Below are 193,818 nucleotides of genomic sequence, written 5' to 3'. Positions count from 1 at the left end.
CGGTCACATTCCGAACCCGGAAGCTAAGCCTCTCAGCGCCGATGGTACTGCAAGGGGGACCTTGTGGGAGAGTAGGACGCCGCCGGACTTAACGTTGTAACACCAGGGAACCCCTGACCAGCACTGGTCAGGGGTTTTCTGCGTTTCCGGGCTGAGCCGTAGGATCAGCCGACGACGGAGGAACGATGACCGAAGCCTGGCCGGCACTGCCCGAGGGTTCCCGCTTGGCACTGCGGGAGATCCTCATCCACGGCACGCTCTCGCGGGCGGAGATCGCACGGTCGCTCGGGCTGTCGCGCGCGAGCCTGACCCGGGCGATGCGCATCCTCGTGGCACACCGGCTCGTGGTCGAGGTCGGTACCGACGTGCGTGGGGCCACCGGTCGGCCGTCGGAGCTGCTGCAGTCGAGTTCGGGGCAGTGGGAGTTCCTCGGCGTCAAGCTCACCCGGGAGCGCCTGTACGCCGCGGTGACCGACCTGGGCGGACGCGTCCTGGCCCTGCACGAGGAGACCGTCCCGTCGACCGTGCCGGAGGACCTGGCCGACCAGATCAGCACCGTGCACGAGCGCCTCCGCGCCGTGCACCCTGCGATCTGTGCCGTCGGGGTGTCCCTGCCCGGTGACGTCCTCGCCCGGGGCGGAGAGGCCGTCGTGGCGTCGTCGCCATTCCTCGGGTGGACCGACGTCCCGTTCGCTCGGATGGTCCGGGAGCGAACCGGACTCGCAGCGTTCACGGCGAACGACGTCCACGCCCTGACCGTCAAGGAGCACTGGTTCGGTGCCGGCGCCGGTCGCGGGTCGATGGCCCTGGTCACCGTGGGCGAGGGGCTCGGCCTCGGACTCATCGTGAACGGGCAGGTCTCCACCGGCGAGCACGGGCGACTCGGTCGGATCGGGCACCTTCCGGTCCTCGGTGGTGGGCCCGACTGCGGCATCGGGCACGCGGGGTGTGCCTCGAGCTACCTGCCGAGTCCGGTGATCGTGCGGAACGCCGGGCGCGAGGGATCGTCGTACGAGCAGGTCGTCGAGCTCGCGCGGAACGGTGACGAACGGGCCGTGGCGGCGTTCGAGGACGCCGGACGAGCACTCGGTGTGGTCCTGGCCACCGCGGTGCACATCGCCGACCCTGCCGCGATCGTCCTGACCGGCGACGGGCTGCCGGTGTACGACCTGGCGCGGACCACGGTGGACGAGTCGCTCCGTGCGGCCCTGGCTCCGTACCGGCAGCCGGTGACCGTCGAGGTGCAGCCGTTCGAGTTCTCGGAGTGGGCACGAGCGGGGGCGGTCCTCGCGATCCGGCAGCTGCTGGAGACCTGATGCGGCACCACTGACAGCGCGTTAGTTACACACGTTGACAAACACCGCCGGAGACGGGAGGCTGGTGCGGTCCACCCATCGAAGGAGATGCCGTGACCGCTGCCCCCACCGTCCCGTGGCCGACCGACGGCCTGTCGTTCGGCGGCGACTACAGCCCTGAACAGTGGCCGCGCGAGGTCTGGCTCGAGGACGTCCGCCTGATGCGCGAGGCCGGGGTGAACCTGGTCACGATCGGGGTCTTCTCGTGGGCGCTGCTCGAGCGGTCGCCGGGGGAGTACACCTTCGACTGGCTCGACGACGTCATCGCCCTGCTGCACGACAACGGCATCGCCGTGGACCTCGCGACGCCGACCGCCGCCCCGCCGAACTGGCTGCTGACCGCCCACCCCGAGGTGCTGCCGGTGGACGCCACGGAGCGACGGGAGCGCCCTGGTGGACGCCTCGGGTGGTGTGCGGCGTCGACGGTCTTCCGCGAGCACGCCCTGCGGATCGTCGGTGCCCTGGCCGAACGCTACGGTCGCCACCCCGCGGTGCGGCTGTGGCACGTGAGCAACGAGCTCGGTGGCGGGAACGGCCGCTGCTACTGCGAGGAGTCGGCAGCGGACTTCCGACGCTGGCTCGCCGACCGGTACGGGGACGTCGACACCGCGAACGCCGCGTGGGGAACGGCCTTCTGGGGGCACACCTACACTTCCTTCGACGAGGTCTCACCCCCGCGTGGTGTCGGCGGCGCACCGAACCCCGGCCTCTTCCTGGACTTCGAGCGGTACTCGTCCGACGCCCTGCTCCGGCACTTCGACGCCGAGAAGGCCGTCATCGAGCAGCACTCGGACGTCCCCGTCACGACGAACTTCATGGTCGGTGCGGGATCGCAGGTCGTCGACTACGCCGCGTGGGCGAAGCACGTCGCGATCCCGGCGAACGACCACTACACGCTCGTCGACGACCCGCACCGCGAGCAGGACCTCGCCCTCGCTGCGGACCGGATGCGCGGCATCACCGCCGGCCGCACCCCCTGGTTGCTCATGGAGCACTCGACGGGCGGCCCGAGCTGGCAGCAACGCAACCGGGCGAAGGAACCGGGCGAGATCCTGCGCAACTCGCTCGCGCACGTCGCCCGCGGGTCCGACGGCGCACTGTTCTTCCAGTGGCGGGCCTCCACCGCGGGGGCCGAGCAGTTCCACTCCGCAATGGTCCCGCACGCCGGTACCCGCACCCGGATCTGGCGCGAGGTCGTCGCGCTCGGCCGGGCACTCCGCGACCTCGCCCCCGTGCAGGGCAGCCGGGTCGAACCGGCCCGGGTCGCGATCGTCGTCGACGAGCCGTCCGGCTGGGCGCTGCAGTCCGGGCTGAAGCCGCACCGGGGACTGCGGTACTCGCGGGAGCTCCGTGCCTGGTACGCCGCATTCCACGACCGGCAGGTGCTCACCGACGTCGTGCCCTCGGACGCCGACCTCGACGGCTACGACGTAGTGGTCGTCCCCACGATGCTCGTCGTCGACGACGCCACCGCCGCACGGATCGCCGCGGTGGTCGACCGCGGCGCGACCCTCATCGTCACCTACCTGTCCGGTGTCGCCGACGAGACCGCCCGCATCCGTTCCGGTGGCTACCCGGGCGCGTTCCGGCAGGTGCTCGGCGCCTGGAGCGAGGAATTCACCCCGCTGCAGCGCGACGAGACCCGCACGCTCGACGACGGCGGGACCGTCACCGACTGGGCCGAGGCCGTGGTGGTCGACGACGCCGATGTCGTGCTCCGGTACACGGACGGGCCGCTCGCGGACCGCGCAGCGGTCACCCGCCGTGCCGTCGGCGGCGGCGCCTGGTACGTGTCCGCGATGCTGCCTGCCCAGAGCACCCAGCGGCTCGTGGACCGGGTCATCGAGGAGCGCGCGCTCCCGCGGACGGTCACCGCGCCTCCCGGCCTGGAGGCGGTGCGCCGCGTCCACGACGACGGTTCCGTGTTCCTGTTCCTCGTCAACCACCGCGCGGACGACGTGACGGTCGTCGCGTCCGGTACGGACCTGCTCGACGGCTCCGGCCACGGGCCGGAGACCGTCGTGCCCGCCGGTCGCGTCCGCGTCCTGCGCGAGGAGCGTGCGTCGTGACCGTCGTGGACCGCGACCCGGCGCCGGCGCGCGCACTCGACGGACGGCAGGTGCAGGTCCTGCGCGGCGGCGGGGTGTCGCTCGTGTTGGCGACCGCCGACGACGGACTGCCCGAGGTGCTGCACTGGGGCCGCGACGTCGGACCCGTCACGGACGGTGACGGCGCCGAACTGCTGCTCGCGCTCGGACGGCCGCTCGGACCGAGCGCCCTCGACGCGGCCTGGCCGCTGACCGTGCTGCCGACCGAACGCGACGGGTGGGAGGGACGACCCGCGATCGCCGGGCACGTCGACGGGCTGCCGCTCGTGCCGCGGTGGCGCGACGTCGAGGTGACCGCGGAGCCGGGCGTGCTGGTCGTGACCGCGGTGTCCGACGAACTGCTGCTGCGGAGTGCCTTCCGGCTCGACGCCGCGGGGGTGCTGCGCGTCGGGCACACCGTGACGAACGGGGCCACCGTGCCCGTGCACCTGCAGGCGCTCGAGGCGACGCTGCCCGTGGGCGAACGGGTCGGCGAGGTGCTCGACCTGGCCGGACGCTGGACCCGGGAGCGCACCCCGCAGCGCCGGGCCCTGACCGCCGGCAGCCACGCGCGGGAGAGCCGCCGCGGTCGCACCGGCCACGACGCCCCGACGCTGCTCGTGCTCGGGACGCAGGGGTTCTCGGACGCTTCCGGTGAGGTCTGGGGCGTGCACCTGGCCTGGAGCGCCGACTCGGTGCACCGGTACGACCTGCTCGCCGAGGCGCGACCGCTGCTCGGTGCCGGGGAACTCCTGCGCGCCGGCGAGGTGGTCCTCGGGCAGGGGGAGTCCTTCGCCGCGCCCGACGCCGTCTTCGTCTGGAGCGACGCCGGGCTCGACGGCCTGTCCGACCGGCTGCACGACTCGCTCCGCAGCCGCCCCGGTCACCCGAAGCGCCCCCGGCCGGTGGTGCTCAACACGTGGGAGGCCGTCTACTACCGGCAGGGCCTCGCGCCCCTGGTCGCCCTGGCGGAGACCGCCGCGGACATCGGCGTCGAACGGTTCGTGCTCGACGACGGCTGGTTCCTCGGGCGCCGCTCGGACTCGACGTCGCTGGGGGACTGGCGCGTCGACCCGACGGTGTGGCCGGACGGCCTCGGGCCGCTCGTCGACCGGGTCCGCGGACTCGGCATGGAGTTCGGGCTGTGGTTCGAACCCGAGATGGTGAGCCCGGTGTCCGAGCTCGCGGCTGCGCACCCCGAGTGGCTGCTGCAGCGCCCCGAGGACCACGTCCGCACCTGGCGGAACCAGTACGTGCTCGACATGGCGAACCCGCTCGCGCGGGCGTACGCGCTCGAGGCGATGTCCGCCGTGATCGGGGCGCACCACGTCGACTTCGTGAAGTGGGATCAGAACCGCGACATCGTGCACGCGGTCCACGCCGGACGTGCCGGCATCGACGCACACACCCGCGGGGTCTGGACGCTGATGGACGCCCTGCGCGCCCGGCACCCGTGGCTCGAGATCGAGGCGTGCGCGAGCGGCGGTGCCCGGGTGGACCTCGGCGTGCTGGAGCGCACCGACCGGGTGTGGCCGTCGGACTCGAACGACGCGTTCGAACGCCTGCCGATCCAGCGGTGGACCGAGGCGCTGCTGCCGCTCGAGCTGATCGGCTCGCACGTCGGCCCCGAGGTCTCGCACACCACCGGCCGGCACCTCGACCTGGACTTCCGGATGGCGGTGTCGCTGTTCGGGTCCGCCGGCATCGAGACCGACGTCACCCGGCTGCCCCCGACGGAGCTCGACCGGCTGCGGGCGTGGACGGCGTTGTACAAGCGGGAACGCGGGCTGCTGCACACCGGGCGCCTGCGGCACCTGGAGCTCGGCGACCCCGGGCTCGTGGCGACCTCGGTCGTGGCCGTCGACCGGTCGCGGGCACTGGTGCGGGTCGCACGGACCGAGACCGGGCCGCAGTCGCTGCCGGTGCCGCTCCGGATGCGGGGGCTCGACCGGGCGCGGCGCTACCGGCTCGCCCCCGTCACGGGGCTGCGGGTGCCGCACGGACTCGACATGGTGCCGCCGGCGTGGCTCGTGCGCGGGCACCTGGAGCTGTCGGGTGCGGTGCTCGAGGACGTCGGGGCGCGGCTGCCGCTGCTGGCCCCCGCGACCGCGATCGTGTTCGAGCTGCACGCCCTCGACTGACGCGACCCTGCCTGCCGCCGTCGGCCTGCCTGCCGCCGTCGGCCCGCCGGCCGCCGACGGCCGGCTGGCGTCGGCCGTCGGCCGTGGTCGGGCAGGCGCGGCCGGCGAGCGGGCGGAACATCCCGGTTCGTGGCGTGCGCACGCGGGTGTTTCGCCCGCTCGGCGGGACGGCGCGGCCGTGTTGGTGCGCTGACGGTTCTGGTTCGCGATCTCGCAGGATCGTGAACCAGAACCGTCACGCCGCTGGCGGAACCCGGCCTCGCCCGGGCGCGGGGCTCGTCAGGGGAGGAGCGAGCCCGCGTGACGGAGGACGAACGGGCCGACGAGCGCCTCGGCGTCGATGCCCGGCGCACCCGTCACCGTGAAGGTCACCGACTCGCCGGCCAGCAGGGACACCAGTCCGTCGTCGACCCGAGCGGCCGGGTCCACACGGTCCGGGAACAGCGAGACGTCCCGCGCGTAGGACGTCGCCGTCACCGTGACGACCGCCCCGTCGTCCGTCGCCGTGACCGACGCGGACAGCGGTGCGCGGGCGAGCACCTGGTCGACGACCTCGGCGAAGTCGAACACCGTGCGGGTTCCGGCTCCGGTGACGACGAGCACCTCGGACCCGGCGTCCCCGGGCACGGCGAGCGAGGCCGGCAGCGTGACCCGGTCGGCATCGGCGGGTGCGGCGGCGAGCGAGAACGACGACGAGTCGAGCACCGTGCCGTCGAACGCGACGCGGGAGACCGTGACCTCGTCGGCGACCGGCGCCCCGGACGCGTTCACGAGCACGACGTCGAGCCCACTGCCGCCAGACGGCTGCACGGTGAGCAACACCGGTTGGTAGGCCTGCCGCACCGCGTACCAGACGGGCTTCCGGATGCCCGCGTGGTCGACGAGCGCCCAGGACACCACGGGCCAGTCGTCGTTGAGCTGCCAGACGATCATCCCGGTGTTGTCGGGCGTGCGGGACCGGAACCACTCCATGCCGAAGCGGATCGCGTGCGCCTGGTTGAGCTGTGACGCCCAGTGCCAGTCCTCGATGCTCGTCGGCGTCGGCAGGTGCCCGCGCATGCCGTCGGCGAGCTTCCGGTTGCCCTGGTCGGCCTTCTGGTGCACGAGCATCTCGTGGCCGTCGGGGTCGAGTGGCTCGTCGTGCACCACGGCGGTCAGGGTCGACCAGGCGGGCGGCCCCTGGAACCCGAACTCCGCCACGAACCGCGGGTTCCAGTCGGCGTAGGCGCGGTAGTCGAGCCGGTTCCAGACGTCCCAGATGTGCACGCTGCCGTTCCGCTCGTCGTTCGGCGTCAGGTACTCGTCGAACGAGAACGGGCTGCCCGGCGTGTACGGACGGGTCGGGTCGAGCTCGGCGACGATCGACGGCAGCAGCGAGCGGTAGTAGCCGTTGCCCCAGGTCCGGCCGACGAGCGACGGCCGCCAGCCCCACTCGGCGTACGCGACGAGGTTCTCGTTGTTGCCGTTCCACACCACGAGCGACGGGTGCGGGCTGAGCCGGGTGACGGCTTCGCGGACCTCGGGCTCGACCTCGTCGGCGAGCCAGGGCTCCTCGGCGTAGGCGGCACAGGCGAACAGGAAGTCCTGCCAGACGAGCACGCCGAGCTCGTCGCAGCGGTCGTACAGGTCGTCGGACTCGTAGATCCCGCCGCCCCAGATGCGGAGCAGGTTGACGTTCGCCTCGATCGCGTCGTCGATCCGGTCGGCGTAGCGCCCGGGCGTCATCTCGGTCAGGTACGCGTGGTCGGGGATCCAGTTCGCGCCCCGCACGATCACCGGCCGGTCGTTCACCCGGAGCAGGAACGGGGCTCCGCCGGCGTCGGCGGCGGTGTCGAGCGTCACGGTCCGGAACCCGACGCGGCCGGTCCAGACGTCGTCGCCGACCTCGACCCGGACGTCGTACAACGGCTGGTCGCCCTCGCCGCGCGGCCACCAGACGGCGACGTCGGGGACCTCGAGCCGCACGACGGCGGAGCCGTCGACGACGGCGCGCACGCTGGTGACGGACGTCGCGCCCGGCGCGGACGGGCGGCCGGGAGGCACGGTGCCGGACCCGACGGGCGTCGCCGCCGCATCGGTGCCGCTCGCGCCGGGGGCGGACGTGCTCTGCTCGGCCAGGGCGGCGCCGTGGCCGTCGGCCCCGCCGGCGGTGACGTGCGGGGTCAGGGTGACCCGCGCCTCCAGGCCGGCCCGACCGGACACCCCTGCGACCGGAGCCGACCCGATGTGCTGGGAGAAGGCCCCGGTGGAACCTGCGGACTCGACGTCGACGTGCGCGGTGAGCACGCCGGTGGTGCCGTCGACGTCGACGAGGGGGCGGACGGCCGCGATGCGGGCGTCGCTCCACGACTCGATGCCGATCGACTTCCAGATGCCGCTCGTGGCGACGTCGATGCCCCAGTCCCAGCCGAAGTTCGACGCGTTCTTGCGGAGTGCGTTGTACGGGTGGTGGTTGACGTGGGGGAGTTCGCCGCCGTGCAGGGCGGACAGTCGCTCGGCCGCGGGGACCGGGGCGTCGAAGGTGATCACGAGCTCGTTCGTGCCGGGGCGCAGCAGGTGCCCGACGGGGAACCGGTACGCGCGGTGCTGGTTCGCGGTGGTGGCGACGACGATGCCGTTCAGCTCGATCGTCGCGAGGGTGTCGAGTCCGTCGGCGACGAGGTCGTGGCGGGCGTGCGTGTTCGGGCCCGTGCCGGTCTCGCCCGACCACGTGAAGGTGCGGCGGTACCGCCACACCGTGTCGCCGATCCACTGGGTCGCGGCCTCGTTGTCGCCGTCGAACGGGTCGGGGATCCGGCCCTCCCGCAGCAGGTCGGTGTGCACGCAGCCGGGGACGATCGCGTCGACCGGCTCCCGGTGCGCATCGGCCTGCGCCGGGCCGTGCACCGCCTCGACCGTCCACGTGCCGTCCAGGGTGGTCCGCTCCATTGCGTCTCCTCAATCGTGACGGGGCCGTGACCCGACCCCTTGACCGCCTTAGTTTACGCGTGTAACAATCACGCTCACAACGTGGATCCTGCGACGACGCAGACCGAGAGGACAACGATGTTCAACCCAACCCGTTCACGGCTCGCCATCGGCGCCGCCGTCCTCCTCGCCGCCGGCCTCGCGCTGAGCGGCTGCAGCGCGAGCGGCAACGCCAGCACGAAGGACGACGCCGCCTCGACCCTGGTCGCCTACACCGGACAGTCCGGCGACTACCAGATCAACTTCAACCCGTGGTCGCCGTCCAACATCGGCGGCGTCGGCACGATCTACGAGTCGCTGTTCTTCATCACCAACGTCAACACGAACGACCCGAAGCCGCTGCTCGGCAAGTCCTACGAGTGGAACACGGACGGCACGCAGCTCACCATCACGCTGCGCGACGGGGCGACCTGGAGCGACGGCGAGCCCTTCACCTCGAAGGACGTCGTGTTCACGCTCGACATGCTCAAGAAGCAGAAGGCCCTGAACTCGATCGGCTACGACGGCACCGCGAAGGCGGACGGCGACTCCAAGGTCGTCGTCACGTTCGACAAGCCGTCGTTCGTGCTCGGCCCGAACCTGCTCGGCAAGACCTGGATCGTGCCCGAGCACCTGTGGAAGGACATCGACCCGACCACCGACGTCGTGCGCGAGCCCGTCGGTACCGGTCCGTACACGCTCGGCACCTTCAAGGCGCAGGCCTTCACCCTCGAGGCGAACAAGAAGTACTGGGACGGCGCACCGGCCGTGAAGACCATCCGCTACCTGTCGCTCTCCGGCAACACCGCCGGCGCCGACGCGCTCAAGCAGGGCTCGATCGACTGGCAGACCGGCCCGGTGCCGAACATGGACGACATCGCCGGCAACTACAACGGCTACGACGGCATCACCGTCGGGCAGAACCAGATGGCGCTGCTCACCTGCGCGAACACCGACCTCGGCTGCACCGGCCCGCAGACCGACCCGGCCGTCCGGCACGCCATCGCCGACGCGATCAACCGCAAGCAGCTCAACTCGCTGGCGTTCGAGAACACCGCGAGTGAGATCTCGCCGACCTTCGCGCTCACCACGACGCAGAAGGACACCATCTCGAAGGACATCGAGCCGGCCGTGATGCCGGAGACCGCCGACAAGGCCGCCGCCGCGTCGTCGCTCGAGGGCGCCGGGTGGAAGAAGGGCTCGGACGGCATCTACGCCAAGGACGGCAAGAAGCTGTCCCTGACCGTCGAGGTCGTCACCGGCTGGACCGACTACATCACCGCGATCGACACGATGACGCAGCAGCTCAAGGCCGCGGGCATCGAGCTCAAGGCGCAGCAGTCGTCGTGGAACGAGTGGACCGACAAGAAGACCAAGGGCAACTTCGAGCTCGCCATCGACTCGCTCGGCCAGGGCCCGACGGCGAACCCGTACTACCTGTACAACAACTACTTCACGACGGCGAACACCGCGAAGGTCGGTGCAGCAGCCCCGATGAACATCTCGCGGTACAGCAACCCCGACGTGGACAAGGCCATCGCGAAGCTCGCCACGATCAACCCCGAGGACACCGCCGCGACGCAGCCGGAACTCGACACGATCCAGCAGCACATCGTCGAGGACCTGCCGTACATCCCCGTGATGACCGGCGGCACGACGAGTGAGTTCCACGCGGCGAAGTTCACCGGCTGGCCGACGAAGGACGACCTCTACGCCTTCCCGGCCGTCTGGGCGAGCCCGGACAACGCCGAGATCTTCAAGGCGCTGAAGCCGGCGAAGGGCTGACCACGATGGGATCGCGACCGAGGAGCACTCGACGATGACCTACTTCCTGCGCAAGATCGGCTTCTACATCGTCGCGCTGTGGGCGGCACTGACGCTGAACTTCATCATCCCGCGGCTGCTGCCCGGGAACCCGGTGGACATCCTGCTCGCCAAGCTCCAGCAGCGCGGCGGGCAGGTGACCCCGGCGACACGGCAGGCGTACGAGCTGCTCCTCGGTGGCGATTCCTCGGAGCCGCTGATCTCCCAGTACGGCCACTACCTGGTCAACGTGTTCCGCGGTGACCTCGGGGTGTCCGTCAGCTACTTCCCGGCCCCCGTCACCGAGGTCATCGCGAGCTCGCTGCCGTGGACCATCGCCCTGGTCGGCATCGCCACCATCATGGCCGCCATCATCGGCGTCGGCCTCGGCGCCTTCGTCGGCTGGCGTCCGGGCACCTGGCTCGACTCCTTCGTGCCGGCCACCACCCTGCTCGCCGCGGTGCCGTACTTCTGGCTCGCGCTGATCCTGGTGTACTTCTTCGCCACCGGCATCCACCTGTTCCCGGCACAGGGCGGCTACGACGTCATCCTGACCCCCGGGTTCAACTGGGACTTCATCGCCTCGGCGATCCAGTACGGGGTGCTGCCGGCCGTGACGATCGTGCTCGCGTCGCTGGGCGGCTGGCTGCTCGGCATGCGCAACATGATGGTGTCGACGCTGTCCGAGGACTACATCACCACCGCGCAGGCCAAGGGGCTGTCCGACGGCAAGATCCTGCGGAACTACGCCGCCCGGAACGCCGTGCTGCCCTCGGTCGCCGGCTTCGCGATCTCCCTCGGGTTCATCGTGTCCGGCTCCGTCGTCACCGAGCAGGTGTTCTCGTACCCGGGCATCGGGTCGAAGCTGCTGTCCGCCGTGACCAACAACGACTACGCGCTCATGCAGGGGATCTTCCTGTTCATCACCCTGGCGGTCCTCGGCGCGAACCTCGTCGTCGACCTGCTGTACGGGCTCATCGACCCGCGGACGCGGGCGCGGAGCTAGGGAGGACACGCCATGACCAACATCCAGCAGGACACCGAACCCACCATCGGCGCACTCGCCGAGGAAGCCGACGCCGGGTCTACGCGGAGCATCGCCACGGCCCGAGCGTCACGACCGAAGGGCGGCATCCGCCGTTTCCTGCCGACCCTGACCCCGTGGCTCATCACGGGCATCGCCCTCGTCGCCGGCGTCACGCTGTTCGGCGTCGTCGGGCCGCTGCTCGTCGGCGACCCGACCACCATCCGCGACTCCGGACTGCAGGGACCGAGTGGCGAGAACCTGCTCGGGACGACCCAGACCGGGCAGGACGTCCTCGCCCAGCTCGCCTACGCCACCCGCGGCAGCCTGCAGATCGGCCTGATCGTCGGCGTGCTCGCCACGGTGCTGTCGGCGTTCTTCGGGATCCTCGGCGCCTACCTGGGCGGGATCATGGACGAGGCGTTCTCGCTGTTCTCCAACGTGTTCCTCGTCATCCCCGGCCTGCCGCTCGTGATCGTCATCTCCGGCCTGGTCCCGCGCGAGGCCCGCGGGCTCTGGACCATCGCCGTCGTCCTCGCGATCACCTCGTGGGCCGGGTCCGCCCGGGTCCTGCGGGCGCAGACGATGTCGATCCGGAACCGCGACTACGTCTCCGCCGCCCGTGTCGCCGGCGAACGACCCTGGCGGGTCATCGCCGTCGAGATCCTGCCGAACCTGCTGCCCGTCCTGGCGTCGCAGTTCGTGTTCGCGGTGATCGCCGCGATCCTCGGGGAAGCGGGGTTGTCGTTCCTCGGCCTCGGGGCGTCGAACTCGTCGACGCTCGGCACCATGCTCTTCTACGCCCAGAACGGCTTCGCGCTGGCGAACGGCGCCTGGTGGTGGTTCGTGCCGCCCGGCCTGCTCATCGCCCTGCTCGGCATGGGCCTGTCCCTGGTGAACTTCTCGATCGACGAGGTCATCAACCCACGACTGGCGAACGTGCGTGCCCAGCGGCGGCGCGAACGTCGCGCCAAGCGGGCCGCCCGCGCCTCGCGTTCCGCACGCACCACGAAGGAGTCCGTCCGATGAGTGCCGAAGCCGTGCTGACGATCGACCACCTCGACGTCGTCTACGAGACCGAACACCCCGTGCACGCCGTCAAGGACGTGTCGCTCACCCTGGCTCCCGGCGAGATCCTCGGGCTCGCGGGGGAGTCCGGCTGCGGCAAGACGACCCTGGCCTACGCCATCACCCGGCTGCACCGACCGCCGGCGAAGGTCGCCTCGGGCAGCATCACGTTCCACGACCGGGACGGCACCGACATCGACCTGCTCGGGCTGCCGCACGAGCAGCTGCGGGCGGTGCGCTGGTCGAAGCTGTCGATGGTGTTCCAGGGCGCGATGAACGCCCTCAACCCGGTCACCACCATCCGAGCGCAGCTCGACGACGCCCTGAAGGAACACCGGCGCGACCTGTCCCGCAAGGAGCGCCGCGCGATCGCCGAGGACGCCCTGAGCCGTGTCGGCGTCGACCCGTCCCGCATCACCGCGTACCCGCACGAGCTGTCCGGCGGCATGCGGCAGCGCGTGATGATCGCGATGGCCATGCTGCTCGAACCGCAGATCATGATCATGGACGAGCCCACCACCGCCCTCGACGTCGTGGTGCAGCGCGAGATCCTGCGCGAGATCGTCCGACTGCGCGACGAGCTCGGGTTCGCCGTCGTGTTCATCACGCACGACCTGCCGCTGCTGCTCGAGATCAGCGACCGCATCGCGATCATGCTGCGCGGCGAGGTCGTCGAGTGCGACCGGGCCTCGGTCATCCAGCACGACCCGAAGCACCCGTACACGCAGAAGCTGCTGCAGTCGTTCCCGAGCCTGTCGGGGGAGCGCGGCGCGTTCATCCGCTCCGGCGTCGACGACCACGCAGCCGCCGTTCACGAGGAGATCCGATGACCAGCGTGACCGTCAGCCACCTCGGCAAGGACTTCCACACCCGCAAGGGCCTGAAGCGGACCACCCTGCACGCCGTCGACGACGTGTCGTTCGAACTGCTGCCCGGGAAGACCGTGGCGTTGGTGGGGGAGTCCGGATCGGGCAAGTCCACCATCGCCCGGATGCTCGCCAAGCTCGAGAGCACCACCCGCGGCTCGATCGACGTGCGGCTCGAGGACGGCACACCCGTCGTCGGCAGCATGTACCGCCGGCACGTGCAGATGGTGTTCCAGGACCCCTTCGCGTCACTCAACCCGTTCCACTCGATCGAGCACCACATCGCCCGGCCGCTCCAGCTGCACCACCGAGCCCGGGGCGCCGACGAGACCGCCGAGAAGGTGCGGGAACTGCTCGGCCGCGTCAACCTCGACGAGGACTTCGCGAGCCGCCGCCCGCACGAGCTCTCCGGCGGGCAACGGCAGCGCGTCGCCATCGCCCGCGCACTCGCCCCCGGGGCCCAGGTGCTCATCGCCGACGAACCGGTGTCGATGCTCGACGTGTCGATCCGGCTCAGCGTGCTCAACCTGATGGGCCGCCTGCAGCGCGAGGACCACCTCGCCGTGCTGTACATCACGCACGACCTGGCGACCGCACGGCACTTCTCCGACGAGATCCTGGTGCTCTACCGCGGCCGGGTCGTCGAACGCGGGCCGTCCGACGCCGTCATCCTCGACCCGCAGCACGACTACACCCGACTGCTCGCCGAGGCCGCCCCCGACCCGGAGCGCATCGACCGCAAGGTGACCTCGGGCAGCGCCCTCGACCGCTCGAAGATCGACAACACCACCTGCTACGACCACGGCGTCGGGGCGTGGGTGTCGAGCGAGCCCGCACCGGTCGGCGCACGGTGAGCGGAGCCTTCGCCGACTGGGTCACGCCCGGGTTCTCGGCACGGTTCCGGATCGGCGACGACCAGCCCGCGGCACTCGTGTCGTTCGTGGCGGCCGGCGGAGCGCGCGCCGGCGGAGCACGCACCGACGGGGCGCTCCTCGATGGGCCCGCGGACCCGCAGCCCCTGGTGGAGCTGACGACGATCGGACACGGGCGGTTCCCGGGCGGGTACCGGCACGTGGACTCCACGATCGGGGCGCGACTGCGACCCGTGTCGTGGCGTGCGTCCGACGACGCGACCGATCCGTGGTTCCGGATCGTGCAGGCGGACGCGGCCACGGGCCTCCAGGTCGAATCGGTGTTCCGGGCGCGTGCCGACGTCGCGGCGTTCCAGACGTGGACCGAGGTGTCCGCGGACGACGGCGAGCACGTCGTGGACTTCGTCTCGTCGTTCGCGACCGGGGCGTTCCTGACCGACTCCGGGGTCGGTGTCGACGACCTGGCCCTCGTGCACGCGGACAACGACTGGGCGGCCGAGAGCCGGTGGCGGACCGATCCACTGCGGTCGATCGGACTCGCGGCGATCGACCGCGAGGCGCAGCACCATCCACCCCGCAGCCGCGCCGTCGTGCAGAACCGGGGATCGTGGTCGACCGGTGAGGCGCTGCCGATCGGCGTGCTGACACCTGCTCCGTCCGCTGGCGCTGAGCCCTACGCGCTCGTGTGGCAGATCGAGCACAACGGGCCGTGGCTGTACGAACTCGGCGAGACCCGGCGGCACGCCTACGTGCTGCTGACCGGACCGACCGACCAGGAGCACCAGTGGACGGCCGTCGTCGCTCCGGGGCAGCCGTTCGTGTCCGTGCCGGTGTCGGTGGGGATCGCCGGCTCGGTCGGTGGGGCGTTCGAGGTGCTCACGGCGCAGCGTCGGGCGTTCCGGCACGTGCGCGAGGCGGATCGAGCCCTGCCACTCGTGTTCAACGACTACATGAACACGCTCATGGGCGACCCGACCACCGAGAAGCTGCTGCCGTTGATCGACGCCGCTGCCGACGCCGGAGCAGACCTGTTCTGCATCGACGCCGGCTGGTACGCCGAGGGGCACTGGTGGGACACCGTCGGAGCCTGGGAGGAAGCTGCTTCGCGGTTCCCGACCGGCCTCGGGTTCGTCATCGACCACATCCGGTCGCGGGGGATGCAGGCCGGGCTGTGGCTCGAACCCGAGGTCATCGGCATCCACTCGCCGCTGGCCGCGACCCTGCCGGACGACGCCTTCGTCCACCACCACGGCGTGCGGGTCGCCGAGCACGGACGGCACCTGCTCGACCTCCGGTCGCCGGCCGCGCGGGCGCACCTGGACTCCGTCGTCGACCGGCTCGTCGGGTCGCTCGGCGTCACGTTCTTCAAGATGGACTACAACACGATGACTGGGCCGTTTCCCGGCATGCTCGAGCACCAGCGCGCGCTCCTCGACTGGCTCGACGACGTGCAGGCCCGCTATCCGTCACTGCTCATCGAGAACTGCGCCTCGGGAGCGATGCGCGCCGACTCCGCGATGCTGTCCCGGTTGCACATGCAGTCGACCTCGGACCAGCAGGACCCGGTGCTGTCGGCGTCGATCGCGGCTGCTGCCCCCGCCGCGATGCTGCCCGAGCAGGCCGGGAACTGGGCCTACCCGGCGCCGTCGATGTCGCCCGACCTGTTCGACCTGTCGCTCGTGAACGGGGTGATCGGGCGGATGTACCTGTCGGGCTACCTGAACGAGATGTCGTCGGCGCAGCGTGCGGTGGTCGGGGACGCCATCGCCGCCCACCGGGCAGTGCTCGAGGTCATCGAGTCGTCGGTGCCGGAGTGGCCGCTCGGGCTGCCGGCCTGGGAGGACCCGTGGCTCGCGCTCGGCCTGCGCGCTGCGTCGGGCGATCTGTACTTGTCGGTGTGGTCGCTGCCCGGTGCGTCGGGATCGGTGTCGTTGCCGCTGCCGGGCTTCGCCGGGCAGGCGGTCGGCGTCGAGCCGCTGTTCCCCACGGCGCTCGGGTCGTGGTCCGTGGCGTGGGACGCCGCCTCGGGCTCGCTCGAGGTCGCCAACGGCGGGGCGACCCCCACAGCGCGGGTGCTCCGCGTCCGACCGGAGGGGGCGGACGCGGAGCACTGAGCGGGGCGCGCGTCGCGATGGCAGGGCGCGCGTCGGAGCGGACGGGAGGCACGGTGCAGGCAGGCGCCGTGCCTCCCGTCCCGTCGGTGGTCGCGTCCACGGCACGGGGGACGCGGGTCCGCGTCCGGCCGGTGACGTTTCTGGTTCAGGATCCTCGGGGATCGTCAACCAGAACCGTCAGCAGCGGTGCAGGAAGGCCCCCGGTCAGGCGCGGGTCTCGCGATCGGCGTCGGCTTCTGAGTCGTCGTCGGGGCGGCGCGGGGCGCGGAGCCGCAGGGTCGCACCGAGGCCGATGACCAGGAAGCCGGCGGCCGAGAACGCGGCGGCGCGGGTGCCGTCGGAGAACGCCTCGGCGGCGTCGGCGCGGGTCTGCCCCTCGAGGCCGGCGATCGCTCCGCCCGAGGACTGCACCACGGTGTCGGCGATCTGCTCGGACTGGGCGGTCGAGACGCCGGCGTCCTGCAGGCGGTGCTCCAGGATGCTGCCCGTCGAGGTGAACAGCACCGTGCCGAGGACCGCGATGCCGAGCGCCGAACCGATCTGGCGCGCGGTGCTCTGGGCGCCGGAGGCTTCGCCGCTGCGCTCCACGGGGACGTCCTGCAGCACGACGCCGGTGAGCTGGGCCGTCGCGAGTCCGACGCCGAAGCCGTAGACGAACAGGCACGGGACGATCGCCCACCACGGGGTCGACGAGGTCGTGACGAACCCGATCGCGGCCACCCCGACGATCTCGGCGCCGATGCCCATCCGCACGATCGGGAGCGCCCCGATCCGCTGTCCGACCGTGGCCGCGAACCCACTCGCGACGAACGACCCGATCGCCAGGGCCAGCAGCACGAAACCGGTCTGCAGCGCCGAGTAGCCGAGGACGTTCTGCAGCCAGAGGGGCAGCGACAGGATGATGCCGAACTCGCCGAGCGACACGATGAGCGCCGCGATCGAGCCGTTCCGGAACGAGCCGATGCCGAACAGGTCGAGGGCGATGAGCGTCGACCGGCCCGCACGCTGCCGGCGCCGGGAGCGGACGACGAAGGCCACCCCGGCAGCGATCGCGATCACGAACGCGACGGGGATCGGCGAGACCGGGCCGTCCCACGACCACGAGCCGATCGTGAACGGTGTCGACGACGGAGTCCACCAGCCGTAGGTGCGACCCTCGATCAGCCCGAAGACCAGCGCAGCGCTCGCGATCACGGACAACAGCGCGCCGACGAGGTCGATGCGGCCGGTGTGCTCGGCGTCGCGCGACTCCCGCACGGCGACCGCGAGGCCGACCAGGATGACCGCCACGATCGGGACGTTGATGCCGAAGGCCCACCGCCACGAGAAGTCCGTCGTCAGCCAGCCGCCGAGCAGCGGACCGACCGCCACCATCCCGCCGATCGTGGAGCCCCACACCGCGAAGGCGATGCCGCGCTCCCGGCCGGTGAACGTCGCGTTGAGGATCGACAGCGTGGTGGGCAGGACCATCGCGCCACCGACACCCTGCAGCACGCGGGACGCCACGAGCAGTTCGCCCGTCGGGGACAGCGCCGCCAGGACCGACGCCACCGCGAACAGGATCACGCCGATGGTCAGCAGGCGCCGGCGACCGAAGCGGTCGGCGACGGCACCGAAGACGAGCAGCAGCGCGGCGAAGACCAGCGTGTAGCTCTCCTGCACCCACTGCACGAGCGTCGAACCGATGTCGAGGTCGGCGACGATGCTCGGGATCGCCACGTTCACGATCGTGGAGTCGACGATGATGAGCGCGACCGCCAGGCTGATCACGACCAGACCGATCCACCGGCGGCGATCCGGGGTGCTGGTGGGAGCTGCGGCTGCGGCGCTCATGTGCGTGTCCTCTCAGATGATCAGCATGCTGACTACCTGACGGTACACCCGCTCCCGATGACCGGCGCACCGGGGTTCAGGGGAGCAGGCGGAGTTCCATCGCGCGGGTCACGGCACGGGTGCGGTCGTTGACGCCGAGCTTCTCGAACACGTGGCCGAGGTGCGTCTTCACCGTCGTCTCGCTGAGGAACAGTGCACGCCCGATCGCTGGGTTCGAGTTGCCCTGGGCGACGAGCTGCAGGACCTCGAGTTCGCGTGGGGTCAGCGACGGGCCGGCTGCCACGGCCGACGAACCCGTTGCTCGTCGGACCAGCGCAGCGGCAGCCGAAGGGGCCAGTGCCGTCTCGCCCCGCGCGGTCGCCCGCACCCCGGCGAGGATCTCGGACTCCGGGGCCGCCTTGAGCAGGTAGCCGGTGGCCCCGGCCTCGATCGCCGCGAGGATCTGGTCGTCGGACTCGTACGTCGTCAGGATCAGGACGCGGACGCCCGGCTCGGCCGCGAGGATCTCCGCCGTCGCCGTATCCCCGTCGAGCTCGGGCATCCGCAGGTCCATCAGCACGACGTCGGGGCGCTCCGCCAGCACGACGGACACCGCGGCGCGGCCATCGCTGGCCTGGCCCACCACGTCGATGTCGTCGGCGTCCTGCAACAGCGCGACGATGCCCGAGCGGACGATCGGGTGGTCGTCGGCGACCACGACGCGGATCACCGGGTCACCTCCGCCACGGGGTGGCGAACGGCGGACGGGAGGCCCGGGGCGGCTCCGGTGGGCAGGGTCGCCTCGACGACGGTGCCCCGGCCCAGGGCGCTCGTGATCGTGCAGGTGCCGCCAGCGAGGGCGAGGCGCTCCCGCAGCCCGCGCAGACCGTGCCCGGCCGTGGGCTGCTCGGGGTCGAACCCGGTGCCGTCGTCGGTGATCCGCAGTACGGTCTGCCCGTGCTCCGGGAGGAGACGGACCTGCGCCGAGGCGGAGCCGGCGTGCGCGCGGACGTTCGAGAGGGCCTCTTGGGCGACCCGCAGCAGGACGACCTGCGCATCACGGTCCAGTGCGCAGTCGGACGAGGCATCGACCGTGACGACCGCGCCCGTCTCGCGAGTGTGCCGTTCGGCGAGGCGGTGGAGGGCGCCGGCGAGGCTGTCGCGGGTCATGCCGGCGGCCCCGGCTGCGACGAGGGTGCGGGATTCCTCGAGGGCGGCGCGGGCGGACTCCTCGAGGACGGTGAGTCGTTCTTCCAGCGCATCGGAGCGGTCGTTCGCCAGGTCGCCGCGAGCCCGTTCGGTGAGCATGACGATCCCGGCGAGGTTCTGCGCGACGGTGTCGTGGATCTCGCGGGCCAGGCGCTCCCGTTCGCTCGCGATGCCTGCGGTGCGGTTCGCGTCGGCGAGGGACTGCTGGGTGGCGCGGAGCTCCTCGACGAGCTGGCGGCGCTCCTCGGACAGACCGGCGACGCTCGAGATCCACACGCCCATCGCGCAGGCACCGATCACGCTGATGCCCTCGATGAGCATGGTGCTGACCAGCGCGTCCGGGCCGCTCGACAGCTGCAGGCCGATGCCGCTCGCGAGCCCGACGGCGACGGACAACAGGACCGCGGTGCGGACGCGCTCCGTCTGCACCCACACGAGCGGGAACACGATGCACTGCACGAACGCGGTGCTCGGTACGGCTGCCGGCAGCACCAGGGCGGCGACGACGACGAGCGGCAGGAACGCGACGGCGGCTCGGGGGCTGTCGTAGCCGCGGTGCCCGTACCCGATGTACGCCACGACGAGGACCACCACCGCCAGGTAGGCCGGCCAGCGGGTCGACCACGGGGACCAGCCGAGCGCGGTGATCACAGCGGTGAGGAGCATCGTGCCCGCGAAGAAGACGTGCAACCACCGGTTGCGCACCCACGTCTCACCGCTCATGACGACAGCATCCCACCTGCCCGGCGCCATCAGGAGTCCTTGCGGTTCCAGCGGAAGGTGAGGGCGCAGGCCACCGTGCCCCCGACCAGCCACGCGACCAACACGATCGTTCCGAGGGCGAGGTGCCACGCGCCTCCCGGCTCGGCGGACGCGAACGCGTCGGGCAGGAAGACGGACCGCATGCCCGACGCCATCCAGCGCAGGGGGAAGACGGACGCGACGTTCTGCAGCCAGTCGGGCAGCTGCGTGAAGGGCAGGTAGACGCCCGAGATGAACTGCAGGACCAGCACGATGGGGACGATCGTCGCCGTGGCGCGGCGGCCCTCGCGGGGGAGCGCCGAGATCGCGATGCCGAGGACGCAGCTGGTGGCGATGCCGAGGACCATCACGCCCGCGAAGACGCCCCAGTTGCTCGCGTCGGTCGGCAGGTCGACGCCGAACACCAGGCTCGCGATCCCGAGCAGCAGCGCCGTCTGCACGATGGTGGTGACGAGGACCATGCCGATCTTGCCGACGAAGTAGCTCAGGACCGGCAGGGGTGTGCCGCCGAGGCGCTTGAGCGTGCCGTCGCTGCGTTCGGTCGCGATGTCGACGCCGAGGGACTGGGTACCGGAGAGCAGGATGCCCGTCGCGACCAGGCCGGGCAGGTAGTAGGTGGCGTAGTCGACGCTGATCGGTCGGCCGTTGCTGGCGACGGCGCGGATCGGGTCGGCGTCCGCGAAGGCCACCGAGAACAGCGCCAACATGATGATGGGGAAGAGGAACGTGAAGAAGACGGCGTCGGGGGCACGGAAGTAGGAGCGGATCTCGTACGAGATGCGGCTGGTCGCGGTGTTCACTTCTGGCCCACCATTCCGAGGTAGACGTCCTCGAGGGACGGGCGGATGACTTCGAGGTCGTGCATGGCCGTGGTGCTGCTGCGGATGAGCGCGGTCGGGTCGGTCGTGCGCTCGTCGTGCAGGTCGCCGGCGCCGTCGCGCCAGCGGACCCGTGGTGTGCGGGCTTCGGCGCCGCCGATCTCGTCGATCGGCGCGATGTCGAGTAGCTTCCCGTCGGCGATCACCGCTGCCCGGTCGGCGAGCTGGGCGGCTTCGTCGAGGTAGTGCGTGGTGAGCAGGATCGTCGTGCCCTCGGACTGCACCTGGCGCAGGAGGTCCCAGAACTGGCGGCGGGCCTCGGGGTCGAAGCCCGTGGTCGGTTCGTCGAGGAACAGGACCTCGGGGCGGCCGATGATGCCGAGGGCGACGTCGACGCGGCGGCGCTGGCCTCCGGAGAGCCGGGCGATGCGGGTGTTGCGCTGGGTCTCGAGTCCCGTCGCGCTGAGGAGTTCCTCGGCGCTGCGGTGCTTCGGGTACAGCGTCGCGAAGTGGTTCAGCTGCTCGGCGACCGTGACGTTCGGGGACTCGGCGCTGGTCTGCAGGACGATGCCGATGCGTGCGTTGTGGCTGCGGCTTGTGCGTGCGGGGTCGTGACCGAGGACGCGGACCTCGCCGGCCGAGCGGGACCGGTACCCCTCGAGGATCTCGACCGTCGTGGACTTGCCGGCGCCGTTCGGGCCGAGGAGGGCGAAGGTCTCGCCGGGCTGGATGGTGAAGCTCACGTCGTCGACGGCGACCTTGCCGGTGGCGTACTGCTTGCTGAGGTGCTGGACCTCGATGGCGGGGGACTCGGGCATGGGTCCAGCCTGGCCGGTTGGGCGCCGCGGGGGATCGGTGGGGGCGGTGGTGCTGCATCCTCCGATCGGGGGATGGTGCGGGAAGGACGCGAGCATGTCGTATTCGAGATATCCGGAACTTCAGATTCTGGCGTCGCTCTGCTTGGCTCGGTGCGGGGTCGACGCGGCCCTCCCGTTCCCCCAGCAGAAAGGCCCTTCCATGAAGCGCTTCAGAAAGCTCTCGGCCGTCATCGCGGCTGCAACGCTGTGCGGTGTCCTCGGCGCCGGTGTCGCACACGCTGCTCCGGATGACGCAACCGCCAGTGGCGGCAGCGCGTCCGCCGACGACCTCGGTACCGACGCCACGACCGTCGTCGGCGGCGGCACGTGGTCGTACGGCGTGATCGGCCACCAGGTCGTCTCCGCCTACGACAACCGTCGGTACACCCACAGCACCTCGGTCAAGTCCTCCGGCGTGACCAAGTCGTCGGGACGGATCGCGAAGGGCAAGATCGCCGGCGCGAGCCGCCCGAAAGCACTGTGGGGCAATCAGGTCTTCTGGGCGATCTACTGATCCGGAACTTCGCGGCCGCCACCGTCCTCGCGGTGGCGGCCGTACCGCTCCTGCTCGTCGGCCTGATCGTGTTCGTGGTCGGGAGTGGTGAGGCGAGCGGGTACCTCACCGGCCGGACGACGATCGACATGGTCGACCTGCCGCTCGGTCCGACCAAGCAGGAGCACATCCAGCAGCTCACGGAACTGGCCGAGGACCACGACGTATCGCTCGCCCTCGTCGTGCCGGATCGTTCCCGCGCGCCGGACACCGTCACCGCGTACTCGTTCGCCGGCTCCGTCCCAGCGCCGGTGTTCTGGGGGAACGTCGTCAACCGGCCGGCGAGCGACATCGGTGACGCCGTCATCGTCTGGTCGTACGCGGTCGACGGATCGGCCGTGCAAGTCGGTGCCTTCCTCGACGCGTTGCGCACTGCGGGGTTCGAGTTCGTCGACGCGACCCCGACGGTCCGCGTACTGGCACCAGCGGTGATCGGGCAGCCCGGCGTCCTGGCGATCGTGGCGTGCATCGCGCTCGGAGTCGTCATCGCCGTGGTCGCGGAGTCGGACCGGCGGGACAGCCGACAGCGGCTCCGCGGACTCGCCGGATGGTCACCGAAACGCATCGCCGCTCGTGAAGCCCTCGAGACAGCGGGGCTGCTCGTCTTCTGTTCCCTGGTGGTGTGCGGGGCGCTCGCCGTCTACTTGCTCGTCCGCGGGGCATCGCCGATGATCTGGTCGTTCAGCGTCGGGCTCGCCGGAGTGATGCTCCCCGCCGCCTTCGTCGGTGTCGTCGGACTCCACGTCGTCTGCTCCGTCGTCGGCCGCCGCAGGTGGACGAGCCTCGCGGCCCCGGTCTGGCGCCCGGCCGTCGTGGCACTGTGCGGTGTCGCACTCGTCAGCATCCTGACCGTGAGCACCAGTGGCCTCGTCGAGCAGGGGCGGACGGCCTCCGAGCTCGAGCGATCGCTGCGTTCCGAGGCCGCCGACGGCGACGACGTGGTCCTGGGCGTCGGGATGGCCTCAATCGCCGACGAGGACGCGTTCGGGCGCGTTGCGCTGGCTGCCCTCGCCACCGGTACCGCCGAGCTGGCGCAGACGACGTTCATGCAGGACGCGCTGCTGGTCGCCGGAGACCGGGCGGAGCAGCTGGTCGGGGACGACCGTGACGGTGTCACCGTGCTGGTCCCCGAGTCGGTGGCGACCGACATCGCCGCGATCGCCGACGGCGTGCGGGAGAGCTTCGACGACGGCTGGGAGGTGGACGACGAGCAAGCGCCCCGAGTCGTCTCGATCCACACCGAGGTCGTCGGATCGACCGCACCGATCGTCGCCGCCGCTGACCGCTGGATCGATTGGGTGCTGCCACGCACCACCACCGGCGCGGACGTGCCCGTCATCGTGGTGACCGACGTGCGGGACCTGCCGCCGAACCGACTCGGCACCGCGACCCGGAACGGCGAGGTCCGGTTCGCCGACCGGACCGCGCTCGTCCGGCAACTCACGGACGCTGACCTGCTCGACGTCGTCACGCAGATCAACCGGGTCGGTGCCGTGCTCGAACGAGCGCTCGCGGCCGTCCGGACGTCCCGCGCCGTCATCCTCGCCGCTTCGGCCGGGACGGTGCTCGCGATCCTGTTCGCTGCCGCCACCCTGATCGCCGACCACCGGACGCGGCATCGACGAGCAGCACGGCTGCGATTCCTGGTCGGCCGGCATCCCGCGGTGCAGCACGCGCGGTTCGTGCTCGTCGCGAGCGGCATCGCCGCCGGGACCACCGCCGTGACCGTACTCGTCGGCGACGACGGCACCGGTGCCGGCAGCGGCGCCTTGCTCGCTGCCAGCACGGCCGGGGCAGTCGGCGTGCTCACCGCAGTCGCGCTGTCCGTCCTGCTCGCCGCCACACACCACCGAGAGAGGCCACGCCGATGACCGAGCACCAGCGACTCAGCATCGAGGGGATCGGCTACGACATCGCCGGGCGGACGCTCTGGAACGACATCACGTTCCAGCTCGGCGCCGGACAGGCCCTTGCCCTGCGCGGACCGTCCGGACAGGGGAAGAGCACGATGCTCCGCTGCCTCGCCGGGTTGGAACGACCGCCGCGGGGTCGGGTCGTCGTCGACGGCACTGACCTGCACACGGCGAGCGAGGGGGAGCGGCGTGGACTGCGCCGAGACACCATCGGCCTCGTCGTGCAGGACCACGCCGTCGTGCCGGAGTGGACCGTTGCCCAGAACCTGCGGGTGCTGCGGCTCCGTGGCGTCACCCGGGCGGCACTCAGCGATCGGATCGACGAGGCGCTGCTGATCGTCGGGCTCGGTGGTCGGCGGGATGCTCGTGCTGGGACGATGAGCGGCGGCGAACAGCAGCGAGTGGCCGTCGCACGAGTGCTGGCGCAGCGGCCACGACTCGTCCTCGCCGACGAGCCCACCGCGTCGCTCGACACCGAGAGCGCGGCGCGCGTCCGCAGCGGTCTCGACGCGCTGCGTGCATCGGGCAGCGCTGTCGTCGTGGCGACCCACGACCCGGCGCTCATCGCGTGGGCCGGTGCAGGACGGTCACTCATCCGGCTGGGGAGCGACCATGGACGTCCGTGAGACCACGCTGCAAGCTGCGGTGGGCGCGCACCTGGCGGGGACCCACATCCGCAGGACACACCGGGTCCTGCAGGGGAGTGGCACCGTGGCGCCGGGGTTGCGCTGGCCGGACGCCTCGGACGGCCGCGATCCCCGGGCCGTCCTCGAGGCCGAGGGCCCCGCGTTCTCGGCGGGCGGTGGTGTTCTCGTGCCGGAGCGCTGACGGTTCTGGTTCGCGATCGTCGGGGGTCGTGAACCGGAACCGTCACCGTCTCAGTACTGCGGCCGGATCCAGTCCGTCGGTTGCACGAAGCGGGCGCGGGGCAGGACCTCGTCCGGCTCGGCGGTCCGCACGCTCGTGATGATCGTGGCCGCGCCGTACTCGTACGAACGGCGGGCGATGCCGTCGCGCTCGTCGATCACCAGCGTCGAGCGGAACGCGGGGTCCTCGCCGTGCTCGAAGGTCACCAGGATCGAGTGTTGGCCGATGTGCTGGACCAGGATCGGGTGGACGTCGTCCGTGGCGCGGCCCCATCGGAGCATGAGATCGGGCACGGCCATGCGGACGACGGGAGACGGGACCATGCTCCGGGCGAACGAGACCTCGATCGGGCCGTCGTCGGGGTCGTGCAGCACGCCGTCGCGGTAGGAGACCGGCTTGGCGCGCTGGCGGACGAGCGTCCAGGTCTGCGCGGGCTCGTCGAAGTCGACGCGGAACTGCGAGTGCTTCTGCCGGGGCTCCTGGTGGATGCCCTCGAGGACGTACCGCGCGGGTCGGCGGAGCGCGGCGAGCTCCTCGGCGATCGCGGGGCCGTCGGGCCGGGTGAGGAGTTCGTCGAAACGCACCGTGCCAGCATGGCGCACCACGTGCCGTGGACCGCACCCCTGACGGGCTGGAGGCCCGTGGCGGGCTGGCGCTGTGCCTCCCGTCCGATGGTGGGTCGCGTCAGGTTGCGTCAAGCAACGTCCGCGTAGACCGGGAGGATGCAGGTCGTCGGAGTCGAACAGTTCGGAGGGCCGGAGGCCCTCGCCGTCCACGAGGTGCCGGAGCCGCACGCCGGTGCGGGGTCCGTGCGGATGCGGGTACAGGCGTTCGCCGTGAACCCGACCGACACGGGAGTGCGTGCCGGGCAGCGGGACAGCTCGCAGGCCTCGCCGCCGTACGTGCCGGGGATGGACGCTGCCGGGGTCATCGACGAGGTCGGGCCCGACGTCACCGGGTGGGAGGTGGGCGACGAGGTCATGGCGATCGCGTTGCCGCTCAGCACGCACGGCGGGGCGTACGTGCAGGAGCTCGTGGCGCCGGTGGGGTCGTTCACGCGGATCCCTCGTGGGACGTCGATCGAGGCTGCGTCGACGGTGCCGATGAACGGGCTGACCGCGCTGCAGATCCTGTCGCTCGCGGGGCTGTCGCGGGGGGACACGCTCGCTGTGACCGGTGCTGCCGGGTTGCTCGGGAACTACGTGGTGCAGCTCGCGGTCGCCGCTGGGCTGACCGTCATCGCTGACGCTGCTCCGGCGGACGAAGCGCTGGTGCGGTCGCTCGGGCCGGCGCACATCGTGCCGCGTGGTGATGGGTTCGCTGCCGCTGTCCGTGCGCTCGTGCCGGACGGGGTCGATGCGCTCGCCGACGCTGCGGTGCAGCGTGGGGTCGTCGTCGATGCTGTTCGAGACGGGGGCGTGTTCTTGGACGTGCGGGGATGGTCGGGGGACGGCTCGCGGGGGATCCGGTTCGAGCAGGTGGCGGTGTTCTCGGAGTACCGGTCGTTCGACAAGCTCGAGCAGCTGCGGCATGCGGTCGAAGGCGGGACGTTGGTGCCGCGGGTGGCGGAGGTGTTGCCGGCCTCGCGGGCGGGGGAGGCGCATGAGCGGTTGGAGGCTGGGGGGACGCGGGGGCGGTTCGTGTTGGCGTGGTGAGTTGACGACGGTGTGAGGGACGGGAGGCGCGGTGCCGGTTGGTGCCGCGCCTCTTGTCGATCACCGCTCGGGTTTGCCCGCCGTCATTCGAAGTCCGCGGCGTCTCCCGCTCCGCATCGCGACTGAACCTCGATCGACACCCGTCGAGGGCTTGCGTACACCGAGATCGACTCGACGGCCTGGCCGGTGGTGACCGCGGACCAGAGCGGCCGACCGTCGTCGATCGTGTCCCGCCGGATGGTCACGTCGTAGTCGACCTGCTTCCACGTCTTCTCGACCTTGCGGATGAGCGACTCTGGGTCGTGAGTGCCGGGACGCTCCTGGTCCCATGAGAACGTGACGCCTGCTTTGCTCTCCGCAGTCGAGCACTCTGACGATGCTGGCTTGTCCGAGAGGGGTGTCCATTCGCCACCAGCGGCATGGATGGTCTGTTGGACCAGAGCGACCATGTCGTCTCGTGCATCTGATGCTGATCCTCCACCGCGATCGCTCTGAGTGCGCCCGACCAGGGATGCGATCGTGATCAATGTCGTGATGAGGAGGAGTGTTCGTGCGAGGGCGGGGTCAGGGCGCGTCACCCGTCCAGTCTCTCGATCCCGCCAGGTCCTCCGCCACTCGTCTCTCAACCGACAGCGACGCCCTTGCGCCGGTTGCACGGTCCGCAAAGGACCTGGAGGTTCTCCGGCTCGCTGCTTCCACCGCGCGACACCGGGATGACGTGATCGAACTGCAGCTCGGAGTTCGAGCCGCAGGTGCCGCACCGTCCGCCGTCGCGAGCCCAGACGAGTTGCTTCACGTCACTCGGGATTGCGCCGCGGCGGTACTCGACGGGCTGCAAAGGGCTGTTCGCGATGGTGTGCGCCCGAGCGATAGTTGATGCCTGCCGCCGATCTCGTGTCTCGAGGAGCGCGAAGACCTGCTCCGGCAGCAGGTTGTCGTTGTCCCAGAACCAACGGCTCCGGAACCACCAGTACTGGCGTTCCTTCACGCGGCCGATCTTGATCGGCGCGCGATCAGATGAAGCGAAGGCCTCGCTGAGCTCGTCCTTCCGGAGGTTTGCGCCCACGTAGTAGGTCGAACGTCCGACGGTCAGTTCGACCCGGCCCCTGCGCGTGAACAAGTTCACGCGGTGTCTCATCGACACGTTCTCGGCTCTGCGTAGCACTGAGTGTTCCGCTCACATCGTGGCTGTTTTCGGCGTCCATCTTCGCGTGACGCGACCAGTCCGGCCAGCACCCATTCGGGTGGGAGCCGCGTTTCCGCGCCCTCGTCGCTCGTCTGCGTGACGCCAACTGCCTGCTACCGTGCCGACATGACGGATGAGGGGTTGCGCGTGGAAATTCGCGCGTTCGTTGAAGAGCGAGACTGGGCGCAGTTCCACTCACCGGACAACCTGGCGAAGAGCATCTCGATCGAGGCCGGGGAGCTGCTCGAGTGTTTCCAGTGGGCCCCGGATGCCGACGTCGATCGAGTCCGTTCGGAACTCGCGGACGTCCTGACCTACTGCCATCTCCTCGCCGATCGACTCGGCTTCGATCCCGCGGAGATCATCCGCGAGAAGCTCGCCGTCACCCGGGACAAGTACCCGGTCGACCAGGCCCGAGGACGAAGCACGAAGTATGACCAGCTTTGACATCGCGCAGCTCCCGTTCAACGAGCCACACCTGCGGCTGTGGCGCGAAGAGGATCCTCGGTTCCTGAACTGGCCGGTCGTCTACATCCTCGACGACGGCAAGCGTGTGTACGTCGGCGAGACGCTCAACACGGCTTCCCGCATGCGGCAGCACCTCGACTCCGCGGAACGTCGGTCGTTGAAGGCAGTGCGCCTTGTGCTCGACAGCACCTTCAACAAGTCGGTGTGTCTGGACCTGGAGTCGCAACTCATCGGCCTGTTCGCTGGGGACGACAAGTACACGGTCCTCAACAGCAACAAGGGCGTCGTGGACGCGGACTACTACGACCGCGCGCGGTACCGAGAGACCTTCGAGGAGATCTTCGAAGCGCTGCGCAAGCAGAAGCTCTTCACACGCAGCATCGCCGAGATCGAGAACAGCGAGCTGTTCAAGCTCTCGCCGTTCAAAGCGCTCAACCGTGATCAGGCCGTCGTGATGGAGGACATCCTCGAGGGGCTGTTCGACGACTTGCTGGCCGGCTCCGGCAGCACCATCGTCGTGCAGGGCGACCCGGGCACGGGCAAGACGATCGTCGCCGTCTACTTGCTCAAGCTGCTCCGGGACATCGCGAACGGCGTCGGGGTCGACGAGGTGGACGGTGACTCGATGTTCTCGGACTACTTCACCGAGGACAACCGTGACCTGCTGGCTGGCTTTCGTGTCGGTCTCGTCGTGCCGCAGCAGGCACTCCGCTCCTCTTTGAAGAGGGTGTTCCGCAAGACCCCTGGCCTCGAGAAGACGATGGTGCTCACTCCCTTCGAAGTCGGGAGGAGCACTGAGAAGTGGGACCTGCTGGTCGTTGACGAGTCGCACCGACTGAACCACCGCGCGAACCAGGCATCGGGACTGCAGAACAAGAGCTTCGGCGAGATCAATCAGCAGCTCTTCGGTGCCGACGCTGATCACTTCACGCAGGTCGACTGGATTCGCGACCGGAGCACACACCAGATCTTCCTGATCGACTCGGAACAGAGTGTCCGACCTGCGGACCTACCGCAGGAACTGCAGAAGGACCTCGTGAACGCGGCGAGGCAGCATGACCGTCACTACCGGCTCTTCACGCAGATGCGCGTCCAGGGCGGAGCCGACTACGTGTCCTACGTGCGCGCGATCATGAGGGGGGAGTCGCCAGAACCGAGGACCTTCGGCGACTACGAGTTCCGCATGTTCGACGATCTGGGTGAGATGCACGATGCCATCCGGGCACGCGATGAGGAAGTGGGTCTCTCACGGCTCGTCGCTGGCTACGCCTGGAAGTGGAAGAGCAAGCACGACAAGAGCGCCATCGACATCGAGATCGACGGTCGCGAGTTCCAGTGGAACCAGACACAGACTGACTGGATCACCTCACCGGGTGCCGTCGACCAAGTCGGCTCGATCCACACTGTGCAGGGGTACGACCTGAACTACGTAGGGGTCATCATCGGCCCTGACATGCGCTTCGACCCGGTCTCGAAGGAGATGGTGTTCGACCGGTCGAACTACTTCGACAAGAAAGGCATGGAGAACAATCCGCGGCTCGGGATCTCGTACTCAGACAGCGATCTCCAACGTTTCGTGAGCAACATCTACTCGGTGCTTCTCACGCGCGGTGTCCGAGGAACGTACGTCTACGTGGCCGACACAGCGTTGCGCCGTCGCCTCGCGCAGTTTCTCTGAGCGCTCTGCAACGACATGGGTTCTGGCTTCGAGGAGAAGCCACTCCGTGGGACTCGAGTGACGTGTTTGCCCCGTTCGCCGACTTGGCGATGTTGTTGCGGCTCGATGGTCCGCGCTGAGCGGAAGACCACAGAGACCGCATCGAGGGCCGCGGAGGACTTGGCTCTTCGGAATTCCGTTCGTTAGCCTCTCACCTGTTAGGAAAACGGGCGATGGGGCAAGCGTGCGGATCTTCTGGGTCAACCAAGGGCAGACGTTCGAAGAAGAGCTGAAGGCAAGTATGCTCTGGGCGCCGAAACGTTCGCGTCCGAGAACGGGTCAGAGCACGGGAACTGCTCGCGCACATTGGGATCGCTTGCTCGACGCTGACGAGGGTGACGTGGTCATCCACTACTCCCGCAAGGCGATCCGCGGTTGGAGCACGGTTGTCCGGCCGGCGTTTGACGGGCCGCCACCGTTCGACCACTCGAGTACGCCATGGTCAGTTGACGGACGTCTGCTCCAAGTGAGCATCCGGGAACTGGAGCTTCCCATCGTCCTCACCGACATCCCACACGAGCTACGGACCGAGCGGGACGTCACGAGCTGGCCGTTCTCGAGAGATGGCGCGGTCAAGCAGGTGTACCTGTCGGAGGTGACGGGCTCTCTCGCGAACTGGTTGTTGGATGAGGTCGGGCTGCGGGTCGACGCAGCGCAGCTGACCTCCTGGCCGGAGCTCGATGAAGCGGGAACCACTGTCGACTACCGCGGGGACCGACAGGTCGTGGTTCAAGTCCGCGGCGAGCAGACTCGCTTGCGGAGGTACTTGTTCGGGGCCGATGTCGTGGCTCCCTGCGCCCTCTGTGGCCGTGACCTTCCTGTTGCGATGCTCGTGACTGCGCACATCAAACGACGCGCCGAGACGACGAACGCCGAACGACACCGCACAGACACGGTGATGGCCGCTTGCCGGCTGGGGTGCGACTCGATGTTCGAGCTCGGCTACGTGGTGGTCGGGCGGAGCGGAGTGATCGAGCGCGGTCCTCGGAGGACTCCGATGAGCGCGGACCTAGGCCTCGCCGTGGAAGCGATAGTCGGCCGGACCTGCGCTGCTTGGAGTGAGACCACGGAGCGGTACTTCGCCCATCATCGCCGTTGGCAGAAGGCTGAGAGCCGACGTTACGGGCTTGACTGACCTGGACGCAGAGCGGCGACCGCTTTCAGGTCAGGTAGCGCCCAGTGCAAGCCATTCAAGTGTTCGGGGCTCGTCCACCGCATTTCGTCGTGGTCGGTACTCCGTAGCGGTTCGTCGCCGATCAGCGCCGTGCGGTAGCAAGCGAGGTCGATCAGCAAGTCCCCGACAGCTGTCGTGTCCCGAGTGATCAAGTCACCTATCTCTCCCTCGATGGCGAGCTCCTCACGGAGCTCTCGTCTGAGGGCATCTCGGGCACCCTCGCCCTTCTCGACCTTGCCGCCGGGGAACTCCCACATCCCTGCCGACGCGCGGCCCACGGCGCGCCTGCAAACGAGGATCTTCCCGTCTGCTCGTGTCAGAACTGCCGCGACGACTTCGATGGTCTGCTGCACCGTTCCGTTGTACACGGGCGACGTCGGTTGATGATCGAGCTCCATCGCTCGAGCTCGTGTTCCACGCGATCTGCGGATCGAGAGACGTCGTCGTGCTCCCAGGCTCTGATGACTCGCCAGCCCTCGGCGACCAAGATCGCTTCGTTCTGCGCATCGCGCTGACGGTTGGCCAGCAGCTTCCGGCGCCAAAGGTCGGCATTGGCCTTCGGGAGGTGGGCGTGCTCCTCGCAGTAGTGCCAGAAGCAGCCATCGATGAACACCGCGACCTTGGCGCGAGGGAAGACGAGGTCAGGCCGTACCCGACAACGCGCGCTCACCCGCCGGTCGACGAAGAAGCGCCGCCCACGTCGGTGCAGTTCGCGGCGAACAGCCAACTCGGGCGCCGTGTCGCGACGACCGAATCGGGCCATGTGTCGTCGCCGCGCGTCATCCGCTTCCCAGTGCTCCATTGCCGGAATCTTGGTCGAAGGTCGGCGCCTCGTGGGATGGGCGCGAGGATCAGCGGAATCGGGGTCAGCCGAGGACGATTGTGAGGGACTGGTCTCTCAACGCCGCCAAGGGCACGGTGAGTGCTCCGAGGACGGCGACACGATCGTCAGCAGGCAGGTCCCGCAACGTGATCGCGACCTCGCCGCAGTACCTCCCCGCCGAAGTCAACTGCACGGTGACCGCCCCTGCGGGTCTCGGCTGCCCACCGACCGCGGGCAGCGGCAACCCGGCGAACCGCTCCCGCGAATGCTCCAGCCGGATCATGGCCTCAGCCGCATCAGGCCGGTTCCGATCGGGGACCGCCAGCGCCTCTATGACCACCGGGTGGACACCCGGCGCCGCAACACCGTCGAGCACGACGACGTCATCCCGGACGAACGACCCCAACCGCTCCCACGAGTGATCAGTCAGCGCCGGATCCCCGACGTACACATCTGCAACGCCCACATCGACGAGTTCGAACGCCTGGAACAACGGCGGCATGGTCCGGTGCTCCTCGACGGTCGGCAGCCCCTCGCCGAGCGGCCCACGCCGCACGGAGTCGCCGGCGATGAACGCGCCGACCCGCCAGCCGAACTGCCGAGCAACGGCGACCGACGACGCCACTGACGAAAGCGCCAGCCCGGTCCACTCCCGCGGGTAGAAGTTGTGGATCAGCTCGACGTCCAGGTCAGCGAACGGCGCCAGGTCGGCGGCCCGCAGCGTGCTCGCGTTGAGGGCGATCGGCAAGACGGCAGCGATCGAGAGGATCTCAGGGACCGAGAACCCGAAATCGATCCGCGCCCGGGCCACTCCGATCGACCGCAGGAAGTCCCACGGCGAATCCCCGAGCAACCGAGCGGTGTTCGGGGAGACATCGGCGACGACGGACAGCCCCGAGGACGCAGCAGCCGACACGATCGCGGTCGCAGCGGCTCGGGCACCCGAAGGGGAGTCCTCCGGGATGTGCAGCGAGGTGAACGCGAGCGTCGCACCCGCGGCCGCGGCGGCCGCGAACGTCGGACCAGCCAGTGGACCATGCGCCAGGTACGCGCTCGCGCCCAACCGCATCAGCGTGCAGCTCCCACGGAGTCAGCGGGCGTGACCTGCACGTCGAGCGGCGCATCAGGAGCGGCGGGGTCGCCGGACGGTGCGGACGACTGCGCCTCGAGGTCGGCTCGCACCGAGTCGGACACCCCGAACAGCAGCGTTGCCACGAACCCGACGACGTACGCCACGATGAGCCCCGACCCGTACCCGAGCAGCGCCCATCCGTAGCCGGACGAACCGTTCAGCAGCGGGAGCAGGGACAGGTCCGAGGCGCCGATGGCGATCGCCCCGACAGAGTGCCCGAGCTGGTCGAACAGCCCGACGACACCGCCGCCGAACGCACCACCGATGCACGCGGTGATGAACGGCCGACCGAGAGGCAGCGTCACGCCGTAGATCAGGGGCTCACCGACACCGAGGAGCCCAGCCGGAAGTGCACCACGGATCGTGCGGGAGAGCGCCTCGTTGCGACGGAAGCGCATCCAGAGCGCGAGCGCCGCACCGATCTGGCCGGCCCCACCCATCGCGAGGACGGGCAGCAACACGGTCCACCCGGTCTGGTCGATCAGGGTGGTGTGGATCGGCGTGAGGGCCTGGTGCATGCCGGTCATGACGAGCGGCAGGAAGAAGCCTCCGAGGACGAAGCCGGCGAAGGCCCCACCGTTGGCGAGGAGCCAGGTGGCGGCGGTGCCGATCGCGACGGAGACGACTCCGGCGACGGACATCAGGATCCCGAGGGTGATCGACCCAGCGACGAGGACGGTCACGGTCGGGACGACGATGAGCGCGATGACGTCCGGCGTGACTCGACGCATGAACCGCTCGACGTAGGCGGCGAGGATGCCGCCGGCCAGCGCACCGAGCACGCCGCCCTGCCCAGGAGCCAGGGTCTCGCCGAACACGGTCACGTTCGCGACACCGGCCGCGACGATGATGCCGCCGACAGCGCCACCGAGGATGGGCGTGCCGCCGAACTCCTTCGCGGCGTTCATCCCGACGAACACGGCGAGCAAGGACAGGAAGCCGGACGAGAGCACGCCGAGGAACGGCGTCACCCCGGGCACCCATCCCAGGTTCGTCAGGATGCCGTTGATCCCGGCGATCAGACCGCAGGCGATCAGTGCGGGGATGAGCGGGATGAAGATCGCGGAGATCTTCCGGATCGCACGCATCGTGCGGCCGTCGGAGCGGGACCGCGCGGAGGCCTTGATCGACGCGCCGCGAGCGGCGAGCTCCTCGGGTGATGCACCCGACGCGGCAGCGGCACTGGACGCACCAGCCCCACCAGCCGCAGCCGCCGGGGCGGACGCGCGCAGGGCCTCCAGGGCGACGGCCACACGGTCGACGAGACCCGGGCCGAGCACGATCTGCAGGTTCGAGCCGGCCGCGATGGCGGCCATGACGCCGTCGGTGGCCTGAAGCGCCGGCAGGTCGACAGAGGAAGGAGAAGCCACCTCGACCCGGAGCCGGGTCATGCAGTTCTCGACGTCGGCGATGTTCGCGGAGCCACCGACGGAGTTGAGGATCTGCTGGGCGAGTTGCTGTGCATCGGGCATTGCTGTGCTCCTCGGGGGAAGGAATCGAGCGGAAGGAAAGCGGAGGAAGGGGAACGGGGTCTACAGCACGGCGCGCAGGGAACCGGAAGCAGCGACGAGGCGCTCACGGGCCGAAGCAGCCGAGACACCGGTCAGGATCACGGCGATGGCGGTCTTCACCTCGCCGTTCGAGACGTTGAGCGCAGCCTGGACCTCGGCGGAAGGCGCGCCGGTGACGTCCTGCACGAGCGAGAACGCCCGCGCGATGAGCTTCGCGTTGGTGGCCCGCACGTCGACCATGCGGTTGCCGTACGTCTTGTGGCTGCGCACCATCGCGAGCGTGGTGAGCATGTTCAGCACGAGCTTCTGCGCGGTGCCCGCCTTCAGGCGGGTCGAGCCGGCGATGAACTCGGGGCCGACGACGACGTCGATGGCGATGTCCGCCTCCCGCCCCGCGGCCGAGTCGGGGTTGCACGCGACGGAGACCGACAGGGCGGAGCGGCGCCGGGCCTCCAGGATGGCTGCGATGACGTAGGGCGTCCTGCCGGACGCGCTGATCCCGACGACCACGTCGTCGGCCGTCAGGCCGAGCGCGTCGAGGTCGCGGACGGCCGCTGCTTCGTCGTCCTCCGCGCCCTCGACGGCGGTGGTCAGGGCGACGTCGCCGCCGGCGATGAGCCCCACCACCTGCGAGGGGTCGGTGCCGAAGGTGGGCGGGCACTCGCTGGCGTCGAGGACGCCGAGCCGACCCGGCGTGCCGGCGCCGACGTAGACGAGTCTGCCGCCGCGCGCGAAGGCTGCGGCGATCGAGTCTGCCGCCAGGGCGATGGCCGGGAGGCACGGCCCCAGTGCCGCAGGCACGCTGCGGTCGCCAGCGTTCATGCGCTGGGCAGCTTCGAGCGTGGAGATCGTGTCGATGTCGTCCAGCGAGTGGTCGGTCGCCTCAGTGGTGAGGGCTGCGAGTTCGTCGCGGAGTGCGTCGTGGCTGTCGTGCTTCGTGGTCATGGTGGTGCTCAGTTCCGGTGGTGGGTGCGGACGGCGTCGCGGCTGCGGGCGAGGAGCGGCTGGGACCGCTCGTCGGTGCGCTGCGCGACGACGATGAAGAGGGCGTCGACGATGGCGAGTTGGCTCATGCGGCTGCCCATGGCGGCGGGGCGGAGGGCGCTCTCGGCACCGGCGACGCCGAGCAGGACGTGGTGGGCCGTGGTGGCGAGCGGGGCGTTGGCGTGGCCGGTGATGGCGACGATCGTCGAGCGCTGGGCTGCGGCGGCGTGGGCGACCTCGAGCGTCTCGGTGGTGGAGCCCGAGTGGCTGACGAGCACGAGGACGTCGTGCTCACCGATGACGCTCGCGAGGGTCAGGGCGTTGTGCGGGTCGTCGGCGATCGAGCTCACGATGCCGATGCGTTCGAGCTTGAGGTGCAGGTCCCTCGCGACGATGCCGCTCGCGCCGACGCCGTACAGGACGACGCGGCGGGCACTGCTCACGGCTGCGGCCGCTGCTTCGAGGGCGTGCGGGTCGAGCGCGGCGCGGGTGTCGGCCATCACGGCGCGGACGTCCTCGGTGACCTTCGCGATGACGGTGGCGACGTCGTCGTCGACGGCGACCCCGGCGTGGATCTCGGTGCGTTCGCGCTCGTGGATGCCCCGTTCGACGGCCCGGGTCATGCTGCGCTGCAGGCCGGCGAAGTTCGCGAAGCCGAGGTGCTGGGCGAAGCGGGAGACGGTGGCGGGGGAGACGCCCGCGCGGCCGGCGAGCTCGGCGGCGTTCGTGGTGGCTGCGGCTGCCGGGTCCTCGAGGACGGCGTCGGCGATGGCGCGCATGCTGGACGGCATCGTGGCCGACTGGGTGCGGACGAGGGCGAAGGCGTCGGCGCGCTCGACCCGGTCGGCTCGCTCGGTGATCGTCATCCCGCTATGAAAGCGTCTTTCGTGCGTGAGCGCCAGGGGTGAAAGTAAATTGCGTGTTACGCGTGGCCGGGTGGCTGCGCGGTGGGGCTGGCGCGTTCAGTGAGCAGAAAAGGTCGAGTCGCCGCCGCGGACTCGACGTTTTCTGCTCACTCGATGAGCGGCGGACGCGAACCCGGGCGGCCGTGCTCGTCAGGCTTGCGGGGCCGGGGATGCCACGACGGTCGCCGCCCGCAGGTACCGCCGCGACCGACGAACCGCTCGCAGCAGGATCGGCGTCATGATCAGTGCGGTGATGAGCAGTGCTGCGCAGAGGAACCGGGGGAACGCCGAGCCGGAGACGTCCTCGTCAGCGAGCATCGGGAACTGGGCGCCAGCGATGCCGAGGTAGAGCAGGAGGAACTGCGCGAGGGCGAGCGGCTGGTAGGTGGAGAGCAGTCGTGCGTGCTCGCGTGCTCGGAGGGCGAGGTCGGACTCGGGCGGCTGCATCGGGCTGCCGGTCTTGATCGCTTGCGTCACCATGCGCTTGCCGGCAGGGGAGAGCCCAGCCGTTGTGGCCTGCATCGCGGTCGACATCCCGATGGTCGTGGCGAGGATCGAGAAGGTACCGGTCAGGCCACCGACGGACGCGCCGAAGCCGACGACGGTGAGGACTGCGACGGCGCCCGACTCGGTCGTGGCCAGCGACCAGCCGATGACGGCGCCGACGACGGCTCCGATCAGTGCGAGCAGGGTCGTCCGTCGCCAGGCGCGGCGTGCTGTCAGTTCGAGTTCCCCCATGCCTCCACCCTACGAGCGGATCGCCGTGTACCGCGTCGCCGGCTTCCCCGGCCCGTCCGCTCGCTTCGTGTCCGTCGCGGTCAACTTCGGCAGCATCGCTCGACGGAACGAGTCCGGCAGGAGGCGCTCGCCGAGGATGGCCTCGTGCAGCTGCCGCAACTCCGACATCGTGAACGGCTCATCGAGCAGCCCGTGCGGATCCGGGGCATCGCTGTAGACGGACCGGAGCCGAGCGACCGCGAACTCGAGGATGTCGTCGTGTCCGTGCACCATCCCGCGCGCCTCGGCCACCGGCGACAGTCGCACCTGGGGCTCGTCCAGGTCCAGGGCACGAACCGGCACCACGTCGAGGTGCGCCACCGACAGCACCCACCCACGGTCGTCCCGCGCCGGATCGTCGAACACGTGCAACTGCTCCGGCGCGAGCCCCGTCACGCCCGCCTTCGTGGAGAGCGACCGCAAGACGGCCGAAGCCAGCTGCTCACCCTCGTGCACGAACGTCCCCGGCAGTCGCCAGTCGCCCTCGGTGGCATCGCGGACCTGCACGACGGACAGTGGTCCGCCCGCGGGTACGGTCAGCACCGCGGTGTCCACGGCGACGGAGGGTCGCGGGTAGTCCGTCAGGCGTCGGCCGCTCGCGTCGCGGTACTCGTCGGTCATGCCGGTGAGTTTACGCACACTTGCGCAAACGTGACGAGTGGTGCAGGATCGGTTTTACGCAATCTCGCGCAAACCCGATCCGGAGGTCCACATGACCACCCCGCAGATCCACGACCGAGCAGTCGGCGCCGTCCTCGGCTCCGCCGCCGGCGACGCCCTCGGCGCCGGGTACGAGTTCCGACCGGCAGTGCCCGAGCCGACCCCGATCACGATGACCGGCGGCGGCTCCTTCGGCTGGGCGCCGGGGGAGTGGACCGACGACACGAGCATGGCCGTTCCGATCCTCCGCACGGTCGCCCGCGGCGGCGACCCTGCGTCGGAGCCAGCCCTTGACGGCCTGGTGGCCGCCTGGGCAGCGTGGTCGGTCAACGCGCCCGACGTCGGCATCCAGACGCGCAACGTGTTGACCGGTCTGGAGGCGCGGATCGCCTCCGTCGCGAGGGCTTCGGCCCGGCAGGAGCACGAGTTCAAGGGCCGCTCCGCCGGCAACGGGTCGCTCATGCGGACCGCACCGTTGGTGCTCGCCTTCGTGCGCGGTGACGTCGGCGAAGAGGAACGGCTCGCCTCGACGGCTCGCGCGATCAGCGACCTGACGCACTACGAATCCGACGCGGGGGACGCGTGCGTGCTCTGGTGCGTGGCGATCCGGCACGCGGTGCTGACCGGCGAGCTCGACCTCCTGCGTGGCGTCGACCTGCTCGACCTCGACCGGCGCCGGCTGTGGGTGGACCGGATCGTCACGGCCGAGCACTCGCAGCCCGTGGACTTCACGGAGTCGAACGGGTGGGTGGTGTCCGCGCTGCAGGCCGCCTACGCCGCGGTCAAGCAGAGCTCCTCGCTCGAGGACGCCCTGGTCCGCGCGGTGCGCACCGGCAACGACACCGACACGGTCGCTGCGATCGCCGGTGGGCTTGCGGGTGCGCTGTACGGAGCGTCGTCGTTGCCGGCCCGGTGGCGGGAGCTGCTGCACGGCTGGCCGAACCTGCGCGCGGACGACCTCGTCGCGCTCAGTGAGCAGGCGCTCGCCGTCTGACCGGACCGGCGTCGGAGGCTGCTGTGGGGGGAGCCTCCGCCGTCGGGCTGGTGGTTCTCGTGGGGCCGGCCCACCGCTCTGGAATCGAAAATGTCGGCAGCGCGGGTGGCGGGGCGGAGGTGAGCCGGGCCTCCCGGTCGACCGCCGTCAGGCGATGCCGCGTCGTGGACGGAAGACGCCCGCGCGGACCAGCCACGCGTAGAGCAGGCACCCGATGCAGACGTCGAACACGGCGTTGAGGAAGGCTGCGATCAGAGCGACCGCGGCGCCGATCGGTGCCGCGTAGGGCACGCCGAGCAGGGCGAGGAGCAGCGCCACAGCGGTGACGAACAGGCCGACCTGCTGGGCGAAGGTCGGCGGTTCGGGCGCCTCGAGCTCGGCGGGCGGGGCGAGCCGCGGCCGGACGAAGCGACGGAAGAGTGCGCCGTACGGGTGGCGGCGGATGCCGGCGATGCCGCCGACTGCGAAGAGCGCCACGATGACGGCGAGCAGGACGATGCCGACGACCCATGTTGCGGGGATCAGCGTCAGGACGATCGTCAGGGCGAGCAGGACCGTGGTGATCGCGGCTCCGAAGCGTGGGGAGCGCGGGTCGATGCCTGCTGTGGCAGGGGCGGTGGTCATCGGGACTCCTGTGGGCCGGTGAGGACGGTGTTGAGGGCTGCGGCGAGCTCCGGTGGGCGGGGTGGCCCTCCGAAGCGGGTGCGGACGGCGTGGGAACCGTCGACGAGCAGGACCGTGGGGGTCTGCAGGACGTTGAAGCGCGTGGCGAGGTGCGGGTGCTCGGCGAGGTCGATCTCGAGCCGGGTCACGCCGGGGTGCTGGGCCGCGATGCTGTCGAGCTGGCGGGCCGTCGCGGGGCAGCGGGCGCAGGTCGGCGTCGAGAACTGGACGAGGGTGGCGCGGGAGCCGAAGGCGGTCGGGGAAGCGATGTCGACGACGGTGCGGTCGGGGCTGGCGTGGGTGCTGCGCGCGCGGCCGGTCTGGGGAACCGCTCGGCCCGTCCTCGCGCGCAGGAGCAGGCCGATCACGGTGGCGAGGGCGAGGACTCCCGCCAGGACGGCGACGGCCACGATGACGGTCATGCCGTGACGGTACGTCGTTCTCGTGCGTCCGGGGGTGAACGTGACCGAACGTGACGGTCTCGGTGGGGTCGGACGATCGTGGAGGGGCTCGGGGTCGGGGTTGGGGTCGGAGGTCCGACCGGCCGGCCAGGCGGCCGGTCGCCGGCGCCTAGGATAGGCATACTATTCAAGTGACCGGGACCGACCCCCAGGGCGGCGCGCGGCGGTCGCCGGACGCGGAGGACCGGCGACGTGACACGGCCGGGCTCGCGTGTCGTCAGAGCGCGGCGCGCGCCCGGTCGATCCGCTCGATGAACGCTCGAACGCCCCAGATGACGAAGGTCAGGCGCGGCCCGTCCTGCAGGACAACCTGCATCTGCCGCGAGACGTTGCGTGAGGTGTCGTGGAGCTCCGCGATGGAGTCGAGCGGGATGCCGAACGTCGGCCGGACGAAGTTGAACGGGTGCGCTCGGAACCAGAGGACCGCGGGGGTCAGGGTGAGTCGGCCTCCCGCGGCTTCGTGGCGGCGCATGCCGAACGGGCCGGGTGCTGCGATCGAACGGACGAGGCCGGCCTCCGCCGCCGCTTCGTCGATGACGAAGTTCGCGTTCTTGCTTGCCAGTACGGTCTCCGCGTCCCCCAGGCCCATGCGCTGACCGTACCGCGATCAGACTCGGCGGAGCACCCGGGCGACCGTGCCCTGCAGCACGAGGAGCAGGGCCCAGAGCAGGCCGATGCTCGGGAACACCACCGACAGGATCAGGGCGAGCGACAGCAGTCCGGCGGCGATGAGCCCCCGCGCCGAGTCGCCCAGCGGAGTCGAGAGCAACTCGGGGTTCCGTCGGAGCACGAGTTCGATGCCGGTGAGGGCCAAGCTCGTCACGACCATGCTGCCGAGGTAGAGGGCGTGCGCCACGCGGTCGTCGTTCTCGCCGCTGTTGAGCAGGTTCGCGGCGAAGGGCAGGAACACGATGCTGATGAGCCAGACGAAGTTCAGCTGCAAGACCCGGGCGTTGTAGGAGCGGACGTGCTCGAAGACCTGGTGGTGGAGGATCCAGAACCGCGAGATCAACCAGAACGTGATGAGGAACTCGAGCAGGGCGGGCCAGTGCTCCCGGAGGAGGTCGCCGGCGCTCTCGCCCGAGGACATCTCGCTCGCGATGTCGACCAGCGGCAGGATCAGGAGCGTGATCGCGATGGCGACCGTGGCGTCCGAGAAGTTGACGAGTCGGTCGAGGCCGCGGTCCGTTCGAGCGTGCTCGGTCATGGCCCGAGTGTAGGAGCGCTTAGTGTCGGGGCGTGAGCGACGACGTGACTCCTGGCCGGTACCGCCACTTCAAGGGCAACGACTACGAGGTGCTGCTGGTCGCCCGTGACGTCGAGACCGAGGAACCGGTCGTCGTCTACCAGGCGTTGTACGGGGAGCGGGGACACTGGGTCCGCTCGCTCGCTGACTTCACGGCGCACGTCACCCGCGACGGGTACGACGGCCCGCGGTTCGTGCCGGCACGGAGAGCAGACTCGTCAGATTTGTCATATCAGTCAGCACATTGATATACCTTGCAGTGGCAACCAGAGCGGTTGTCTGACTGAGAGGGGGGTGTGCAGTGCAGCACACCATGAAGCAAATGCTGGTTGTCGCCGCGGTCGCCGCGGTGGTCTCACCGTTGCTGGCAGCTGGCCCGGCGGTCGCGGCCGAACCTGACCCATCGTCGGCCGTTCCCGACAACGTGGTCGTCGACCCGACTTTCGACCCCGCGAACGCGACCCGGGTCGACGAGGATGGGAACTCGATCAGCCGGAAGAATCCCTGCCATGACCGCGCGTTCGCGGCGATCCCGAAGATGCTCACGTCCGTGTCGGGGTGCAGCATCATCGGGTCGAGCACGAAGACGAAGGTCACGTACAGCTGGTACCGCGACCGAGGCCGGGTCGGGGTCTGCGTGTGGAGCAAGGGCTTCAACGCTCGTGCGCAGACGACGTGGACCGCGTCGGGATGCGGGACCGGTCGCCGTGGCGTGGTCATCAACTGGGGCAACGTTGCGGCATCGAAGCAGATCCGGGGAATGACTGCTTCGGGCGTCGCGGGCGTGCAGTGGGGCTGATCGCGACACGTCGGCGCAGGCGCTCGCTCATCTGGGTGGGCGCTTGCGCCGTCGCGGTCGCCGCGACCGGGTGCGGTGCTCCCGACTCGACGACGACCCGAACGCCCCGGACCACCACGACCGTTCGCCCGGCGACGGAAAGCGCCCGGATCATCGAGACCGTTTCGCAGCAGCGTCTTGCCAATGTGCTCATTGCGGGGCTCCCCTGTGAGGACCGGGACGACTACCAGGACGACTTGACGTTCTGGGACTCGATGCGTGGCTACGACTGCGTGGACGCGGCCGACACGGTCTCCGTTCGTGTGTACGGCAGCAGCCGGTCCGTCGACCAGATCCTCCCGTCATGGGCTGACGCTCTCGTGGACGGACGCGGAGCCCGGCGCGGCGTGAACTGGTTCGTCGTCGGACCACGCGATCTGATCTCCCAGGTCGATCCGCCTCGCGAGGATCCCGAGGTGCGGTCGTCGTCGACATCCGCCCCTGCCCCGACGGCGCAGCAGGAGTTCCTGACCAACTGCTCCCAGTACACGTTCGACGAGGCCGTCCGTGCGATCCGCGGTGAGCGGGTGACGGAGACGGACGGTGCGTACTACGACCGGGCGTTCTCTGGCGTCGGCGAAGCCGTGCGAGCGTCGTTGGACCAGCGTGATCTCGCGCTCCTCCGTGCGGAGGACGACGAGGCGCGATGGCCATCGATGCTGTCCGAGCGCGGCCCCGCGTGGAAACAGGTGTGTCGAACAGCCATGTCACGGCACGACGACCTGTTCCGGTCCGGAGCGGAGGACTGATGCGCGTTGTGTCGATCGGACGAAGCGCCGGGGCGCTCGGGGCTCTCGGAGTGACGATCCAGGCAGCCGATGACTTCACCCGCACCTTCTTCGAGAGTCCGATGGCCAGCTCGTCCGCCGTGTTGGCGGGTGCGAGCATCGTGCTGCTGCTGATCGGGGGCGTGCTCAGCTGGCGTGGAGACCGGCTCGTGTGCTGGACGCTCGGTGCCCTGGCTGTTCAGGTGGTTGGTCGCATGGCTGTCGATGTGGAACCAATGGCCGTGTACTGGTCGGTGTCGGTTGCGCACATGCTCGGGCCGGTCCTCGCGCTCGCCATCGGCGTGGTGATCGCCCGTCGGGCCGGTTCCACGGCACTGCGGCGTCTCGGGTGCATCATCGGGATCGCCGCGGGCTGCTGGATGCTCGCGAGTTGGACGCAGGTGCCGTTGCTGCTCGTTCCGCTGACGCGCGCCGTCACGGACGGCTGTCTGCTCGCCGTGGTCGCTTGGCCTGCCGTCCTTGAGGCCGGTCGGCTGGCGCGCCGCCTTTGGGACTCCGCGGAGGTGCGCTGACGCCGGCCGCTGCCGTCTGACCGCGCGCGGCGCCGGTGTCGGCGGGCGGCCCTAGGCTCGCAGGGCACCAGAGAGACGGGGGAACGCATGCAGATCGGCGTCGACGGGCACGTGCTGCTCAGCCCGAGTGACCTCAGCACGTGGTCGGCCTGCGAGTGGGCGTTCCTGCGTCGGCTCGACGTCAAACTCGGTCTAGGGGAGCCCCTGCCCGAGGCGCACGACGACATGCTCGAGCGCACCGCCCGCTTGGGGGACCAGCACGAGCTCGACTACCTCGACATCCTCAAGGACACGCGGAACGTCGTCGAGTTCGACCGCCCCGCCCCGCCGGACTACGCACGCGCCGCAGCCGAAGCGCGACAGGCCTTCGCCGACGGCGCCGACGTCCTGTACCAGCCGACGTTCCACGCGGCACCCACGGCGGACGGCCCGGGCTTCATCGGCTTCGCGGACTTCATCATCCGCAACGACCAGGGCGAGTACGAGGTCTACGACACCAAGCTCGCCCGGCACGCCAAGATCAGCGCCCTGCTGCAGCTCGCCGCCTACGCCGAGCAGATGAAGGCACACGCCATCCCCACCGGGGCGCAGGTGCACCTGGTGCTCGGCGACCGGACGACGACCACGCACGACCTCGCCGACATCGCGCCGGTGTACCGCACGCAGCGCGCCGAACTGCAGCGCGTGATCGCCGAACGGATCGCTGCCGACGCCGAACTGCAGTGGGGCGACCCGCGGTACTCCAGCTGCGGCCGCTGCGACGTCTGCTCGACCCAGGTGGCCGAGCACCGCGACCTCGTCCTCGTCGCCGGCATGCGCCTGGACCAGCGGGCGAAGCTCATCAAGCACGAGGTGCGGACGATCGACGACCTGGCGGTCCGTACCCGGGCAGTGCCGGGCTTGTCCCGCGCGACGCAGGATCGGCTGGTGCGCCAGGCGAGCCTCCAGATCGAGACGGAGACCGCCCGACGGAACCGCGCCGACGGGCCGGACCAGCCCGCGAAGCCGCGCTTCGAGGTCCTCGATGCCCGCGCGCTCGATGCGATCCCGGCACCCGACGCCGGCGACGTCTTCTTCGACTTCGAAGGCGACCCGCTGCACACCGAGGACGGCGTGCACTGGGGCCTCGACTACCTGTTCGGATTGGTCGACGACCGCGCGGAGTTCACCGCGTTCTGGGCGCACACGATCCGCGACGAGCGAGTTGCGCTGGAGCAGTTCCTCGCGTTCATCGAGGCTCGGCGGCAGCAGTACCCGGGCATGCACATCTACCACTACGCCGCCTACGAGCGGACGCACCTGCTGTCGCTCGCCGCCCGGCACGGGGTCGGTGAAGAGGCCGTCGACGACATGCTGCGCGCCGGCGTCCTGGTCGACCTGTACCCGATCGTCCGCAAGGCGCTGGTCGTCGGCAGCCACAGCTACTCGATCAAGAAGCTCGAGCCGCTGTACATGGGCGATGACCTGCGCGAGAGCGACGTCACGAACGCCGCTGACAGCATCACCGCCTACGTCGACGCGATCGAGGAACTCCGCAACGGCGACCCCGCCGCCGGCCAGCACATGCTCGACGAGGTCGCCGACTACAACGCCTACGACTGCCGCTCGACCCTGCGCCTGCGCGATTGGCTCCGGTCGCTGCGCACCGACGACCCGGACGCAGCGGATCCGGCACTCGAACTCGAGGTCCCGCCGATCCCCGTCGAGCGCGAGCCGAACCCGGTGTACGTCGCACTCGCGTCGCACCTGGAGGACGTCGACGCCCTCGACCGCACGCCCGACGAGACCGCGCTGGCGCTCGCCGCAGCCGCGATCGACTACCACCGGCGCGAGGCGAAGACCTTCTGGCAGGACCACTTCGACCGCCTGCGCAACCCGGTCGACGACTGGGCCGACACCCGCGACGTCCTCGTCGTGGAGCGCGCGTCCGTCGAGCGGGACTGGGACACGCTGCCGCGTGCCCGCTCGCAGTCGCGAGAACTCCGGTTGTCGGGGACGCTCGCGCCCGGTTCGCGGCTCCGGCCTGGAGGCACGCCCCACCTCGTCTACGACGACCCGCTTCCGCCGTCGGTCGTGTCTCCGGGCCCCGGGTCGAAGGGCGCGTCATCCCGCGCCGTGATCGTGGACGTGTGGGACAACGGCGACGCCGTCGAGGTGCTCGTGAAGGAGGGGCTGCCCGTCGGAGCGGAGCCGCACCACGAGTTCCCGGTCGCGCTCGCACCGTCGGCACCGCCCCGCGCGAAGCCGCAGCCCGAGGCGATCGCCGAGTGGGGGCAGCAGGTCCTCGACGAGCTGCCCTCGATGGTGTCGGACCCGGCCTTCGACCTGCTGCGCCGGGTGCCGCCGCGCGGAGCGATCGTGCCCGTGCAGGGTGACGACGCGGTGTCCGCCGTGGTGGCGACGCTGCTCGGCCTCGACCACTCGTACTTGGCGATCCAGGGGCCTCCCGGCACGGGCAAGACCTACGTCGGGTCGAACGTCGTCGCACGGCTCGTCCGCGAGTACGGCTGGCGGGTCGGCGTCGTCGGGCAGTCCCATGCGACGTCGGAGAACTTCCTGTCCTCGGTCGTGAACGCCGGCGTCCCCGCGGACCGGGTCGTGAAGGTGCCGAAGTCCGGTGCGACCGAGGACGAACTCGACGCCGCCGCGTGGACGCCCGTGAAGAACGGTGCTGCCGTCGCCGCGTTCCTGTCCTCGTGCGAGGCCTCCGGCACCGGCGGCGTCGTCGGCGGGACCGCGTGGACGTTCGCGAACGCGTCGACGATCGAGCGCCGCTCCCTCGACCTGCTCGTCGTCGACGAGGCCGGGCAGTTCTCGCTCGCGCCGACCATCGCGTCCTCGATCGCCGCGACCCGACTCCTGCTGCTCGGGGACCCGCAGCAGCTCCCGCAGGTCTCGCAGGGCTCCCACCCGGAGCCCGTCGACGAGTCCGCGCTGGGCTGGCTGGCGGACGGCGAGCACGTCCTGCCGCCGGAGTTCGGGTACTTCCTGGCCCGCACCCGGCGCATGGAGCCGGCGCTGACCGAGTCCGTGTCGGCGTTGTCCTACGACGGGCAGCTCGCGTCGATGGTGTCCGGTCGGCACCTCGACGGCATCGACGCGGGCGTGCACCCCGTGCCGGTCGTGCACGCGGGCAACACGACCTCGTCACCGGAGGAAGCCGCCCGCGTGGTGGCCCTCGTCGGCGATGTCGTCGGGCGGACCTGGACCGACGGCGGCTCCACCAGGTCGTTGACCGACGAGGACGTCATCGTCGTCGCCCCGTACAACGCGCAGGGTGCCCTGATCCGTCAGGAGCTCGACCGTGCTGGCTTCACCGGTACCCAGGTCGGCACGGTCGACCTGTTCCAGGGCCGCGAGGCCGTCGTGTCGATCGTGTCCCTGGCGGCGTCGAGTGCAGCCGACATCCCGCGCGGGCTGGACTTCCTGCTCATGCCGAACCGGCTGAACGTGGCGATCTCGCGGGCGAAGTGGGCGGCGTACCTCGTGCACTCGCCAGCTCTGACCACGGGGCTCCCGCCCTCGATCGCCGGCCTGTCGCTGCTGTCCCGCTTCATCGAGCTCGTCCAGCCCGCTCGCTGACGACCGCGCCGGCCGCTCCGCCGCCGCTCGGTGGCGGAGCCCGGCGTGCTGCCAGGCGAGTGACGGTCCTGGTTCAGGAAGTCCGGCGATCGTGAACCAGAACCGTCAGCGTGCCAGAGCGCCGAGCCGCACCGCCGCGGCTGTGACGCCAGAACGAGGGCTGGTCCCGACACCTGTCGTCCTGGGACGGTGGACACATGGGGGAGAACACCGCTGTCGCCGACCACCGCCCGACTCCGAGGGGCGGGGCCGCGCTGACGCTCCGTGCACGGAAGCCCGGGTACGCGGTCATGCAGGAGTGCCTGGCCATCCAGGCCGAGGGGCCGGCGCGAACCGGCTGGCAGCGCTTCTGGGGGCACGACCCGCTTCGTGACGAAGCCCGCTCGTGGTTCAAGGGCGCTGTGGGAGAACGGCAGGTCGCTGCCCAGCTCGATGCGCTCGGCTCCGAGTTCACGGTGCTGCACGCGGTACCGGTCGGGAAGAGCACGACGGACATCGACCACGTCGTCGTCGGACCCACCGGCGTGTTCTCGATCAACACGAAGAACCATTCCGGGCAGAAGGTCTGGGCGGGCGGCCGAACCCTGATGGTCAACGGGCAACGCACCCCGCACGTGCACCGCGCTCTCGCCGAAGGCGAACGAGCGACTCGCCTGTTGTCCGCGGCGGCCGGCGGACCGATCACGGTGCAGCCCGTCCTGGTCGTCGTAGCGGCTTCGCTGAAGTTCGGGAAGACGGCCCCGGCTGTCGTGACGGTCGATCCGCAACAGATCGGCGCCTGGATCAGGGATCTGCCGCGAGTCCACTCCGACGAAGCCGTCCGGTTCCTGTCGATGCTGGCCGAGGAACGCGGGACCTGGCACGTCGACGCTGTCGTGGTGAACGACACCCTTCGCCACGTCCAGCGGTTCGAACGGCTCGAGCGGGAGATCGGCCAGGCGGCGCGGCGGAAGCGGATGATGCGTCGCGCCGTCGCGGTCGCCGTACTTGCAGTCCCGGCAGGAGCGTTGCTGGGCTACTGGTGGGCGATCGCCGGTGCCGCCCTGACCGCGAGCAGCTGAGAGCAGCGGCGGACCTACCCGGCGTACTCGACTGGTACGACCGTTCGATTCAGCCGTCGCTGGTCGGGACGCCACCCTGCATTCGCACCCGCATCTGGGCGAGGACGTCGGCGTGCAGGAAGTTCGCTTCGGCCGCACTGGTGGGGTCGACCACGATGCCGAACTCCTCGGGCAGGGCGGTCACGAGCTCGGACATCGGAACCGGACGCCCCTCGGCCTCGGGCAGGCCAGCGGCGAGTTCGGCGGGGTCGGTGAAGACGGGCACGAACGGCTTGTCACGGATCATGACGTGGGCGACGCTACCCGCCTCCGGACCGCCCGCCGGCTTCCAGGGGACCCACGCCGCGCTGCGCAGGAAGCCCCCGGGCGAGGCTGCCATCCGGCGGCGGAGTTCGGCGGCCGCGGTGGGCGGGGTCTTGTCGACGCCTCGGCCGAAGGCGGATCCGTTCGTCTCGTCGTTGCTCACGCCGACCATGCTGTCACGCTGGGCGGACACGGCGGGGCCGAGCCGGGCCTCCAGGTCGTCACCCGGCGCACGAGGAGGTGCGCCGGGCGTCGGACCGGTGCGGCTCAGTACGCGGCCGACTGCCCGCCGTCGATCGGGACGACCGTCGCGTTGACGTAGGACGCGTCGTCGGACAGCAGGAACGCGACGACGGCGGCGATCTCGGGGGCTTCGCCGTAGCGCTTCGTCGGGTTGACCTGGATGAACTCCTCGGCGGCCTTGCGGGGGTTCTCCGCATCGAGCTGCTTCATCGAGTTCTCGACCATCGGCGTCCAGATGGCTCCGGGGGCGATGGCGTTGATGCGGATGCCGTAGCGGCCGTACTCGACGGCGGAGTTGCGGGTCAGGCCGACGACGCCGTGCTTGGCGGCGGCGTACCCGGACTGGTTGCCGATGCCGCGGATGCCGCCGACGCTCGCGGTGTTCACGACCATGCCGGAGCCCTGCTCGCGCATGACCTTGAGCACCTTCTCGAGTCCGAGGAACACGCCACGCAGGTTGATCGACACGACCTTGTCGAACTCGGCGGCGGTGAACGACTCGGTGGGGTTCTGCTTGCCCTCGATGCCGGCGTTGTTGAAGAAGCCGTCGATGCGGCCGAAGCGCTCGATGGTGGCTGCGACGTAGGCGTCGACCTGGGCCTCGTCGGAGACGTCGGCGACGGTGGTCAGGACCTGGGCGTCGGGGGTGGCCTCGAGCACGGCGGCCTTCGAGGACTCGAGTCCCTGCTCGGAGACGTCGACGAGGGAGAGCGCAGCGCCCTCGGCTGCCAGGCGGACGGCGGTTGCACGTCCGAGGCCGGAGCCGCCGCCGGTGATGAGGACGACGCGGTCGGCGAAGCGGGACGTGCTGGTGGTGGTTTCGGGCATGGGGAGGCCTCCTGAAGTCTTCGACGATGAATTCTCTTTAGGCTACACCTGTCGTTTTGCAGGGTGTGCTGGCGACGTCAGCTCGTGATGACCGTGGTCGTCGTCGCGGTGGTTGCCGCCATGATGACGATCATCGCCGCGGCCTGGATCTCCTCGAGCGCGGCCTTCACCGCGGGGCTCGCCCAGGTGCCCGAGGTGATCTCCTTCACCAGTCCCTTGTCGACCGCGCCGAACTGCTTGCGGAGCGTGTTCGTCGCGTCGAGCAGCCCGATGACCGCAGCGGAGAACGGTGTCGGGGTCGCCCGCCGAGCCAGGACGTCCGCGATGCCCGATCGCAGCAGCGCCTCCGGCGCTCCGTCGCGCTCCGGGTGCTTCGTGGTGGGGAAGAGCCCGAGCACCTTGCCCTGCTCGACGCAGATGATCTCTCGCTCGACGAGTCCGGCGAAGACGTCGTCGCGGAGCCGCTGCTTCCCGAGCCGGCTCACCCACCACTTCGCCTTGCGCGGCGCGCCGGACGCCGCGATCGAGCCGACGACACCGTCGAGCACCGGGTCGCCCGTGGCGGCGCCGTCGACGACGGTGACCAGGCCGTTCTGCAGCGAGACGGCACCGCGGAGCGCGAGGTCGGCGAGGACCGCTCCCGCGAGTCCGGTGTCCAGCGTCTGCCCGTCGAGGGACTTGCGGCCGTCGGGTTCGACCTGGAGGAGCGCGAACGCCTGCGGAACTGTGAGTTGCTCAGCCATGTCAGCAGCCTGCCACGCGGGGCGGAGGTGCGCCGGGCCTCCCGGTCGACACTCAGCGGCGGCAGACCGCCCGACGTCAGCAGGTGCCGAGCACCCGCTCCATCGCATCGCGCTCGGCGGGCGCGACCCACAGTCGGTACTCGGCCTTCACGGACACCTGGTGCTCGATGTAGGTGCAGCGGAAGGCCTTGTTCGCGGGCAGCCAGGTCGCGGCGTCGCCCGAGCGCTTCTGCGAGTTCGACCGGCCGTCGACGGCGAACAGGTTCGACGGGTCGTTCGCCAGGGCCTCCCGCTCCGACTGGCTGAGCTGCTGGGCACCGGTGCGCCAGGCGTTCTCGAGCGCGACGACGTGGTCGATCTGCACGAGGGTCGAGGTCGTGTTGCCGCGCACGAAGTCGATCGTCGCCCCGGTGTACGGCGAGACGAGCGTGCCGGTCACCACCTTGCACGGCCCCTGCCGCACGATGCCGCTGAGGTCGCGCGCGAGCACGTCGTTCCGGGTGTCGCAGCCGTTGTGGTCGACGTCGATCCACGCGCTGCCGAACTCGCCCGTGCGGTCGTACCCGGTGCCGGCGGCCTTGCCCTTGACGGGCAGCGTGGCGAGGAGCGCGCGGGCGTCCGCAGCGTCGGTGTCGGTCGACGTGCTGACGGTCGGATCCGTCGGATCCGTCGGATCCGTCGGACCCGTCGGACTGGAGGCCCGGCTCGGCTCCGGTGCGTCGCTCTCGGTGCCGACCGTGGCCGTGGCGACCGCCGTTGGCCCGGCTGCGGCGTCGGCGTCCGGTCCGAGGACGCCGGTGGCGTCGAGCGCGTAGCCACCGACCGCGAGGGCCAGGACGACGAGGACTGAGGTGAGGCTGATGCGGGTGCGGCGGCGTCGGCGGGACGTCATGGGTGCGTGGAACTCCTGGTGGTGCGGCGGTGCAGCGGTGCGGTGGTGCAGTGGTGCGATGGGACCGGCCGGGGTGGCCTCGACGATCATGCCGGAGACCTCGGACACGGCTGCGGACCGCCACGCTCTGAACGGCCGAACGGCCACGGCGTAGACAGGTCCGCATGACCGATTACGCGAATCCGTCCGTGTCCGTCACCGGTGGGTCGATGCCGCTCCTGGGCTTCGGCACCTGGCAGATCCCCGACGGCGAGGCCCCCGCCGCCGTCGGCGAAGCACTGGCGGCCGGGTACCGCCACATCGACACCGCCACCGGCTACAGCAACCAGCGTGGCGTCGGCAAGTCCCTCGCCGAGTCCGGACTCGCCCGCGACGACGTGTTCGTGACGACGAAGCTGCCGCCGGACAACGCCGACCGGGTGCGCGAGACGATCGAGGAGAGCCTCGACCAGCTCGGCCTCGACCACCTGGACCTCTGGCTCGTGCACTGGCCGCCGAACGGCGAGGCCCGCCCGGACGTGTGGGAGCAGGTCGTCCAGGCACAGTCCGACGGACTGACCCGAGCCGTGGGTGTGAGCAACTACTCGCTCGACCAGATCGACGAGCTCGTCACCGCGACCGGCACGACCCCGGCCGTGAACCAGATCAAGTGGAGCCCGGTCGAGTACGACAAGACGATCGCTGACGGGCTGTCCGAGCGCGGGGTCGTGCTCGAGGGCTACAGCCCCTTCAAGGCGAGCAACCTGCAGGACCCGACGCTGCTCGACATCGCCACCGCGCACGACGCCGACAGCGCCCAGGTCATCGTCGCGTGGCACGTCGCGCACGGCTTCGTCGTCATCCCGAAGTCGTCGAACCCGGAGCGCATCCGGTCGAACGCTGCCGGCGCCCGCATCGAGCTGTCGGCGGACGAGGTTACGGCGATCGACGCGCTCGCACGCTGACGCGCCCGCCCGCCCGCCCGCCGACGCTCGCGCCCGCTGACACCCGCGCCCGCGCCCGCGCCCGCGCTCGCCTGACGCGCAACCGCGCACTGCGCGTCAGGCGAGCAGCGAGCGGATGTCGTCGGCGGTCAGGTCGTCGGCGAACAGGGCGTCATCGTCGATCATCGTGGCGAACAGCTCGGCCTTGCGCGCGGCGAGGGCCAGGACCTTCTCCTCGATGGTGTCCTCGGCGATGAAGCGCTGCACGCTCACCGACCGGGTCTGCCCGATGCGGTGGGTGCGGTCGACGGCCTGGGACTCGGCGGCGGGGTTCCACCACGGGTCGAGCACGAACACGGTGTCGGCCTCGGTCAGGGTGAGCCCGAAGCCGCCGGCCTTCAGCGAGATGAGGAACGCGGGCGCGGTGCCCTGCCGGAAGCGCTCGATCACCTGTGGGCGTTTGCGCGTCGAGCCGTCGAGGTACTCGTAGCCGACGCCCCGTTCGTCGAGGGCATCGGACACCATCCGCAGGAACGACGTGAACTGGCTGAACACCAGGGCGCGTCGGCCCTCGGCCGCGAGCTGCTCGAGCTCGTCGAGCAGCAGGTCGAGCTTGGCGGACGGGATCGGCGTCGACGGCGACAGGGGCGAGTCCGACCCGCTCGAGACCAACGCCGGCGACAGCGCGAGCATCCGCAGCAGCGTCAGCGACCGGAACACGATCATCCGGTTCTTCGACAGGTCGTCGATCAGGTCGAGGACCTTCAGTCGCTCGCGGTTGAGCGTGCGCTCGTACAACTCGCGGTGCGCTGGGTCGAGCGTGACGCGGACGACCTGTTCCTGCTTCGGCGGGAGGTCGGCGGCAACGGCCTGCTTCGTCCGGCGGAGCATGAGCGGCCGGATCCGCCGCCGGAGCTTCGCGGTGAGCTGCTGGCGCGCTTCGCCCCGGAGTTCGGGGGAGGCGAGCGGCTTCACGTAGTCGTCGCCGAACCGGGTCCAGGTGGACAGCAGCCCGGGCGCGACGATGTGGAACAGCGCCCACAGGTCGGTCAGCCCGTTCTCGAGCGGCGTGCCGGTGATCGCGAACTTCACGGGTGCCTGCAGCTCGGACGCCACCCGGTGGGTCTGCGACTGCGGGTTCTTCACGAACTGCGCCTCGTCGAGCACGAGCGCCGACCACGGCAGGTCGGTCCACGCCTGCGAGTCGAGCCGGAGCAGCGCGTACGAGGTGACGACGACGTCGGCCTGCGAGGCCGTGCGGGCGACGAGACCGGGGTCCTTCAGCGACGTCGAGGTGACGGCCGCCACCCGCAGCGACGGCGTGAACTTCGCCGCCTCGGCCACCCAGTTGCCGACGACCGAGGTCGGCGCGACGACGAGGAACGGCGGCCCGTCGGGTTCGGCGGCACGACGGGCAGCGACCATCGCGAGCACCTGCAGGGTCTTGCCGAGGCCCATGTCGTCGGCGAGCACCCCGCCGATGCCGTGCGCCGCCAGGAACGACAGCCAGGCGAACCCGGCGTGCTGGTACGGTCGCAGCTCGGCGTGCACGGTGTCCGGCACCGGGACGTCACCCGGGGGAGTCGCCCCCATGAGTCCAGCGGTGATCGCCTGCCAGCGTTCGTCGTGCGAGGTCTCGTCGGCGAGCAGGTCGAACTCGGTCCACAGCCCGGCCTGCAGCGGCGTCACCTGGATCGGCTGGTCGGGCTCCCACTCGTCGAGGTCGCGGGCCTCGTCGATGAGTTCCTTGAGCCGGTCGAACGCGGGGTCGGCGAGCGACAGGTACGAGTTGTCAACGAGCTTCAGCCGCCGCTGCCGACCGGCCAGGGCGGTGAGCAGCGGGGTGAACGGGATCTGCTTGCCGTTCACGCTCACGATGATGCCGAGGTCGAACCAGTCGTGCTTGTCCGACGGCATCGTCGTGACGCGGATGTGCGGCCGCCCGCTCAACCGCTCGTAGTCGAGGCGCTCACCCTGCACCACCGTGCGGACGCCGAGCGCCGGCAACTCGGGCAGGAACTCGTTCGCGAACACCGCGACGTCGGCCCCGTCGATGGTGCCGTCCTGGAACCAGTCCAGTCCGCCACCGGGTCCGGCAGGGCGGACGGGAGGCTCGCCAGACGTCGCGTCGTCGGCTGGCGCTGTCGACGTGGCGGGTTCCAGGGCCGCGGGCACGTCGGCGTCGGCGGTCGCCGCCTCGGTGCCGGCCGGAACGTCGGTGCTGGCTGGATCGTCCGCGGCGCGGAGCCCGGACAGGTCGGGGAGCGGGCCGTGCAGTGACACCGGGTCCTTGCGGCCGTCGACGTGCCAGCGCCAGTGCAGGTGCACCCGGTCGTCGGTGCGGGGTGCCCTGGCCGGCTCGAACGTCGCCGTCAGCACGAGTTCGGGCGGGGTGCGCTCGGGCAGCTCGACCGAGCCGTCGGAGCTGACGAGCCCGAGGGCACCGCGCAGCCGGGGCGACCAGTCGGCCAGGAACTCGTCGACCTCGGCCGTCGGGACCGTGATGCGGGTGCCCTCGAGGAGCATGCGCCGTTGGTCCTCGGGCACGGGCGCCGGGGTCGGTGCGAGTCCGACGGTGAACTCCGGGCTCTCGCGGAACACGTACACGCCGTGGTCGCCGACCATCCGTGCCGCACCGGGGACGACCGGGCGGCCGTCGAGCACCGCGCTCGCGCCGATCACCACGGCGTCGTCGTGCCGGGCGACACCGGGCCGAGAGACATCGAGCAGCACCTGGGCCTGCTCGCCGAGGACCACTCCGCCCTCGCGCTTGCCGGTCACGAAGGCGATGTCGAGCCCCGACGCCTGCCGGAGCAACGGCCAGAGCAGCGGGCTGCGGAAGTCGTCGAGGTGCAGCCAGTCGCTCTCGCCGGGCAACCCCGCGAGCTGACCCGCACGGTGCAGGGCCGCGAGCTGCATGAACCACCCGTGCTGCTCGGCGCCGAGGCCCAGGCGGTTCTGCGAGTAGGGGAGCGTGCCCCAGGTGAGCTGCCCGCGCACCCAGTTGCCGGCGTCGCTCCGGGTCACGGGCCGGACCCCGAGCCGGACCGTGCGGGACGGCGCCGGTAGGGCTCGGCCGGCGGCCCGGGCGCGGGCCGCGAGGGCGGCGGGGACCGCGTCACGCAACTCGAACTGCAGACCCATCCGGGTGCCCTGCGGGGTGACCGCCTGCTCGTCGTCACCGGCGAGGCGGGCGAGGTCGTGCCTCCAGTCCGAGGGCGGCGGAGCCGGCGCTTCCGGACGCGGGCCGGCGTTGGCGGCCAGGGCACGGGCGTTGATGGTGAGCAGTGCGGCGGCGACGTGCTTGCAGTCGCCGCCGAGGGGGCAGCTGCACGAGCTGCGGACCGGGCGGATGAAGTCGCCGCGCGCCACGGTCATGTCGATGCGGCACTCGTACGGGTCGTCGGCGGTGCCGGAGACGGTCGCCGTGACGGTGCCGTCGTCGGCATTCCAGACGGCATCGTCGACCAGACCGGCACGCACGACGTCGCGCGCGCGACCGAAGGTCTGCGGCCCGACGAAACGGATGACGTCGACGGCGTCGATCATCGGGGCTGCTGGCACGGGTCAATCGTGCCAGGTGCCACCGACGCGCGGAGCCGCCGACCCGAACGGCACACATCGAGCAGGGCTACCGTCTGCGTGGGCGGGCGACGACTGCTCGCCGCTCTCCACTCGATTGGACACGCTCATGCCGGACCGCTTGCGGTGGGTGCACGACTCCGCAGACCACTGGAACGTGTGGCTCGGCTCCGAGGTCGTCTGCGACGTCACCCGGACGGACCAGTTCACGGTGGACTCGCCGGACCACTCGATCAACGGGGCGCACTCCTCGCTCGAGAGCGCTGCGGCGCAGGTGCAGGGCTGGGTGCGCTGGAGCGGACGCTAGGGCGCCTGCTCGCTACGGCTTCGTCGCGTCGGTCGGCTCGCCGGCCGCCAACTTGCTGTGCTTGCGGGAGTAGCCGAAGTACACGCCCAGGCCGATCGCGAACCAGACCGCGAACCGCACCCACGTCTCCCACTGCAGGAACGTCACGAGCCACAGCGACGCGATGACGCCGATGATCGGGATGACGGGCATGAACGGCAGCCGGAACTGACGGTCGAGGTCGGGCTGGCGGTAGCGGAGCACGATCACCGCGGAGCAGACCACCACGAACGCGAGCAGGATCCCGATGTTCGTGAGCTCGGCGACGACGCCGATCGGCAGGACGCCCGCCAGGATCGCCGACGCGATGCCGAGGATCCACGTGACGCGGGTCGGGACGTGGCGCTTCGGGTCGGTCTTCGAGAACCACTTCGGCATCAGACCATCGCGGCTCATCGAGAACCAGACGCGGCTGGCGCCGAGCATGAACGTGACGAGCACCGTGACGATGCCGACGATGGCGCCGATCGCGATGACGTTCGCGACACCACCGAGGCCGACCGATGCGAACGCCGACGAGAAGCCCGAGGCCGGGTCGATGTCGGTGTACTTCTGCATTCCGGTCAGCACCAGGGTCGCCAGCACGTACAGGACCATCGAGATGCCGAGCGACAGCAGGATCGCCTTCGGCATGTGCTTGCGGGCATCGACGGACTCCTCGGCCGCGGTGGACATGGCGTCGTAGCCGAACACCGCGAAGAACACCGTCGCGGCACCGGTCATCACGCCACCGAAGCCGAACGGGAAGTACGGGGAGTAGTTCGCGCTGTTGATGTGGAACACGCCGAGCACGACGATGAGCACGACGAGCGCGACCTTGATGCCGACGGCGACGAACTCGAACCGGGCGGCACTGCGGATGCCGCGGGTGAGCACGAACGCGGTGACCAGGCACAGGATGATCGCGAAGACGTCGATCACGTGGCCGTCGCCGGTGCCGGGCGCGCCGAGCATCCACGCGGGCAGGTCGATGCCGAACTGGCCGACCAGGAACCCGACGTAGCCGGAGATGCCGATCGCGACCACCGCCACGATCGCGGTGTACTCGAGCAGCAGGTCCCACCCGATGAACCACCCGACGATCTCGCCGAGGACCGCGTAGCCGTACGTGTACGCACTGCCGGCCTTCGGGATGAGGCCGGCGAACTCGGCGTACGACAACGCTGCGGCGGCACTCGCGACGCCGGCGACCAGGAAGCTGATGAGGACCGCGGGACCGGCGACGCCGTTCGCCACGGTGCCGGCGAGGGTGAAGATCCCCGCACCGATGATGCCGCCGATGCCGATCGCGGTGAGCTGCCAGAGGCCGAGGTGCCGTTTCAGGCCACCCTCGGCTCCGGTGTCGTCATCGATCGTCTCGATGGGCTTCCGTCGGAAGAGCGTGCGTGTCGTCGTCGTCACCCGCCCATGGTGCACCTCGCGGCGGCTCCGCGCGCGGGCGGCGGGCGGGCGGCGGGCCTGGCCGAGACTCGGGCTGCGCGACAGTCCTCGCGCCGCCGGGCCCGTGAGGTGTCGCTCAGCCCGAGACTCGGGGCTACCCGGCCGAGACTCGGGGCCACCCGGCCGAGACTCGGGCCCGCCCGCCAGCGCGACCGCAGCCGTGCGGCGTAGACAGGACCCCATGCGCCATCCCACACGGATCGAACCCGGCCCCGGACAGGAATCGGTCTGGGACTACCCCCGCCCGCCCGCCGTCGAGCCCGTCACCGCCCGCGTCGTCGTCCGGTTCGGCGGCACCGTCGTGGCCGACACGACCGATGCGGTGCGGGTCCTCGAGACCTCGCACCCGCCGGTGTACTACCTGCCGATGGCCGACCTCGACCTCCGCCCCGCCCAGGGGTCGAGCATGTGCGAGTTCAAGGGCCGGGCGCGGTACTTCGACGTGGTCGGCGGGGACGGCACCGTCGCGAGCCGCGCCGCGTGGAACTACCCGACGCCCGAGCCGGGGTACGAGTCGCTCCGGGACCGCGTCGCGATCTACCCGTCGGCGATGGACGCGTGCGAGGTCGGCGGCGAGGTCGTGCAGTCGCAGGACGGCGACTTCTACGGTGGCTGGATCACGTCGGACGTCGTCGGCCCGTTCAAGGGTGCGCCCGGCACGCTCGGCTGGTGACCCGCGTCAGCGGTTCGCGTAGGGCGACCAGAACGGCGGCGGGAACGCGCCGGCGGTCGCGATGACGAGCAGCTGCCAGACGATCATGGCCAGCCCGGCCGCGCCGATCACGATGCCGATCCACGCCCACACCTGCACCGCCCGGCGACGGCGACCGGCGATGACGATCGCCCGCCAGCCGCTCAGCACGCAGACGACGCCGAACGCCGCACCCAGCAGGACGTGCCGGACCGTGCCCTGCGCCGGCACGATGATGCCGAGGTAGAACGCGACCGGGCCGAGCAGCACGGCGAAGGTCGCCGGGGCTGCTGGCGGTTCGTGGTCCCGAGAGGGTGCTCCCATACGTCTGAATGTACCGAGCCGGTCGGGTTCCGTACACGTGCGAGCACCGTCGCCCGGGAGCAGGCACGATGGAGGCATGCGTTCCTTCCTCCGCGTCCTGCTCGGCCTGGCGCTCGTGTTCGCCGGCACGAGTCACCTCACCTTCGCGCGCAAGGAGTTCACGGCCCAGGTTCCGGAGTTCGTGCCGCTCTCCGAGGACGCCACCGTGCTGGCCTCGGGTGTCGCCGAGATCACCCTCGGTTCGGCGCTCGTGCTCGCGCCGAAGCCGGCCCGGCGCTTCGTCGGCTCCGTCGCTGCGCTGTTCTTCACGGTGATCTTCCCGGGCAACCTGTCGCAGTGGGTCAACCGCCGCGACGCGTTCGGCCTGGACACCGACGAGAAGCGCGTCGCGCGCCTCTTCGGGCAGCCGCTGCTCATCGCCGCGGCCCTCTGGTCCACGCGCGGCCGGCGGTCCTGATGGACGCGCCCGCCCGGTCGTCCGGTCCGGCCGACGCCGGTTCGGTTCCCGGGTCCGGGCCGGAGTCGGTTCCGGGGGCGCGTCTCGATCCGCTCGGGTCGGCTCCGGCACGGTTCGGACGGGAGGCCCGCCACCCCCTGGCAGGGCGCCGCCGCGTCGCGGACATGGTCGCCTCCATCGCCCTGCTCGTGGTGCTCACGCTCGAAGCGTTGGCAGCGGGGTGGGGCATCAAGCTCATGTCGTTGGCGTTCGTGTCGTGCGCTGCCCCGGGGAACACCTGCAACGTGGGGCTCGGGGACTCGGTCGTGACGGTCGGGCCGATCCTGATCGCGCTGGTGCTGGTCGCCTCGATCGTGGTGTGCATCCTGCGGCTGGTGCGGCGTCGGCTGGCGTGGCCGGTCGTGCTCGTCGGGATGGCCGCCGTCGTCGCGGTGTTCTTCGCGGCGCTCTTGCTCATCGAGAGCTCGGTGACGCACGGCATCTGAGGGGTGCTGCCGTCCCGAGGTTCCGAAATCTCGGCATGTCGGCGCCCTGTTCGTCGAGGTCTGGAACCTCGGCGATCAGCGTGCGGCAGGTCGTGGAACCTCGCCGAGCCGGTCGGGTTCGGACTGGAGGCCCGTCCAGCGTCCTTCTCGCGCTGGTCGAACCCGTGCACCGCGACGACCGCGGGGGCGTCGGGATCGCCGAAGTTCCTCCACAGGTGGTTGCGGCGGCGAGGTTGTCCACAGATGCGCACGGTGGCCGTCTGTGGGCGGGCCGGGTTCGCGACGCTGGAGTCATGCCTGACACCGACACCCTCGACCGCCTGATCCGAACCCCTGTCCGTACCGACGACGACGTCGTCCAACTCGTCGCCGCCCTGGTCGACCGCCCGGTGCGCCGGCAGTGCTGGGTGGTGTTCCTCGACGAGCTCGGGATGTCGATCCCGTTCCTGCTGCCCATCGCCGACCTGCCCTACCAACCGGACGAGCACGTCAGCGACTTCGCGTCGTTGATCTCCGAGATCGTCGGACAGCTCGGCGCGGTCGACGTCGTCCTCGCGTGGGAGCGGCCCGGTGTCGACCGCGTGCACCCGGTCGACTGGGAGTGGGTCGACGCGTGCGCCTGCGCCCTCGACGAGCACGCGATCCGGCTGAGGGCGCAGGTCATCGTCCACGACGGCGGTGCTGCGATGGTCGAACTCGACGAGCACGACCAGGACCAGGACGTCGCGTGACCGGCTGGCACGGCGGTCTCGTGCCCGGTCAGCCCTGCGGGGCGGTGTCCGGCACGGTCTCGCCTGTAAGGCCCTCGACGACGGCCTTCGCCGCGGGCCAGGACTTCGCGTAGTGCTCGGGGTCCGAGTTGATCTGCACCGCGTGCGCCATCTGCGTCGGCGTCATCGTCTTCCAACCGGGGACCTTGACGAGCTTCGCGTAGAACATCGACGCCGCCGTGTACGGGTCCATCCGCTGCTCGTACGTGCCCCAGGCGCCGTTGTCGCGCTGCTGGAACAGTCCGCGGCTGTCCGGCCCCGCGGCGTCGCCGTGGTCCAGGTTCACCAGACTCGACTCGCCGATCGCCGTCATGACCCCGACGGCCTGGGTGTGCGGCCCGATGCCGACCGCCTTCGCGGCCTGGATCACGGACGCGGCGTTCACCAGGCGGTCCTGGCAGAAGCCCGCGATGGGGCCGGCGGGGACGACCATGCCGCCGACGGTCTTCGAGGCGACCTTCGGGCACGTGGGGGTGGCGTCGGCGGCGCTGGACTTCGCGATGCCGGCGATCGAGTTGACCGCGATCACGACGAGCACCACGACCCCGATCCCGACGACCACGATGCCGGCGCCGAACACCGACGCGAGCGTGATGCCGACACGGCGCATGACGGGACCTCTCGACGGACGGGGCGGGGCAGGCGGAGCACGACGAGCGTACGGGCGCCGCCTGGGAACCGCACCCGCCCGATCGGGGGCCGCTGTGACGCACTGACGGTCCTGGTGCGCCGAACACGGGGTTCGTGCACCAGGACCGTCAGCCCCGACGTCAGCGTCGGCGTCGGCGCGACCTGCTTCGACCCCATCCGCCGGCGGACAGGGAGACGAGCGCGATGGCGGCGATGACGATCGTCCAGATGACGGCGGTCGCGTCCATCAGACGTCGCGGTGGTCGTGCGGCGGGTGCTGCACCTTCGTCGGTTCGGTCACCAGGCCGGTCGGGGCCTTCTCGGGCTGCTTGCGACCGTGCGTGAACCAGGTCAGGATCCACAGCAGCACACCCAGGGCCAGCAGTGCACCGGCGATCTGGTACTGCTGCGGGTCACGGCCGGACGAGAACGGCAGCACGAGCCACAGACACGTGATGATGCCGATGACGGGGATGATCACGCCGGCTCGGAAGTGCTTGTGGTCGACCTTGTCGCGGCGGAGCACGAGCACCGTCAGGTTCACGACGGCGAACACGGTGAGCAGCAGGAGCGAGGTCGTGCCACCGAGGACCACCACGATCGGGGAGTCCGGGTCGAGCGAGACCCAGCCGATGAGCAGCAGGGAGATCGCGGTGGTGAAGACGATCGCGTTCGACGGGGTGCGACGAGCGGGGGAGATGCGGGCCAGGAAGCCCGGCAGCACGCCCTGCTTGCTCATGCCGTACAGCAGTCGCGACGCCATCATCATGTTGATCAGGGCGGTGTTGGCCACGGCGAACATTGAGATGAACGGCAGCAGGTCGGCGATCGGGAAGTCCGGTGCGGCGGTCTGCACGACGGTCACGAGCGGGGTCTCGTTGCCGGCGAGCTCACCGATCGGCACGACGGCGACGGCGCAGATCGACACGAGCGTGTAGATCACGGCCGTGATGCCGAGGCCGGTGAGCATCACCTTCGGGAAGATGCGCGAGGGGTCCTTGGTCTCCTCGGCCATGTTCACCGAGTCCTCGAAGCCGACCATCGCGAAGAACGCCAGCGACGTCGCCGTGGAGATCGACATGAGCAGGGTCTTGTCCTCCGGGGTCTCGAACATCACCACCCGCGAGAAGTCCGCGTTGCCACCCGCGATCGCCCAGAAGCCGATCAGGATCACCATGACGAGACCGGACAGCTCGACCAGGGTGAGGACCACGTTCGTCTTCACGCTCTCACTGACGCCGCGGAAGTTGATCGCCATCACCGCGAGCATGAAGCCCATGGCGATGAGCATCACGACGGCGTTCGGCAACTCGAGGCCGAACCCGACACCGAGGTTGGCGGCGAACGCCCGCGACGCCGTCGACGCCGAGGTGATGCCGGAACACATCACGATGAAGGTCACGATGAAGGTGATGAAGTGGACGCCGAACGCCTTGTGCACGTAGAGCGCAGCGCCCGCGGTCTGCGGGTACTTCGTGACGAGTTCCAGGTACGAGAACGCCGTCAGCAGGGCGACCGCGAAGGCGATGAGGAAGGGGAGCCACGCTGCTCCTCCGACCTCCGCCGCGACCTGACCGGTGAGCGCGTAGACACCCGTTCCCAGGATGTCGCCGACGATGAACAGCAGCAGGAGCTTGGGACCGATGACCCTGCGGAGCTCGGGCTGCTCCTGCTGTGGTCGGTCCGTCTTGGTGGTGGCCATGCGTCACCCTTGCGCGCGAGACGCCTTGCTGTCTAGTCCCACAGGAAGGTTTCTCGCGATCGCAACACGGTCGCTCGGCGACGGATACTCTCCGGGCCATGGACCACGAGTCGAACACCACCGAAGAGCCCGTCGAGTTCGCCGACTTCAACGCGAAGCTGCTGGTGCTCGACGTCCTCTGCTACGACCTCGACGTGCTCGACCCCTACGACCCGGAGACGGCCGACGAGACGGACGAGGACCTCGACGTCGACGGCCAGGACGACCGGGCCCGTGAGTACTACGACGACCTGGAACTCCTGCCGTCGCACCTGTCCCTCGTCACGGAGATCACCGTCGACACCGAGCTCGAGGTGCTCCAGGACGTACACCCCGGGTGGGAGGGCTCCGACGACCGCTTCGACCCGCAGAACTGGGACGACGTCCTCGACCTGCCGGCACTCCGCACCGTGTACGCAGCTGCGCCGCTGCCCGCCCACGTCGCCGAGGCCCTGGCCGCGAAGGGCGTCGAGGTCCGCTCAGCCTGACCGGAGGAACCGGCACGGGGAACTACAGCGAGCGGTCCAACGCTTGCAGCTGCTCGGTGAACTGCTTCGCGCCGCCCTGCGCCGGGTGCCGGACGGCGATCGCCTCGATGCCGGCCAACGCGAGCGCACCCTGGGCCTTCCGCCCCACCGCGACCACCCGGACCCGGTCGACGCCACCGAGCGCCTCGAGCAGTGCGAGGGCGACCGATGCTCCCGACCGCACCTCGCCCGGACGGGGTGTGCGGTTCGTCAGCCGGTCCGGGGCGACGAACGGGTGGTGCGGGAAGATCGCCCACGCCACGGGGAGCGGCCCGGTCCAGTCGGACATTGCCGCCTGCACCACACGTGATGAGGCCTCCCACGGAGCGGTCGGCTCCGGCGGCACCAGGTAGTCGTCGCCGAACCGGTCCGTCCCGAGTTCGCGCATGCTCGTGAACGGGATGCCGGTGTTCGTCATGCCGCGCCACCCGGGTGCCTCGGCCACGAGCAGGGTGTCAGCCGCCGGCCCGAACTGCTCCAGGTACCGCTGCAGGTTCGATCGCCGCAACCGCCCCTCGGCCGAACCGAAGTCGTACAGCGCCTCGGCGTCCGCCTCCACCGGCACGGCGTCGAGTGCCGCCCAGAACCCCGACGCGTCGAAGCGGCTCACGAGCGGCCGAGCACCCGGCGGTACACGTCCTCGAGCCCCGAAGCCGACCGCTCCCAGCTCAGACGCTCCGCGTGCTCCCGACCGGCCGAGGACAGCGCGGCCGCGTACCTGGAGTCGGTCAGGATCCGCTCGATCTCGGCAGCCCACACCGACGGCTCACGCGACTCGAGCACGACACCCGTCTCACCGTCGACCACGGCCTCACGCAGGCCCCCGGCAGCCGCGGCCACGACCGGCACCCCGGACGCCGAGCCCTCCAGCGCCACGAGGCCGTACGTCTCGGAGTGCGACGGCACCAGCACGGCTGCCGCGCCACGGAACAGGAACGCCAGGTCGGCACGCGACTGCGGCCCGATGAAGGTGACGCGGTCGGCGATGCCACGCGCGGCGGCGAGCCGACGCAGTTCGTCAACGTAGTCACCCGCCTCGCTCGAAGCATCCCCGGCGATGACCAGGGTGGGACGGGCCTCCTGGCTGATGCCCGCGATCGCCTCGATGGCCAGGTCGAGCCCCTTCAACGGCTGCACGCGAGCCGCCGCGACGACGTAGGGGGTGGCGGCCCGGCGCGCACTCGCGGCCGCGGGACGGAAGACCGACCCGTCGACCCCGGGCGGCACGATCCAGATCCGCGCGTCGGCACCGCCGAGCCGCGTCCGGACCGTCGACGCCTCGGCTTCGGACACCACGACGACCGCATCGGACTCACGCGCCAGCTGCTGCTCGCCCGTGATGCGCCCGGCGGACTCGGGCCGCTCACCCTCGGACAGCGGCGTCTCGGGGTCGGCAGCGATCGAGTGGAACGACTGCACGTGCGGGATGCCACGCTCACGGGCGACCGGCAGGGCAGCGGCACCGGAGAACCAGTGGTGCGAGTGCAGGACGTCGAACGGCCCGAGCTGCTCGAGCTCGTGGCGGAACGGCTCGATGAACGCGTCGTGCTCGCCCTTCGGCACCGGCTCCGCCGGACCTGCTGACAGGAACCGCAGGCACACCCCCGGCACGAGCGACACCGAGTCCGGCTGCGTCGGCGCCGAACGCCGCGTGATGATGTCGACGTGGTGGCCACGATCGGCCAGCGCCTCGGCCTGGTGCCGGACGACGACGTTCATGCCGCCGACCTCGCCCGAGCCGGGTTCGTCTCCGGGGGAGGTGTGCAGCGACACCAGCCCGATGTGCAGGGGTTCGCTCGTCGTGCTCACCGGTCAACCCTAGCCGCGCGTGCCCCGCTGCGACGGGCGCGCAGGCGCCACCACGACGGGCCGGCGGCTCGCCTCGTCCACCGGGTCGGACGGGAGGCCCGGATCGCCTCCCAAGATCTGCACGCGCTGGTCACCGTGCCGCTCCCAGAACGCCGCCGTCCAGGCACAAAGGGCACCGTCGAGCAGGTCCTCGCGGTGCTTGTGGGTCGGGCCGTGGAGCACCGACGGGTCGGCGAGGCCCGCAGTCAGCGGATGCGAGTCGAGCTGCAACGGCGGGTCGAGCGGGGTCTCGCGCAGGCGCCGGACGAGCTCGTCGAACGCCTCGGCGCGGCGTGCCCGGGCCTCGGCTGCCGGCACCCTGAGGTCCAGGCGCTTGTACCGGGGCCGCTCGACGTCGTACCCGAGCTCCTCCACGCCGACCAGGGTCGTGTACGGGTAGCACTCGAACATCGCCGGCCCGGTCCTGGCGTGCATGGATGCCGTGTCGGACACGTACTCGACGCCCAGTGCGGTGAGCCGGTCGAGCAGGCTGGCGCCGGCGCTCGCCGCGGAGGCCTGGTTCGTCGGGTTCGCCGCCACCTTCCACCGGCCGTAGCGCTGCCCGACCTGCCGTTCGGACTCGCGGATGCCGGTCGGGTTCGTCACGACGAGCGAGGCGTCGACGGCGATGAGCGACCGCGGCCCGAGGTGTTCCGCGACCCAGGTCGTGACGTCGTCGACCCCGCGGGCCCATCCGGCATCGGTGATCGTGCCGTCGGACTCCATCGCGACCAGTCCGGTCTCGTTCGGGGCACGGCTCGCGGTGCCGAGCCCCCACGCCAGGTCCACTCCGAGGTACGCGCTCACTCGTCCATCGTGCACCGAGTACCTTCCGCTGCATGGCGAGCGAAGCGACGACGGTGCGGGTACCCGGGCCCGACGGGGACCGCGAGGTCCGGATCAGCAGTCCCTCGCGCGTGCTCTGGCCGGAGGCCGGGATCACCAAGGCCGACCTCGCCGAGTACCTGGTGACCGTGGGCGACGCCTTCGTCCGGGCCAACGGCGACCGGCCCATCTCGCTGCAGCGGTTCCCCGGCGGCGTCGACGGCGAGCAGTTCTTCTCGAAGAACCCGCCGAAGGGCGCCCCGGTGTACGTGCGGTCGGTCACGGTGACGTACCCGAGCGGCCGGAAGCACCCGCAGCTCGTCATCGACGAGCCGGCCGTCGCGGTGTGGGCCGCGCAGATGAACACCGTGGTCTTCCACCCGTGGGCGTCGCGCGCCGAGGACAGCGACCACCCGGACCAGCTCCGCATCGACCTCGACCCGCAGCCCGGCACGGACTTCTCGGATACGGTGCCCGTGGCGCAGGAACTCCGGAAGGTCCTGGACGAAGCGGGTCTGACGGCGTGGATCAAGACGAGCGGCAACCGCGGTCTGCACGTGTTCGCCCCGATCGCACCCGAGCACGAGTTCCTCGACGTCCGGCACGCCGTGATCGCCGCCGCCCGAGAACTCGAACGGCGGATGCCCGACCTGGTCACGACGGCGTGGTGGAAGGAGGAGCGAGGCCAGCGGGTCTTCGTCGACTTCAACCAGGCGAACCGTGACCGGACGATGGCCGGTGCCTACAGTCCACGGGCTCTCGCGCACGCCTCGGTGTCGACGCCGATCACGTGGGACGAGCTGCCGACCGCGGACCCGACGACCTTCACGATCCGGACCGTCCCCGAACGCTTGGCGACGATCGGCGACCCGTGGCAGGCGATGCACGACGAGCCAGCGAGCATCGCGCCGCTGCTGGCGTGGTGGGAGCGCGACCTGGAGAACGGCGAGGGTGAACTGCCGTTCCCGCCGGACTTCCCGAAGATGCCCGGCGAGCCGCCGCGTGTGCAACCGTCCCGAGCCAAGAAACCCTGAGTCGGGTCAGCGGGGACCGTCAGACGGAGGGCAGGGTGTCCGTCGAGCGGTCGGGGTCGTCGACGCGCGACGTCTGCATCGGCAGCCCGACGCTCGCCGTGTGCAGGCGGGTCAGGCGCGACCAGGTGCCGCGGTGCGCGTCGCTGATGCCGTCGACGATCACGAGCCCAGGCCGATCGTGACGAGTGCGAGCGCGGTGGCGGTCACGCCGGCGATGGCGCTGATGACCGCACTGAGCTGCAGGGTGCGCTGGCGGCGTGCCTCGCGTACCTCGGTGAAGGGGTTCCGCTGCGAGTGGCGGACAAGCGTGCTGGTGCTCATGTCGATCCGCTTTCGGTCCTGGGGCTCCCGGGATGGGTGCCTCGTGGTGCTGATCACCATCGTGGCAGCGTTTCGCTAGTTCGACTAACTACTTTCCTGCGATCACGGGGAAGACGACGAAAAACGGACAACCACGCGTCAGGACAGGACATCCCGCAGGTCGTACGCCGACGGCACCTCGAGCTGGTCGAACCCGCACGACGCCGCGTCGCGGTCCGGACGCCACCGTTCGAACTGCACCGTGTGCCGGAACCGGTCGCCCTCCATCTGGTCGTACCGGACCTCGAGCACGACTTCCGGCGCCAGCCGGACGAACGACGTGTCGCGACCCGACGAGAACCGCGAGCGTTCCCCGTCACCGGTGACGGGCCTCCCGTCCGCATCGCGGAGCACGACGGGCTCGAGCTCGTCGACCAGGGCGAGCCGGCGCTTGTCGGAGAAGGCGGAGACGCCGCCGACCTGGCGGAGCTCACCGTCGTCGCCGTACAGCCCGACGAGCAGCGACCCGACGCCCGAGCCGCTCTTGTGCACGCGGTACCCGATCGCGACGACGTCGGCCGTCCGGTGGTGCTTGATCTTGAGCATGGTCCGCTTGCCCGGTTCGTACGGCTTGGCCCGGCGCTTGGCGACGACGCCGTCGAGTCCGGCGCCCTCGAAGGTGGTGAGCCACTCGCGTGCCTGGTCGACGTCGAGTGTGGTGCGCGTGACGAACAGCGGGTCGGACATGCCGCTCGCGAGCTGTTCCAGCCGGTCACGTCGTTCGTCGAACGGCAGGTCGACCAGCTCGTCGCCGTCCGCTGCGAGCAGGTCGAACGCGACGAACTGCGCGGGCGTCTCGGCGCTGAGCTTCGCGATCCGCGAGGCCGCCGGGTGGATGCGCTGCGACAGTGCCTCCCAGTCGAGGCGCTCGGCTCCGGGCTCGCCCGAGCGAAGGATCACCTCGCCGTCGAGCACCACCGGGTGGTCACGGCCGCCGAACTGCGCGCGGAAGGCCTCGACGAGTTCGGGGAAGTAGCGCGTGAGCGGCTTCGCCCCGCGGCTGCCGATCTCGACGTCGTCGCCGTCGATCGTCACGATGCCGCGGAAGCCGTCCCACTTCGGTTCGTACCGCAGGCCACCGGTCACGCTGTCGGGTTCCGGGACGTCGGCGACGGCCTTGGCCAGCATCGGTGCGATCTCCATGCGTCGTGTCTACTCGGGCGCGGGTGGGGCTTGCGTGGGCGGGGTGTGCGCTTGGTGAGCAGGAATGGTCGGGTCCGGCGCGACGACTCGACCATTTCTGCTCACGAAGTGCGGCCGGGAGGCCCGGATCACCCGGGGCAGGTCGGATCGCGTCAGTAGTGTGGTGCGGGTGACGACCGTGCCCCCGTCGGCAGCGCCGGCTCCGGAACCGATCAGCCCCGTGCAGGCCGCCGCGCTCCGCGACGGCGTCCTGCCGCCCGTCGAACAGATCCGGCCGGGGATCTGGACCTTCGCGGTGCCGTTCCGGTTCGGGGTGCCCGACGCGACCCTGGTCTACGTGGTGGAGGGGTCGGACGGGTCCCTCGCGCTGATCGACCCCGGGTGGTCGGCCGACGACGGGCTCGATGAGGTCCGCGCCGCGCTGTCGGCGATCGGCCGGTCGCTCGACGACGTGTCCCTCGTCGCCGTGACGCACCTGCACGCAGACCACCTCGGTGCCGCCGCCGCGGTGCGTCGAGCGACCGGTGCGCGGGTCGCGATGCACGGGCTCGAGGTCGACGCGCTGGAGCGGGAGCGCACCGACGCGGTGCGGAACGACGCCGACATCGCCACGTGGGGCCTGCCGCCCGAGCTGCACGACGGCGTCGTCGCGGCCTGGGGGAGCGGGCGACGGATCGGGCTCGGCTGGAGCGAGGCGCCCTACGCCGACCTGCTGCTGGCCGACGGCGACGAGCTGCCGATCCCTGGGCGCACCATCCGGACCCTCTGGACGCCCGGGCACACCGCCGGTCACGTGTGCTTCGTCGACGAACCGGACGGGCTGCTCTTCACCGGGGACCACGTGCTGCCGCGGATCAACTCGGGGATCGGCCTCGGTGGTCGGACCGCCACGAACCCGCTCGGCGACTACCTGGCGTCGCTCAGCCGACTCGACGTGTACGCCGGGCTCGAGGTCTGCCCGGGCCACGAGTACCGGTTCGCCGACGTCGTCGCCCGCGCGCAGACGTTGGCTCGACACCGCGAGGAGCGGTCGCGGCACGTCGCCGAAGCACTCGACCTGCTCGACCGGCCCACGCTGTTCGAAGTCGCCGCGCGTGTGCCGTTCAGCGGCGGGATCGAGTCGATGACCGGGTTCCTGCTCGCGAGCGCACTGACGCAGACGGCGTTCCACGCCGAGCTGCTCGGCCGGTCGGACGAGATCCGTCCCGCCTGACCGCTCGCGTCCTGACCTCAGCCGAGGGTCGACGCCAGGCGCTCGATCGTCGTCTTCGCGTCGGCGAGCTCGGCGGACGCGTGCTCGGCGAGCGGGGCGAGGTCGGGCAGCCGGTCGGCCAGGGTCGCACTGACCGTGATCGGGTAGAGCTTCATGCCGAGCGCCGTGCCGAGGATGAGGTGTAGGACCGGCGAGCCGTGGTCCCAGTCCTCGGTCGGGGTGCCGGCGTCGTACGTCGCACCGCGGCTGACCACGGTCACGACCGGACGGCCGGCCAAGGGCTGCACGTCGCCCGCCAGGACCCCGGGGATGTGGATGCGGTCGATCCAGGCCTTGAGCGTCGACGGCACCGTGTAGTTGTACAGCGGCGACCCGACGACCACGACGTCGGCGGCGAGGAGTTCGTCGATGACCTCCTGGCGTAGTGCCTCGGCCTCGGGAGCGACGGACTCGTCCGCGGTGCGGTCCGCTGCCGCCCAGTGCAGCGCCGAGGTCTCGAGGTGGGGGAGCTGGTCGACGTGCAGGTCGCGGCGGACCACCGTGTACTCCGGTCCGCGTGCGCGCCAGGCATCGGCGAACGCGGCGGTCAGCGCGCGCGAACGGGAGTGGGAGAGGTCGGCCGAGGAGTCGATGTGCAGCAGCGTGGGCATGGTGCCCACGCTACCGACGGTGGGACGGAAACGGCCCCGCCGCCCCGGGGAGGCGGACAGGCGGGGCCGAGCCGGGCCTCCCGTCCGTCACGCGGGCACGCGACGGACGGGAGACGACGGGGGACCGTCAGCGCTGGTCGTACGTCAGCGCTGGTCGTCCGTCAGCGCTGTGCGCGGCGACGGCGCAGGGTGCGGGCGCCGATCAGGCCGGCACCGGCGACGAGCAGACCGAGGGCCCAGGGCAGGGCGCCGGTGGCGTCCGAACCCGTGTAGGCGAGCTGGCCGCCACGGTTCGTCGGGGTGACCGGTGCGGCCGCGGGGACCGGGGTGACCGGAGTGGACACACCGGGCACTGTCGGGACCGCGGTCGGCTGGACGTCCACCGCGAACGAGGTGGTGAAGTCACCGGCCGAGACGGACAGGTTGTGGATCGACGCGTGCGGGAACGTGACGTTCACGAGGCCGAAGAAGCCCAGGTCGGGGTCCGGCGCGATGACGTCGCTCGCCACGTCCGAGGTGACGGTCGGGACGATCGACTCCTCGTTCTCGTCGGTGATCTCGTTGCCGAACACGTCGACCAGGCCGCCGGACACGACGAGCGTCCCGCCCTGCTTGATGGTCGGCCGGCCGCCCTCGACCTCGTTGCCGGTGTAGCCGCCCTCACCGTCGCCCGTGATGGTGAACGTGTAGACCTTGCCCTCCGGGTCGATGATCCAGCTGGTCCGGGTGCTCGTGTCGTCCTCGTCCTCGCCGAGGTCGAACGCACCGGCACGGTCGGTCGTGAAGACGATGATGCCGAGCGGCGCGGCGGCCTCGACGGTCAGGTCGACGTACTGCGTGACGGTCTCGGTGCCGCTCGTCGCGGTGACCGCGAAGGTCCAGTCGGACGCTTCCGTCGAGACGCCGCTGAGCTCACCGGTGGAGGCGTCGAACGTGATGCCGTCCGGGAGCTGCTCGTCGGGCTCCGGGACGTACTCGTCACCGTTCTCGTCGTAGTACGTGGTGTCCTCGAGCTCGTCCTCGTCGAACCACGCGAGCGCGTACTTCGGCTCCGGGAAGCCCTGCGCACGGAAGGTGTGCGAGAACGCGTCACCGGCCGTGGTGCTCAGCTCGAGCGGGTGGTCAGCGTGGGCGCCGGCCTTCGTCGGCTTGCCGTCCTCGCCGAGGAAGGCTGGGGTCTGGCTGACGGGCGCGGTCGCGTCGGAGGTCACCGAGGTCGTCTCGGTGGCGCCGGGCAGGGTGCCGGTCACCGTGACGGTGATCGTCTTGCGCACGTCGGTGGGGTCGATGCGGTAGGTCGCGGTCTTCGACAGGACGTTGCGGTCCTGGTCAGCCCAGACGTACTTGTACGAGGAGTCCTCGTCGAAGCCGGTGACGACGGCGCTCAGGAGGGTGCCGACCTTGGCTGCACCGTCGATGGTGACGGTCGCGTCGGCGGCCTTCGTGGTGACGTCCGGGGTCGGCGTCGCGGTCGGAGCCGGGGTCTCGGCGGCCGGAGCCGTCGTCGCGGGGGTGGTCTGCTCGTCGGCCGGGGTGGTCGCGTCGTCGCTCGGGGTGGGGGCCGGGGTCTCCTCGGCGGGTGCCGGGGCCGGGGTCTCCGTGGTCTCGTCCGCGGGGACAGACGGCTCGTCGGTCGGTGCGGGCGTCTCCGTCGCGACGGGGGCCGTTGTCTCGTTCGAGGAGACGGGCTGCGTCGAGTCGGTCGGCTCGACGGCGCTGGCGGCGGTCGCCGACATGATGCCGAGACCGGTGGTCAGACCGACGAGTGCGACGGTGGTGCCGACGGCGCAAGCGCGACGAACGGCGGAGGTGCTGCGGTGCACGGGTTCCCCCCATGTTCAGGTCCGGCTGGGTGGCCGGATCGTAAGAATCTGCCGAGAGTTTCGGCCTGCTCGGATCGTAGTGCGGCTGCGTGGCCGTTCAGGCGTCGGTGACCGGAATGTGACCATGGTTGGGGGTCCGTGCGGAAACCCGCGTCGGACGGGAGGCCCGTGGCGGATCCGCCACGGGCCTCCCGTCCGTCATCCGGTGCGGTGCACCGCGTCAGGCGCGTCGGCGACGCAGGCGGTGGACGAGCAGGCCGCCGCCGGCGGCCAGCAGGCCGAGCGCCCAGGCGAGCGTGCCGGACGTCTCCGCGCCCGTGAACGCGAGGGTGCCGGTACCGGCCGTCGGGGGCGTGGTGCCGACGATGGCGGCCGCGGGCTGCACGTCCACGTCGAACGAGGTCGAGACGTCACCGAGTGCGACCGTGATCGTGTGCGGCGACGCGTGCGGGAACGCGACGCGGGGCTCCCACGGGCCGTGGGGGAGCAAGACCTCGTCGCTCGACACCGTGCTCGTGACGACGGGCTGTGCGCCGTCCGACTCCTGCGTGCTGTTCCCGAACGCGTCGAGCGCCGTCACACGGATGGCCATCGTCGAGCCCTGGGCCACCGGGACCGCGTCGAACGGGATCGACTCCCCGCTCTCCGCGAAGACCTCGCGCAGCCCCCGGCCGTCGCGGAGCCAGCCCCTGGGGGACCCGATCGTCCCGACGAGCAGGCTGAGTTCCTCGGTGGCGGCCGGACGGATGGACAGGTGGACGTACTGCGTGGCCGCCCGGGAGCCGTTCATCGCCATGACCTGGAAGTCGTACTCACCGGCCACCGTCGGGGCGCCGCTCAGGACCCCGCTCGTGTCACCGACGGCGATCCCGAGCGGCGCGATCGGGGCTTCGTTGCCCGGGACGGGGAACGCGGTCGCGCCGGTCAGCAGCACGTAGTGGAGCTCGCTCGAGGACCCGGTGGCGGTGAAGGTGCGTTCGACCTGCTCGCCCGCGATCGTCTCGATGCGGATCGGGGACTCCGGCGTCGACTGCTCGTCGAACATGATGGTGTCCGGAGCCGCGGGTTCGCCGGTGCCCTCGGCGCCGACCACCACGTCGAACGCCGTGGAGACGCCGCCCTCCGAGACCGTCACGGTCCGGGTACCGGTCCCGCCGAAGGTCACGGTCGTCGAGGAGTCTCCGTCGTTCCACGTGGCCACGTCGGAGTCGTCCGTGCTGGTGACCGTCGACCGCGGGTAGTCGTCGTCACCGCCGGGGGTGGTCCGGTTGCCGTAGGCGTCGACGGCGAGCCCGGCGAGGGTGAGCGGGGTGTCCTCGGCGACGGGGATGTCCGGCACGATGCGGACTCGGCCCTGCCCGGCGGCCTGCTCCCAGATCGTGCCGTCGGCTTCGACCTGCCAGAGGCCGTCGTAGTCCGGCGTCGCGACCCCGAACGTCACGCCCACGGGGGCACCGGGGGAGACGGTGAGCTCCACGTACTCGGTGATCTGGGTCGAGCCGCTCAACGCGACGACCTCGAAGTCGAACGTGCCGGCCTCTGTCGGGGTGCCGCTCAGGACACCGGTCTCCACGTTGACGCTGTACGCCGCTGACGGGGCGTCCTGGATGGCGTAGCCCACGGTGCCGTTGCCGCCGGTGGTCTCGAAGGTGTGCGAGAACGGGGTGCCGGCGGTCGCGGTGAGGACGAGCGGGGCGTCCGCGGTCGACGGCTCCGTGAACGCCAGGTCGCTGCCGTCGTCGGCGGCGGGCGCAGCGGGCAGTGGGGTCTCCGACTCGTCGGCGGGAGCCGGCGTCGGATCGGGAGTCGTGCCTCCCGGCTGCTCGTCGGGGGCGTCGGTCGGGACGGGCGTCTCGGGCGCCTCGGGCGAGGCGGACGCAGCGGGTGTCGCGGCGCTCGTCGCCACCGGTGTCACGGTGCTGGTCGCGGTCGGTTCCTCGGCGGCGACGGCGGTCGTGGCGCCGATGCCGAGGGCCGACGAGGCGGCGACGATGGCGACGGCGGCGCCGATCGCGGCGACGCGACGCGTAGTGGACGTGCAGGGCTGACTCATGGGATCCCCCTCGGATACCGGACGGGGCACCGAGAAGTGCCCTCACCCAGGAGATGTCGTCGATCCCGCGATCCTGACGGCCCGTCAGGTCTCGGTTCGGTCTCGGTGCAGTCAGCCGGATCGGGGACGGGGCCCGTCAGTCGCCGACGGCCGCCGCGGCGCGTTCGAGGGCGGCGCGCAGCGCACGGACCGCGGGCGAGGACGCCCCGGCGGCGCGCACGACGGTGAAGATCGTGCGGCGGGGCTGCTCGGGCAGTTCGAGCAGGCGGCAGGTCGTCGTGCGTCCGGTCCACATCAGGTCCGGCATCAGGCTGACGGCGTTGCCGGACTCGACCAGTCGGATCTGGGTCTGCAGGTCGGCGGTCTCGTAGCGGACGTCCGGCTCGAAGCCCCAGCGTCGGCACACCTGCTCCGCGAAGTGCCGCGACGCCGTCCCGCGGGGTTCCATCACCCACGGCAGGGCCTCGGCGTCCTCGAGGCTCGAGACCGGTAACAGCGCCGTGTCGAGCGGCGGCAGCGCCAGCCGGACCGCATCGGTGGTCAGGTCCGAGCGGTCGAGCCCGGACAGGTGCGGGGCGGCGTGCGCCGGGTACTGCTCGGCGATGACCATGTCGAAGTCCCGCGCCCACGTCTCGTTCAGGGCGGTCTCCGGCTCGCGCTGCACCATCTCGACCCGGACGTCGGGGTGTTCGGTGGCCATCTCGTGCAGGGCGTTGGGCATCAGCGCGAGGGCGGCGGACTGGAACACGGCGACGCGCACTCGCCCCTGGACCGACGGCAGGGTGTCCTCGACCTGCGCCTGGGCCTGCTCGAGCACGTCCTGCACGTGGCCGGCGGCGGCGACGAGCACCTCGGCCTGCGGGGTGAGCTGCAACCGTCGGCCGGCCTTGCGGAGGAGCTGCACCCCTGCCTCGCGTTCCAGGGCGCTGAGCTGCTGCGAGACCGCCGACGGCGTGAAGTTCATGGCCTCGGCGACGGCCGCGATGGTGCCGCGGATCGACAGCTCGCGGAGCAGGACCAGGCGGCGGACATCGAGCATGGTCTGACGGTAGCGGGGCCGCCGTAGATTCGGTAGTGCAACTGAACGGTACCCATCAGGAACGGTCGCTTCCGCTACCGTATCCCGGGCCTCCACACTGATCCCATGACGACCCTGCAGGAGCACCCCGCCACCGACCACGACGCGCTGGCGGACCAGTCCGTCGCACTCGTCCGACAGTGGCTGGCCGAGGCCGAGTCGTTCCCGGTGGACGGCTCCGCCAAGCAGCTCGCCGGGGTGCTCGCCGACCCCGCAGGTCTGGACTTCGCCGTCGGCTTCGTGGACGGCGTCGTCCGCCCGGAAGACCTCGCCGTCGCCGCGCGCAAGCTCCGGCAGATCGCGCCCGGTGCCCCCGGGTTCCTGCCCGCCGCGATGCGCGGACTCGTGCGCCTCGGTGGCGGCATGGCACCGGTGCTTCCGGGCGTCGTCGTGCCCATCGCTCGCCGAGTGCTGCGGGGCATGGTCGGCCACCTCATCGTCGACGCGACCGACTCGAAGCTCGGGCCCGCCATCGCCAAGATCAAGCGGGACGGCGTCCGGCTCAACGTGAACCTGCTCGGCGAGGCCGTGCTGGGCGAGCGCGAGGCCGCGCGCCGGCTCGAGGGCACGCACAAGCTCCTGGCACGCGACGACGTCGACTACGTGTCGATCAAGGTCTCGTCGACCGTGCACCCGCACTCGCCGTGGGCGTTCGACCACGCCGTCGACGACATCGTCGAGCAGCTCCGCCCGCTGTTCGAGCGCGCCGTGGCCTCGACCCCGGCGAAGTTCATCAACCTCGACATGGAGGAGTACAAGGACCTCGACCTGACGATCGCGGTCTTCACGAAGCTCCTCGACGAGCCTGCGTTCCTCGGGCTCGAAGCCGGCATCGTCCTGCAGGCGTACCTGCCCGACGCCCTCGCCGCGATGGAGCAGTTGCAGGAGTGGTCCGCCGCTCGCCGGGCCCGTGGTGGTGCCGGCATCAAGGTCCGCCTGGTCAAGGGCGCGAACCTGCCCATGGAGCAGGTCGAGGCCTCGGTGCACGGCTGGCCGCTCGCCACCTGGCACACCAAGCAGGACTCCGACACCAACTACAAGCGCGTGCTCGACTGGGCACTCACGCCGTCGCGCGTCGAGAACGTCCGCGTCGGCGTCGCCGGGCACAACCTGTTCGACGTCGCGCACGCGTGGCTGCTCGCCGGTGAGCGGGGCGTGCGGGACGGCATCGAGTTCGAGATGCTGCTCGGCATGGCGCAGGGCCAGGCGTCGGCAGTGAAGAACACGGTCGGTTCCCTCCTGCTCTACACGCCGGTCGTCCACCCCGGCGAGTTCGACGTCGCGATCGCGTACCTGATCCGCCGCCTCGAAGAAGGCGCCTCGCAGGACAACTTCATGTCCGCGGTCTTCTCGCTGGTGTCGTCGCCGCCGCTGTTCGCCCGCGAAGAAGAACGCTTCCGCGCCTCGCTCGTGCCGCTCGCCACACCCGAGGGCCTCGCCGCTCCCGCGTCCCACCGCGTCGCCGACCGCTACGCGGCCGTTGGGCGCCCCGGACCCGGCCGGTTCGAGAACACGCCGGACAGCGACCCGTCGGTCGCGCCGGTGCGCCAGTGGGGGTCGGCGATCACGGACCGGATCGCGTCGTCGACGCTCGGCGTCCGCGCCGTCCAGGAGGCCCGGGTCGACTCCGCCGCGTCACTCGACTCGGCGCTCGCTCGCGTCCAGGCCGCCGGTGCGGTCTGGGGGACCTGGTCCGGTGCCGCTCGTGGCGCCGTGCTGCACGCCGTCGGCGACGCACTCGAGGCGAACCGCGCAGCACTCATCGAGGTCATGGCCGCGGAGACCGGCAAGACCATCGACCAGGCCGACCCCGAGGTGTCCGAAGCGATCGACTTCGCACACTTCTACGGCTCGCTCGCGTCCCAGCTCGACGACCTCGACGGTGCGACCTTCACCCCGGCCACGCTGACCCTCGTCGCACCGCCGTGGAACTTCCCGGTCGCGATCCCCGCCGGCTCGACGCTGGCCGCACTCGCTGCCGGGTCCGCCGTCGTCCTCAAGCCGGCGCCGCCCGCCGAGCGCTCCGGGGCCGTCCTCGCCTCGATCATCGAGACCGCGCTCGACGCCCACGGGGCCCCGGCCGACGTGCTCGCGTTCCTGCAGGTGTCCGAGAACGAGCTCGGCCAGCAGCTCATCGCCTCGCCGATGGTCGACCAGGTGATCCTCACCGGTGCCTACGAGACCGCAGAGCTGTTCCGCTCGTTCCGCTCTGACCTGCCGCTGCTCGCCGAGACCTCGGGCAAGAACGCCGTGATCGTCACCCCGTCGTCGGACCTCGACCTCGCGGTGAAGGACGTCGTCGCCTCGGCCTTCGGGCACGCCGGCCAGAAGTGCTCGGCCGCGTCGCTCGTGGTGATGGTCGGCTCGGTCGCGAAGTCGAAGCGCTTCCGCAACCAGCTCCTCGACGCCGTGTCCTCGCTCACCGTCGGCTCGCCGACCGACCCCACCACCCAGATGGGCCCGATCATCGAGCCGGCATCGGGCAAGCTGCTCGCCGGCCTGACGACGCTCGGTGCGGGGGAGACCTGGGCCGTCGAGCCGAAGCAGCTCGACGAGACCGGCAAGCTCTGGAGCCCCGGTGTCCGCCAGGGCGTCCGCCGCGGCTCGGAGTTCCACCGCACCGAGTACTTCGGCCCGATCCTCGGCATGATGACCGCTGACACCCTCGACGAGGCGATCGACATCGTCAACGAGGTCGACTACGGCCTGACCTCGGGCCTGCACTCGCTCGACCCGGCCGAGATCGGCACCTGGCTGTCGCGGATCCAGGCGGGCAACCTCTACGTCAACCGCGGCATCACGGGCGCCATCGTCCGTCGGCAGCCGTTCGGTGGCTGGAAGAAGTCGGCCGTCGGCGCGGGCACGAAGGCCGGCGGGCTGAACTACCTGCTCGGGCTCGGGTCGTGGGCGCCTGCTGCGTCGACTGCTGCGTCCGTTCCTTCCGCTCCGGTCAGCGCCTTCGTCCGTGCGGCCGGGGGCACCTCGCCGGTGCTCGACCGGTCGCTGGCGTCGGACGAGCAGGCCTGGTCGACGCTGTTCGGCACCGCGACCGACGTCTCGGCCCTGAGCGCCGAGCGGAACATCGCGCGGTACCTGCCGTTCCCGTCGGTGCAGGTGCGCCTGGCTTCTGGTGACGAGGATGCTGTTCCTGACCTCGTCCGCGTCGTCGCGGCTGCGCTCCGGGCCGGCACGACGATCGACGTCTCGACGGCCGCCGCGCTGCCGACACCCGTCGCATCGGCGCTCCGCTCGCTGCCCATCGTCCGGTCCGTCTCGCAGTCGGTCTCCGACGAGTCCTTCGCGTCGTCGATCGCGGCGGGGCCGTCGACCCGTGTCCGGCTCATCGGCGGCGACACCTCTGCGCTGTACTCGGCGATCGGCGGGCGTCCCGACGTCGCGGTGTACGGCGGCCCCGTGACCGAGGCCGGGCGGCTCGAGATCCTGCCGTTCGTCCGCGAGCAGGCGGTCTCGATCACGGCGCACCGCTTCGGCACGCCGAACCACCTGACCGACGAGCTCATCTGACCGGACCGCGGCGCTGGCGTTCGGGTCGAGCGCCGCTGTCCGGTCGCCGCACGCTGTCGGGATGCACCGAGGTGGCAGGGGTTGCCTCGGGTGCGCGTCGCAACCACGGCGCGCACCCGACAGCCCTGCGTCGGGTCGAACCCGGAGGAGCTCCACCATGACCGAACCGTTCGCACGCCCGACCGCCCTTGCCCACGTCCGCGTCACCGTGACCGACATCCACCGCAGCAAGGCGTTCTACCGGCAGCTGCTCGGCACCGACCCGGCGATCGACTTCAGCGACCAGGTCGACGAGCCCGGCGTGCGCGAGGACCGCGAGCGCTTCTACGGCGGCTCCGTGTTCCGGCTCGGCGACCAGGTCTTCGGTCTCCGCCCGGTCGCTCCGGCGGGGCAGACGTTCGACCCGGACACCGTCGGCCTCGACCACGTCAGCTTCGTCGTGGGATCCGTCGACGAGCTGCACCAGGCGGCCGCACGTCTCGACGCCGCGGGGGTCGAGCACGGCGAGGTCACCGACCTCGGTGACGCCGGCATGGTGATCCTGTCCGTGCAGGACCCCGACGACATCAACCTCGAGCTCGCTGCCCTCAAGTCCTGAGCAGTCCTCGGGCCGCGGGCTAGCATGGGGTGACGAGAGGGGACGTCATGCGCTTCGTGCAAGCCATCGGCCGGGGGATCGGCTTCGTGTTGTCGACCGTGGCGAAGGTGCTCGGGACCCTGAACGGCGCGAAGCCAGCGGGCGACGACCTCGCCGCGCGGCTGAACCAGCCGAGCCGCGACGACTACCGCCCCTGACCTTCTCGCTGCGCCAGCCCCCGGAGCCCGGTCCCGATCCGGCCTGCACAACCAAAGTGCCCTCGAGCCACGCGATTGCGCGGTTCGAGGGCACTTTGGTTGTGCGCCGAGGTGGGCAGGGTCGGCGCCCGAGCGGCGGCGCCGCGTCGGTGTCGGGCGACGGCGCGCGGGGTCAGTCGGCGACGGCGGGCTCCTGCGCGACCATCGTGCCGGTCACGAGCGCGCGCAGCGACTCCGGCAGGGGGATCGGTCGGCGGGCGCCCTCGCGGTCGATGATGACGTGCGCGAACTCGCCGGTGGCGAGCAGCGCGCCGTCGGACTGCCGGAACAGGCCGAACTCCCACGACAGGCTCGTGTTGCCGAGGTGCTTGGACCGCATCCCGACCTCGATGACGTCCGGCCAGACGGCGGACTCGACGAATCGGCAGCTCGACGACACCAGCACCGCGATCCACTCCGACGTGAAGGGGTCGAGACCCGCTTCCTCGCGGAACCAGTACGTCGACGCGTTGTCCATCGCCGAGTAGTAGATCGTGTTGTTGACGTGCCCGAACATGTCGTTGTCGTTCCAGCGCGTGGGGTAGAGGCGGCGGAACGGGTACTCGTCGATGGTCATCGGTCTCCGATCGGAGGTGCGGGTGTGGCGTGATCGGCGGCGGGGCGCAGCACGTACTCGAACGCGGCGCGTGCCCGGACGGGGTCGGGGGCCTCACCGGAGATGAACTCAGCGTAGGTGAACGACTCTGAGATCCGGACGAGCAGCCGCGCGAGCTCTTCGGCGGACAACGGGGCCGGATCGAACTCGCCGGACGACTGCTCCTCGACCACGAGCGCCGTGACCCGTTCGACGAACCGGCTCTGCACGTCGCTCTCCGAGGTGGTCAGCAGGCGCATCGCCCGCGCGGGTTCGCGGGTCAGGAAGGCGCGGAAGTAGGTGGCCTCGATGAGGTCGGCGGTGAACCGGTCGAGCACGTCGACGATGCGCGCCGCTCCGGACGACCCGATCGTGTCGGCAGCGCGGGACGCCCGGTCGAGCGTCGGGACTGCGAGGGACCACAGGATCTCGGACAGCAACCGGTCACGGTTGCCCACCCACCGGAACAGTGACGTACGGTCCACGCCGAGTGCGGCAGCCAACGCGCCCATGTCGATCCGTGAGCCGTCGATGAACGTGTGGCGAGCCTCCCGGAAGGCGCGCAGCGCAGAATCCGATGTGTACACGCGGTCCTCCCTTGCAACGTTTTCGAGAATGATGCATCGTTGGTTCCATGTCAACGCTGACGCCCACGACGGGCCTCCTCGAATCGGACTTCTACGGCTTCCAACAGCAGCTGACCGAGCCGGAGCGCGCGTCGATCGGGCGACTCCGCGAGTACCTCGAGCGCGAGGTCGCGCCCATCGCCGACGGGTACTGGGCACGCGCCGAGTTCCCGATGCAGGTGATCGCGCCCCTCGCCGAGCTGGGCATGTACGGGCCGGGGATCCCGCTCGTGCGCCAGTTCGAGAACTCGGCCGTGTACCGCGGGTGGGCTGCGCTCGAGCTCGGACGCGTCGACGCCAGCGTCGCGACGTTCATCGGCGTGCAGTCGGGTCTGGCGATGAACTCGATCGCCGTCGCCGGCAGCGAGGAACAGCAGCGCGAGTGGCTGCCGCGCATGGCGGCCGGCGAGGTCATCGGGGCGTTCGGCCTGACCGAACCGCTGTCCGGCAGCGACTCCGCCCGTGGCCTGCGCACCACCGCCCGCCGCGACGGCAACACGTGGGTGCTCGACGGCGAGAAGCGCTGGATCGGCAACGCCACCTTCGCCGACGTCGTCGTCATCTGGGCGAAGGACGTCGCCGACGAACAGGTGAAGGGCTTCCTGGTCACCACGGACACCCCCGGCTTCACTGCCACGAAGATCGAGGACAAGATCGCGCTGCGTGGGGTGCAGAACGCCGACATCGTCATGCAGGGGGTGCGCGTGCCGGAATCGCGTCGGCTCCAGCGCGCCGACTCGTTCCGGTCGACCGCCGAGGTGCTCCGTCTGACCCGCACCGAGGTGGCCTGGCAGGCCGTCGGCATCGCGGTCGGCGCCTACGACGCAGCGCTCGCGTACGCCCGCGAGCGGATCCAGTTCGGTAAGCCCATCGCCGCGCACCAGCTCGTGCAGGACCTGCTCGTGAAGTCGCTGTCGAACATCACGGCCTCGATCGCGCTCTGCACGCAGGCCTCGGCCATGCAGGACGCCGGCATCGGGGGCGACGAGCACTCCGCCCTGGCGAAGGCGTTCGCGACCGCGAAGATGCGCGAGACCGTCGGCTGGTGCCGCGAGGTGCAGGGCGGCAACGGCATCGTGCTCGACAAGGGTGTCGCCCGGTTCTTCGCGGACGCCGAGGCGATCTACTCGTACGAGGGCACGCGCGAGGTGAACACGCTGATCGTCGGTCGTGCGATCACCGGGCAGGCCGCGTTCGTCTAGCAGCCCGCCCGGCGCGCTACCCGAGCAGCTCCGGCCGCTTCCATTCCTGGCCGAGCACGTGCTGCCCGAGGAACGCGAACACCGTCTCGTACCAGACCACGGCGTGCTGCGGCGAGAGCACCCAGTGGTTCTCGTCCGGGAAGTACAGGAACCGGTGCGGCATCGTGCCGTCGTCTGCCGCGTGGTGCTCGGCGAGCTCGGACCACAGTCGCAGCCCCTCGCCGATCGGCACCCGGTAGTCCTTGTCGCCGTGGACCACGAGCATCGGTGACGTGATGTCCGCCACGAAGCGGTGCGGGTCGTTGGCCTCGATGCCGGCGGCGTCGAAGATCGACGACCAGTACTGCGACGAGTCCGTGGTGCCGTTGAACTGGTCGAGCGCCCACAGGCTCGCGTGCGTGACGATCGCGCGGAACCGGTCGGTGTGCCCGGCGACCCAGTTCGCCATGTAGCCGCCGAACGAGCCGCCCATCGCCGCCGTGCGGGTCTCGTCGATGTCCGCTCGGGCCTCGACCGCGTCCGTGATCGCCAGCAGGTCGGTGTACGGCGCTTGCCCCCACGCGTTCCACCCACGGTTCACGAAGTCGAGTCCGTAGCCGGTCGACAGTGCGGGGTCCGGCAGCAGCACGGCGTACCCGCGCGCCGCCAGGAGCATCGGGTTCCACCGCCACGACCACTGGTTCCACGAGTTGAGCGGCCCGCCGTGGATCCAGAGCAGCAGCGGGTGCGGCCCGTCACCGTCCGGCACGACCAGCCAGCCGCGCACGCGCGCGCCGTCGGCCGCGGTCGTCTCGACCTCTTCCAGGTGCGCGGGGACATCGGGCAGTGTCGCGGGCGTCGCGAGCGGGGTCACCTCGCCGTCCGTCGCGATCCGCACGGGGTGCAGTGGTGCCGCCCAGGAGGCCCGGAGCGCCACGACCGCGCCGTTCGCCTCCGCCACGCGCAGGCTCGAGTACGCCCAGTCGTCGTGCGTCAGCTGTTCGACGGCTGCGCCGTCGAGGGGGATCCGGAATACCGGCGCCCGGCCGTCCTGGTCCGCCACGGCCAACAGCGCGCGGTCGCCGTGCTCGAACACGAGCTCGCTCGGCCAGCGGTCCCAGTCGGTGGCGATGCGGCGCGGGTCCGACCCGTCGATGCCGGCGGTCCAGACCTCTTGCTGGTTCGCACCGGCGGGGGTGGAGCGCACCGTCCGGACCCACGCGATCGTGCGACCGTCGTGGCTCAGCGCGGGCATCTCGTGGTCGACGTCGGCGTCGTCGAACAGCACCGTGCGGTGGCCGCTGGTGCAGTCGATCGTGACGAGCGTCGAGCGGTCTCCACGGGCCTCCCGGACACCCACGGCTGCCAACAGGACGGAACCGTCGGGCGTGAGGGCCCCGGCGACGTGGTCCAGCGACCGGCCGGGAGCCGGCGTGCGGTCGGTGAGGCGGGGGAGCGCGGCGGCGTCCTCGGCGTGGTCTTCGGTCTGGCCTTCGGCCAGGTCGAGCGTGAGGATGTGGGTCTGGTCCGGGCCGAGGTCGTGGTCCCAGTACCGGACCGGGTAGGTCTCGTGCAGGATCGCGCGGACCTTCTTGTCCGTGCGGGCCTTGCGGAGCTCGGCGTCGGTGTCGACCACGGTGGCCGGGTCGGTACCGGCGCTGGGCAGCAGGTCGGCGGTGAGCGCGACGGTGTCGGCGGCCGCAGCGGTCGCCAGGACGCCGCCGACCCCGCCGGTGAGCCGCGTGAGGGGGCGGGCTTCACCACCGGCCGCCGGGAGGACCCAGAGCTGGGCGGCGTCGACGTCGGTGGCATCGGCGTCGGGTCGGGCGGAGACGAAGAGCAGGTCGCCGGTGCGGGTGAAGGCGATGCCGCCCTCGCCCTTGGCGGAACGGGTGAGGCGGACCGGGCTGGCGGTGGGTCCGTCCGCGTCGACGGTCGGGGCCGCGGGCACCTGCCAGATCGAGCGCCGGTACCCGGTGCGGTCCGGGTCGAGCGCACTGACCGTCAGGGCGACGCGCTCGCCGTCGGGGCTGATCGCGATCCCGTCGACCCGGGGGAGCGCGGTGTACTGGTCGAGGTCCGAGAACGGCGTCGTCATGCGTTCACGCTATCGAGGTCGTCCGCGGAGCGGCAGAACTGGGACTTGAGTTGTTGTCGCGGCATCTGATACTCATGCATCATGGTCCAGCGTCGATCCAGTGCTACAAAAGCCATCAGTCTCTACAAGCTCCACCACCTTGACGAGCTCCACGATGCATTCGACGAAGAACATTTGGCGCACCGCGACGCCGAGGATGTCTCTCTCGACGGACTCCCTGCTGTCCTCCTGCATGGCTCCTTGGGAAACGACGAGCCGACCTGGACCTCTGACATCGAGCGCTTGGTGGGGGTGCGGCCGACGCTGCGCAGTGGTTCCGCTGGTGCTTGTCTCGTCTGGCGCGAGTCGAATGGCGTCTGCTGGGCGCTCTCCTGGGGGTCCGGATTCCACTTCCTCCGAGGATCGACGATCGAGCATGACTTCCCTCCACGGATACTTGTGCGCACAGCGGAAGGTGCCTCGATCAAGTCGCTCACGAAGACAATCCTTGATTACCGAAGCCGCATCGACCGCTCGACGGTTCCAGGCGGAGACTCGATCGCCGCACTCGGAGTCGAGGGGGTCGGCGAAGTGGTCAGTCGTATCGAAGGCAAGGTGCTCATCCCCGACCTCGCTCACGGCGATCGGGCGTTCACACTCCGTGCCGGGGAAGCCCTCTACCTCCCGCTAGGCAAGGACGCCGATGCGCTCCGAGCTGACGTACAGGTCTTGGCTGGTTCTGAGCGACTTCCAGTCCGGCGCGGGCTCGAAGCCGTCGAGTAGCTGCACGCTCTGCGATCTACTGATAGCCGGATCGACGCGTTGAACGGCTCTCTTGAAGCAGCCCTTCACGACCGTGATCACTCCGCCATCACGGTGAGCTGGCCACACGAGCGCCTTCAGGTTGACGGTACGCCGGACTACACGAAGGTATGGATCCCAGGCGGAACAAAGTTCGTCATCAACGGGCCGTTAGACGTCTCGGCGCTCTTCGACTACCTCGAGGTGTGGAACGCTGACGGCTACGACATCGCTGCAGTTCTCGACAATGCACGGGTCAAGTTGTTTCACGACGAGGCGTGCAAGCCGTCCAGCGCCGTCTCGAGAGAACTTCCTTTGCGCCAGTGGTTGATGTACGAAGCGACATCCGGATCGAAGCGCTTCTGCTTCTACGACGCACGATGGTACGAGATGGACCAGGACTACCTCAGCCGGATCGACGACCTCGTCGCTGGCGTGTTCGAGAACCAGCCGTTGGTCCAACTTGACCCGTGGACCGACGGTCTCGTGGACGAGGACGCCTACAACAAGTTCTTGGCGGAGCAGCTCGAGGGCATCGTCATGGACAAGAAGCTCGTGCGGACCGACATGCATCGACGGGGTATCGAAATGTGTGACGTGTATGTTCCCGGCGCCGCACTGGTCCACGTCAAACGTGCCGACTCGTCAGCGCAGGTGAGTCACCTGTTGGCACAGGGCCTGGTCTCCGCGGACAGCCTGCGGCGAGACGAGCAGGCTCGTCGAGAATTCCAAGAACGGCTCCGGGGCCTCACCGGAGACGCCGAAGGGCGAAGCGACTGGAAACAGGTGATCTTCGGCCTTGCGCGCCCACGTCCGATCGACGCGGCGTCGCTCTTCTCCTTCTCTAAGGTGAACCTCGTCCGGCAGGTTCAGTACCTGAGGAGTTTTGCGATCGATGTCGCGATCGTTCACATACCGCGCAGCGAGGGACCGGCGCCGGACGGGTCCTAGGCCCAGAAGGCGGCGATCTGCTCGGCGACCGCCGTGCCCTGGGCGCGGCCGGCCTCGGCCGAGGGAGCCTGGGTGGCCAGCGAGAGCGAGTTCGTGCCGAAGGCTTCCTGCGCGGCGCTGTCTGCCACGACGACCTCGACCGAGCTGCCGCCGGCGCGGAGCGACTCGACCGCGACATCGAGCCACGGGCCGACCGGCGACGGACCCTCGGGACCGCAGGCGATGACGAGGACACGCTCGTGTCCGGCGGCGGCGTCGGCGTTCGTGCCGGAGCGGACCCCGCCGTCGACGTACGGTCGGCCCTCGATGCCGACGGGCGACCACACGAAGGGTACGGAGCAGCTCGCGGCGACCGCGAGGGGGAGCGGGACGCCGTCGGCCGCGGTCAGCAGTCGGAACGTGCCGTCGGTGGCGTCGACCGCGGTGATCGCGAGCGGCTTCGCCGGCCAGTCGGTGGACGGCAGGGTCTCGGTGAAGGTCGCCACGCGCTCGTCGTCGGACTGTCCGCCGGTGACCTGCTGGGCGGCGAGGCCGAGGCGGGCGCGGGCGTCCTGCTCACCGGTCGCGCCCTCGAGTGCGGCACCGATCCGCTGCTGGACGGCGTCGGTGTCGATGGCCGGCGGCTCGACGTAGGTCGTCGGCGCGGGGGTGTGCTGCTGGTCGTACGCCTGCTGCACCGCGCCGTTCCGGACGAAGGCGCCGACGACGCTGCCGGCGCTCGTGCCGACGACCAGGTCTGCGGCATCGAGGTCGACGCCGGCGTCCTGCAGGGCGGTGAGGACGCCGACCTCCCAGGCGATGCCGGCGACACCTCCGCCCCCCAGGACGAGGGCTCTGGATCCGGGAACGGGCGTGCTGGCATCGGTCATGGGTCTTGCTTACCAGCTGCGTGCGACGGGCCGGTGGAGCCCGACGGATCCTGTGGAGAACCGACCTGTGGACAACTCCGTCTGCGTCGGTGGCGTGACCTAGCGTCGTGGTCATGGGGCAACAGCGTTCAGGACGGGTCGGCACGGTCGGGTGGCCGATCGTGGTGGCGGCCGCGCCCACTGCGGCGTTCCAGCTGCCGAACCTGTTCGTCACCCCGGCTGTGCGACTGTCGCTCGTCGTGTTCGGGCTCGTCGTGCTGGCCGGTGCCGTGGCGGTGCAGGTGGTCCGGACCCGACGCAGCGACGCTGCGCGGGCGGTGGCCGAGGAGAACGCGACCGGGGCCGAACTCGAACAGTCGACGGCGGTCCGGTACGCGTTCGGCCAGATCGCCACCCGGCTCGTCCGGCTCACCGAACTGCCCCGTTCCGAGCGCCACGGCGAACTCTCCGTCGTCGCCGACCGGGTCGCCGTGGCCCTGGCGTTCTACCTGCTGCCGAAGGTGCCCGACGTCCGGGCAAACGTGTACCAGCTGTCCACCGATCTGCGTGCGCTCGAGCCGATCGGTCACGGGGGTGCCGGCGACACCGCCGGGGTCTTCCGCGCGGGCACGCCCTACGGCGACCGCAACCTCGAGTGGGTGCTGGTCGGGGGATCACCCCGGATCGTCGGCGACCGCTCGGCCGACGTCGACGTGGACCAGGACGTGCCGGGCTTCGAACCGCGCTACTCGTCGTACGTCTCGGTGGTGATCCGGTCCGACCAGTACTCGTTCGGCATGCTCACCGTCGACTCCCCGGTCCCCGACGCCTTCACCGAACTCGACGCCAAGAACATCGCGATGATGGCGTCGTTCATGGCCGTGGCGTTCTCGTTGACCTACTCGTTCCCCGAGCGCGACCGCAATCCAAGGAAAGGCCCGTGATGCTCACACGCTCTGTCGGACGCTCGACGTACGATGCCCTCATGACGACCGTGAACCCTGCTCCGCCGTCGTTCGGGCGTGCCCGGATCTCATCGCCGAACTGGAACGACACCACCACCGACGCCGACTACGAGGACCTCGATGTCATCGCCGCCAACATCGAGCGCGAGCGCGAAGCAGCCCGGATCCGGGTCGCCGCAGCCATCGCCGCGCGCCTGGGTCGCTGACCCTTCCCGCATCGTCCACCACGAACGGCTCCCACGGGTGTGGGAGCCGTTCGTCGTCTGGGCATCGGGGCTACTGCGCCTGGGGCACGTCGATCAGCACCTTGCCGACGGTGTCCTGCTCGACGGCGTCGTGCGCGTCCGCGGTGCGGGCGAGGTCGAAGCGGGTGAGCGGCAGTCCCGCGTCCGCGCCGACCGGCAGCACGCCGTCGTGCAGCGCCTCGGTGACGTCCTCGGCTGCTGCGGCCAGGGCCTCGTCGCCGATCGTGTAGAGCAGCAGGAACTGGTAGCGCGCGTTCACGCTCATGTTCGGGCGGATCGGCAGCGTGGCCTCGTCGCCGCCGTTGTTCGCGTAGATCGACACGACGCCGTGGTTCGCGAGGACGTCGGCGACCAGTTCGGCGTTCTGGGGGATCGACACCTCGACGACGATGTCGACACCGTCGGGCGCGATCTCGCGGATGCGGGCCGCGGCGTCGTCCTGCCGGTAGTTCACGACGTGGTGGGCACCCGCCGCGGTGGCGAGAGCGGCCTTGTCGTCCGAGCTGATCGTCGTGATCACCGTCGCGCCGGCCCAACGGGCGAGCTGGATGGCCGCGCGCCCCACCGCTCCGGCACCACCGGCGACGAGCACCGTGACGCCGTCGAGCGCACCGGGGCCGAGTCGTGCGGGGCCGTCCTCGTGCGTCGTGAGGGCGCGGTGCGCGGTCATCGCCGGGACACCGAGCGAAGCACCGATGTCGAAGCTCGTCTCGTCGGGCAGGCGGACCGCTCGGCTCTCCGGCACGACGGTGTACTCCTGTGCGGTGCCGGTCGGGCGCGAGGCGGCGGCCATGAAGAGCCACACGCGGTCACCGACGGCGAGGTCCTCGACACCCGGGCCGACCGCGTCGACGACACCGGCGCCGTCCTGGTTCGGGGTGACCTCGGGGAAGGGCAGGCCGTCGCCGTAGGTACCGCCGGCCCGGGCCTTCCAGTCTGTCGGGTTCACGCCGGAGACGACGACGCGGACGCGGACCTCGCCGGCGCCGGGTTCGGGGACGTCCCGCTCGACGAGTTCGAGGACGCTGCTGTCACCGGGCTTCGTGTAGACGATCGATCGCATGCCCCCAGGCAACCACTCGCCGCCGTCGGGGATTCCGGGTGTGCGCGTGGCGGCACTTCGTGAGCAGAAATGGTCGGGTGCGTTCGGCGGACCCGACCATTTCTGCTCACGAAGCGCCCCCGCCCCCGCCCGCCGCGCCAGCTCAGCGCGCGTCGTACTCCACGCGCGACACCGCGACGTCGTCCATGTGCGACGTCGCCCACGCCTCGAGCGGCTCGAGCACCCGGCGGAGCGACCGCCCGCGATCGGTGAGTTCGTACTCGACGTGCGGCGGGATCTCGGGGAACACCGTGCGGGTGACGAGGCCGTCCCGCTCGAGTGCCCGGAGGGTCTGCGTGAGCATCTTCTGCGACACGCCCTGCACCCGGTTCGCGATCGCCGAGTACCGTTGCGGCCCGTCGGCGAGGGTGCCGATCGTCAGGACACTCCACCGGTCGCCGATGCGGTCGAGCAGCTGCCGGCTGGGGCAGTCCGCCGCGTAGGGGCTGTACTCGAGTGCTGACATCTGGCCTGGCCTCCGTGACGAACGAGCTCCGTTACGCACCGTGAGGTGCCTACTTACTCAAAGAGAGTAACTCTTGTACGGTGAGCAGCACCAGCCCCACGAAAGGAACAGCATGACCAGCATCGTCGTCTTCGGAGGCACCGGCTACGCCGGCTCCGCCATCACCCGCGAAGCCCTCTCCCGTGGCATCGCCGTCACCGCCGTCGCGCGCGACACGAGCAAGCTCGACGCCGCCGAGGGCCTGACCCTGGCGCAGGGCGATGCCTTCGACGCCGACTTCGTGGCCGAGGTCACGAAGGACGCCGACGTCATCGTCGTCGCCCTGCACGCGGTCCAGTCGGACGGCAGTGAGCTCAAGGATAAGTTCCAGCACTTCGTCGACGCTGCGGCCAACGCCGGTGCGCGTCTCGGCATCGTCGGCGGCGCCGGTTCGCTGCTCGTCGCCGACGGTGGACCGCGCCTGTTCGACTCGGCCGAGTTCCCGGACGCGTTCAAGGGCGAGGCGAAGAGCCACGCGCAGATCCTCGACGCGCTCCGTGCCTCGGACACCGACGTCGACTGGTTCTACGTCAGCCCGGCCGCCGGTTACGGCAGCTACAACCCGGGCGAGCGTCGTGGCACCTACCGCACGACCGACGAGGTCCTGCTGACCGACGCCGAGGGCAACTCGGACATCTCCGGCGACGACTTCGGCCTGGCCTTCGTCGACGAGATCGCGAACCCGGCGCACCACCAGGCCCGTTTCGGCGTGGCGTACTGAGGCAACCGCTCACCGGACGGGAGGCGCGTGGCGGGGCCGCCCTGTGCCTCCCGTCCGTCCCGGACCGCGTCCGCGCCCCGTTGCGGGCAGTGCGCCCCTGTGTGTCGGGGCGCGACGCCCGCAACGGGGCGCGACGCCTTGGCACGCGGCGGACGGGAGGCCCGTGGCGACGCCGCCACGCGCCTCCCGTCCGCCGGTCGGGTGCGTCCGCCGAACCCTTCCGCCCCGCTCAGTGGGCGACGATGGCCGGCAGCGGCACGTGGTGGCGCATGCGCACCGCGAGGTGAAGGCCTCCGCGGCGGGCGAGGACGAGCGCGATCACGGCCGCGGCCGCCGCGGGCACCCCACCGGCGACCATCATCCCGACGTGCGCCCCGAAGTGGTCGACGACCTGGCCCATGAGCGGCCCACCGATCGCCTGACCGCCGAGCAGCACGAGCACGTAGAGCGACATCACCCGGCCGCGGATCGCCACGTTCGACGACAGCTGCACGAGTGAGTTCGACGCGGTCTGGAACAGCAGCTGCGACATCCCGACGGCGACGAGCGCCACGGTGAACGGCGCGATCACGGGGATCGACCCCGAGACGACGAGCAGCACCCCGGTCCAGAACACCCCGCCGACGATGGTCCGGAGCCGCACGACCGCCCGACGTGTGGAGAGCAGCGCGCCGACGAGCGCACCGATCGCCACGGCCGAGTTGAAGACCCCGTACCCGGCGGCACCGACGTCGTACACCTGTGACGCGAAGGCCGACAGCAGCACCGGCATCGTCAGCGCGAACACCGAGAAGAACGCGACGAGGATCACCGGCACGATGATCGTCGGCTTGTTCACGGCGTAGCGGAGCCCCTCGATCAGCTGCCCCTTGCCGCGGGGCGCCGGGGGCGTGCGGTGCAGCTCCGAGACCTTCAGGAACCCGAGCGTCACGACGACGGCGACGCAGGCGATCGCGTTCACGCCGAACGACCACCCGGCCCCGACCGCGACGAGCAGTGCGCCGGACAGTGCCGGACCGATCATGCCGCCGAGCTGGAACACCGACGAGTTCACGCTGATCGCGTTGCGGAGGTGCTGGTGCCCGACGATCTCGGTGACGAACACCTGGCGAGCCGGGTTGTCGATCACGGTGACCATGCCGACCAGGAACGCGATCACCCAGATGTGCCAGGCCTCGACCACCTTGGCGAGCGTCAGCACGGCGAGCAGCGCGGACAGCACCGCGAAGGCACCCTGCGTGATCATCATCAGCGCGCGCTTCGAGAACCGGTCGACGAGCACGCCGCCGAGCAGCCCGAACAGCAGCATCGGCGCGAACTGGCAGGCGACGGTGATGCCGACCTGCGCGACCGAGCCGGTCAGCTGCAGGACGAGCCAGTCCTGGGCGATGCGCTGCATCCACCCGGCGGTCATCGCGACGAGGTTGGTGGCCGTGAACAGCCGGAAGTTCGGCACGGACAGGGCGATGAGGGTGTGCCGCCAGGGCGGGCGGGTGGCCTGGATCGGGAGTGGTTCGGTGGGCGGGGGGAGGGTCGTCGATGACGCACTCACGGTGAGGGGTTCTCCGGACGTCGTTGCGGATCTGGTACCCCAACGAAACTACGTGGCCGCGGGCCATTCGACACCCCTATGGTGGCTATCAATCCATTGCGATGTCGAATGACCGAGCGAACGACCGCGCGAACGACCGCGCGACACTCGCACGAACGAACGAGGTGCCCGTGCTCGATCCGGTCCTGCTGCAGACCTTCCTGGCCGTCGCCGAGACGCAGAGCTTCACGCAGGCCGGAGCCCGCCTCGGCATCAGCCAGCCCACCGTCTCCCAGCACGTCCGGCGGCTCGAGACCGCGGTGTCCCGCACGCTCGTCGCCCGCGACACCCGTGGCGTCACCCTCACGGACAACGGCGACGCGATGGCCGGATTCGCCCGGACGATCCTCGCGGCGCACGCCACCGCGGACGCGTACTTCTCGGGGTCGGCGACCCGTGGGCGCCTCCGGTTCGGTGCGGCCGACGACCTCGCGATCACGCAGTTGCCGCGCATCCTCCGCGACTTCCGGCGGCTGCACCCGCAGGTGAACCTCGAGCTGACGGTGAACCAGTCGTCACCGCTCCTGCGCCGGGTGCACGCCGGGCAGCTCGACCTCGTGTTCATCAAGCAGACCGCGGGGGAGTCCGCCGAGGGCACCCGGGTCGCGACCGACCAGATGGTGTGGATGGCGCAGGACGGCATCGCGGTCGAACGCGACGAGCCCGTGCCGCTCATCGCGTACCAGGCGCCGAGCATCAGCCGGCAGATGGCGATCGACGCCCTCGAGGCCGCGGGCCGCACCTGGCGGATCACCTGCAACACCCGCGACGTCAACGGTGTGCTGGCGGCGGTGCGGGCGGGGATCGGCGTGGCGGTGTTCCCGCACTCGCTCATCCCGGCGGACCTGGTGAAGGTGTCGCAGCGGCTCGGGTTGCCGGACCTGCCGGCGGTCGACTACGTCCTCGTCGCCAACCCGACGGTGCAGCGCGAGCCGATCGACGCCCTGACGAACGCGATCCTGTCCCGCGGGGTCGTCCGCGCGGTCTGACCGCGCCAGCCGAGGGGCCGAACCGGAGACCGAGACCGCTACGGCGCGAGGGTCGGGGTCGTCCCGGTCCCGGTCAGGTCGGGCAGGGTCACCCCGGCGAGCGGAAGCAGCGCCGACGCGACGGCCCACAGCAGCACGAGCGTGCCGACGCCACCGAGCACGGCGCCGAGCAGCGCGACCGGCCGCTGCCACGTCGCCGCGCGGTCGCGGAGCGTCACGAGCGACACCACCAGCGCGAGGAGTCCGAGCACGACGCCGACACCGTGCACGGTCGCCGGCGCGGTGAACCACCAGGCCGCGAGTCCGAGCGTCGCGATGCCCGCCACGGCGCCCAGGACCGCCCCGGGCGTCGCACCGAGTGCGCGGCGCGGCTCCGGCTCGGCGGCTGCGGCCACGGGCTGGTCGAGCAGTTCGGTCGGGAGGCCCGGCTCGGCCCCGACGGACGCGGTCGCCTCCGCCACGGGTGCGGTCGAGGGCACGGTGGCGTTCGTGGGCACGGTGGCGTTCGTGGCCGCGGGTGCAGCCGCGGACTCCGGCGCCTGCAGGACCGCGTCGAAGGAGCGCACGTGGGCGGACGCCGGGGTCGGTGCCGGGGTCACGGCGGTGGCGGCGGCCTGCTGGTGGGCGAAGCGGCGGGGCGTGCGGAAGCCGATCGGACCGACGGGTTCGGGCTCGGTGCCCTCGACGACGACGTGCTCCAGGCCGGGCACGGAGAACCGGGGCTGTCCGGCGGAGGGCACGGGCGACGGTGCGGGGGCCGGTGCGGTGCGGGGGCCGGCGTCGATCGGTGAGACCGGAGCCGGTGCGGAGGCCACGGCGGCGGTGTCGAACGGCACGGTGTGCACGGTCGGTGAGGTCGGGGCCGGCGGCAGGAGGTCCTGCTGCGGCGGGAAGTCGGGGACCGTGACGTCGTCCTCGACCAGGGTGGCGATGGACGCAGGCTCCGGCGTCGGGTCGAGCGTGGCCGTCGGCCGCGGGGCGGAGCCGACCACGGTGGTGGGAGCCGGCGCACCGTGGGCGGCGCGCGACGTGGCGGGGGTGGGACGGGCCTCCTGGCCGGTGCTCGCTGCGGAGTCGGACGCGACCCGCCCGGCGGACGCGGCCGGTTCGACGACCGGTGCGGTCACCCAGGACGGGACGGGACGGCGCGGCCGTTCCGAATCCTGCATGCGATGCGACGCCACTGCGGTGCTCCCTTCGTCGACTGATCCATCGTCAGTTCTAGCGGCAACGGTCGCGGATGTCGCAGCCCCAGTTCCGGGGTCGTCGGTACGTTCGGGGCATGACCGGAATCGAACACCGTCCACTTGGTCCCTCGGGGCTCGTCGTCTCCACCGTCGGCCTCGGCTGCAACAACTTCGGGCGGCCGGGGACCGCCTCCGAGTCGCAGGAGGGCACCGACGCCGTCGTGCGCGCGGCACTCGACGCCGGGGTCACGCTCTTCGACACGGCCGACATCTACGGCGGCCGGCCCGGCATGTCCGAGGAGATGCTCGGCCGGTCGATCGCGGGGCGGCGTGACGAGATCGTGCTCGCGACGAAGTTCGGCATGGACATGCAGGGCGCGAACGGGCCGGACTGGGGTGTGCGCGGGTCGCGGCGGTACGTCCGGTTGGCCGTCGAGTCGTCGCTGCGTCGTCTCGGGACGGACTGGATCGACCTGTACGAGATGCACCGTCCCGACGACGTGACGCCGATCGAGGAGACGCTGTCGGTCCTCGACGACCTGGTCCGCGAGGGCAAGATCCGCTACATCGGGCACTCGAACTTCGCGGGCTGGCAGATCGCCGAGGCCGAGTTGACCGCGTCGATCGCCGGCACCACGGCGTTCGTGTCCGCGCAGAACGAGTACAGCCCGCTCGCCCGTGCCGCCGAGGCCGAGGTGCTGCCGGCCGTCCGCGCCTACGCCCTCGGGTTCCTGCCGTTCTTCCCGCTCTACAACGGGCTGCTGACCGGCAAGTACACGAAGGCCGGGGGTCCGGCCGACGGGCGTCTGTCGACGTCGAAGCCGCAGCTGCTCGAGGACGCCCCGTGGGACGTGCTCGACGACTACCAGCGCTTCTGCGACCACCGCGGCGTCACGATGCTGCAGGCGACCTTCGCGTGGTTGCTCGCGCAGCCGGGGCTGTCCAGCGTCATCGCGGGGGCGACGAAGCCGGAGCAGATCACGCAGAACGTCGAGGCCGGCACCACGTGGGAGCCGACCGAGGACGACATCGCCGACATGACGGTGATCTTCGACCGGGCGTAGGCGGGCCGTCGGCGCCGGGTTTCGCGCTGGACGACAGGTCGCGGACTCCGCAGTCCGTGATGTGTCGCTCAGCGCGAAACCGCGCGCGTCAGCGGGTGGCTGCCTGCAGTGCTTCGCGCAGCTGGTCGGCGGTCAGGCGCGGGCCGTAGCCGGGGGTGTCCCGCTGGATGCGCCAGCCCTCGGCGAGGGGTCCGGCGTCGACGACGTCGAAGCCGAACTCGTCGATGAGGTCCGCGGTGACCTGCTTCGCCTCGGCGTCGTCGCCCGCGACCACGAGTGCGCGACGGTCCGGGGTACGGGCCGGGGTGGCGTGACCGGTGAGGTCTGCGGCGCCGATGTGGTTGAACGCCTTGACGACCCGGGCACCGGGCAGGTGGTCCTGCAGCAGCTCGGCCGTCGTCGTCGACTCGTCGTCGAGCGCAGCGATGTGCCCGTCGCGCTCCCAGTAGTAGTTGTTCGTGTCGATGACGACCTTGCCGACGAGCGGCTCCGCCGGGATCGTCTCGATGGCGGCGAGCGGCACCGTCACGACGACGATCTCGCCCGCGGCGGCAGCTTCGTCACGGGTGACCGCACGGGCCTGGTCGCCGAGTTCGGCCACGAGGTCGGCCAGGGTCTCGGGGCCGCGGGAGTTCGCGATCACGACCTGATGGCCGTGCTGCACCGCGAGCCGTGCGAGTTGGGATCCGATGTTGCCTGCGCCGATGATGCCGATCGTTGTCATGGTGTCCATCCAACGCTCGGCGGCCACGAGCATTCCCGGTGGGGCACGTGCGCCCCGGGCGGAGCATGATGGCGGCATGGACCACGAGTTCCGCGACGAGACCGACCAGGACCGCTACGCGATGTACGTCGGCGGCGAGCTCGTGAGCGTGCTCGACTACCGCGAGAACGGTGACGCGATCGCGTTCCCGCACACGTACACGGTGCCGAAGCACCGCGGGCACGGCTACGCGGCCGAGCTCGTCGAGTACGCGGTCGCCGACGTCGAGACGAACTCGACGAAGCGGGTCGTGCCGATGTGCTGGTTCGTCGGCAAGTGGTTCGACGAGCACCCCGAGAAGTCAGACCTGCTCATCCGCAGTGCCGCGGACTGAGCCGACGCGAGAAGAGCGCCCCATGCCCACCATCACCCCCTTCCTCTGGTACGAGGACCAAGCCGAGCAAGCCGCCCGGTACTACGTCGACCTGTTCCCCGGTAGTTCGATCGACAGCGTCGCGAAGACCCCGGACGGCGCGACCCTGGTCGTCGAGTTCACGTTGTTCGGGCAGCCGTACCGCGCGATGAACGGCGGCCCCGGACACCCGCACACCGATGCCGTCTCGTTCCAGGTCGACGTCGACACGCAGGACGAACTCGACCGCATCTGGGACGCCCTGCTCGCCGACGGCGGGAATCCGAGCATGTGCGGCTGGTTGTTCGACCGCTGGGGTGTCGCCTGGCAGGTGACCCCGTCGATGATGGGCGAGCTCATGACCGGGTCGGGCGACCCCGAGGCGAACGCCCGTGTCTTCCAGGCGATGATGACGATGCAGAAGCTCGACATCCCCGCGCTCCGTGCCGCAGCTGCAGGTCACTGAGCCCGAATCTCGCGTACCGACCGGTATGGTGTCGGCACAGAAGACCGCCGGCCGGCGCCGGCACCGAAAGGCTGGAGCCACGATGGACCACCCGAGCTCCGGGATCCGGAACAGCGAGATCGGCCGGGCGTACACCGAGCTCGCCCGGATCACCCGACGTGCGAGCATCCGCGCCCGCGGGTCCGACCAGGCACTGAGCGTCGTCGACCAGTCCCTCGTCGACTTCGTGGTGCAGCACCCCGGCTGCATGGCCATCGACATCGCCCGGTACCTGCGCCTGAACCGCTCGACGATCTCGCGGCAGCTGTCCGGGCTCCTCGCCACGAAGCTGATCGAGACGACCGACGGCGGTACCGGCAACGCGAAGCCCCTCGTGGCGACGGACGCCGGTCGCACCGCGCTCGAACGCTCCGTGCAGCTGCACCGGGATGCGCTGGAGGAACGGCTCGCCGGCTGGTCCGACGACGACATCGCCCTGCTCGCCGGACTGCTCGAACGGCTCGGCGCCTCGGACGAGGCCGGACTGCCGATGCCCGGACGATCCTCGACGTGACCACGTCGTTCGTCCTGCTCTCCGACACGCACCTGCCGAAGCGGGCGAAGGACCTGCCCGCGGCGCTCTGGGCGGACGTCGACGCCGCCGACCTGGTGGTGCACGCGGGGGACTGGGTCGACCTCGCCACCCTCGACGCCGTGCAGGCCCGATCCCACCGGTTCGAGGGCGTGCGCGGCAACAACGACGGCCCCGAGTTCGACGACCGGCTGCCGCTCGTCGCGCACTTCGCGGTCGAGGACCTGCGGTTCGCGCTCGTCCACGAGACCGGTGCCGCGACGGGCCGGGAGCGCCGGGCGGCCGCCGAGTACCCCGACGTCGACGTGCTCGTCTTCGGGCACTCCCACATCCCGTGGGACACCGTCGCACCGTCCGGGCTGCGGCTCCTCAACCCCGGCTCGCCGACCGATCGCCGTCGGCAGCCGGACTTCACGTGGATGCGCGGGACGGTGACCGGCGCGGACCTGGCCGTCGAGTTGGTGCGCCTGCCGCCGCCGGCCCGCTGAGGCCACCCGCGCCGACGTTTCGCGCCAGACGACACCTCGCGGGTCGACGAACCCGTGAGGTGTCGGTCAGCACGTGAACTCGCCAGCGGCCCCCACCAGCGGCATCGCGAAGAACGCCAGCTCCCACTCGGTCGAGCGGCGGAACGCCCGCGCCATCCGCCCTCGCTCGATCGGGGTCGCGGCCGCCGCCATCTCCTCGACCAAGCGGGTCGCCTCGGCACTCGACGCTGCGAAGCCCGGGTCGCCGTAGGCCGTGATCCAGTCGGCGAACGGATGGCCGTCCGGAGCCGCGCCGAGCTGCGCCCCCACCCAGGCGTAGACCCGGAAGCAGGGGAGCACTGCCGCGGCGAGCACGGCCGCCGACCCGGAGTCCGCTGCCTGTTGCAGGTGCGCGAGGTACCCGGCGCACGTCGGGTGGACGGGGTCGTCGGCGTGGGTGCCGGCGAGGCGTCGGTGGTGCAGGTCGCGGGCCTCGGCGGCGCACCCCTCGGACGCCGCCGTCCAGAAGGCGGCAGCCGCAGGACAACGACCAGCGCCAGCGGCCGCAGCGCCGGGAGCCGCAGCGCCGGCACCAGCGCCCGCAGCGCCGCCAGCGCTCGCCGCCAACGCCGCCAGGTGCTGCTCGTAGGCCCGCAGGTAGTGCACGTCCTGCGCGAGGTACCCGGCGAACACGTCCGCGTCGAGCGTCCCGTCGCGCAGCCCGACCAGGAACCCGCACTCGATCGTGGCCTGCAGCACGGAGTCGACGTCGGACCACCACACGTCGGTGAACCGGACCTCGGGCAGCAACGCGCGGATCACGGCGCCGTGGTCGATGGGCCCGTTGCCGGACCCGACCTCCAGGGCATCGGCTCCCCGCAGCGCAGCCGTCAGCCAGGGCTTCGCCACCCCGACCGCGAGTTCCCAGTCCCCGTGCCGGGCAGCGAGCGTCGCGATGGCGCTCGACAGGGAGCACCCGGTGCCGTGCGTGTTGGCCGTCGCGACGCGGGGAGCGGTGAACCGCCGAGCGGACCCCGACGGCGACACGAGCACGTCGTCGGAGGTCGGCCCCTCGTCGTGCCCGCCCTTCGCCAGCACGAGCACGTCCCACGTCGACGCCACGAGCCGCGCAGCGTCCAGCGCCGACAACGACGCAGGCGCCGCACCAGCCGCAGAACCATCGGCACCAGCACGAGCACCACCAGCCCCAGCCCCGGCCAGCTCCGCCAACACCTGCAACTCGGCCCGGTTCGGCGTCACCAGGTCGGCCAGCCCGAACAGCGCCCCCATCGCCGCGGCGGCGTCCTCGTCGAGTAACCGGTCACCACTCGTCGCCACCATCACCGGGTCCACGACGACCACGGGCGGCCGGTGCTCCCGCAACCAGTCCGTCACGACGCGGACGACCGGTGCTGTGCCGAGCATCCCGATCTTCACGGCATCGATCGTGACGTCGTCCGACACCGCGTCGAGCTGTTCCCGCAGGAACGCGATGTCCGGCACGTGCACCGACCGCACCCCGTGCGTGTTCTGCGCGACGAGGGCGGTGACCACGCCCATGCCGTACCCGTCGTGCGCCGCAATCGCCTTGAGGTCGGCCTGCAACCCAGCACCGCCCGTCGGATCGGTCCCGGCGATGGCCAGGACGCGCGGGACGCTCACGACCAGGCCCCGGCCGGGAGGCCCGGATCACCCTGACCGGGTCCCCTCGCCTCCGCCCTGTGGCCGGTTCCAGGTCCCCACGCGGCCACGTACGCCGCCGCGGCGGATCCGGGGTCGGCCGCGGCGCAGATGCCCGAGACGATCGCGACTCCCGCGGCACCGGCATCCCGGAGCGGCGCGACGTCGTCGAGGGTCACCCCGCCGATCGCCACGCACGGCACGTCCGTCGCCGCCGCGAGCCGGGCGAAGCCGTCGTGCCCGAGTGCCGGCGGGTGGTCGGCCTTCGTGGTGGTGGGGTGCACGACCCCGACGCCGAGCAGGTCCACGGTGCCGCGGGGCAGGCGGGCGACGACCGCCAGGTGCTCCGGGGTGTTCGCGGTCAACCCGACGTGCGCGTCCCGCCCGAGCAGGGCACGAGCAGCGGTCACGGGGACGTCCGACTGGCCGAGGTGCACCCCGGCGACCCGGTGTCCCGCGTGCCGAGCGGCGAGGGCGACGTCGAGCCGGTCGTCGACCACCACGGCGGCGCGGTCGCCCACGGCGTCGGCCACGGCAGCGGTCAGGGCCAGCAGGTCGCGCGCCGATGCGTCCTTGTCCCGCACCTGCACGATCCGGACGCCGGCGTGAACCGCAGCGCGGACCACCCCGAGCACACCGACACCGTGCCGGTCGGCCAGCGTGCCGTCGGTGACCAGGTACACGCCGAAGTCCTCCGGCAGCCCGCTCATGCCGGCACCACCAGGGAGGCAGGCTCGGCCTCGACCGTGATCCGGGCCTCGCGGACGACGTCCTCGGCGGTGAGCGACGCCAACCGGTCGAGGAACAGCGGCTGGAAGGTGCCGGGGCCGCCGGCCTCGCGGGCGGCGAGCTCCGCGGCGATCGTGTGCACCGCGGTCGCCGCGACGGCGGCTGCACCGGCGTCGTCGGGCGCGACCGACGTGAACGCGGCGACGACCGCGCCGAGGGCGCACCCGCCCCCGGTGATCCGCGTCAACAGCTCGGTGCCGTTCGCGACCCGGACCACACCGGTGCCCGGCGCGACCAGCAGGTCGACGGGACCCGACACGGCCACCGCGGCCACGAGCCTCCCGGCCGCCTGACCGGACACGGCGTCGACCGCAGCCGCGCGGGCGTCCTCGGTGCCCACCGTGCTGTCGACACCGCGGCCACCGGCCGACGTGCCGAGCAGAGCGAGGACCTCGGACGCGTTGCCGCGCAGCACCGTCGGGTTCAGCGCCAGCAGGTCGCGGGCCAGGGCGGTGCGCACCGGCAGCGAGCCGACCGCGACGGGGTCGAGCACCCAGGGGGTGCCGGTGTCGCGGGCGGCGTGCGCGGCCTCGAGCGCCGCGACCCGGGGTTCGGCGTGCGGCGTGCCGGTGTTCACCAGCAGGGCGTCGGCGACCCGGGCGAACGGTCCCGCCTCGGTCGCCACGTCGACCATCGCGGGCGAGGCCCCGAGGGCGAGCAGCACGTTCGCGGTGACGTTCTGCACCACGGTGTTCGTGATGCACTGCACCAACGGGCTCCGGGCCCGGACGGCCTCGAGCAGTTCGGCGGTTCGGTGGGCCCAGGCAGGGGAGGGCGCAGCGGTTTCCATGGACGATCCCTTCGCGAGTACGAGCTCGAGCAGGTTCGACGGGTGTGATCTCAGCCGCTGGTTGCGGCACCCCGTGTCTCGATCGACACCGTACACGAGCAGCTGCGCCGTGCCACGGCTCGTCGTCTCCGGCGTCGTCGTCTCCGGCCCCGTCGTCTCCGGTCACATGCCCTGCACCGTGTGACAGGGTTGGTGTGTGCCAGACTCCACGCCTCCCGGACCGCCACCAGGCCCCCGCGACCCCGGCGACGCCTGGGCGGTCGGCCCCGACGGCACCAAGGCCTGGGGACTCTTCGGCGCCGCAGGACTGCTCGTCGACGACGGCGCCGGACGCGTGCTCCTGCAGCACCGCGTCGAGTGGAGCCACCACGGCGGCACGTGGGGCATCCCCGGCGGCGCACGACACCAGGGCGAGGAGGCCGTCACCGGCGCGCTCCGCGAGTCCGCCGAGGAAGCCGGTGTGCCCCACGACGGCGTCGATCTGCGCCACACGGCACTCCTCGACCTCGGGTTCTGGACCTACACGACCGTGGTGGGGCGTGCCGCTCGGCCGTTCGAACCGGTGATCGCGGACCGCGAGAGCCTCGCCCTGTCCTGGATCCCCGTCGACGAGGTCGACGACCTGCCGCTCCACCCCGGGTTCGGGAGGTCGTGGCCGGCGCTCCGCGCGTCCCTCACCACCACCCCGCACGTCGTCGTCGACGCGGCGAGCGTCGTCGGCAGCGTGCCCGACGGCTGGTGGAAGGACCGGGCGGGAGCCGCTGCACGCCTGCTGTCGTCGGTGACGGCGCTCGCCGAGACCGGGGTGACCGCCGACGTGCTGGCGCTGCCGTTCGCCCGCTGGTGGCCGCGGTGGACCGTGGTGCTCGAGGGCGAGGCCCGGGGTGCTTCCGGGTCGTCGGACGGCGCACTGCCCCGTGCACTCGACGTCGTCGCAGCGCCGGGTTCGGGGGACGACGCCATCGTGGACGCCGCTCGTGCCGCGGTGGAGGCCGGCGACGGTCCCGTCGTGGTCGTCACGGCTGACCGTGAGCTCCGTGCCCGCGTCGAGGCGCTCGGTGCCGTGGTGCACGGGCCGTCCTGGCTGCGCGACCAGTTCTAGCGGCGGTACGCCGTCGGCGCACGGTGCGAGGTCGTTCGGCGCACGGTGCATGGCGTCCGGCGTCCGGCGCACGGTGCGAGGTCGTTCGTTCGGTGCTGGCTTGATCGCTCCGTGCGCCGCATCAACCTCGCACCGAGCGGCCGGTGTCGCACGGACTGACGCACCGCGCACGGTGCGGCGCGCCCCCGTGCCCCCGCACGCCCGCCCACGTGCCCCCGCGCCCCCGCGCCCCTACGCCGTCGGCAGGTACCGCCGCGACGACACGAGCACCGCGCCCCACGACACAACGCCGAGTCCGACGATCACCCAGAGGACGACCGGCAGCGCCACCACGTTCGCGATCGCCGCGATCACGGCCGGCGCCAGGAACCCCGCGTACGCCGCCGCGTAGAACACCCCGGTGAGTCCGGCCAGGTCGCGGGACCCGGCGATCCGCTGCACCTCGAGCAGCGACGACACCAGGGCGAGCCCGATCCCGACGCCGATGACGACGTTCGCGACGAGTCCGACCACGACGGACTGCAGCTCGATCGCGACGACGACGACGGCGATGCCGGCCGTCATGCACGCGAGGGCCGTCGTGAGCCCGCGGGCCGAGGTCAGCGAGTGCACGCGCCGCGCGAGGGGTTGGACCGCACTGGACACCCCGAGGGCGACGACGGTCGCGGCGGTGGCGAACAGCAGGCCCCACGCGCCGGTGGCTCCGGTGAGCCGGGTCGGCAGGTAGCCGTACCCGATCGCCGCCGAGCCGAAGATCCACGGGGCGGTGACGAGCACCACCCGGGTGAACCGTCGGTGCCCGGCGCTCGGCACCCGCAGCTGGCGCCACCACGGACCGGGGACCCCGCCGGAGCGGTTGGTCTCGGGGGTGCGCCAGACGACGACGGCGAAGGGCAGCGCGACGACGATGTGGACCAGGAAGGGCAGCACCTCGGGGATCGGGCCCCACTGTGCGATGAGCCCGGCCACCAGCGCGCCGGAGGCCGAACCGAGCGTGAACGCCAGCGAGGCCCGGCGGGCACCGGACCCGGCGTCGGCGGCGGGGTCGAAGCGTCCCTGCGACAGCTCCTTCACCCAGCTGTTGCCGACGGCCATCGCGATGCCGACGGTGATGCCGGAGAACAGTCGTCCGGTTGCCAGGAACCCGGGGCCGAGCGGTCCGAGTGCGAGCAGTCCGCTGCCGACGACGGCGGACACGATGGCGGCGAGCATGAGGGGCTTGCGGCCGTGCCGGTCGGACAGCGACCCGGCGACGAGCAGCGCCGGCGCGAGCCCGAGCACGTAGACGCCCAGGAAGACGTTGACGACGACCGACGAGTAGTGCTCGCGGCCCTCGTACATGAGCAGCAGGGGCGAGAACTGGTTGCCGCCCCACGAGCAGACGAACACCGCGCCCCACACCGCGACCCAGGGCATCACGCGCGCCGAGGGGACGGACAGCGAGCCGGTGGTGGGGATGCTCCCCGTCGCGCTCACAGGGCACCCCGGTGCGAGGCGACGTGGTCGTGCAGGACCTCGGCGTAGCGGGCCGCGTCGCCTGCTGCCAGGGCTGCCGCGAGGGCTCGGTGGTCGTCGAGCGAGGCCTGCAGCTGCGACGGCTGCACCCGCATCAGCTGGTGTCGGAGCCGGTTCTGCCGGTCACGGAGCGTCTGTGCGAAGCGCACCGCGATCGCGTTCCGCGACGCGCCGATCACCGCACCGTGGAACGCCGCGTCGACCTCGATGAACCGGTCGACGTCGCCCGTCGCGACCGCCTGCTCCTGCTCCGCCAGCATGGCCTGGAGGCCCGGGGTGACGTCCGCCACGCGGCCGTCGGTCACGACGCGGGTCGCCGCCGTGGCCTCGATCGCCTCGCGCATCTCCAGTACGTCCGCCGCCTCGTTCGGGGACATCGGGCGCACCACCGCACCCTTGCGGGACTCCAGGGTGAGCAGGTCCTCGGCGGCCAGGCGGAGAAAGGCCTCGTGCACGGGGGTGCGGGACACCCCGATCTCCTGGCACAGGGCGTTCTCGCTGATCGCGGTCCCACCGGGGAGGTCGCCGCGGATGATCGCCCGCTTGACGTGGTCGTACGCGCGGTCGGATGCGGCCTGGGTCGTCGTGTGCTGCTCCACGGTGAACGATCGTACGCCCTTGCATGCAACGCTGCATGCCGTCACGTGACGTGTTGTTCACACCACCGGGTCACACGCGGCGGCACACGTCGATACGCTGGCCGGACGTCAACGGAGACGCACACACAGGAGGTTCCCCATGGAGCGGATCACCAGGGCCGACGACCGAGTCCACCGCCCGGCCGGACCGTGGACACCGACCGTCCACCGGCTGCTCGCACACCTGCACGAACAGGGGTTCGTCGCGGCACCGGAACCGATCGAGCACGGCGACACCCTCGAGACGGTGTCGTTCGTCCCCGGGGTGGCCGGGGAGTACCCGTGGACCGAGGACGTCGCGAGCGAAGCCGCCCTCGTCACGAGCGCACGGCTGCTCCGGCACTTCCACGACGCCGCGACCACGTTCCCGCGTGACGGGGCACGCGACTGCTGGTCGCAGGCCGAACGCACCCCCGTCGAGACGATCGTGCACGGCGACTTCGCCCCGTACAACTGCGTCTACGACGGCATCCAGGCCGTGGGGCTCATCGACTTCGACACCGCACACCCCGGCCCCCGGGTCTGGGACGTCGCGAGTGCCGTGTACCGGTTCGCCCCGTTCACCACCGGCGCCGTCGAGGGCATGACCGCCCCGGACCTCGACGACCGGCTCGCCCGTGCCGCGGAGTTCTGCCGCGCCTACGACCTCGACGACCGCTCCCGCAGCGTCCTCGCCGAGACGATGGCCGCGTCCCTCGTCGCGATGGTCACCACCATGGAGACCGAGGCCGCCGCCGGCAACCCGAAGTTCGTCAGCGACCTGGCGCACGGGCACGCCGACCTGTACCGGGCCGACGTCGCCTACATCGAGCAGCACGCCGACGCCATCGCCGCCGCCGTCGCGTGACCCCGACCCCTGCGCAGCTCCGCACGCTGCGGCTCGCCGCGCAGGGGATCGCCGTCGCCGGCCTCGGCCCCACCGGTGCGGTCGAACGGATGACCGCCGTGCAGGGGCAGGACCTCGGCCAGGTGCTCTGGGCCATCGGGGTCCGCGCACCCGGAGCCACCCGTGACGACGTCCGCGCCGCCTTCGACCGCGGCGAGCTCGTCCGCTCGTGGCCGATGCGGGGCACCCTGCACGCCATGCGCCCCGACGACCTCCGGCTCCTGCTCTCCCTGACCGCCGAACGGACCCTGCGCAGCATCGCCCGACGCGCCACCGAACTCGGCATCGACCAACCCCTGCTCGACCGAGCACGGGACACCACCGTCGCCGCACTGTCCGGCCGCCGCGCCCTCGTCCGCGACGAACTCTTCGACGAGTACCGCGCCGCCGGCATCGACCCCACCGCCGGCCGCGGCTACCACCTGCTGCTGCAGCTCTCGCAGGAGGGACTCGTCGCCTGGGGCCCCACCGCCCGCGTCGGCCAGGGACTCGTGCTCCTCGACGAGTGGGCACCGGCGCTCGCCGAGGTCCCCGACCGCGAAGAAGCACTCCGCCGGGTCCTGCTCGGGTACCTGCGCGGCCGCGGCCCCGCCACCGAGGCCGACGCCGCCAGCTGGACGAAGCTCCCGCTCGGCGACCTCCGCCGTGCCCGAGCCGTCGCCGGCGACACCGTCGAGGACCTCGGCGACGGACTCCTCGCGCTCGCCGACCGACCCACCACCGGCGGCACACCCACCGGCCACCTGCTGCCCGGGTTCGACGAGTACCTGCTCGGGTACGCCGACCGCTCCGCCCAGCTCGACCCCGCACACGCCGACCGGGTCGTCCCGGGCGCCAACGGCATGTTCCTGCCGATGGCCGTCGTCCGCGGGCGGGTCGTTGGCACCTGGAAGCGGACCGAGCGCGCCAGCGGGGTGGCCGTCACCGTCACACCCTTCGCGGCACTCGACGTCGCCTCGGTGCGCGCGCTCGAGGCCGCCGCCGCCCGGTACGCGCGGTTCCTCGACGCGCCCGTCGCGTTCGGGGTGGTGGAGGCGACCAGCCGCTGACCGCAGCCGGTGGGGTCGAGTCCATCCGTTCCTCCAGGCCGTCCCCAGCAACCACGCGGCGGACTCGTACCCTGCCTCGGGTAATGTCGCAGGGCCATGACCGACAGCCCGGCCGACGCCACCCCGTACGAAGTCCTCGGCGTCCCCGCGACCGCCGACGACGACGCGCTCCGCCGCGCCTACCGGCGCGCCGCCCGCGAATCCCACCCCGACCTCGGCGGCGACGCCCAGCACTTCCGCCGCGTCCAGCTCGCCTGGGAACGCATCGGCACGCCCGCAGCACGCCGCGCCTACGACGCGGGCTCCCGCGGATCGTTCAGCAGCAGCGGCGCCGGTCCGTTCAGCACGTCCGGTGCGTCCGGTTCGTCGACCGGGAGGCCCGACACCGGTCGCGACGCCTACGCACCCCCGTCAGCCCGTCGCGACACCCGCCCCCGCGCCCGGTCCCACGGACACCCCGGCGGACGCTCCCGCGAGGTCTTCCTGCAGGCAGAACGCGAATGGGTCGGACTCGGCGACCCCATCGAGGACCCCTACGACCCCACCCTCATCCGTTCGGCGCCCCGGCACATCCGACGGCTGCTCGGCGAAGCGCTCGCCGAAGAGGCCACTGCCTCGATCGTCTCGGACATGGGCATCGGCGTCACCGTCTGGCACGACCTCGACGCCGGGGCCGAGGGCAAGCTCGACCACGCCGTCCTGACCCCGAGCGGGCTCTGGGCCGTCGAGTCGATCGACTGGGGAGCCCCCGTCCGGGTCGAGCACGGCGACATCGTCGGGGAGACCCTGGCGCCCGGCGAGCGTCCGGTGAAGGAACTCGTCCGCGCCGCCCGTGCCGTGCAGAAGCAAACCCGGGTGCGGTTCACCGGCCGGCTGCTCGTCGTGCCGGACTCCGCGGTCGAGGTCGACGTGCAGCTCGTCGGCTCCCCGAAGAAGCCGACTGCCCTGGTCGTCCGCCGCAGTGCGCTCGGGCAGGTGCTGAACGGCGTGTGGTCCCCGCCCGGATCGGTCGACGTGTTCGAGATCCGCGACCGACTGCAGCAGACCGTCCGCTTCGTCTAGTGACGGGCGTCAGTAGCCGCGGAGCTTCTCGAGGTCGCGGCGCTCCCGCTTGCTCGGACGCCCGGCACCGCGGTCGCGCATCGGCACGAACCCCGCCTCTTCCTTGGACAGCCGCGGCGGGGTCTTGTCCTCGAAGTGCTTCGCGGCCTCGGGGGCGCTCGTCCGCTTCAGGATGATGCCCGTGACGACGACGATCCGGTCGAAGCCGTTCTGCCGCACCCGGACCTCGTCGCCGGGGCCGATCGGCTGCGCGGGCTTCGCGCGCTCCCCGTTCACCCGGACGTGCCCGGCCTTGCACGCGGCGGTCGCAGCGGAGCGGGTCTTGGTGATCCGCACCGCCCAGATCCAGCTGTCCACGCGAGCCTTGGCCATCCCCTCACTCTAGGCGGCCCCTACGCTGGGCGGGTGAGCACCGAGGAACAGGCTGCGATCGCGCGGGTCCGTGCGCTCGGCGTGCTCCACGCTGCCGCGATCGGGGTCCGGCTCGTGGTCCGGGCGCACCACGGTGACGGCGCACAGGACGCCCTCGGGGACCTCGTCGCCCGCACCCCCGACACCGTGACGATCGCCACCCGCCGCGGCCCGGTCGAGGTCCGGCTCGACGACGTCGTCGCCGCGAAGCCCGTCCCACCGCCCCCGGCCCCGCGCGCGCCCCGCCGCTGACGCGCGCGAGTGGCGGCTCGGTGCGAGGTTGTCCGCCCGGTGCGAGGTTGTTGCGCGGCACGGAGTGGTCAACTTCGCACCACGCGCAGCGCACGCCACGCGCAGCGCCCCCGCCGCTGACGCGCGCGCACGGCGAGCCGCACCCCTCCGCAGCCCGCACCCGACGTAGCCTCGTGCCATGGCAGTCCCCGTCCCGCTCGGCACCGAGGACCGCACCGCCCGCCTCACCCTCCGCCGCCCCGACCAGTGGCGCCGCGAGGACTCTGCCCAGGCGGACCTGCGCGTCACCGGCGACGACATCGTCCTCACCGTCCGATCCCGACCCAGCGACCGCGCGATCGGCGACGAGAACACGGGGCTCCTCGCGAGACTGCCCGGTTCCGTCGAGGGGCTGCTGCTCGTCGGGTGCGACACCTGGACCGCCGCCGGGGCTCCCGCGCGCCTGGTCGAGTACGTCCGGCCCGACGAACACGGCGACGTCGCGGGTGCGCACCTGCTCTTCGTCACCGGGCGGCACCGCGTCGACCTGACGATCGAACGCCCCCTGGCACGCCTGCTCGAGACCGACGAGCTTGTGTTCGCGGTCCTCGAGAGCGTCCGCGCCGCCGAGCCGTCCCCGGTCCGCCCCGAGCGCGACCTCGAGCCGCTGCCCACACCGGCGCCCGGCCCGCAGCTCGACGGCCCCCGCCTGAGCGCCGACGCGGTCGGCACGCTCAAGAGCCTCGCCGGACGCCGGTGGAACCCGACGCTCCTCCGCACCGCGGCGGGCCGCGAACTCATCGAAGCGGGCCTCGTCGGCCGACTCGGCACGCTGCCGGAGTCGACCCAGACCCTGCTCGAGCCGTGGCAGGGCGATGCCCAGCCGGTCACGCTGGAACAGCACCTGCAGGGCGGTGGCGAGTCGCGCCTCCAGGCCTGGTCGCAGACCGTCGTGGACGGGACCGCCGAGGCGGGCGCGGTGGTCGCGTCCGTCACGCCGGACCGCGCGGTCGCGCTGACGGCCGGGAGGCTCGGCATCGGCCCGACGTGGACCTTCCCGTTCCGCACGGGGTCGCTCCCAGGGCACCTGCTCGGCCGCCGGCTGGCAGGCGGCTCCGACGCACCGGACCTGCCGGAGGCCCTCGTCGAGGCGGACCCGCGGCTCGCGCGCTTCTGGGCCGCGCCGTGGACGGTGTCGTACCTGCGTCGGCCGGGCAAGCCGAAGCCCGTGACGATCGTTCGCGCCGAGGGGATCGGCTTCGCCCGCGTGGGCAAGACGGAAGCCGGGGAGACCGTCTTCCAGACGGACTCCCCGGCCAACGTGTACCGGTCGGTGGTGCGGGCGCTGCTTCCTTCCGCTTAGGCGGCCGGGCCGGCGGTCAGGGTGACGGTGACGGTCTTGGCGGCGCCGGTGCTGTCGGTGTAGCCGACCACGACCTTGTCGCCGACGGAGTGCGACTGCACGGCCGCGGTGAGCTCGTCCGAGGTCGTGACCGTCTTGCCGCCGAGGCTCGTGATCGTGTCGCCCTCGGCCAGGCCGGCGCTCGCGGCACCGGAACCCTCGACCGTGCCGGCGACAGCGACGCCGCCAGTGGTGCTCGCGGTGCTGCTGACCTGGACGCCGAGGAAGGCCGGCAGACCGATGGTGATCGTGCTCGAGGATTCCCCGGCCAGGATCTTCTCGGCGATCGCCTTCGCGGTGGTGATCGGGATGGCGTAGCCGGTGACGTCCGCGGTGCCCGAGGACGCTGCGGTCGCCATGCCGACGACCTCGCCCTCGCTGTCGACGACGGGGCCGCCGGAGTCGCCGGAGACGATGTTCGCCGCGATCTCGATCAGACCGGACAGCGACTCGGTCCCGGTGCCGGACTCGCTCTGCACCTGGATGTCCTGGTCGGTGGCCGTGACGGTGCCCTCTGCGGCGACGAGGTTGCCCGTGCCCTCGGCGTTGCCGACGTCGGTGACGGTGTCACCGGTGCTCGGCTCGCCGTCGTCGTCGAGCGTGACGGTGGACAGGCCGGAGGCGTCCTCGAGCTTCAGGACGGCGACGTCGTTCGTGGCGTCGGTACCGACCACGTCCGCCTTGTACTCCTTGCCGGTGGTCTCGTCGGTGACGGTGATGCTCGTGGCGCCCTGGATGACGTGGTTGTTCGTCAGGACCGTGCCGTTCGAGCTGAGGATCATGCCGGTGCCGGCCGCCTGCGAGGACTCGTCGTAGTTCAGGACGGTGTTGATCGTCACGACGCCCTTCTTCTGGGCGGCGGTCGCTGCGGTGGCGGCGGACTCGGTGCTCGTGCCGGTGCTGCCGTCGGTGCCGTTGCCCGTGGTGCCGCTGCCGTCGGTGCCGTTGCCGGTGCCGCTGCCGTCTCCGGGGACGGTGAAGCCGTTCGTGCCGTCGCTGCTGCCCGTGCCGCTGCCGGTGTCGGGCAGCGTCGTGGTGCCCTGCGACTGGCTCGACGTCGTGGTCGTGCTCTGCGAGGACAGGCCGAGGGCCGTGCCGCCGGCGGCGCCGACGATCGCGAGGGCCGCGATGCCGGAGCCGATCATCAGCCCGAGGCGACGCGGGCGCTTCGTGCCCGCTCCCGGGTGGTTCGCCGTCGCCGCGGTGTGCGCCCAGGCGTGGTGGGTGCCGGTGAGCGCCGGGCTGCCGATCAGGTACGGGCCGCGGCCGTCGGGGGAGTACGCGTAGGGGCCGGAGCCGTCCGGGCCGTACAGGTACGGGCCGGAGCCGTCGAAGGCGTAGGCCGGACGGAGGGTGGCGGGGTCGGCGTGGGGTGCCTCCCAGCTCATCCCGTACGCCTGCTGCTGCCGCTGCTGCTGCGTGCCGTCGGTCCGGGCGGTGCCCTGCTCGTCGTGCTCGCGGTCGGCGTCGGCGGCGGGGTTCGGGGTCTCGTTCATCGGTGCTCTCCGGTCGTCCCTCGACGACCCGGGCGGGTGTCGATGGAGACCAGTACAGGCGGCGATCCAATGACGAGCCTATGAACGGACCCAGCGACTGCTCCGGGCTTGCTCGGGGGGCGCCGAGTGGGGTTCGGGCGTTAGGGTTGCCTTACTTCCCATGCGCTCCTCCACGTCCGCGCCACCGGCGCCCGCCTCCGTCTCCCGTCTGGTCGGGGCGACCGTGCTGGCCGTCGTCGTCCTCGCCGTGGCGTGCGCGCTGTCGATCGCCTTCGGATCCCGTCCGATCCCGCTCCACACCGTGCTCGACACCGTCCTGCACCCGGGGCGGAACGACGAGATCGGGCTGATCGTGCTCGGCAACCGTGTCCCGCGCACCGTCGTCGGGCTCCTCGCAGGTGCCGCCCTCGGTGTCGCCGGCGCGGTGATGCAGGGCGTGACCCGCAACCCGCTCGCCGACCCGAGCGTCCTCGGCATCAACTCCGGGGCGGCCCTCGCCGTGGTCGCCGGCATCGCGCTCTTCGGGGTGAGCGGCACGGCCGCCTACCTGCCGTTCGCCTTCCTCGGTGCTGCCCTGGCCGCACTGCTCGTCTACGGGATCGCCGCCGTCGCCCGGCGCGGACTGTCGCCGGTCGGCCTCGCGCTGTCCGGTGCCGTGGTCGCCGCCGCGCTGTCGTCGATCACGACGGCGGTGCTCGTCACGAACGCGAGCCTGCTCGACCAGCTGCGGTTCTGGCAGGTGGGCGCCCTCGCCGGCAAGGACCTCGGCACCGCCGGCATCATCACGGCGCCGGTGCTGATCGGTCTCGCGATCGCGTTCGGCCTGGGCCGCTCGCTCAACACCCTCGCCCTCGGCGACGAGCTCGCGGCGTCGCTCGGACAACGCGTGGTGCTCGTCCGGGCCGTCGGCGGGCTCGTGACCGTGCTGCTCGCCGGCTCGGCCGTGGCCGCAGCGGGGCCGATCGCCTTCGTCGGGCTCGCCGTGCCGCACGCCGTCCGTCGGCTGAGCGGCCCCGACCACCGGTGGACCATCCTGCTGTCCGCGATCGTCGCGCCGGCGCTGCTGCTGGTGGCCGACGTCATCGGTCGCGTCGTGGCGTACCCGGGGGAGCTGCAGGTCGGCATCGTCACGGCCCTCATCGGTGCGCCGGTGTTCATCGCGCTCGTGCGGTCGAGGGCGGTGCGGGGCCTGTGACGGTGTCGACGTCCCTTCGGGGTGCGCTCGTCGGTGCCCGGCGCGAGCTCGTGGTCCTGGCGGCCGTCGTCGTCGTGCTCGTCGCGCTGGTGCTCGTCGGTCTCGGGGTCGGCTCGATCCCGCTCACCCCGGCGCAGGTGGTCGGCGCGCTGTTCGGCCAGGGCGACCGCATCTCGGACTTCGTCATCGGACAGCTGCGCGGCCCCCGGGTGCTCGGTGCGGTCCTGGTCGGCGCCAGCCTGGGGGTCGCGGGCGCCATCGTGCAGAGCGTCGTCCGCAACCCGATCGCGAGCCCGGACGTCATCGGCATCACCTCGGGTGCCAGTGCTGCGGGTCTCACCGCGATCGTGCTGTTCGGGGCGTCCGGCGGCACCCTGTTCTCGGTCGTGCTCGTCGGCGCGGTCGTGGTGTCGATCGTGATCGCCGGACTGGCCTGGCGGCGGGGGATCACCGGCAACCGGGTCGTGCTCGTCGGGATCGGCGTCTCGGCGATCTGCCTGAGCATCACGGGGTGGATGCTCACCAGCGGCACCGTCACCCAGGCCGGCACCGCGTTGCTGTGGTTGTCCGGCAGCCTGAACGCCGTCGACCGGAACCTGGTCGGCGTGCTCGGCGTCGCGTTCGTCGTGCTGTTCCTGCTGGCCCTGCTGCAGTCGTCGCGCCTGACCGTCCTGACGCTCGGCGACGAGGTCTCGGCGGCCCTCGGGCTCCGGCCGGACCGCGCGAAGGTGCTGCTGCTCCTCACCGCCGTGTGCCTCACCGCCGCTGCGGTCGCCACGGCGGGGCCGGTGTCGTTCGTCGCACTGATGGCGGCGCCGATCGCCCGTCGGCTCGTCGGCGGCGGCCGCGTCGCCCTCGGGCCGGCCGCCGCGGTGGGAGCGGCGATCACCCTCGGCAGCGACCTCATCGCCCAGTTCGCGATCCCCGGCAACGCCCTGCCCGTCGGCGTCGTGACGGGTGTCGTCGGCGCCCCGTACCTGCTCTGGTTGCTCGCGCGCGGTCGCTGAACCCGGACCGCGCGTTCGCGCACCGCGGACGATCGTCCACAGGCCCAGTTCGGGGCTGCCGCTGGAGCCCTCCTTTCCGATACGCTGGTGGGCCAAGAGGAGGAGGTCCACCGATGCCAGATCCAGTGGTCCCGCAGCCGGACGGTCAGAAGACCCCGGAGCAGCGGCTGGTCGACACCACGTTGACCTTCAGCATGGACATGGGCGCGGCGCTCACCGCCGAGTCCGGTGTCTCAGCGGAAGAGCGCGAGGCGGTCAACGCCCTGCCGTCCGGATCGGCGCTGCTCGTCGTGCGCCGCGGTCCGAACGTGGGTGCGCGGTTCCTCCTCGACTCCGACGTCACGACCGCCGGCCGACACCCCGACGCCGACATCTTCCTCGACGACGTCACCGTGTCGCGCAAGCACGCGCAGTTCCTGCGCCACGGCACGGCGTTCACCGTCAAGGACAACGGTTCGCTCAACGGCACGTACTTCGACGGTGACCGCATCGACGAAGCACCGCTCACCGACGGGGCAGAGGTCCAGGTCGGCAAGTTCCGTCTGACGTTCTACGCGTCCCGGGTCGACCTGGCGCGCCTGGCGAACGCGTAGTGGCCGCACGGTCCGCTGCGGCCCGGGCGGGGTCAGCGGCACCGGACCTGCTCACGATCGGGCAGGTCCTCGCTCGTCTCAAGCCCGAGTTCGCGGACCTGTCGAGTTCCAAGCTGCGCTTCCTCGAAGAGCGTGAGCTCGTCACGCCGATCCGCACGGCCAGTGGGTACCGCAAGTTCTCGGCGGCCGACGTCGACCGCCTCCGGGTGATCCTCGGCCTGCAGCGCGACCACTACCTGCCGCTCAAGGTCATCAAGGACTACCTCGCCGACCTCGACGCCGGGCGCGAGCCCGTACTGCCGGGCGGTGGGGACGCCCCACGTCCCTCGATCCTCGGGCGCGAGCGTCGGTACACCCGTGACGAAACGGCCCGAGCGGCCGGCGCGTCCCCGATGCTCCTGGCCGACGCGGTCTCCGCATCACTGCTCCCCGCCACCGAGACCTACGGCGAGGACAGCGTGTCGGTCCTCAAGGCACTCGTCGAGCTGCAGCGGACCGGCATCGAGCCGCGGCACCTGCGCACGCTCCGCAGCACCGCCGAGCGCGAGGTCGGACTCATCGAATCCGCGCTCATGCCCGTGTCCCGCCGGGGCGATGCGACGTCACGGGCGAAGGCCACGGAACTCGCACGCGAGATCGCCGTCCAGCTCGAGGTCATCCGCTCGAGCCTCATCCGCGCGGCGATCGGTCGTCTCGACGCATGATCCGTTCCGGTGCTCCGCGGGGGCTTGTGCGTCAGTGGGTGGGGCGTATCCTCGACACGCCGGACGCGCCGAGTCGGATGTCCCGCGCGGGAGCGGTCGGAGTCGCTACCGTTGACCTCGGAACAACTTTCAACCCGTCGTTGAACCTTCGGGTGGGAGCTCGATCGTCGTGGAAGGCAAGCGCATGAGTGGGAACGACACCCCAGGCACCGAGTCGGACACGACGCGGTACGACCTCGGGCTGCTCTTCACCGACGGCCTCCCCGAGCACGACGAGCAGAACGGCTACCGCGGCACCGTCGCCGCACGTGCAGCCGGCATCTCGTACCGACAGCTCGACTACTGGGCACGCACCGAACTCGTGCAGCCCACCATCCGCGGCGCTGCCGGCTCCGGTTCCCAGCGCCTGTACGGCTTCCGCGACATCCTCGTGCTCAAGCTCGTGAAGCGCCTGCTCGACACCGGCATCTCGCTGCAGCAGATCCGCACCGCCGTGAACCAGCTCCGCGAGTCGGGCGTGTCCGACCTCGCCCAGACCACCCTGATGTCCGACGGAGCCTCGGTGTACCTGTGCACCTCGGACGACGAGGTCATCGACCTGGTGTCCCGCGGTCAGGGTGTCTTCGGCATCGCGGTCGGCAAGGTCCTGCGCGAGGTCGAGACCTCCTTGGTCGAGCTCGACGCCTCCGCGGCGGCCGACCCGTCCGACGAGCTCGCCGCGCGTCGCGCTTCCCGCGCTTCCTGACCAGGTTCTCGTCCCGCGGATCGCCCCGAGTGGTGACGAACCGTCGCGTGCGCGTCGCCGAGTGGTCACGAACCGTCGTCCGCGCGGCCGTCGGCCGACAGTGGGTGACCGCTCGGCGGACGTGAGCGGGATGTTGTGACCGCTGGGCGAGCCGGGGCCGGGCGTGTCTGCCGGGGCAGAGACGGGCCTCCTGGCAGTCGGCGCGTGGTCACGAACCGTCGTGTGCGCGTCGCCGAGTGGTCACGAACCGTCGTTCGCGCCGCGGTCGGCCGACAGTCGGTGACCGCTTGGCGGACGTGAGCAGCGCGTCGCGCCCGCGCGTCGCGCCCGCGCGGCAGCGACCTACGCGCCTACGGCACCCGAACCGTCGGCGTAGGGCCCGATCTTGCCGGTCCGCATGATGCGCTCGAGCAGCTGGTCGAAGTTCTTCGCCATCTCCTGCGCGGACTCGCCGGGCCACACGTGCAGGGGCTTCGCGGCACCCTGCGCCTGCTGCAGCGAGGTGCGCTCGGGCAGCTGCGGCGACAGGACGAGCGGCCCGAACATGTCGCGGAGTTCCTTGATGCGGAACTGGTGCTCGAGCGACTGGACGCGGGCACGGTTCACGATGATGCCGAGCGGCTGCAGGCGGGGGGAGAGACCGCGGCGGATCTCCTCGATGGCACGGAGGGCGCGGTCGGCTGCGGCGACGGAGAACAGGCCGGGCTCGGTGACGACGGTGACGCGGTCGGACGCTGCCCACGCGGTGCGCGTGAGGGCGTTCAGCGACGGTGCGCAGTCGATGAGCACGAGCTCGTAGTCCTGCTCGACGTTGGCCAGGGCCTCTTCGAGCTTCCAGATGTCGCGGATGGAGGGGTGTGGCCCGTCGAAGTTGATCGCGGAGGGCGACCCGACCATGACGTCGATCTTGCCCTGCGAACCCTTCGTCCACCCGGAGGGGGCGATCGCCTGACGGACGATCTTCTCCTTCGGGTTCTCGAGGACGTCGGCCACGTTGAGGTGTCCGGCGATGTTGATGTCGAGGCCGGTGGAGACGTCGGACTGCGGGTCGAGATCCACCACCAGCGTGCGCAGTCCCTTGGCGAAGGCGGCCGAAGTCAGGCCGAGCGTCACCGTCGTCTTGCCGACACCGCCCTTGAGGGAGCTCACGCTGAGTACATGCACGATCAGCAACGTTACCGCCACTAGGGTTGTCTCACCTCAACCCGGGCTGAAAGGGACGTCGTGTTCAGCAAGATCCTCGTGGCGAACCGTGGTGAGATCGCCATCCGCGCATTCCGTGCCGCGTACGAACTGGGGGCGCGCACCGTCGCCGTCTACCCCTACGAAGACCGGAACTCCCTGCACCGCCTGAAGGCCGACGAGGCCTACCTGATCGGTGAGCGGGGCCACCCGGTCCGGGCCTACCTGGACGTCTCCGAGATCATCCGCGTGGCGCGCGAGTCGGGCGCCGACGCGATCTACCCGGGGTACGGCTTCCTGTCCGAGAACCCGGAGCTCGCCGCCGCGGCCGCAGCAGCCGGCATCACGTTCATCGGTCCGGGCGAACACGTGCTCGAGATGGCCGGCAACAAGGTGACCGCGAAGGAGCACGCGATCGCGGCCGGCGTCCCGGTCCTCGCGAGCACCCCGGCGAGTCGCGACATCGAGGAGCTCATCGCCGGCTCCGACGCCATCGGGTTCCCGGTGTTCGCCAAGGCCGTCGCCGGCGGTGGCGGCCGTGGCATGCGCCGGGTCGAGACCAAGCCCGAACTCCGTGCAGCGCTCGAAGCAGCGATGCGCGAGGCCGACAGTGCGTTCGGCGACCCGACCATGTTCCTCGAGCAGGCGGTGATCCGGCCGCGGCACATCGAGGTGCAGATCCTCGCCGACGCGACGGGCACCGAAGCGGGGACGATCCACCTGTTCGAGCGGGACTGCTCCGTGCAGCGCCGCAACCAGAAGGTCGTCGAGATCGCTCCGGCGCCGAACCTCGACCCCGCCGTCGCCCGAGCTCTGCACCGCGACGCCGTGGCCTTCGCCCGCTCGATCGGTTACGTGAACGCCGGCACCGTCGAGTTCCTGCTCGACACCGAGGGCGAGCGCGAGGGTCAGCACGTCTTCATCGAGATGAACCCGCGCATCCAGGTCGAGCACACCGTCACCGAAGAGGTCACCGACGTCGACCTGGTGCAGTCGCAGATGCGCATCGCCTCGGGCGAGTCGCTCGCCGACCTCGGCCTGTCGCAGGACACCGTTTCCGTGCACGGGGCCGCGCTGCAGACCCGCATCACGACCGAAGACCCCACGCAGGGCTTCCGGCCGGACACCGGCCGCATCACCACGTACCGCAGCCCGGGCGGCGCCGGCGTGCGTCTGGACGGCGGCACGGTCGCCACCGGTGCGCAGATCAGCCCGCACTTCGACTCGATGCTCGCCAAGATGACGTGCCGCGGACGCGACTTCCCGACGGCCGTCGCCCGTGCGAAGCGTGCCCTCGCCGAGTTCCGCATCCGCGGCGTGAGCACGAACATCCCGTTCCTGCAGGCCGTGCTCGAGGACCCGGACTTCGCCCGCGGCGATGTCTCGACGAAGTTCATCGAGGAACGTCCGCAGCTGTTCAGCGGCCACGTGTCGAAGGACCGCGGCACCAAGGTCCTGAACTGGCTGGCCGACGTCACGGTGAACAAGCCGAACGGTGACCGGTCGCCGCTGGTCACCGACCCGAGCGCCAAGCTCCCCGCCCTCGACCTCAGCGCCCCGGTGCCCGAGGGTCAGCGCGACGTGCTGCTGGCGCAGGGTCCGGCCGAGTGGGCGAAGGCACTCCGCGCCCAGACCCGGCTCGCCGTGACGGAGACGACGATGCGCGACGCGCACCAGTCGCTGCTCGCCACCCGTGTCCGCACGAAGGACCTCGTCGCCGTCGCACCGTACGTCGCGCGGCTCACGCCGCAGCTGCTGAGCGTCGAGGCCTGGGGCGGAGCGACGTACGACGTCGCCCTCCGGTTCCTCGGCGAGGACCCGTGGGAGCGCCTGGCCTCGCTGCGCGAGGCGATGCCGAACATCCCGATCCAGATGCTGTTACGCGGCCGCAACACGGTCGGCTACACCCCGTACCCGACCGAGGTGACGGACGCGTTCGTCGCCGAGGCCGCCGCCACGGGCGTCGACGTCTTCCGCGTGTTCGACGCGCTCAACGACGTCAGCCAGTTGCGACCGGCCCTGGAGGCAGTGCTCGCGACCGGCACGGCCGTCGCCGAAGCGGCGCTCTGCTACACCGCCGACCTCCTCGATCCTGCCGAGGACCTGTACACGTTGGACTACTACCTCCGCCTGGCGGAGCAGATGGTCGAGGCCGGCGCGCACGTCATCGGCATCAAGGACATGGCCGGCCTGCTCCGCGCCGGCGCCGCCGAGAAGCTCGTCGGCGCGCTGCGCGAGCGCTTCGACCAGCCCGTGCACGTGCACACGCACGACACCGCCGGTGGGCAGCTCGCGACGCTCCTCGCCGCCGCGCGTGCCGGTGCGGACGCGGTGGACGTCGCCTCGGCGCCGATGGCCGGCACGACGAGCCAGCCGAGCATGTCCGCGCTGGTCGCCGCCCTGGCCCACACGGAGCGCGACACCGGACTGTCCCTCGACGCGGTCGGCGACCTCGAGCCCTACTGGGAGGCGGTCCGTCGGGCCTACGCCCCGTTCGAGTCCGGGCTGCCGGGTCCGACGGGTCGGGTCTACAAGCACGAGATCCCCGGTGGTCAGCTGTCGAACCTCCGCCAGCAGGCGATCGCGCTCGGCCTGGGCGACCGGTTCGAGCAGGTCGAGGACTGGTACGCCGAGGCGAACCGGATCCTCGGACGCCCGACCAAGGTCACGCCGTCGTCGAAGGTGGTCGGTGACCTCGCGCTGCAGCTCGCCGCGGTGAACGCCGACCCGGCCGACTTCGAGCAGAACCCGGACAAGTACGACATCCCGGACTCCGTCGTCGGGTTCATGGCCGGCGAGCTCGGTGACCTGCCGGGTGGCTGGCCGGAGCCGTTCCGGACGAAGGTCCTGGCGGGGCGCGACGTCCGCCTCGAGATCACCCCGGTGCCGGACGCCGAGCGCGCGCACCTCGACGCCGCGGGGCCCGAGCGCCAGCAGGCGTTGAACCGGCTGCTGTTCCCGCAGCCCACGGCCCAGTTCGAGCGGGTGCGCGAGCAGTACGGCGACCTGTCCGTGGTACCGACCGTCGACTACCTGTACGGGCTGCGCCCCGGGCAGGAGCACGTCGTGCCGCTCGGCAAGGGCGTCAACCTGTTCGTCGGGCTCGAGGCGATCGGCGAGGTCGACGACAAGGGCATCCGCACGGTCATGGCCACGATGAACGGGCAGCTCCGCCCGGTCTCGGTTCGCGACCGGTCGATCGAGGTCGAGACGAAGGTCGCCGAGCAGGCCGACAAGTCCGACCCGAAGCACGTCGCTGCGCCGTTCTCCGGTGTGGTGACGCTCAAGGTCGCCGTCGGTGACGTCGTCGAGGCCGGAGCGGCCGTGGCGAGCATCGAGGCGATGAAGATGGAAGCGGCCATCACGGCGCCCGTGGCGGGCACCGTCGGCCGTCTCGCGATCCCGGCGACCCAGCAGGTGGACGCCGGCGACCTCCTGGTGGTGCTGCAGTAAATTGACCGTCCGTCCCATCCGCCTGTTCGGCGACCCCGTCCTCCGTTCGCCTGCGGACCCGATCGCTCCGGCGGCACTCGGGTCGAGCGGGGTCCGCGACCTCGTGCAGGACCTGATCGACACCGTCAAGGAGCCCGGCCGCGCCGGTGTGGCCGCGCCGCAGATCGGTGTCGGACTCCGCGCGTTCTCGTACAACGTCGACGGCGAGGTCGGGTACGTCCTGAACCCCGAGGTCGTCGAGGTCTCGGGGGAGCCCGAGCTCATGGAGGAAGGGTGCCTGTCCGTCCCCGGGCTCGGCTACCCGACCCGGCGGCACCCGTACGCCAAGGTCCGTGGTGTCGACGTCGACGGCGCCGAGGTGGTGCTCGAGGGCACCGGGCTGATGGCCGAGGCGCTCCAGCACGAGGTCGACCACCTGGACGGCACCGTCTACGTGATGACGCTCGAACCAGAGGTCCGACGGCAGGCGCTGCGGGACATCCGGGCGCAGGAGTGGTTTCACTGATCCGCTGGTCATGAGTGCCTGCTCATGACACCCCCACGGGGGATTGTCGCTTTGTCCTGACGAAGAGGTACCGTATCCGCGTCGGCCTCCCACCGACGACCATCCCATCCCCCCAGGACTCCCGCATGACCAGTCAGACTGACGAGCTCAGCTCGCACCGCACCCGCACCAACCGTCGTCCGGCCGACACCACGGTCGCCACCGGTTCGACCGCCGTTCTCGACGCCCCCGCGACGGAGCAGTCGCCGGAGGCCTGAGCCCCGCGCGCATCTGCACCCCGCGCGCACGCACCCCGCGCGCACCTTGCGGAATCGGGCGTACCTGGTCGGAAGAAACGACCTGGTACGCCCGAAACGCCCCGGTACGCCGAGACGGCGGGACGCTACGCGCTACGCGCGGCGCGCGCGACGCTCCTCGATGACGGGCGTCGCGGTCGTCTGCACCTTCGACCCCGAGTAGATGTGGTCGATGTCGGCCGCGAAGTCGCGCAGGATGACCGACCGCTTGATCGTCAGCTTCGGCGTCAGGTGTCCGGACCCCTCCGTCAGCTCGGTGTCCAGGATCGTGAACGACCGGACCGACTCGGCTCGTGAGACCCGGCCGTTCGCGGTGTCGATGGCCTCTTGCACGGCGGTGAGCACGCGTTCGTCGTACGCGGCCTCGTGCGCGGAGAGCGCCGGCGTGATCCCGCGGCTCTCGCACCACCCCGGGAGCATCTCGCGGTCGAGCGTGACGAGGGCGGCGATGAAGGGCTTGCCCTCGCCGACGACCACGACCTGCCCGATGAGCGGGTGCTCGCGGACGCCGTCCTCGAGCGGTGCCGGTGCGACGTTCTTGCCACTCGCGGTGACGATGAGTTCCTTGGCGCGTCCGGTCACCGTCAGGATGCCGTCGTCGTCGAGCCGTCCGAGGTCGCCCGTGCGGAACCAGCCGTCGTCGGTGAACGCCCGCTCGGTGGCCTCGTCGTTCCGCCAGTAGCGGTCGAACACGTCGACGCCGCGGATCAGGATCTCCTGGTCGTCGGCGATCCGGATCTCGACCCCGGGGAGTGCCGGTCCGACCGTCCCGATGCGCAGGTCCGCTGCACGGTTCACGGTGGCGGGCGCGGTCGTCTCGGTGAGTCCGTAGCCCTCGAGGATGAGCACCCCGATCGACCGGAAGAAGTGCGACAGCCGCGGCGAGAGCGGCGCAGAGCCGCTGACCGCGTACTCGGTGCGGCCACCGAGGGCGTTCCGGAGCTTCGCGTAGACGAGCTTGTCGAACAGCTTGAACTTCAGGCCGAGCACGAGCGGGACCCGACCGGCGGCCAGCGCCTCGGAGTGGGCGACCGCGGTGTTCGCAGCAGCCCGGAAGACCTTCCCCTTGCCGCCGCGGTCGGCCTTCTGCTCGGAGGCGTTGTAGATCTTCTCGAACACCCGGGGGACGGCCAGCAGGAAGGACGGCTTGAACGACGACACGGCCTGCATGAGGTCCTTCGTGTCCGGCTCGTGGCCGACCAGTACCCCGGCGGACACGGACATCGCCGCGATGAAGCGGGCGAACACGTGGGCCATCGGGATGAAGAGCAGGGTCGAGGCGCCGTCCGCGACGACCTCGGGCATCGCGACACTGGCGTTCTCGACCGTCGCGGTGAAGTTGTCGTGCCGCAGGACGCACCCCTTCGGGCGTCCGGTCGACCCGGAGGTGTAGATGATCGTCGCGTCGTCGTGGCCGTGCACCGACGCCGTCCGCGCGTCGAGTTCGTCGTCGGTGACGTCCTCGCCGAGCCGGGTCAGGTCGTCGAGCCCGCCGCCGTCGATCGTCCAGTGCTGCCCGAGGTGCGGCAGGTCCGGGGCGATCGAGGCGACCCGACGCGCGTGCTCCTCCTGCTCGACGACGATCGCGACGGCCTCGGAGTCGGAGAGGATCCACCGGACCTGGTCGGGGGAGCTCGTCTCGTAGACGGGGACGGAGACCAGTCCTGCCGTCCACACCGCGAAGTCGACGAGGGTCCACTCCAGGCGGGTGCGGGACAGGATCGCGACGTGGGCGCCGGGCTCGAGGCCGGCGGCGACGAAGCCCTTCGCGATGCCGCGGACCCGTGCGAGCACCTCGCCGGCGGTGATCGTCGTCCACGTGTCGCCGTGGCGCTGGGCCAGGATCGGACGCGACGGCGTCAGCCGGGCGCGGTCGCCGAGCAGCCGCGCTGCGGAGCCGTGGTCAGGAGCGACGGGGCCGCTCATCGGACGCGAGGCGTGCCTCCCGGTCGGGACCTGACTGGCGCGTTCGGGTCGCTGATCGTTCACGGTGACTCCCTTGTCTGCCGGTTCGATTCGAGGGCGCCTCATCCTGCGAGGCGACACAGTCAGCATAGGACGCGTCACCGGGCGTTCCGTGAGTTCGCGGTGAACCGGTAGGCTCTTGGACCGTGCACGCCATCGGAATCGACATCGGGGGCACCAAGATCGCGGGAGCGGTCGTGACGGAACTCGGCGAGATCATCGCCGAGGACCGCGTGGCCACCAACGCTGCGGACCCGAACGCCATGCTCGACGACGTCGTCTCGATGGTCGAGCGACTCAGCTCAGGACACGAGGTCGGCGCGGTCGGCGTCGCGGCCCCGGGCTTCATCGACGCCTCGCAGTCGATCGTCTACTACACGCCGAACATCCGGTGGCGGAACGAGCCCCTGCGCCAGAAGCTGCAGCAGCGCCTCGGCGACCTGCACATCACGGTCGACAACGACGCCAACGCCGCCGGGTGGGCCGAGTTCCGCTTCGGCGCCGGCCGGCTCGTCTCCGACATGACGATGCTCACCATCGGCACCGGTGTGGGCGGCGCCATCGTGACCGAGGACCGCCTGTTCCGCGGTGGGTTCGGCACCGGCGGCGAGATCGGCCACCTGCGCATCGTGCCGAACGGTCTGCCGTGCGGCTGCGGCGCGCGTGGCTGCATCGAGCAGTACGGTTCCGGCCGTGCCCTGCAGCGGATGGCGAACGACGTCGCCGACGCCGGCGGCATCGGCTCCGCGCTGGCCGACGCGCGCGAAGCCAACGGCGGCGAGCTCGACGGACACATCGTGGGCGACCTGATCCTGGCCGACGACCCGGGTGCCCTCGCGGCGCTCCGCCGCCTCGGCCGTCACCTCGGTGAGGCCTGCGCCTCGCTGTCCGCGGTGCTCGACCCGCAGCTGTTCGTGTTCGGCGGCGGGGTCGCCAGCGCGGGGGACCGGCTGCTCGACCCGATCAAGCAGGCGTACCTCAACAACCTGCCGGCGCGTGGCTACCACCCCGAGCCGGACTTCGTGATCGCCGAGCTGGTGAACGACGCCGGAGTCGTCGGCGCCGCCGACCTGGCCCGCATCCACGCCCGCACGGCGTAACCGCGTACCGGCCCGCACGGCGTAGGGTCGCTCAGGCCCACCCCACCACCTGGAGTCGTCGATGACCTACTGGCTGCTGAAGAACTTCCTGCTCGGCCCGCTCATCCTCACCCTGTTCCGCCCGTGGGTGGTCGGCCGTGAGAACGTCCCCGCCAAGGGCCCGGTCATCTTCGCGTCCAACCACATCTCGTTCATCGACTCGGTGATCCTGCCGGCCGTGCTCGACCGGCGGCTGTCCTTCCTGGCGAAGAGCGACTACTTCACCGGGCGTGGGCTCAAGGGCTGGGCGACGAAGACGTTCTTCAACGCCATCGGCCAGCTGCCGATCGACCGCTCCGGTGGCAAGGCGTCCGAGGCCTCACTCCGCACCGGCCTGCAGGTCCTGGCGCGCGGCGAGCAGCTCGGCATCTACCCGGAGGGCACCCGCAGCCCCGACGGCAAGCTCTACCGCGGTCGCACCGGCATCGCGCGGATGATCCTCGAGGGCCGGGTGCTCGTCGTCCCCGTCGCCATGGTCGGCACGCGTGAGGTGCAGCAGATCGGGCAGCGCTTCCCGAAGATCAAGCGCGTCGGCGTGGTGTTCGGCAAGCCGCTCGACTTCTCGCGCTTCCAGGGATTCGAGACCGACCGGTTCATCCTGCGCAGCGTCACCGACGAGGTCATGCACGAGCTCGCGGGGCTGAGCCGTCAGGAGTACGTCGACGTCTACGCGACGAGCGTCAAGGAACGCGCGAGCTCCGCACGCGAGGCAGTCATGCGGGAACGGAAGTCGTCGCCCGCACGTTAGGCTCTGATGGTCCCGGCACTCCGCCAGGACGCCCGTTCTGCCGCCTTCCAGCGGCCAGGCGGGCCGCCCGCACAGAACACCGAGGTAACGCCCTTGTTCGAGTCGACCGACTTCGTCGCCCTGCAGGATCCGGACGTCATCGAGGGCCTCGACTATTGGCGCACCCTCCCCATCAAGCAGCAGCCCACGTGGCCCGACGCCGCAGCGGCCGAGGCCGCCTCGGCCGAGATCGCCACGCTGCCGCCCCTCGTCTTCGCGGGCGAGGTCGACAAGCTCCGCGAGCGGCTCGCCGCCGCCGCACAGGGCAAGGCGTTCCTGCTGCAGGGCGGTGACTGCGCCGAGACCTTCGCCGGCGCGACCGCCGACTCCATCCGCGACCGCGTCAAGACGATCCTGCAGATGGCCGTCGTCCTGACCTACGGTGCGTCGATGCCCGTCATCAAGATGGGTCGCATGGCCGGGCAGTTCGCCAAGCCGCGCTCGAGCGACTTCGAGACCCGCGGCGACGTCACGCTGCCCGCCTACCGCGGCGACATCGTGAACGGCTACGACTTCACGCCGGAGAGCCGGACGGCCGACCCCCGCCGCCTGGTGCAGGGCTACCACACGGCCGCGTCGACGCTGAACCTCGTCCGCGCCTTCACGCAGGGTGGCTTCGCCGACCTGCGCCAGGTGCACTCGTGGAACAAGGGCTTCGCGTCGAACCCGGCGAACGCTCGCTACGAGCACCTCGCCAAGGAGATCGACCGCGCGATCCGCTTCATGGACGCCTGCGGTGCCGACTTCGAGGCACTGAAGCACGTCGAGTTCTACGCGTCGCACGAGGGTCTGCTCATGGACTACGAGCGCCCGATGACCCGCATCGACTCACGGTCCGGTCTGGCGTACGACACCTCCGGCCACTTCATCTGGATCGGGGAGCGCACGCGTGACCTCGACGGTGCCCACGTGGACTTCCTGTCGCGGGTGCGGAACCCGATCGGCGTGAAGCTCGGCCCGACCACGAGCGTCGACGACATGAAGGCCCTGGTCGACAAGCTCGACCCGAACCGCGAGCCCGGCCGCCTGACGTTCATCACGCGCATGGGTGCCGGCAAGATCCGCGATGAGCTGCCCAAGCTGCTCGAGGCGATCAAGGGCATGGACGCCAACCCGCTGTGGGTCACCGACCCGATGCACGGCAACGGCCTGACCACGCCCACGGGCTACAAGACCCGTCGGTTCGACGACGTCGTGGACGAGGTCCTCGGCTTCTTCGAGGCGCACCGCCAGGTCGGTACGTACCCGGGTGGCATGCACGTCGAGCTCACCGGTGACGACGTCACGGAGTGCCTCGGCGGGTCGGAGCACATCGACGAGGCCACCCTCGCCACCCGCTACGAGTCGCTGTGCGACCCGCGGCTGAACCACATGCAGTCGCTCGAGCTCGCGTTCCTCGTGGCCGAGGAGCTCGGCGCGCACCCGCACGTGCGCGCGTAGCGCGCAGCGGGTCGCGTCAGTCCCGCCAGAGCGACAGAACCCCGCGAACCGTTCGCGGGGTTCTGTCGCTTCCGCGTACCGGACGGGAGGCCCGTGGTGGCCCTGCCCCGCGCCTCCCGTCCGCCGTCCGGTTGCGCCCACCTCGCGCCCCGCGACGCGTTTCCCGCGCCGGTCCGCGAAAGCGACAGTGTGCCGCCGATGTTCGGCGGCACACTGTCGCTTTCGCGGTGCCTTCGGCGAGGCCGTGCGGACAAGTGTCGCTTCGGCGGACCGGACCGGACCGGCCCGGACCGGGCGAGCGCGACCGCCTACTGGTCGTAGGAGAGCGTGACCGTGTCGCCGCGGTACACCGTGGCTCCGGCGCCCGGGTCGGTACCGGTCACCGGCAGCGACGACTTCCAGTCGTAGAACCCGCACAAGATGTTCGTGCAGTCGGGCACGGAGACCTTGAGCCCGAGGCCCTCGAGCGTCGCGGTGGCCTCGTTGATGGTCGAGCCGACGACGCCGTCCTCGGGCAGGGTGATCGGCGTCGGGCCCTTCGACACGACGACGTCGATCGCGGTGCCGCGCACGGCGGGGGAGTCCTGCACCTCGGCGGAGACGATCTGTCCGGTGGGGACGTCCTCGCTGAACTCCTCGGTGCGGGCGCCGAGGATGAGGCCGACCGCGTCGAGCTCCGCGGAGGCCTGGTCGACGGTCTTCCCGACGACGTCCGGCACGGCGCCGAGGGACACCGTGAGCGTGACCGGGCCGGTCTCGCCGTAGGCCTTGACCGACGTCAGGTCGAGCGCTTTGCCGCCGGACGCGCGGCCGGTCGCCGCGATGACGGTGTCCTTCGCGGCGTCGGCCGAGAACTCGTACCGGTTGTCCTGCAGCTCGAAGTCGTCGTCGAGCGCGGCGGTGACGGTGGAGATCGGCTGCCCGACGATCGTCGGAAGCGCGATCATCTTCGGCCCGTTCGACACGACGAGCTGCACCGAGGTGCCCTTCTGCACCTCGCGCTTCGCGGCCGGCTTGGTGATGGACACCTGTCCCTTCGCGACGACGGCGTCGAACCGGGTTCCGGTCTTCGACGCCGCGTGCAGGCCCTGGGCTTCGAGCAGCTGCCGGGCCTGCGAGACCGACTTGCCCGTCACTTCCGGGATGCGCACGTTGCCACCCGGCCCCGGCCCGAAGTACCAGCCGAAGCCCGCGCCGATGAGCAGGAGCACGACGAAGACCGACAGCGCGATCCAGCCGCGCTTGCGACGCTTCGCGGAGAGGTCGGCCAGGCGCTGTCCCGCGGGCGAGAGCACCCCGGGCTGCGCGCCCGTGCGGCGCGGACCCGGACCGGTGTTGCGGTTCCGGGTCGTGGGACGCCCGCGGTCGGGGCTGTCGATGATCGCCGTGGCATCGGTGGCCGCCGGTGCGTCGGCGGCAGCAGCACGGGCACCGGCGGCAGCAGCGCCGCCACCGGCAGCGGTCCCGCCGCCGGACGGCAGGATGGCGGTCGCGTTCTCGGGCCGCAGCACGGCGGTCCGGTACTGGCCCGTGGCGCGCTGCTGATTGCCCGCCATGTGGTCGAGCATCTCGCGGGCGTCGCGTGGGCGGTCTTCGGGATCGCGGGCGGTCGACCAGGCGACGAGCTCGTCGAGCTCGGGCGGGACGCCGGACACCGCGGCGCTCGGGACGGGCACCGTGTCGTTCGCGTGCTGGTAGGCGATCTGCATCGGCTGCTCACCCTTGTAGGGCTGCTCGCCGGTGAGCATCTCGTAGAGCATGATGCCGAGCGCGTAGATGTCGCTGCGTGAGTCGGCGGCGCCACGGGTGACGAGCTCGGGGGAGAGGTACGCGATCGTGCCGAGCAGGGCGGCCCCGGTCGCGGTGTTCGCCGTCGTCGCCCGGGCCAGGCCGAAGTCGCCGAGCTTGATGCGGCCGTCGTCGGCGAGCAGGACGTTCTCGGGCTTCAGGTCGCGGTGCACGATGCCGGCGCGGTGGGCCGAGGCGAGTCCGGCCAGCACGGCGCGCAGGATGTCCGTCGCCTGCTCGGGCGTCAGGGCGTGGTGCTCCTGCAGCAGGTCCCGCAGGGTGATGCCCGGGATGTACTCCATCACGATGTAGGCGGTGTCGTCCTCGGCGCCCTGGTCGTAGACGCCGACCAGGTTCGGGTGGGACAGCCGCGCGGCTGACCGGGCCTCTTGGATGAAGCGCTCACGGAAGGCCTGGTCGTCGGCCAGGTGCCCGTGCATGATCTTGATCGCGACGCGTCGCTCGAGGCGGACGTCGGTCGCGAGGTACACGGTCGCCATGCCTCCGCGCGCGATGCGGGAGCGGACGCGGTACCGCTGATCGATCATGCGACCGATCATCGGATCCGTGGCGGCGTTGGTGGTCATCGGCGGCATTCTACGAATCGAGACTGCACGACACCGCACCGGCGCACCGGTCGTGACCCAATCTCGATCTTCCGGATGAGACTCAGAGGGTGGCCAGCCAGCCCTGGGCGGCGCTCGCCCAGTTGGCGTAGGCCTTGGGGTAGGCGGAGAGCTGCACGGCCTGGGCAGCGTCGGTGATGCTCATCGACGACCACCCGGGCACGTCGAGCAGCCCGCGGGTCTTGCCGACGTTCGGGTTGCTGCGACCGCCGAAGAACAGCTTCGTCGCGTACGCGGGGTCCTGCAGCTTCGCCGCGCTGCCCCAGCCCTGGCTCGGCCGCTGCTGGAACAGACCGACCGAGTCGCGGTCGCCGTGGGGCAGGTTGCGCAGGCTCGACTCCTGCATCGCGGCGGCCAGGGCCACCACGATGCCGCGGTCGGACACCCCGAGGGAGCGGCCGACGGCGACGATGGTGGCCGCGTTCTGGCGCTGCTCGGCACTCAGTCCGACGGCGGCGCTCACCGCGGCACGCGACGGCGCGGCGGCGGTCGTCGCAGCAGTGCTCGACGACGGGATGACGAGGGTCTTGCCCGCGTAGATCGTGCTCGTGTAGGTCAGACCGTTCGCCGACAGCAGCGAGGCGACGGAGACGTGGTGGGACGCAGCGATCGAGCCGATCGTGTCGCCCGAGGAGATCTTCACACTCGACTTCGACGAGCCCGACGAGCCCGACGAGCCCGACGACGCTGTGGCCGTGGACACCGAGCCGCCACCGGACGAGCCGTGCGGCACCCGGAGCGTCTGACCGGGGTAGATCACGCTGCGCTGCGAGAGCTTGTTGGCGCTGAGGAGCGCCGTGGTCGACACGCCGACCCGCGATGCGATGCCGGACACGGTGTCGCCCGACTTCACGTGGTAGCTCGAGGTGCTCGACCCCGACCCGGACGTCGATCCGACGCTCGTGGTCGTGCGCGCCGTGGTCACCGCGGGCGTCGACGCCAGGTGCAGCGTCTGCCCGGGGTGGATGATCGTGTTCCAGCCGAGGCCGTTCCGCACCAGGACCTCCTGCGCCGACAGGCCGAAGCGGGCGGCGATGCCCGAGACCGTGTCGCCCTGACGGACGGTGTAGGTCGTGGGGGCGGCTGCCTTCGTCGTCGCGGCGACCGTCGTGACGACGGTCTGCGACGGACGTGCGACCGCGGTGCCGAAGACCGGACGGTTGCCGACGTTGCGGTCCTGGTCGACGTGGCGCTTGTGGTTCGAGTCCGCGTCGTCGTGTCGCGGTTCGGCGTGCGCGATGGGGCCGGTCAGGCCGGCGGTCACCGCGATCGTGCCCGCGAGGACGATGGGCATGGTCGCGAACCGGGCGGATCGTGCGCGCCGGGCGGCTTCGTCTGCAGCGTTGTCCACGGTTTCTCCTGATCTCGACTGTCCCGTGCGCGTGCATGCGCGCACTCACAGGTGGCACAACGCTGGCATGGTGTGATTCCCAAGTCAACCAGAGAGCCGGATGTGGTGCGTGTGACGAATGTGACGAACGGTGCGTACTCACTCGGTGCCCCGCTCTGGCACCATGGGCGTGTGAGTGCTGCACCCGTCGACGACCTCTCCCTCTCCGAGCGCTGGCTGACCGTCCCCGAACTGGTGGACCTGTTCAGCACCAGCCCCGGCCGGATCCACCGCCTGTTCGAGGAGAAGACCCTGCTGGCGGCCCGCGTCGGTGGTGTCCTGCGCGTGCCGAGCGAGTTCCTCGAGGACCGCGAGCCCATGCCGGAGCTGCGTGGCACCCTGACCGTGCTCAGCGACAACGGCTTCACCGACGACGAGGCGGTCCGCTGGATGCTCACCGTCGACGACTCGATGGGCGTCTCGCCCATCGCGGCGCTGCGCGCCGGTCGCAAGGCCGAGGTGCGTCGCGTGGCCCAGTCGCTGCTCTAGACGCGTTCCGAGCAGACGGGAGGCCCGGTGCCAGCTGGCACCGGGCCTCCCGTCTGTCCTGGTGGTGCGTCTAGGACGACCGGCGGCTGACCGTGTCGGCCAGCGACGCGAGCTGCTCGCGTGCCGACGGCGTCAACGGCGACGCGTCGAGCGCCGCCTTCGCACGCTGCACGTGCCGGTCGATGGAACGCTCGACCGCGGCGACCGCACCGGACTCGGTGAGGGTGGCGCGGAGCATCTGCACCTGCTCCTCGTCGAGGTCGGGGTCGCCGAGGAGCTCGTCGAGCAGCTGCCGCGGGCCACTGGCCAGCGCCTTGCGGGCCGAGGCGATGAGCACGGTCCGCTTGCCCTCGCGCAGGTCGTCGCCGGCGGGCTTGCCGGTGACCTCGGGGTCGCCGAACACGCCGAGTATGTCGTCGCGCAGCTGGTAGGCGACGCCGAGGGGGAGCCCGAAGGCGCGGAGACCCTCGAGCTGGGAGTCGCTCGCGCCGGCGACCAGCGCGCCGATGACGAGCGGTGCCTCGATCGAGTACTTCGCGGACTTGAAGACGATGACGCGCTGGGCGCGGAGCAGGTGCTCGGACTCGTCGATGACGGGCCAGGCGGTCTCTTCGTGCACGTCGAGGTACTGGCCCGCGGTGACGTCGAGGCGCATCGCGTGGAACTCCTGGCGCACGATGCGGGCGCGCACCGGGTCGAGGAGCGCGAGGCCCTCGTCGAACACCGAGTCGCTGAGCGACAGCAGCAGGTCGCCGAGCAGCAGTGCCGAATTCGTGCCGTACTGCCCGCGGTCGCCGACGAAGCCGGACTCCTGGTGGAGGGACTCGAACCGGCGGTGTGCTGCGGGACGCCCACGGCGGGTGTCTGAGCGGTCCATGATGTCGTCGTGCACCAGGGCCGCTGCGTGGAAGACCTCGAGCGCTGCGGCGACCGTGACGATCGCCTCGGCCGTGGTCTGACGGGAGCCCTCGGCGAGCGGGTCGAACGAGCCCGAACGGCCCGCCACCGACTGCCATCCCCAGTAGCAGAACAGCGCCCGGAAGCGCTTGCCACCGGACAGCAGATCTCGGGCGTACAGGTCGAACGGGGCGAGATCGGGGCTGATCGCGAGGAGCCGTTCACGCTGCTCGTCGAGTGCCCGGTCGATACGCGCCGATACGAGGTCCACTAATCGCGTACTCTCAGCCACAGTCCCTACCCTAGTGGAGCGGTTGGGACATAGAATCGGTCCACTCAACCGAGTGTTTTCCAGCCCGGTTGTTCAACCCCGCGTCGATCCCAGGAACAGAGGGAACCAAGATGCCGCTCTCGGAACAGGAGCAGCGCCTTCTCGAAGAGATGGAGCGCAGCCTCTACCAGAACGATTCCGATTTCGTGGCGCGTGTCACACGTCGACAGGGTCGTCCGACGTACACAGCCATCACGCTCGGAGTGCTCGGTGCACTCGCCGGCGTCGCGATCGTGATCGTCGGTCTCGTGATCAAGGCCCCGCTGCTGGGCATCCTCGGCTTCGTCGTGATGCTCGCCGGTGTCCTCTTCGCGTTGCGCCCGGGCATGCGTGCACCGAAGGCGAAGCCCGCTCGGTCGGGTGCTCCGGCGTCCGGTGGTTCGGCTCGTCCGGCCAACGGCGGCGGCGGGTCCTTCATGGACCGCATGAACGACCGCTGGGACAAGCGGAACGACCAGGGGCAGTAGCAGCCCTCCACACTCCTCCCTCGTGACGGGGCCGGCCTTCGGGCCGGCCCCGTTTCGCGTGCCCGGGGCGTTGGCCGCGGCGTTCCCGTGTCGTGTGCGCGCGAGTGGTCACGACATGCCGCGCGGTGGTTGCCCGGGGCCACGAACTGTCGGCTGTAGTCCGCGCGAGTGACGGTTCGTGACCACTCGGCGTCGCGGCGGCGGCGCGTCGTGACCGTGCGCTGACCGGCGGCCGGCCGTGGTGGAGCCGACCGCTGGCCCACGTGAGTGACGTGGCGGAGGTGGGGTGGGCCTCCAGGCCGGGCGTGGACCGTCGCCGCGTGTGCGCGCGAGTGGTCACGACATGCCGCGCGGTGGTTGCCCGGGGGTCACGAACTGTCGGCTGGGGTCCGCGCGAGCGACGGTTCGTGACCACTCGGCGTCGCGGCGGCAGCGCGTCGTGACCGTGCGCTGACCGGCGGCCGGCCGTGGTGGGGCCGACCGTGAGCCTCGGCGCGCCACGGGACGCTCCACTGGCTGCGAAAGTCCTCCACTTTCCTCCACGCCCACCTCTCCCGCCCAGATCCCCGGCATGACGGGCATCCGCCACCGCTGTCCGGGCTTCGGCGCTGCCGAAACGGCCCCAAAAGGGGTGCCACGGGGCGAAAAGGGAGCGGAATCCTGGCCGAGGGGAGGGCAGTGGAGTAAAGTGGGGCTTGCAACGGTCCGGTGGAGCGGAGGGGAGGCCCGACGTGCTGCTCGGTACTCATGCCCCGAAGCTCGACGAGAAGGGTCGCGTGATCCTCCCCGCCAAGTTCCGGGACGAACTGTCCGGGGGACTCGTGATGACCCGCGGCCAGGAACGCTGCGTCGTGGTCTTCAGTGCCCGGACGTTCGAGGAACTCCACGAACGCATCCGGACCGCACCGATGACGTCGAAGCGCACCAGGGACTACATGCGCCTGTTCCTCTCGGGGGCCAGCGCCGAACAGCCCGACAAGCAGAACCGCGTGACGATCCCGCAGAACCTCCGTGAGTACGCGGGGCTCGAGCGGGACCTGACGGTCATCGGCAGCGGTGACCGTGCCGAGATCTGGTCGACCACCGCGTGGGAGGCCTACTACGCCGAAGCCGAAGAGGCGTTCGCCGACAACGACGAGGAGGTGATCCCGGGGATCTTCTGATCCGTGGATCGGGACTCCCAGCCGTGAAGCCCTGACATCACTTCCCCGATGTCAGGTCGCATGGATGGGGATCCGGACCCGCGGCCCGGAAGACGAGGGGCTGCACATGGCCGACAACGACAACGGGACACCACGCTTCCCGCACACGCCGGTGATGCTCGAGCGCATCGTCGACCTGTTCACGCCGACGCTCGACGGACCGGGCAAGGTCGTCGTCGACGCCACGCTCGGCATGGGCGGACACTCCGAGGGGCTGCTCGAGCGGTTCCCGGACCTGACGCTGATCGGTCTCGACCGTGACACCGACGCACTCGGCATCGCGGGGGAGCGCCTGGCCCGCTTCGGCGACCGCGTCCGCCTGGTGCACACCGTGTACGACGGCATCGTCGACGCGATCGAGGGCGAGGGCTTCCGCCAGGTCGACGGCGTGCTGTTCGACCTCGGCGTCAGCTCGCTGCAGCTCGACCGGGCCGAGCGCGGCTTCGCGTACAGCCAGGACGCCCCGCTCGACATGCGCATGGACCGGACCGAAGGGCAGACCGCCGCCGACGTCCTGGCCACCTACGACGAGGGCGAACTGCGCCGCATCTTCCAGCGCTACGGCGAGGAGAAGCTCGCCGGCCGCTACGCCCGGGCCATCGTCGACCGCCGCGCGAGCGTGCCGTTCGAGATGTCGGGCGACCTGGTGCAGGTGCTCCACGACGCGACCCCGGTCGCGATCCAGCGCCAGGGCCACCCCGCGAAGCGCGTGTTCCAGGCGCTGCGCATCGAGGTGAACGCCGAACTCAGCGTCCTCGAACGTGCGATCCCGGCGGCGCTCGACGCCATCGCGGTCGGCGGTCGCATCGTCGTCGAGTCGTACCAGTCGCTCGAGGACCGCATCGTCAAGCGGGCACTGGTGGCGCGCACGAAGTCGAGCGCCCCCGCCGGGCTGCCGGTCGAGCTCCCCGAGCACGCCCCCACCTTCTCCCTGATCGTCAAGGGCGCCGAGCTGGCCGACGAGGCCGAGCGCGCCGCCAACCCCCGAGCAACACCCGTGCGCCTGCGCGCGGCCGAGCGGATCCGGAAGTGACATGAGCACGAACCTCGCACTCGTCGACCCCGCCGTCGTCCCGTCCCGCGCCCCGCGCCCGGACCGCCAGAGCCGACCGGAGCTCGTCGAGGTCACGCCGACCGCGGCCCAGCGCCGTGCACGGCCCCGCATCGGCTACGCGGTCACGGCTGTCGTCGCGCTCGGCATCCTGCTGCTCGCCCAGCTCGGCATCAGCATGGTGCTCAGCCAGGGGGCCTACACGCTGAGCGCCCTCGGCACGGAGCAGACGAACCTGTCCCGCACGCAGCAGTCGCTGTCCGAGGAACTCCGGGTGCTCGACTCGCCGCAGAACCTGGCCCGCAACGCGCAGTCCCTCGGGATGATCGCCAACTCCACGCCGGTGTACCTCGACCCCAAGACGGGCCGGGTGTACGGCACGCCGACGCCCGCGGTCGCCGACCCGGCCACGGCGAGCACGGAGAACCAGGTGCCGAACTCCCTGCTGAACGACGTCCCCCTCGCCGCGAAGCAGGGCGACACGTCGACGAGCAAGGAGACGGGCTCGACCACCGGCAGCGCCAGCACCGCCGGCAGCGCCGACGCGAAGGCCGATGACGCCGCCGACAGCGCGACGAGCAGCACGGCCGGCAGCGCCGCGTCTGAGAAGACGAGCGGCGCCAGCGCGTCGGACGGGGGTTCCTCGAAGTCCTCCGTAGAGTCCGACGCGAACCAGCTCCAGGCGCCCTCCACCCGGTGACCTGCGGGTCTGAACCACCCTCAGCACCATCCGGGAAGGACCGCACCGCGTGACGAAGACGATCCGCAACCGCCGACTGCGCTACAGCATCGTGATGATCGCCGTGATCGCCCTGGTGGGTGTCTTCGTGGTCCGCCTCGTCGACATCCAGGTCGTGCAGGCCTCGGCCCTCAACGAGCAGTCGACCCAGAAGCGCAGCATCCCGGTGACGATCTACGGCACCCGCGGGTCGATCGTCGACCGCAACGGCACGGAACTCGCCGACAGCGTCACCCGGTACAACATCACCACCGCCCCGCGCCTGGTCAAGAAGTTCAAGGGCAAGCTCGGCGGGACCCGGGTCAAGGACATCAGCGTGTCGACGGCGCTCACCGCCCTGGCGAAGGCCTCGGGTGGCGACGTCGCGACCATGCGGAAGAACATCGCCGCGAACCCGAAGTCGGACTTCGCCTACCTGGTCAAGGGCCTCGACGTGAAGCACTACGAGGCCGTCACCGACCTCGGCATCCCCTGGATCTACAAGGAGCAGCAGGCGTCGCGGGTCTACCCGACGGGTGCGACCACGGGCAACGTCACCGGCTTCATGGGCACCGACGGCGCACAGGCCGGCCTGGAGTACGCCTACAACAAGTGCCTCGCGGGCACGAACGGCTCGGAGACGTACGAGCGCGGCGAGGACGGCGTCCAGCTGCCCGGCAGCACCGTGACGAAGAAGCAGGCCAAGGACGGCGGCACGCTCGTCACGACGATCGACAGCGACCTGCAGTACATGGCGCAGCAGACCATCGCGTCCGCCGCGAAGACCCTGCAGGCGGCGTCGGCGACGGCCACGGTCACGAGCGTGAAGACGGGCGAGCTGCTCGCGGTCGCCGACTACCCGACGGTCGACCCGAACGACGTCGACGCCACGACCGACAAGGGGGCGTTCGGCTCCCGTGCGCTCACCGACTCCTACGAGCCCGGTTCGACGATCAAGGCCGCCATCGCCGCCGCCCTGATCGACCAGGGCAAGTCGAGTCCCACCGACCAGGCGGTCGTGCCGTACTCGCGCACCTTCCCCTGGGGCGGCACGATCCACGACTCCGAGTTCCACGAGACCGAGAACCTGACGCTGACGGGCATCCTGCAGAACTCGTCGAACGTCGGCATCACCGAGCTCGGCGCGCGACTCACTGCCCAGCAGCGCTACGACTACATGCAGAAGTTCGGACTGTTCGAGCCGGAGTCGGCGATCGACTACCCGGGCCAGCCGTCGATGGACTACGGCTCGAGCCCGAACTGGGACCAGCAGACGAACATCAACTCGATGTTCGGCCAGGGCATCTCGACGACCGCGGTCCAGGTCGCCAGCGTGTTCCAGACCATCGCGAACGACGGTGTCCGGATCCCGCTGCACTTCGTCAAGGGCTGCACCACCTCGGACGGCAAGACCATCGACGCGCCCGACGTGCAGAAGCAGCGCGTCGTGTCCGCCGACGCTGCGACCCAGGTCACCGACATGCTCCAGAGCGTGGTCACGGGCGGCACGCTCGTGGGCATGAAGCCGATCTCGGGCTACAACATCGCCGCGAAGACCGGTACCGCCGAGGTGGCCGAGGGCTCGAAGGGCTACGGCGGTCAGCGCATCACCTCGGTGGCCGGAATGGCACCCGCCGAAGACCCCCAGTATGTTGTCACGGTGACGTTCACGAAGCCGCAGACCAACAAGTGGTCGAGCGGAGCGGCTCCGGCGTTCCGCACACTCATGTCCCAGGTGCTCGAGAAGTACCGAGTAGCCCCCTCCGCGTCCGAGGCGAAGCTCTACCCGTCCACGTGGTGAGGAAGAAGGAACACTTGTCCGCACGGATCCCCCCGGTCCTCCGGCCCGAACACCCGACCCCGAGGGCGGTCGCCGAACTCGCGAACGCGTTCGGCCTCCGCGTCGTCGGTTCCCTCGACGCCGTCGAGACGACCGGTGTCACGCTGAGCGCCGCCGAGGTGCAGCCGGGTGACGTCTTCGTCGGCGTGCACGGTGCGAACCGGCACGGCGCGGAGTTCTCCGCCGAGGCCGCCGAGCGCGGTGCCGTCGCCGTCCTGACCGACGACGCGGGCGTGGAGAGCGCACGAGCGGCCGGCCTGCCGGTCCTCGTCGTGGACGACCCCCGTGCCGCTCTGGGCGACGTGTCCGCCTGGGTGTACCGCACCCACCCGGACGAGGCCACCGACCTGCCGCAGCTGTTCGCCGTCACCGGCACGAACGGCAAGACGAGCACGTCGTACATCCTCGAAGGGATCCTCAAGCAGCTCGGCCTGGTCACCGGCCTGAGCTCGACCGCCGAGCGCCACATCGGCACGCTCAGCGTGACGAGCCGTCTCACCACGCCCGAGGCCAGCGAGATGCACGCGCTCCTCGCCCGGATGCGCGAGAGCGAGGTGCGCGCGGTCGCCGTCGAGGTGAGCGCGCAGGCCCTCAGCCGCCACCGGGTCGACGGCATCGTCTTCGACGTCGCGGCCTTCACGAACCTGTCGCACGACCACCTCGACGACTACGCCGACATGGAGGAGTACTACCAGGCGAAGCTCCCGCTGTTCCAGCCCGAGCACGCCCGTCGCGGCGTCGTCTCGCTGGACACCGACTGGGGCCACCGCGTGGTGCAGGACTCCCGCATCCCGGTCACGACGATCACCGTGCACCCGGACGTCGAGGCCGAGTGGCACGTCGACATCGTCGAGGCGCACGCCGCGTACACCGAGTTCCGCCTGACCGGTCCCGAGGGCCGCGAGCTCACCACCCGTGTGCCCCTGATCGGCTGGCACATGGCCGCGAACGCCGCACTGGCGATCGTCATGCTGGTCGAGGGCGGTTTCGAGCTCGGTGCCATCGCGCACGCGCTCGACAGCAACCACCGCCGCTACCCGGACGAAGACGACCGCGACGAGCACGAGGCCCGAAGCGACCGTGACCGCGACGGCGCCGTGCGCCGCGTGTCCGCCATCGAGTGCTACCTGCCCGGCCGGACCGAGCGGGTCTCGGGCGAGCACGGCCCGAGCGTCTACGTCGACTTCGGCCACAGCGCCGACGCGTTCGAGAACACCCTCGCGGCCGTCCGCCAGTTCACGTCCGGCAAGGTCCTCATGCTGTTCGGCGCCGACGGCGACCGCGACACCACGAAGCGCGGCGACATGGCCCGCGTCGCGGCAGCCGGCAGCGACATCCTCGTCGTCACCGACCACCACCCCCGCTTCGAGGACGCCGCGTCGATCCGGAAGACCCTGGTCGACGCCGCGCGCGAGGCGTTCCCGGACCACGAGCTGCACGAGGTGAGCCCGCCCGAGGCCGCCATCCGCCTGGCCGTCGGTCTGCTCGGTGAGGGCGACTCGATCCTCTGGGCCGGCCCGGGCCACCAGGACTACCGCGACATCGCCGGTGTCCGCACCCCCTACTCGGCACGCGACGAGGCCCGTCAGGCCCTGCGCGAAGCCGGTTGGGAGCCGAACTCCGGTCCGGCCGAGGACCTCCGATGATCGCGCTCACCCTCGCCGAGATCGCCACCGCGGTCGGCGGCGAGCTGATCGGTGGTGCCCAGGCGACCGACGTCGCCGAGCCCGGCGACCTGGTGGTGGAGGGCTCGGTCGAGACCGACTCGCGCCTGGTCCGCCCCGGCAGTGTCTTCTTCGCCCTGCCCGGCGAGGTCACGGACGGGCGCCGCTTCGTGTCCGCCGCGACCGAGGCGGGTGCCGCGCTGGTCATCACGCCCGAGCGCGTCGAGACCACCGCGCCGCAGATCGTCGTCGCAGGCGGCTACGCAGCACTCGCCGCGCTCGCGCACGAGGTCGTCACCCGGGTCCGGATGGCATCCGCCGACCGCGTCGACGCCGAGGGGCGTCCGGCACCGCTCAAGGTCGTCGGCATCACCGGCTCGAACGGCAAGACGAGCACGAAGAACATGCTCCGGACGATCCTCGAGCAGCACGGCGAGACCGTCGCGCCCCAGGGGTCCTTCAACAACCACGTCGGGGCACCGATCTCGATGCTCCGGGTCACGTACGACACCCGGTTCCTGGTCGTCGAGATGGGGGCCAGCGGCGTCGGCCACATCGCGGCGCTCGTCCGCATCGCCGAGCCGGACGTCGGTGTCGTGCTCAAGGTGGGCCTGGCGCACGCCGGCGAGTTCGGCGGCATCGAGGCGACGCAGCGCGCGAAGTCCGAGATGGTCACCGACCTGCCCGCCTCCGCGACCGCACTGCTCAACGTCGACGACGACCGGGTCGCGTCGATGCGCGACCTGACGGCCGCCCAGGTGGTCGGCTTCGGCACGTCGGCGGATGCCGACTACCGCATCACCGGCATCGAGACGGACCGCAGCGGCACCCGCTTCACCCTCACCGCGCCTCCCGTCCCCGTAGGCGACCCGTCTGCAGACGGAGGCCGAACGGGAGGCCCGGATCACGTGGACGTGCGCCTCGCGATCCTGGGTGAGCACCACGCGATGAACGCGGCTGCCGCCCTGACGGTCGCCCACCGCTGGGGCGTCCCGCTCGCCGACGGCGCCGCGGCGCTCGCGTCGATGACGCGCGCCGAGCGCTGGCGCATGGAGCTGCTGCAGGGCGGCCCCGAGGGCGTCACCGTCATCAACGACGCCTACAACGCGTCGCCGGACTCGACCGCAGCGGCACTGCGGACCCTGGCGCAGATCGTGCGCCCGGGGGAGCGGACCGTCGCCGTGCTCGGCGAGATGGCCGAGCTCGGCGAGTTCTCGACCGAGGAGCACGACCGCATCGGTCGGCTCGTCGTCCGTCTCGGCATCGGTCAGCTCGTGGTCGTCGGCCGCGGCGCGATGCCCATCCACCAGGCCGCCACCCTCGAGGGATCGTGGGACGGCGAGTCGGTGTTCATCGAGGACGTCGACGACGCCGTCCGGTCACTCCAGGACATGCTCCGCCCCGGCGACGTGGTCCTGGTCAAGTCCTCGAAGTCGGCCGAACTGCGATTCCTCGGCGACCGCCTCGGAGGTGTCACCGAATGATCGCGCTCCTCATCGCCGGCGCTACGTCGCTGGTGTTCACGTTGCTGCTCACCCCGTTCTTCATCAAGCTCTTCCACCGTCTCGGGTGGGGGCAGTTCATCCGTGACGACGGTCCGCAGTCGCACCACACCAAGCGCGGCACCGCGACGATGGGCGGCATCGTCCTCATCATCGGCGCCGTGATCGGGTACTTCGTCGGCCACCTGGTCGGACGTGACTCGATCACCCTGTCCGGCCTGCTCGTGCTGTTCCTCATGGTGGGGCTGGGCTTCGTCGGCTTCATCGACGACTTCCTCAAGGTCCGGCGCCAGCGGAGCCTCGGGCTCGGCGGGTGGGCCAAGGTCCTCGGCCAGGTCATCGTCGGCGTCATCTTCGCCACGGTCGCCCTGGTGGTGCCGACGTCGAACGGCAAGCCCCCGGCGTCGACCATGATCTCGGCGATCCGTGACATCCCGTGGCTCGACTTCATGGCGCTCGGCACGGTCATCGGCACCGTGCTGTTCCTGGCCTGGATCGTGCTGCTCACGGTGTCGACGTCGAACGGCGTCAACGTCGCGGACGGGCTCGACGGTCTCGCGACCGGCTCGAGCATCCTGGCGATCGGCTCGTACGTCATCATCGGCTTCTGGCAGTCCAACCAGATCTGCGGTGGTGCCCGTCTCGACGCGAGCACGGAGCACGCCTGCTACACCGTGAGCAACCCGCTCGACCTGGCGGTCGTCGCGGCCGCGGTCTGCGGTGGGCTCATCGGGTTCCTCTGGTACAACACCTCGCCGGCGCAGATCTTCCTCGGCGACACCGGTTCGCTCGGTCTCGGCGGGGCGCTGGCGGGTCTCGCGATCCTCAGCCGCACCGAGCTCCTGCTCATCCTGATCGGTGGCCTGTTCTTCATCGTCACCGGCTCGGTCATCCTGCAGCGGGCGTACTTCAAGATCACCCACGGCAAGCGGATCTTCCGGATGAGTCCGCTGCACCACCACTTCGAGCTGAAGGGGTGGGCCGAGGTGACGGTCGTCGTCCGGTTCTGGATCATCGCGGGGCTCTTCGTCGCCGCGGGGGTCGGCCTCTTCTACCTCGAATGGATCGCACGCGTTGGTTGACCCGGTGTCCACGTCCCCCCGCCTCCAGTCCCTCGACAGCTGGTACTCCGAGGGGTGGAAGGGCCTGAACGTCGCCGTCCTCGGGCTCGGCGCGACCGGGTTCTCGGTCGCCGACACCCTGGTCGAGCTCGGCAGTGCGGTGACGGTCTACTCGTCCGACGCGCCGTCGGACAACGTCGACCTGCTCGACGTCATCGGCGCGCGCTTCGTGCAGACGCCGCTCGACACCGTGCCGGCCGCGCTGCAGGAGCAGGCACCGGACGTCGTCATCGTGTCGCCCGGCCTGCCGCCGCACAACGCGACCGTCGAGTGGTCCGTCCGGAACAGCACGGTCTGGGGCGACATCGAGCTCGCCTGGCGCGTGCGCGACAAGGTCGTGCGCGGTCCGGTCGCGGCGCCGTGGATCACGATCACGGGCACGAACGGCAAGACCACCACGACGCAGCTCACGACCGCGATGTACGAGGCCGGCGGACTGCGTGCCGTGGCCTGCGGCAACATCGGCGTGCCGGTGCTCGACGTCGTCCGCGACCCGGACGGCTACGACGTGCTCGTGGTCGAGCTCTCCAGCCACCAGCTGCACTACATGGCGACCTCGGGCGACGGCGCGGTCGTGCCGCTCGCGAGCGCCTGCCTGAACATCGCCGACGACCACCTCGAGTGGCACGGCTCCGCCGCGGCGTACCGCGCCGCGAAGGCCAAGGTCTACGAGCGCACCGTGATGGCGTGCGTCTACAACACCGCCGACGACGTCACGCGCGACATGGTGCAGGACGCCGACGTCGTCGAGGGCTGCCGTGCCGTCGGCTTCACGCCGGGGGTGCCCGCGCCGGGGGACGTCGGCATCGTCGAGGACGTCCTGTGCGACCGCGCCTTCAACGAGGACCGTCGGAACAGCGCGCTCGAGCTGTCGACCCTCGCCGACCTCGAGGCCGCCGGGCTCGCCAGCCCGCACATGACGATGAACGTCCTGGCTGCCGCGGCCCTCGCCCGTGCCGGCACCGTCCAGCCGAGTGCGATCCAGTCCGCCGTCCGGGCCTTCCGCGCCGACCACCACCGCACGGAGCTCGTGGCCGAGTCGGCCGGCGTCGCGTGGGTGGACGACTCGAAGGCCACGAACCCGCACGCCGCCACCGCCTCGCTCGCCTCGTTCGACACCGTGGTGTGGATCGTCGGCGGTCTGTTCAAGGGCGTCGACGTCGACGGGCTCGTCGCACGCTTCGGCCCCGAGGTCCGTGCCGTCGTCGTGATCGGCTCCGACCGGACCCCTGTCCTGGAGGCATTCGCGCGACACGCGTCCGCGGTGCCGGTGCTCCAGGTGGAGACGACGGACACTGATCAGGTCATGCCCGAGGCGGTCCGGCATGCCGCATCGGTCGCGAGGCCGGGCGACACGGTCCTCCTCGCCCCGGCGGCTGCGTCGTTCGACCAGTTCGGCTCCTACGCCGACCGGGGGCGTCGTTTCGCGGCGGCGGTCCACGAGCACCTGGGAGGCAACGCCGATGGCGACGACGGATCTTCCGAACAGTCGTAGCACGCCGGCGACGGGCAACCCGCGTCGCACGAACGGTGCACTCGTCGCCGTCAAGAACGTCTTCGTCGCCGAGTCCAGCACGTTCTACACGATCCTCGGCGTCACGCTCTTCCTGGTCGTCTTCGGCGTCGTGATGGTCCTGTCGTCGTCGAGCGTCGAGCAGTACGCCGCGACGCACGACTTCTTCGGCGCAGCGTCCCGCCAGGGTCTGTACGCGGTCCTCGGCGTTCCGCTCATGCTCGTCGCGAGCCGGATCCCGACACGGCTGTGGCGGAAGTGGGCGATGCGACTGCTCGGCGCTGCGCTCGTCCTGCAGCTGCTCGTGTACACACCGCTCGGCATCGACGTCCAGGGCAACCGGAACTGGATCGGCATCGGCTCGTTCACCGCGCAGCCGTCCGAGGTCGTCAAGCTCGGCCTGGTGCTCGGCATCGGCGCGATCATGTACGTCAAGCGCGACAAGCTCGACGACTGGAAAGAGGTGTTCATCCCGATCGGGATCGCCTCGCTCCTGTCGCTCGGCCTCGTGATCCTCGGTGGCGACCAGGGCACCGCGATGATCATGCTCATCCTGATCCTCGGTGCGCTGTACGTCGGCGGGGCCCGCGCCCGGCACCTGCTCGTCGGCCTGGCGGCGATGGCGGTCATGCTGCCGTTCGTCACGATGGCGTCGTCGTCCCGTCAGGTGCGCATCAGCGCGTGGCTGTCCGGCTGCACCGACTCGAACCAGTACGCCGACCTGTGCTGGCAGCCCGTGCACGGCATGTGGGCGCTGGCGTCCGGTGGCGTGTTCGGCGTCGGACTCGGCAACTCCAAGGCGAAGTGGTCGTGGCTGCCCGAGGCGGACAACGACTACATCTTCGCGATCATCGGCGAGGAACTCGGCCTGATCGGCGCCGTCGTCGTGCTCGCCCTGTTCGTCGTGCTCGCCGTCGGCATGATCAAGATCATCCGGCAGTCCCGCGACCCGTTCGTGAAGACCGTCACGGGCGGCATCCTGGCGTGGATCATCGGCCAGGCGCTCGTGAACATCGCCGTGGTGCTCGGCCTGCTGCCGGTCCTCGGCGTCCCACTGCCGCTGATCTCGGCCGGCGGGTCCGCGCTCATCATGACCCTGGTGGCGATCGGCGTCGTGCTGTCGTTCGCCCGCGACCTGCCCGGGAAGAACGACCCGCGCACCACGAACCCGCCCCTCGACAGCACCACCACGAACGGACGACTCCGGTGAGCAAGTACCTCTTCGCCGGCGGGGGCACCGCCGGACACGTCAACCCCCTGCTCGCGGTCGCCGACCGGCTGACCGAGCGCGAGCCGGATGCCGAGGTGCTCGTCCTGGGCACCGCCGAGGGCCTGGAGTCCCGCCTGGTGCCGATGCGCGGCTACGAGCTCCTGACGATCCCGCGCCTGCCGTTCCCCCGGAAGCTGAACGGCGCGGCCCTGCGCTTCCCGCAGCGTTTCGCCGCGGCCGTCAAGCGCACCGAGCAGATCATCCGCGAGCACGAGGTCGAGGTCGTCCTCGGCGTCGGCGGCTACGCGGCGGCACCGGCGTACATCGCCGCCCGACGCACCGGCACCCCGATCGTCGTGCACGAGCAGAACGCGAAGCCGGGGTTGGCGAACCGCTTCGCGGCCTTCCTCACCGAGCACGTCGGTCTGACCTTCTCGAACACCCGACTGCGGCACGGCCGGGTCGTCGGCATGCCGCTCCGGCGCGAGATCGAGTCGCTCGACCGCCGTGCCAGTCGTGCTGAGGCCCTCGCCGAGTTCGGGCTCGACCCGGCTCGCCCGGTGCTCCTCGTCACGGGGGGTTCCTCGGGCGCCCGCAGCATCAACCGCACGATCAACAAGTCCGCGGCGACCATCGTGGGCGCCGGCTGGCAGGTCCTGCACGTCGTCGGTGCCGCGTCGGACATCGGTCCGAGCGACCTCGACGGCTACCACGTGCTCGCCTACTGCGACCGGATGGACCTGGCGTACGCGGCGAGCGACTTCGTCGTGTCCCGCTCCGGTGCCGGCATGGTCTGCGAGCTCACCGCGGTCGGGCTGCCGAGCGTGCTCGTGCCGTACCCTGTCGGCAACGGCGAGCAGCGGCACAACGCGAAGGACGTCGTCGACGCCGGGGGAGCAGTGCTCGTGGCGGACGGGGAATTCGACCCCGACTGGGTGACGTTCCAGCTCCTGACGATCCTGCAGGACCGGGCCCGCATCGCGGACATGACGGTCCGGGCAGGCAGCGTCGGACACCGCGACGGCGCGGACCGGATGACCGACCTCGTCCTGGACGCAGCACGAGGCACCGAACGAGGTGCCGCACGAGGAACCGCACGAGGCAACGGCGCCGCCAGCACCACGGAGGAACCATGACCATCAAGCCGGACCTGACGCAGCCGATCCCGGACGACCTCGGCACCGTGCACTTCGTCGGCATCGGCGGCGCCGGCATGAGCGGCATCGCCCGGATGTTCCTCGCCGCCGGCCACCGCGTGACGGGCAGCGACTCCCGCGAGACCGAGACGACGGGCATCATGCGCGACCTCGGCGCCGCGGTGCACATCGGCCACGACGCCGCGAACGTCGGTGACGCGGACACGATCGTCGTCACGAGCGCGCTGTGGCCGGACAACCCCGAACTGCTCGAGGCGCAGCGCCGCGGCCTGCCGGTGCTGCACCGGTCCCAGGCCCTCGCCGCCCTCATCGCCGAGCACCGCCTCGTCGCGGTCGCCGGCGCGCACGGCAAGACCACCTCGACCGGCATGATCGTCACCGCGATGGTCGAGCTCGGCCTCGACCCGAGCTTCGTCAACGGCGGCGTCATCCAGTCGCTCGGCACGAGCTCGGCGCCGGGCTCGAGCGACCTGTTCGTGGTCGAGGCCGACGAGTCCGACGGTTCGTTCCTGCTCTACGACGTCGCCGTGGCCCTGATCACGAACGTCGACGCCGACCACCTCGACCACTACGGCAGCGAGGAGGCCTTCACCGAGGCGTTCGTCGAGTTCGCTGCGAAGGCGAGCGAGCGCGTCGTCATCTCGAGCGACGACGCCGGCGCGAAGACCGTCACGGCGGGCATCCGCGCGCGTGCCGACGCCCCCGAGGTCGTCACCTTCGGCGAGGCCGTCGACGCCGACGTGCGCATCGAGCGGATCATCGAGTCCGCGGGTGTCGAGGTCGCGTTCCGCGCCGGTGGCGAGGCACACCACCTGACCCTGCGCGTGCCGGGCCGGCACAACGCGATCAACGCCGTCGGTGCCTTCGCGGTCCTGACCGGGCTGGGCGTGAGCGCCGCCGACGCGATCCGCGGGCTCGAGGCCTTCGGCGGCACCCAGCGCCGCTTCGAACTGCACGGTGTCGAGCGCGGGGTGTCGGTCTACGACGACTACGCGCACCACCCGACCGAGGTCGCCGCGGCGCTCAAGGCCGCCCGCAACATCGTCGGCGACGGCCGCATCATCGCGATCCACCAGCCCCACCTGTACTCCCGCACCCGCCTGATGGCCGGTGACTTCGCGCGGGTCTACGAGGAGCTCGCCGACCACACGGTCGTCCTCGACGTCTACGGCGCGCGCGAGGACCCGGAGCCCGGGGTCACCGGCGCCCTGGTGCAGGAGCGCTTCGCCGACCAGTCCCGCGTGGAGTTCCTGCCGGACTGGGACGAGGCCGCCGCCCGTGCCGCCGCGGTCGCCCGCGACGGCGACATCATCATGACGCTCAGCTGCGGTGACGTGTACCGGATCATCCCGCAGGTGCTGGGAGCGTTGGGCCGGTGAGGCGACCCGAGGGGTTCGACGAGGGGGACGCCCGCAGGGACGCCCCGGTCGAGGGCGCCGACGCGCCCCCGCAGCGTCGTGGCCCCTCGATGCCGCGGCTCCCGTTCCGCGGGCGCACACCCGACGACCGGGAGGCCCGTCCCGCGCCCGACGACGAGGCTCCGGTCGACGAGGCCCCGGCCGTCACTCCCGCACCCGGTTCCTCCGGATCGCGCCCCCCAGCGGTCGGTGCGCCCCCGAGCACCGGGGCGCGACGGCCGTCCGCGGGCGCGGATCCGACCACCGATGCCGCCGACTCGACGCGCGACCGCGTGGGCGCCCTCGCGGGCGCGGCCGGCCGCCGCGTCGGCGCCGGCTTCGGTGCCGTCGCCGACCGCCTGCGCGAGTACACACCGGACGAGGAGCACCGCGACCCGCGCCCCGATGCGGGCAACGCGCCCCGAGGGGACGGGGCGCGACGACCGTCCGGGGGCGCGGCGGGCAGTGCACGCGACCACGACGCGACCGTGACCGACGTGCTGGACGCGGGGAGTGCCTCCCGGCCGGTCCAGCACGACGACGCACCCATCGGTGCCGGCGTCCGCGCTGCCGAGACCGCGCGTGAGGCGCGCATTGCGAAGCGTCGCCGTCGTCTGCTCGAGCGGGCCGAGGTGCGGCGGTTCACCCGGCGCAGCCGCCACCGTCGTGCCGCGTGGATCACCGCGGCCGGCATCGTGCTCGTGCTCGGCGTCTCGATCCTGGTGGCGGTGTTCTCGCCGCTGATGGCCCTGCAGACGATCGAGGTCAAGGGCACCAACCGCGTCGACGAGACCGCGCTGCGGCAGGCCCTGTCCGACCAGATCGGCACCCCGCTCGCACGGCTCGACTTCGACGAGATCAAGCAGGACATCGCCGGCTTCCCGCTCATCGAGAGCTACGTGACCGAAGAGGCCCCGCCGCACACCCTCGTCGTGACGGTGACCGAGCGCACGCCCGTCGTCGCCGTGAAGTCCGGCAGCTCGTTCGACCTCGTCGACCCGGCCGGCATCGTCGTGCAGTCGTCGCCGCAGCGTCCGGCCACCATGCCGCTCGCCGACATCGCCCGTGCGCGCCTCGGGTCCTCGAGCTTCCGCACGATGACCGAGGTCGTGCTGGCGCTGCCCTCGACGGTCCGATCGCAGGTCACGCGGGTCGCCGGGTCCACCGCCGACGACGTGACCCTGACGCTCAAGGACGGCTCGACCGTCGTGTGGGGGAGCCCCGACGACTCCGAGGCGAAGGCCGCGCTGCTCGCCGCATTGGTGAAGGACCACGCGGCGCGGAACCCGGGCGTCGTGGTCGAGTACGACGTGTCCGCACCGGACAACGGCGTGATCCGCGCGAAGGACTGAATTGCCGACCTGATCGGCGACACGCGGCGTGGCGGGGCGACAGTGCGCGGAACCCACCCGTAGCGTCGAAGCAAGCACCACATCTACCAGCATTGCCCCTGAACTTCAAGTAGAGGTTGAGGGTTCAACCGGAGGCCTGACTGACGTGACCACGAACCACAACTACCTCGCCGTCATCAAGGTCGTCGGTGTCGGCGGCGGCGGCGTCAACGCCGTCAACCGGATGATCGAACTCGGCCTCCGTGGCGTCGAGTTCATCGCGATCAACACCGACGCGCAGGCGCTCCTGCTCAGCGACGCCGACGTCAAGCTCGACGTCGGCCGCGAGATCACCCGCGGCCTCGGCGCCGGCGCGGACCCCGAGGTCGGCCGTCGCGCCGCCGAGGACCATGCCGAGGAGATCGAAGAGGCCCTCGCCGGTGCCGACATGGTCTTCGTCACCGCCGGTGAAGGCGGTGGGACCGGAACGGGTGGTGCGCCCGTCGTCGCCCGCATCGCCAAGTCGATCGGCGCCCTCACCATCGGTGTCGTCACGAAGCCGTTCAGCTTCGAGGGCAAGCGTCGTCAGTCCCAGGCCGAGAACGGTGTCGCCGGGCTCAAGGACGAGGTCGACACGCTCATCGTCGTGCCGAACGACCGCCTGCTCGAGATCAGCGACCGCGGCATCTCGATGGTCGAGGCCTTCGCCACGGCCGACCAGGTGCTCCTCGCCGGCGTGCAGGGCATCACCGACCTCATCACCACCCCGGGTCTCATCAACCTCGACTTCGCCGACGTCAAGTCCGTCATGCAGGGTGCGGGTTCCGCGCTCATGGGCATCGGCTCGTCGCGCGGTGCCGACCGTGCCATCAAGGCCGCCGAGCTCGCCGTCGCGTCCCCGCTGCTCGAGGCCTCGATCGACGGAGCGCACGGTGTGCTGCTCTCGATCCAGGGTGGCTCGAACCTCGGCATCTTCGAGATCAACGACGCCGCGCGTCTGGTGCAGGAAGCCGTGCACCCCGAGGCGAACATCATCTTCGGTGCGGTCATCGACGACACCCTCGGCGACGAGGTCCGCGTGACCGTCATCGCCGCGGGCTTCGACGGCGGCGAGCCGGCGCAGCAGCAGAAGGAGCGTCGCTCGAGCTACGTCGACCCCGAGTCGAGCGCGACGGCCCCCGTCGCCGCCTCGACCGGTGCGATCGAGGACTCCAGCACGTCGAGCCCCTCCTGGGCCTCGCAGGAACACCAGCCGCCGGTGCAGCGCGCCGCCGACCCGGCGTTCGACGACGACGACGAGCTCGACGTCCCCGACTTCCTGAAGTAACCCGTCCTTGGTAGCAGACACGCGCCTCCCGTCCGCCTCGTCATCAGACGACGGACTGGAGGCGCGTCTCGCGTCCGTCCGGAGCGGCATCGCCGACGCGGCGCGCGCCGCAGGGCGCTCGGCCGACGACCTCACGCTGATCGTCGTCACGAAGTACCACCCGGCGTCACTCGTCCGTGCGCTGGCGTCACTCGGCGTCACCGACGTGGGGGAGAACCGCCACCAAGAAGCACAGGCCAAGGCCGCGGAACTCGCCGACCTCGACCTGACCTGGCACTTCATCGGACAGTTGCAGTCGAAGAAGGCCCGGCAGGTCCGTCGCTACGCGCACGTCGTGCAGTCCCTCGACCGCACGTCGGTCGTGGATGCCTTCGCACCGACCGAGGCCGAGCCGGATCCACCGGTCATCGACGGGTTCGTGCAGGTCAACCTGACCGACGACCCCGGCCGCGGCGGCGTGCAACCGGACGACGTCGAGGCGATGGCCGCACGTGTGCTCGAGACCGGCACCATCCGGTTGCGCGGGGTCATGGCCGTCGCGCCGCTGGACGAGGAGCCCCGTGCGGCGTTCGCTCGGCTGCGGGCGATCTCGGACCGGGTCGTGGCGCTCGAGCCCGGCGCCACCGACATCTCGGCCGGCATGAGCGGCGACTACGCCGACGCCGTGCTCGAGGGCGCGACACACCTGCGGATCGGTACCGCAATCACGGGAAATCGGCCGGCGGCACCCTAGCCTCGTTGCAGGGCATCCACGTGCACCAACCTCCGGAGGAACCATGGCCAACCCGCTGAAGAAGACGATGGTCTACCTCGGCCTCGCCGACGAGGAACTCGACTACGAGGACGAGCAGCCGCAGCAGGCCGCGCCCGCGCGCCAGCAGGCTCCGGCCACTCCGGCCGCAGCCCCGCAGGATGCCCCCGCCCCGGCGGACGCTCCCGCGGCCGCCGCAGCTCCGGCAGCGGCCCCGGCCGCCGCTCCCGCGAAGACGCACACCCACCAGCGCGGCGCCCAGGTCACTCCGCTCCGCCGCTCGCACACGACCGCACAGAAGGCGACCCCGGTCCAGGAAATGAACGAGATCCTCACCGTCCACCCGCGCGAGTACAAGGACGCCCAGTCCATCGCCGAGAGCTTCCGCGACGGGATCCCCGTCATCATCAACCTCTCGCAGATGACCGAGAACGACGCCCGACGCATGATCGACTTCGCCTCCGGCCTGTCGCTCGGCCTGTACGGCAAGATCGAGCGCGTCACCAACAAGGTCTTCCTGCTGTCGCCCGCACACGTCGCAGTGAGCGGTGAGCCGGCTGAGGTAGAGTCCGACATCGAGGCGAACTTCTTCGCCCAGTCCTGAGCCGTCCCCCGGCCACCCGCCCGTGAGCGTCGTCGCATGACGGCACTCGCCCGAGACGAGCGAGCCCCATCGTGTCCGTGATCCTAGGGATCATCTCCCTCGCCCTCCTGCTGTACTTCTTCGTCATGTGGGGGCGGTTCGCGCTCGACCTCGTGCAGAACTTCAACCGGTCCTGGCGGCCGCGCGGGGGACTGCTCGTGGTCTCCGAGTTCGTCTACACGATCACCGATCCGCCGATCCGCGCGGTTCGGCGGGTCCTGCCGCCGCTCCGCATGGGGCCGGTGGCACTCGACTTCGGCTGGACGATCGTCATGCTCGTCGTGATCATCGCTCGGGTCGTCGTCAACGGCATCGCCGTCGCGGTCTGACCCGATCCAGGTCCGCGACACGCGCCGCGCCGATGCAGTGGTCGTCGTTCCTCCCCGTCGTCGGTGTACGGTGGTCGGGATCGATGCTCGCCTCCGGCGCGGCATCCGCACCACACGTGGTGACTGGTAAGTTCGGTCACGACGAAAGTGGTTCCACACGTTCAGCAGTTCTATTGAGGTGACGGCAATGGCTTTGACGCCGGAAGACGTAGTCAACAAGCGGTTCCAGCCGACGAAGTTCCGCGAGGGCTACGACCAGGACGAGGTCGACGACTTCCTCGACGAGGTCGTGGTCGAGCTGCGTCGCCTGACCGCGGAGAACGACGAGCTCCGCCAGCGCCTGCAGGCGGCCGAGTCGGCCCCGCAGTCGGCGCAGGCCGAGCAGCCCGCTCCCGCGGCAGAACCCGAGCCGGAGCCCGTGCCGGCCCCGGTCGAGGCGGCTCCGGAGCCCGCTCCGGTCGCAGCGGCCGCCCCGGCGACCACGGTCCCGGCGGACGAGGACACCGAGGGCACCACGAACCTCCTGACGCTCGCGCGTCGTCTCCACGAGGAGCACGTCCGCGAAGGCGTCGAGAAGCGCGACGCGCTCATCGCCGAGGGCACCGCCCAGGCAGCGCGTCTCGTCTCCGAGGCCGAGGCCAAGCAGCGCCAGATCATCGCCGACACCGAGAACACGAACCGTCAGCGTGTCCAGGTGCTCGAGCAGGAGCAGCGCCAGCTCGAGGGCAAGATCGACGAGCTCCGGACGTTCGAGCGCGACTACCGCGCCCAGCTCAAGAGCTACATCCAGGGGCAGCTCTCCGAGCTCGACTCCTCGAACGAGCAGTCCGGTCTCACCCCGGCGCCGGCATCGGCGCAGGGCTTCGGCAACTGACGTTGTCGCGACCAGCATCACGAGCGAAGGTCAGTGTCCGCGCTATCGCGGCACTGGCCTTCGCCGCTGTCGTGGTGGTGGCGTTCGACCAGGTCGCGAAGGCACTGGTCGTCGCGAACCTGCCGTACGGCACCCCCGTCCCGATCCTGGGCGGGGCGCTCCAGTTCCTGTACGTCCGGAACCCCGGGGCGGCGTTCTCCTTCGCGGTGAACATGACGTGGGTGTTCTCGATCATCTCGACGGCGGTCGTCGTCGCGATCATCGTCTACTCGCGTCGGATCCGGTCGATGTGGTGGGCCGTCGTGCTCGGCATGCTGCTCGGCGGCGCGCTCGGCAACCTGATCGACCGACTCTTCCGTGAGCCCGGCTTCGGCCGTGGCCACGTGGTCGACTTCATCTCGACGCCGTGGATGATGCCGGCGATCTACAACGTCGCCGACTCGTTCATCTGCATCAGCATGGTGGTCTTCGTGCTGCTGGTGATCCTCGGCGTGAACCTCGACGGGTCCCGCACGGTGTCCGCCAAGCGCGCTGCGCAGGCGGACACGACGGAGCCGCTCGACGGCGGGGCCGCGTTCTCGTCAGCTGACGCTGCTGTCGACGAGCCGACCCGCGCCTCCAGTCCGAACGACGGCGACCGACGCGACGCGCTGGGGCACGACGCCACGTGAGCGAGTCGCGTTCCCTTCCCGTCCCCGACGGGCTCGCCGGCGAGCGTGTCGACGCCGCCATCGCGAAGCTCCTCGGGTTCAGCCGCTCGTTCGCGGCCGACGTGGTCGCCGCCGGTGGGGTCCGGGTCGACGGCGTCCCCGTCGACAAGTCCGACCGCCTGCACGCCGACTCGTGGCTCGAGGTCGAGTGGTCCCCGAAGGAGCCGCCGCGCATCGTGCCGGCGGCCGTGCCCGGGATGACGATCGTGCACGACGACGAGGACATCGTCGTCGTCGACAAGCCCGTCGGCGTCGCTGCACACCCCTCGCCCGGCTGGGACGGCCCGACCGTGCCCGGGGGCCTCGCCGCAGCTGGGTTCACCATCGCGACCTCGGGCGCCGCCGAGCGTGCGGGCATCGTGCACCGCCTCGACGTCGGCACGTCGGGACTCATGGTCGTCGCGAAGACCGAGCTCGCGTACACCCACCTCAAGCGCGCCTTCAAGGAGCGCACGGTCGAGAAGGTCTACCACGCGCTCGCGCAGGGGCACCCCGACCCGACCTCCGGCACCGTGGACGCCCCCATCGGTCGGCACCCGTCGAGCGACTGGAAGTTCGCGGTCACGGCCGACGGCAAGCCGAGCGTCACCCACTACGAGACCCTCGAGGCGTTCCGGTCGGCGACCCTGCTCGAGGTGCACCTCGAGACCGGGCGCACCCACCAGATCCGCGTGCACATGGCCGCGACCCGCCACCCGCTGGTCGGCGACACGATGTACGGCGCCGACCCGGTCCTGGCGCAGGAGCTCGGGCTGACCCGCCAGTGGCTCGACGCCGTGCGACTCGGTTTCGACCACCCGCGCACCGGCGAGTGGGTGTCGTTCCAGGCGGAGTACCCCGACGACCTGCGCCTCGCGCTCGACCGCATCCGAGCCGCTTCGTCCTGACGGGCGCGCTGGTCGCGCCGTGCGTCGTCGCGCCGGTCGCGCCGGTCGCGCCGTGCCGCCGAGGTTCCGAAATCTCGGCATCTGGGCGCGCTGTGCGTCGGTCTGTGGAACCTCGGCGGAGCGCACGCGGCGTGTTGTGGAACCTCGACGGGGGAGCGACGGGCGTGTCGCGCGCGCAACGAGCGCGTGACGCCCACCCCCGGCCGGGAGGCCCGTGGCGCCGCCGCCCCGTGCCTCCCGTCCGCCACGCGCGGGCTCCACCGCCGTGGGGACACGATCTGCTGGCTTCGGGCCCGCCGAGCGACGGTTCCTGCACCCTCGCCGGGCTACGCGCGGCGTGTCGTGCGACCTCGGCGTCGGACCGCTCGGACACGCGCGGGTTTGTCCGCGGTCGCGGTTAGGCTGTTCGCGTCCCGCAAGCAGCTCGTTCGACCGGAGGTTCCGTGGCGGATTCCGACTCCTTCGTCCACCTGCACGTGCACAGTGAGTACTCGATGCTCGACGGCGCGGCCAGGCTCGGCGACCTCGTGCAGGAGACCGCTGCGCAGGGCATGCCCGCCGTGGCGGTGACCGACCACGGCAACATGTTCGGCGCCTTCGAGTTCTGGAAGGCCGCCAAGGCCGGCGGCGTCAAGCCGATCATCGGGACCGAGGCGTACATCACGCCCCGGACGCACCGCACGGACAAGACCCGTGTGCGGTGGGGCGACGGCGGTGGGGACGACATCTCCGGTGCCGGTTCGTACACGCACATGACGATGTTCGCCGAGAACACGACGGGCATGCACAACCTGTTCCGGCTGTCGTCGAAGGCGTCGCTCGAGGGCTACTACTTCAAGCCGCGCATGGACATCGAGCTGCTCGAGGAGTACCACGAGGGCATCATCGCCACGACGGGGTGCCCGTCGGGCGAGGTCCAGACGCGCCTGCGCCTCGGCCAGTACGACGAAGCCGTCAAGGCCGCCGCCGACTACCGCGACATCTTCGGCAAGGAGAACTACTTCGCCGAGGTCATGGACCACGGACTCGAGATCGAGCGTCGGATCATGAGTGACCTGATCCGGCTGGCGAAGGACCTCGACATCCCGCTGGTCGGCACGAACGACCTGCACTACACGCACGCGCACGACGCCAAGTCGCACGCGGCCCTGCTGTGCGTGCAGTCGGGTTCGACGCTGAACGACCCGAACCGGTTCAAGTTCGACGCCGACGAGTTCTACCTGAAGTCCCCGCAGCAGATGCGGCACGTCTTCCGCGACAACCCCGAGGCCTGCGACAACACGCTGCTCATCGCCGAGCGGTGCAACGTCGAGTTCGACACCTCGGCGAACTACATGCCGAAGTTCCCGGTGCCGGCGGGCGAGACCGAGCACTCCTGGTTCGAGAAAGAGGTCGCGAAGGGGCTGGACTACCGGTACCCGGACGGCATCCCGGCCGAGGTGCAGGAGCGTGCCGACTACGAGGTCGGCATCATCAACCAGATGGGGTTCCCGGGGTACTTCCTCGTGGTCTCCGACTTCATCCTGTGGTCGAAGAACAACGGCATCCGCGTCGGCCCCGGCCGTGGTTCCGGTGCCGGCTCGATGGTCGCGTACGCGATGCGCATCACCGACCTCGACCCGATCCGGCACGGCCTCATCTTCGAGCGGTTCCTGAACCCGGACCGTGTCTCGATGCCCGACTTCGACGTCGACTTCGACGACCGGCGCCGCGGTGAGGCGATCAAGTACGTCACCGAGAAGTACGGGTCGGAGCGCGTCGCGCAGATCGTCACGTACGGCACGATCAAGGCGAAGCAGGCGCTGAAGGACTCCTCGCGCGTCCTCGGGTTCCCGTTCGGCATGGGCGAGAAGCTCACCAAGGCGATGCCGCCGCCCGTGATGGGCAAGGACATCCCGCTCACCGGGATCTTCGACAAGGACCACCCGCGCTACAAGGAAGCCGTCGACGTCCGCACCGTGGTCGAGAACGACCCCGAGGCGAAGACCGTCTTCGACACCGCGCTCGGGCTCGAGGGGCTGAAGCGCCAGTGGGGCGTGCACGCGGCCGGCGTCATCATGTCGAGCGACCCGCTCATCGACATCATCCCGATCATGAAGCGGGAGCAGGACGGCCAGGTCGTCACGCAGTTCGACTACCCGGCAGCGGAGTCGCTCGGCCTGATCAAGATGGACTTCCTGGGGCTCCGCAACCTCACGATCATCAGTGACGCCCTCGACAACATCAAGAACAACCGTGGCATCGAGCTCGACCTCGAGACCATGGGGCTCGAGGACCCCGAGGCGTACGCGCTCCTGCAGCGCGGTGACACGCTCGGTGTCTTCCAGCTCGACGGTGGGCCGATGCGTGGCCTGCTGCGTCTGATGAAGCCCGACAACTTCGAGGACATCTCCGCGCTCATCGCCCTGTACCGTCCGGGCCCCATGGGTGCGAACTCGCACACGAACTACGCGCTCCGCAAGAACGGCGAGCAGGCGATCACACCGATCCACCCGGAGCTCGAAGAGCCCCTGGCGGAGATCCTCGGCGGGACCTACGGCCTGATCATCTACCAGGAGCAGGTCATGGCCATCGCGCAGAAGGTCGCGGGGTTCTCCCTCGGCCAGGCGGACATCCTCCGCCGCGCGATGGGCAAGAAGAAGAAGTCCGAGCTCGACAAGCAGTACGCGGGCTTCGAGAAGGGCATGCTGGACAACGGCTACTCGGCCGCGGCGATCAAGATGCTGTGGGACATCCTGCTGCCGTTCTCCGACTACGCGTTCAACAAGGCGCACTCCGCCGCGTACGGCGTCGTCTCGTTCTGGACCGCCTACCTGAAGGCGCACTACCCGGCCGAGTACATGGCGGCGCTGCTCACCTCGGTGGGCGACGCCCGCGACAAGCTCGCGCTGTACCTGAACGAGTGCCGCCGCATGGGCATCAAGGTCATGCCGCCGGACGTCAACGAGTCGATCGGCTTCTTCGCCGCTGTCGGTGAGGACATCCGGTTCGGCATGGGCGCGATCCGCAACGTCGGGTTCAACGTCGTCGACGACATCGTGAAGGCCCGCACCGACAAGGGCGCGTTCGAGTCGTTCCACGACTTCCTGCGCAAGATCCCGATCTCGTCGGCGAACAAGCGGACCGTCGAGTCGCTCATCAAGGCGGGTGCCTTCGACGAGTTCGGCGACTCCCGCCGCGCCCTGGTCGAGATCCACGAGGGCGCGGTCGAAGGCGCCGTCAAGGTCAAGCGTGACGAGGCCCACGGCAACGTCGGCTTCGACTTCGACTCGCTGTTCGCCGAGGTCGCCGAGGAATCACCGGCCACCGGTCCGGTGTCACAGGTGCCCGACCGTCCGGAGTGGTCCAAGCGCGACAAGCTCGCGTTCGAGCGCGACATGCTCGGCCTCTACGTCTCGGACCACCCGCTCGCGGGGCTCGAGATCGAGCTCGCGAAGCACCAGTCGATCACCATCGCCGACCTCATCGCTGCCGACGACTCGGTCGAGGGCGAGACCGTCACGGTCGCGGGTCTGCTGACGAGCGTGCAACACCGGGTGGCGAAGACGAGCGGCAACCCGTACGGCATCGTCGACATCGAGGACTTCGGCGGCCAGATCGGCGTGATGTTCCTCGGCAAGACCTACCAGGAGTTCGGTCCGTCGCTCGTGGCCGACTCGATCGTGGTCCTGCGCGGTCGTGTGAACGTCCGCGACGACGGCAAGGCCCTGCACGCAGTGAGCATGTTCCAGCCGGCGATCGGCGACGCGATGGGCTCTGGCCCGCTCACGTTGTCGCTGCCGGAGCGGCAGGCCACCACGTCCACGGTGACGGAGCTCGCGGCCGTGCTCGGACGGCACCAGGGTGAGACCGAGGTCCGCCTGAAGCTGCTGAAGGACGACGTCGCGCGCACGTTCGAGCTGCCGTTCCCGGTGAACCTGACACCCGACCTGTTCGGCGAGCTGAAGAGCCTGCTCGGGCCGCGCTGCCTGGTGTAGCGGGGGCGTGACCGTGGCCGGACACCGGATCTTCGGGACGCCCTTCGCGGGGGTCTACCCGCACTACCTGGCGAAGGTGGAGCGGAAGGGCCACACGAAGGGCGAGCTCGACGCCGTCATCACGTGGCTGACCGGGTTCGACGACGCAGCGCTCGCACGGCACCTGGCGGACGAGACCACGTTCGAGGACTTCTTCGCCGCCGCGCAGCTGCACCCGAACGCGCCGCTCATCACTGGCGTGATCTGCGGCGTCCGGATCGAGGAGATCGACGACCCGCTCATGCGGCAGATCCGGTACCTCGACAAGCTCGTCGACGAGGTCGCGAAGGGCCGTCCGATGGCGAAGGTGTTGCGGACCGCGTGACCGGAGCCGGCGGGAGCGTTCCCGGCGCCGAGGCGCTGCGTGCCTTCGGGGTCGCCGGGTCCACGCCCGTGATGCTCGCGGGTGGGCGCGGCCTGACCTGGCGTGTCGGGGGCATCGTCCTCCGGCCCCACGACGGCGTTGCGGTGACCGACTGGCGTGCCGGCGTCCTGGCGGAACTGGAAGGCTCGGCTGAGTTCCGCACACCCCGCCCCGTGCTCACCCGCGAGGGCAGCCGGCGGTCGGGGGACTGGGAAGCATGGGAGTTCGTGCCCGGCGCGGCCGACGAGTCCCGCGTCGAGGACGTGATCCGGGCGGGTCGTGCCTTCCACCGCGCGATCGCCGGCCTGGAGCGGCCCGCGTTCCTCGGCACGGATCCCGATGCCGGCACGGCCGTCACCGCGGTCAGCGCCGAAACCGACAGCACCGACCCGTGGGCACGTGCCGACCGGATGGCGTGGGGCGAGGAACCGCTGCCGTCGGACCCGACCCTCGACCGGCTCGCCGCGGCGTTCCGCCCGGTCCGAGCACCGTCGCAGCTGGTCCACGGGGATCTGCTCGGCAACGTGCTGTTCGCCGACGGGCAGCCACCGACGATCATCGACTGGCCGCCGTACTGGCGTCCGGCGGGGTTCGGCACCGCGATCGCGGCCGTCGACGCGGTGTGCTGGCACGGGGTCCCGGTCGGTCGGCTCGACGCGCTCGGCGACGACGAGCCGGAGTGGCGTCAGCTGCTGGTCCGGGCGCTCGTGTTCCGCATCGCGACGCTCCACCAGCTGGGCGCGTGGGACGCGACGTGCGTCGCACGCCACCGTCCGGTGGTCGACGTGGTCGCCGTCTGACGGGAGGCCCGTGGCGGGGCCGCCACGGGCCTCCCGTCAGCAGGTGCGTCGTGTCAGGCGCCGCGCCCGGTGATCGCGCGGATCCGCGCGACGACGCGGGGGTTGCGCGCCCCGAAGCTCAGCGCGGTGAGCCGGCGGAGCGACACGGTCGCGCGGTGGACGAGCAGGCCCGTCGCCTCGGCGATGTCGGAGACGGCGTGCCACCGGGCACGGAGCGATGCCGGGTCGATCTCGGTGGCGGCCGCCATCCGGATCAGCTCGACGAGCCCCTCGCCGCCACGCCAGGAGGTGCTCTGGTTCTCGAAGCGACGCAGGATGCGGTCGATCGCCGAGGCACGGTGGTTCGCGACGGCGTGCGACCAGCGAACGTCCTGCGACACCGGGTCGACGAGGATCCAGCGGGGGGCGTTCGCGTTGAGCGCCGAGAGCTGCGCGAACGTCGTCAGGGTGCCGAGGGCGATCGCGACGTCGAAGATCTGCCGCGGGCGACCGCCCACGGCGATGGCTGCCCCGGGGAACGCCTGCCGCGCGGTCCGGATCTGCGACTTCGCGACGATGACCGTCACGACCACGTCGTCCGGAGCGGCTTCGAGGGTGTTGAGGACTCGAGCGACGACTTCGTTCGTCAGGTCCGCCGGCAGGTGCAGGGACACGCGCACGACGTCGTCGTCGGGCAGGAACGCGTCGGCGAACACGTCGACGGCGTCGCGGTAGCGGGCGAGGAACAGGGCGACGGCGCCGGCGTAGAACGGGTACCGCTCGAGCAGGATGCGCTCGTGCTCCAGCCGGAGCGAGGGGCCGCGGTCACCGCTGAAGCTCGTCGAGCCGGTGTGCAGGACGAGCGCACGGTTCGCCAGCACCGACGTGAAACCGTGCTCGTTGATGCGCAGGCAGAAGTCGTTCTCCTCGCCGTAGCCGGGGGAGAAGACCTCGTCGAACAGGCCGAAGCGGTCGACCATCTCGCGCCGGATCAGGAAGCAGAACCCCATCGCGACCGGCGACACGGTCGAGCGGGGGAGCAGGTACTTCGTGCGGCCGTGCAGCTCGCGCGTCCGGCGCGGCGGCAGCGTCGCACGCGGGTTGCGCCGGGCGTACGGGAACGACGCGATGGTCGCGTTGTCGCTCCGCGCACACACGACGCCGATCGCGTCGTCGGACGCCAGCACCGCGGTCATCTCGTCGAGGAACCCGGGCATCGGCACCGTGTCGCTGTTGAGCAGCAGGACGTCGTTGCCGGTCCGGTCGAGCTCGAGGACGGCGCGGTTGCAGTTGCCGACGAACCCGAGGTTGCGCGGGTTGCGGGTGTACTCGAAACCGGCGTGCTCGCCGACGAGCTCGAGGACGCGGGCTTCGATCGTGTCGACGTGGGGCCCGATGTCGTTGGCCAGCAGGACCCGGTCGACCGAGAAGTCGACGGTCTCCAGCAGCGCCTGGATGCAGCGCTCGAGGCCCGGGAGGTCGTCGTAGATCGGGACGACGATCGTCACCGGACGTCGGTCGCGGCTCATCGTCGCACCAGCTTCCGCGCGACCACACCCGGTCGGGCGAGCAGTCGGCCGACCGTTCCGGAGCGGGCGCGCACCCGGTTCGCGAGCAGGCCGAGCGCGGCGCGCGCACTCGTGGCACCGAGCGACGCGTACGCGCCCGGGAGCTCGAACCAGTACCGCGCGGCCTGGGGGAGCCGGTAGCCCTCGGTGCCGACCAGCGCGACGAGGCGTGCGATCGCCGCAGCGTTGTCGTGGCCCGCGCCCGTGACCGAGGCGAGCCGGTCCGGAGCAGCCGCACCGTGCCTCCTGGCCGTGTCCGGGTCGGCCGCGTACGACGCGAGCGCGTCCGCGAGGGCCGAGACGTCGTCGGCGTCCACGAGCACGCCGGTGACACCGTCGTCGACCAGCTCCGCGCTCCCGCCCTGGCGGGTCGCGACGACCGCCTTGCCCAGGGTCATGTACTCGGCCGTCGTGCGGCCGAAGGCCTCGATCGTCGACGGTGTGATGCAGACGTCCGCCGCCTGGATGAACGGAGCGGGCGTGTGCTGCTCGCCCGCGAACACGACACGGTCGGCGACGCCGAGCGCGCGGGCGCGCTCGGTCAGGCGCTGGTCCTCGCCGGGGTGCTTCCAGCTGCCGACGAAGCACACGCTCGCGGCGACGCCACGTTCGTGCAGCGCGCCGAGGGCGTCCACGACCCGGTGCTGCCCCTTCGACTCCTCGACACGCCCGAGGACCGTGATCCGGAGTCCGGGCTCGGCCTGCGGGAACGGTGCGACCGCCGGCTTCTCGTCCTTCGAGGCCAGGAGCCGCTCGGTGTCGACCGTCGGGTACGCGACGGAGAGCTTGTCGGCGGGGATGTACTGCGCCAGGTGCTCGCGCATCGCCTCGGAGTTTGTGACGACGGCTCCGGACAGCAGGCCGATGTCGCCGAGGACACCCGCGCGCCCGGTCTGGAACTGCAGCCCGTGGTCGAGGTCGCCGTACTCGCGGACGAACCACGCCTGCGGGATCCCGAGGACCGCGGCGGCGAACGACGCCCACGGTGCGACGAGGGTGTTCGTGACCACCAGGTCCGGGCGCTGCCGCTCGTACAGACGGATGATCGCGTTCACCGCGGCGTAGTCGACGGTGGCGAACGCGGCACGTTCCGCGGCCGGAGCCGGCTGTGGGCTCGGCAGCGCCCACCCGCGGAACCGCAGGGCGTCGTAGGACCAGCCGCGGTCGTCGAGCGCCTCGATGAACTTGCCCTTCGGGGCCTTCGTGACGAAGGTCGGGGTCATCGTCGGGTCGATCGCCAGCCAGTCCTCGACGAACCGGAGGAGGGACCGCTCCGCGCCGCCGAGGTTGACGGGCGCCGTCGAGTGGTTGGCGAAGCTGACGATCACCCATCAACTCTACTAATGATTTTCCAAGCGTTTGCTCTCTGGCCACTCGCCGCGCCCGTGTCACCGCGTCGAACGTGCGTTGTGCAACCAGTGTGCGAGAATGCCTCGTCCCTGAATCCCTGTGAGGAGCGCTCCGTTGCGCCCCGGAGGAGCCTGCACCCGAAGCATGACGTACCTGAACGAGCTCATGTCGTCGCGCGAGTTGCTGATGAACCTCACTGCGCGCGAGGTCAAGGGCAAGTACCGCCGCACGGTCTTCGGGCAGCTGTGGTCCCTGATCAACCCACTCGCGACGATGCTGATCTACACGATCGTGTACTCGTTCATCTTCCGGGCGCGTCTCGAGGTCGGTGACCCCAGCGGACTGAACATCTACCCGCTGTGGCTCATGTGCGGCCTGCTGCCGTGGATCTTCGCGCGCAACGTCATCAACTCGGGGATGACCTCGATCGTGGCCAACGGCTCGCTGATCAAGAAGGTCTACTTCCCGCGGATGACGCTGCCGCTCGCGGCCGTCGGGTCGTTCGGCTTCACGTGGCTCGTCGAGATGGGTGTGCTGTTGATCGCCCTCGCGATCGCGGGTTCGAACTTCTGGATCTACCTGCCGCTGATCGCGCTGACGATGGTGTTCCTCGCCATGTTCGCCGCCGGCCTCGGGCTGATCCTGTCGATCATCAACGTGCACTTCCGCGACATGCAGCACCTCGTCGGCATCGGCCTGCAGATGTGGATGTACCTGTCGCCGATCATCTACCCGCTGTCGCTCGTCGAGGACGCCGCGAACAAGGCCGGACACCCGTGGATCATCCACGTCTACAAGCTCAACCCGATCGAGCGGTTCTCCGAGGTCTTCCGGAACCTCATGTACGACAACCGTCTCCCGAACTGGACCGACCTGGTCGCGTGCGCCATCGCTGGATGCGCCTCGCTCGCACTCGGCTACTTCGTGTTCTCCCGCAACGAGAAGAAGCTGGCTGAACTGCTGTGAGCGATGCTGCCGTCACCGTCGACCACGTGTCGAAACGATTCCGCATGTACAGCGAGCGAAACGACTCGCTGAAGAGCATGGTCATGCGCGGCAAGAAGTCCGTGCACGAGGACTTCTGGGCACTGAAGGACGTGTCGTTCGAGGTCCCGCAGGGCAAGACCTTCGGCCTGATCGGCAAGAACGGGTCCGGCAAGTCCACGCTGCTGAAGTGCCTGGCGAAGATCCTCTGGCCGGAAGAGGGCTCGATCACTGCCCGCGGCAAGCAGGCGTCGCTGCTCGAGGTCGGTTCCGGGTTCCACCCCGAGCTCTCCGGTCGCGAGAACGTGTTCCTGAACGGCTCGATCCTCGGGATGAGCCGCAAGGAGGTCACGCGGAAGTTCGACGACATCGTGTCGTTCTCCGGCGTCGGCCACTTCATCGACCAGCCGGTGAAGAACTACTCCTCGGGCATGTACGTCCGACTCGGGTTCTCCGTCGCGGTCGCGGTCACCCCGGACGTGCTCGTCGTGGACGAGGTGCTCGCCGTCGGTGACGCGACCTTCCAGAAGCGCTGCCGGACGAAGTTCAAGGAGATGAAGGACGAGGGCCGCACCGTCATCCTCGTCTCCCACTCGATGAGCACGGTCAAGGACATGTGCGACGAGGTGGCTTGGCTCAACGAGGGCGAGCTGAAGATGATCGGCAAGACGAACGACGTCGTCAAGGCGTACAACGAGACCGTCTGAGCGATCGGTGGTCAGCCCGGCAGCGCTTCACCTCAGCTCCGGTCAGCCGCCCGGCGTCGTGTTGGACGTTCCTCTGCGCGCGTCATTGCGTCAAGAGCAGACTGCACAGCCCTTCTGAGCCGCTTCGCAGATGTCCGTTCAACACCGATGTGGACCGCAATTGCAAGTGTGATGCTGCTGAGTATCGCAACACTCAACGTGATCGCCCATGGCATGTGCGGAGCGAGTGCTCCGATGATGGCCCAACCGAACTCTTCGTGGACGAGATAAAGAGGGTAGGTCAACAGTCCTGCGATCGTGAGCCATTTCCAGCCCACCCGCCGTAGCGGAGTAAGGGTGGTCGTCATGACAGCCAAGAAGCAGACCGCGGTTATCGCCATCATGACGACATCGTTCATGCCGGCTCCGGTCAACCGTGCCACGGCAGCAGCAGCGTCTGTGCCGGCTGTCGGGACTGCCCAGATGACGTTCGCACCGAGGAGAAGCCAAGTGATCGTGGACCGCCGGTCAAGCGAGAGTAGATAAATAAGCATCCCGCCGGCGAAGAGTGGTGCGTAGGTGGGTTGCAGGATGGTCGCAAGCAAATGCGCATCGCTGGATTCAGCGAGTGCTGCCGCAATCGGCCAGACTGCGCAGAACACCAGGATACGGTTGCGAGTGATTCCGACCAGAAAGAACAGTCCGACTAGGAAATAGAAGTGAAGCTCGATCCAGAGGGTCCAGTAGACGCCATCCACATGCTCCACACCGAACGCTGATTGCCCCATCGTCAGGTTCACGAATATCTGCTTGATTGAAACATCCTGCGGCGCGGTGGCGAGTAGAAGTCCTCCGGTGAACAAGACCGCGAACCAGTACGCCGGGTACAAGCGTGCTGTACGCGACGCCACGAATGCAGTGAGCGGACGGCCCCACGCGCTCATGAGGATCACGAATCCGCTGATCACGAAGAATAGGTCAACTCCGAAGTAGCCGAATTTGGCGATGCTGAAGAGCGGAGCGGAGATGTCTCGGAACGACATGCCCCACCGGTCGGTGTGCGCGGCGTAGTGGAAGAGCATGACGGCGATCGCGGCGAAAAACCGGAGGCCATCGAGCGCAGCGAATCGGCCGCCCAACGCTGGAATGGGTCTTGGAGTTACTTCGACCAACGCGGCGACCTCGCGATCGAGAGCATGTGGTTCAAACGTGGACCCCTACTTGTCGCACAGCGTCGAGTTCGACGATTCGAGGTGCTCCGTCCAGCGCCTTCATCGCGCCGATGACACGTTCACAGTTACGTCCATCGCGTACCGGGAACGCTTCGCTCGTGCGCCGCTCGTATTCGGGAGCAACGCGGAAACCGTTCGACGCTATGTCGGCGATCGCGTCGACCGCCTTGTCAACGTCTGTGGTGACTGGTCCAAACCCGTCTCGTTCGTACTCGAAGTACCCTCGGCGTCCGATATGCATGCCGTTGAAGAACTCGTGAGCGTCGAACTGGAGGTATACGACCGGAACGTCCACGACTGCCGCTTCGAAGGCGATTGACGAGTAGTCGGTGAGGACTGTGCTCGCGGTGGCGAGGACGTGTTGTACGTCGGCGTCGCGGTAGCTGAGGACCTCGACGTGCGGGGGGAGCTTGAAATCTGCGAGGTACGGCCGCATGTTCGGGTGCGGCATGAACACGATCCGGCGCCTCTCAGTCTGCGCAATCGTGCGGAGACGTTCGTCGTGGAGCAAGCGGAGATAGGTCTGGGCGTACTCACTCTCCATGAATCGGTCGTTCCGCAGGCGCTCGTTCGAACCCTTGAGTGCGGCACCCACGATCCCCTGCCTCCATGTCGGCATGATCACGATCGCGTCCCGGTCGGACTCGATCGTGGCTTGGCGCTTCCTCAGGAGTGCGTCGTGGCGGGGAAATCCGGTCAGCACCGCTTCTCGGTCGCTGAACACCCACGGGCTCGATTCGACGATCGATCGTTGCTCAGCCCTCGTACCGGTCACGAGCAACGCGATCGGTTTGATGTTCAGCCAGCGGGAGAGGTCGTACTGGGTGATGCCGTGCTGAAGGAACGAATACTTGAAGCGGGGCCTCCCGTAGCGGCGGCCATCGAGGGGCGACACCACGTAAGCGTCTGCGTGCGAAGAGGCCAGGTGCGCGGCGTGCAGGATGAGCAGACGCCACTCGGCGCTCCCGTACGCCACCAGACGGAAGCCCTCTGCTTTGAGCCGGTCCCAGTCCTCGGACTTACGTTCGAGGACGAACCAAGCGTTAATCTCGGGGTGGTGCGCTCGCGCGTAACGGTAGAGGTGTTCCGCGTTGTCATTTGCGTCGGTGTTGCGATCCATGAACACCCATGCGTCTTCGAACCGCCTGCGAGTTGATGGCGCATGGAACTTGATCGCAGTGAGATCGCTCGTTAACTTCTGCTTGTCGAGATTGCGCCTCCACGACAGGAGCGTCTTCCCTGCTCTTGAACGCATGTAGCGGGTCAGGCTCTGCGATGGGTCGAGTTCCGCTTTGTGTCTACGGCGCTGGCCGATGATTGTTGGATTCAATTGCTTGTAGGTCAGCGACTCTGCATGACCCCATTGATCACCGCGGACGACGGAAACCTGCAAGCCATCAAGGTGGACCAACGAGCGCAGCCCGCGACGGATCCAGAGGTGGCGTCGCTTGAGCAGGGTTCGTCCATAGAACTGGTACTCCTGTACCGTGCCGTATAGAGGGGCCACCACCTCGTCGTCGACAACGATGTGCTCGGTCGGCTCAGGCCCGGAGAACCAGTACGTCAGGTGAACTTCCTGCCGCGACTCGTCCACGTCATTCAAACGGACGTAGTCAGGTCGAAGCGGCTCGGGCCGGTAGCCCTTGAGGAAGGTCTCCTTCACCGCAAACTCGACGCCCATCGCGTCGAAGGTGCGGATTGCGTCATCACTGATGAGGTCGAGGATTTCGCGCATCAGCTCATGGAACTCATCGAACACGTGCTTCGGTGCCGCCGCCGTGAGCGACCTAATTGCCAATTCGTTCTTGAAGTACCAGAAGAGGTCGTACAGCACCGTGTTCTCGAGCCAACGCGGGACAGATTGCTGCCGGCTCGCTTCTTGCAAAAGCGCGAGGAATCCGTGCCGCAAGAGCGTCGTGTACTTGTCTTCCATCAGGAAGCTGGTCTGCGTCGCAGACGAGCCGTTGCCTCGGGTGCGGTAGTAGTACTTAGCCGAAGACACCACACCGAGTCGATGTGTGTTCGAGCCCAGAAGATACCTTGCGATGAAGTGGCCGTCCTCGAAGTTCGGACGAATCCGAGTGTCGAACCGGAGGCCGAGATCGTCGATGGCCGACGTGCGCAAGAAGGTGTTGCCCGCGCTGACGTGGACAGTGGGTTCGACGTGCAGGTTGATGACACGCGAACCCTTCTGGAACTTGTGCCGGAGCGGGTGGCTGTCCGTTCGCTCCCCGGTTCGTTCGTCGAACGGCATCAGGTGCGTGCAGACAACCGAGACTGACTCGTCTTGGTAGATATCGAGAAACTTTGTGACCTGGCTGAAGTAGTCACTCGCGAGCACATCGTCAGGGTCGCAGAACGTCACCCAGTCGGCGTCGACGATCTCCAGGCCTGCGTTGCGAGCAGCGGCCACGCCTCCGTTCGGTTGCGAGAGGACGGTGGCCAGTACTCGCTGCTCGTCAATCCAGGTCCGGATGATCTTCTCGCTGTCGTCGGTCGAGCCGTCGTTCACGAAGATCAACTGGACGTGATGGAGCCCCCCGGTCTGATCAGCGAGCGACGCCAGAAAGTCGGGGAGGTAGGGCGCCACGTTGTAGGTCGCGATCACCGCTGCGATCTGCGGTCGGAGGGAGTCAGAGCGGCTAGCGGGGTGGTTCTGTGCCATCGTCTGAGTTGCTCCGTATCGGGTTGTGGGCAGGGCGGCGTCCCTAAAACGCCTCAGGAGAATACCAGTGATCCTCACCTCGGTCGCAGCACACGATCGCTGCTACCGTCTGGATCGCGATGATGAGTCCCGAGACCCCAGCCTTGCCCCCGACGATCTCCGTTGTGGTGCCGGCGCGCAACAGCGGGCTGTGGATCGGTGAGCTCCTCGAGAGCGTTCTCGCGCAGGACGTACAACAGCTCGAGGTTCTCGTCATTGACAACGGGTCCACCGATCGAACTCTCGACCTGGTGACCGAGTACGCCGCGCGTGACAGTCGAGTACGACTCATCCGTTCGGGTGCTGAGTCCGCTGCTGCAGCACGGAACGAAGGTGCCGGTGAAGCCGTGGGCGAGTACCTCGTCTTCGCGGACTCAGACGACATCGTCCCGGACGGCGCCTATCGCACAATGCTCGAGTCGCTGGTGGCCAGCGGCTCAGACATGGTGATCGGAGACCACCTCAAGTTTTCTCCAACGGCGACATGGAGCCCGACCGGTCGCTGGGGTGCTTTCACGGCTCCCTGTTCAGCCGTCGTCCCGGACGATCGACCCGAATTGCTGACGGGCCGCGCGTGTTGGAATCGGATGTTCCGGCGTTCTTTCTGGGACCGGACGGGGCTGCGGTTCCCGGAGATCCCAAGCGTCGAAGACATAGAGCCGATGACCCGAGCCTTCGTTGAGGCGGAGCACGTCGACGTCGTGTCAGCTCTGGTCTACCTCTACAGAGACCGCAGCGATGCATCCTCGATCTCTCAGCGCCCGGATGCTGCGTCGACCGTTCGGTACCTCCAACAGGAACTTGCTTGCGCGCACCTCGTGTCTCGCCGCCCGGCCCTTCGGGAACAGCACGCGACGATAGTGGCGGACGCCGACGGATGGGCGCATCTGGCGAGGTTTGTCGCCACCAATCCGTCGTCGGCGGACATCAAGCTGGTGAGAAGCGCTCTTGACGCACTGTTCGACGTAGTACCCCTGGCCGCGGTAGGGCAGGCTGCTCCGTCTCGCCGTGCACTCTGGGGTCTCATGCTCGCGGACCGATGGTCCGTCGCTGCCAGTTTCGCGGCCGGGGCCGGCTCTGACGACGCGTCGACTCGCCTTGTCTCGTGGCATTCTGCGATGGCCGTACTGGGGGCCGAGCCGACCAAGTACTTGGAGCTGGAAGCACTGATCCTGGAGGGCCTCCTTCCCGTCCTAGTGAACGTGGCAGAAGACGTCCCTCTGGCCCAGCTCACTGATGCAGTGCAGGATTTCGCGAAGCTCCCGGCCACCAAGCCGGTTCCCGGGCTCGCTTCTGCGATGGCGGACGCTCTCGCCCGAAGCGCTGTCGGTGAGGTCCTGACCGTGTCGCGACTTCGTCATGTCGTGCCCCTGGTCGTCGACGTCGCTCGTCCGACCGAGCGCGGATTGCAAATAGGCGGTCGGGCGAAGCTGGAGGTGGCAATGACATTCGTCCTTCGGTCCGGACCTGATGTTGTGTTCGTGCCTATTGACGTCACGACGGGTTCATGGAGCGTGACCCTGGATGCGGCGCAGCTCAGAAATGGTCGCTGGACGGTAACGGCTCAGGCAGCGGGGGTGTCAGAAGAGTTCCCGGTGGTGACTGCGCGGATGCCCTTGCCCCCCATTGACGATCAGTTCATTTTGCAACCGCTGGCTGACCGGAGAGATGGATGGCGGTTCCTCGTGGACAGGCGAGTTCGGAAGCCTCGGGGGTTCGGCGCGTTGCTCAGACGAGCTTTGCGGAGGCCGCGCTAGCGAAGGACGAGAAGCCGAAAGGCCGTCTTAGTCATGACATTGAGCCCGCGAGCTCTCCTGAGTCTGTGGTCCGGAGCGGCGAAGCGGCTCTGCTTCCTCAGCGTTGAACGGCGTCCAGCAACTCCGCGTACCGCCGCGATAATGCGAACGGCGCCAGCCGCCGGCTGAACTCCGCGGCCTCGGCAACACCCGGGGCAGGCACCGCCAGCGCCACGCGCAAGGACTCCGCGGCATCGCCGGCGTTGAACCACCTGACCCACGCCTCATCGCCGAACTCGGCACGCAGGTGCGGCTCGTCCGGCAGGACCGACGGCACGCCGAACGACGCGGCGAGGTGCAGGACCCCCGAGTTGAGCACCCGCCGGTAAAGGAACACTGCAGTGTCTGCCGCTCGGAACCACCGCTGGACGTCGATGTCCTCGACCTGATCGTGCTCGCGCACTGCACGCACGTCGTCGCCGAGCAGCCGGTCGATCTCGTCACGGTCGTCGGACGTGGTCCGGCCGGCCAGCAGGAGCACTGGCCGCTCGGACGGCTTCGTCCGACGCACGGCTTCGACCAGGACGTCGATGCCCTTGTACGGGCGCATCTGGCCGAAGGCGAGGACGGCGTGGTCGAGGTCAGTGAGTCCGAGCGACGCACGCGCTTCCTCGCGCGACACCGAGTCCGGGTACACGCCCTGGTAGCTCGGGTGCGGGAGGTGCACGACCGTTGCCGGGTCGAGCTCGTAGTACGAGGACACGGCCGCGGGCGTGTCCCTGTTCATCACGTGGACGACGTCTGCGGCGCCGGCCAGGTAGCGGTTCAGGTCGAGTTCGAGCTCGAGGTGCCGTGCATCGTGGGGGAGGACGTTGTGGATGGTCCAGACGAGACGTGCTCCGCGTGTGCGCGCCGCGTCGACGGCGGCGCGGAAGCGATCGAGCCGCGCCTGCGCTTCGTCGAGGTCGTCGTCGTGTCGCTGCACGATCGGGGACGTCCAGTGCATGTGGAAGACGTCGCCGGTACCGAGCCGGCCGAGGTGCTGCTCGAGCTGCTCCAGACGCAGGCTCTCGAGGACGTTCCAGCCGCGTGCCCGCGGGGCCAGCAGCATGAGGTTGAGGTACGGGTTGTCGCGGTAGGCAGGGAACACCGCGAGGAGGCGATCGGGCACCGACCGATCCTACTGGGACTCGGCCGGAGAGCGGGGTGGCGTCAGTCGAGCGTGGCGACGATGAACTCGGCCTCGTGCAGGACCGAGCAGAACGCCTGGCCCTCGTGGTCGAGCGCATCGCGCTTCAGGATGACTGCACCGCACACCGAGCACTTGGTCGTGAAGGTCGACCGCACGACGTCTGAGATGAGCGACATGCCACCATGCTGCGCGCCGAAGGTGAACAACGGGGAGCGATCGCCTCGGAAGCCGGTGAACGACCCCGAAGAATCCGCCTGGGACGCGACGAAGCCTCGGGTCAGAGCGTCCGGATGACCTGATCGGCACCGGCACCGGCCGGCACCACCTCGGCGAAGTCCCCGTCCGCCACGACCTGCCCCGCCGCGAGCCACACGACGTTCCGCGCGCCCGGCTGCGGCACGAACGACGAGACGTCCGATCCCGCGCGGCCGCTGACCAGCACCGTGACCTCGTCGAGTCCGCTCGACCCCCGGTACCAGGACGTCGGCAGGTCGACCTGCACGGCGTGACCGACCGCCTCGAGCGAGGTCACCAGCGCGGTGACGTCTGCCGCCCGAGTCCCGTCGTGCTTGACCGCGACCCGAAGACCGGCAGCGCCGGAACCGCCGTCAGCGCCAGCAGCACCGGCGAGGTCCCGGACGACGACCGGCCGCGACGACCGCACCATCACGGCGTGCCCCTTCGGCAACCCCGGCTCGACACCGAGCCACCGCAGCCCGGCCGCTTCGTAGTGCGCTCCGGCGTCCGCCGCCGGGTACCGCCCACGCCAGCGCTCGTCGAACACCCGCCGGTTGTCGACCCGGGCGTCGTCGCGACCGGGGGTGCGGCTCTCGTGGTGCACGACGACCGACGACGGCACCACGGCGAAGGCCGAGCCGTCCGGTGACGCAGCGAGGGCCCGCAGACACAGGTCGACGTCCTCGAGCCCGTTCGCGAACACCGGGTCGAACCCGTGCCAGCGGATCAGGTCGGCGGCCCGGAACGCAGCGGCAGCAGCGGTGATCGCCGAGAAGCGGCGACCACCGGCAGCACCCAACCGGTTGGAGTCGGTCCCGGCACCCGCCAACGCCCGCGAAGCGTCGTACCTCGGGTGGTCGCCGAGGAAGTGCCAGGGCAGCACCTTGTCCCCGCCGAACACCGTGCCCGCTGCCTGCACGACCCCGTCCGGGTACACGAGCAGCGGTTGCGCACCCAGCACCGATGGGTCCTCCAGCGCGGACACCAGCGGCCGCAGCCATCCGGTCGTGACCTCGGTGTCGTTGTTGAGCATGACGACGGTGCCGCCGGTGGACCGGGCCAGGCCGAGGTCGCTGCCCAGCCCGAAGTTCCGGTTGCGGTCCTCGCGCTGCAGCAGGACCCGCGGTTCGTCGCCGAACCAGGTGCCGAGCACGGCGGAGACCGAGCGCGGTGAGCCGTTGTCGACCAGGACCACCTCGACCCGGTCGCCCTCGTGGTCGGCGGCGTGCAGCACGGCGTCCACGGCGCGCCGGGTCATCGTCCAGTCGCGGAACACCGGCACGACGACGGAGACGAGTCCGGCGTCGCGCGCCGGGGCGGCCTCGGCCAGGGCGTCCCAGTCGATGCGGTGGCGGGCGAGGGCGACCTCCTGCCACGATGCGGGCTGTGCGGAGGAGACGCGTCGGGGGTCGCGGACGTTGTCGTAGTCGACGCCGATGACGGGCACGTACGCGGGCACGCCGGAGCGCTTCCCGATGCGCAGCAGCCACTCCCAGTCGATCCAGCGGCGCAGGGTCTCGTCGAACGGGCCGACGGCAGCGGCGACGTCACGACGGACGACGAGCGCGTTCAGGTCGATGAAGTTGCCGGCGAGCAGGTCGTCGAGCGTGCCGTCCTCGCCACGGTACGTCTCGGCGGGGGCGGTGGAGTCGTCGGCGTTGTTCGCGCCGATCATCCGGACGCCGGTGTGCACGCCGGGGCCGTCCGTCTCGAGCAGCCCGGCGAGTGCGGCGGACAGGTGCTCGGGTCGCCAGGTGTTGTCGGCGTCGAGGAACGCGACGAAGTCGCCGCGCACCGCCGCGAGTCCGGTGTTGCGCGCGGCTCCCGCCCCGCCGTTCTCCCGCTCGACCAGGCGGACGCGCGGTTCGTCGGCGGCGATCCGGCGCACGACCTCGGCGGTCTCGTCACCGGATCCGTCGTCGACGACGAGGAGCTCCCAGTTCGCGTGCTGCTGCGCGCGCACCGAGGCGATCGCCGCACCGACCACGTCGGCGCGCCGGTACACCGGCATCACGATCGACACGAGCGGTTGCTCCGCGTCGCGTCGCGCGACACCGCGCGGGTACCGGCCGAGCGCCTCGGCGACGTCGGGCCCGTCCCACGTGGCCCGGTAGCGGCGCCGGGTCCGGTGCTGCGCGTCGGCGAAGGCGCGAGCAGCGGAGACGGCTGCGTCGCGTGCGGCGCCCCAGGTCGGTGCGTGGCCACGGCGGCCGGGAGGCACGGGGAGCGTGGTCGCGTCGGTCGCGTCCCGCAGGAAGTCGCGGAGCGCATCGAGCGTGGACGCCGGGCGGTCGGCTTCCGGCACCGAGGCGGCGTACACTCCGGCGTCGAAGAGGGGTCCGGTCTGGAAGAGCTCCGGGCCCTCCTGGTGCAGGGCGTCGTACCAGGACATCGCCGGGACGGGCTGGTGTTCGCGCATCCACTCGTGCTCGATGAGCGGGTGCAGCGAGAGTCCTCGCTGCCCGTCGTTGTGCACGTAGAACGCGATGGCGTCGGCGTCGCTGTCGAACGTCCGTCCGGTCTGGGCCTCGAAGTACGCGCGGTCGAGCACACCGAACTCGGCGATCCGCCGGGCCCAGCGGTCGAGCCGGTCCGTGACGGTCAACGGCTTCTCGGGGCCACGGAACGGGCGTGCCAGGCGTCGCGCGACGCGGCCGAGGCCCTTCGCCTCGGCCATCAGCGGCGACCCGGCAGCCGTGCGGCGACCTTGGCGATCGCCTGGCCGGTGCGGAAGGAGCGGCTCGCGCGCAGGTCGTCGAGCTCGCGGCGGAGCCGGGTGACCTCCTCGGAGGCGTTCCCCGCCGCGACCTCGGCGGCGGTGAGGTCGAGGGAGAGGAGCGCTGCCCATCGGCCCTCGAGGGCCTCGGAACGCGACGCGAGCGGCGCGGTCAGGCGACGGTCGAGCTGCTCCCGCGCCGCGACGAGTCCGCCGCGGGTCGTGGCGACGACGTGCGGGTCCAGCAGCACGGCGACCTGGTCGGCTCCGGCTCGGTGCGCCGGGGACGACCACGGCAGGGCGGTCGGCGCGGACCGCACGACCACGAGCTCCAGCGACCGTCGGTTGGCGGCGACGACCTCGGCGGGTGTGGGGTCCACGAGGACCGTGACGGTGACGAGGTCGTCCGGGTTCGGGGCGTCGGAGGTGACCGTCCACCCACCGGGGGCCGACGTGCCGGGGGCGAGCCGGGCCTCCAGGTCGAAGCCGTCCGCGAAGGCCGCGTCGATCTCGCGGACCAGGCCACCGGCGTCCTCGACGTGCCGCAGGTCGACGGCGAGGCGGGGTGGGGGACCAGCGGGCACCAGGGCGTCGGCGAAGCGCTCCGTCGCCGTCGAGCCGTGCCGCTGGTAGGCGGCGACGGCGTCCGGCAGGAACGGGTAGCGGCGCTCGAGTTCGCGCTGGTGCGCGGCGCGGAGGGCGTTGCGGTTGCCCGAGAAGCTCTTGCCGCCGGCGTGCAGGACCAGCGCGCGGTTCGCGATCCGCGACGTCCAGCCGTGCTCGGCGAGGCGCAGGCAGTAGTCGTTCTCCTCGCCGTACCCGGGGGTGAAGGCGTCGTCGAACAACCCGTGCTCGGTGACCAGCTCGCGGCGGGTGAGGAAGCAGAAGCCCATCGCGACGGGCAGGACCTGCGAGACCGGCAGGAGCGGGGCGACCGCGCCCCAGACGGCCCGCGTGCGCTCCTCGGTGCGTGCGGCACCCCGGTTGGTCAGGCGGTACGGGATGCTCGCGATCGTGGCGTTGTCGCTCCGTGCGGTGACGACGCCGGTGCGGTCCTCGTCGAGCACGTCGAGCATGGCGTCCAGGAAGCCCGCGGTGGGTACGGCGTCGCTGTTGAGCAGCAGGACGGCCTCTCCTGTGGTGCCGGAGCCGGAGCCGGTGCCGGTGTCTGTGTCGCCGGTGCCGCGGTCGAGCTCGAGGACGGCGCGGTTGCACGTGCCGACGAACCCGAGGTTGCGGTCGTTGCGCTCGTACCGGAACCCCGGTCGGCCGTCGATCCGCTCGAGCAGGGCGCGTTCGATCGCGTCGGCGTCGGGGCCGCAGTCGTTGACGAGCAGCACCCGGTGCACGGACGTGTCGAGGTGCTCGACGAGTCCGTCCACGCAGCGCAGCAGGGACTCGAGGTCTCCGTAGACGGGGACGACGACGAGGGTGGTACGGGTCATCGGGTGGACTCCTCGTGGTGGTGCTGGTCGTCGTGCTCGTCGTGGCTGTCGCGACTGTCGTGGCTGTCGTGCTCGAGCGCGTTCGCGAGTGCGTCGACGGCCGCGTCGAGCGGACCGCCGAGCGCGTGCTCGGCGAGCGGGGCGAAGCCGGTGGGGCCCTCGGCCGTGGCACGGCGGACGGCGTCGGCGACGGCCAGGCCGAGCGACCGGGCGTCGGCGGGCACGGCCGTCAGGTTGGGGTGCAGGTGCGCACGGGTGCCGCGGAACTCGTTCGTGACCACGCGGGCGCCGGAGATCGCGCCGTCGAACGGCGGGTGGCTCGGGTGCGGACTGTGCTGCAGCGAGAGCACGACGTTGGTCGAGGCGATGAAGCGGAAGTAGTCGTCCCAGGGCATCGTGCCGTGGCTCACGAGCTTGACGTCGCCCCTGCCGCCGTCGAGCTCGACGTCGCCGTGCTGCTCGCCGGCCGAGTGGAACTCCACCCGGATCCCGTCGGCCGCGAGCTCCTGCACCGCGACACGCAGGGCGGCGACACCGAGCCGGAACAGGTTGCGGTGCTTGCTCGGGCGGCCGTAGAACAGCACCCGGACGACGTCCTCGTGCCGTCGGGCCGTGGCGACGCGTTCGAGCAGCTCGACGTCCAGGTGCGGTGCGAAGGTCCGCTCCGCCGGCACGTCCAGGTCCTCGACGTCGGCCAGGTACTTCCGCAGGGGCTCCGAGTTGACGAGCACCCGGAAGCCGGCGCGGTAGGTCGAGGCGGCGACGGCGTACTCGGTCGACCACGGGCTGAAGCCGGGCTCGTAGTCCTGCACCAGGTACACCACCCGGTCGCGCGGGACGACCCCGGCGGTCACGGCGACGTCGATCGGGTGCGCGGTCTTCCAGTGCGTGGCGATCCAGACGTCGTCGCGGCCGAACTCGGTGTCCAGGACGTCCTCGCGTCGGACCACGCGGACCCCCGGGCGGCCGTCGACCCGCGACTCCGGGAACCGGTCCGCCACGAGCGCCTCGGCCGCGGCCGCACTGTTGCCGGGCGTGGTCCAGCGGACCATGACGACCCGGACCGACCGGCCCAGGCGTGCGCCGAGCGAGATCGCGACGGCCAGCGCCGTCTGCACCCCGGCGAACGCCGCGCCCTCGCGGAGCTCGTCGACGACGAGCACGACCTCGGGCTCCCGGTCGACCGTCCGGATGCCCGCCAGGGCGAGGCTCGTCTCGACCAGCCCCTCGAACGGTCGGGCAGCCAGTGGTGCGCAGTCACGCTCGCGCCGGGCCACGCCGACGTCCACGCGGGACACCGTGCGCCCGAGCCGTTCGCGGACGTCGTTGCGGTAGTGGCCGTCCCGCGCGTACCGCTCGTTCACCCGGACGAGGTCGCTGACGAGGCGCCGTGCCTTCTCGAAGTTCATCGACCCTCACGTTACTGGGCGTGGGGGAGCACCTCGGTAGGCTTGTCCCCTGATGATGCAGCGAATCGACCTCCGTGGCGGCCTGCCCGCCCGTGCCGAACTCCTCCGACTCATGCCGCGCGCCGTGGGTGACGTCTCGTACGCGGTCGACGCCGCCCGCGAGCTGGTCGAGGACGTCCGACACCGCGGAGCGGACGCACTGCACGACCAGGCCGAACGCTTCGACGGCGGCGCCCCGGCGAACGTCCGGGTGCCGGTCGCCGAGATCGCGGCAGCCGTCGCCGGGCTGACCCCCGAACTGCGGGAAGCGCTCGACGAAGCCATCCGCCGCGTCCGAGCCGCCAGCGCCGCACAGGTGCCGGCCGGCTCCGTCACCACGCTCGCCGACGGCGCCGAGGTGCACCAGCGCTGGCAGCCGATGCGCCGCGTCGGCCTCTACGTGCCCGGTGGCAAGGCCGTCTACCCGTCGAGCGTCGTCATGAACGTCGTGCCCGCCCAGGTCGCCGGGGTCCGGTCGATCGCGCTCGTGTCCCCGCCGCAGCGCGACCACGGCGGTGCGGTCCACCCGACGATCCTGGCCGCGGCCGGACTGCTCGGCATCGACGAGGTCTACGCGATGGGCGGTGCCGGGGCGATCGGCGCGCTGGCGTACGGCGTCCCCGCGATCGACCTCGAGCCCGTCGACCTGGTCACCGGTCCTGGCAACAACTACGTCGCCGCCGCGAAGCGCCTGGTGCGCGGTGTCGTCGGCATCGACGCCGAGGCCGGCGCGACCGAGATCCTCGTGATCGCCGACGAGACCGCCGACCCCGGGTTCGTCGCTGCCGACCTCATCAGCCAGGCCGAGCACGACGAGCAGGCCGGCAGTGTGCTGGTGACGACGTCGGCGACGTTCGCCGATGCGGTCGAAGCCGCCATCCCGGAACGCACGGCGGTGCTCGGGACGGCTGCGCGCCTCCAGACCGCCCTGGACGGACCGCAGTCCGCGATCGTGCTGGTGGACTCGCTCGCCGACGCCGCGACCGTGAGCAACGCGTACGGGCCGGAGCACCTCGAGATCCAGACGGCCGACGACGACGCGGTGCTCGCCGACATCGACGCCGCCGGAGCGGTGTTCGTCGGGCCGAGCACGCCCGTCAGTCTGGGGGACTACCTGGCCGGGTCGAACCACGTGCTGCCCACCGGCGGCCAGGCGCGCTTCGGTTCCGGGCTGTCCGCGTCCACGTTCCTGCGGCCGCAGCAGGTCATCCGGTACTCGGCGTCGGCGCTCGACGAGGTCGCCGCGCACATCGTCGCGCTGTCGACCGAGGAGCAGCTCCCCGCGCACGGCGCCGCCGTGACGGAGCGCACGAACCGATAGCCTGGGCGACGACATGTTCTGCCCTTTCTGCCGCCACCCGGACTCCCGCGTCGTCGACTCACGGACGAGCGACGACGGAACCTCCATCCGCCGCCGTCGACAGTGCCCGAACTGCGGACGACGCTTCTCGACCACCGAGACCGCGTCGCTCAACGTCGTCAAGCGCAACGGCGTCACCGAACCGTTCAGCCGCGACAAGATCGTCTCCGGCGTGCGCAAGGCCTGCCAGGGGCGCCCGGTCACCGACGGGGACCTGGCCGTGCTCGCGCAGCGCGTCGAGGAGACCGTGCGGTCGTCCGGCTCGAGCCAGATCGACGCGAACGACATCGGTCTCGCGATCCTCGCGCCGCTCCGTGAGCTGGACGAGGTCGCGTACCTGCGGTTCGCCAGCGTCTACCAGGCCTTCGACTCGCTCGAGGACTTCGAGGACGCCATCAGCCAGCTCCGCCGTGACCACCACGCTGCGGGCGCGCCTTCGGGTGCCGCCGGCTCGCCGGCGGGTGCCGGCGCGTGAGCGGGGTCGCGGAAGGCCTGGTCCGGTCCGGGTACGCCGTCGTCTTCCGGTCGGTCTTCGCCAAGATGGACCCCGAGCGGGCCCACCACCTGGCGTTCGCCGTCATCAAGGCGCTGCCCCACGTCCCGTTCGTCGGCGGTCTGGTCGAGCGGTACTCCCGCCCGGCAGCTGCTGACGGCATCACGACGATGGGCATCCACTTCCCGTCGCGCTTCGGCCTCGCCGCCGGGTTCGACAAGGATGCCCGCGGCATCGGTGGCCTCGGCCTGCTCGGCTTCGGTCACGTCGAGGTCGGCACGATCACGGCGAAGCCCCAGCCCGGCAACGAGCGTCCGCGCCTGTTCCGTCTCATCGAGGACCGCGCCCTCATCAACCGGATGGGCTTCAACAACCACGGCGCCGGTGCTGCTGCCCGCCGGCTCGAGCGCGCCCGACGCAACCCGGGTCGCCCGGTCATCGGCGTGAACATCGGCAAGAGCCGGGTCGTCGCCGTCGAGGACGCCATCGACGACTACCTCGAGTCGACACGTCGCCTCGCGCCGTTCGCGGACTACCTGGCGGTCAACGTCAGCTCACCGAACACGCCCGGCCTGCGCGGCCTGCAGGAACTCGACCAGCTCCGACCGCTGCTGTCCGCCGTCCGCGACGCCGCCGGTGACACGCCCGTGCTGGTGAAGATCGCGCCGGACCTGACCCACGAGCAGGTCGACGCCATCGCCGGCCTCGCGGTGTCACTCGGGCTGTCGGGCATCATCGCCAACAACACGACGATCTCCCGTGAGGGGCTCACCGCGGACCCGGCCGACGTCGAGGCGATGGGTGCCGGGGGACTCTCCGGCGCTCCCGTGGCCGCGCGCTCCCTCGAGGTGCTGCGTCGGGTCCGTGCCGCGGTGCCCGCCGAGTTCTGCGTCATCGCCGTCGGCGGGGTGACGACCGAGCAGGACGTGCAGGACCGCATCGACGCCGGGGCCACCCTGGTGCAGGGCTACACGGCGTTCCTCTACGAAGGGCCGAGCTGGGCCACGCGCATCAACCGCTTGCGCCGCAAGCGGCTGCGCCGCGCCGCGCGCTGAGCGCGCGGGCGGGCGCGTACGCGTTGTCCCGTCCCGGACTTCCTGCCCGGCGCCCTCCAGGTTCCGAAATCTCGGCATCTCGCGGCCCTCAGCGGCCGTCTCTGGAACCTCGGCGACGCGCACGCGGCGAGTCGTGGAACCTCGCCGACCACCCCTGGGACGGGAGGCCCGGTGCGGTCCCGCCACGGGCCTCCCGTCCGCCGGTGCGTGGCCACGCCCGGCCGCGGCCGCTGAGTGTCCGAGATTTCGGAACCTCGGCGCGCGGGCGGGCCGTCTGTGGAACCTCGGCGGCGCGCACGCGGCGAGTCGTGGAACCTCGCCGCGCAGCGCGCGTACGCCGGAACGACGAAGCGCCACCCGGCCAGGCCGGACGGCGCTTCGGACAGCGACGCTGGGGTCAGAGGGCGGGGTACTGCCCGCGCTTGACCTGGGGCTTCGGCAGGCGCAGGAACCGCAGCTGCCACGCCCGCGTCAGGATGTAGAGGAACGTGCCGCGCTGCATCTCGCCGAACTTGGTGGTGAGCTTGCGACGCATCGACAGCCAGAGGACCACGCAGTCGATCACGAACAGGGCCACGAACGCCCACACGAGCAGGAGCGAGTACGAGGCGATCGCGGTCTGCGAAGCGGCGAACCCGACGATCAGGAACAGCACGAGCACCGGCATCATGATCTCGCCGACGTTCCAGCGCGCGTCGATCCAGTTGCGGACGAAGCGACGCTGCTCACCGCGGTCCTTCGCCGGCAGGTAGCGCTCCTCGCCGTTGGCCATGCCGACGCGGGCACGCTCGCGGTCGGAGTTGAGACGCGCGCGGGCGGCCTTCTTGTCGACCGGCGTGTTGCCGACGAGGGGGCGGCGGTTCGCTGCCTCGCGCTCACGGCGGGACGGCGTCGGGCGGCCCTTGCCCTGCTCGAGGAGTTCTTCCTCGGTGGGGTTCACGGTCGTGTTGGTCTTGGGGGCTGCCTTCGCCACGGTGCGTTCCTAACGGCGTTGTGCGTGCGGGATCGTCCTCTAGATTACCGGGCATGACCGACACCGCACAGCCCAGCTCCGCGACCGACCCCGCTCTCCTCGACGCCCTGCGCGAACAGGTGCAGGGTGCACTGCCCACGACGATCGCCGATCTGTCCGCGCTGGTGCGGATCCCGTCGGTGTCGTGGTCGGCGTTCGACGAGTCGCACGTGCTCGCGAGCGCGCGTGCCGTGGCGGACCTGGCGCTGAGCACCGGGGTCTTCGCCGAGGACCAGGTGGAGATCATCCGTTCGGCGATCAGCGACGACGAACCGCTCGAGCTCGGTCAGCCCGCCGTGCTCGCCGTCCGCCCGGCCCGGAACGGCAAGCCGACCGTCATGCTCTACGCCCACCACGACGTGCAGCCGCAGGGCGACGACGCCCTGTGGGAGACGCCGCCGTTCGAGCCGACCCTCCGCGGTGACCGGCTGTACGGTCGCGGCGCCTCGGACGACAAGGCCGGTGTGATGACCCACATCGCGTCACTCCGAGCGATCCACGCGCAGTTCGGCGACGACCTCGACCTCGGTGTCGTCCTGTTCGTCGAGGGCGAGGAGGAGTTCGGCTCCCGGTCCTTCCGCACCTTCCTCGCCGACCAGAAGGAGCGCCTGGCAGCCGACGTCATCGTGGTCGCCGACAGTGACAACTGGTCGGTGGACGTGCCGTCGATCACGGTCTCGCTCCGCGGCAACGTCACCTTCAAGCTCACCCTGACGACCCTCGAACACGCCAGCCACAGCGGGATGTTCGGGGGAGCGGCGCCGGACGCCATGATCCCGATGGTCAAGCTGCTCGCGTCGCTGCACGACGACGCCGGTTCGGTCGCCGTCGACGGGCTCACCTCGTACGAAGCCGACGTCCCGGCACGGACCGACGACGAGCTCGCCGTGGACGCGGCCCTGGTCGAGGGCGTCCGACCGATCGGCACCGGCGAGGTCCTGTCGCGCATGTGGTTCCAGCCGTCGATCACCGTGACCGGCATGGACGTGCCGAGCGTCGCGAACGCCTCCAACACGCTGCTGCCGACCGTCTCCGCCCGCGTGTCGGTGCGGGTCGCGCCCGGCCAGCCCGCCACGGAGGCGTACGCGGCCGTCGAGCGGCACCTTCGGGCACACGTGCCCTTCGGTGCCCGCATGGAGATCTCCGAGCCGGACAGCGGCGACGGCTTCCTCGTCGACACGGCCGGCTGGGCCGTCCAGGAGGCCCGCACGGCCATGCGCGAGGGCTGGGGTGCCGAGGCGGTCGAACAGGGCATCGGCGGCTCGATCCCGTTCGTCTCGGACCTCGCCGCGGAGTTCCCGGAGGCCCAGATCCTGGTCACCGGGGTGGAGGACCCGGACACCCGCGCCCACAGCCCGAACGAGTCGCAGCACCTCGGCGTCCTGCACCGGGCCATCGCGTCCGAGGCGATCCTGCTCGCCAGGCTCGCGACGCGCAGCTGACGGTGCTTACAATCGACGCCAGGCGCGGTGAACCGCACCGCCCGGAGGGAGACGCGCGATGAGCGACACCATCACCACCGACGCACCGGTGACCGAGGCGGCCTCGCACGGCGTCCTCCTGAGCGACGCCGCGGCCGGCAAGGTGGCGAGTCTCCTCGAGCAGGAGGGCCGCGACGACCTGCGCCTGCGCCTCGCCGTCCAGCCCGGGGGCTGCTCGGGTCTGATCTACCAGCTGTACTTCGACGAGCGCCTGCTCGACGGTGACGTCACCGCCGAGTTCGACGGGGTCGAGGTCGTCGTCGACAAGATGAGCGTCCCGTACCTCGACGGCGCGACGATCGACTTCGAGGACACCATCCAGAAGCAGGGCTTCACGATCGACAACCCGAACGCGCAGGGCAGCTGCGCGTGCGGTGACAGCTTCCACTGATCACCAGCCGATCCGACACGCGAGCGGGGAGCGACCGACACGGTCGCTCCCCGCTCGCGTTCGTCGGGGGATGCGGTCGCAGTGTGACCGGGGAAAACGGCCGGTCAGGAGTGCGGATCGCGGCGATGAGCGTGTCGGGTGTGCGCGAGCGGTACCGAGCTGCGAGTAAGCTAGGAGTGTTCCAATCAAGCTGGGAGCCAGCCAAGTGTCGCCTTCGTGCGGCTCGGCGGGTTCGGCTCCGGGCTCACGTCTTTTGCGAGAGGTAACAGTGCGTTCGAATCGCCGTATACGTTGGGCGGCCGTCCCGGTGGCCGTCGGTCTGGTCATCGCACTGGCTGGCTGCACGCAGCAGCAGATGAACGGATGGCTCCCCGGCACGGAGGAGACGAAGGACGTCACCAACCACACGAGCCGCATCGTCGGCCTGTGGACCACCAGCTGGGTGGTGCTCCTCGCCGTCGGTCTCATCGTCTGGGGCCTGATCATCTGGGCCGCCATCGTGTACCGCCGCCGGAAGGGCCAGACCGGCCTGCCCGTGCAGATGCGCTACAACATGCCGCTCGAGATCTTCTACACGATCGTGCCGCTCATCCTCGTGCTGGGCTTCTTCGCCTTCACCGCGAAGGACCAGGCCGCGATCGAGAAGCCGTTCGACGACCCCGACGCCACCGTGCACGTGTACGGCAAGCGCTGGGCGTGGGACTTCAACTACATCAACAAGGACAACCCCGAGGACAGCGTCTACTACCAGGGCATCCAGGCCCAGGAAGAAGAGAACGCCAAGGGCGCCATCGACGAGTCGCAGCTGCCGACCCTCTACCTGCCGCAGGGCAAGAAGGTCGCGATCGAGCTCTCCTCGCGCGACGTCGACCACTCCTTCTGGATCATCGACTTCCTGTACAAGAAGGACATGCTCCCCGGCAAGACGAACTGGGAGTACTTCATCCCGGAGAAGCTCGGGACGTACCAGGGCAAGTGCGCGGAACTCTGCGGTGAGTACCACTCGCTGATGCTCTTCCAGGTGAAGGTCGTCACGCCGGCGCAGTACCAGGACTACCTCGACACCCTGAAGGACCAGGGCAAGGTCGGGCTCCTCGGTGACGAGTACAACACCAACACGAACGAACCGAACAACAAGGCGCCGGTCGAGGCGTCCAGCGAGAACAAGTAGGGGCTCGTCAGATGACAACGTCTTTCGTCGGCCAACCGACCCAGACTGCTTCGCCGGACTTCCAGGCGTCGAAGGTGGGCCGGAAGGGCAACATCATCGTCCGGTGGATCACCTCCACCGACCACAAGACCATCGGGTACATGTACCTGATCGCGTCCTTCGTCTTCTTCCTGCTCGCGGGTGTGATGGCCCTGGTCATCCGTGCCCAGCTGTTCGAGCCCGGCCTGCACGTGGTCGCGACGAAGGAGCAGTACAACCAGCTCTTCACGATGCACGGCACGATCATGCTGCTGATGTTCGCGACGCCGCTCTTCTCGGGTTTCGCGAACGCGATCATGCCGCTCCAGATCGGTGCTCCCGACGTCGCCTTCCCGCGACTCAACGGCTTCGCGTTCTGGCTCTACCTGTTCGGCTCGCTCATCGCGGTCGGCGGCTTCCTCACCCCGCAGGGTGCGGCCTCGTTCGGCTGGTTCGCCTACGCGCCACTGAGTGACACGACGTTCACACCAGGGCTCGGCGGCACACTCTGGGTCTTCGGACTCGGCATGACCGGCTTCTCGACGATCCTCGGCGCGGTGAACTTCATCACCACCATCATCACGATGCGTGCCCCGGGTCTGACGATGTTCCGCATGTCGATCTTCACCTGGAACACCCTCGTGACGGCGCTGCTCGTCCTGATGGCCTTCCCGGTGCTCGCCACCGCGCTGTTCGGCCTCGGGCTCGACCGGGTGTTCGACGCGCAGATCTTCAACCCGGCCAACGGCGGTGCGCTGCTCTGGCAGCACCTGTTCTGGTTCTTCGGGCACCCCGAGGTGTACATCATCGCGCTGCCGTTCTTCGGCATCGTGTCCGAGGTCTTCCCGGTCTTCAGCCGCAAGCCGATCTTCGGGTACAAGACCCTCGTCTACGCGACCATCGCGATCGCGGCCCTGTCGGTCACGGTCTGGGCGCACCACATGTACGTCACGGGTGGCGTCCTGCTGCCCTGGTTCTCGCTCATGACGATGCTCATCGCGGTCCCGACCGGCGTGAAGATCTTCAACTGGGTCGGCACCATGTGGCGCGGCTCGGTGACCTTCGAGACCCCGCTGCTCTGGGCCGTCGGCTTCCTCATCACGTTCACGTTCGGTGGCCTCACCGGTGTGATCCTGGCGTCGCCGCCGCTCGACTTCCACGTGTCCGACTCGTACTTCGTCGTGGCGCACTTCCACTACGTGGTCTTCGGCACCGTCGTCTTCGCGATGTTCTCCGGCTTCTACTTCTGGTGGCCGAAGTGGACGGGCAAGATGCTCAACGAGCGTCTCGGCAAGATCCACTTCTGGCTCCTGTTCATCGGGTTCCACACCACGTTCCTCATCCAGCACTGGTTGGGCGTCATCGGCATGCCGCGTCGTTACGCGACCTACCTGCCGAACGACGGCTTCACCTGGATGAACCAGCTGTCGACGATCGGCTCGATGATCCTCGCGATCTCGTTCCTGCCGTTCATCTTCAACGTCTACGTGACGGCCCGGAACGCACCGAAGGTCGCCGTGAACGACCCGTGGGGCTACGGCCGCTCGCTCGAGTGGGCCACCAGCTGCCCGCCGCCCCGCCACAACTTCACGTCGATCCCTCGGATCCGTTCCGAGTCCCCGGCCTTCGACCTGAACCACCCCGAGGCAGGTGTGCCGATCGGTGTCGGCCCCGCGAAGGACGCCCCGGATGCCCCGACCTACGACGCCGCGAAGGGCGAGGTGAAGTAAGCCGATGCGCGCGAACACCAACCTGTTCTGGATCCTCTTCGGGTTCTTCATCCTCGCGGACGCCGCGTACACGATCTGGGCGCTGCTCTACTACGGTCACCCGGAGTGGGTCGGCACCGTGGCCATCGGCCTGACCGGCATCATGTCCGCGTTCATCGCCTTCTACCTCGGCAAGGTCATGGCGTCCCAGGGCGGCGTGCTGCCCGAGGACCGCCCCGACGCCAACATCGAGGACGGCGACGCCGAGCTCGGGCACTTCAGCCCGTGGTCGTGGTGGCCCATCCTGCTGGCAGCAGCGGTCGCCGTCTGCTTCCTCGGTGTCGCAGCCGGGCTGTGGATCGTCCCGATCGGACTCGCCCTGGTGGCGGTCACCCTGGTCGGCTGGGTCTACGAGTACTACCGCGGCAACTTCGGGCACTGACCTGACGCTGCAACGCACCTGACACTTCGGGCGGCACCACATCCGGTGCCGCCCGAAGTGCGTCCAGGCGCTGCACGACCACAGCACACGACCAGGAGCTGCCAACGCAGCGCACGACCCGGCGCTGCACACCCCAGCGCCCCACGATCTCCGGTCCCCGATCCGGAACAAACGGGCCCGCCCGCGGCTTGACTGGAGCGGACCTCCCACCACAGCGAAAGGAGTCACCTCAGGTGACCGACAAGCGCACCCTCATCATCTTCGGCGCGACGGGCGACCTCGCCTCCCGCCTGCTGCTGCCGGGCCTCGGCACGTTCCTGCAGAGCGGTCGAGCGGTTCCCGTCCAGCTCATCGGCACAGGCCGCAGCGCCCGCAGCGAGGAGCAGTGGAAGGACATCGTCACGAAGTCCTTCGCGTCGCAGGACGTCAAGGGACCCGAGGTCGACGCGACGCTCGCGTCGACCCAGTTCATCCAGGGCGACCCCACCGACCCGGAGCACCTCACGGCACTGCTCGACGCGGCCGAGGCCGAACCGATCCTCTACTTCGCCCTGCCCCCGCAGATCGCCTCCGACATCTGCGAGGCACTGCAGCAGGTCGAGCTCCCCGCCGGCACCACCCTCGCCTTCGAGAAGCCGTTCGGCACCGACGTCGCGAGCGCCCAGGCCCTCAACGAGACCGTGCTGAAGCTGGTCCCGGAAGAGCGCGTGCACCGCACCGACCACTTCCTCGGACGCACCACGGTCCTGAACATCATCGGTCTGCGCTTCGCGAACCGCCTGTTCGAGCCGATCTGGAACGCGGACAACATCGAGAAGGTCGACGTCTTCTACGACGAGACCCTCGGTCTCGAGAACCGCGCCCAGTACTACGACGAGGCCGGCGCGATGGTCGACATGATCCAGTCGCACCTGCTGCAGATCCTCGGCATCGTGACGATGGACGCCCCGGCGGACATCGACGCGGTCGAGTTCCGCTCGTCCCTGGCCCGGGTGCTCCGTTCGACGCGGCTCAAGGGCGACGACGCGAAGATCGCGTCGCGCCGCGCCGTCTACACGGCCGGCACGATCGACGGCAAGGAGCTGCCGTCGTACCAGGACGAGGACGGCGTCGACAAGTCGCGGAGCACCGAGACGCTCGCCGAGATCTCGGTCGAGGTCGACACGGCCCGCTGGAAGGGCGTCCCGTTCACGCTGCGGTCCGGCAAGGCACTCGGCAACAGCCGGAAAGAGGTCCTGATCACCTTCAAGCCGGTCACGCGCCTGCCCTCCGGCCTGAGCGGTCGCCCGAAGGCGGACACGCTCCGCATCGTCCTGAACCCGGACGAGATCGAGCTGACCGTGTCGGCCAACGGCGGTGGCAACCCGTTCGAGATGGGCCAGGTCACCCTGTCGTCGTCGTTCAGCGACGGCGAGCTGACCCCGTACGGCGAGGTCCTGAACGGCATCTTCCACGACGACCCGTTGCTCTCGATCCGCGGCGACGTGGCCGAGCGCTGCTGGGAGATCGTCGAGCCGGTCGTCAAGGCCTGGAAGGCCGACGAGGTTCCGCTCGAGGAGTACCGCGCCGGTTCGCGCGGCCCGGCGGACTGGGAGTCGTCGTCCTGACGGACGTGACCGTCGCGCCCTGAACGGGCGGAACTGCGGACGGGAGGCACGGTGCCAGCTGGCACCGTGCCTCCCGTCCGTTTCGTGGTCAGCACCACCGCATCAGGCGGGGGTGCCCGCCCGCTCGCCCTCGCCGGTCCACGAGCGGGTGCCGCCGTCGTGCACGGGCAGCCGCGTGCGGTGCCCGGTCGACGCGCCCCGCGCCCGCGCGATCGCGTCCGACGCGGACACGAGCGTCAGGTGCGACAGCACCTGCGGGGTGTTGCCGACGTGGTGTCCGGTGGCGACGTCGATCTCCTCGGAGAGCATGCCGACGTCGTTCGCGTACCCGACGAGCACGTCCATGAGGCGCTCGGCGTCGTCGATCCGGCCCGATGCCGCGTACTGCTCGACCAGCCAGAACGAGCACGCCAGGAACGGGTGCTCCGCGCCGGCGAGCCCGTCGAACCCCGACGACGTCCGGTACCGCAGCACGAGACCGTCGGAGCCGGTGGACAGGTCCTGCTCGATGGCGGCGACGGTGCCGGTCATGCGGGCGTCGTGGGCGGAGACGTAGCCGATCTGCGGCAGGACGAGCAGGCTCGCGTCGACCTCGTCGGTGTCGTAGTGCTGCCGGTAGCTGCCGCGTGCAGCGTTCCAGCCGTGCTCCTCGATCTCGGCCCGGACCTGGTCGCGCAGGGTGCGCCAGCGGTCCACGGGCCCTTCGAGACCGAACTCCTCGACCGCGGCGACCCCACGGTCGAACGCGGCCCAGATCATCGCGCGCGAGTGCGTGAAGTGCCGTCGCGGGCCGCGCATCTCCCAGATGCCGTTGTCGGGCTCCTGCCAGTGCTCCTCGACGTAGCCGAGCAGGGCGCGCTGCAGGGCCCACGAGTCGGCGTTCTCCTCGACCCCGAGCTCGCGGGCGTCGTGCAGGGCGGCCAGGACCTCGCCGAACACGTCGCCCTGGTACTGCGTGTACGCGCCGTTGCCGACCCGGACGGGCGTCGAGCCGGCGTACCCGGGCAGGTGCGGGAGCTCCCGTTCCGGCAGTTCGCGCTCCCCGGCGATGCCGTACATGATCTGCACGTCGGCGGGGTCGCCGGCGATGGCGCGGAGCAACCAGCCGCGCCAGTGCGCCGCCTCGTCGCGGTAGCCGTGCGCGATGAGCGAGGCGAGGGCGAGGGAGGCGTCGCGGAGCCAGACGTAGCGGTAGTCCCAGTTGCGTTCGCCGCCCGGGTCCTCCGGCAGGCTCGTGGTCACGGCGGCCACCACCCCGCCGGTCTCGCCGTGGGTCATCGCGCGGAGCAGCAAGAGCGAGCGGCGGGCGGCGTCGGCGTAGCGTCCCTCGGTGCGTGCCGTCGCCATCCAGTCGGTCCACCACGTCACGGTGCGGTGGAGTTCGGCGTCGACGTCGACGGGTTCCGGGGGCTCGCGGTGCGAGGGGTACCAGGTGAGGACGGTGTCGAGCACGTCACCGTCGTGGATCGTCGTGGTGGCCGTGTGCCGGTGGTCCGAGGCCCGGAAGCGCGGGCCGCGCACGATGACCGACCCGGGGCCGGCGGTGGCGAGCAGTGCCGGGTCATCGTCGCCGCCGATCTGGCGCACCCACGGCAGCGCGAGGGCGTAGTCGAACCGGATCCGCAGGGTCTGCTGCACCTCGACCGTGCCGCTCAATCCGCGGACACGCCGGACGATGGACGGGCGGTGCGCGCCGACGGGCATGAACTCGGTCACCTCGACGGCACCGTCCGCCGTGGTCCACACCGTCGACAGGACGAGTGTGTCGCCGTGGTACTTCCGGTGCGCCGTCGCCGCGGGGTCGGTCGGTCGGAGCGTCCAGTGCCCGTGGTCCTCGGTGCCGAGCAGCGAGGCGAACGTGGCGGCGCTGTCGAACCGCGGCAGGCACGCCCAGTCGATCGTGCCGTCGCGGCCGACGAGTGCGGCGGTCGAGGTGTCGCCGATGACGGCGTGGTCCTCGATCAGGTTCGGGGGAGTCGCGGGGGGCGCGGGTGCTCGCTCGGTGTCGGCGGTCCGGTCCGTGTCGGTGCTCATGCCCCGATCGAACACCCGGAGGCCGAGCGTCGTGGCCGCGCGGACGGGCCGCCGGCCGTCTGGCGGCCGTGTGCCGTCGGTGTGCCTGAAGCCTCGCTCAGGCCGGGTCGGAGGCGTCCGCCTCGGCGAGCCCGACCCGCGCGAGTTCGGACCAGAGCCCGGCACCGTCCGGTGCGTAGACCCACGGCGCCGAGGTGTCGCGGGAGCGTTCCTGCGCCCGGGAGCGTCCGCCGGCCAGGACCGCCTCGCTCGTGGACAGCTGCCGGATGGCGACGCCCGCGACGTTCTCCGGGTGCTCGCGGGCGAACTCGCCGTACAGCGACTCGTCGTGCTGGCCGTCGTCGCCGACGAGCAGCCACTGCACGTCCGGGAAGTCCTTCGCCAGGCGCCGCAGGTTCTGCTGCTTGTGCAGCTGCCCGCTCCGGAAGAAGCGGTCGTGCGTGGGGCCCCAGTCGGTGAGCAGGAGCGTGCCGGACGGGTACATGTTGCGGGTCAGGAAGCGCTGCAGGGTCGGCGCGACGTTCCAGGCACCGGTGGACAGGTACACGGTCGGGGAGCCGGGGTGCTGCGCCTGCACGCGTTCGTACAGCACGGACATGCCCGGCACGGGGCGGCGGGCGTGTTCGGTGAGGACGAAGGAGTTCCACGCCGCCAGCATCGGACGGGGGAGCGAGGTCACCATGACGGTGTCGTCGATGTCGGACAGCAGCCCGAAGCGGGTGTCGGGGTGCACGACGAACACGTCGGCCTCGACGTCGCGCCCGCCGCCGGCCGACAACCGGACGGTGCGCCAGCCCGGCTCGAGGTCGATCGGCACGATGGTGTCGACGACCCCGCCACGGTCGGTCTCGACGACGTGCGAGACCCCACCGGCGGTGACGGTGACCTCGGCGTGGTCGACCGCGACGCTCGTGAAGCTCTTCCACCCGCGGACACCGGCGTACGAGACGTCGGAGGCGAGGCCACGGCGGGTCAGCAGCACGCGGCAGAGGATGCGGACCCATCCGGGAGCGCCGTAGCCGGTGTAGGGGACGACGGTCGGGACCAGGCCACGGCTTCGGGCGCGGTGCTCGCGGAACTCCTGGACGGCGTCCTCGATGCGGGCCGCGCGGTGCAGGAGCGGCTCGGCCAACGACGGCTCGTGGGGCGTCGGGTCGGGCATCGCCCCATCATCCCATGCAGGACCCGGAAGTCCACGTCCCGCGGCACCTGTGGTGAGTCGCAGCCATGTTCCAGCCGGTCTCTGCGAAAATCGTCCTCGTCACACCAACGAACCGCGCTGGAGCGCAAGAGGAGAACACGTGCTCGTCACCGAGGTAACGAACGCTCTGCCGGGGGGATCATCACTGCTCAGGAACGAGCCGGTCCAAGCCCGCAGTTCGGCGCGCCTCGCGGGTCTGCTCGACGCTGCTGCCGCGGTGATCGACGAGATCGGGTTCGAGCGACTCACGACCGCGATGGTCGCCGAGCGGGCCGGAGCGTCCATCGGCACCGTCTACCGCTACTTCCCGGACCGCATCGCCGTGGTCGACGCGCTCGCCATCCGCTGCACGCAGCGGCTGGCCGCGCGCTTCGTCGCGGCGCTCGACGCGAGCGGCGCGGAGACCTGGCAGCAGGCCTGCGACGCGCTGATCGACGAGACCGCCGAGCTGTACCGCACCGAGCCCGGCTTCCGCGCGATCCGCTTCGGCGACACCGCGGACACCGGCACCGGTGACGCCGAGGACCGCATGGGAGCGCTCGGCGCCGCCGTCGGGCAGATCATGCGCGACCGGTTCGGGCTGCCCGACAACGAGCGCATCGCACGTGCCTGGGTCGTGCTGGCCGAGTCCGGCCACGCCGTGCTGGCGCGGGCGCACCGCGACCGCGAGCACCCCGACTCGGCGCTCATCGCCGAGTACCGCACGATGAGCCGTGCCCACATGGAGTCCGTGGTCGCCGCCGGCTGACCGCCGCGGGGTCCCGCACCCATCCGACGACGCCCGTGCTTCCGAACAGGAGGCGCGGGCGTCGTCGTCCGCGCTGGTTCCGTCGTGCGCTCGGTCCGGTCCACGGCGGTGCGCACCTGTCCGGGACGCGCCGCGTGCCGGAACGGGTGAACCGCTGTCGGACCCGACGGGTACTCTCATCCGGAGTCGGGCTACCTCCGAACAGAAGGGCACCCATGATCGAGTTCCGCTCGGTACGAAAGACCTACCCGGACGGCACCACCGCGGTCGACGACTTCGACCTCGTGATCCCGTCCCGGACCACGACCGTCTTCGTCGGCTCCAGCGGCTGCGGCAAGACGACGCTGCTCCGGATGATCAACCGCATGGTCGACCCCACCTCGGGTTCCGTGCAGATCGACGGATCCGACGTCTCCGGCGTCGACCCCGTGAAGCTCCGGCGGAGCATCGGGTACGTCATGCAGAACTCCGGTCTGCTGCCGCACCGCAAGGTCGTCGACAACATCGCGACCGTGCCCCTGCTCACCGGGGTGTCGAAGGCCGACGCCCGCACGCGTGCGCTCGAGCTCATGGACACCGTGGGACTCGACCGGGCGTTCGCCGACCGGTACCCGTCCCAGCTGTCCGGCGGGCAGCAGCAGCGCGTCGGTGTGGCCCGTGGCCTGGCCGTGGACCCGAACATCCTGCTCATGGACGAGCCCTTCGGCGCCGTCGACCCGCTGGTCCGCAACGACCTGCAGGACGAGCTCATCCGCCTGCAGCGTGAACTCGGCAAGACCGTCGTGTTCGTGACGCACGACATCGACGAGGCGTTCAAGCTCGGCGACCAGGTCGTCATCCTGAAGAAGGGCGGCGAGATCGCCCAGCAGGGCACGCCGTCCGAGATCCTGGCCGAGCCGGCGGACGACTTCGTCGCGAACTTCATCGGTGTCGGCCGTGGGCGTCGGTCGCTGCGCGTCGAGCACACCCCCACGGGCCCCATCGTCGTGGACGGCGACGGGCGTGCAGCCGGTGTCCTCACCGGACCGGTCAACGTCGTCGACGCCGCCGCAGCGGTGCAGGCCGACCCCGCATCGAACCAGGCCGGAGCGTCGCTCGACGCCCCGGGTGCTCCGGCGCAGGGTGAGGGCACGCGGTGAAGTGGGTCCTCGCGAACCTGGACACGATCCGTGACGCCACGGTCGCGCACCTGGCCATCGCCATCCCGCCGATCATCATCGCGTTCCTGCTGTCCATCCCCATCGGCTGGCTCGTCGTCCGCCTCCAGCGCCCCGGTGGATCGCGGTTCGCCTCGGGTGTCGGCAGCGGCATCGTGACGTTCGCCGGGCTGCTCTACGCGATCCCGTCCCTGGCGCTGTTCGTGGCGCTGCCGGGCATCATCGGCACCGGGCTGCAGAGCCCGGTCAACGTCGTGATCGGGTTGACCCTGTACGGCCTCGCGCTCATGGTCCGGTCGACCGTCGACGGGCTCACCTCGGTGGACTCGGGGACGAAGTCGGCCTCGACCGCGATGGGGTACTCGTCGGCGCAGCGGTTCTTCCGCGTCGAACTGCCGCTGGCCGGGCCGGTGCTGCTCGCCGGGCTGCGGGTGGTCTCGGTGTCCACGATCTCGCTGACCACCGTCGGCGCCGTCCTCGGCATCCAGAGCCTCGGGTCGCTGTTCACGGACGGCCTCGGGCGCGGGATCTACGAGGAGATCATCTCCGGCATCGTCATGGTCCTCGTCCTGGCGTTCGTGCTCGACGGGATCCTGGTGCTGCTCGGCCGGATCGTCATGCCGTGGACCCGGACGACCTCGGTGTCGCGCCGCCGGACCCGCCGTGTCCTGCAAGCAGCGGAGGTCGCCTCGTGATCATCGGACAGGCCTTCGCCTGGGTCTTCGACCCCACCAACTACTCCGGGTACAACGCGATCCCCGGCCGCCTCTGGGAGCACATCTGGATCACGCTGCTCGCCGTGGTGATCGCCTCGGTGATCGCCGTGCCGATCGGGTACGCCATCGGCCACACGCGCCGCGCACGGGGCTTCTCGATCGCCGTGTCCGGCGGGATCCGCGCACTGCCGACGCTCGGCGTGCTCTCCCTGTTCGGACTCCTGCTCGGCATCGGCCTGCAGGCTCCGCTCCTGGCGCTCGTCGTGCTCGCCATCCCCTCGGTGCTGGCTGGTGCGTACTCGGGCATCGAGTCGGTCGAACCCGTGACCGTCGACGCCGCCAAGGCCCAGGGCATGACGGGCTGGCAGATCCTGTGGAAGGTCGAGGTCCCGCTCGGCCTGCCCCTGCTGATCGGCGGCTTCCGCGCAGCCGTGCTGCAGGTCGTGGCCACGGCGACGCTCGCCGCGTACGTCGGCGCCGGCGGCCTCGGCGGCTACTTCTTCCTCGGTCTGAAGACCCAGGACTACGCCGAGATGCTCGGCGCCTCCATCCTCGTGATCGCACTCGCGATCGCGTTCGAGATCGTGTTCGCCGTGCTGCAGCGGGCGTCGGTGCCCAAGGGCACCGCCGACCCGTCGGCCCGGCAGCGCCAGGGATCGCGCGAGCGAGCCCGCAATCCCATCCCGGAAGGAAATCCATCGTGATCACAGCAAAGATCCGTGCGGGCGTCGCAGCAGCGCTCGCACTGGGCGTCGCCGCCGCCCTGACCGGCTGCGCGTCGAGCGACCCGCTCGACAGCGGCTCCAGCGCGTCGTCCGACTCGAAGACGATCGTCGTCGGCTCGCAGCAGTACTACTCGAACGAGATCATCGCCGAGCTGTACGCACAGGTCCTCGAGAAGAACGGCTTCGAGGTCAAGCGCAACTTCAACATCGGGCAGCGCGAGGTCTACATCCCGCAGCTCGAGAAGGGCGCGATCGACGTCATGCCCGAGTACAGCGGCAACCTGCTGCAGTACTTCGACAAGGACTCCACGGCGAAGACCGCCGACCAGATCGACGACGGCCTCGAGACGGCGCTGCCGAAGGGCCTCCGGGTCCTCGACGAGGCCGAGGCGACCGACCAGGACAGCTACACCGTCACGAAGAAGTTCTCCGAGGACAACGACGTGACGAGCCTGGCCGACCTGAAGGACGTCACGTCGAAGCTCACCGTCGGCGCGAACTCCGAGTTCCAGACCCGTCCGTACGGTCCGAAGGGCCTGAAGTCGGTCTACGGCGTCGACGTCGACTTCAAGGCGGTCGAGGACTCCGGCGGAGCCCTGACGGTCAAGGCGCTGAAGGACGGCACCGTCCAGCTCGCCGACATCTACAGCGCCGACCCGAGCATCAAGGCGAACGACTTCGTCACGCTCGAGGACCCGGAGAACCTGATCCTGCCGCAGAACGTCATCCCCGTCGTCTCCGACAAGGTGAACGACAAGGCCGCGGACGCGATCGACTCGGTCAACGAGAAGCTGACGCCCGAGGCCCTGATCGAGCTCAACACCAAGAGCACGGCGGACAAGGAGAAGGCGTCCACCATCGCCAAGGAGTTCCTGACCGACGAGGGCCTGCTGTAACAACAGTGCTCGTGCGTTAGACGACAGGCGTCGGGCAACTGCCCGGCGCCTGTCGTCGTTCGGCGGAGCGGGAACCGGCACATCCGTGCCGCACGGTTGTGCCGTGCAACACCCTTGCACGTTCGTGCACGGAACATTTCTACAAGTTGTCGAAGTCGGTGGTGACGCGGTACCGTTGAAGAGTCCCAACGGCTGTGACATCTGATGTATCCGTTCCACAGGAAGACACTGACGTGCACCGACTGCGCGCGGCGACCCGACTGGGAAGTGCCGCATGACCGACCTC

The 193,818-nt window shown here is 70.6% G+C and carries 175 protein-coding genes, 1 rRNA gene, 3 pseudogenes and 1 riboswitch (1 of these 180 only partly in view); of the genes and pseudogenes, 106 read left to right on the top strand and 73 right to left on the bottom strand.

Translation table 11 applies throughout. The annotated features are described in order from the left end of the window. The 4 genes from rrf to EDF33_RS17030 form a co-directional block, all read left to right on the top strand. A 5S ribosomal RNA gene (gene rrf / locus EDF33_RS17045) occupies positions 1 to 88 on the top strand; the annotation flags it as partial. A 97-nt stretch (positions 89 to 185) separates the two neighbouring features. After that, a complete protein-coding gene (locus EDF33_RS17040) occupies positions 186 to 1,316 on the top strand; it encodes an ROK family transcriptional regulator (RefSeq protein WP_132100654.1) in 1,131 nt (376 codons plus the stop codon). Between the two features lie 92 nt (positions 1,317 to 1,408). Continuing rightward, positions 1,409 to 3,424, top strand: a complete 2,016-nt coding sequence (locus EDF33_RS17035) for a beta-galactosidase (RefSeq protein ID WP_132100653.1) — start codon at positions 1,409 to 1,411, stop codon at positions 3,422 to 3,424. Beyond that, positions 3,421 to 5,583, top strand: a complete 2,163-nt coding sequence (locus EDF33_RS17030) for an alpha-galactosidase (RefSeq protein WP_347812771.1) — start codon at positions 3,421 to 3,423, stop codon at positions 5,581 to 5,583. The genes EDF33_RS17035 and EDF33_RS17030 overlap by 4 nt, the downstream gene beginning before the upstream one ends. Before the next feature lie 279 nt (positions 5,584 to 5,862). On the opposite strand, the gene EDF33_RS17025 is transcribed toward EDF33_RS17030, so the two are convergent. After that, complete coding sequence (locus tag EDF33_RS17025; RefSeq protein ID WP_132100652.1) at positions 5,863 to 8,511, bottom strand: glycoside hydrolase family 2 protein; 2,649 nt, start codon at positions 8,509 to 8,511, stop codon at positions 5,863 to 5,865. A 117-nt stretch (positions 8,512 to 8,628) separates the two neighbouring features. Between EDF33_RS17025 and EDF33_RS17020 the strand changes: the two genes are divergently transcribed. Genes EDF33_RS17020 through EDF33_RS17000 form a run of 6 tightly spaced genes read left to right on the top strand, consistent with a single transcriptional unit; the run spans position 8,629 to position 16,276 of the window. After that, positions 8,629 to 10,314 carry an ABC transporter substrate-binding protein gene (locus tag EDF33_RS17020; protein ID WP_123340274.1) on the top strand — a complete coding sequence of 562 codons (1,686 nt, stop codon included), beginning with the start codon at positions 8,629 to 8,631 and terminating at the stop codon, positions 10,312 to 10,314. Positions 10,315 to 10,348: 34 nt separating this feature from the next. Continuing rightward, positions 10,349 to 11,338: an ABC transporter permease gene (locus tag EDF33_RS17015; RefSeq protein ID WP_132100651.1), complete on the top strand. Its 990-nt coding sequence runs from the start codon at positions 10,349 to 10,351 to the stop codon at positions 11,336 to 11,338. A gap of 12 nt (positions 11,339 to 11,350) precedes the next feature. Next, entirely contained in the window at positions 11,351 to 12,385 is a 1,035-nt protein-coding gene (locus tag EDF33_RS20270; RefSeq protein WP_165918858.1) for an ABC transporter permease, read from the top strand. After that, the gene (locus EDF33_RS20265; protein WP_123313058.1) at positions 12,382 to 13,254 is read left to right on the top strand and encodes an ABC transporter ATP-binding protein; all 873 of its coding nucleotides are present in this window, start codon (positions 12,382 to 12,384) and stop codon (positions 13,252 to 13,254) included. The genes EDF33_RS20270 and EDF33_RS20265 overlap by 4 nt, the downstream gene beginning before the upstream one ends. After that, positions 13,251 to 14,144 carry an ATP-binding cassette domain-containing protein gene (locus EDF33_RS17005; RefSeq protein WP_123340275.1) on the top strand — a complete coding sequence of 298 codons (894 nt, stop codon included), beginning with the start codon at positions 13,251 to 13,253 and terminating at the stop codon, positions 14,142 to 14,144. Before EDF33_RS20265 ends, EDF33_RS17005 begins: the two co-directional genes overlap by 4 nt. Beyond that, complete coding sequence (locus EDF33_RS17000; RefSeq protein ID WP_165918857.1) at positions 14,105 to 16,276, top strand: glycoside hydrolase family 36 protein; 2,172 nt, start codon at positions 14,105 to 14,107, stop codon at positions 16,274 to 16,276. Before EDF33_RS17005 ends, EDF33_RS17000 begins: the two co-directional genes overlap by 40 nt. Positions 16,277 to 16,480: 204 nt before the next feature. Here the strand turns inward: EDF33_RS17000 and EDF33_RS16995 are convergent, their stop codons facing one another. The 5 genes from EDF33_RS16995 to EDF33_RS16975 form a co-directional block, all read right to left on the bottom strand. After that, complete coding sequence (locus EDF33_RS16995; protein WP_132100649.1) at positions 16,481 to 18,109, bottom strand: DHA2 family efflux MFS transporter permease subunit; 1,629 nt, start codon at positions 18,107 to 18,109, stop codon at positions 16,481 to 16,483. Positions 18,110 to 18,185: 76 nt separating this feature from the next. Beyond that, a complete protein-coding gene (locus EDF33_RS16990) occupies positions 18,186 to 18,818 on the bottom strand; it encodes a response regulator transcription factor (protein ID WP_132100648.1) in 633 nt (210 codons plus the stop codon). After that, a complete protein-coding gene (locus EDF33_RS16985) occupies positions 18,815 to 20,020 on the bottom strand; it encodes a sensor histidine kinase (RefSeq protein ID WP_165918856.1) in 1,206 nt (401 codons plus the stop codon). Before EDF33_RS16985 ends, EDF33_RS16990 begins: the two co-directional genes overlap by 4 nt. Before the next feature lie 29 nt (positions 20,021 to 20,049). Continuing rightward, positions 20,050 to 20,859 carry an ABC transporter permease gene (locus EDF33_RS16980; protein ID WP_132100646.1) on the bottom strand — a complete coding sequence of 270 codons (810 nt, stop codon included), beginning with the start codon at positions 20,857 to 20,859 and terminating at the stop codon, positions 20,050 to 20,052. Further along, positions 20,856 to 21,695 (bottom strand): ABC transporter ATP-binding protein, encoded by an 840-nt coding sequence (locus EDF33_RS16975; protein WP_132100645.1) that lies wholly within the window; start codon positions 21,693 to 21,695, stop codon positions 20,856 to 20,858. The genes EDF33_RS16980 and EDF33_RS16975 overlap by 4 nt, the downstream gene beginning before the upstream one ends. Positions 21,696 to 21,894: 199 nt before the next feature. On the opposite strand from EDF33_RS16975, the gene EDF33_RS20260 reads away from it, so the two are divergent. From EDF33_RS20260 to EDF33_RS16955, 4 genes are read left to right on the top strand one after another with little or no spacing between them, the layout of a single operon-like run. Then, entirely contained in the window at positions 21,895 to 22,248 is a 354-nt protein-coding gene (locus tag EDF33_RS20260; RefSeq protein ID WP_165918855.1) for a lactococcin 972 family bacteriocin, read from the top strand. Positions 22,249 to 22,280: 32 nt separating this feature from the next. Beyond that, the gene (locus EDF33_RS20255) at positions 22,281 to 24,158 is read left to right on the top strand and encodes a hypothetical protein (protein ID WP_165918854.1); all 1,878 of its coding nucleotides are present in this window, start codon (positions 22,281 to 22,283) and stop codon (positions 24,156 to 24,158) included. Continuing rightward, entirely contained in the window at positions 24,155 to 24,826 is a 672-nt protein-coding gene (locus EDF33_RS16960; RefSeq protein ID WP_132100643.1) for an ATP-binding cassette domain-containing protein, read from the top strand. Before EDF33_RS20255 ends, EDF33_RS16960 begins: the two co-directional genes overlap by 4 nt. Then, a complete protein-coding gene (locus tag EDF33_RS16955; protein ID WP_123672529.1) occupies positions 24,813 to 25,028 on the top strand; it encodes a hypothetical protein in 216 nt (71 codons plus the stop codon). The genes EDF33_RS16960 and EDF33_RS16955 overlap by 14 nt, the downstream gene beginning before the upstream one ends. 50 nt (positions 25,029 to 25,078) lie before the next feature. Here EDF33_RS16955 and EDF33_RS16950 read toward each other — a convergent pair whose 3' ends face one another. After that, entirely contained in the window at positions 25,079 to 25,651 is a 573-nt protein-coding gene (locus EDF33_RS16950) for a hypothetical protein (RefSeq protein WP_132100642.1), read from the bottom strand. Between the two features lie 138 nt (positions 25,652 to 25,789). Between EDF33_RS16950 and EDF33_RS16945 the strand changes: the two genes are divergently transcribed. Beyond that, a complete protein-coding gene (locus EDF33_RS16945; protein WP_132100641.1) occupies positions 25,790 to 26,722 on the top strand; it encodes an NADP-dependent oxidoreductase in 933 nt (310 codons plus the stop codon). An 83-nt stretch (positions 26,723 to 26,805) separates the two neighbouring features. On the opposite strand, the gene EDF33_RS16940 is transcribed toward EDF33_RS16945, so the two are convergent. Together EDF33_RS16940 and EDF33_RS16935 are read right to left on the bottom strand one after the other, a co-directional pair. Continuing rightward, positions 26,806 to 27,171, bottom strand: coding sequence for a hypothetical protein (locus EDF33_RS16940; protein WP_132100640.1), 366 nt, complete (start codon positions 27,169 to 27,171; stop codon positions 26,806 to 26,808). 173 nt (positions 27,172 to 27,344) lie between these two features. Then, positions 27,345 to 27,848 carry an HNH endonuclease gene (locus tag EDF33_RS16935; protein ID WP_243692479.1) on the bottom strand — a complete coding sequence of 168 codons (504 nt, stop codon included), beginning with the start codon at positions 27,846 to 27,848 and terminating at the stop codon, positions 27,345 to 27,347. Between the two features lie 186 nt (positions 27,849 to 28,034). On the opposite strand from EDF33_RS16935, the gene EDF33_RS16930 reads away from it, so the two are divergent. The 3 genes from EDF33_RS16930 (at position 28,035) to EDF33_RS16920 (ending at position 31,228) form a co-directional block, all read left to right on the top strand. Continuing rightward, positions 28,035 to 28,355, top strand: coding sequence for a nucleotide pyrophosphohydrolase (locus tag EDF33_RS16930; protein WP_123672534.1), 321 nt, complete (start codon positions 28,035 to 28,037; stop codon positions 28,353 to 28,355). After that, positions 28,342 to 30,054, top strand: coding sequence for a DUF2075 domain-containing protein (locus EDF33_RS16925; RefSeq protein WP_123672535.1), 1,713 nt, complete (start codon positions 28,342 to 28,344; stop codon positions 30,052 to 30,054). Before EDF33_RS16930 ends, EDF33_RS16925 begins: the two co-directional genes overlap by 14 nt. A 355-nt stretch (positions 30,055 to 30,409) precedes the next feature. Continuing rightward, on the top strand, positions 30,410 to 31,228 hold the full coding sequence (locus tag EDF33_RS16920; RefSeq protein WP_123939295.1) for a hypothetical protein: 819 nt from the start codon (positions 30,410 to 30,412) through the stop codon (positions 31,226 to 31,228). Here EDF33_RS16920 and EDF33_RS16915 read toward each other — a convergent pair. The 8 genes from EDF33_RS16915 to EDF33_RS16880 all read right to left on the bottom strand — a co-directional run bounded on the left by EDF33_RS16915 (position 31,213) and on the right by EDF33_RS16880 (position 38,020). Then, the gene (locus EDF33_RS16915) at positions 31,213 to 31,620 is read right to left on the bottom strand and encodes a (deoxy)nucleoside triphosphate pyrophosphohydrolase (RefSeq protein ID WP_123672537.1); all 408 of its coding nucleotides are present in this window, start codon (positions 31,618 to 31,620) and stop codon (positions 31,213 to 31,215) included. The two genes, EDF33_RS16920 and EDF33_RS16915, sit on opposite strands and share 16 nt — an antisense overlap. Continuing rightward, complete coding sequence (gene vsr, locus EDF33_RS16910) at positions 31,584 to 32,069, bottom strand: DNA mismatch endonuclease Vsr (RefSeq protein ID WP_123672538.1); 486 nt, start codon at positions 32,067 to 32,069, stop codon at positions 31,584 to 31,586. Before vsr ends, EDF33_RS16915 begins: the two co-directional genes overlap by 37 nt. Before the next feature lie 64 nt (positions 32,070 to 32,133). Then, positions 32,134 to 33,159: a MupG family TIM beta-alpha barrel fold protein gene (locus EDF33_RS16905; RefSeq protein ID WP_132100639.1), complete on the bottom strand. Its 1,026-nt coding sequence runs from the start codon at positions 33,157 to 33,159 to the stop codon at positions 32,134 to 32,136. Next, positions 33,159 to 34,694, bottom strand: a complete 1,536-nt coding sequence (locus tag EDF33_RS16900; protein WP_132100638.1) for a PTS transporter subunit EIIC — start codon at positions 34,692 to 34,694, stop codon at positions 33,159 to 33,161. Before EDF33_RS16900 ends, EDF33_RS16905 begins: the two co-directional genes overlap by 1 nt. A gap of 60 nt (positions 34,695 to 34,754) precedes the next feature. Beyond that, entirely contained in the window at positions 34,755 to 35,678 is a 924-nt protein-coding gene (murQ, locus tag EDF33_RS16895; RefSeq protein ID WP_132100637.1) for an N-acetylmuramic acid 6-phosphate etherase, read from the bottom strand. Between the two features lie 8 nt (positions 35,679 to 35,686). Beyond that, positions 35,687 to 36,583, bottom strand: a complete 897-nt coding sequence (locus tag EDF33_RS16890) for a MurR/RpiR family transcriptional regulator (protein ID WP_132100636.1) — start codon at positions 36,581 to 36,583, stop codon at positions 35,687 to 35,689. A 189-nt stretch (positions 36,584 to 36,772) separates the two neighbouring features. Beyond that, positions 36,773 to 37,360, bottom strand: coding sequence for a hypothetical protein (locus EDF33_RS16885; RefSeq protein ID WP_132100635.1), 588 nt, complete (start codon positions 37,358 to 37,360; stop codon positions 36,773 to 36,775). A 9-nt stretch (positions 37,361 to 37,369) separates the two neighbouring features. After that, positions 37,370 to 38,020: an NUDIX domain-containing protein gene (locus EDF33_RS16880; protein WP_132100634.1), complete on the bottom strand. Its 651-nt coding sequence runs from the start codon at positions 38,018 to 38,020 to the stop codon at positions 37,370 to 37,372. A gap of 91 nt (positions 38,021 to 38,111) precedes the next feature. Here EDF33_RS16880 and EDF33_RS16875 point away from each other — a divergent pair, with 91 nt between their 5' ends. After that, entirely contained in the window at positions 38,112 to 39,053 is a 942-nt protein-coding gene (locus EDF33_RS16875; RefSeq protein WP_132100633.1) for an ADP-ribosylglycohydrolase family protein, read from the top strand. A gap of 147 nt (positions 39,054 to 39,200) precedes the next feature. Here EDF33_RS16875 and EDF33_RS16870 read toward each other — a convergent pair whose 3' ends face one another. The 4 genes from EDF33_RS16870 to EDF33_RS16855 all read right to left on the bottom strand — a co-directional run bounded on the left by EDF33_RS16870 (position 39,201) and on the right by EDF33_RS16855 (position 41,384). Continuing rightward, on the bottom strand, positions 39,201 to 39,677 hold the full coding sequence (locus EDF33_RS16870; RefSeq protein ID WP_132100632.1) for a DUF4395 domain-containing protein: 477 nt from the start codon (positions 39,675 to 39,677) through the stop codon (positions 39,201 to 39,203). Continuing rightward, positions 39,674 to 40,138 (bottom strand): thioredoxin family protein, encoded by a 465-nt coding sequence (locus EDF33_RS16865; RefSeq protein WP_132100631.1) that lies wholly within the window; start codon positions 40,136 to 40,138, stop codon positions 39,674 to 39,676. Before EDF33_RS16865 ends, EDF33_RS16870 begins: the two co-directional genes overlap by 4 nt. Positions 40,139 to 40,394: 256 nt before the next feature. After that, entirely contained in the window at positions 40,395 to 40,766 is a 372-nt protein-coding gene (locus EDF33_RS16860) for a hypothetical protein (protein ID WP_132100630.1), read from the bottom strand. Between the two features lie 18 nt (positions 40,767 to 40,784). Beyond that, a complete protein-coding gene (locus tag EDF33_RS16855) occupies positions 40,785 to 41,384 on the bottom strand; it encodes a TMEM175 family protein (protein WP_132100629.1) in 600 nt (199 codons plus the stop codon). Between the two features lie 32 nt (positions 41,385 to 41,416). Here EDF33_RS16855 and EDF33_RS16850 point away from each other — a divergent pair, with 32 nt between their 5' ends. From EDF33_RS16850 to EDF33_RS16825, 5 genes are all read left to right on the top strand, one after another. Further along, positions 41,417 to 41,671 carry a DUF1653 domain-containing protein gene (locus EDF33_RS16850; protein ID WP_165918853.1) on the top strand — a complete coding sequence of 85 codons (255 nt, stop codon included), beginning with the start codon at positions 41,417 to 41,419 and terminating at the stop codon, positions 41,669 to 41,671. 427 nt (positions 41,672 to 42,098) lie between these two features. After that, positions 42,099 to 43,010, top strand: a complete 912-nt coding sequence (locus EDF33_RS16840; protein ID WP_165918852.1) for a hypothetical protein — start codon at positions 42,099 to 42,101, stop codon at positions 43,008 to 43,010. A gap of 50 nt (positions 43,011 to 43,060) precedes the next feature. Then, positions 43,061 to 43,561: a hypothetical protein gene (locus EDF33_RS16835; RefSeq protein ID WP_132100626.1), complete on the top strand. Its 501-nt coding sequence runs from the start codon at positions 43,061 to 43,063 to the stop codon at positions 43,559 to 43,561. Positions 43,562 to 43,648: 87 nt separating this feature from the next. Further along, positions 43,649 to 47,143, top strand: coding sequence for a TM0106 family RecB-like putative nuclease (locus EDF33_RS16830; protein WP_132100625.1), 3,495 nt, complete (start codon positions 43,649 to 43,651; stop codon positions 47,141 to 47,143). A 197-nt stretch (positions 47,144 to 47,340) separates the two neighbouring features. Then, on the top strand, positions 47,341 to 48,204 hold the full coding sequence (locus EDF33_RS16825) for a nuclease-related domain-containing protein (RefSeq protein WP_132100624.1): 864 nt from the start codon (positions 47,341 to 47,343) through the stop codon (positions 48,202 to 48,204). A 49-nt stretch (positions 48,205 to 48,253) separates the two neighbouring features. Here the strand turns inward: EDF33_RS16825 and EDF33_RS16820 are convergent, their stop codons facing one another. The 4 genes from EDF33_RS16820 to EDF33_RS16805 form a co-directional block, all read right to left on the bottom strand. Further along, positions 48,254 to 48,670 carry an SseB family protein gene (locus tag EDF33_RS16820; protein WP_165918851.1) on the bottom strand — a complete coding sequence of 139 codons (417 nt, stop codon included), beginning with the start codon at positions 48,668 to 48,670 and terminating at the stop codon, positions 48,254 to 48,256. Positions 48,671 to 48,774: 104 nt separating this feature from the next. Beyond that, positions 48,775 to 49,578, bottom strand: a complete 804-nt coding sequence (locus tag EDF33_RS16815) for an SDR family oxidoreductase (RefSeq protein WP_132100622.1) — start codon at positions 49,576 to 49,578, stop codon at positions 48,775 to 48,777. Between the two features lie 77 nt (positions 49,579 to 49,655). Further along, positions 49,656 to 50,321, bottom strand: coding sequence for a GPP34 family phosphoprotein (locus EDF33_RS16810; RefSeq protein ID WP_165918850.1), 666 nt, complete (start codon positions 50,319 to 50,321; stop codon positions 49,656 to 49,658). 76 nt (positions 50,322 to 50,397) lie between these two features. Beyond that, positions 50,398 to 51,303, bottom strand: a complete 906-nt coding sequence (locus EDF33_RS16805) for an HNH endonuclease family protein (RefSeq protein WP_207906714.1) — start codon at positions 51,301 to 51,303, stop codon at positions 50,398 to 50,400. A 74-nt stretch (positions 51,304 to 51,377) separates the two neighbouring features. Here EDF33_RS16805 and EDF33_RS16800 point away from each other — a divergent pair, with 74 nt between their 5' ends. Beyond that, positions 51,378 to 52,157 carry an aldo/keto reductase gene (locus tag EDF33_RS16800; protein WP_207906713.1) on the top strand — a complete coding sequence of 260 codons (780 nt, stop codon included), beginning with the start codon at positions 51,378 to 51,380 and terminating at the stop codon, positions 52,155 to 52,157. A gap of 96 nt (positions 52,158 to 52,253) precedes the next feature. Here EDF33_RS16800 and EDF33_RS16795 read toward each other — a convergent pair whose 3' ends face one another. Beyond that, positions 52,254 to 55,700, bottom strand: a complete 3,447-nt coding sequence (locus tag EDF33_RS16795; RefSeq protein ID WP_132100620.1) for a DEAD/DEAH box helicase — start codon at positions 55,698 to 55,700, stop codon at positions 52,254 to 52,256. A 127-nt stretch (positions 55,701 to 55,827) separates the two neighbouring features. Between EDF33_RS16795 and EDF33_RS16790 the strand changes: the two genes are divergently transcribed. Further along, on the top strand, positions 55,828 to 56,025 hold the full coding sequence (locus EDF33_RS16790; RefSeq protein WP_123292404.1) for a hypothetical protein: 198 nt from the start codon (positions 55,828 to 55,830) through the stop codon (positions 56,023 to 56,025). A 12-nt stretch (positions 56,026 to 56,037) separates the two neighbouring features. Here the strand turns inward: EDF33_RS16790 and EDF33_RS16785 are convergent, their stop codons facing one another. Then, a complete protein-coding gene (locus EDF33_RS16785) occupies positions 56,038 to 57,465 on the bottom strand; it encodes an amino acid permease (RefSeq protein ID WP_123292405.1) in 1,428 nt (475 codons plus the stop codon). A gap of 220 nt (positions 57,466 to 57,685) precedes the next feature. Between EDF33_RS16785 and EDF33_RS16780 the strand changes: the two genes are divergently transcribed. Further along, the gene (locus EDF33_RS16780; RefSeq protein ID WP_132100619.1) at positions 57,686 to 58,177 is read left to right on the top strand and encodes a DUF427 domain-containing protein; all 492 of its coding nucleotides are present in this window, start codon (positions 57,686 to 57,688) and stop codon (positions 58,175 to 58,177) included. A gap of 6 nt (positions 58,178 to 58,183) precedes the next feature. Here EDF33_RS16780 and EDF33_RS16775 read toward each other — a convergent pair whose 3' ends face one another. Beyond that, positions 58,184 to 58,519 (bottom strand): hypothetical protein, encoded by a 336-nt coding sequence (locus EDF33_RS16775; protein ID WP_132100618.1) that lies wholly within the window; start codon positions 58,517 to 58,519, stop codon positions 58,184 to 58,186. A gap of 76 nt (positions 58,520 to 58,595) precedes the next feature. On the opposite strand from EDF33_RS16775, the gene EDF33_RS16770 reads away from it, so the two are divergent. The 3 genes and pseudogenes from EDF33_RS16770 to EDF33_RS16760 all read left to right on the top strand — a co-directional run bounded on the left by EDF33_RS16770 (position 58,596) and on the right by EDF33_RS16760 (position 60,192). Continuing rightward, positions 58,596 to 58,976: a hypothetical protein gene (locus tag EDF33_RS16770; RefSeq protein WP_123292408.1), complete on the top strand. Its 381-nt coding sequence runs from the start codon at positions 58,596 to 58,598 to the stop codon at positions 58,974 to 58,976. After that, positions 58,943 to 59,461, top strand: a pseudogene (locus tag EDF33_RS20600) (DUF6264 family protein); the annotation flags it as partial. The gene EDF33_RS16770 and the pseudogene EDF33_RS20600, both read left to right, overlap by 34 nt. Positions 59,462 to 59,754: 293 nt before the next feature. Next, positions 59,755 to 60,192: a hypothetical protein gene (locus EDF33_RS16760; RefSeq protein ID WP_123292410.1), complete on the top strand. Its 438-nt coding sequence runs from the start codon at positions 59,755 to 59,757 to the stop codon at positions 60,190 to 60,192. Positions 60,193 to 60,220: 28 nt separating this feature from the next. Here the strand turns inward: EDF33_RS16760 and EDF33_RS16755 are convergent, their stop codons facing one another. Beyond that, positions 60,221 to 60,841: a hypothetical protein gene (locus EDF33_RS16755; protein ID WP_123340324.1), complete on the bottom strand. Its 621-nt coding sequence runs from the start codon at positions 60,839 to 60,841 to the stop codon at positions 60,221 to 60,223. A 267-nt stretch (positions 60,842 to 61,108) separates the two neighbouring features. Further along, the gene (locus EDF33_RS16750; protein WP_123292412.1) at positions 61,109 to 62,563 is read right to left on the bottom strand and encodes an APC family permease; all 1,455 of its coding nucleotides are present in this window, start codon (positions 62,561 to 62,563) and stop codon (positions 61,109 to 61,111) included. Positions 62,564 to 62,661: 98 nt separating this feature from the next. Between EDF33_RS16750 and EDF33_RS16745 the strand changes: the two genes are divergently transcribed. Then, positions 62,662 to 63,090, top strand: a complete 429-nt coding sequence (locus tag EDF33_RS16745) for a hypothetical protein (RefSeq protein ID WP_123292413.1) — start codon at positions 62,662 to 62,664, stop codon at positions 63,088 to 63,090. A 22-nt stretch (positions 63,091 to 63,112) separates the two neighbouring features. On the opposite strand, the gene EDF33_RS16740 is transcribed toward EDF33_RS16745, so the two are convergent. From EDF33_RS16740 to EDF33_RS16730, 3 genes are read right to left on the bottom strand one after another with little or no spacing between them, the layout of a single operon-like run. Then, positions 63,113 to 63,739: a uracil-DNA glycosylase gene (locus EDF33_RS16740; RefSeq protein ID WP_132100617.1), complete on the bottom strand. Its 627-nt coding sequence runs from the start codon at positions 63,737 to 63,739 to the stop codon at positions 63,113 to 63,115. Next, complete coding sequence (locus EDF33_RS16735; RefSeq protein ID WP_132100616.1) at positions 63,736 to 64,938, bottom strand: glycosyltransferase; 1,203 nt, start codon at positions 64,936 to 64,938, stop codon at positions 63,736 to 63,738. Before EDF33_RS16735 ends, EDF33_RS16740 begins: the two co-directional genes overlap by 4 nt. A gap of 9 nt (positions 64,939 to 64,947) precedes the next feature. Continuing rightward, a complete protein-coding gene (locus EDF33_RS16730; protein ID WP_132100615.1) occupies positions 64,948 to 65,784 on the bottom strand; it encodes a DUF429 domain-containing protein in 837 nt (278 codons plus the stop codon). A gap of 32 nt (positions 65,785 to 65,816) precedes the next feature. On the opposite strand from EDF33_RS16730, the gene ligD reads away from it, so the two are divergent. Next, positions 65,817 to 66,836 carry a non-homologous end-joining DNA ligase gene (ligD, locus tag EDF33_RS16725; RefSeq protein WP_131846293.1) on the top strand — a complete coding sequence of 340 codons (1,020 nt, stop codon included), beginning with the start codon at positions 65,817 to 65,819 and terminating at the stop codon, positions 66,834 to 66,836. A gap of 19 nt (positions 66,837 to 66,855) precedes the next feature. Here ligD and EDF33_RS20250 read toward each other — a convergent pair whose 3' ends face one another. The 3 genes from EDF33_RS20250 to EDF33_RS16720 form a co-directional block, all read right to left on the bottom strand. Beyond that, positions 66,856 to 66,999 (bottom strand): hypothetical protein, encoded by a 144-nt coding sequence (locus tag EDF33_RS20250; RefSeq protein WP_165901405.1) that lies wholly within the window; start codon positions 66,997 to 66,999, stop codon positions 66,856 to 66,858. Further along, entirely contained in the window at positions 66,996 to 67,157 is a 162-nt protein-coding gene (locus tag EDF33_RS20245; protein WP_159573681.1) for a hypothetical protein, read from the bottom strand. The genes EDF33_RS20250 and EDF33_RS20245 overlap by 4 nt, the downstream gene beginning before the upstream one ends. A gap of 138 nt (positions 67,158 to 67,295) precedes the next feature. After that, the gene (locus EDF33_RS16720; protein WP_131846292.1) at positions 67,296 to 68,339 is read right to left on the bottom strand and encodes an ATP-dependent DNA ligase; all 1,044 of its coding nucleotides are present in this window, start codon (positions 68,337 to 68,339) and stop codon (positions 67,296 to 67,298) included. Positions 68,340 to 68,508: 169 nt separating this feature from the next. Between EDF33_RS16720 and EDF33_RS16715 the strand changes: the two genes are divergently transcribed. Next, positions 68,509 to 69,552, top strand: coding sequence for an MBL fold metallo-hydrolase (locus EDF33_RS16715; protein ID WP_165901404.1), 1,044 nt, complete (start codon positions 68,509 to 68,511; stop codon positions 69,550 to 69,552). Positions 69,553 to 69,569: 17 nt separating this feature from the next. Here EDF33_RS16715 and EDF33_RS16710 read toward each other — a convergent pair whose 3' ends face one another. The 4 genes from EDF33_RS16710 to EDF33_RS16695 all read right to left on the bottom strand — a co-directional run bounded on the left by EDF33_RS16710 (position 69,570) and on the right by EDF33_RS16695 (position 75,117). Continuing rightward, complete coding sequence (locus EDF33_RS16710; RefSeq protein WP_131846290.1) at positions 69,570 to 70,202, bottom strand: NAD(P)H-dependent oxidoreductase; 633 nt, start codon at positions 70,200 to 70,202, stop codon at positions 69,570 to 69,572. Between the two features lie 161 nt (positions 70,203 to 70,363). Further along, the gene (locus EDF33_RS16705; protein ID WP_131846289.1) at positions 70,364 to 72,025 is read right to left on the bottom strand and encodes a putative Ig domain-containing protein; all 1,662 of its coding nucleotides are present in this window, start codon (positions 72,023 to 72,025) and stop codon (positions 70,364 to 70,366) included. Positions 72,026 to 72,245: 220 nt separating this feature from the next. Continuing rightward, positions 72,246 to 74,078, bottom strand: a complete 1,833-nt coding sequence (locus tag EDF33_RS16700) for a hypothetical protein (RefSeq protein ID WP_132100614.1) — start codon at positions 74,076 to 74,078, stop codon at positions 72,246 to 72,248. A gap of 136 nt (positions 74,079 to 74,214) precedes the next feature. Further along, positions 74,215 to 75,117, bottom strand: a complete 903-nt coding sequence (locus EDF33_RS16695) for a LysR substrate-binding domain-containing protein (protein WP_111086860.1) — start codon at positions 75,115 to 75,117, stop codon at positions 74,215 to 74,217. Between the two features lie 105 nt (positions 75,118 to 75,222). Here EDF33_RS16695 and EDF33_RS16690 point away from each other — a divergent pair, with 105 nt between their 5' ends. The 3 genes from EDF33_RS16690 to EDF33_RS20240 all read left to right on the top strand — a co-directional run bounded on the left by EDF33_RS16690 (position 75,223) and on the right by EDF33_RS20240 (position 79,476). Further along, positions 75,223 to 78,681: a bifunctional proline dehydrogenase/L-glutamate gamma-semialdehyde dehydrogenase gene (locus tag EDF33_RS16690; protein WP_131846287.1), complete on the top strand. Its 3,459-nt coding sequence runs from the start codon at positions 75,223 to 75,225 to the stop codon at positions 78,679 to 78,681. A gap of 157 nt (positions 78,682 to 78,838) precedes the next feature. Beyond that, on the top strand, positions 78,839 to 79,279 hold the full coding sequence (locus EDF33_RS16685; RefSeq protein ID WP_131846286.1) for a VOC family protein: 441 nt from the start codon (positions 78,839 to 78,841) through the stop codon (positions 79,277 to 79,279). A gap of 47 nt (positions 79,280 to 79,326) precedes the next feature. Then, entirely contained in the window at positions 79,327 to 79,476 is a 150-nt protein-coding gene (locus EDF33_RS20240) for a hypothetical protein (protein ID WP_165901403.1), read from the top strand. A gap of 172 nt (positions 79,477 to 79,648) precedes the next feature. Here the strand turns inward: EDF33_RS20240 and EDF33_RS16680 are convergent, their stop codons facing one another. After that, complete coding sequence (locus EDF33_RS16680; RefSeq protein ID WP_123292423.1) at positions 79,649 to 80,092, bottom strand: thioesterase family protein; 444 nt, start codon at positions 80,090 to 80,092, stop codon at positions 79,649 to 79,651. After that, positions 80,089 to 80,697 (bottom strand): QsdR family transcriptional regulator, encoded by a 609-nt coding sequence (locus EDF33_RS16675; protein WP_123292424.1) that lies wholly within the window; start codon positions 80,695 to 80,697, stop codon positions 80,089 to 80,091. The genes EDF33_RS16680 and EDF33_RS16675 overlap by 4 nt, the downstream gene beginning before the upstream one ends. Positions 80,698 to 80,744: 47 nt before the next feature. Between EDF33_RS16675 and EDF33_RS16670 the strand changes: the two genes are divergently transcribed. Continuing rightward, entirely contained in the window at positions 80,745 to 81,938 is a 1,194-nt protein-coding gene (locus EDF33_RS16670; protein ID WP_132100613.1) for an acyl-CoA dehydrogenase family protein, read from the top strand. Positions 81,939 to 81,954: 16 nt separating this feature from the next. Here the strand turns inward: EDF33_RS16670 and EDF33_RS16665 are convergent, their stop codons facing one another. Beyond that, the gene (locus EDF33_RS16665; RefSeq protein WP_132100612.1) at positions 81,955 to 84,015 is read right to left on the bottom strand and encodes an alpha/beta fold hydrolase; all 2,061 of its coding nucleotides are present in this window, start codon (positions 84,013 to 84,015) and stop codon (positions 81,955 to 81,957) included. 81 nt (positions 84,016 to 84,096) lie between these two features. On the opposite strand from EDF33_RS16665, the pseudogene EDF33_RS20595 reads away from it, so the two are divergent. Further along, a pseudogene (locus tag EDF33_RS20595) lies at positions 84,097 to 85,746 on the top strand (DUF6119 family protein). Here the strand turns inward: EDF33_RS20595 and EDF33_RS16650 are convergent. Beyond that, positions 85,743 to 86,615: a patatin-like phospholipase family protein gene (locus EDF33_RS16650; RefSeq protein WP_132100609.1), complete on the bottom strand. Its 873-nt coding sequence runs from the start codon at positions 86,613 to 86,615 to the stop codon at positions 85,743 to 85,745. The pseudogene EDF33_RS20595 and the gene EDF33_RS16650 overlap by 4 nt on opposite strands. Positions 86,616 to 86,728: 113 nt before the next feature. Between EDF33_RS16650 and EDF33_RS16645 the strand changes: the two genes are divergently transcribed. Together EDF33_RS16645 and EDF33_RS16640 are read left to right on the top strand one after the other, a co-directional pair. Next, entirely contained in the window at positions 86,729 to 87,538 is an 810-nt protein-coding gene (locus tag EDF33_RS16645) for a GAF domain-containing protein (RefSeq protein ID WP_132100608.1), read from the top strand. A 41-nt stretch (positions 87,539 to 87,579) separates the two neighbouring features. Beyond that, a complete protein-coding gene (locus EDF33_RS16640; protein WP_123312988.1) occupies positions 87,580 to 87,765 on the top strand; it encodes a hypothetical protein in 186 nt (61 codons plus the stop codon). 70 nt (positions 87,766 to 87,835) lie between these two features. Here the strand turns inward: EDF33_RS16640 and EDF33_RS16635 are convergent, their stop codons facing one another. Together EDF33_RS16635 and EDF33_RS16630 are read right to left on the bottom strand one after the other, a co-directional pair. After that, positions 87,836 to 88,867 carry an NADPH:quinone reductase gene (locus tag EDF33_RS16635; protein ID WP_132100607.1) on the bottom strand — a complete coding sequence of 344 codons (1,032 nt, stop codon included), beginning with the start codon at positions 88,865 to 88,867 and terminating at the stop codon, positions 87,836 to 87,838. Between the two features lie 142 nt (positions 88,868 to 89,009). After that, on the bottom strand, positions 89,010 to 89,372 hold the full coding sequence (locus EDF33_RS16630) for a helix-turn-helix domain-containing protein (RefSeq protein ID WP_111086871.1): 363 nt from the start codon (positions 89,370 to 89,372) through the stop codon (positions 89,010 to 89,012). A 112-nt stretch (positions 89,373 to 89,484) separates the two neighbouring features. On the opposite strand from EDF33_RS16630, the gene EDF33_RS16625 reads away from it, so the two are divergent. Then, entirely contained in the window at positions 89,485 to 90,132 is a 648-nt protein-coding gene (locus EDF33_RS16625; RefSeq protein ID WP_123939193.1) for an NAD(P)H-binding protein, read from the top strand. A 229-nt stretch (positions 90,133 to 90,361) separates the two neighbouring features. On the opposite strand, the gene EDF33_RS16620 is transcribed toward EDF33_RS16625, so the two are convergent. Further along, a complete protein-coding gene (locus EDF33_RS16620) occupies positions 90,362 to 91,684 on the bottom strand; it encodes an MFS transporter (protein WP_132100606.1) in 1,323 nt (440 codons plus the stop codon). A gap of 170 nt (positions 91,685 to 91,854) precedes the next feature. Between EDF33_RS16620 and EDF33_RS16615 the strand changes: the two genes are divergently transcribed. Next, positions 91,855 to 92,712 (top strand): LysR substrate-binding domain-containing protein, encoded by an 858-nt coding sequence (locus tag EDF33_RS16615; RefSeq protein WP_132100605.1) that lies wholly within the window; start codon positions 91,855 to 91,857, stop codon positions 92,710 to 92,712. A gap of 38 nt (positions 92,713 to 92,750) precedes the next feature. Here EDF33_RS16615 and EDF33_RS16610 read toward each other — a convergent pair whose 3' ends face one another. After that, positions 92,751 to 93,839 carry a hypothetical protein gene (locus EDF33_RS16610; protein WP_132100604.1) on the bottom strand — a complete coding sequence of 363 codons (1,089 nt, stop codon included), beginning with the start codon at positions 93,837 to 93,839 and terminating at the stop codon, positions 92,751 to 92,753. Between the two features lie 155 nt (positions 93,840 to 93,994). Here EDF33_RS16610 and EDF33_RS16605 point away from each other — a divergent pair, with 155 nt between their 5' ends. Then, positions 93,995 to 94,963, top strand: coding sequence for an aldo/keto reductase (locus tag EDF33_RS16605; RefSeq protein ID WP_132100603.1), 969 nt, complete (start codon positions 93,995 to 93,997; stop codon positions 94,961 to 94,963). 88 nt (positions 94,964 to 95,051) lie between these two features. On the opposite strand, the gene EDF33_RS16600 is transcribed toward EDF33_RS16605, so the two are convergent. Further along, complete coding sequence (locus EDF33_RS16600; RefSeq protein ID WP_132100602.1) at positions 95,052 to 95,687, bottom strand: NAD(P)-binding domain-containing protein; 636 nt, start codon at positions 95,685 to 95,687, stop codon at positions 95,052 to 95,054. A gap of 76 nt (positions 95,688 to 95,763) precedes the next feature. On the opposite strand from EDF33_RS16600, the gene EDF33_RS16595 reads away from it, so the two are divergent. The 4 genes from EDF33_RS16595 to EDF33_RS16580 all read left to right on the top strand — a co-directional run bounded on the left by EDF33_RS16595 (position 95,764) and on the right by EDF33_RS16580 (position 97,603). After that, positions 95,764 to 96,060 carry a GNAT family N-acetyltransferase gene (locus EDF33_RS16595; RefSeq protein WP_111087034.1) on the top strand — a complete coding sequence of 99 codons (297 nt, stop codon included), beginning with the start codon at positions 95,764 to 95,766 and terminating at the stop codon, positions 96,058 to 96,060. A 22-nt stretch (positions 96,061 to 96,082) separates the two neighbouring features. Then, positions 96,083 to 96,544: a VOC family protein gene (locus tag EDF33_RS16590; RefSeq protein ID WP_132100601.1), complete on the top strand. Its 462-nt coding sequence runs from the start codon at positions 96,083 to 96,085 to the stop codon at positions 96,542 to 96,544. A gap of 82 nt (positions 96,545 to 96,626) precedes the next feature. Then, positions 96,627 to 97,097 carry a MarR family winged helix-turn-helix transcriptional regulator gene (locus tag EDF33_RS16585; RefSeq protein ID WP_123939187.1) on the top strand — a complete coding sequence of 157 codons (471 nt, stop codon included), beginning with the start codon at positions 96,627 to 96,629 and terminating at the stop codon, positions 97,095 to 97,097. Then, positions 97,094 to 97,603 carry a YfcE family phosphodiesterase gene (locus EDF33_RS16580; protein WP_131879022.1) on the top strand — a complete coding sequence of 170 codons (510 nt, stop codon included), beginning with the start codon at positions 97,094 to 97,096 and terminating at the stop codon, positions 97,601 to 97,603. Before EDF33_RS16585 ends, EDF33_RS16580 begins: the two co-directional genes overlap by 4 nt. Positions 97,604 to 97,669: 66 nt before the next feature. Here EDF33_RS16580 and EDF33_RS16575 read toward each other — a convergent pair whose 3' ends face one another. The 3 genes from EDF33_RS16575 to thiM form a co-directional block, all read right to left on the bottom strand. Next, positions 97,670 to 99,244, bottom strand: a complete 1,575-nt coding sequence (locus EDF33_RS16575) for a bifunctional hydroxymethylpyrimidine kinase/phosphomethylpyrimidine kinase (RefSeq protein ID WP_243692478.1) — start codon at positions 99,242 to 99,244, stop codon at positions 97,670 to 97,672. Continuing rightward, on the bottom strand, positions 99,241 to 99,972 hold the full coding sequence (gene thiE, locus EDF33_RS16570; RefSeq protein ID WP_132100599.1) for a thiamine phosphate synthase: 732 nt from the start codon (positions 99,970 to 99,972) through the stop codon (positions 99,241 to 99,243). The genes EDF33_RS16575 and thiE overlap by 4 nt, the downstream gene beginning before the upstream one ends. Continuing rightward, complete coding sequence (gene thiM / locus EDF33_RS16565) at positions 99,969 to 100,841, bottom strand: hydroxyethylthiazole kinase (RefSeq protein ID WP_207906712.1); 873 nt, start codon at positions 100,839 to 100,841, stop codon at positions 99,969 to 99,971. The genes thiE and thiM overlap by 4 nt, the downstream gene beginning before the upstream one ends. Continuing rightward, positions 100,830 to 100,925: riboswitch (TPP riboswitch) on the bottom strand. It overlaps the preceding gene by 12 nt. A 112-nt stretch (positions 100,926 to 101,037) precedes the next feature. Between thiM and EDF33_RS16560 the strand changes: the two genes are divergently transcribed. Then, positions 101,038 to 101,943, top strand: a complete 906-nt coding sequence (locus EDF33_RS16560; protein WP_132100598.1) for an NUDIX hydrolase — start codon at positions 101,038 to 101,040, stop codon at positions 101,941 to 101,943. A gap of 231 nt (positions 101,944 to 102,174) precedes the next feature. On the opposite strand, the gene EDF33_RS16555 is transcribed toward EDF33_RS16560, so the two are convergent. Continuing rightward, entirely contained in the window at positions 102,175 to 103,419 is a 1,245-nt protein-coding gene (locus EDF33_RS16555; protein WP_207906711.1) for an MFS transporter, read from the bottom strand. Continuing rightward, positions 103,416 to 104,057: a GntR family transcriptional regulator gene (locus EDF33_RS16550; protein ID WP_123672589.1), complete on the bottom strand. Its 642-nt coding sequence runs from the start codon at positions 104,055 to 104,057 to the stop codon at positions 103,416 to 103,418. The genes EDF33_RS16555 and EDF33_RS16550 overlap by 4 nt, the downstream gene beginning before the upstream one ends. A gap of 139 nt (positions 104,058 to 104,196) precedes the next feature. On the opposite strand from EDF33_RS16550, the gene EDF33_RS16545 reads away from it, so the two are divergent. From EDF33_RS16545 to EDF33_RS16535, 3 genes are all read left to right on the top strand, one after another. Next, positions 104,197 to 104,943, top strand: coding sequence for an aminoglycoside phosphotransferase family protein (locus tag EDF33_RS16545; protein ID WP_123292443.1), 747 nt, complete (start codon positions 104,197 to 104,199; stop codon positions 104,941 to 104,943). Further along, positions 104,940 to 106,031, top strand: a complete 1,092-nt coding sequence (locus EDF33_RS16540) for a winged helix DNA-binding domain-containing protein (RefSeq protein WP_131922590.1) — start codon at positions 104,940 to 104,942, stop codon at positions 106,029 to 106,031. Before EDF33_RS16545 ends, EDF33_RS16540 begins: the two co-directional genes overlap by 4 nt. 96 nt (positions 106,032 to 106,127) lie before the next feature. Next, entirely contained in the window at positions 106,128 to 107,093 is a 966-nt protein-coding gene (locus EDF33_RS16535) for a DnaJ domain-containing protein (protein WP_123939180.1), read from the top strand. 9 nt (positions 107,094 to 107,102) lie between these two features. Here EDF33_RS16535 and EDF33_RS16530 read toward each other — a convergent pair whose 3' ends face one another. Continuing rightward, positions 107,103 to 107,465, bottom strand: coding sequence for an RNA-binding S4 domain-containing protein (locus EDF33_RS16530; RefSeq protein ID WP_123292446.1), 363 nt, complete (start codon positions 107,463 to 107,465; stop codon positions 107,103 to 107,105). A 33-nt stretch (positions 107,466 to 107,498) separates the two neighbouring features. Between EDF33_RS16530 and EDF33_RS16525 the strand changes: the two genes are divergently transcribed. After that, positions 107,499 to 107,756: a hypothetical protein gene (locus tag EDF33_RS16525; protein ID WP_243692477.1), complete on the top strand. Its 258-nt coding sequence runs from the start codon at positions 107,499 to 107,501 to the stop codon at positions 107,754 to 107,756. A 178-nt stretch (positions 107,757 to 107,934) separates the two neighbouring features. Beyond that, positions 107,935 to 109,098: a hypothetical protein gene (locus EDF33_RS16520; protein ID WP_132100597.1), complete on the top strand. Its 1,164-nt coding sequence runs from the start codon at positions 107,935 to 107,937 to the stop codon at positions 109,096 to 109,098. Here the strand turns inward: EDF33_RS16520 and EDF33_RS16515 are convergent. Then, positions 109,095 to 110,633 (bottom strand): trypsin-like peptidase domain-containing protein, encoded by a 1,539-nt coding sequence (locus tag EDF33_RS16515; protein WP_243692476.1) that lies wholly within the window; start codon positions 110,631 to 110,633, stop codon positions 109,095 to 109,097. The genes EDF33_RS16520 and EDF33_RS16515 overlap by 4 nt on opposite strands. A gap of 160 nt (positions 110,634 to 110,793) precedes the next feature. Between EDF33_RS16515 and EDF33_RS16510 the strand changes: the two genes are divergently transcribed. The 5 genes from EDF33_RS16510 (at position 110,794) to EDF33_RS16490 (ending at position 114,877) form a co-directional block, all read left to right on the top strand. Further along, positions 110,794 to 111,828 (top strand): iron chelate uptake ABC transporter family permease subunit, encoded by a 1,035-nt coding sequence (locus tag EDF33_RS16510; protein ID WP_131879011.1) that lies wholly within the window; start codon positions 110,794 to 110,796, stop codon positions 111,826 to 111,828. A gap of 2 nt (positions 111,829 to 111,830) precedes the next feature. Next, a complete protein-coding gene (locus EDF33_RS16505) occupies positions 111,831 to 112,835 on the top strand; it encodes an iron chelate uptake ABC transporter family permease subunit (protein ID WP_131879009.1) in 1,005 nt (334 codons plus the stop codon). 113 nt (positions 112,836 to 112,948) lie between these two features. After that, a complete protein-coding gene (locus EDF33_RS16500; RefSeq protein WP_123292449.1) occupies positions 112,949 to 113,428 on the top strand; it encodes an FHA domain-containing protein in 480 nt (159 codons plus the stop codon). Continuing rightward, positions 113,428 to 114,132: a MerR family transcriptional regulator gene (locus tag EDF33_RS16495; protein WP_123312968.1), complete on the top strand. Its 705-nt coding sequence runs from the start codon at positions 113,428 to 113,430 to the stop codon at positions 114,130 to 114,132. Before EDF33_RS16500 ends, EDF33_RS16495 begins: the two co-directional genes overlap by 1 nt. A 184-nt stretch (positions 114,133 to 114,316) precedes the next feature. Beyond that, the gene (locus tag EDF33_RS16490; protein WP_111085817.1) at positions 114,317 to 114,877 is read left to right on the top strand and encodes a MerR family transcriptional regulator; all 561 of its coding nucleotides are present in this window, start codon (positions 114,317 to 114,319) and stop codon (positions 114,875 to 114,877) included. Positions 114,878 to 115,219: 342 nt separating this feature from the next. Here the strand turns inward: EDF33_RS16490 and EDF33_RS16485 are convergent, their stop codons facing one another. Next, complete coding sequence (locus EDF33_RS16485; RefSeq protein ID WP_131846268.1) at positions 115,220 to 116,041, bottom strand: ParA family protein; 822 nt, start codon at positions 116,039 to 116,041, stop codon at positions 115,220 to 115,222. Between the two features lie 60 nt (positions 116,042 to 116,101). Between EDF33_RS16485 and EDF33_RS16480 the strand changes: the two genes are divergently transcribed. The 3 genes from EDF33_RS16480 to EDF33_RS20720 all read left to right on the top strand — a co-directional run bounded on the left by EDF33_RS16480 (position 116,102) and on the right by EDF33_RS20720 (position 120,274). Then, entirely contained in the window at positions 116,102 to 119,512 is a 3,411-nt protein-coding gene (locus EDF33_RS16480; protein ID WP_132100596.1) for a pyruvate carboxylase, read from the top strand. Between the two features lies 1 nt (position 119,513). Next, positions 119,514 to 120,017: a peptide deformylase gene (locus tag EDF33_RS16475; RefSeq protein ID WP_123292453.1), complete on the top strand. Its 504-nt coding sequence runs from the start codon at positions 119,514 to 119,516 to the stop codon at positions 120,015 to 120,017. Between the two features lie 125 nt (positions 120,018 to 120,142). Further along, a complete protein-coding gene (locus EDF33_RS20720) occupies positions 120,143 to 120,274 on the top strand; it encodes a hypothetical protein (RefSeq protein WP_260095359.1) in 132 nt (43 codons plus the stop codon). A 132-nt stretch (positions 120,275 to 120,406) separates the two neighbouring features. Here the strand turns inward: EDF33_RS20720 and EDF33_RS16470 are convergent, their stop codons facing one another. Continuing rightward, positions 120,407 to 122,239, bottom strand: a complete 1,833-nt coding sequence (locus EDF33_RS16470; RefSeq protein WP_132100665.1) for a long-chain fatty acid--CoA ligase — start codon at positions 122,237 to 122,239, stop codon at positions 120,407 to 120,409. Between the two features lie 185 nt (positions 122,240 to 122,424). Between EDF33_RS16470 and EDF33_RS16465 the strand changes: the two genes are divergently transcribed. From EDF33_RS16465 to EDF33_RS16455, 3 genes are all read left to right on the top strand, one after another. Next, entirely contained in the window at positions 122,425 to 123,378 is a 954-nt protein-coding gene (locus EDF33_RS16465) for an ROK family glucokinase (RefSeq protein WP_111085799.1), read from the top strand. Between the two features lie 61 nt (positions 123,379 to 123,439). After that, complete coding sequence (locus tag EDF33_RS16460) at positions 123,440 to 124,165, top strand: lysophospholipid acyltransferase family protein (RefSeq protein WP_123292455.1); 726 nt, start codon at positions 123,440 to 123,442, stop codon at positions 124,163 to 124,165. A gap of 93 nt (positions 124,166 to 124,258) precedes the next feature. Continuing rightward, complete coding sequence (locus EDF33_RS16455; RefSeq protein ID WP_123340362.1) at positions 124,259 to 125,644, top strand: 3-deoxy-7-phosphoheptulonate synthase class II; 1,386 nt, start codon at positions 124,259 to 124,261, stop codon at positions 125,642 to 125,644. A gap of 308 nt (positions 125,645 to 125,952) precedes the next feature. Here EDF33_RS16455 and pknB read toward each other — a convergent pair whose 3' ends face one another. Together pknB and EDF33_RS16445 are read right to left on the bottom strand one after the other, a co-directional pair. Continuing rightward, the gene (pknB, locus tag EDF33_RS16450; protein WP_132100595.1) at positions 125,953 to 128,019 is read right to left on the bottom strand and encodes a Stk1 family PASTA domain-containing Ser/Thr kinase; all 2,067 of its coding nucleotides are present in this window, start codon (positions 128,017 to 128,019) and stop codon (positions 125,953 to 125,955) included. 82 nt (positions 128,020 to 128,101) lie between these two features. Next, the gene (locus tag EDF33_RS16445; protein ID WP_132100594.1) at positions 128,102 to 129,409 is read right to left on the bottom strand and encodes a LysM peptidoglycan-binding domain-containing protein; all 1,308 of its coding nucleotides are present in this window, start codon (positions 129,407 to 129,409) and stop codon (positions 128,102 to 128,104) included. 171 nt (positions 129,410 to 129,580) lie between these two features. On the opposite strand from EDF33_RS16445, the gene EDF33_RS16440 reads away from it, so the two are divergent. Further along, entirely contained in the window at positions 129,581 to 129,937 is a 357-nt protein-coding gene (locus EDF33_RS16440) for an Rv2175c family DNA-binding protein (RefSeq protein ID WP_111085815.1), read from the top strand. A 70-nt stretch (positions 129,938 to 130,007) separates the two neighbouring features. Here EDF33_RS16440 and EDF33_RS16435 read toward each other — a convergent pair whose 3' ends face one another. After that, entirely contained in the window at positions 130,008 to 131,105 is a 1,098-nt protein-coding gene (locus EDF33_RS16435) for a polyprenyl synthetase family protein (protein WP_243692475.1), read from the bottom strand. Positions 131,106 to 131,236: 131 nt separating this feature from the next. Between EDF33_RS16435 and EDF33_RS16430 the strand changes: the two genes are divergently transcribed. The 23 genes and pseudogenes from EDF33_RS16430 (at position 131,237) to EDF33_RS16320 (ending at position 158,039) form a co-directional block, all read left to right on the top strand. Continuing rightward, on the top strand, positions 131,237 to 131,632 hold the full coding sequence (locus EDF33_RS16430; RefSeq protein ID WP_132100592.1) for a DUF3040 domain-containing protein: 396 nt from the start codon (positions 131,237 to 131,239) through the stop codon (positions 131,630 to 131,632). Positions 131,633 to 132,363: 731 nt separating this feature from the next. Continuing rightward, positions 132,364 to 132,795 carry a division/cell wall cluster transcriptional repressor MraZ gene (gene mraZ, locus EDF33_RS16425; RefSeq protein ID WP_071254530.1) on the top strand — a complete coding sequence of 144 codons (432 nt, stop codon included), beginning with the start codon at positions 132,364 to 132,366 and terminating at the stop codon, positions 132,793 to 132,795. A 106-nt stretch (positions 132,796 to 132,901) separates the two neighbouring features. Then, on the top strand, positions 132,902 to 133,867 hold the full coding sequence (rsmH, locus tag EDF33_RS16420) for a 16S rRNA (cytosine(1402)-N(4))-methyltransferase RsmH (RefSeq protein WP_123292832.1): 966 nt from the start codon (positions 132,902 to 132,904) through the stop codon (positions 133,865 to 133,867). A 1-nt stretch (position 133,868) separates the two neighbouring features. After that, a complete protein-coding gene (locus tag EDF33_RS16415; RefSeq protein ID WP_123292459.1) occupies positions 133,869 to 134,585 on the top strand; it encodes a hypothetical protein in 717 nt (238 codons plus the stop codon). 49 nt (positions 134,586 to 134,634) lie between these two features. Next, complete coding sequence (locus EDF33_RS16410; protein ID WP_132100591.1) at positions 134,635 to 136,404, top strand: penicillin-binding protein 2; 1,770 nt, start codon at positions 134,635 to 134,637, stop codon at positions 136,402 to 136,404. 14 nt (positions 136,405 to 136,418) lie between these two features. Beyond that, positions 136,419 to 138,089: a UDP-N-acetylmuramoyl-L-alanyl-D-glutamate--2,6-diaminopimelate ligase gene (locus tag EDF33_RS16405; protein WP_131920608.1), complete on the top strand. Its 1,671-nt coding sequence runs from the start codon at positions 136,419 to 136,421 to the stop codon at positions 138,087 to 138,089. Beyond that, complete coding sequence (gene murF, locus EDF33_RS16400; RefSeq protein ID WP_132100590.1) at positions 138,086 to 139,591, top strand: UDP-N-acetylmuramoyl-tripeptide--D-alanyl-D-alanine ligase; 1,506 nt, start codon at positions 138,086 to 138,088, stop codon at positions 139,589 to 139,591. Before EDF33_RS16405 ends, murF begins: the two co-directional genes overlap by 4 nt. Continuing rightward, a complete protein-coding gene (mraY, locus tag EDF33_RS16395) occupies positions 139,588 to 140,691 on the top strand; it encodes a phospho-N-acetylmuramoyl-pentapeptide-transferase (RefSeq protein WP_123938314.1) in 1,104 nt (367 codons plus the stop codon). The genes murF and mraY overlap by 4 nt, the downstream gene beginning before the upstream one ends. A 4-nt stretch (positions 140,692 to 140,695) precedes the next feature. Beyond that, positions 140,696 to 142,225 carry a UDP-N-acetylmuramoyl-L-alanine--D-glutamate ligase gene (gene murD / locus EDF33_RS16390; RefSeq protein ID WP_132100589.1) on the top strand — a complete coding sequence of 510 codons (1,530 nt, stop codon included), beginning with the start codon at positions 140,696 to 140,698 and terminating at the stop codon, positions 142,223 to 142,225. After that, entirely contained in the window at positions 142,194 to 143,453 is a 1,260-nt protein-coding gene (gene ftsW, locus EDF33_RS16385; RefSeq protein WP_123938312.1) for a putative lipid II flippase FtsW, read from the top strand. Before murD ends, ftsW begins: the two co-directional genes overlap by 32 nt. Beyond that, positions 143,450 to 144,589 (top strand): undecaprenyldiphospho-muramoylpentapeptide beta-N-acetylglucosaminyltransferase, encoded by a 1,140-nt coding sequence (murG, locus tag EDF33_RS16380; protein ID WP_243692474.1) that lies wholly within the window; start codon positions 143,450 to 143,452, stop codon positions 144,587 to 144,589. The genes ftsW and murG overlap by 4 nt, the downstream gene beginning before the upstream one ends. Continuing rightward, positions 144,586 to 146,061: pseudogene (murC, locus tag EDF33_RS16375) on the top strand (UDP-N-acetylmuramate--L-alanine ligase); the annotation flags it as partial. The gene murG and the pseudogene murC, both read left to right, overlap by 4 nt. 17 nt (positions 146,062 to 146,078) lie before the next feature. Next, positions 146,079 to 147,359 (top strand): FtsQ-type POTRA domain-containing protein, encoded by a 1,281-nt coding sequence (locus EDF33_RS16370; protein ID WP_347812770.1) that lies wholly within the window; start codon positions 146,079 to 146,081, stop codon positions 147,357 to 147,359. Positions 147,360 to 147,504: 145 nt separating this feature from the next. Next, positions 147,505 to 148,665, top strand: a complete 1,161-nt coding sequence (ftsZ, locus tag EDF33_RS16365) for a cell division protein FtsZ (RefSeq protein WP_111085783.1) — start codon at positions 147,505 to 147,507, stop codon at positions 148,663 to 148,665. A gap of 7 nt (positions 148,666 to 148,672) precedes the next feature. Then, complete coding sequence (locus EDF33_RS16360) at positions 148,673 to 149,398, top strand: YggS family pyridoxal phosphate-dependent enzyme (protein WP_132100586.1); 726 nt, start codon at positions 148,673 to 148,675, stop codon at positions 149,396 to 149,398. A gap of 43 nt (positions 149,399 to 149,441) precedes the next feature. Then, on the top strand, positions 149,442 to 150,020 hold the full coding sequence (gene sepF, locus EDF33_RS16355; protein ID WP_123292468.1) for a cell division protein SepF: 579 nt from the start codon (positions 149,442 to 149,444) through the stop codon (positions 150,018 to 150,020). 71 nt (positions 150,021 to 150,091) lie between these two features. Then, positions 150,092 to 150,388: a YggT family protein gene (locus EDF33_RS16350; protein ID WP_111085780.1), complete on the top strand. Its 297-nt coding sequence runs from the start codon at positions 150,092 to 150,094 to the stop codon at positions 150,386 to 150,388. 187 nt (positions 150,389 to 150,575) lie between these two features. Then, entirely contained in the window at positions 150,576 to 151,262 is a 687-nt protein-coding gene (locus tag EDF33_RS16345) for a DivIVA domain-containing protein (protein WP_165900993.1), read from the top strand. A 2-nt stretch (positions 151,263 to 151,264) separates the two neighbouring features. Continuing rightward, on the top strand, positions 151,265 to 151,933 hold the full coding sequence (gene lspA, locus EDF33_RS16340) for a signal peptidase II (RefSeq protein ID WP_347812769.1): 669 nt from the start codon (positions 151,265 to 151,267) through the stop codon (positions 151,931 to 151,933). After that, positions 151,930 to 152,859 (top strand): RluA family pseudouridine synthase, encoded by a 930-nt coding sequence (locus EDF33_RS16335; protein ID WP_123672602.1) that lies wholly within the window; start codon positions 151,930 to 151,932, stop codon positions 152,857 to 152,859. The genes lspA and EDF33_RS16335 overlap by 4 nt, the downstream gene beginning before the upstream one ends. 443 nt (positions 152,860 to 153,302) lie before the next feature. Further along, complete coding sequence (gene dnaE / locus EDF33_RS16330) at positions 153,303 to 156,836, top strand: DNA polymerase III subunit alpha (protein ID WP_132100585.1); 3,534 nt, start codon at positions 153,303 to 153,305, stop codon at positions 156,834 to 156,836. A gap of 13 nt (positions 156,837 to 156,849) precedes the next feature. Continuing rightward, positions 156,850 to 157,200 carry a DUF2200 domain-containing protein gene (locus EDF33_RS16325; RefSeq protein ID WP_123292834.1) on the top strand — a complete coding sequence of 117 codons (351 nt, stop codon included), beginning with the start codon at positions 156,850 to 156,852 and terminating at the stop codon, positions 157,198 to 157,200. Next, on the top strand, positions 157,197 to 158,039 hold the full coding sequence (locus EDF33_RS16320; RefSeq protein ID WP_243692473.1) for a hypothetical protein: 843 nt from the start codon (positions 157,197 to 157,199) through the stop codon (positions 158,037 to 158,039). The genes EDF33_RS16325 and EDF33_RS16320 overlap by 4 nt, the downstream gene beginning before the upstream one ends. A 53-nt stretch (positions 158,040 to 158,092) precedes the next feature. On the opposite strand, the gene EDF33_RS16315 is transcribed toward EDF33_RS16320, so the two are convergent. Together EDF33_RS16315 and EDF33_RS16310 are read right to left on the bottom strand one after the other, a co-directional pair. Further along, positions 158,093 to 159,547, bottom strand: coding sequence for a glycosyltransferase family 2 protein (locus EDF33_RS16315; protein ID WP_132100584.1), 1,455 nt, complete (start codon positions 159,545 to 159,547; stop codon positions 158,093 to 158,095). After that, the gene (locus EDF33_RS16310) at positions 159,544 to 160,914 is read right to left on the bottom strand and encodes a glycosyltransferase family 4 protein (protein WP_132100583.1); all 1,371 of its coding nucleotides are present in this window, start codon (positions 160,912 to 160,914) and stop codon (positions 159,544 to 159,546) included. The genes EDF33_RS16315 and EDF33_RS16310 overlap by 4 nt, the downstream gene beginning before the upstream one ends. 166 nt (positions 160,915 to 161,080) lie before the next feature. Here EDF33_RS16310 and EDF33_RS16305 point away from each other — a divergent pair, with 166 nt between their 5' ends. Together EDF33_RS16305 and EDF33_RS16300 are read left to right on the top strand one after the other, a co-directional pair. Next, positions 161,081 to 161,902, top strand: a complete 822-nt coding sequence (locus tag EDF33_RS16305) for an ABC transporter permease (RefSeq protein WP_132100582.1) — start codon at positions 161,081 to 161,083, stop codon at positions 161,900 to 161,902. Positions 161,903 to 161,946: 44 nt separating this feature from the next. Further along, the gene (locus tag EDF33_RS16300; protein WP_111039170.1) at positions 161,947 to 162,627 is read left to right on the top strand and encodes an ABC transporter ATP-binding protein; all 681 of its coding nucleotides are present in this window, start codon (positions 161,947 to 161,949) and stop codon (positions 162,625 to 162,627) included. A 32-nt stretch (positions 162,628 to 162,659) separates the two neighbouring features. Here the strand turns inward: EDF33_RS16300 and EDF33_RS16295 are convergent, their stop codons facing one another. Next, on the bottom strand, positions 162,660 to 163,745 hold the full coding sequence (locus tag EDF33_RS16295; protein ID WP_165918848.1) for an acyltransferase: 1,086 nt from the start codon (positions 163,743 to 163,745) through the stop codon (positions 162,660 to 162,662). Between the two features lie 64 nt (positions 163,746 to 163,809). After that, positions 163,810 to 166,503, bottom strand: coding sequence for a CDP-glycerol glycerophosphotransferase family protein (locus EDF33_RS16290; protein ID WP_132100580.1), 2,694 nt, complete (start codon positions 166,501 to 166,503; stop codon positions 163,810 to 163,812). Between the two features lie 122 nt (positions 166,504 to 166,625). Here EDF33_RS16290 and EDF33_RS16285 point away from each other — a divergent pair, with 122 nt between their 5' ends. Continuing rightward, the gene (locus EDF33_RS16285) at positions 166,626 to 168,299 is read left to right on the top strand and encodes a glycosyltransferase family 2 protein (protein WP_165918846.1); all 1,674 of its coding nucleotides are present in this window, start codon (positions 166,626 to 166,628) and stop codon (positions 168,297 to 168,299) included. A 97-nt stretch (positions 168,300 to 168,396) separates the two neighbouring features. Here EDF33_RS16285 and EDF33_RS16280 read toward each other — a convergent pair whose 3' ends face one another. The 5 genes from EDF33_RS16280 to EDF33_RS16265 all read right to left on the bottom strand — a co-directional run bounded on the left by EDF33_RS16280 (position 168,397) and on the right by EDF33_RS16265 (position 175,277). After that, complete coding sequence (locus EDF33_RS16280) at positions 168,397 to 169,449, bottom strand: glycosyltransferase (RefSeq protein WP_132100578.1); 1,053 nt, start codon at positions 169,447 to 169,449, stop codon at positions 168,397 to 168,399. Between the two features lie 41 nt (positions 169,450 to 169,490). Next, on the bottom strand, positions 169,491 to 169,646 hold the full coding sequence (locus EDF33_RS20235) for a hypothetical protein (RefSeq protein WP_165918845.1): 156 nt from the start codon (positions 169,644 to 169,646) through the stop codon (positions 169,491 to 169,493). 101 nt (positions 169,647 to 169,747) lie between these two features. Next, on the bottom strand, positions 169,748 to 172,384 hold the full coding sequence (locus EDF33_RS16275) for a glycosyltransferase (protein ID WP_165918844.1): 2,637 nt from the start codon (positions 172,382 to 172,384) through the stop codon (positions 169,748 to 169,750). Continuing rightward, complete coding sequence (locus EDF33_RS16270; protein ID WP_132100576.1) at positions 172,384 to 173,868, bottom strand: glycosyltransferase family 2 protein; 1,485 nt, start codon at positions 173,866 to 173,868, stop codon at positions 172,384 to 172,386. Before EDF33_RS16270 ends, EDF33_RS16275 begins: the two co-directional genes overlap by 1 nt. Then, positions 173,865 to 175,277, bottom strand: a complete 1,413-nt coding sequence (locus EDF33_RS16265) for a hypothetical protein (protein ID WP_132100575.1) — start codon at positions 175,275 to 175,277, stop codon at positions 173,865 to 173,867. The genes EDF33_RS16270 and EDF33_RS16265 overlap by 4 nt, the downstream gene beginning before the upstream one ends. Before the next feature lie 52 nt (positions 175,278 to 175,329). On the opposite strand from EDF33_RS16265, the gene hisD reads away from it, so the two are divergent. From hisD to EDF33_RS16250, 3 genes are read left to right on the top strand one after another with little or no spacing between them, the layout of a single operon-like run. Then, positions 175,330 to 176,637 carry a histidinol dehydrogenase gene (gene hisD, locus EDF33_RS16260; protein WP_132100574.1) on the top strand — a complete coding sequence of 436 codons (1,308 nt, stop codon included), beginning with the start codon at positions 175,330 to 175,332 and terminating at the stop codon, positions 176,635 to 176,637. 13 nt (positions 176,638 to 176,650) lie between these two features. Continuing rightward, the gene (gene nrdR / locus EDF33_RS16255; RefSeq protein ID WP_132100573.1) at positions 176,651 to 177,151 is read left to right on the top strand and encodes a transcriptional regulator NrdR; all 501 of its coding nucleotides are present in this window, start codon (positions 176,651 to 176,653) and stop codon (positions 177,149 to 177,151) included. After that, complete coding sequence (locus tag EDF33_RS16250) at positions 177,148 to 178,224, top strand: quinone-dependent dihydroorotate dehydrogenase (protein WP_132100572.1); 1,077 nt, start codon at positions 177,148 to 177,150, stop codon at positions 178,222 to 178,224. Before nrdR ends, EDF33_RS16250 begins: the two co-directional genes overlap by 4 nt. A 397-nt stretch (positions 178,225 to 178,621) precedes the next feature. Here EDF33_RS16250 and EDF33_RS16245 read toward each other — a convergent pair whose 3' ends face one another. Next, positions 178,622 to 179,197 carry a DUF3043 domain-containing protein gene (locus EDF33_RS16245; protein ID WP_235035956.1) on the bottom strand — a complete coding sequence of 192 codons (576 nt, stop codon included), beginning with the start codon at positions 179,195 to 179,197 and terminating at the stop codon, positions 178,622 to 178,624. A gap of 53 nt (positions 179,198 to 179,250) precedes the next feature. Between EDF33_RS16245 and EDF33_RS16240 the strand changes: the two genes are divergently transcribed. The 6 genes from EDF33_RS16240 to EDF33_RS16215 all read left to right on the top strand — a co-directional run bounded on the left by EDF33_RS16240 (position 179,251) and on the right by EDF33_RS16215 (position 186,055). Next, complete coding sequence (locus tag EDF33_RS16240) at positions 179,251 to 180,678, top strand: dipeptidase (protein WP_131920555.1); 1,428 nt, start codon at positions 179,251 to 179,253, stop codon at positions 180,676 to 180,678. A gap of 58 nt (positions 180,679 to 180,736) precedes the next feature. Further along, on the top strand, positions 180,737 to 181,108 hold the full coding sequence (locus EDF33_RS16235; protein ID WP_111085771.1) for an iron-sulfur cluster assembly accessory protein: 372 nt from the start codon (positions 180,737 to 180,739) through the stop codon (positions 181,106 to 181,108). Positions 181,109 to 181,376: 268 nt separating this feature from the next. Then, positions 181,377 to 182,279: a cytochrome c oxidase subunit II gene (gene coxB, locus EDF33_RS16230; RefSeq protein ID WP_111085770.1), complete on the top strand. Its 903-nt coding sequence runs from the start codon at positions 181,377 to 181,379 to the stop codon at positions 182,277 to 182,279. A gap of 11 nt (positions 182,280 to 182,290) precedes the next feature. Then, positions 182,291 to 184,027 carry a cytochrome c oxidase subunit I gene (gene ctaD, locus EDF33_RS16225; protein ID WP_173168381.1) on the top strand — a complete coding sequence of 579 codons (1,737 nt, stop codon included), beginning with the start codon at positions 182,291 to 182,293 and terminating at the stop codon, positions 184,025 to 184,027. 4 nt (positions 184,028 to 184,031) lie between these two features. After that, positions 184,032 to 184,448 (top strand): cytochrome c oxidase subunit 4, encoded by a 417-nt coding sequence (locus EDF33_RS16220; protein ID WP_111085768.1) that lies wholly within the window; start codon positions 184,032 to 184,034, stop codon positions 184,446 to 184,448. A gap of 233 nt (positions 184,449 to 184,681) precedes the next feature. Beyond that, complete coding sequence (locus EDF33_RS16215) at positions 184,682 to 186,055, top strand: glucose-6-phosphate dehydrogenase (protein WP_123292491.1); 1,374 nt, start codon at positions 184,682 to 184,684, stop codon at positions 186,053 to 186,055. Between the two features lie 102 nt (positions 186,056 to 186,157). Here the strand turns inward: EDF33_RS16215 and EDF33_RS16210 are convergent, their stop codons facing one another. Together EDF33_RS16210 and EDF33_RS16205 are read right to left on the bottom strand one after the other, a co-directional pair. Continuing rightward, positions 186,158 to 188,089: a glycoside hydrolase family 15 protein gene (locus tag EDF33_RS16210; RefSeq protein WP_132100571.1), complete on the bottom strand. Its 1,932-nt coding sequence runs from the start codon at positions 188,087 to 188,089 to the stop codon at positions 186,158 to 186,160. A 97-nt stretch (positions 188,090 to 188,186) separates the two neighbouring features. Further along, a complete protein-coding gene (locus EDF33_RS16205) occupies positions 188,187 to 189,251 on the bottom strand; it encodes a phosphatase domain-containing protein (protein ID WP_111085765.1) in 1,065 nt (354 codons plus the stop codon). Between the two features lie 139 nt (positions 189,252 to 189,390). Here EDF33_RS16205 and EDF33_RS20590 point away from each other — a divergent pair, with 139 nt between their 5' ends. The 6 genes from EDF33_RS20590 to EDF33_RS16175 all read left to right on the top strand — a co-directional run. Continuing rightward, positions 189,391 to 190,038 carry a TetR/AcrR family transcriptional regulator gene (locus EDF33_RS20590; RefSeq protein WP_166673162.1) on the top strand — a complete coding sequence of 216 codons (648 nt, stop codon included), beginning with the start codon at positions 189,391 to 189,393 and terminating at the stop codon, positions 190,036 to 190,038. Positions 190,039 to 190,253: 215 nt separating this feature from the next. Beyond that, positions 190,254 to 191,177 (top strand): ATP-binding cassette domain-containing protein, encoded by a 924-nt coding sequence (locus tag EDF33_RS16195; protein WP_123292493.1) that lies wholly within the window; start codon positions 190,254 to 190,256, stop codon positions 191,175 to 191,177. Continuing rightward, on the top strand, positions 191,174 to 191,890 hold the full coding sequence (locus tag EDF33_RS16190) for an ABC transporter permease subunit (RefSeq protein WP_123292494.1): 717 nt from the start codon (positions 191,174 to 191,176) through the stop codon (positions 191,888 to 191,890). Before EDF33_RS16195 ends, EDF33_RS16190 begins: the two co-directional genes overlap by 4 nt. Further along, the gene (locus EDF33_RS16185; RefSeq protein WP_111085762.1) at positions 191,887 to 192,615 is read left to right on the top strand and encodes an ABC transporter permease; all 729 of its coding nucleotides are present in this window, start codon (positions 191,887 to 191,889) and stop codon (positions 192,613 to 192,615) included. The genes EDF33_RS16190 and EDF33_RS16185 overlap by 4 nt, the downstream gene beginning before the upstream one ends. Next, a complete protein-coding gene (locus EDF33_RS16180) occupies positions 192,612 to 193,532 on the top strand; it encodes an ABC transporter substrate-binding protein (protein WP_123340387.1) in 921 nt (306 codons plus the stop codon). Before EDF33_RS16185 ends, EDF33_RS16180 begins: the two co-directional genes overlap by 4 nt. A gap of 274 nt (positions 193,533 to 193,806) precedes the next feature. Continuing rightward, positions 193,807 to 193,818 carry the beginning of a cytochrome ubiquinol oxidase subunit I gene (locus tag EDF33_RS16175; RefSeq protein ID WP_123292497.1) on the top strand. 1,401 nt of this gene lie beyond the right edge of the window, so the window shows 12 of its 1,413 coding nt (coding positions 1-12); it begins with the start codon at positions 193,807 to 193,809; its stop codon lies beyond the right edge, outside the window.

Source organism: Curtobacterium sp. PhB146 (assembly GCF_004342995.1).
GTDB lineage: Bacteria > Actinomycetota > Actinomycetes > Actinomycetales > Microbacteriaceae > Curtobacterium.
Note: the sequence above shows the minus strand (reverse complement) of the source record. Positions and strands in the feature narration are given on the sequence as shown.

What these genes read in the sequence shown, in the direction of transcription:
- EDF33_RS16630 (WP_111086871.1), bottom strand. Translation starts at nt 89,372, where the DNA reads ATGTCAGCACTCGAGTACAGCCCCTACGCGGCGGACTGCCCCAGCCGG.
- EDF33_RS16490 (WP_111085817.1), top strand. Translation starts at nt 114,317, where the DNA reads ATGAGTGGGAACGACACCCCAGGCACCGAGTCGGACACGACGCGGTAC.
- murQ (WP_132100637.1), bottom strand. Translation starts at nt 35,678, where the DNA reads ATGACCACGAAGCACGACAGCCACGACGCACTCCGCGACGAACTCGCA.
- EDF33_RS16535 (WP_123939180.1), top strand. Translation starts at nt 106,128, where the DNA reads ATGACCGACAGCCCGGCCGACGCCACCCCGTACGAAGTCCTCGGCGTC.
- EDF33_RS16585 (WP_123939187.1), top strand. Translation starts at nt 96,627, where the DNA reads ATGGACCACCCGAGCTCCGGGATCCGGAACAGCGAGATCGGCCGGGCG.
- EDF33_RS16885 (WP_132100635.1), bottom strand. Translation starts at nt 37,360, where the DNA reads ATGGGGGAACTCGAACTGACAGCACGCCGCGCCTGGCGACGGACGACC.
- EDF33_RS16345 (WP_165900993.1), top strand. Translation starts at nt 150,576, where the DNA reads ATGGCTTTGACGCCGGAAGACGTAGTCAACAAGCGGTTCCAGCCGACG.
- EDF33_RS16685 (WP_131846286.1), top strand. Translation starts at nt 78,839, where the DNA reads ATGACCGAACCGTTCGCACGCCCGACCGCCCTTGCCCACGTCCGCGTC.
- EDF33_RS16825 (WP_132100624.1), top strand. Translation starts at nt 47,341, where the DNA reads ATGGGGGAGAACACCGCTGTCGCCGACCACCGCCCGACTCCGAGGGGC.
- EDF33_RS16640 (WP_123312988.1), top strand. Translation starts at nt 87,580, where the DNA reads ATGACGACCGTGAACCCTGCTCCGCCGTCGTTCGGGCGTGCCCGGATC.
- EDF33_RS17025 (WP_132100652.1), bottom strand. Translation starts at nt 8,511, where the DNA reads ATGGAGCGGACCACCCTGGACGGCACGTGGACGGTCGAGGCGGTGCAC.
- EDF33_RS16800 (WP_207906713.1), top strand. Translation starts at nt 51,378, where the DNA reads ATGACCGATTACGCGAATCCGTCCGTGTCCGTCACCGGTGGGTCGATG.
- EDF33_RS16605 (WP_132100603.1), top strand. Translation starts at nt 93,995, where the DNA reads ATGACCGGAATCGAACACCGTCCACTTGGTCCCTCGGGGCTCGTCGTC.
- EDF33_RS16510 (WP_131879011.1), top strand. Translation starts at nt 110,794, where the DNA reads ATGCGCTCCTCCACGTCCGCGCCACCGGCGCCCGCCTCCGTCTCCCGT.
- EDF33_RS16960 (WP_132100643.1), top strand. Translation starts at nt 24,155, where the DNA reads ATGACCGAGCACCAGCGACTCAGCATCGAGGGGATCGGCTACGACATC.
- EDF33_RS16985 (WP_165918856.1), bottom strand. Translation starts at nt 20,020, where the DNA reads ATGAGCGGTGAGACGTGGGTGCGCAACCGGTGGTTGCACGTCTTCTTC.
- EDF33_RS16945 (WP_132100641.1), top strand. Translation starts at nt 25,790, where the DNA reads ATGCAGGTCGTCGGAGTCGAACAGTTCGGAGGGCCGGAGGCCCTCGCC.
- EDF33_RS16870 (WP_132100632.1), bottom strand. Translation starts at nt 39,677, where the DNA reads ATGACCACCGCCCCTGCCACAGCAGGCATCGACCCGCGCTCCCCACGC.
- EDF33_RS16745 (WP_123292413.1), top strand. Translation starts at nt 62,662, where the DNA reads ATGGACCACGAGTCGAACACCACCGAAGAGCCCGTCGAGTTCGCCGAC.
- EDF33_RS16235 (WP_111085771.1), top strand. Translation starts at nt 180,737, where the DNA reads ATGAGCGACACCATCACCACCGACGCACCGGTGACCGAGGCGGCCTCG.
- EDF33_RS16695 (WP_111086860.1), bottom strand. Translation starts at nt 75,117, where the DNA reads ATGCTCGATGTCCGCCGCCTGGTCCTGCTCCGCGAGCTGTCGATCCGC.
- EDF33_RS16865 (WP_132100631.1), bottom strand. Translation starts at nt 40,138, where the DNA reads ATGACCGTCATCGTGGCCGTCGCCGTCCTGGCGGGAGTCCTCGCCCTC.
- EDF33_RS16875 (WP_132100633.1), top strand. Translation starts at nt 38,112, where the DNA reads ATGACCACCCCGCAGATCCACGACCGAGCAGTCGGCGCCGTCCTCGGC.
- EDF33_RS16430 (WP_132100592.1), top strand. Translation starts at nt 131,237, where the DNA reads ATGCCGCTCTCGGAACAGGAGCAGCGCCTTCTCGAAGAGATGGAGCGC.
- EDF33_RS17040 (WP_132100654.1), top strand. Translation starts at nt 186, where the DNA reads ATGACCGAAGCCTGGCCGGCACTGCCCGAGGGTTCCCGCTTGGCACTG.
- EDF33_RS20270 (WP_165918858.1), top strand. Translation starts at nt 11,351, where the DNA reads ATGACCAACATCCAGCAGGACACCGAACCCACCATCGGCGCACTCGCC.
- EDF33_RS16240 (WP_131920555.1), top strand. Translation starts at nt 179,251, where the DNA reads ATGACCGACACCGCACAGCCCAGCTCCGCGACCGACCCCGCTCTCCTC.
- EDF33_RS16860 (WP_132100630.1), bottom strand. Translation starts at nt 40,766, where the DNA reads ATGGGCCTGGGGGACGCGGAGACCGTACTGGCAAGCAAGAACGCGAAC.
- ligD (WP_131846293.1), top strand. Translation starts at nt 65,817, where the DNA reads ATGGCGAGCGAAGCGACGACGGTGCGGGTACCCGGGCCCGACGGGGAC.
- EDF33_RS16720 (WP_131846292.1), bottom strand. Translation starts at nt 68,339, where the DNA reads ATGGAGATCGCACCGATGCTGGCCAAGGCCGTCGCCGACGTCCCGGAA.
- EDF33_RS16770 (WP_123292408.1), top strand. Translation starts at nt 58,596, where the DNA reads ATGCGTTCCTTCCTCCGCGTCCTGCTCGGCCTGGCGCTCGTGTTCGCC.
- EDF33_RS16805 (WP_207906714.1), bottom strand. Translation starts at nt 51,303, where the DNA reads ATGATCGTCGAGGCCACCCCGGCCGGTCCCATCGCACCACTGCACCAC.
- EDF33_RS20240 (WP_165901403.1), top strand. Translation starts at nt 79,327, where the DNA reads ATGCGCTTCGTGCAAGCCATCGGCCGGGGGATCGGCTTCGTGTTGTCG.
- EDF33_RS16205 (WP_111085765.1), bottom strand. Translation starts at nt 189,251, where the DNA reads ATGCCCGACCCGACGCCCCACGAGCCGTCGTTGGCCGAGCCGCTCCTG.
- EDF33_RS16530 (WP_123292446.1), bottom strand. Translation starts at nt 107,465, where the DNA reads ATGGCCAAGGCTCGCGTGGACAGCTGGATCTGGGCGGTGCGGATCACC.
- EDF33_RS16195 (WP_123292493.1), top strand. Translation starts at nt 190,254, where the DNA reads ATGATCGAGTTCCGCTCGGTACGAAAGACCTACCCGGACGGCACCACC.
- pknB (WP_132100595.1), bottom strand. Translation starts at nt 128,019, where the DNA reads ATGACCACCAACGCCGCCACGGATCCGATGATCGGTCGCATGATCGAT.
- EDF33_RS16925 (WP_123672535.1), top strand. Translation starts at nt 28,342, where the DNA reads ATGACCAGCTTTGACATCGCGCAGCTCCCGTTCAACGAGCCACACCTG.
- EDF33_RS16940 (WP_132100640.1), bottom strand. Translation starts at nt 27,171, where the DNA reads ATGGTCGCTCTGGTCCAACAGACCATCCATGCCGCTGGTGGCGAATGG.
- EDF33_RS16760 (WP_123292410.1), top strand. Translation starts at nt 59,755, where the DNA reads ATGCCTGACACCGACACCCTCGACCGCCTGATCCGAACCCCTGTCCGT.
- EDF33_RS16290 (WP_132100580.1), bottom strand. Translation starts at nt 166,503, where the DNA reads ATGGCACAGAACCACCCCGCTAGCCGCTCTGACTCCCTCCGACCGCAG.
- EDF33_RS16975 (WP_132100645.1), bottom strand. Translation starts at nt 21,695, where the DNA reads ATGCCCGAGTCCCCCGCCATCGAGGTCCAGCACCTCAGCAAGCAGTAC.
- EDF33_RS16995 (WP_132100649.1), bottom strand. Translation starts at nt 18,109, where the DNA reads ATGAGCGCCGCAGCCGCAGCTCCCACCAGCACCCCGGATCGCCGCCGG.
- EDF33_RS20245 (WP_159573681.1), bottom strand. Translation starts at nt 67,157, where the DNA reads ATGAGCACCAGCACGCTTGTCCGCCACTCGCAGCGGAACCCCTTCACC.
- ctaD (WP_173168381.1), top strand. Translation starts at nt 182,291, where the DNA reads ATGACAACGTCTTTCGTCGGCCAACCGACCCAGACTGCTTCGCCGGAC.
- EDF33_RS16315 (WP_132100584.1), bottom strand. Translation starts at nt 159,547, where the DNA reads ATGAGCCGCGACCGACGTCCGGTGACGATCGTCGTCCCGATCTACGAC.
- vsr (WP_123672538.1), bottom strand. Translation starts at nt 32,069, where the DNA reads ATGGAGCACTGGGAAGCGGATGACGCGCGGCGACGACACATGGCCCGA.
- EDF33_RS16635 (WP_132100607.1), bottom strand. Translation starts at nt 88,867, where the DNA reads ATGCGATCGATCGTCTACACGAAGCCCGGTGACAGCAGCGTCCTCGAA.
- EDF33_RS16645 (WP_132100608.1), top strand. Translation starts at nt 86,729, where the DNA reads ATGGGGCAACAGCGTTCAGGACGGGTCGGCACGGTCGGGTGGCCGATC.
- EDF33_RS16790 (WP_123292404.1), top strand. Translation starts at nt 55,828, where the DNA reads ATGCCGGACCGCTTGCGGTGGGTGCACGACTCCGCAGACCACTGGAAC.
- EDF33_RS16500 (WP_123292449.1), top strand. Translation starts at nt 112,949, where the DNA reads ATGCCAGATCCAGTGGTCCCGCAGCCGGACGGTCAGAAGACCCCGGAG.
- EDF33_RS16690 (WP_131846287.1), top strand. Translation starts at nt 75,223, where the DNA reads ATGACGACCCTGCAGGAGCACCCCGCCACCGACCACGACGCGCTGGCG.
- EDF33_RS16415 (WP_123292459.1), top strand. Translation starts at nt 133,869, where the DNA reads ATGAGCACGAACCTCGCACTCGTCGACCCCGCCGTCGTCCCGTCCCGC.
- EDF33_RS16755 (WP_123340324.1), bottom strand. Translation starts at nt 60,841, where the DNA reads ATGCGCCGTGTCGGCATCACGCTCGCGTCGGTGTTCGGCGCCGGCATC.
- sepF (WP_123292468.1), top strand. Translation starts at nt 149,442, where the DNA reads ATGGCCAACCCGCTGAAGAAGACGATGGTCTACCTCGGCCTCGCCGAC.
- EDF33_RS16590 (WP_132100601.1), top strand. Translation starts at nt 96,083, where the DNA reads ATGCCCACCATCACCCCCTTCCTCTGGTACGAGGACCAAGCCGAGCAA.
- EDF33_RS16285 (WP_165918846.1), top strand. Translation starts at nt 166,626, where the DNA reads ATGAGTCCCGAGACCCCAGCCTTGCCCCCGACGATCTCCGTTGTGGTG.
- EDF33_RS16470 (WP_132100665.1), bottom strand. Translation starts at nt 122,239, where the DNA reads ATGAGCGGCCCCGTCGCTCCTGACCACGGCTCCGCAGCGCGGCTGCTC.
- EDF33_RS17005 (WP_123340275.1), top strand. Translation starts at nt 13,251, where the DNA reads ATGACCAGCGTGACCGTCAGCCACCTCGGCAAGGACTTCCACACCCGC.
- EDF33_RS16700 (WP_132100614.1), bottom strand. Translation starts at nt 74,078, where the DNA reads ATGAGTCAGCCCTGCACGTCCACTACGCGTCGCGTCGCCGCGATCGGC.
- EDF33_RS16670 (WP_132100613.1), top strand. Translation starts at nt 80,745, where the DNA reads ATGTCAACGCTGACGCCCACGACGGGCCTCCTCGAATCGGACTTCTAC.
- EDF33_RS16905 (WP_132100639.1), bottom strand. Translation starts at nt 33,159, where the DNA reads ATGCGGTTGGGCGCGAGCGCGTACCTGGCGCATGGTCCACTGGCTGGT.
- EDF33_RS16930 (WP_123672534.1), top strand. Translation starts at nt 28,035, where the DNA reads ATGACGGATGAGGGGTTGCGCGTGGAAATTCGCGCGTTCGTTGAAGAG.
- EDF33_RS16300 (WP_111039170.1), top strand. Translation starts at nt 161,947, where the DNA reads ATGTACAGCGAGCGAAACGACTCGCTGAAGAGCATGGTCATGCGCGGC.
- EDF33_RS16600 (WP_132100602.1), bottom strand. Translation starts at nt 95,687, where the DNA reads ATGACAACGATCGGCATCATCGGCGCAGGCAACATCGGATCCCAACTC.
- EDF33_RS16880 (WP_132100634.1), bottom strand. Translation starts at nt 38,020, where the DNA reads ATGACCGACGAGTACCGCGACGCGAGCGGCCGACGCCTGACGGACTAC.
- EDF33_RS20260 (WP_165918855.1), top strand. Translation starts at nt 21,895, where the DNA reads ATGAAGCGCTTCAGAAAGCTCTCGGCCGTCATCGCGGCTGCAACGCTG.
- EDF33_RS16305 (WP_132100582.1), top strand. Translation starts at nt 161,081, where the DNA reads ATGACGTACCTGAACGAGCTCATGTCGTCGCGCGAGTTGCTGATGAAC.
- hisD (WP_132100574.1), top strand. Translation starts at nt 175,330, where the DNA reads ATGATGCAGCGAATCGACCTCCGTGGCGGCCTGCCCGCCCGTGCCGAA.
- EDF33_RS20235 (WP_165918845.1), bottom strand. Translation starts at nt 169,646, where the DNA reads ATGTCGCTCATCTCAGACGTCGTGCGGTCGACCTTCACGACCAAGTGC.
- EDF33_RS16775 (WP_132100618.1), bottom strand. Translation starts at nt 58,519, where the DNA reads ATGGGAGCACCCTCTCGGGACCACGAACCGCCAGCAGCCCCGGCGACC.
- ftsW (WP_123938312.1), top strand. Translation starts at nt 142,194, where the DNA reads ATGGCGACGACGGATCTTCCGAACAGTCGTAGCACGCCGGCGACGGGC.
- EDF33_RS17015 (WP_132100651.1), top strand. Translation starts at nt 10,349, where the DNA reads ATGACCTACTTCCTGCGCAAGATCGGCTTCTACATCGTCGCGCTGTGG.
- EDF33_RS16855 (WP_132100629.1), bottom strand. Translation starts at nt 41,384, where the DNA reads ATGACCGAGCACGCTCGAACGGACCGCGGCCTCGACCGACTCGTCAAC.
- EDF33_RS16265 (WP_132100575.1), bottom strand. Translation starts at nt 175,277, where the DNA reads ATGAACTTCGAGAAGGCACGGCGCCTCGTCAGCGACCTCGTCCGGGTG.
- EDF33_RS16955 (WP_123672529.1), top strand. Translation starts at nt 24,813, where the DNA reads ATGGACGTCCGTGAGACCACGCTGCAAGCTGCGGTGGGCGCGCACCTG.
- EDF33_RS16710 (WP_131846290.1), bottom strand. Translation starts at nt 70,202, where the DNA reads ATGCCCACGCTGCTGCACATCGACTCCTCGGCCGACCTCTCCCACTCC.
- EDF33_RS16625 (WP_123939193.1), top strand. Translation starts at nt 89,485, where the DNA reads ATGACCAGCATCGTCGTCTTCGGAGGCACCGGCTACGCCGGCTCCGCC.
- EDF33_RS16545 (WP_123292443.1), top strand. Translation starts at nt 104,197, where the DNA reads ATGGAGCGGATCACCAGGGCCGACGACCGAGTCCACCGCCCGGCCGGA.
- EDF33_RS20720 (WP_260095359.1), top strand. Translation starts at nt 120,143, where the DNA reads ATGACCAGTCAGACTGACGAGCTCAGCTCGCACCGCACCCGCACCAAC.
- murF (WP_132100590.1), top strand. Translation starts at nt 138,086, where the DNA reads ATGATCGCGCTCACCCTCGCCGAGATCGCCACCGCGGTCGGCGGCGAG.
- EDF33_RS16680 (WP_123292423.1), bottom strand. Translation starts at nt 80,092, where the DNA reads ATGACCATCGACGAGTACCCGTTCCGCCGCCTCTACCCCACGCGCTGG.
- EDF33_RS16830 (WP_132100625.1), top strand. Translation starts at nt 43,649, where the DNA reads ATGCAGATCGGCGTCGACGGGCACGTGCTGCTCAGCCCGAGTGACCTC.
- mraY (WP_123938314.1), top strand. Translation starts at nt 139,588, where the DNA reads ATGATCGCGCTCCTCATCGCCGGCGCTACGTCGCTGGTGTTCACGTTG.
- EDF33_RS16595 (WP_111087034.1), top strand. Translation starts at nt 95,764, where the DNA reads ATGGACCACGAGTTCCGCGACGAGACCGACCAGGACCGCTACGCGATG.
- EDF33_RS16520 (WP_132100597.1), top strand. Translation starts at nt 107,935, where the DNA reads ATGGCAGTCCCCGTCCCGCTCGGCACCGAGGACCGCACCGCCCGCCTC.
- EDF33_RS16650 (WP_132100609.1), bottom strand. Translation starts at nt 86,615, where the DNA reads ATGACCGATGCCAGCACGCCCGTTCCCGGATCCAGAGCCCTCGTCCTG.
- EDF33_RS16665 (WP_132100612.1), bottom strand. Translation starts at nt 84,015, where the DNA reads ATGACGACGCCGTTCTCGGACCTCGACCAGTACACCGCGCTCCCCCGG.
- thiM (WP_207906712.1), bottom strand. Translation starts at nt 100,841, where the DNA reads ATGGAAACCGCTGCGCCCTCCCCTGCCTGGGCCCACCGAACCGCCGAA.
- nrdR (WP_132100573.1), top strand. Translation starts at nt 176,651, where the DNA reads ATGTTCTGCCCTTTCTGCCGCCACCCGGACTCCCGCGTCGTCGACTCA.
- EDF33_RS16460 (WP_123292455.1), top strand. Translation starts at nt 123,440, where the DNA reads ATGACCTACTGGCTGCTGAAGAACTTCCTGCTCGGCCCGCTCATCCTC.
- EDF33_RS16900 (WP_132100638.1), bottom strand. Translation starts at nt 34,694, where the DNA reads ATGCCCGATGCACAGCAACTCGCCCAGCAGATCCTCAACTCCGTCGGT.
- EDF33_RS16750 (WP_123292412.1), bottom strand. Translation starts at nt 62,563, where the DNA reads ATGGCCACCACCAAGACGGACCGACCACAGCAGGAGCAGCCCGAGCTC.
- EDF33_RS16890 (WP_132100636.1), bottom strand. Translation starts at nt 36,583, where the DNA reads ATGACGATCACCGAGCGAGCCGACCGGGTCGAGCGCGCCGACGCCTTC.
- EDF33_RS16780 (WP_132100619.1), top strand. Translation starts at nt 57,686, where the DNA reads ATGCGCCATCCCACACGGATCGAACCCGGCCCCGGACAGGAATCGGTC.
- EDF33_RS20265 (WP_123313058.1), top strand. Translation starts at nt 12,382, where the DNA reads ATGAGTGCCGAAGCCGTGCTGACGATCGACCACCTCGACGTCGTCTAC.
- EDF33_RS17020 (WP_123340274.1), top strand. Translation starts at nt 8,629, where the DNA reads ATGTTCAACCCAACCCGTTCACGGCTCGCCATCGGCGCCGCCGTCCTC.
- EDF33_RS16810 (WP_165918850.1), bottom strand. Translation starts at nt 50,321, where the DNA reads ATGGCTGAGCAACTCACAGTTCCGCAGGCGTTCGCGCTCCTCCAGGTC.
- EDF33_RS16220 (WP_111085768.1), top strand. Translation starts at nt 184,032, where the DNA reads ATGCGCGCGAACACCAACCTGTTCTGGATCCTCTTCGGGTTCTTCATC.
- EDF33_RS16515 (WP_243692476.1), bottom strand. Translation starts at nt 110,633, where the DNA reads ATGAACGAGACCCCGAACCCCGCCGCCGACGCCGACCGCGAGCACGAC.
- rsmH (WP_123292832.1), top strand. Translation starts at nt 132,902, where the DNA reads ATGGCCGACAACGACAACGGGACACCACGCTTCCCGCACACGCCGGTG.
- EDF33_RS16370 (WP_347812770.1), top strand. Translation starts at nt 146,079, where the DNA reads ATGCCGCGGCTCCCGTTCCGCGGGCGCACACCCGACGACCGGGAGGCC.
- EDF33_RS16815 (WP_132100622.1), bottom strand. Translation starts at nt 49,578, where the DNA reads ATGCCCGAAACCACCACCAGCACGTCCCGCTTCGCCGACCGCGTCGTC.
- EDF33_RS16210 (WP_132100571.1), bottom strand. Translation starts at nt 188,089, where the DNA reads ATGAGCACCGACACGGACCGGACCGCCGACACCGAGCGAGCACCCGCG.
- thiE (WP_132100599.1), bottom strand. Translation starts at nt 99,972, where the DNA reads ATGAGCGGGCTGCCGGAGGACTTCGGCGTGTACCTGGTCACCGACGGC.
- EDF33_RS16270 (WP_132100576.1), bottom strand. Translation starts at nt 173,868, where the DNA reads ATGACCCGTACCACCCTCGTCGTCGTCCCCGTCTACGGAGACCTCGAG.
- EDF33_RS16275 (WP_165918844.1), bottom strand. Translation starts at nt 172,384, where the DNA reads ATGGCCGAGGCGAAGGGCCTCGGCCGCGTCGCGCGACGCCTGGCACGC.